At 62.3% G+C, this 226,943-nt stretch carries 208 protein-coding genes, 7 tRNA genes and 1 pseudogene (1 of these 216 running past the window's edge); 130 read left to right on the plus strand and 86 right to left on the minus strand.

Annotated elements, in window-relative coordinates; translation table 11 throughout:
• Positions 1-89: 89 nt before the first annotated feature.
• From ASD07_RS03425 to ASD07_RS03435, 3 genes are read right to left on the minus strand one after another with little or no spacing between them, the layout of a single operon-like run.
• Positions 90-704 (minus strand): ADP-ribosylglycohydrolase family protein, encoded by a 615-nt coding sequence (locus ASD07_RS03425; RefSeq protein ID WP_055925358.1) that lies wholly within the window; start codon positions 702-704, stop codon positions 90-92.
• A 40-nt stretch (positions 705-744) separates the two neighbouring features.
• Positions 745-936: a hypothetical protein gene (locus ASD07_RS03430; protein ID WP_055925361.1), complete on the minus strand. Its 192-nt coding sequence runs from the start codon at positions 934-936 to the stop codon at positions 745-747.
• Between the two features lie 6 nt (positions 937-942).
• A complete protein-coding gene (locus ASD07_RS03435; protein ID WP_055925364.1) occupies positions 943-1,803 on the minus strand; it encodes an SPFH domain-containing protein in 861 nt (286 codons plus the stop codon).
• A gap of 142 nt (positions 1,804-1,945) precedes the next feature.
• On the opposite strand from ASD07_RS03435, the gene ASD07_RS03440 reads away from it, so the two are divergent.
• The gene (locus ASD07_RS03440) at positions 1,946-4,783 is read left to right on the plus strand and encodes a VIT domain-containing protein (protein WP_082507100.1); all 2,838 of its coding nucleotides are present in this window, start codon (positions 1,946-1,948) and stop codon (positions 4,781-4,783) included.
• A 2-nt stretch (positions 4,784-4,785) separates the two neighbouring features.
• On the opposite strand, the gene ASD07_RS03445 is transcribed toward ASD07_RS03440, so the two are convergent.
• From ASD07_RS03445 to ASD07_RS03460, 4 genes are all read right to left on the minus strand, one after another.
• The gene (locus ASD07_RS03445) at positions 4,786-5,526 is read right to left on the minus strand and encodes a hypothetical protein (RefSeq protein ID WP_055925370.1); all 741 of its coding nucleotides are present in this window, start codon (positions 5,524-5,526) and stop codon (positions 4,786-4,788) included.
• Positions 5,523-6,059 (minus strand): sigma-70 family RNA polymerase sigma factor, encoded by a 537-nt coding sequence (locus ASD07_RS03450; protein WP_055925373.1) that lies wholly within the window; start codon positions 6,057-6,059, stop codon positions 5,523-5,525. Before ASD07_RS03450 ends, ASD07_RS03445 begins: the two co-directional genes overlap by 4 nt.
• Positions 6,060-6,349: 290 nt before the next feature.
• On the minus strand, positions 6,350-7,141 hold the full coding sequence (gene fabI, locus ASD07_RS03455) for an enoyl-ACP reductase FabI (RefSeq protein WP_055925376.1): 792 nt from the start codon (positions 7,139-7,141) through the stop codon (positions 6,350-6,352).
• A 138-nt stretch (positions 7,142-7,279) separates the two neighbouring features.
• Positions 7,280-8,590, minus strand: a complete 1,311-nt coding sequence (locus ASD07_RS03460) for a transglycosylase SLT domain-containing protein (RefSeq protein WP_055925379.1) — start codon at positions 8,588-8,590, stop codon at positions 7,280-7,282.
• Between the two features lie 172 nt (positions 8,591-8,762).
• On the opposite strand from ASD07_RS03460, the gene ASD07_RS03465 reads away from it, so the two are divergent.
• Positions 8,763-9,323: a DUF1415 domain-containing protein gene (locus ASD07_RS03465; RefSeq protein ID WP_055925382.1), complete on the plus strand. Its 561-nt coding sequence runs from the start codon at positions 8,763-8,765 to the stop codon at positions 9,321-9,323.
• Positions 9,323-9,517, plus strand: a complete 195-nt coding sequence (locus ASD07_RS03470; RefSeq protein WP_055925385.1) for a DUF1289 domain-containing protein — start codon at positions 9,323-9,325, stop codon at positions 9,515-9,517. The genes ASD07_RS03465 and ASD07_RS03470 overlap by 1 nt, the downstream gene beginning before the upstream one ends.
• Positions 9,518-9,657: 140 nt before the next feature.
• Here the strand turns inward: ASD07_RS03470 and ASD07_RS03475 are convergent, their stop codons facing one another.
• The gene (locus ASD07_RS03475; protein WP_055925388.1) at positions 9,658-10,173 is read right to left on the minus strand and encodes a DUF1993 family protein; all 516 of its coding nucleotides are present in this window, start codon (positions 10,171-10,173) and stop codon (positions 9,658-9,660) included.
• 87 nt (positions 10,174-10,260) lie between these two features.
• Between ASD07_RS03475 and ASD07_RS03480 the strand changes: the two genes are divergently transcribed.
• Together ASD07_RS03480 and ASD07_RS03485 are read left to right on the plus strand one after the other, a co-directional pair.
• Complete coding sequence (locus tag ASD07_RS03480) at positions 10,261-13,377, plus strand: EAL domain-containing protein (protein ID WP_055925390.1); 3,117 nt, start codon at positions 10,261-10,263, stop codon at positions 13,375-13,377.
• Between the two features lie 10 nt (positions 13,378-13,387).
• Entirely contained in the window at positions 13,388-15,655 is a 2,268-nt protein-coding gene (locus tag ASD07_RS03485) for a xanthine dehydrogenase family protein molybdopterin-binding subunit (protein WP_055925393.1), read from the plus strand.
• Here ASD07_RS03485 and ASD07_RS03490 read toward each other — a convergent pair.
• A complete protein-coding gene (locus tag ASD07_RS03490; RefSeq protein WP_055925396.1) occupies positions 15,652-16,077 on the minus strand; it encodes a thioredoxin family protein in 426 nt (141 codons plus the stop codon). The two genes, ASD07_RS03485 and ASD07_RS03490, sit on opposite strands and share 4 nt — an antisense overlap.
• A 40-nt stretch (positions 16,078-16,117) precedes the next feature.
• Here ASD07_RS03490 and tsaB point away from each other — a divergent pair, with 40 nt between their 5' ends.
• The 4 genes from tsaB to ASD07_RS03510 are packed head-to-tail and all read left to right on the plus strand — an operon-like array spanning position 16,118 to position 19,419.
• Complete coding sequence (gene tsaB, locus ASD07_RS03495) at positions 16,118-16,816, plus strand: tRNA (adenosine(37)-N6)-threonylcarbamoyltransferase complex dimerization subunit type 1 TsaB (protein WP_055925398.1); 699 nt, start codon at positions 16,118-16,120, stop codon at positions 16,814-16,816.
• Positions 16,816-17,286, plus strand: a complete 471-nt coding sequence (rimI, locus tag ASD07_RS03500; RefSeq protein ID WP_055926219.1) for a ribosomal protein S18-alanine N-acetyltransferase — start codon at positions 16,816-16,818, stop codon at positions 17,284-17,286. The genes tsaB and rimI overlap by 1 nt, the downstream gene beginning before the upstream one ends.
• Complete coding sequence (locus ASD07_RS03505) at positions 17,283-18,458, plus strand: uracil-DNA glycosylase (RefSeq protein WP_156397849.1); 1,176 nt, start codon at positions 17,283-17,285, stop codon at positions 18,456-18,458. Before rimI ends, ASD07_RS03505 begins: the two co-directional genes overlap by 4 nt.
• Positions 18,427-19,419, plus strand: a complete 993-nt coding sequence (locus ASD07_RS03510; RefSeq protein ID WP_307142979.1) for a DUF1853 family protein — start codon at positions 18,427-18,429, stop codon at positions 19,417-19,419. Before ASD07_RS03505 ends, ASD07_RS03510 begins: the two co-directional genes overlap by 32 nt.
• Here the strand turns inward: ASD07_RS03510 and lplT (ASD07_RS03515) are convergent.
• Both lplT (ASD07_RS03515) and lplT (ASD07_RS03520) read right to left on the minus strand, forming a co-directional pair.
• Positions 19,416-20,675, minus strand: coding sequence for a lysophospholipid transporter LplT (lplT, locus tag ASD07_RS03515; RefSeq protein ID WP_055925407.1), 1,260 nt, complete (start codon positions 20,673-20,675; stop codon positions 19,416-19,418). The two genes, ASD07_RS03510 and lplT (ASD07_RS03515), sit on opposite strands and share 4 nt — an antisense overlap.
• A gap of 5 nt (positions 20,676-20,680) precedes the next feature.
• Positions 20,681-21,943, minus strand: a complete 1,263-nt coding sequence (gene lplT / locus ASD07_RS03520) for a lysophospholipid transporter LplT (RefSeq protein WP_055925409.1) — start codon at positions 21,941-21,943, stop codon at positions 20,681-20,683.
• A gap of 127 nt (positions 21,944-22,070) precedes the next feature.
• On the opposite strand from lplT (ASD07_RS03520), the gene alr reads away from it, so the two are divergent.
• The 4 genes from alr to fliD all read left to right on the plus strand — a co-directional run bounded on the left by alr (position 22,071) and on the right by fliD (position 26,246).
• On the plus strand, positions 22,071-23,159 hold the full coding sequence (gene alr / locus ASD07_RS03525; protein WP_055925413.1) for an alanine racemase: 1,089 nt from the start codon (positions 22,071-22,073) through the stop codon (positions 23,157-23,159).
• Positions 23,160-23,162: 3 nt separating this feature from the next.
• On the plus strand, positions 23,163-24,539 hold the full coding sequence (gene radA, locus ASD07_RS03530) for a DNA repair protein RadA (protein WP_055925416.1): 1,377 nt from the start codon (positions 23,163-23,165) through the stop codon (positions 24,537-24,539).
• 66 nt (positions 24,540-24,605) lie between these two features.
• On the plus strand, positions 24,606-24,926 hold the full coding sequence (locus ASD07_RS03535; RefSeq protein WP_373922069.1) for a PilZ domain-containing protein: 321 nt from the start codon (positions 24,606-24,608) through the stop codon (positions 24,924-24,926).
• A gap of 18 nt (positions 24,927-24,944) precedes the next feature.
• On the plus strand, positions 24,945-26,246 hold the full coding sequence (gene fliD / locus ASD07_RS03540; RefSeq protein ID WP_162246529.1) for a flagellar filament capping protein FliD: 1,302 nt from the start codon (positions 24,945-24,947) through the stop codon (positions 26,244-26,246).
• Positions 26,247-26,537: 291 nt separating this feature from the next.
• Here the strand turns inward: fliD and sixA are convergent, their stop codons facing one another.
• Together sixA and ppk1 are read right to left on the minus strand one after the other, a co-directional pair.
• On the minus strand, positions 26,538-27,005 hold the full coding sequence (sixA, locus tag ASD07_RS03545; protein WP_055925422.1) for a phosphohistidine phosphatase SixA: 468 nt from the start codon (positions 27,003-27,005) through the stop codon (positions 26,538-26,540).
• 21 nt (positions 27,006-27,026) lie between these two features.
• Positions 27,027-29,093: a polyphosphate kinase 1 gene (gene ppk1 / locus ASD07_RS03550; protein WP_055925425.1), complete on the minus strand. Its 2,067-nt coding sequence runs from the start codon at positions 29,091-29,093 to the stop codon at positions 27,027-27,029.
• 135 nt (positions 29,094-29,228) lie between these two features.
• Between ppk1 and pstS the strand changes: the two genes are divergently transcribed.
• The 9 genes from pstS to ASD07_RS03595 all read left to right on the plus strand — a co-directional run bounded on the left by pstS (position 29,229) and on the right by ASD07_RS03595 (position 37,264).
• A complete protein-coding gene (pstS, locus tag ASD07_RS03555) occupies positions 29,229-30,272 on the plus strand; it encodes a phosphate ABC transporter substrate-binding protein PstS (RefSeq protein ID WP_055925428.1) in 1,044 nt (347 codons plus the stop codon).
• Between the two features lie 179 nt (positions 30,273-30,451).
• The gene (pstC, locus tag ASD07_RS03560; RefSeq protein ID WP_229207051.1) at positions 30,452-31,417 is read left to right on the plus strand and encodes a phosphate ABC transporter permease subunit PstC; all 966 of its coding nucleotides are present in this window, start codon (positions 30,452-30,454) and stop codon (positions 31,415-31,417) included.
• Positions 31,414-32,271 (plus strand): phosphate ABC transporter permease PstA, encoded by an 858-nt coding sequence (gene pstA / locus ASD07_RS03565; RefSeq protein WP_055925433.1) that lies wholly within the window; start codon positions 31,414-31,416, stop codon positions 32,269-32,271. The genes pstC and pstA overlap by 4 nt, the downstream gene beginning before the upstream one ends.
• 12 nt (positions 32,272-32,283) lie before the next feature.
• Positions 32,284-33,048: a phosphate ABC transporter ATP-binding protein PstB gene (gene pstB / locus ASD07_RS03570; protein WP_055925437.1), complete on the plus strand. Its 765-nt coding sequence runs from the start codon at positions 32,284-32,286 to the stop codon at positions 33,046-33,048.
• Between the two features lie 24 nt (positions 33,049-33,072).
• Positions 33,073-33,771 carry a phosphate signaling complex protein PhoU gene (phoU, locus tag ASD07_RS03575; protein ID WP_055925440.1) on the plus strand — a complete coding sequence of 233 codons (699 nt, stop codon included), beginning with the start codon at positions 33,073-33,075 and terminating at the stop codon, positions 33,769-33,771.
• Positions 33,772-34,464, plus strand: coding sequence for a phosphate regulon transcriptional regulator PhoB (gene phoB / locus ASD07_RS03580; protein ID WP_055925444.1), 693 nt, complete (start codon positions 33,772-33,774; stop codon positions 34,462-34,464).
• Positions 34,461-35,774: a phosphate regulon sensor histidine kinase PhoR gene (gene phoR / locus ASD07_RS03585; protein ID WP_055925447.1), complete on the plus strand. Its 1,314-nt coding sequence runs from the start codon at positions 34,461-34,463 to the stop codon at positions 35,772-35,774. Before phoB ends, phoR begins: the two co-directional genes overlap by 4 nt.
• An 85-nt stretch (positions 35,775-35,859) precedes the next feature.
• Complete coding sequence (locus ASD07_RS03590) at positions 35,860-36,840, plus strand: patatin-like phospholipase family protein (protein WP_082507103.1); 981 nt, start codon at positions 35,860-35,862, stop codon at positions 36,838-36,840.
• Positions 36,841-36,859: 19 nt separating this feature from the next.
• The gene (locus ASD07_RS03595) at positions 36,860-37,264 is read left to right on the plus strand and encodes a heme-binding protein (RefSeq protein ID WP_055925450.1); all 405 of its coding nucleotides are present in this window, start codon (positions 36,860-36,862) and stop codon (positions 37,262-37,264) included.
• A gap of 25 nt (positions 37,265-37,289) precedes the next feature.
• Here ASD07_RS03595 and ASD07_RS03600 read toward each other — a convergent pair whose 3' ends face one another.
• Positions 37,290-40,949, minus strand: a complete 3,660-nt coding sequence (locus ASD07_RS03600; RefSeq protein ID WP_055925453.1) for a DUF3857 and transglutaminase domain-containing protein — start codon at positions 40,947-40,949, stop codon at positions 37,290-37,292.
• Positions 40,950-41,079: 130 nt separating this feature from the next.
• On the opposite strand from ASD07_RS03600, the gene ASD07_RS03605 reads away from it, so the two are divergent.
• From ASD07_RS03605 to ASD07_RS03630, 6 genes are all read left to right on the plus strand, one after another.
• The gene (locus tag ASD07_RS03605) at positions 41,080-41,778 is read left to right on the plus strand and encodes an ABC transporter substrate-binding protein (RefSeq protein WP_162246530.1); all 699 of its coding nucleotides are present in this window, start codon (positions 41,080-41,082) and stop codon (positions 41,776-41,778) included.
• Positions 41,779-41,780: 2 nt separating this feature from the next.
• Positions 41,781-42,422, plus strand: coding sequence for an ABC transporter substrate-binding protein (locus tag ASD07_RS03610; protein WP_055925459.1), 642 nt, complete (start codon positions 41,781-41,783; stop codon positions 42,420-42,422).
• 187 nt (positions 42,423-42,609) lie between these two features.
• A complete protein-coding gene (carA, locus tag ASD07_RS03615) occupies positions 42,610-43,785 on the plus strand; it encodes a glutamine-hydrolyzing carbamoyl-phosphate synthase small subunit (protein WP_055925462.1) in 1,176 nt (391 codons plus the stop codon).
• Entirely contained in the window at positions 43,786-47,019 is a 3,234-nt protein-coding gene (carB, locus tag ASD07_RS03620; protein ID WP_055925465.1) for a carbamoyl-phosphate synthase large subunit, read from the plus strand.
• A gap of 97 nt (positions 47,020-47,116) precedes the next feature.
• Positions 47,117-47,593, plus strand: coding sequence for a transcription elongation factor GreA (gene greA, locus ASD07_RS03625; protein WP_055925467.1), 477 nt, complete (start codon positions 47,117-47,119; stop codon positions 47,591-47,593).
• Complete coding sequence (locus ASD07_RS03630) at positions 47,593-48,009, plus strand: DUF4149 domain-containing protein (protein WP_055925470.1); 417 nt, start codon at positions 47,593-47,595, stop codon at positions 48,007-48,009. Before greA ends, ASD07_RS03630 begins: the two co-directional genes overlap by 1 nt.
• A gap of 45 nt (positions 48,010-48,054) precedes the next feature.
• Here ASD07_RS03630 and yhbY read toward each other — a convergent pair whose 3' ends face one another.
• Positions 48,055-48,516 (minus strand): ribosome assembly RNA-binding protein YhbY, encoded by a 462-nt coding sequence (gene yhbY / locus ASD07_RS03635; RefSeq protein WP_055925473.1) that lies wholly within the window; start codon positions 48,514-48,516, stop codon positions 48,055-48,057.
• A 43-nt stretch (positions 48,517-48,559) separates the two neighbouring features.
• Between yhbY and ASD07_RS03640 the strand changes: the two genes are divergently transcribed.
• The 6 genes from ASD07_RS03640 to ASD07_RS03665 all read left to right on the plus strand — a co-directional run bounded on the left by ASD07_RS03640 (position 48,560) and on the right by ASD07_RS03665 (position 53,927).
• The gene (locus tag ASD07_RS03640; RefSeq protein WP_055925476.1) at positions 48,560-49,207 is read left to right on the plus strand and encodes an RlmE family RNA methyltransferase; all 648 of its coding nucleotides are present in this window, start codon (positions 48,560-48,562) and stop codon (positions 49,205-49,207) included.
• 155 nt (positions 49,208-49,362) lie between these two features.
• The gene (gene ftsH, locus ASD07_RS03645; protein WP_082507105.1) at positions 49,363-51,249 is read left to right on the plus strand and encodes an ATP-dependent zinc metalloprotease FtsH; all 1,887 of its coding nucleotides are present in this window, start codon (positions 49,363-49,365) and stop codon (positions 51,247-51,249) included.
• A 194-nt stretch (positions 51,250-51,443) separates the two neighbouring features.
• A complete protein-coding gene (gene folP, locus ASD07_RS03650) occupies positions 51,444-52,268 on the plus strand; it encodes a dihydropteroate synthase (protein ID WP_055925482.1) in 825 nt (274 codons plus the stop codon).
• 20 nt (positions 52,269-52,288) lie between these two features.
• Positions 52,289-53,641, plus strand: coding sequence for a phosphoglucosamine mutase (glmM, locus tag ASD07_RS03655; RefSeq protein WP_055925485.1), 1,353 nt, complete (start codon positions 52,289-52,291; stop codon positions 53,639-53,641).
• 54 nt (positions 53,642-53,695) lie between these two features.
• A tRNA-Pro gene (locus ASD07_RS03660) sits at positions 53,696-53,772 on the plus strand.
• A 78-nt stretch (positions 53,773-53,850) separates the two neighbouring features.
• Positions 53,851-53,927 (plus strand) — tRNA-Arg (locus tag ASD07_RS03665).
• A 166-nt stretch (positions 53,928-54,093) separates the two neighbouring features.
• Here the strand turns inward: ASD07_RS03665 and ASD07_RS03670 are convergent.
• Both ASD07_RS03670 and ASD07_RS30620 read right to left on the minus strand, forming a co-directional pair.
• A complete protein-coding gene (locus tag ASD07_RS03670; RefSeq protein WP_156397850.1) occupies positions 54,094-54,975 on the minus strand; it encodes a polymer-forming cytoskeletal protein in 882 nt (293 codons plus the stop codon).
• Positions 54,976-55,004: 29 nt separating this feature from the next.
• A complete protein-coding gene (locus ASD07_RS30620) occupies positions 55,005-55,154 on the minus strand; it encodes a hypothetical protein (protein ID WP_156397851.1) in 150 nt (49 codons plus the stop codon).
• Positions 55,155-55,301: 147 nt separating this feature from the next.
• Between ASD07_RS30620 and ASD07_RS31575 the strand changes: the two genes are divergently transcribed.
• Entirely contained in the window at positions 55,302-55,742 is a 441-nt protein-coding gene (locus tag ASD07_RS31575; protein WP_055925491.1) for a PEP-CTERM sorting domain-containing protein, read from the plus strand.
• Positions 55,743-55,807: 65 nt separating this feature from the next.
• Here ASD07_RS31575 and ASD07_RS03680 read toward each other — a convergent pair whose 3' ends face one another.
• A complete protein-coding gene (locus ASD07_RS03680; RefSeq protein ID WP_055925494.1) occupies positions 55,808-56,506 on the minus strand; it encodes an SOS response-associated peptidase in 699 nt (232 codons plus the stop codon).
• 42 nt (positions 56,507-56,548) lie between these two features.
• Between ASD07_RS03680 and ASD07_RS03685 the strand changes: the two genes are divergently transcribed.
• The 3 genes from ASD07_RS03685 (at position 56,549) to ASD07_RS03700 (ending at position 60,279) form a co-directional block, all read left to right on the plus strand.
• Positions 56,549-56,800: a hypothetical protein gene (locus ASD07_RS03685; protein ID WP_055925497.1), complete on the plus strand. Its 252-nt coding sequence runs from the start codon at positions 56,549-56,551 to the stop codon at positions 56,798-56,800.
• A 68-nt stretch (positions 56,801-56,868) separates the two neighbouring features.
• Entirely contained in the window at positions 56,869-59,634 is a 2,766-nt protein-coding gene (locus ASD07_RS29900) for a hypothetical protein (protein WP_082507107.1), read from the plus strand.
• Between the two features lie 12 nt (positions 59,635-59,646).
• Entirely contained in the window at positions 59,647-60,279 is a 633-nt protein-coding gene (locus ASD07_RS03700; RefSeq protein ID WP_055925507.1) for an NAD-dependent dehydratase, read from the plus strand.
• Positions 60,280-60,282: 3 nt separating this feature from the next.
• On the opposite strand, the gene ASD07_RS03705 is transcribed toward ASD07_RS03700, so the two are convergent.
• From ASD07_RS03705 to ASD07_RS03715, 3 genes are read right to left on the minus strand one after another with little or no spacing between them, the layout of a single operon-like run.
• Positions 60,283-60,762 carry a Dps family protein gene (locus ASD07_RS03705; RefSeq protein ID WP_055925511.1) on the minus strand — a complete coding sequence of 160 codons (480 nt, stop codon included), beginning with the start codon at positions 60,760-60,762 and terminating at the stop codon, positions 60,283-60,285.
• Between the two features lie 35 nt (positions 60,763-60,797).
• Positions 60,798-62,807: a spermidine synthase gene (locus tag ASD07_RS03710; protein ID WP_055925514.1), complete on the minus strand. Its 2,010-nt coding sequence runs from the start codon at positions 62,805-62,807 to the stop codon at positions 60,798-60,800.
• 8 nt (positions 62,808-62,815) lie between these two features.
• A complete protein-coding gene (locus tag ASD07_RS03715) occupies positions 62,816-63,418 on the minus strand; it encodes a LysE/ArgO family amino acid transporter (RefSeq protein ID WP_055925517.1) in 603 nt (200 codons plus the stop codon).
• A gap of 103 nt (positions 63,419-63,521) precedes the next feature.
• Between ASD07_RS03715 and ASD07_RS03720 the strand changes: the two genes are divergently transcribed.
• Complete coding sequence (locus tag ASD07_RS03720) at positions 63,522-64,415, plus strand: LysR family transcriptional regulator ArgP (RefSeq protein WP_055925520.1); 894 nt, start codon at positions 63,522-63,524, stop codon at positions 64,413-64,415.
• A 52-nt stretch (positions 64,416-64,467) separates the two neighbouring features.
• Here the strand turns inward: ASD07_RS03720 and ASD07_RS03725 are convergent, their stop codons facing one another.
• Positions 64,468-65,535 carry a type II asparaginase gene (locus ASD07_RS03725; RefSeq protein ID WP_055925523.1) on the minus strand — a complete coding sequence of 356 codons (1,068 nt, stop codon included), beginning with the start codon at positions 65,533-65,535 and terminating at the stop codon, positions 64,468-64,470.
• Positions 65,536-65,618: 83 nt separating this feature from the next.
• Here ASD07_RS03725 and ASD07_RS03730 point away from each other — a divergent pair, with 83 nt between their 5' ends.
• The 10 genes from ASD07_RS03730 to ASD07_RS03775 all read left to right on the plus strand — a co-directional run bounded on the left by ASD07_RS03730 (position 65,619) and on the right by ASD07_RS03775 (position 74,675).
• Positions 65,619-66,131 carry a DUF3305 domain-containing protein gene (locus ASD07_RS03730; RefSeq protein WP_082507108.1) on the plus strand — a complete coding sequence of 171 codons (513 nt, stop codon included), beginning with the start codon at positions 65,619-65,621 and terminating at the stop codon, positions 66,129-66,131.
• Positions 66,121-66,516, plus strand: coding sequence for a DUF3306 domain-containing protein (locus ASD07_RS03735; RefSeq protein WP_055925526.1), 396 nt, complete (start codon positions 66,121-66,123; stop codon positions 66,514-66,516). Before ASD07_RS03730 ends, ASD07_RS03735 begins: the two co-directional genes overlap by 11 nt.
• Entirely contained in the window at positions 66,491-68,584 is a 2,094-nt protein-coding gene (locus ASD07_RS03740; RefSeq protein WP_082507109.1) for a 4Fe-4S binding protein, read from the plus strand. The genes ASD07_RS03735 and ASD07_RS03740 overlap by 26 nt, the downstream gene beginning before the upstream one ends.
• Positions 68,581-69,141 (plus strand): molecular chaperone, encoded by a 561-nt coding sequence (locus ASD07_RS03745; protein WP_055925532.1) that lies wholly within the window; start codon positions 68,581-68,583, stop codon positions 69,139-69,141. The genes ASD07_RS03740 and ASD07_RS03745 overlap by 4 nt, the downstream gene beginning before the upstream one ends.
• 68 nt (positions 69,142-69,209) lie before the next feature.
• Positions 69,210-69,407: a hypothetical protein gene (locus ASD07_RS03750; RefSeq protein WP_229207052.1), complete on the plus strand. Its 198-nt coding sequence runs from the start codon at positions 69,210-69,212 to the stop codon at positions 69,405-69,407.
• A 15-nt stretch (positions 69,408-69,422) separates the two neighbouring features.
• Positions 69,423-72,386 (plus strand): formate dehydrogenase subunit alpha, encoded by a 2,964-nt coding sequence (locus tag ASD07_RS03755; protein WP_055926233.1) that lies wholly within the window; start codon positions 69,423-69,425, stop codon positions 72,384-72,386.
• Positions 72,387-72,396: 10 nt separating this feature from the next.
• Positions 72,397-72,999: a formate dehydrogenase FDH3 subunit beta gene (gene fdh3B / locus ASD07_RS03760; RefSeq protein ID WP_055925535.1), complete on the plus strand. Its 603-nt coding sequence runs from the start codon at positions 72,397-72,399 to the stop codon at positions 72,997-72,999.
• Entirely contained in the window at positions 72,996-73,217 is a 222-nt protein-coding gene (locus ASD07_RS03765; RefSeq protein WP_055925538.1) for a hypothetical protein, read from the plus strand. The genes fdh3B and ASD07_RS03765 overlap by 4 nt, the downstream gene beginning before the upstream one ends.
• A gap of 11 nt (positions 73,218-73,228) precedes the next feature.
• Complete coding sequence (locus ASD07_RS03770; RefSeq protein ID WP_055925542.1) at positions 73,229-74,335, plus strand: formate dehydrogenase subunit gamma; 1,107 nt, start codon at positions 73,229-73,231, stop codon at positions 74,333-74,335.
• Positions 74,336-74,345: 10 nt separating this feature from the next.
• A complete protein-coding gene (locus ASD07_RS03775; protein ID WP_055925545.1) occupies positions 74,346-74,675 on the plus strand; it encodes a hypothetical protein in 330 nt (109 codons plus the stop codon).
• A gap of 43 nt (positions 74,676-74,718) precedes the next feature.
• Here ASD07_RS03775 and ASD07_RS03780 read toward each other — a convergent pair whose 3' ends face one another.
• On the minus strand, positions 74,719-75,270 hold the full coding sequence (locus tag ASD07_RS03780) for an FxDxF family PEP-CTERM protein (protein ID WP_156397852.1): 552 nt from the start codon (positions 75,268-75,270) through the stop codon (positions 74,719-74,721).
• A gap of 473 nt (positions 75,271-75,743) precedes the next feature.
• Here ASD07_RS03780 and ASD07_RS31350 point away from each other — a divergent pair, with 473 nt between their 5' ends.
• The 6 genes from ASD07_RS31350 to ASD07_RS31580 all read left to right on the plus strand — a co-directional run bounded on the left by ASD07_RS31350 (position 75,744) and on the right by ASD07_RS31580 (position 79,398).
• A complete protein-coding gene (locus tag ASD07_RS31350; protein ID WP_165402243.1) occupies positions 75,744-75,899 on the plus strand; it encodes a hypothetical protein in 156 nt (51 codons plus the stop codon).
• A 162-nt stretch (positions 75,900-76,061) separates the two neighbouring features.
• Entirely contained in the window at positions 76,062-76,418 is a 357-nt protein-coding gene (locus ASD07_RS03785) for a hypothetical protein (RefSeq protein ID WP_055925551.1), read from the plus strand.
• Positions 76,418-77,176: a LiaI-LiaF-like domain-containing protein gene (locus ASD07_RS03790; RefSeq protein ID WP_055925554.1), complete on the plus strand. Its 759-nt coding sequence runs from the start codon at positions 76,418-76,420 to the stop codon at positions 77,174-77,176. The genes ASD07_RS03785 and ASD07_RS03790 overlap by 1 nt, the downstream gene beginning before the upstream one ends.
• Positions 77,176-78,237, plus strand: coding sequence for a sensor histidine kinase (locus ASD07_RS03795; protein WP_055925557.1), 1,062 nt, complete (start codon positions 77,176-77,178; stop codon positions 78,235-78,237). The genes ASD07_RS03790 and ASD07_RS03795 overlap by 1 nt, the downstream gene beginning before the upstream one ends.
• Before the next feature lie 3 nt (positions 78,238-78,240).
• Positions 78,241-78,966, plus strand: coding sequence for a LytTR family DNA-binding domain-containing protein (locus tag ASD07_RS03800; RefSeq protein ID WP_055925560.1), 726 nt, complete (start codon positions 78,241-78,243; stop codon positions 78,964-78,966).
• A 204-nt stretch (positions 78,967-79,170) separates the two neighbouring features.
• A complete protein-coding gene (locus ASD07_RS31580) occupies positions 79,171-79,398 on the plus strand; it encodes a hypothetical protein (RefSeq protein WP_156397853.1) in 228 nt (75 codons plus the stop codon).
• Positions 79,399-80,045: 647 nt separating this feature from the next.
• Here the strand turns inward: ASD07_RS31580 and ASD07_RS03810 are convergent.
• Positions 80,046-80,488: pseudogene (locus ASD07_RS03810) on the minus strand (transposase); the annotation flags it as partial.
• 107 nt (positions 80,489-80,595) lie between these two features.
• Between ASD07_RS03810 and ASD07_RS03815 the strand changes: the two are divergent.
• Together ASD07_RS03815 and ASD07_RS03825 are read left to right on the plus strand one after the other, a co-directional pair.
• On the plus strand, positions 80,596-81,147 hold the full coding sequence (locus tag ASD07_RS03815) for a GNAT family N-acetyltransferase (protein WP_055925566.1): 552 nt from the start codon (positions 80,596-80,598) through the stop codon (positions 81,145-81,147).
• Positions 81,148-81,578: 431 nt separating this feature from the next.
• Positions 81,579-81,779, plus strand: a complete 201-nt coding sequence (locus ASD07_RS03825; RefSeq protein WP_055925572.1) for a hypothetical protein — start codon at positions 81,579-81,581, stop codon at positions 81,777-81,779.
• Between the two features lie 134 nt (positions 81,780-81,913).
• On the opposite strand, the gene ASD07_RS03830 is transcribed toward ASD07_RS03825, so the two are convergent.
• A complete protein-coding gene (locus ASD07_RS03830; RefSeq protein ID WP_156397854.1) occupies positions 81,914-82,711 on the minus strand; it encodes a hypothetical protein in 798 nt (265 codons plus the stop codon).
• 157 nt (positions 82,712-82,868) lie between these two features.
• The gene (locus ASD07_RS03835) at positions 82,869-83,324 is read right to left on the minus strand and encodes a hypothetical protein (RefSeq protein ID WP_156397855.1); all 456 of its coding nucleotides are present in this window, start codon (positions 83,322-83,324) and stop codon (positions 82,869-82,871) included.
• A gap of 134 nt (positions 83,325-83,458) precedes the next feature.
• Between ASD07_RS03835 and ASD07_RS03840 the strand changes: the two genes are divergently transcribed.
• Positions 83,459-83,962 carry a DUF4124 domain-containing protein gene (locus tag ASD07_RS03840; protein WP_055925582.1) on the plus strand — a complete coding sequence of 168 codons (504 nt, stop codon included), beginning with the start codon at positions 83,459-83,461 and terminating at the stop codon, positions 83,960-83,962.
• Here the strand turns inward: ASD07_RS03840 and ASD07_RS03845 are convergent.
• The 6 genes from ASD07_RS03845 to ASD07_RS03870 all read right to left on the minus strand — a co-directional run bounded on the left by ASD07_RS03845 (position 83,959) and on the right by ASD07_RS03870 (position 91,284).
• Entirely contained in the window at positions 83,959-86,244 is a 2,286-nt protein-coding gene (locus tag ASD07_RS03845) for an ATP-dependent DNA helicase (RefSeq protein WP_055925585.1), read from the minus strand. The two genes, ASD07_RS03840 and ASD07_RS03845, sit on opposite strands and share 4 nt — an antisense overlap.
• Positions 86,241-87,881 carry a VRR-NUC domain-containing protein gene (locus ASD07_RS03850; RefSeq protein ID WP_055925587.1) on the minus strand — a complete coding sequence of 547 codons (1,641 nt, stop codon included), beginning with the start codon at positions 87,879-87,881 and terminating at the stop codon, positions 86,241-86,243. The genes ASD07_RS03845 and ASD07_RS03850 overlap by 4 nt, the downstream gene beginning before the upstream one ends.
• Before the next feature lie 61 nt (positions 87,882-87,942).
• A complete protein-coding gene (locus tag ASD07_RS03855; protein ID WP_055925590.1) occupies positions 87,943-88,473 on the minus strand; it encodes a phasin family protein in 531 nt (176 codons plus the stop codon).
• Between the two features lie 49 nt (positions 88,474-88,522).
• Positions 88,523-88,726, minus strand: a complete 204-nt coding sequence (locus ASD07_RS03860; protein ID WP_055925593.1) for a hypothetical protein — start codon at positions 88,724-88,726, stop codon at positions 88,523-88,525.
• Entirely contained in the window at positions 88,723-90,858 is a 2,136-nt protein-coding gene (locus tag ASD07_RS03865; RefSeq protein WP_055925596.1) for an ATP-binding protein, read from the minus strand. The genes ASD07_RS03860 and ASD07_RS03865 overlap by 4 nt, the downstream gene beginning before the upstream one ends.
• Before the next feature lie 12 nt (positions 90,859-90,870).
• On the minus strand, positions 90,871-91,284 hold the full coding sequence (locus tag ASD07_RS03870; RefSeq protein ID WP_055925600.1) for a helix-turn-helix domain-containing protein: 414 nt from the start codon (positions 91,282-91,284) through the stop codon (positions 90,871-90,873).
• A gap of 82 nt (positions 91,285-91,366) precedes the next feature.
• Here ASD07_RS03870 and ASD07_RS03875 point away from each other — a divergent pair, with 82 nt between their 5' ends.
• Complete coding sequence (locus ASD07_RS03875; protein WP_055925603.1) at positions 91,367-92,218, plus strand: NAD(P)H-binding protein; 852 nt, start codon at positions 91,367-91,369, stop codon at positions 92,216-92,218.
• 41 nt (positions 92,219-92,259) lie between these two features.
• Here the strand turns inward: ASD07_RS03875 and ASD07_RS03880 are convergent.
• Both ASD07_RS03880 and ASD07_RS03885 read right to left on the minus strand, forming a co-directional pair.
• Positions 92,260-92,344 (minus strand) — tRNA-Leu (locus ASD07_RS03880).
• Between the two features lie 33 nt (positions 92,345-92,377).
• A tRNA-Leu gene (locus tag ASD07_RS03885) sits at positions 92,378-92,462 on the minus strand.
• A 297-nt stretch (positions 92,463-92,759) separates the two neighbouring features.
• Between ASD07_RS03885 and ASD07_RS03890 the strand changes: the two genes are divergently transcribed.
• Positions 92,760-95,963 carry a patatin-like phospholipase family protein gene (locus tag ASD07_RS03890; protein WP_055925606.1) on the plus strand — a complete coding sequence of 1,068 codons (3,204 nt, stop codon included), beginning with the start codon at positions 92,760-92,762 and terminating at the stop codon, positions 95,961-95,963.
• A 10-nt stretch (positions 95,964-95,973) separates the two neighbouring features.
• Positions 95,974-96,582 carry a M15 family metallopeptidase gene (locus ASD07_RS03895; RefSeq protein ID WP_055925609.1) on the plus strand — a complete coding sequence of 203 codons (609 nt, stop codon included), beginning with the start codon at positions 95,974-95,976 and terminating at the stop codon, positions 96,580-96,582.
• Positions 96,583-96,624: 42 nt separating this feature from the next.
• Here the strand turns inward: ASD07_RS03895 and ASD07_RS03900 are convergent.
• The 3 genes from ASD07_RS03900 to ASD07_RS03910 all read right to left on the minus strand — a co-directional run bounded on the left by ASD07_RS03900 (position 96,625) and on the right by ASD07_RS03910 (position 98,092).
• A tRNA-Leu gene (locus ASD07_RS03900) sits at positions 96,625-96,709 on the minus strand.
• A 64-nt stretch (positions 96,710-96,773) separates the two neighbouring features.
• A complete protein-coding gene (locus ASD07_RS03905; protein ID WP_055925612.1) occupies positions 96,774-97,844 on the minus strand; it encodes an NF038122 family metalloprotease in 1,071 nt (356 codons plus the stop codon).
• 163 nt (positions 97,845-98,007) lie between these two features.
• A tRNA-Leu gene (locus tag ASD07_RS03910) sits at positions 98,008-98,092 on the minus strand.
• A 213-nt stretch (positions 98,093-98,305) separates the two neighbouring features.
• On the opposite strand from ASD07_RS03910, the gene rnr reads away from it, so the two are divergent.
• From rnr to ASD07_RS31235, 7 genes are all read left to right on the plus strand, one after another.
• Positions 98,306-100,870, plus strand: coding sequence for a ribonuclease R (gene rnr, locus ASD07_RS03915; RefSeq protein WP_082507111.1), 2,565 nt, complete (start codon positions 98,306-98,308; stop codon positions 100,868-100,870).
• A 60-nt stretch (positions 100,871-100,930) separates the two neighbouring features.
• Positions 100,931-101,662 (plus strand): 23S rRNA (guanosine(2251)-2'-O)-methyltransferase RlmB, encoded by a 732-nt coding sequence (gene rlmB, locus ASD07_RS03920; protein WP_200953757.1) that lies wholly within the window; start codon positions 100,931-100,933, stop codon positions 101,660-101,662.
• Positions 101,663-101,796: 134 nt separating this feature from the next.
• Positions 101,797-102,540, plus strand: coding sequence for a serine O-acetyltransferase (gene cysE, locus ASD07_RS03925; RefSeq protein ID WP_055925618.1), 744 nt, complete (start codon positions 101,797-101,799; stop codon positions 102,538-102,540).
• 9 nt (positions 102,541-102,549) lie between these two features.
• Entirely contained in the window at positions 102,550-103,224 is a 675-nt protein-coding gene (locus ASD07_RS03930; protein WP_055925622.1) for a YceH family protein, read from the plus strand.
• 102 nt (positions 103,225-103,326) lie between these two features.
• Positions 103,327-105,213, plus strand: coding sequence for a methyl-accepting chemotaxis protein (locus ASD07_RS03935; RefSeq protein ID WP_055925625.1), 1,887 nt, complete (start codon positions 103,327-103,329; stop codon positions 105,211-105,213).
• Between the two features lie 11 nt (positions 105,214-105,224).
• Positions 105,225-106,043, plus strand: coding sequence for a hypothetical protein (locus ASD07_RS03940; protein WP_055925627.1), 819 nt, complete (start codon positions 105,225-105,227; stop codon positions 106,041-106,043).
• A gap of 556 nt (positions 106,044-106,599) precedes the next feature.
• Positions 106,600-107,529 carry a hypothetical protein gene (locus tag ASD07_RS31235; RefSeq protein WP_082507112.1) on the plus strand — a complete coding sequence of 310 codons (930 nt, stop codon included), beginning with the start codon at positions 106,600-106,602 and terminating at the stop codon, positions 107,527-107,529.
• Positions 107,530-107,913: 384 nt separating this feature from the next.
• Here ASD07_RS31235 and ASD07_RS03955 read toward each other — a convergent pair whose 3' ends face one another.
• Entirely contained in the window at positions 107,914-110,340 is a 2,427-nt protein-coding gene (locus ASD07_RS03955; RefSeq protein WP_156397856.1) for a sialidase family protein, read from the minus strand.
• A gap of 214 nt (positions 110,341-110,554) precedes the next feature.
• Between ASD07_RS03955 and ASD07_RS03960 the strand changes: the two genes are divergently transcribed.
• From ASD07_RS03960 to groL, 4 genes are all read left to right on the plus strand, one after another.
• The gene (locus ASD07_RS03960; RefSeq protein WP_055925639.1) at positions 110,555-110,824 is read left to right on the plus strand and encodes a hypothetical protein; all 270 of its coding nucleotides are present in this window, start codon (positions 110,555-110,557) and stop codon (positions 110,822-110,824) included.
• A gap of 23 nt (positions 110,825-110,847) precedes the next feature.
• A complete protein-coding gene (locus tag ASD07_RS03965) occupies positions 110,848-111,477 on the plus strand; it encodes a hypothetical protein (protein ID WP_055925642.1) in 630 nt (209 codons plus the stop codon).
• A gap of 146 nt (positions 111,478-111,623) precedes the next feature.
• Positions 111,624-111,938: a co-chaperone GroES gene (locus ASD07_RS03970; RefSeq protein ID WP_055925645.1), complete on the plus strand. Its 315-nt coding sequence runs from the start codon at positions 111,624-111,626 to the stop codon at positions 111,936-111,938.
• A 28-nt stretch (positions 111,939-111,966) separates the two neighbouring features.
• Positions 111,967-113,571 (plus strand): chaperonin GroEL, encoded by a 1,605-nt coding sequence (gene groL / locus ASD07_RS03975; protein WP_055925649.1) that lies wholly within the window; start codon positions 111,967-111,969, stop codon positions 113,569-113,571.
• Positions 113,572-113,633: 62 nt separating this feature from the next.
• Here groL and ASD07_RS03980 read toward each other — a convergent pair whose 3' ends face one another.
• The 3 genes from ASD07_RS03980 to ASD07_RS03990 are packed head-to-tail and all read right to left on the minus strand — an operon-like array spanning position 113,634 to position 115,818.
• On the minus strand, positions 113,634-114,599 hold the full coding sequence (locus tag ASD07_RS03980) for a hypothetical protein (RefSeq protein ID WP_055925652.1): 966 nt from the start codon (positions 114,597-114,599) through the stop codon (positions 113,634-113,636).
• The gene (locus ASD07_RS03985) at positions 114,596-115,453 is read right to left on the minus strand and encodes an ABC transporter ATP-binding protein (protein WP_055925655.1); all 858 of its coding nucleotides are present in this window, start codon (positions 115,451-115,453) and stop codon (positions 114,596-114,598) included. Before ASD07_RS03985 ends, ASD07_RS03980 begins: the two co-directional genes overlap by 4 nt.
• Positions 115,450-115,818, minus strand: a complete 369-nt coding sequence (locus tag ASD07_RS03990; RefSeq protein ID WP_055925658.1) for a GntR family transcriptional regulator — start codon at positions 115,816-115,818, stop codon at positions 115,450-115,452. The genes ASD07_RS03985 and ASD07_RS03990 overlap by 4 nt, the downstream gene beginning before the upstream one ends.
• 139 nt (positions 115,819-115,957) lie before the next feature.
• Here ASD07_RS03990 and ASD07_RS03995 point away from each other — a divergent pair, with 139 nt between their 5' ends.
• On the plus strand, positions 115,958-116,422 hold the full coding sequence (locus ASD07_RS03995) for a cupin domain-containing protein (RefSeq protein WP_055925661.1): 465 nt from the start codon (positions 115,958-115,960) through the stop codon (positions 116,420-116,422).
• Here the strand turns inward: ASD07_RS03995 and ASD07_RS04000 are convergent.
• Positions 116,379-117,167 carry a DUF72 domain-containing protein gene (locus ASD07_RS04000; RefSeq protein ID WP_055925663.1) on the minus strand — a complete coding sequence of 263 codons (789 nt, stop codon included), beginning with the start codon at positions 117,165-117,167 and terminating at the stop codon, positions 116,379-116,381. The two genes, ASD07_RS03995 and ASD07_RS04000, sit on opposite strands and share 44 nt — an antisense overlap.
• Positions 117,168-117,214: 47 nt before the next feature.
• On the opposite strand from ASD07_RS04000, the gene ASD07_RS04005 reads away from it, so the two are divergent.
• From ASD07_RS04005 to ASD07_RS04050, 10 genes are all read left to right on the plus strand, one after another.
• A complete protein-coding gene (locus ASD07_RS04005) occupies positions 117,215-117,805 on the plus strand; it encodes a DUF1439 domain-containing protein (protein ID WP_156397857.1) in 591 nt (196 codons plus the stop codon).
• Between the two features lie 30 nt (positions 117,806-117,835).
• The gene (locus ASD07_RS04010) at positions 117,836-118,591 is read left to right on the plus strand and encodes a hypothetical protein (RefSeq protein WP_055925669.1); all 756 of its coding nucleotides are present in this window, start codon (positions 117,836-117,838) and stop codon (positions 118,589-118,591) included.
• Positions 118,592-118,611: 20 nt separating this feature from the next.
• On the plus strand, positions 118,612-118,995 hold the full coding sequence (locus ASD07_RS04015) for a hypothetical protein (RefSeq protein ID WP_055925672.1): 384 nt from the start codon (positions 118,612-118,614) through the stop codon (positions 118,993-118,995).
• Positions 118,992-119,660: a DinB family protein gene (locus ASD07_RS04020; protein WP_082507114.1), complete on the plus strand. Its 669-nt coding sequence runs from the start codon at positions 118,992-118,994 to the stop codon at positions 119,658-119,660. The genes ASD07_RS04015 and ASD07_RS04020 overlap by 4 nt, the downstream gene beginning before the upstream one ends.
• Before the next feature lie 65 nt (positions 119,661-119,725).
• Positions 119,726-122,212, plus strand: a complete 2,487-nt coding sequence (locus tag ASD07_RS04025; RefSeq protein WP_055925675.1) for an adenosylcobalamin-dependent ribonucleoside-diphosphate reductase — start codon at positions 119,726-119,728, stop codon at positions 122,210-122,212.
• A gap of 101 nt (positions 122,213-122,313) precedes the next feature.
• Positions 122,314-122,565: a hypothetical protein gene (locus ASD07_RS30640; RefSeq protein ID WP_156397858.1), complete on the plus strand. Its 252-nt coding sequence runs from the start codon at positions 122,314-122,316 to the stop codon at positions 122,563-122,565.
• Between the two features lie 91 nt (positions 122,566-122,656).
• Positions 122,657-124,927: a nitric-oxide reductase large subunit gene (locus ASD07_RS04035; protein WP_055925681.1), complete on the plus strand. Its 2,271-nt coding sequence runs from the start codon at positions 122,657-122,659 to the stop codon at positions 124,925-124,927.
• 3 nt (positions 124,928-124,930) lie between these two features.
• Positions 124,931-125,326 carry an Rrf2 family transcriptional regulator gene (locus ASD07_RS04040; protein WP_055925684.1) on the plus strand — a complete coding sequence of 132 codons (396 nt, stop codon included), beginning with the start codon at positions 124,931-124,933 and terminating at the stop codon, positions 125,324-125,326.
• A gap of 10 nt (positions 125,327-125,336) precedes the next feature.
• Positions 125,337-125,564: a DUF2249 domain-containing protein gene (locus tag ASD07_RS04045; RefSeq protein WP_055925687.1), complete on the plus strand. Its 228-nt coding sequence runs from the start codon at positions 125,337-125,339 to the stop codon at positions 125,562-125,564.
• Positions 125,564-126,823 (plus strand): hypothetical protein, encoded by a 1,260-nt coding sequence (locus ASD07_RS04050; protein ID WP_055925690.1) that lies wholly within the window; start codon positions 125,564-125,566, stop codon positions 126,821-126,823. Before ASD07_RS04045 ends, ASD07_RS04050 begins: the two co-directional genes overlap by 1 nt.
• Here ASD07_RS04050 and ASD07_RS04055 read toward each other — a convergent pair.
• The 5 genes from ASD07_RS04055 to ASD07_RS04075 form a co-directional block, all read right to left on the minus strand.
• On the minus strand, positions 126,780-127,460 hold the full coding sequence (locus ASD07_RS04055) for a Crp/Fnr family transcriptional regulator (protein WP_055925693.1): 681 nt from the start codon (positions 127,458-127,460) through the stop codon (positions 126,780-126,782). The genes ASD07_RS04050 and ASD07_RS04055 overlap by 44 nt on opposite strands.
• Positions 127,461-127,540: 80 nt before the next feature.
• Positions 127,541-128,941 (minus strand): copper-containing nitrite reductase, encoded by a 1,401-nt coding sequence (nirK, locus tag ASD07_RS04060; RefSeq protein WP_082507115.1) that lies wholly within the window; start codon positions 128,939-128,941, stop codon positions 127,541-127,543.
• 177 nt (positions 128,942-129,118) lie between these two features.
• On the minus strand, positions 129,119-130,912 hold the full coding sequence (gene ampC / locus ASD07_RS29910) for a class C beta-lactamase (protein WP_082507116.1): 1,794 nt from the start codon (positions 130,910-130,912) through the stop codon (positions 129,119-129,121).
• Between the two features lie 13 nt (positions 130,913-130,925).
• The gene (gene blaOXA / locus ASD07_RS29915; protein ID WP_156397859.1) at positions 130,926-132,686 is read right to left on the minus strand and encodes a class D beta-lactamase; all 1,761 of its coding nucleotides are present in this window, start codon (positions 132,684-132,686) and stop codon (positions 130,926-130,928) included.
• Positions 132,683-133,063 (minus strand): BlaI/MecI/CopY family transcriptional regulator, encoded by a 381-nt coding sequence (locus tag ASD07_RS04075; protein WP_055925697.1) that lies wholly within the window; start codon positions 133,061-133,063, stop codon positions 132,683-132,685. The genes blaOXA and ASD07_RS04075 overlap by 4 nt, the downstream gene beginning before the upstream one ends.
• A gap of 148 nt (positions 133,064-133,211) precedes the next feature.
• Here ASD07_RS04075 and ASD07_RS30645 point away from each other — a divergent pair, with 148 nt between their 5' ends.
• The 4 genes from ASD07_RS30645 (at position 133,212) to ASD07_RS04090 (ending at position 135,204) form a co-directional block, all read left to right on the plus strand.
• Complete coding sequence (locus tag ASD07_RS30645) at positions 133,212-133,565, plus strand: hypothetical protein (protein ID WP_156397860.1); 354 nt, start codon at positions 133,212-133,214, stop codon at positions 133,563-133,565.
• Positions 133,566-133,580: 15 nt separating this feature from the next.
• Positions 133,581-133,964: a hypothetical protein gene (locus ASD07_RS04080; RefSeq protein ID WP_055925700.1), complete on the plus strand. Its 384-nt coding sequence runs from the start codon at positions 133,581-133,583 to the stop codon at positions 133,962-133,964.
• A gap of 85 nt (positions 133,965-134,049) precedes the next feature.
• On the plus strand, positions 134,050-134,388 hold the full coding sequence (locus ASD07_RS04085; RefSeq protein WP_156397861.1) for a hypothetical protein: 339 nt from the start codon (positions 134,050-134,052) through the stop codon (positions 134,386-134,388).
• A 150-nt stretch (positions 134,389-134,538) separates the two neighbouring features.
• Positions 134,539-135,204, plus strand: a complete 666-nt coding sequence (locus ASD07_RS04090) for a hypothetical protein (RefSeq protein ID WP_156397862.1) — start codon at positions 134,539-134,541, stop codon at positions 135,202-135,204.
• A gap of 180 nt (positions 135,205-135,384) precedes the next feature.
• Here the strand turns inward: ASD07_RS04090 and ASD07_RS04095 are convergent, their stop codons facing one another.
• From ASD07_RS04095 to ASD07_RS04105, 3 genes are read right to left on the minus strand one after another with little or no spacing between them, the layout of a single operon-like run.
• Entirely contained in the window at positions 135,385-136,122 is a 738-nt protein-coding gene (locus tag ASD07_RS04095; protein ID WP_055925706.1) for a UDP-2,3-diacylglucosamine diphosphatase, read from the minus strand.
• A complete protein-coding gene (locus ASD07_RS04100; RefSeq protein WP_055925711.1) occupies positions 136,123-136,614 on the minus strand; it encodes a peptidylprolyl isomerase in 492 nt (163 codons plus the stop codon).
• Positions 136,615-136,645: 31 nt separating this feature from the next.
• Complete coding sequence (locus tag ASD07_RS04105; RefSeq protein ID WP_082507117.1) at positions 136,646-137,326, minus strand: peptidylprolyl isomerase; 681 nt, start codon at positions 137,324-137,326, stop codon at positions 136,646-136,648.
• Positions 137,327-137,509: 183 nt separating this feature from the next.
• Here ASD07_RS04105 and cysS point away from each other — a divergent pair, with 183 nt between their 5' ends.
• The 18 genes from cysS (at position 137,510) to ASD07_RS04195 (ending at position 153,349) form a co-directional block, all read left to right on the plus strand.
• Positions 137,510-138,955 (plus strand): cysteine--tRNA ligase, encoded by a 1,446-nt coding sequence (cysS, locus tag ASD07_RS04110; protein ID WP_055925713.1) that lies wholly within the window; start codon positions 137,510-137,512, stop codon positions 138,953-138,955.
• Positions 138,955-139,602, plus strand: a complete 648-nt coding sequence (locus ASD07_RS04115; protein ID WP_055925716.1) for a DNA-3-methyladenine glycosylase — start codon at positions 138,955-138,957, stop codon at positions 139,600-139,602. Before cysS ends, ASD07_RS04115 begins: the two co-directional genes overlap by 1 nt.
• 66 nt (positions 139,603-139,668) lie before the next feature.
• Entirely contained in the window at positions 139,669-140,643 is a 975-nt protein-coding gene (locus tag ASD07_RS04120) for an acetyl-CoA carboxylase carboxyltransferase subunit alpha (protein ID WP_055925719.1), read from the plus strand.
• Positions 140,644-140,699: 56 nt separating this feature from the next.
• Complete coding sequence (gene tilS / locus ASD07_RS04125; protein ID WP_055925722.1) at positions 140,700-142,022, plus strand: tRNA lysidine(34) synthetase TilS; 1,323 nt, start codon at positions 140,700-140,702, stop codon at positions 142,020-142,022.
• Between the two features lie 136 nt (positions 142,023-142,158).
• On the plus strand, positions 142,159-143,406 hold the full coding sequence (locus ASD07_RS04130; RefSeq protein ID WP_055925725.1) for an aspartate kinase: 1,248 nt from the start codon (positions 142,159-142,161) through the stop codon (positions 143,404-143,406).
• 91 nt (positions 143,407-143,497) lie between these two features.
• Positions 143,498-143,590 (plus strand) — tRNA-Ser (locus ASD07_RS04135).
• A gap of 68 nt (positions 143,591-143,658) precedes the next feature.
• Entirely contained in the window at positions 143,659-144,165 is a 507-nt protein-coding gene (locus ASD07_RS04140) for a hypothetical protein (protein ID WP_055925727.1), read from the plus strand.
• Between the two features lie 139 nt (positions 144,166-144,304).
• Positions 144,305-144,751, plus strand: a complete 447-nt coding sequence (gene gspG, locus ASD07_RS04145; protein WP_055925730.1) for a type II secretion system major pseudopilin GspG — start codon at positions 144,305-144,307, stop codon at positions 144,749-144,751.
• Positions 144,752-144,766: 15 nt separating this feature from the next.
• Entirely contained in the window at positions 144,767-145,960 is a 1,194-nt protein-coding gene (locus tag ASD07_RS04150; protein WP_082507118.1) for a type II secretion system F family protein, read from the plus strand.
• 89 nt (positions 145,961-146,049) lie between these two features.
• Positions 146,050-147,687 carry a GspE/PulE family protein gene (locus ASD07_RS04155; protein WP_200953758.1) on the plus strand — a complete coding sequence of 546 codons (1,638 nt, stop codon included), beginning with the start codon at positions 146,050-146,052 and terminating at the stop codon, positions 147,685-147,687.
• Positions 147,668-148,453 carry a hypothetical protein gene (locus tag ASD07_RS04160; RefSeq protein WP_156397863.1) on the plus strand — a complete coding sequence of 262 codons (786 nt, stop codon included), beginning with the start codon at positions 147,668-147,670 and terminating at the stop codon, positions 148,451-148,453. Before ASD07_RS04155 ends, ASD07_RS04160 begins: the two co-directional genes overlap by 20 nt.
• A gap of 1 nt (position 148,454) precedes the next feature.
• A complete protein-coding gene (locus ASD07_RS04165) occupies positions 148,455-148,976 on the plus strand; it encodes a PilN domain-containing protein (protein WP_055925738.1) in 522 nt (173 codons plus the stop codon).
• Entirely contained in the window at positions 148,973-149,521 is a 549-nt protein-coding gene (locus tag ASD07_RS04170) for a hypothetical protein (RefSeq protein ID WP_055925741.1), read from the plus strand. Before ASD07_RS04165 ends, ASD07_RS04170 begins: the two co-directional genes overlap by 4 nt.
• A gap of 24 nt (positions 149,522-149,545) precedes the next feature.
• The gene (locus tag ASD07_RS04175) at positions 149,546-150,088 is read left to right on the plus strand and encodes a hypothetical protein (protein WP_055925744.1); all 543 of its coding nucleotides are present in this window, start codon (positions 149,546-149,548) and stop codon (positions 150,086-150,088) included.
• Positions 150,085-151,953: a secretin N-terminal domain-containing protein gene (locus tag ASD07_RS04180; RefSeq protein ID WP_055925748.1), complete on the plus strand. Its 1,869-nt coding sequence runs from the start codon at positions 150,085-150,087 to the stop codon at positions 151,951-151,953. The genes ASD07_RS04175 and ASD07_RS04180 overlap by 4 nt, the downstream gene beginning before the upstream one ends.
• Positions 151,950-152,426: a type II secretion system protein gene (locus ASD07_RS04185; protein WP_055925750.1), complete on the plus strand. Its 477-nt coding sequence runs from the start codon at positions 151,950-151,952 to the stop codon at positions 152,424-152,426. The genes ASD07_RS04180 and ASD07_RS04185 overlap by 4 nt, the downstream gene beginning before the upstream one ends.
• Positions 152,416-152,841: a type II secretion system protein gene (locus tag ASD07_RS04190; protein WP_082507119.1), complete on the plus strand. Its 426-nt coding sequence runs from the start codon at positions 152,416-152,418 to the stop codon at positions 152,839-152,841. Before ASD07_RS04185 ends, ASD07_RS04190 begins: the two co-directional genes overlap by 11 nt.
• Positions 152,828-153,349 (plus strand): type II secretion system protein, encoded by a 522-nt coding sequence (locus ASD07_RS04195; protein WP_057246863.1) that lies wholly within the window; start codon positions 152,828-152,830, stop codon positions 153,347-153,349. Before ASD07_RS04190 ends, ASD07_RS04195 begins: the two co-directional genes overlap by 14 nt.
• Here ASD07_RS04195 and ASD07_RS30650 read toward each other — a convergent pair.
• The 4 genes from ASD07_RS30650 to ASD07_RS04215 all read right to left on the minus strand — a co-directional run bounded on the left by ASD07_RS30650 (position 153,267) and on the right by ASD07_RS04215 (position 160,981).
• Entirely contained in the window at positions 153,267-153,824 is a 558-nt protein-coding gene (locus ASD07_RS30650; RefSeq protein WP_156397864.1) for a hypothetical protein, read from the minus strand. The genes ASD07_RS04195 and ASD07_RS30650 overlap by 83 nt on opposite strands.
• An 84-nt stretch (positions 153,825-153,908) precedes the next feature.
• Positions 153,909-155,822, minus strand: coding sequence for a M12 family metallopeptidase (locus ASD07_RS04205; RefSeq protein WP_055925763.1), 1,914 nt, complete (start codon positions 155,820-155,822; stop codon positions 153,909-153,911).
• 30 nt (positions 155,823-155,852) lie between these two features.
• Positions 155,853-157,703, minus strand: a complete 1,851-nt coding sequence (locus tag ASD07_RS04210; protein ID WP_055925766.1) for a M4 family metallopeptidase — start codon at positions 157,701-157,703, stop codon at positions 155,853-155,855.
• 128 nt (positions 157,704-157,831) lie between these two features.
• Positions 157,832-160,981 (minus strand): BTAD domain-containing putative transcriptional regulator, encoded by a 3,150-nt coding sequence (locus ASD07_RS04215; protein WP_055925769.1) that lies wholly within the window; start codon positions 160,979-160,981, stop codon positions 157,832-157,834.
• 204 nt (positions 160,982-161,185) lie between these two features.
• On the opposite strand from ASD07_RS04215, the gene ASD07_RS04220 reads away from it, so the two are divergent.
• From ASD07_RS04220 to ASD07_RS04235, 4 genes are all read left to right on the plus strand, one after another.
• Positions 161,186-162,112 carry a LysR family transcriptional regulator gene (locus ASD07_RS04220; protein ID WP_055926253.1) on the plus strand — a complete coding sequence of 309 codons (927 nt, stop codon included), beginning with the start codon at positions 161,186-161,188 and terminating at the stop codon, positions 162,110-162,112.
• Between the two features lie 100 nt (positions 162,113-162,212).
• Positions 162,213-162,572, plus strand: coding sequence for a hypothetical protein (locus tag ASD07_RS04225; RefSeq protein ID WP_055925772.1), 360 nt, complete (start codon positions 162,213-162,215; stop codon positions 162,570-162,572).
• Positions 162,573-162,620: 48 nt separating this feature from the next.
• A complete protein-coding gene (locus ASD07_RS04230; RefSeq protein WP_055925775.1) occupies positions 162,621-163,361 on the plus strand; it encodes an ABC transporter substrate-binding protein in 741 nt (246 codons plus the stop codon).
• Between the two features lie 74 nt (positions 163,362-163,435).
• On the plus strand, positions 163,436-163,933 hold the full coding sequence (locus ASD07_RS04235) for a hypothetical protein (RefSeq protein ID WP_055925779.1): 498 nt from the start codon (positions 163,436-163,438) through the stop codon (positions 163,931-163,933).
• 10 nt (positions 163,934-163,943) lie between these two features.
• On the opposite strand, the gene ASD07_RS04240 is transcribed toward ASD07_RS04235, so the two are convergent.
• Positions 163,944-164,204, minus strand: a complete 261-nt coding sequence (locus ASD07_RS04240) for a hypothetical protein (RefSeq protein WP_055925782.1) — start codon at positions 164,202-164,204, stop codon at positions 163,944-163,946.
• Positions 164,205-164,461: 257 nt separating this feature from the next.
• Here ASD07_RS04240 and ASD07_RS04245 point away from each other — a divergent pair, with 257 nt between their 5' ends.
• Positions 164,462-165,541: a hypothetical protein gene (locus ASD07_RS04245; RefSeq protein ID WP_055925785.1), complete on the plus strand. Its 1,080-nt coding sequence runs from the start codon at positions 164,462-164,464 to the stop codon at positions 165,539-165,541.
• A gap of 18 nt (positions 165,542-165,559) precedes the next feature.
• Positions 165,560-166,039: a hypothetical protein gene (locus ASD07_RS04250; RefSeq protein ID WP_055925788.1), complete on the plus strand. Its 480-nt coding sequence runs from the start codon at positions 165,560-165,562 to the stop codon at positions 166,037-166,039.
• Positions 166,040-166,053: 14 nt separating this feature from the next.
• On the opposite strand, the gene ASD07_RS04255 is transcribed toward ASD07_RS04250, so the two are convergent.
• The 12 genes from ASD07_RS04255 to ASD07_RS04310 all read right to left on the minus strand — a co-directional run bounded on the left by ASD07_RS04255 (position 166,054) and on the right by ASD07_RS04310 (position 181,095).
• On the minus strand, positions 166,054-168,177 hold the full coding sequence (locus tag ASD07_RS04255) for a TonB-dependent receptor (RefSeq protein WP_055925791.1): 2,124 nt from the start codon (positions 168,175-168,177) through the stop codon (positions 166,054-166,056).
• A gap of 103 nt (positions 168,178-168,280) precedes the next feature.
• Entirely contained in the window at positions 168,281-168,883 is a 603-nt protein-coding gene (locus ASD07_RS04260) for an RraA family protein (protein ID WP_055925793.1), read from the minus strand.
• 3 nt (positions 168,884-168,886) lie between these two features.
• Entirely contained in the window at positions 168,887-170,785 is a 1,899-nt protein-coding gene (locus ASD07_RS04265) for an IucA/IucC family protein (protein WP_055925796.1), read from the minus strand.
• Between the two features lie 4 nt (positions 170,786-170,789).
• Entirely contained in the window at positions 170,790-171,581 is a 792-nt protein-coding gene (locus tag ASD07_RS04270; RefSeq protein WP_055925799.1) for an HpcH/HpaI aldolase/citrate lyase family protein, read from the minus strand.
• A complete protein-coding gene (locus ASD07_RS04275) occupies positions 171,578-173,419 on the minus strand; it encodes an IucA/IucC family siderophore biosynthesis protein (protein ID WP_055925802.1) in 1,842 nt (613 codons plus the stop codon). The genes ASD07_RS04270 and ASD07_RS04275 overlap by 4 nt, the downstream gene beginning before the upstream one ends.
• Before the next feature lie 28 nt (positions 173,420-173,447).
• Positions 173,448-174,857: a DHA2 family efflux MFS transporter permease subunit gene (locus tag ASD07_RS04280; RefSeq protein WP_055925805.1), complete on the minus strand. Its 1,410-nt coding sequence runs from the start codon at positions 174,855-174,857 to the stop codon at positions 173,448-173,450.
• Positions 174,854-176,236, minus strand: coding sequence for a diaminobutyrate--2-oxoglutarate transaminase (locus ASD07_RS04285; RefSeq protein WP_055925808.1), 1,383 nt, complete (start codon positions 176,234-176,236; stop codon positions 174,854-174,856). The genes ASD07_RS04280 and ASD07_RS04285 overlap by 4 nt, the downstream gene beginning before the upstream one ends.
• Positions 176,214-177,476: a type III PLP-dependent enzyme gene (locus tag ASD07_RS04290; protein WP_055925811.1), complete on the minus strand. Its 1,263-nt coding sequence runs from the start codon at positions 177,474-177,476 to the stop codon at positions 176,214-176,216. The genes ASD07_RS04285 and ASD07_RS04290 overlap by 23 nt, the downstream gene beginning before the upstream one ends.
• The gene (locus ASD07_RS04295; RefSeq protein ID WP_055925814.1) at positions 177,473-179,242 is read right to left on the minus strand and encodes an IucA/IucC family siderophore biosynthesis protein; all 1,770 of its coding nucleotides are present in this window, start codon (positions 179,240-179,242) and stop codon (positions 177,473-177,475) included. The genes ASD07_RS04290 and ASD07_RS04295 overlap by 4 nt, the downstream gene beginning before the upstream one ends.
• Complete coding sequence (locus ASD07_RS04300; RefSeq protein ID WP_055925817.1) at positions 179,239-180,192, minus strand: hypothetical protein; 954 nt, start codon at positions 180,190-180,192, stop codon at positions 179,239-179,241. Before ASD07_RS04300 ends, ASD07_RS04295 begins: the two co-directional genes overlap by 4 nt.
• A 110-nt stretch (positions 180,193-180,302) precedes the next feature.
• Positions 180,303-180,512: a DUF4880 domain-containing protein gene (locus ASD07_RS04305; protein WP_055925820.1), complete on the minus strand. Its 210-nt coding sequence runs from the start codon at positions 180,510-180,512 to the stop codon at positions 180,303-180,305.
• A gap of 67 nt (positions 180,513-180,579) precedes the next feature.
• Entirely contained in the window at positions 180,580-181,095 is a 516-nt protein-coding gene (locus ASD07_RS04310; RefSeq protein ID WP_055925823.1) for an RNA polymerase factor sigma-70, read from the minus strand.
• 241 nt (positions 181,096-181,336) lie between these two features.
• On the opposite strand from ASD07_RS04310, the gene ASD07_RS04315 reads away from it, so the two are divergent.
• Genes ASD07_RS04315 through ASD07_RS04330 form a run of 4 tightly spaced genes read left to right on the plus strand, consistent with a single transcriptional unit; the run spans position 181,337 to position 189,034 of the window.
• Positions 181,337-183,004: a sodium/solute symporter gene (locus tag ASD07_RS04315; RefSeq protein ID WP_055925825.1), complete on the plus strand. Its 1,668-nt coding sequence runs from the start codon at positions 181,337-181,339 to the stop codon at positions 183,002-183,004.
• A 44-nt stretch (positions 183,005-183,048) separates the two neighbouring features.
• Positions 183,049-185,634, plus strand: a complete 2,586-nt coding sequence (locus ASD07_RS04320; protein WP_055925828.1) for a TonB-dependent receptor — start codon at positions 183,049-183,051, stop codon at positions 185,632-185,634.
• A 13-nt stretch (positions 185,635-185,647) separates the two neighbouring features.
• Positions 185,648-188,095 (plus strand): beta-galactosidase, encoded by a 2,448-nt coding sequence (locus ASD07_RS04325; protein ID WP_156397865.1) that lies wholly within the window; start codon positions 185,648-185,650, stop codon positions 188,093-188,095.
• Positions 188,096-188,107: 12 nt separating this feature from the next.
• Positions 188,108-189,034, plus strand: coding sequence for a Gfo/Idh/MocA family protein (locus ASD07_RS04330; RefSeq protein ID WP_055925834.1), 927 nt, complete (start codon positions 188,108-188,110; stop codon positions 189,032-189,034).
• A gap of 5 nt (positions 189,035-189,039) precedes the next feature.
• On the opposite strand, the gene ASD07_RS04335 is transcribed toward ASD07_RS04330, so the two are convergent.
• Complete coding sequence (locus tag ASD07_RS04335; RefSeq protein ID WP_055925837.1) at positions 189,040-189,657, minus strand: cysteine hydrolase family protein; 618 nt, start codon at positions 189,655-189,657, stop codon at positions 189,040-189,042.
• 98 nt (positions 189,658-189,755) lie between these two features.
• On the opposite strand from ASD07_RS04335, the gene ASD07_RS04340 reads away from it, so the two are divergent.
• Positions 189,756-190,697 (plus strand): GlxA family transcriptional regulator, encoded by a 942-nt coding sequence (locus tag ASD07_RS04340; protein ID WP_055925840.1) that lies wholly within the window; start codon positions 189,756-189,758, stop codon positions 190,695-190,697.
• Here the strand turns inward: ASD07_RS04340 and ASD07_RS04345 are convergent.
• From ASD07_RS04345 to ccmA, 14 genes are all read right to left on the minus strand, one after another.
• A complete protein-coding gene (locus tag ASD07_RS04345; protein WP_055925843.1) occupies positions 190,683-191,264 on the minus strand; it encodes a cytochrome c3 family protein in 582 nt (193 codons plus the stop codon). The two genes, ASD07_RS04340 and ASD07_RS04345, sit on opposite strands and share 15 nt — an antisense overlap.
• A 9-nt stretch (positions 191,265-191,273) precedes the next feature.
• Positions 191,274-191,756 carry a nitrate reductase cytochrome c-type subunit gene (locus ASD07_RS04350; protein ID WP_055925846.1) on the minus strand — a complete coding sequence of 161 codons (483 nt, stop codon included), beginning with the start codon at positions 191,754-191,756 and terminating at the stop codon, positions 191,274-191,276.
• A gap of 5 nt (positions 191,757-191,761) precedes the next feature.
• Positions 191,762-194,257: a periplasmic nitrate reductase subunit alpha gene (gene napA, locus ASD07_RS04355; protein WP_055925849.1), complete on the minus strand. Its 2,496-nt coding sequence runs from the start codon at positions 194,255-194,257 to the stop codon at positions 191,762-191,764.
• On the minus strand, positions 194,254-194,523 hold the full coding sequence (locus ASD07_RS04360) for a chaperone NapD (RefSeq protein ID WP_162246531.1): 270 nt from the start codon (positions 194,521-194,523) through the stop codon (positions 194,254-194,256). The genes napA and ASD07_RS04360 overlap by 4 nt, the downstream gene beginning before the upstream one ends.
• A 2-nt stretch (positions 194,524-194,525) precedes the next feature.
• The gene (locus tag ASD07_RS29920) at positions 194,526-194,687 is read right to left on the minus strand and encodes a periplasmic nitrate reductase, NapE protein (RefSeq protein WP_082507122.1); all 162 of its coding nucleotides are present in this window, start codon (positions 194,685-194,687) and stop codon (positions 194,526-194,528) included.
• Between the two features lie 71 nt (positions 194,688-194,758).
• Positions 194,759-195,868 carry a hypothetical protein gene (locus ASD07_RS04365; protein WP_055925856.1) on the minus strand — a complete coding sequence of 370 codons (1,110 nt, stop codon included), beginning with the start codon at positions 195,866-195,868 and terminating at the stop codon, positions 194,759-194,761.
• Positions 195,865-196,188, minus strand: a complete 324-nt coding sequence (locus tag ASD07_RS04370; RefSeq protein WP_055925859.1) for a cytochrome c-type biogenesis protein — start codon at positions 196,186-196,188, stop codon at positions 195,865-195,867. Before ASD07_RS04370 ends, ASD07_RS04365 begins: the two co-directional genes overlap by 4 nt.
• On the minus strand, positions 196,181-196,708 hold the full coding sequence (locus tag ASD07_RS04375) for a DsbE family thiol:disulfide interchange protein (protein WP_055925862.1): 528 nt from the start codon (positions 196,706-196,708) through the stop codon (positions 196,181-196,183). Before ASD07_RS04375 ends, ASD07_RS04370 begins: the two co-directional genes overlap by 8 nt.
• Entirely contained in the window at positions 196,705-198,684 is a 1,980-nt protein-coding gene (locus ASD07_RS04380) for a heme lyase CcmF/NrfE family subunit (RefSeq protein WP_055925865.1), read from the minus strand. Before ASD07_RS04380 ends, ASD07_RS04375 begins: the two co-directional genes overlap by 4 nt.
• Positions 198,681-199,130, minus strand: a complete 450-nt coding sequence (gene ccmE, locus ASD07_RS04385) for a cytochrome c maturation protein CcmE (protein ID WP_055925868.1) — start codon at positions 199,128-199,130, stop codon at positions 198,681-198,683. Before ccmE ends, ASD07_RS04380 begins: the two co-directional genes overlap by 4 nt.
• Entirely contained in the window at positions 199,127-199,300 is a 174-nt protein-coding gene (gene ccmD / locus ASD07_RS29925) for a heme exporter protein CcmD (protein WP_082507123.1), read from the minus strand. The genes ccmE and ccmD overlap by 4 nt, the downstream gene beginning before the upstream one ends.
• The gene (gene ccmC / locus ASD07_RS04390; protein WP_055925871.1) at positions 199,297-200,067 is read right to left on the minus strand and encodes a heme ABC transporter permease CcmC; all 771 of its coding nucleotides are present in this window, start codon (positions 200,065-200,067) and stop codon (positions 199,297-199,299) included. Before ccmC ends, ccmD begins: the two co-directional genes overlap by 4 nt.
• Before the next feature lie 15 nt (positions 200,068-200,082).
• The gene (gene ccmB, locus ASD07_RS04395; protein ID WP_055925874.1) at positions 200,083-200,751 is read right to left on the minus strand and encodes a heme exporter protein CcmB; all 669 of its coding nucleotides are present in this window, start codon (positions 200,749-200,751) and stop codon (positions 200,083-200,085) included.
• The gene (ccmA, locus tag ASD07_RS04400; RefSeq protein ID WP_055925877.1) at positions 200,745-201,365 is read right to left on the minus strand and encodes a cytochrome c biogenesis heme-transporting ATPase CcmA; all 621 of its coding nucleotides are present in this window, start codon (positions 201,363-201,365) and stop codon (positions 200,745-200,747) included. The genes ccmB and ccmA overlap by 7 nt, the downstream gene beginning before the upstream one ends.
• Before the next feature lie 83 nt (positions 201,366-201,448).
• Here ccmA and ASD07_RS04405 point away from each other — a divergent pair, with 83 nt between their 5' ends.
• Positions 201,449-203,707: a DUF5916 domain-containing protein gene (locus ASD07_RS04405; RefSeq protein WP_055925880.1), complete on the plus strand. Its 2,259-nt coding sequence runs from the start codon at positions 201,449-201,451 to the stop codon at positions 203,705-203,707.
• 193 nt (positions 203,708-203,900) lie between these two features.
• On the opposite strand, the gene ASD07_RS04410 is transcribed toward ASD07_RS04405, so the two are convergent.
• Complete coding sequence (locus tag ASD07_RS04410) at positions 203,901-206,063, minus strand: TonB-dependent receptor (protein ID WP_229207054.1); 2,163 nt, start codon at positions 206,061-206,063, stop codon at positions 203,901-203,903.
• A 92-nt stretch (positions 206,064-206,155) separates the two neighbouring features.
• On the opposite strand from ASD07_RS04410, the gene ASD07_RS04415 reads away from it, so the two are divergent.
• The 5 genes from ASD07_RS04415 (at position 206,156) to ASD07_RS04435 (ending at position 211,641) form a co-directional block, all read left to right on the plus strand.
• Complete coding sequence (locus ASD07_RS04415; protein ID WP_082507124.1) at positions 206,156-207,412, plus strand: PepSY domain-containing protein; 1,257 nt, start codon at positions 206,156-206,158, stop codon at positions 207,410-207,412.
• 20 nt (positions 207,413-207,432) lie between these two features.
• Positions 207,433-208,437: a sensor domain-containing diguanylate cyclase gene (locus ASD07_RS04420; RefSeq protein WP_055925883.1), complete on the plus strand. Its 1,005-nt coding sequence runs from the start codon at positions 207,433-207,435 to the stop codon at positions 208,435-208,437.
• A gap of 75 nt (positions 208,438-208,512) precedes the next feature.
• Positions 208,513-209,271, plus strand: coding sequence for a TorF family putative porin (locus tag ASD07_RS04425; RefSeq protein WP_055925886.1), 759 nt, complete (start codon positions 208,513-208,515; stop codon positions 209,269-209,271).
• A 10-nt stretch (positions 209,272-209,281) separates the two neighbouring features.
• Positions 209,282-211,270, plus strand: coding sequence for a methyl-accepting chemotaxis protein (locus ASD07_RS04430; protein WP_082507125.1), 1,989 nt, complete (start codon positions 209,282-209,284; stop codon positions 211,268-211,270).
• Positions 211,267-211,641, plus strand: a complete 375-nt coding sequence (locus ASD07_RS04435; RefSeq protein WP_055925889.1) for a four-helix bundle copper-binding protein — start codon at positions 211,267-211,269, stop codon at positions 211,639-211,641. Before ASD07_RS04430 ends, ASD07_RS04435 begins: the two co-directional genes overlap by 4 nt.
• Here the strand turns inward: ASD07_RS04435 and ASD07_RS04440 are convergent, their stop codons facing one another.
• Positions 211,642-213,321 carry a sensor domain-containing diguanylate cyclase gene (locus tag ASD07_RS04440; protein ID WP_229207055.1) on the minus strand — a complete coding sequence of 560 codons (1,680 nt, stop codon included), beginning with the start codon at positions 213,319-213,321 and terminating at the stop codon, positions 211,642-211,644.
• 277 nt (positions 213,322-213,598) lie between these two features.
• Between ASD07_RS04440 and ASD07_RS04445 the strand changes: the two genes are divergently transcribed.
• Positions 213,599-215,905, plus strand: coding sequence for an FdhF/YdeP family oxidoreductase (locus ASD07_RS04445; RefSeq protein WP_055925894.1), 2,307 nt, complete (start codon positions 213,599-213,601; stop codon positions 215,903-215,905).
• Here the strand turns inward: ASD07_RS04445 and ASD07_RS04450 are convergent.
• Both ASD07_RS04450 and ASD07_RS04455 read right to left on the minus strand, forming a co-directional pair.
• On the minus strand, positions 215,889-217,505 hold the full coding sequence (locus tag ASD07_RS04450; RefSeq protein ID WP_055925896.1) for a sensor histidine kinase: 1,617 nt from the start codon (positions 217,503-217,505) through the stop codon (positions 215,889-215,891). The two genes, ASD07_RS04445 and ASD07_RS04450, sit on opposite strands and share 17 nt — an antisense overlap.
• Entirely contained in the window at positions 217,502-218,251 is a 750-nt protein-coding gene (locus ASD07_RS04455) for an ABC transporter substrate-binding protein (RefSeq protein WP_055925899.1), read from the minus strand. Before ASD07_RS04455 ends, ASD07_RS04450 begins: the two co-directional genes overlap by 4 nt.
• A gap of 192 nt (positions 218,252-218,443) precedes the next feature.
• Between ASD07_RS04455 and ASD07_RS04460 the strand changes: the two genes are divergently transcribed.
• The 7 genes in view from ASD07_RS04460 to ASD07_RS04490 are tightly spaced (at most 14 nt apart) and all read left to right on the plus strand, a layout consistent with a single transcriptional unit that may run on beyond the window.
• Positions 218,444-218,710 carry a hypothetical protein gene (locus ASD07_RS04460; RefSeq protein ID WP_055925902.1) on the plus strand — a complete coding sequence of 89 codons (267 nt, stop codon included), beginning with the start codon at positions 218,444-218,446 and terminating at the stop codon, positions 218,708-218,710.
• 14 nt (positions 218,711-218,724) lie between these two features.
• Positions 218,725-219,231, plus strand: coding sequence for a phage tail protein (locus ASD07_RS04465; protein ID WP_055925905.1), 507 nt, complete (start codon positions 218,725-218,727; stop codon positions 219,229-219,231).
• A gap of 13 nt (positions 219,232-219,244) precedes the next feature.
• Positions 219,245-219,772: a phage tail protein gene (locus ASD07_RS04470; protein ID WP_055925909.1), complete on the plus strand. Its 528-nt coding sequence runs from the start codon at positions 219,245-219,247 to the stop codon at positions 219,770-219,772.
• Between the two features lie 10 nt (positions 219,773-219,782).
• Positions 219,783-220,310 carry a phage tail protein gene (locus ASD07_RS04475; protein ID WP_055925913.1) on the plus strand — a complete coding sequence of 176 codons (528 nt, stop codon included), beginning with the start codon at positions 219,783-219,785 and terminating at the stop codon, positions 220,308-220,310.
• Complete coding sequence (locus ASD07_RS04480; RefSeq protein ID WP_055925918.1) at positions 220,310-220,777, plus strand: GNAT family N-acetyltransferase; 468 nt, start codon at positions 220,310-220,312, stop codon at positions 220,775-220,777. The genes ASD07_RS04475 and ASD07_RS04480 overlap by 1 nt, the downstream gene beginning before the upstream one ends.
• Positions 220,770-221,180, plus strand: coding sequence for a hypothetical protein (locus ASD07_RS04485; RefSeq protein ID WP_057246890.1), 411 nt, complete (start codon positions 220,770-220,772; stop codon positions 221,178-221,180). Before ASD07_RS04480 ends, ASD07_RS04485 begins: the two co-directional genes overlap by 8 nt.
• A 9-nt stretch (positions 221,181-221,189) precedes the next feature.
• On the plus strand, positions 221,190-226,943 hold the 5' portion of the coding sequence (locus tag ASD07_RS04490; protein WP_055925924.1) for a YDG domain-containing protein. It continues 2,004 nt past the right edge of the window; the window shows 5,754 of its 7,758 coding nt (coding positions 1-5,754); the start codon lies at positions 221,190-221,192; its stop codon lies off the right edge, out of view.

Genomic DNA, 226,943 nt, shown 5'->3' on the forward strand with positions numbered 1-226,943 from the left:
GGCCCGGAACTCCGGCGTGTATGTTGTTGATCTCATGTTTTCACTCCCTTTGACAAGTTTATCAAATGGAAGTGTCCGAAAAAGTCAGGTTACCTCACTGCATGCACCGTTTGCATCGCATCGCACTCAACCTCGGCCTGCCAATCACGGCGCAATGAAAGTCCAGTCTGTTGCGCCACAAGGTCCGGCAAGTCGTCCAGCCGGGTATTTTCATAGATGATCAGATGTGCCATCAACGCCACTGCCTGCGATGACAACACGCCTTCGCTAGTGGCGTGGGTGACCATTGCCTGCTCGCTGGCGAGGGCCATCACATGCTGTTTGTCCGCAATTAAGCCAAGCGGCACCGCGCGCATCGCAGCGCCATTTCGCTTGCTGTCGGGGCGGATACGCTGCCTGAGCATGGCCCCGGTCTCGCATTCATCCATGAGCGCCTGAAAACCCTTCGCGTAGCCCTGCCTGCGGTCGCGCCGGTAACAGCGGACATAAGCATCGGCGAAGTCGTCGCTGCGCGCGTCGGGCGTGCCCAGCAGCACCTCGGCGTTGGCAATGCTCATCTGCGTGTCGTCAGTATATCGGCCAGCTTCGAGTCCGAGTTCATGCTCGACGTAAGCGGCCAGCGTGTTGTGTGCGGCAATTTTCTCCCGGCCGCAGAACTCGAAACCCGCTCCGTAAGCATCACCAATCGCAATTTCAACCAGCATTTCAGACTATCCCTTTTGCATGTGGCGGCATAACGCAAAGCTAATCGCCATCGCTCGTAGATGGATCGCGCGGCGACTTCGGTTTGATACCCCGGCGCGCCAATGCCTCGCGCAGCAGGAACTCGATTTCCGCGTTCACGCTGCGCAGGTCCTGGGCGGCCAGGCGTTGCAGTTCATCCCACAACGCCGGGTCTATCCTCAGGGGGAAGGCTTTTTTGCCGGGGCTGGCCATCTTGACTCAGTTATACAAGGTGCCTGTGTTGACGATAGGCTGGGTCTCTTTATCCGAGCACAGTACCACCAGCAGGTTGCTCACCATGGCTGCCTTGCGCTCCGCGTCCAGTTCGACGATCTCGCGTTCGGCCAGCGCATTCAGGGCCGATTCAACCATGCTGACCGCGCCATGCACGATGCGGGAACGGGCGCTGACGATGGCTTCGGCCTGCTGGCGGCGCAGCATGACTTGCGCGATTTCGGGGGCGTAGGCGAGGTGGGTCAGCTTGGCGTCGACGGTTTCCACGCCTGCCGCCTTGAATCGTTCCTGCAGTTCGCTGCGCAGGGCCAGCGACACTTCATCCATGCCGGAGCGCAGCGTCATCTCGCCCTTGGCCAGGTCTTCGCCATCATCGTAGGCATAGCGCGAGGCGAGGTGGCGGATTGCCGCTTCCGCCTGCACCGCTACGTAGCGCTCGAAATCATCCACGTCGAAGATGGCTTGTGCCGTATCCTGCACGCGCCAGACGATGGCGGCAGAAATCTCGACCGGGTTGCCGCGCTTGTCGTTCACTTTCAACGTCGGCGCATTCAGGTTGCGGGCGCGCAGCGACAGGCGCTGCTTGCGGTACAGCGGGAAGGCCCAGCGCAGGCCTTCGCTGCGGTCGGTGCCGATGTATTGGCCGAACAGGGTCAGGATGGCGCTTTCGTTCGGCTGCAGCATGTACAGGCCAGGCGCCAGGAATACCGCCACCAGCACGCAGGCGGCAGCCAGAACCGGCTGGAATCCGCGCAGCAGGAGGAAGGCAAAAATCGCCAGCATGACTACGACGGTCAACGCCAGGTAACCACTGTAAGACGAAAACGGCTTTTCGGTTCGGTTCATGATCGATCCAGGAGGGTTAAATCAAAGTGATATCACTTTAATCTCACTTTGGGGCGTTGTCAAATTATTCTCGTTTGTTTAACCCCTTTTTTCCCGCCCGCCCGATTCCTGTTCAGAAGCGTTCATTTTGAAGGGAGTAATCATGTTGGCGAGGCTTATCCTGGTGTTGTGCACGCTGGCCGGCGGCGTGGCCGTGGCACAGACACCACCATTAATCAGGTCCATCACGACCGGCAGCGAATCGCCGGTACGCGTGCAAAGCGCGACCGTGCAGACCGTCATTTCGGGCGGCATGGCGGAAACGACGGTGAAGCTGGTCTTCTACAATCCGAACGCGCGCCAGCTTGAGGGAGACCTGCAATTTCCTCTCGGCGAAGGCCAGCAGGTAATAGGCTTCGCGCTGGATGTCGGCGGTGAACTGCGTCCGGCAGTGCCGATCGAGAAGGAGCGTGGACGGCAGATCCTGGAGGCTGAGGAGCGCCGCCGCATCGATCCGGCTTTGCTCGAACAAACGCAGGGCAACAACTTCAAGCTGCGCATTTATCCGATCCCAGGCCGCGGCACGCGGACAGTGGAATTGAAGTACGCGGCGATCCTGGCGCGCCAGCAGAAGACTTGGAGCTATCGAATGCCGTTGAAGCACTTCAGCATCCCGGTGGCCCTGGATGTGCGCGTCATGGGAAGTGAAGATGCGCCGGTTGCCATCGGCGTGCCGGATCGCTTCGCGCGCGCAGAGGACGGCTGGCAGTTGGATGTGGCGAAGGCGAAAGGCGAAATCCTGGTGCGGGTACCGGCTGCGCAGGATAAGCCGAAGACCTATCTGGAGGAGTTCAACGGCCAGCAGTACTTCCTCGCCGAAGTGCCGGTGCCGGCCGAACGCAAGCCGCGCACTTTGCCTAAGGTGGTCGGCGTGCTTTGGGACAGCTCGAACTCCGGTTCGCATCGCGCCCTGAAAGCGGAATTGCGTGTGCTGGCAAGCTACCTCGAAGCGGCGGGTAGCGTGGAAGTGCGGCTGGTGCGCCTGCGCGACAAGGCGGAGCCGGTCAAGGCCTTCAAACTGGCAAAAGGGCAGGCGGGGACCCTGCTTGAGGAGCTCGAGTCCACCATCTACGATGGCGCCAGCGCGCTGGCCGACTGGCAGCCGCAGCCCGACGTGGATGAATACCTGATGTTCAGCGATGGCTTGCGCAACTATGGCATGGGTACTTTCCCGCTGCTTGCAAAAGGCCGCCGCCTGTTCACGCTGAGCTCCAGCGCCGGCGCCGACACTGCGCGCCTGGCGGCATGGGCCAATGCCAACGGTGGCAGGCATATCGCCATTGATCCCGTCGACGCGCAGCATGCATCGCAAGAACTGCTTACCGAGGGCGTAAGGGTTATCGGCGCCACCGGCATGCAGACCGGTGATGTGGTGGCTGACGAAAGCCAGGTGCATGCGGGCCTGTTGCGTGTGGCCGGCAAGGTTCGCGGCAGGGAGCCGCTGGTCGTGTCGCTTGAAAACCAGGGCCGTAAATACGACGTTACCATCGATGCGGTCGACGAAAAGAACGCATCCCACCCGTTGGCTGCATGGTGGTGGGCCAATCGCCGCATTGCGCAGTTGGAGGGCAACTATGAACTCAATCGCGCCGCAATCCGGCGTCTTGGACTGGAGTTCGCCCTGCCGACCCGCGAAACTTCGCTGCTGGTGCTTGAACAGCTGGAAGACTATGTGCGTCACGACGTGACGCCGCCCGGGAAATATCGCGCGGCCTTCGAAAAAATGAAGGCCGAAAACCGCACCCAGGTTGCCAACCAGCGCGTAAAGCACCTGGACAATGTGGTGCGGGAGTTCCAGGCTAAAGTGGCGTGGTGGGAGAAACCGTTCCCCAAGAACCGTCCACCGGCGCCTGCGCTGAAGAAGGAGGCGGTTGCCGACATGCGGATGGTCGAGGCCCCGATGATGGAGGCAATGCCCGCGCCAGCACCGCCACCGGCAATGGCTGCGCGTACTGCGCCGGCGGCTCCAATGGCTGTGGATGAGCTGGACATGCAAGCTGATAAGCGCATCAATGGCGGCGCAAGTGTGCGCCTGAAGGCGTGGCAGCCGGATGCGCCTTATACGGCACGCATGCGCAAGGCGGCAGCAGGCGACATGTATCGCATCTACCTGGACGAGCGCCCATCGCATGCCGGCAGCAGCGCTTTCCTGCTGGACGTGGCGGGCCTGATGCTGGAGTGCGGCCAGCGCGACCTGGGCTTGCGCGTGCTGTCCAACCTGGCCGAGATGGAGCTGGAGAATCGCCACGTGCTGCGTGTATTGGCCTACCGCCTGATGGAGGCAGGCGCTCCGCGCCTGGCCGTTCCCTTGCTGGAACGGGTGCAGGACATGGCGGAGGAGGAGCCGCAATCGTTCCGCGATCTTGGGCTGGCGCTTGCCGCCAGCGGCCAGGAGCAAAGGGCAATCGAACAGCTGTACCAGGTGGTCATGCGGCCATGGGATGGGCGTTTTGCCGACGTGGAGCTGATTGCGCTGTCGGAGCTGAATTCGATCGTGGCGCGTGCCAGGTCTGGCGGACGCACGCTCGATACGCGGGGGATGGATTCACGCCTGCTGCGCAACCTGCCGGTGGACTTGCGCGTGGTGCTGACCTGGGATGCTGATAACAGCGATATGGACCTGCACGTTATCGATCCCGACGGAGAGCGCGCTTACTACGGGCACCAGCTGACCTACCAGGGCGGGCGCATGTCGCGGGACTTCACTGGCGGTTACGGGCCGGAGGAATTCATGCTGCGCAACGCCAAGCCGGGCATCTATCGCGTCGAGGTCAACTACTTTGGCAGCGCGCAGCAGATCGTGACCGGTGCGACTACGCTGCAGCTTCACTTCACGACCGGCTTTGGCACCCAGAAAACGGACGACAAGATGGTCACCTTGCGCCTGAAAGAGCAGGGCAGCTCGATCCTGGTCGGCGAATTTGAAGTGAAGCCGAAGTAACGTTATTCCAGCGCCTTGAGGCGGCCCGCCAGGATGTCCGGCACCGGATAATCCGGGTGGGCCTTGCGGAAGCGCTTCCATTGCGCAGCGGCGGATTCAGTGTCGCCGGCGTCCAGCATGTGCTCGATGGATTGCAGCCAGTCTTTCGGGTTCCCGGCATCCAAGGAGCGCACCGCCGCCTTACGCGGCGGGTCGAGTTCATCCACTTCCAATGCCGGCGCCGGCGGTGCGGCTGCAGGCACAGGTGCCGGTGCGGCGGCCGGTACCGCAGGCGGAGGAGCTGCCGCCGCCTGCTCCGGCTCGCGCACCTGCATTTTCGCCTCTGGCAAGGACGATGCTGGCTTCGCTTCGGCGATGGCGGATTCGCGTTTCTTATGCGCCGGGGAGGCTACGTCATTGCTGATCATCGGCACGGGCGGGGCCGCCGGCATTTCCTCCGGCACAATGCGCACTTCCACGGACTGCAATTCCTGGTGCTGGTAGCTGCGCCAGACCGGGAACAGGATAGCGATGCCGGCCAGGCTGGCCGCAAACGCCAGCGGTGCGCGGTAGCGATGCTTGGGTTTTGGCTGCGGGGTTTCTGGCGCCGGATCGTTGGCCGCGGCGGGGCCGGACCGCAGATCCTTCTCGATTTGCGCGAAGATGGCTGCGTCGAGTTCCGCCGACGGCTCCGGCTGCGGCAGGGCAGCCAGCCGGCGCGCCAGGTCCGCGTCTTCGAAATCGTCTTTATCCACCGGTGTCATACCGTCTCCTCCTGCGTGAATTGCTCGCGCAGCTTGCGCATGGCATAGCGCAGGCGGCTCTTCACGGTCTCCGCCGGCGCAGCAACCACCAGCGCAATTTCATCGATGCTCAAGCCGCTGAAGTGTTGCAGCACCAGGGCCTCCTTCTGTTCCGAAGGCAGCAGGCGGATCGCCGCGTGCAGCGCCAGGTTCTGCTGGCGCTCCAGCGCCGTGGCTTCAGCCGAATCCTGCACCAGGATCATATCGCCACATTCCTCGATAGCGGGCTGGCGCTGCATGTCGGCCAGCCGATTGCGGCCGATCTGGTACAGGTATCCGCGAAAGCTGCCTTGCGCAGCATAGCGCGCGCGGGCGTGATGCACCGCCAGCCAGGTTTCCTGCGCGACCTCATCAGCCCACTCGTTGCGCCCACTGCGCCAGGCCAGGAAACGGTACAGGCCACGGCTGTGGCGGCGATACAGCTCCTGGAATGCCGACAACTCGCCATCGCGGTAGCGCAACATCAATTCGTCGTCGGATGGTTCGATGGGCATGCGGGGGGAATTCTAAGTAAGCGCAATCAAGGCGCCCACTTTAGTCAATTCGTTTGTTCTGTGCAAGTAAGTCAAATTCGGTGCCACAAATTCGGTGCCAGGTCTGTCATTTGGACACACAAGCCACACGCTTGATAAATCTCAATACGGGAAATCGGCGGTTGTAGCGTATTGAGATAGATCAAGGGTTATGCCTCGGTGTCCAAATGACAGACCTGGCACCGACTTTGGCGCCGACTTTAAAAACAAAAGCCGCCCATGGGCGGCTTTTGTGGCGGGACATGAAGCGATTATTCGTAGTCGCTCGAATTCAGGCCCATCACGTGCGAGAAGCCGCCGTCGACGTACATGATGTCGCCGGTGATGCCCGACGACAGGTCCGACAGCAGGAAGGCGGCGGCATTGCCCACTTCTTCAATGGTCACGTTGCGGCGCAGCGGGGCGTGGCCGGCAGCGAAGCCGAGCAGCTTGCCGAAGTCCTTGATGCCGGAGGCGGCCAGGGTCTTGATCGGGCCGGCGGAAATGCCGTTGGAACGAATGCCGTGCTGGCCCAGGTTCTCTGCCAGGTAACGTACGGAGGCTTCCAGCGATGCCTTGGCCAGGCCCATGGTGTTGTAATAAGGGATCGCACGAACCGCGCCCAGGTAGGACAGAGTCAGTACGGAGGAGCCTGGCTTCAGCAAGGGCAGGGCGGCTTTCACCATCGCTGGGAAGCTGTACGCCGAAATGTCGTGGGCTACGCGGAAGTTCTCGCGGGTCAGGCCGTCCAGGAACTCGCCGGCGATCGCTTCGCGTGGGGCGAAGCCGATGGCGTGCACGAAACCGTCCAGGCTGTCCCAGCTCTTGGCCAGGTCGGTGAACAGGTTGGCGATTTGTTCGTCGCTGCTGACGTCGCAGTCGAAGACCAGCTTGCTGTCGAATTCGGCTGCGAATTCAGTGATGCGGTCTTTGAAGCGCTCGCCAACGTAGGTGAAAGCCAGTTCGGCGCCTTCGCGGTGGGCAGCTTTCGCGATGCCGTAGGCGATGGAACGGTTGGACAGGACGCCAGTAATCAGGATTTTTTTGCCTTGCAAGAAAGCCATATCTACTCCAATGGGGTTATACCGCAAGAACGGGATTGTAAACGTGCCACGTCCGGGACTGCAAGATCTGAATAGTCTTGCAACCAGTCCCGGACCACCCCTGCAAGCTTGGCAGGGGGTAGCGTGTTGGCAATTCGTTTAGTTGCTGCGGCGGTTCTTCGCTTTGCCGGCTTCGTCACGCTTGACGCGCGCCTTGACCATGCTGACCGCAGGCTTGGATTCGCCGCGAGATGAGGAAGCTTGACGGTAGTTGCTGCGCTTTGGACCGGCACGTTCGTTTTCCACGGCCATCACGGCGTTCTCGATCACGTCGGCCGAAATATCCGTGCCGGCTGCCGAGGCGGAAATATTCGGCACCAGGATGGTCGAGCCGGCCTTGAGTACCGATTTCTGCGGCATGTTGTTGGCCTGGCGGATGGCATCCGGGGTGGTGCCGAAGCGGCGGGCCAGGGAGGCGATGCTTTCGCGGGCGCTGGAAATCTTGTGGGTGGTCCAGCTCGACAGGGCGTGGGTCCACGAGGCCAGGTTGGCAGCGAACTTGGCGGCATTCTCGGTCGGCAGCAGGATCTTGGTCTGCTCGTTGCCGGTAATGACGGGCTTCTTGAATTGCGGGTTCAGGGCCTTGAATTCGTCGACCGAGATCTCGGCCAGCTTGGCGGCCAGGGCCATGTCGATGTCGCGGGTCTTGTCGATCGCGGTGAAATACGGCTCGTTGTCGATCACCGGCAGGTGCACGGCGTATTGCGACGGGTTGGCGACGATATTCTTCACCGCCTGCAGCTTGGGCACGTAGTTGCGGGTCTCGGCCGGCATCAGCTCGGCCAGGCTGTCGAAATCGATCGGCTTGCCGGCGGCCTGGTTGCGCTTGATGGCTTTCTGCACATTGCCTTCGCCCCAGTTGTAGGCGGCCAGGGCCAGGTGCCAGTCGCCGAACATGGTGTACAGGCGCTGCAGGTAGCTCAGGGCGGCGTCGGTCGAGGCCAGCACGGAGCGGCGGTCGTCCTTGAAGGCGTTCTGCTTCAGGTCGTAGTCGCGGCCGGTGCCCGGCACGAACTGCCACAGGCCGGCCGCGTTGGCGGTCGACAGGGCTTGCGGGTTGAAGGCGGATTCGATGAAGGGCAACAGGGCCAGCTCGGTCGGCATGCCGCGCTTTTCCAGTTCTTCCACCACGTGGAAGAGGTAGAGCGAGGCACGGGCCGTGGTGCGGTCGAGGTAGTCCTGGCGGTCGGCATACCACTTGACATGCTTGGCGACCAGGGCATTGTTCACGTCGGGAATGGCGTAGCCGGAGCGGATGCGGCCCCAGACGTCGGTTTCCTTGTATTCTTCCACGGCAGGCTGCAACACCACCGATTTCGCGCTGTCGGTGGATGCCAGGGAGGAGGCTGCCGGCAGCGCGGCGCTCAGCGCCAGGGCGATCAGGACAGCATTTTTGATTCGTTCTTGCATAGAGTTTCGCGGTTGTCGTGTGGAAACAAAGGGCGGACTATCTAAGGCCGGAGTGTAGGGTTGAAACCCGGTCGAGTCAAGAAAAAATTCGCTATGTGACTGATTTTCTTGAATAATTATGTCGATCAGGCTATATAATTGGCGTCTTGGATAACGATTTCTGGATGTATAAATGAGCAACACCCGAGTGGATTACGAAGCCGTTATCGCGGCAACCGAGCAGTGGCTGGAGAAGGCTGTCATCGGCCTGAACCTGTGCCCCTTCGCCAAGGCCGTGCATGTGAAGAAGCAGGTGCGCTATGTGGTGTCGGAGGCGTCCTCGCCAGAGGAATTGCTGGAAGACCTGATCAAGGAGCTGGAATTCCTGGCCGCGGAAGACCCGGAAGTGGTCGATACAACCCTGCTGATCCATCCTCTGGTGTTGCAGGATTTTGGGGATTACAACGAATTCCTGGATGTGGCCGATGCGGCTTTGGAAGAGCTGAAGCTTGACGGCGAGCTGCAGGTGGCCAGTTTCCACCCTGAGTACCAGTTTGCCGATACCGATAAGAACGATATTTCCAACTATACGAACCGTTCGCCTTATCCGACCCTGCATTTGCTGCGCGAGGCGTCGATTGACCGTGCGGTGGAAGCGTTCCCGGAGGCGGCCGATATCTTTGAGAAGAATATCGAGACCATGGAAAATCTCGGCCATGATGGCTGGGATAAGCTGGGCTTGCAGGTGAAGTGATGGCGCAAGATAAAGTACCCGAGCGGCCGGATACGCCTTGCGTGGCGGTTTGCTCGACGACCTTCGATGAAATTTGCCGCGGCTGTGGACGGACGTATCTCGAGGTTGCGCACTGGGTGGCCATGAGTGCGGAGGAGAAGGAGAAGGTGTGGCAGCGGATCCTGGCGCAGGGGTATCCGCGGCGCAATTCCTGAAAACCGGTAGGGCTGGGTCTGACCCAAGGGTCAGGCCCACAACGGTCTCAAGGCCAAGGGTTTTGTCGGCATGTTACCAAACCCATGACGGTTGAGCAGACTGGGTCTGACCCTGCGGGTCAGACCCTGGTTTACCGGTTTTACTCAGCCTTCCACGCCCCAATAAAGTCCTTCTTGCCAATCTCCAGCCCGTTATGGCGCAGGATGTTGTACGCGGTGGTCGCATGGAAGGTGAAATGCGGCAGCGCATAGTGCATCAGATACTCCTGCCCGACCCACTGCTTGGCCTTTTCGCCGCTACCGGTAGTTACCGATCGTTGCGCGGAATCCTCAATTGCCTGGCGCGGCAGCGAATCCAAAAAGGCCAGCGTGCGCTGGATGCGCAGTTTTAATTCACCAATGGTCTTTTCAGTATCTTCGTAAGCCGGCACATCGGCCCCCGCCAGGCGTGCGCCTGCGCCCTTGGCGAAGTCAGCAGCAATCTGGATTTGGCGGGTAAAAGGCAACATATCCGGGAACAGACGGAACTGCAGCAGGGCATTCGGATCAATCTTCTTTTCTTCGATATGCGCCTCGGTCTTGTCGAGGATGGACAACAGGCTGCCGAGGATTTGGCGGAACACCGGGATCGAAGCGGAATACATGGAAAACGACATAGGGAAACTCCTCTGATATAGAGTAGCGATGATAGCGCGTTACGTGCATAATTGCTGTTGGATAATCTTTTCCACCAGACCCGCTGAATGGCTCGGAATTTTTATAACAAATTTAGGTCCCGCCTGAGCGCTCTGTATGGGCTGTCGATTTATGGCGCCTTGTTACTGGTGGTATTCGGCGGCCTGGTGATTCCGGCTATTATCGGCTCTTACCTGCTGATCGGGGTGCACGAACAGAAGTCGGCCCAGACCGTCCTCAACGAATCGCTGCAGCGCAACGCCGACATCCTGGCCCTCGGCATGCAGGAATCCCTGTGGAATATGAATGCGGAATCGGCCCACTCGCTGGTCGAATCCGTCATGCGCGACCGTTCGGTGCTGCAGGTGCAGGTCACCGGCCAGGCCGATACCCAGTTCATGCACGTCGAAGCGCCCAAGCGCGCCATCGGCAATGTGGTGCGGGCCGAGCGCGAAATCATGGTGCGCGGCGAGAAGATCGGCAAGATCATGGTCGAGATGGACGATGCCCGCAGCCAGCAGGAATTGCGCGAGAAACAGCTGTCCTATGTATTCGTGCTGGCGGCCCAGCTCACCGTGTCGCTGCTGCTGATCGTGCTGTTCCTGAACCAGCGCCTGCTGAAGCCCTTGCGCAAGCTGATGCGCTTCTCCGACCGCCTGTCGCACGGCGACTTCGAAACGCGCATGGAGTTGAGCGGCAGCGATGAACTGGGCCGCCTGGCCGGCCAGCTGGACCAGATGCGGGTGGCAATCAAGCACCTGTTCGAAGACATCGCCCAGCGCGAGGAGCGCTTCCGCACCATCGTGACCCAGGTGCCGGGCGCCGTATTCCGCTTCCGTCCCGATGGGCCGATCGATTTCGTCTCGGACGCCATCGAAGAAATTTCCGGCTACTCCGCGGCGCAATTCATGCGCAGCACCACCCATGCCTGGGCCAACCTGATCTGCCCGGAAGACCGCAAACGCCAGCGCCGCGTGGTAGTGCAGGCGATCCAGGACGGCAAGCCTTACGAGATCGAATACCGCATCATGGACTCCGCCGGCACCGAGCGCTGGGTGGCCGAGAATGGCCAGCCGCAGGCGGCGGAGGCGGGCGGGGCGCCTTGGGTGGACGGCATCATTTCCGATATCAGCCAGCGCAAGCACAATGAAATGCGCATCGAGGGCCTGCTGGCGGAGCAGAGCGCGATCCTGGATAACGTGATGTTCGGCGTGATGTTCGTGCGCCACCGGACCATCGTCTCGGTCAACCGCCGCTGCGAGGAATTGTTCGGCTATGAGCCGGGCCAGATGATCGGCGCTTCCACCGCCATCGTGTTCCCGACCACCTTCGATTTCGAATCGGCCGGTGCGCGCCAGTATTCCACGCTGGGCAACGGCGAGTACTTCAGCGAAGAGCGCAATTACCGCCGCCAGGACGGCTCGCTGTTCTGGTGCATGGTGTCCGGCTGCGCCATCGACCAGAACCGCCCGAACGAAGGCTCGATCTGGGTCTATGCCGACATCAGCGCCCGCAAGGAAGCGGAAGAAAAATTGCGCCTGTCGGCCACCGTGCTGGAACACATCGCCGACGGCGTGATGGTGATCGACGACAAGGGCACCATCGTTGCCGTCAATCCGGCCTTCACCCAGATTACCGGCTATACGGAGATCGAAGCGCTGGGCCACGACGTCGGCCTGACGCGTTCCGGCCGCCACGACGAAGGCTTCCACGCCGGATTGTGGAAAGAGCTGGTGGAGCACGGCTACTGGCGCGGCGAAATCTGGAGCATGCGCAAGAGCGGCGAGTTGTTCCTGGAGTGGCTGACGCTGACCGCCGTACGCGACACGCGCGGGGTGACGACGCACTATGTCGGCGTGTTCAGCGACATCACCCTGGTCAAGGAGTCGCAGGAAAAGCTGGACCACCTGGCCCACCATGACGCCTTGACCCAGTTGCCGAACCGCCTGCTGTTCCACGACCGCCTGCAGCACGCCATCCAGCGCGCCGTGCGCGGCAACGAGCAGCTGGCGCTGCTGTTCATCGACCTGGACCGCTTCAAGAACGTCAACGACACCCTGGGCCACCACATCGGCGACGAGCTGCTGAAGCAGGTGGCACATGCGCTGGCGGAAAAGCTGCGCGAAGGCGATACCCTGGCGCGCCTGGGCGGCGACGAATTCATCGTGCTGCTGGAAGACGTGGAAGGCCAGTACGGCGCCGGCCAGGTGGCCGAAAAGCTGGTGACCATGTTCGAGCATCCATTCATGGTGGCGGGCCATGAACTGTTCGTCACCTGCTCGATCGGCGTTTCGGTATTCCCGACCGATGCCAGCGACCTGAATATGCTGATCCGTAATGCCGACGTGGCCATGTACCAGGCCAAGGCGCGCGGGCGCAACGGCTACCGCTTCTACCAGCCATCCATGTCGGGCGAGGGCGTCGAGCGCCTGCGCCTGGAAACCTACCTGCGTCGCGCCATCGAGAAAGAGGAAGTGTTCCTGAACTTCCAGCCGCAGGTCGAAATCGATTCGGGCAAGCTGCTGGGCGTGGAAGCGCTGGTGCGCTGGAACCATCCTGAACTGGGCCTGGTGCCGCCGAATCGCTTCATCCCATTGGCCGAGGATACGGGCTTCATCAGCCAGTTGGGCCAGTGGGTCCTGTACGAGGCCTGCCGCCAGATGGTGCGCTGGCAGGAAGCCGGCCTGCACGTGCCGAAGATTGCCGTCAACCTGTCCGCCAAGCAGTTTGAGCGCGGCAGCATGGTCAGCATGGTGGCCGACATCCTGCGCGAGACCGGCCTTGAGCCGCACCGCCTGCAGCTTGAAGTGACCGAATCCGTGATCATGAATACCGGCGATGCGCTGGGCTTCATCAACGACCTGCACGCGGTTGGCGTATCGCTGGCGATCGACGATTTCGGTACCGGCTATTCGTCGCTGGCGTACCTGAAGCAGATGCCGGTGCAGACCCTGAAGATCGACCGCTCCTTCATCAAGGACATCTCGACCGACGTCAATGATGAAGCGATTGCCATCGCCATCATCCAGTTGGGCCGCAGCATGAACCTGTCCGTCATCGCCGAAGGCGTGGAGACGGAACAGCAGGCGGCCTTCCTGCTGCGCCACGGTTGCAATCAGGCGCAGGGTTTCTATTACAGCCGTCCGGTGATGCCGGACGATTTGCTGCAGCGCTGGCTGCCATAAAGAGGGAGCCATGCTCAAACCGAAGAAGATTTCCCGCCGCCATTTCCTGCTGGGCGGTGTCGCCGTCGCCGGGGCCATGGTAGTCGGCTGGGGCGTGATGCCGCCGCGCCAGCGCGTACGCGGCCAGGCCCCGCTGCCGCTTGAAAACGGCGCGGTGGCCCTGAACGGCTGGATCGCCATCGCGCCGGACGGTAGCGTGCAGCTGGCCATGCCGCGCGCTGAAATGGGGCAGGGTATCCACACCGCGCTGTCCATGCTGGTAGCGGAGGAGCTGGATGTGAGCCTGGATGCGATCAGCTTGATCCAGGCGCCGGCCGACAAGATCTACGCCAACCTGGCGGTGATGCGCGAAACCTTGCCATTCCACCCGGACGATACGGGCAAGTCGAAGGAGCTCTCGAGCTGGATGCTGGGCAAGGTTGCGCGCGAGATGGGCATTGTGATTACCGGCGGTTCTTCCAGCGTCAAGGATGCCTGGTCCTCGATGCGCGAGGCCGGCGCCACGGCGCGCGCCATGCTGGTTGCCGAAGTGGCGCAGCAGTGGAAAGTGCCGCCGGAGCAGGTGCGCGCCGAGAATGGCGTGCTGTATCACGACATCAGCAAGAAGTCGGTCGGCTACGGCGTGGTCGCCGCGCGCGCAGCGCTTGGCCAGCCCGGCAAAGTCACCTTGAAAGACCCGCACAGCTTCCGCCTGATCGGCACCAGCGTGCCGCGCCGCGATTCGCGCATCAAGTCGGAAGGCACGGCGCTGTATGGCATCGACGTGCGCCCGGAAGGCATGGTGTATGCGGCGGTGCGCATGTCGCCGGTGGTGGGGGGCAAGGTCGCGGGCGTTACGCCGGGCGAAGTGGTGAAGATGCCGGGCGTGCTGTCGGTGATCGATTTTTCCAACGCCATCGAAGAGAATTACGGTGCCGGGGCCGGCGTTGCAGTCCTCGCGAAGAGCTACTGGCAGGCTAGGCAGGCCGCCGCCGCGCTGCCGATCCGCTGGGACGATGGCGCCAACGCCAAGCTGTCCAGCGAGGCAATCTATGCGTCGCTGGCGAATGCCATCGAGGCCGAGGACGGCGACAATTACCATAAGCGTGGCGACATGGCGCAGGCGGCCAGCGCCTTGCGCACCATCAAATCGGTGTATCGCGTGCCCTACCTGGCACATGCCTGCATGGAGCCGATCAACTGCACGGCCCAGGTCAGGGACGGCAAGGTCACGGTATGGGTCGGCACCCAGGCGCCGACCTTTGCCCGCGCCGCTGCCGCCCGCGTGGGCGGCGTCAGCGAAGCCAATGTGATCCTGCATGAGTACCTGCTGGGCGGCGGCTTTGGGCGCCGGCTGGAAATGGACATGGTGGCGCAGGCGGTCGCCATTGCGCGCGAAGCCAAGGGCCTGCCGGTGCAGGTGATCTGGACTCGCGAAGACGACACCACGCACGACGTTTACCGTCCGGCCGCCATGGCGCGCATGACGGCGGGCCTCGATGTGGCAGGCAATATCATCGCGTGGGAAGCCAAGACCGCTGGCGGCGCGCTGACCCACCAGTTCACCAAGCGCAACCTGCGCATGCCGGGTGCGGGGCCGGATCGTTCGACTGCCGAAGGCGTGTACGACATGCAGTACGAAGTCCCGAACCAGCAGATCAACCACGTCGTGGTCGACAGCGCCGTCCCGCTGGGCAACTGGCGCTCGGTGGGCCATTCGCAAAATGCCTTCTTCAAGGAGAGCTTTGTCGACGAAATGGCCAGCGCGGCCGGCAAGGATCCAGTGGAATTCCGCCGCACCATGCTGCTCAACCATCCGCGCCACCTCGCTGTGCTGAATGCCGCCATTTCCAAGGCCGGCAAGGTGCCGGAAGGGCGCGCGCATGGCGTCGCGCTGCACCAGTCCTTCGGCGCCATCGTCGCGCAAGTGGCGGAAGTGTCGGTGCTGGACAAGCAGATCCGTGTGCACCGCGTGGTCTGTGCGATCGACTGCGGCATTGCCGTCAATCCGAACATCATCGCGCAGCAGGTGGAGTCGGGCGTGGTGTACGGCCTGTCGGCGGCGCTGGGCGGCGAAATCACCATCAAGGACGGCAAGGTCGTGCAAAGCAACTTCGCCGATTACCCGGTACTGCGCATGAATGAGGTGCCGCTGGTGGAGACGGTGATCGTGCTGAGCGCCGAAGCGCCGCAAGGCGTGGGCGAGCCTGCGACGCCGCCCATCGCGCCGGCGGTGGCCAACGCGGTGTTCGCGCTGACGGGGCAGCGCTTGCGCAGCCTGCCCTTGAAGTTGGCTTAACTGCGCTGGTCCAGCAGTGCGCGCAGGTTGCATTCCTGCTGCCACAGGCGGCGCTCCGCGGTGGACGCAGCCTGGTGCGCCAGTTCTTCGTCCGAAAGCTGGGCCTGGATTTCAAGCAGGCGGTGCGCCACGTTAGGATCCGGCAGCATGGTGCCGAAGAAGGCCACGTGCTCGCGGCGCTGGATCAGCAGGGTGGGGAAATTCTCGACATCCAGGTCGCCAACCAGGTCGGCATGGTCTTCGATATCGACCCACAGGAAGTATTTGTCCGGGTGGCGGCTCGCCAGTTCTTCGAAAACTGCGCGGTAGGAAGCGCAGGTGCCGCACCAGGCGGCGCACAGGCAGGTGACCACCAGGTGGTCCTGTGCCAGCGCGGCGGCGACTTCGGCGCGGTTGTCGGCATGTAGGGTAGTGCTGTGCATGGGGTGCTATTGTACATGCCCACAGGGTAAAATACCGGCCATGGCTACCATTCTTGCAATCGAAACATCCTCTGAAATGGCTTCCTGCGCCTTGCTGCGCGGGGAGCGCGTGTATTTCCGCGAGTCGTCCGGCGTGCGCACCCATTCCCAGGCCGTGCTGCCCATGATCCAGGAGCTGCTCGCGGAGGCGGGCATAGTCCTGCGTGATTGCGATGCCATCGCCTACGGCGCCGGCCCAGGTTCCTTTACCGGCGTGCGCACCGCTTGCGGCATCGCCCAGGGCCTCGGTTTTGGCGCCGGCCTGCCGCTGCTGCCGATCGTGACACTGGACGCCATGGCGCTGGCCTGCCGCGAGCGCCACGCGTCCGATGAAGTTCTGGCGGTGCTCGATGCGCGCATGAATGAAGTGTATTGGGCCCAGTACCGTTTTGAAGGCGGCCTGCCGCTTGCGGTCCTGCCGCCAGCCCTGTCGGCGCCTGGCGCCGTCGCCCCGGCAGCTGCGGCGTGTGCCTGCGGCAACGGCTTTGCCGCCTATGCCGAAGCGTTTGCCGGCAAGGCCTTCGCCGACGGCGCCGATGGCGCCATCATGCCGCATGCGGTGCAGGTCGCGCAGCTCGGGCGCGCCGCTTTCTCTGCCGGGCACGCCGTGCCGGCAGCCCAGGCGCAGCCGCTGTACCTGCGCAATAAGGTTGCCTACACCAAGGCGGAACGTCAGGAAATGAAGGCGTCGCAGGCATGATGCATCAGTTATGGGATCTGGCCCGGCTTATTTACGAGCCGATGCAGGAAAGTGACCTCGATGAGGTGGTGGCGCTGGAACAGCAGGTTTACCCATATCCATGGAGCCGCACCAATTTTTCCGATTCGCTGTCGCAGGGCTATCACGCCTGGGTGCTGCGCGCCCAGGATCGCCAGTTGATGGGGTATTTCCTGGTGATGGGGATTGTCGACGAGGCGCACCTGCTGAATGTCGCGGTGTCGCGCAACTGGCAGGGCCGCGGCGTGGGGCGCTTGCTGGTGAACCAGGCGGTTGCCTTGTCGCGCGGGCTCGGCATGGAGTCGATCCTGCTGGAAGTGCGGCCGTCCAACGTGCGTGCGCTGGAAATTTACCAGCGCTATGGTTTTGCCGAAATCGGCCGCCGCAAGGGGTATTATCCTGCTGCCGATTCAACCCGTGAGGACGCTATCGTGATGCGTTTTGGGCTATGACGGATCGTCGATCCGCAGTGTTCCTGGAGGAGATGGGCGTGGGGCCGCAGTGGCGCCTGCGCAATCGCCCGGTTTCGCCTGGCGCCGCCGATGCAGCCGTGGCCGAGCCCGAGCCTGGGCCCGCGCACGCACATGCACAAGCGCCGCTGGCGCCGGTGCAAGCCGAGGCCCCGCAGGCCGCAGTCGTCGTCCCGCACTCCGCGCCCGTTGCGCCGGCGCCTGCTGCCGCTGAAGCAGTCGCCGACATGCCGCCTGCGCCGGCCGCTCCCGTCGCGCCCCCTCGCACGGCCGGCACGCCAAGCATCACATCGACAGGCGAGGACATGTCCTGGTTTGACGACGCCCCGACGCCCGAATACAAACCGCAGCGCAAGAAAGTGGCAGCACCCGAGCAGCCCGCCGAAGCTCCGCCACAGCGCCAATCCCAAGCCCAGGCGGCACGGCCGGCGCCAATTGCGCCGCGCCCTGCCAGCGCCCCGCCAGCAGCCAAGCCAGACGATATGCCAGCCTACGACGATATTCCGATGGACGAACCGCCATCCTGGTTCGACGACGAGCAAGCTGCCGCGCCGGTCAGGGCCCCGGCTGCCGCCCGCGCTGCGCAGCAGGGGCAATTCAGCGACGAACAGATCGCCCAGATGGACTGGCCCGCGCTGCAGGCGGCAATCGGCGCCTGCAGCCGCTGCGGCCGTTGCGAAACCCGCCAGCAGGCGATCCCGGGCCGCGGCGACCAGCAGGCAAGCTGGATCGCCCTCGATACCGCACCAGGCCCGGCTGAAGACAGCGAAGGCTACCAGTTTGCCGGCGACCCTGGCTACCTGCTGGACAATATGCTGAAAGCCGTCGGCCAGGCCACGGAAAAGGGCGCCTACCTCACCAGCCTGGTGAAATGCCACGCCCCAAGCGCGCCGAGCGCCGAGGAGCTGCAGGCCTGCCGTCCATACCTCCAGCGTGAACTGGAACTGACGCAGGCAAAAGTCATCGTCGCCTTCGGCCACACCACCGGCAAGGGCTTGCTGGGCGGCGCCGCCCGCGGCCGCATCATGCTGCACGGCGCTGTGCCAGTCGTTGCCACCTACCACCCGGCCGACCTGCTGAAAAAGCCGGAAGACAAGGCCAAGGCATGGCAGGACCTGTGCCTTGCCAAAGCCGCCCATGCCGGCCGACGCTAGGACATTCCATCGCAAATGGGGCCACCTCACGCGGCCCCACGTCCGCGCGCTGGCCTGGCTGCTCGATTCGCCCGACCTGCTCGACCCGGCCAGCGCGCACTGGCAAGGCAGGATCGCCACGCTGGGGCCCATAGCGCCCGCCGTAGCCAATTGGCTGGACGACCTCGACGCCGATCCATCGCCGCTGGACGAAGCCCTCGGCAACCGTTTCTACTCGCGCCTTGGCCTGTACGCTGAAAAGCTGATGGCCTTCTACTTCGCGCAGCAAGGCACCCTGGCCGCGCACGGCCTGCAGGTCCGTGACGGAAAGAATGGCACCATCGGGGAATTCGACTTCCTCCTGCAGGAGGAGGGCAGCGAAAACCTGCGCCACATCGAGTTCGCCACCAAGTTCTACCTGCTCGACGGCGACCCGGACAGTGGAAACTATAATCGCCTCATCGGCCCCAACCTGGCCGATACGCTCGGCCTGAAGATGCGCAAGATCTTCAACGCCCAGTTGCAGCTCTCCCAACATCCGATCGCGCAAAAAGTCGCGCCGGCGCCGATCACCAGGGCCCAGGCCCTGGTCAAAGGCTGGCTGTTCTACCACGCCACCGAAGCAGCGCCGCAGATCGAAGGCATCTCGCCCGACCATTGCCGCGGTCACTGGCGGACCCATGCCGAACAAGCCGCAGCCCAAGACGGGCAATTCATCGTGATGCCGCGCCTGCACTGGCTGGCGCCCCTGCGCACGCCGGCGCTGCGCAGCGAAAGCGCGCCGACTCCGGCGCCGCTCACGCGCGCGGCATTGCTGGACGTCCTGGCGGAAAAATTCGCCACCGACACAAACCCGGTGCTGGTCGCAACGGTGCAGGAAGAGGGCGGCTGGCTGGAAGAAGTGGAGCGCGGCTTTGTGGTGCCGGATGACTGGCGCGCCCGTGCCCAGGCGCGCCGCAGCGACGGGGCTTTGCCGTCTTAGTGATGCTCGCCGATCAGGCCGAGCGAATCCTGCTTGCGCTGGTTGGCGGCATGCAGCGCCATGATGGCCAGCATCGAGCCCGCGAGGAACAAGCCAAACAGCACGATGATCGTGTTCAGCGCCAGGCCCAGCTTCACCATCATGGCATACACGGCCAGCATGGTCAGGATCGACAGGTTCTCGTTGAAGTTCTGCACCGCGATCGAATGTCCAGCGCTCATCAGGACGTGCCCCCGGTGCTGCAGCAGGGCATTCATCGGCACGACGAAGAAGCCCGACAACGCACCTACCACCAGCAGCAGTACATAGGCAAGGCGCAGGTCGTGCACGAAAATCATCGACATCACGATCACGCCCATCGCGATTCCCAGCGGGATCACCGACAGCGCCTTGCGCAAGGTGATGAAGCGCGCCGACATCACTGCGCCCAGCGCTACCCCGACCACCACGATGGCGACCGTGGTGGTGGCTTTATTCAGCGGCATGCCGAGCGACTGCCTGGCCCATTCGAGTACGATGAACTGCAAGGTCGCCCCCGCACCCCAGAACAGGGTGGTGACGGCGAGGGAAATCTGGCCCAGCTTATCGCGCCACAAGATGCCGCAGCAATCTGCGAAATCGCGGATCAGCCGGAATGGGTGGCGTTCTTGCCGCGGGTAGACGTAGCCGGTGTCCGGTATGCGCAGGTTGAAGATGGTTGCCAGCAGGTAGACCACGCCAACCCAGGCCAGCGCGATTTCGCTGACCGTATCGAAGCCGGTATCGACGCCGGGCACGTCAAGCGCCAGCAGCCCGGCCGAGACCGGGCCGCCGATCAGGGCGCCGCCCAGTGCGGTGCCGAGGATAATCGAGCTGACGGTCAAGCCTTCGATCCAGCCGTTGGCGGCTACCAGCTTCTCAGGCGGCAGCAGTTCGGTGAGGATGCCGTACTTGGCCGGTGAATAGATCGCTGCGCCCAGGCCGGCGACAGCATAGGCAAGCAATGGGTGCACGTCATAGAAAAACAGGGCGCAACCGAAGATCTTGATCATGTTCCCGATCAGCATGACGCGGCCCTTGGGCAGGGCATCGGCAAAGGCGCCGACAAAGGCTGCCAGCAGCACGTAGAACAGGACGAAGGTCTCCTTCAGCATCGGCGTCATCCACGCCGGCGCTTTCATGGTACCCAGTACGTAAATTGCGATGATCAGCAACGCAGAATCGGCTAGCGACGAGAAGAACTGCGCCGCCATAATGGTATAGAAACCTCGTTTCATTGCGCTTAGTGCTTATGTTCTCCGATTAGGCTGAGCGAGTCGTGCTCGCGCTGGTTGGCAGCATGCAGTCGCATGATGCCAAGCATGGAGCCGGCAACGAACAGGCCAAACAAGACGATAATGGTATTCAGGCCCAGGTGCAATTTCACCATCAGCGAGTACACCGCCAGCATGGTCAGGATCGACAGGTTCTCGTTGAAATTCTGTACCGCGATGGAGTGGCCCGCGCTCATCAGCACGTGGCCGCGGTGTTGCAGCAGCGCATTCATCGGCACCACGAAGAAGCCTGACAGCAAGCCCACCACCAGCAGCAGCGGGTAGGCCAGGCGCACGTCGTGCACGAAGACCATGCCCATCACGATGATGCCCATGGCAACGCCCAGCGGGATCACCGTCAGCGATTTGCGCAGCGTGATGAAGCGTGCCGACATGCCGGCGCCGATTGCCACGCCCACCGCGACGATAGCGATGGTGCTGGTCGCTTTATTCAGCGGCATGCCCAGCGATTGCTTGGCCCATTCCAGGACGATGAATTGAAGCGTCGCGCCGGCACCCCAGAACAGGGTGGTGACGGCCAGCGAAATCTGGCCCAGCTTGTCGCGCCACAGGATGCTGCAGCATCCGGCGAATTCGGAAATCATGCGCAGCGGGTTGCGTTCCTGGTGCTCGTAGATATAGCCGGTATCCGGGATGCGCAGGTTGAACAGGGCCGCCAGCAGGTAAGTTACCCCGACCACCGCCAGTGCAATCTCGGCCGTGGTATCGAGGCCCGTTTCGATGCCCGGGATATCGATGTGCAGCAGCGCTGCCGAGACCGGCCCGCCGATCAGGGCCCCGCCCATGGCAATGCCGAAGATGATGGAGCTGACCGTCAAGCCCTCGATCCAGCCATTCGCTACCACCAGCTTTTCCGGCGGCAGCAGCTCAGTCAGGATGCCGTATTTGGCCGGCGAGTACACCGCGGCGCCAAAACCGACCACGGCATAAGCTGCCAGCGGGTGCACGTGATAGAAAATCAGTGCGCAACCGAAGATCTTGATCAGGTTGGAAATGAACATGACCCGGCCTTTCGGCAGGGCGTCAGCGAAAGCGCCTACAAATGCTGCCAACAGCACGTAAAACAGCACAAAAGTCAGCTTCAGCAATGGGGTCACCCATGGCGGAGCTTGCATGGTCAGCAGCAGGTCGATCGCCACGATCAGCAGAGCATTGTCTGCCAGCGACGAAAAGAACTGCGCGGCCATGATGGTATAGAAACCACGATTCATTCAGGGACGCCAGATAATAATCTCGGGATGCTTTATACCATGGAAAGTAAGGTTTCCCAAGAATTCGGCCAGCATCTGGCAGGCGCAAAAGGTAGAATGCTGCTTTCTTATTCTGCTGGTTTTTGATATGCCTAGGCCAATCGTCGCGCACATCCACCTCGCTGCAATGCAGCATAACCTGGCGCGCGCCAAAGCCTGCGCGCCGGGCGCAAAAGCCTGGGGCGTCGTCAAAGCCAATGCTTACGGGCATGGGCTGGAACGCGGCATGCGCGGTTTCGCCGCAGCAGATGGCCTGGCGCTGATCGAGCCGGACAATGCCGTGCGCCTGCGCGAACTCGGCTGGAATAAGCCGATTCTTCTTTTAGAGGGATGGTTCGACTCTGCTGACTTGCTGGCCATGGCGGAACATAGTATTGAAGGCACCGTACATTGCCTGGAGCAGCTTGAGTTGCTGGAGCGTACAGCGCTGGCGCGGCCAATCAATGTGCACCTGAAAATGAACACCGGCATGAACCGCCTCGGTTTCAAGCCGGGCGAATACGCCGCCGCCCACGCCCGCCTGCGCGCCATCCCGCATGTCGGCACGGTTACCCTGATGACGCACTTTGCCAATGCCGACCAGCTGCATCACCCGTGCATGCCGCTGGCGGAGCAGGTGCGCCGCTTTAATGATGGCACTGCCGGCCTGCCCGGCCCGCGCAGCCTGTGCAATTCGGCCGGCATCCTGCATATGCCGCAACTGGGCGCCGGCCTGGCGACAGACTGGATCCGCCCCGGCATCATGCTGTACGGCGGCTCGCCCGGCGGCAAGACTGCCGAGCAGTTCGGACTGAGGCCGACCATGACCCTGTCCAGCGAATTGATCGGCGTGCAGGAAATCGGTGCTGGCGACTATGTCGGCTACGGCAGCCGCTTCAGGGCCGAGCAAGCCATGCGCATCGGCGTGGTGGCCTGCGGCTATGCCGACGGCTACCCGCGCCACGCGCCGCTCGACACGCCGATCCTGGTCGATGGCGTGCGCACGCGCCTGGTCGGCCGCGTCTCGATGGACATGCTGACGGTCGACCTGGCCAATGTGCCGAACGCCCGCGTCGGCAGCAAAGTCGTGCTGTGGGGGGAGGGCATGCCGATCGACGATGTGGCAACTGCCGCCGGCACCATCGGCTATGAATTGATGTGCGCCCTGGCGCCGCGCGTGCACGTGACCGAGGCTTAAACCATGGCCAAGGCGAAGACCAACTATACCTGCAGCGAATGCGGGGGCATCAGCAGCAAGTGGACCGGCCAGTGCTCGTCCTGCCAGCAGTGGAACACCATGGTGGAAACGGTGCTCGAAGCCGCCGGCGCCAATCGCTTCTCGCAGACCCAGCACCAGTCGCTGGCGCAGACCGCGCCCGTACTGTCGCTGCAGGATATCGAAGCGCTGGACGTGCCGCGCTTTGGCACCGGCATCGAGGAATTCGACCGTGTGCTGGGCGGCGGCCTGGTGGCGGGCGGCGTGGTGCTGATCGGCGGCGACCCGGGCATCGGTAAATCGACCCTGCTGCTGCAGGCGCTGGCGAATATGTCCAAGGTCAAGAGCGTGCTGTATGTCAGCGGCGAGGAATCGGGCGCCCAGATCGCGCTGCGCGCCAAGCGCCTGGCGGTCGATGCCAAGGACCTCAAGCTGCAGGCCGAAATCCAGCTCGAGAAGATCCTCGGCACCCTGGCCGACCTCAAGCCGCAAGTGGCGGTGATCGACTCGATCCAGACCTTGTATTCGGATGCCCTGGCCTCGGCGCCAGGCTCGGTGGCCCAGGTGCGCGAATGCGCGGCCCAGCTGACCCGCGTCGCCAAGACCAGCGGCATCACCATCATCCTGGTCGGCCACGTCACGAAGGAAGGCGCGCTGGCGGGCCCGCGCGTGCTGGAGCACATCGTCGACTGCGTGCTGTATTTCGAGGGCGACAACCATTCCAGCTTCCGCCTGGTACGCGCCATCAAGAACCGTTTTGGCGCCGTCAATGAGCTGGGCGTGTTCGCCATGACGGAGAAGGGCCTGAAAGGCGTGTCGAATCCTTCTGCGCTGTTCCTGTCCTCGCATGAGAACCAGGTGCCAGGTTCCTGCGTCATGGTGACGCAGGAGGGCACGCGCCCGCTGCTGGTTGAAGTGCAGGCCCTGGTCGATACCAGCCACCTGCCCAATGCGCGCCGCCTGTCGGTCGGCCTGGAGCAGAATCGCCTGGCCATGCTGCTGGCGGTGCTGCACCGGCATGCCGGCATCGCGGCCTTCGACCAGGACGTGTTCATCAACGCCGTGGGCGGCGTGAAGATCACCGAACCCGCGGCCGACCTGGCCGTCCTGATGGCGATCAACTCCTCGATGCGCAATAAGGCACTGCCGAACGGCTTCGTGGTCTTTGGCGAAGTGGGCCTGGCGGGCGAAATCCGCCCGGCGCCGCGCGGCCAGGAGCGTCTGCGCGAAGCGGCCAAACTTGGCTTCTCGATCGCCATGATCCCGAAGGCGAATGCGCCCAAGCAGCCGATCGAAGGCATGACCATCATCGCGGTCGAGCGTATCGATGATGCATTCAATCGCCTGCGCGAGCTTCAGTAATATAGATTTTTCCTAAATATTGGCTACAATGTCAGGCTCGATTCCAACCAGAAACCGGACCAGAAATTGTTAGTCGATTCAAGGCAAGGCGCCCGCAAAATCATACGTGTACGGGCAATGATCGTGATGGATGGCGCTGGCCCCATGGCTGCGCGCACCTTCGACCTCGGCCTGGCAGGCATTTCCCTGACCTCCGGGCATAAGGTCCAGGTCGGGGCCAGCGGCCAGATCGTGTTCGAGATGCTTGTCGATGGCAAGCCGCAAATCGTCAATACGCGCGGCAAGGTCAACAATTGCATCTTCAGCGGCGATGAATTCAAGATCGGTTTCACTTTTGCGCCACTCGACAATGAAGCAGCCGGAGCAATAACCAAGTTCATGCGCTAAACTGTAAGGATGAACAATGTGAGCAGCTTGCTAAGCACCATGTACGGGACCTCGCTGGGCTTGGGGAATGCCAGCGTCGTGGGCACGCCATCGGATGCGGTGCTGGCCCGCGTCGAGCAGACGCTGGCGCCGCAACGCGGTGCTGCAGCCAAGCTCAACGCGAGCATCAACCTTACCCAGGCGCGATTCTCCGGCCTCGGCCAGTTGCAATCGGCATTGTCGGTGTTCCAGGACATCGCAGAAAGCCTGGCGGGTAGTGGACTCAGCACACGCGGCAGCAGTTCGGCCGGCAGCGTGCTTGGCGTGGCCACCAACGGCAAAGCGGAAATCGGCTCGCATCAGGTCAAGGTCAGCCAACTGGCCCAGCAGCAAATCCTCATCAGCCCCGAGGCGCAGGGCGCCGATACGCGGCTGGGAACCGGGGCGCCGGCGGTGATCAAGATCGGCAGCGGCGACAGCAGCAAGACCATCACTGTCGACAGCCGCAACAATACACTGCAGGGCATTGCCGATGCGCTCAAGGAAGCGGGCATTGACGCCAGCCTGGTGCGTTCCGGCACCGGCACGGCACTGCAATTGCGCGGTGCCAGCGGCGAGGCTGGCAAGCTGAATATATCGGTCGCGGGCGATGCCACGATCCGCAGCCTGTTCAGCCAGGCGACCCAGACCCAGGCGGCGCAGGATGCGATCCTGACCGTCGACGGCAAGACCATCAAGAGCGCCGATAACAGCGTGGAATCCGCCATCGCCGGCGTGACCCTCAATCTGGCTGATGAAGGCGATGCCACGGTCACCGTCGCGCGCGACAACAGCCAGATCGGCAAGAACGTGGACGCATTCGTCAAAGGCTTCAACGCGCTGAAGGATCGCCTGGATAACCTGGAAAAAGGCGCACTGCGCGGCAATCCTGCGCTCAGCCAGGTGCGTACCCAACTGGACCAGCTGGTGCGTTCGGTCGGCGGCAGCACCGATTCGCTGGCCAATGCCGGCCTGACGGTCGACAGCAATGGCCGGCTCAAGCTCGATAGCACCAAGCTCAATGCCGCGGTGGCGGCGGATCCTGAAGCGTTGACCAAGCTGTTCACGAATGAGGGCAGGGGGCTGGCCGATGCACTTGGCAGCCGGCTCGAATCGCTCGCTGGCCAGCGCAGCGTTGTGTCGCGTGCGCTGGCGCAGGCCGACCGCGAAGTGGATACCCTGCAAAGCCGCAAGTCGTCGATGGCGCACATGCTCACGGTGCAGGCACAGGCGCTGGTGCGGCTCTACTCGCAGGATGAGCAATCGGGCGGCGCCTCGTCGCTATTCGACATCCTGGCCTGAACCCCGGAAAGACTGAAGGCTCCAACACCAGAATCCCGAAGGACCTGCTGCGGAGCCTCGCTTCTACAGAAGCGCAATGCTACTCGTGGTAGCGGTCGACCAAGCGATGATGTCCGCCGCGATATTCAGCGACAATTTCGAACGCGATTAATGCGATCATGGCGCCGAAGATGCCCATGGTGAACAATACCCACATAACAAACCAGCCGACGTTTCCGGGGGCTGCTCCCTAGAGTTGATACAATTAAACTCTAGCATCCGATGTGGCAATTACAAGGCCAGCAGAAAGATCTATTTCGTAACGAGGTCAGGCTGCATCACGGCCTTTAAATAGAAGCCGGATGGATCGTCCGCTTCGCGCTGCACAAACCACCAGGCGGCGCCTTTCTTCATCTCCCAATCGCTGTCCTCGCCCGTCATCAGCAAGGCTGCGGCCTGGCCCAGCGTGGGCTGGTGGCCAACCACCAGCACTGCTTCTTTCGACGCGGGCCAGTTGGCCGCTCTCAGGATATCGCTGGCGTCGGCGCCCGGTGCCAGGTCGGGATGGATCTTGTACTTGCGGCCCAATCCCGCCACCGTCTGCACGGTGCGCGTGGCCGGGCTGACCAGGATGCGGCAATTTTCCGGCAGCACCGAGTCCAGCCATTGGCCCATGCGGCGCGCCTGCTTATGCCCTTTGGGCGTGAGTGTGCGTTCCAGGTCGTCCAGGCCGGGCTGGGCTGGTTCGGCTTCTGCGTGGCGCCACAAGATCAGGTCCATGCTTCCTCCCGTGAACAGGCTTCAATGCGCCGGCATATCGGCCGGCGTACCGAGTAACTCCATCAGGTGCTGCTGGGCGCTGAAGGCCTTTTGCTTGCCGCGTGCTTTGCGGCGCTGATACTGGCCGTGCGAATCCAGCTCCCACGCGTTGGAGTTGTCCTTCAGGTAAGGCGTCAAACCTTCCGCAATCACACGCCGTTTCAGGCCCCGGTCCAGTACCGGGAACGCCACTTCAATGCGGCGCAGCAGGTTGCGGTTCATCCAATCCGCGCTGGCCAGCATCACGTCATGGGCCAGGTCGTTGCGGAAGTAATAGATGCGGCTATGTTCAAGGAAGCGGCCGATGATGGAGCGGACCCGGATGTTTTCGGACAGTCCCGGCACACCTGGCATCAGGGTGCAGGCGCCGCGCACGATCAGGTCGATCTTGACCCCGTCCTGCGAGGCGGCGTACAGCGCCCGGATCACAGGTTCATCGGTTAATGCATTGATTTTAGCGATAATCCGGCCCGGCCGCCCGGTTTTTGCGATTTTTGCCTCATTCCGGATCGCTTTGATGACCTGGTCCTGCAACGCGAACGGCGCCAGCCAGATGTGGTTCATGCGCTGCGGCCTGGTCAGGCTGGTCAGGTGCATGAAGACTTCGTTGACGTCGCGTCCCAGCTGCGGCTCGCAGGTCAGGATGCCGAAATCGGTATAGAACTTGGTCGTGGTCGGGTGGTAGTTGCCGGTGCCAAGGTGGGCGTAGTAGCCCAGGCCGCCTTCATCGCGGCGGATCACCAGGGCGACCTTGGCGTGGGTTTTCAGTCCCACCACGCCGTACACCACTTGCGCGCCGGCCTGTTCCAGCTTGTCGGCCCAATTGATATTGGCTTCTTCGTCGAAGCGTGCCATCAGTTCCACCACCACCGTGACTTCCTTGCCGCTGCGGGCCGCTGCAATCAGCGCTTCCATCAGGTCGGAGTTCATGCCGGTGCGGTAGACGGTCTGCTTGATCGCCACCACGGCCGGGTCGAGTGCCGCGCTGCGGATGAAGTCGATCACCGTCTGGAAGCTTTGAAATGGATGGTGCAGCAGGATGTCGTGCTTGCGGATGGTGGCGAAAATGTCATTGTTGACGGTCTTGGCCTGCACCCCCGCGATGAAAGGCGGGAAGCGCAGCTCGGGGCGGCGCGCCTGTTCCACGATCTCGTTCAGGCGCACCATGTTGACCGGGCCGTCGACGCGGTACAGGCGGCTCTGGTCCAGGCTGAACTGGTCGAGCAGGAATTGCGACAGCTCCGGCGGGCAGTTCTTGGCCACTTCGATCCGCACCGAGCGGCCGTAGGCGCGGCCTTGCAGCTCGCCTTTCAGCGCCTGGCGCAGGTTTTTCACTTCATCTTCGTCGACCCACAGGTCGGAGTCGCGCGTAACCCGGAACTGGGAATAGGCCATCACGTCGCGCCCGGCGAACAGCTCGGAAATGTGGGCGTGGATGACGGAGGACAGCAGGCAGAAGGACACGCCGCCTTCTTTGGACAGGTGGTCCGGCAGGCGGATCACGCGCGGCAGCACGCGCGGCGCTTTAACGATAGCGATGGCGGTGCCGCGTCCGAAGGCATCCTTGCCGCTCAGTGCAACGATGAAATTAAGGCTCTTGTTCACGACTTGCGGGAAAGGGTGGGCCGGATCGAGGCCGATCGGCGTCAGCAGGGGACGCACTTCACGATCAAAGTAATCCTTGACCCAGGCCCTCTGGGCTTCGTTGCGCTGGCTGTGGCGCACGATGTGGATGCCCTGGGCCTTCATTTCCGGCAACACCGCCGTATTAAATACTTCGTACTGGCGCTTGACCAGTTCATGACATTCGTTGCTGACCCGCTCCAGCGTGGCCGCCAGGGCAGGGTGGGTGGCCAGGTCGCCATCGACGCTGGCGGCGGCCAGCAGGCTGGCCACCCTGACTTCAAAGAACTCATCCAGGTTGCTGCTGACAATGCACAAGTAGCGCAATCGTTCGAGCACGGGGATGGAGGTGTCTTCTGCCTGGGCCATCACACGGCGGTTGAACGCCAGCTGTGACAGCTCCCGATCTAGGAATGCTGTTTTCATAACTAATAGTATATTTGAGAAATATGACAAGTTTGTGACCTTGTCCTAGACTTAATTTTGACGTGTCATAAAGCTGTCATATTGGCGTCATACACTGCGCAGCATTCAACCCAACCCCTGAAAAGGACCTTTGATATGCGCATGAAACAGTTGTTGACCTCCTTCGTTGTTGGCGCTTCGGCGGCAATGGCATTCTCGACCGCTTTCGCAGCGGACATGACCGGTGCAGGCGCAACTTTCCCTTACCCGATCTACGCCAAGTGGGCTGAAGCCTACAAAGCATCCACCGGCAACGGCCTGAACTACCAGTCCGTGGGCTCTGGCGCAGGTATCAAGCAAATCAAAGCCAAGACCGTCGATTTCGGCGCATCCGACATGCCCCTCAAAGCTGAAGATCTGGATGCCGACGGCCTGATGCAGTTCCCGGCCATCATGGGTGGCGTGGTCACCGTGGTGAACCTGGACGGTATCGCTCCTGGCCAGCTGAAACTGACCGGCCCGGTTGTGGCTGATATCTACCTCGGCAAGATCACCCAGTGGAACGACGCGGCCATTGCAGCCCTGAACCCGGGCGTGAAGCTGCCAGCGGCTGAAATCACCGTGGTGCACCGCGCCGACGGCTCCGGCACTTCCTTCCTGTTCACCGACTACCTGTCGAAAGTGAATCCGGAATTCAAGACCAAGATCGGTGCCGGCACCGCAGTCAAGTGGGTAACCGGCGTGGGCGGCAAAGGCAACGACGGTGTCGCCGCCAACGTGCAGCGTATCAAAGGCGCCATCGGCTACGTGGAATGGGCCTACGCCAAGAAGAACAAGATCGCCCACACCCAGCTGAAAAACAAGGACGGCAACTTCCTGCAGCCTGACGACGACAACTTCAAGGCCGCTGCCGCCAACGCGGAATGGACCAAGACCCCAGGCTTCGGCGTGGTGCTGACCGACCAGGCTGGCAAAACCTCCTGGCCGATCACCGGCGTGTCCTACATCCTGATGCACAAGCAGCAGGCTGATGCGAACAAGGGCAAGGAAGTCATCAAGTTCTTCGACTGGGCCTTCAAGAACGGCGATGCAGCCGCCATCGAACTGGACTACGTGCCGCTGCCTGACACCGTTGTCAAGCTGGTGCAGGGTTCGTGGAAGGCTAACCTGAAGGATGCTTCGGGCAAGCCGCTGAACTGATCTTCTGAGAACCGGTAAATCAGTGTCTGACCCGCGGGGCCAGACACCGGGTTGCCGGTTCAAGAGGAAGTTAAGCGGGGCAGCCTGAGTGCAGGCTTCCCCGGTTAGCTAACCAAACATAAATTATGAGTGCAGAAATCACCTCACCAGCCCCCCTCCGGTTATCGGAACCCGCCACCATGAGTGCCTCCGTAGCTGCCATGCAGTCCGTGGTGCGCAAGCAGCGCATTCAGGATTGGTTCTTCCACAAGATCACGATGGTATTCGCGCTGACCGTACTGTTTGTACTGGTCGGCATTATCATTTCCCTCATCAACGGCGCCTTGCCTGCCCTGAAAGAGTTCGGGCCTGGCTTCATCACCACCGTCGAATGGGACCCGGTCAATGACCAGTTCGGCGCCGCGATTGCCATCGTCGGCACCCTGGCCAGTGCCGGTATCGCGCTGCTGATCGCCTTCCCGGTCAGCTTCGGCATCGCCCTGTTCCTGACCGAGGTGTGCCCGGCCTGGCTGCGCCGCCCGCTGGGTACCGCCGTCGAACTGCTGGCCGGTGTGCCGTCGATTATTTACGGCATGTGGGGCTTGTTCGTGTTCGCGCCGATGTTCAGCGAATACGTGCAGCCGCTGCTGAAATCCACCCTCGGCGTCTTGCCGTTCATTGGCGCGCTGTTCAAGGGCCCGACCATGGGCATCGGCATCCTGACCGCCGGCCTGATCCTGGCAGTCATGATCATCCCGTTCATCGCTTCCGTGATGCGCGACGTGTTCGAGATCGTGCCGGCCGTGCTGAAAGAATCGGCCTACGGCCTGGGCTGCACGCGCTGGGAAGTGGTGCGCAAGGTCGTCCTGCCATACACCAAGACCGGCGTGGTCGGCGGTGTCATGCTGGGCCTGGGGCGCGCCCTGGGTGAAACCATGGCCGTGACTTTCGTGATCGGCAATGCGGCCAAGCTGCCGACGTCGCTGTTCTCGCCGGGCAGTTCGATCGCCTCGACCCTGGCCAACGAATTCGCGGAAGCTTCCAGCACGCTGCATGTGTCCTCGCTGTTCGCGCTGGGCCTGATCCTGTTCATTATTACTTTCTTCGTCCTGTCCGGCGCCAAGCTGATGTTGATGGGCCTGTCGCGCAAGGAGGGCGTCAAATGATCCAGACCAAAAACCCTGTCTACCGTAAGCGCCTGTTCTACCACCGTGTCGGCATGGCGCTGTCCGTGGGCGCGATGTCGCTCGGCCTGATTGCGCTGCTGTGGATCCTGGCGACCCTGCTGGTCAACGGATTCTCCGCCCTTAACGTGCTGATCTTCACCGGCGACACGCCGGCGCCAGGCAGCGATGGCGGCGGCCTGCGCAACGCCATTGTCGGCTCGCTGATGATGGTGGGCCTGTCGACTGCTGTCTCGACCCCGATCGGCATCCTGGCCGGCATCTACCTGGCCGAATACGGCGAAGAAAACAAAGTGGCGCAGGTGACACGCTTCGTGACCGACATCATGCTGTCCGCGCCGTCGATCGTGATCGGCCTGTTCGTGTACGCGCTGTACGTGGCCAAAGTGCAGCACTTCTCGGGTTATGCCGGCTCCATCGCCCTGTCGCTGATCGCCATTCCGGTGGTGGTGCGCACCACCGACAATATGCTGAAGCTGGTGCCGAACTCGCTGCTGGAAGCGGCTTACGCCCTTGGCGCACCGCGCTGGAAAGTGGCGCTGATGGTGCGCCTGCGCGCCGTCAAGGCCGGCGTGATGACCGGCGTGCTGCTGGCCGTGGCCCGCGTGGCCGGTGAGACCGCACCGTTGCTGTTCACCGCCCTGAACAACCAGTTCTTCAGCGCCGACATGAACCAGCCCCTGGCCAACCTGCCGGTCGTGATTTACCAGTTCGCCATGAGCCCATACGACAACTGGCGCGACCTGGCCTGGGCCGGCGCCCTGGTGGTGACCTTCAGCGTCCTGGCACTGAACATCCTGTCGCGCACCGTGTTTGCGCAAAAAGCACCAAAATAACGAGTACAGATCATGACCCAAGCTAGCAAAATCATTGAAATCTCCGGCCTGAACTTCTACTACGGCAAGACGCGCAGCCTGCATAACGTCAACCTGGACATCCACGAGAAGAAGGTAACCGCCTTCATCGGCCCGTCCGGCTGCGGCAAATCGACCCTGCTGCGCACCCTGAACCGCATGTACGACCTGTACCCGGGCCAGCGCGCCGAAGGCGCCATCCGCTACCGCGGCCACAACATCCTGGAAGCAGGCCTGGACGTCAACATGCTGCGCGCCAAGGTAGGCATGGTGTTCCAGAAGCCGACCCCGTTCCCGATGTCAATCTACGACAATATCGCTTTCGGCGTACGCCTGTACGAAGACCTGTCGAAAGGCGAGATGGACGAGCGCGTCGAATGGGCGCTGAAAAAAGCCGCGCTGTGGGGCGAGGTGAAAGACAAGCTGTCCAAGAGCGGCCTGTCGCTGTCCGGCGGCCAGCAGCAGCGCCTGTGCATCGCGCGCGGCGTGGCGGTGAAGCCGGACGTGCTGCTGCTGGACGAACCGACTTCCGCGCTGGACCCGATTTCCACCTCCAAGATCGAAGAGCTGATCTCCGAGCTGAAAGAGGACTACACGATCGCCATCGTGACCCACAATATGCAGCAGGCGGCACGCTGCTCCGACTACACCGCCTATATGTACCTGGGCGAACTGGTGGAATTCGGCGAAACCGACCAGATTTTCATGAATCCTGTGCGCAAAGAGACCCAGGACTACATCACCGGCCGCTTTGGCTAATCAGAAAAAGAGAGAGAAGACATTATGATGGGCGAACATTCCTCCAAAGCTTACGACACCGAACTCGAAGGCATCCGCTCCAAAGTGCTGCTGATGGGCGGCATGGTCGAGACCATGTTCCTGGATGCGATGACCTGCTTCCGCATCGGCAACCCGGAACGCGCCGAGCGCGTGGTGGCCGAAGACGCCAGCGTCAACCAGCTGGAAGTGCAGCTGGATGACCAGTGCAGCCACCTGATCGTCAAACGCCAGCCGACCGCCAACGACCTGCGTACCGTGATGGCGACGCTGAAAGTGATCACCGACCTGGAACGCATCGGCGACGAAGCGGCCAAGATCGCGCGCATCGCCAAGGCCCTGCACGCGCGCGGCGCGGTGACCCTGAATCACTACGAAATGGTGCGCACCATTGCCACCGCCACCAGCGACCTGCTGCATGATGCGCTGGACGCCTTTGCCCGCGGCGACGGCAAGCAGGCGCTCGAGCTGATCGCCCAGGACGCGGTGATCGACCACGAGTATCGTTCCATCATGCGCAACCTGATTACCTTCATGATGGAGGATCCGCGTACAATCTCGGCGGCGCTGGACACGATGTGGGTGGCCAAGGCCATCGAGCGCATCGGCGACCACGCCAAGAATATCGCCGAATACGTGATCTACGTGGTGGAAGGCAAGGATATCCGCCACTCCCACGGAGCGACCCAAGAAGCAAGCAAATAAATGGCATCCGACAAAACGACCGTACTGATTGTTGAAGATGAGCCGGCGATCGTTGAGCTGGTGAGGTTCTCGCTGCGCGAAGCGGGCTGGAACTGCGTGGTGGCGCAATCCACGCAGGAAGCATGGGAAGTCATGCAAACCCGTACCCCGCAGCTGGTGCTGCTGGACTGGATGCTGCCGGACCAGAGCGGCCTGCGCCTGCTGGCCCGCATCCGCAGCGACCGCCACTTCGCCGCCGTGCCGGTGATCATGCTGACCGCCAAGAGCATGGAAGAGGACAAGCTGGCCGGCCTGAATGGCGGCGCCGACGACTACATCACCAAGCCGTTTTCGCCGCGCGAGCTGCTGGCCCGCTCGCGCGCGCTGCTGCGCCGCAAAAGCCCGGAGCTGGCCGAAACCCAGCTCAAGGCCGGCCCGGTGGTGCTGGATCCGGTCAGCTGCACGGTGTCGATGCACGATAATAAGATCGACATCGGCCACGCCGAATACAAGCTGCTCAAATTCTTCATGGCCCACCCGGAGCGCGTGTTTTCGCGCAGCCAGCTGCTGGACAAGGTGTGGGGCGACCATGTGGTGATTGAGGAGCGCACGGTCGATGTCCACGTACTGCGCCTGCGCAAGGCGCTGAAAGATGCCGAGCACCTGATCAAGACGGTGCGCAGCGTGGGATATATGCTGACTGAAAAACCATGAATCCAAAAGTAGTGTTCTGGGTGCCGGTCGCGATCAGGCTGGGTTTCCTGCTTGCCGGGGCCGGCCTGGTATGGTGGTGGTTCGGCCTGGCGGCCGGCATCGTCACGGCGTTTGCCGGCGTGCTGGCAGCGGTCTTCATCCAGCTCAAATACCTGTACCAGCTCAGCGAATGGCTGGACAAGCCGGAGCCCGGCCGACTGCCGGACGGCTGGGGCGAATGGACCAATATCTTCTCGCGCCTGTACCGCCTGCGCCGCGACGACGAAAAGAACCAGGCCGAGTTGACCGAATGGCTGGCGCGCTTCCGCCAGGCCATGCACCTGCTGCCGGACGGCGTGGTGATCATGGACGACGTGCTGTTCCTCGAATGGTGCAACCCGGCGGCGGAAGAACACCTGGGCCTGCAGCAGGCGCGCGACAAGGGCATGCGGGTGACCAACCTGGTACGCAGCCCGGATTTCATGGATTACCTGATCCTGGGCCGCTACGACCAGCCGCTGACGCTGAATTTCCGCGGCCGCAAGCTGGTGGCGCACATCATCCCGTTTGAAAACCGGCGCCAGATCCTGGTCACGCACGATATTACCGAGACCCAGCGCGCCGAAATGATGCGCCGCGACTTTATCGCCAACGCCTCGCACGAACTGCGCACGCCGCTGACCGTGATTGCCGGCTTCCTGGAAATCGCCGCTTCGATGGAGCTGGATGCGGAAACCCGGGCCGCCCACCTCAAGCTGATGAGCGAGCAAAGCCACCGCATGCAGCACCTGATCGAGGATATGCTGACCCTGTCGCGCCTGGAATCGGTCGACCACCCGATGCGGCCCGAGCACGTGCACATCGGCGCCCTGCTGGAGCAGGTGCTGCACGAAGCGCGCGCGCTGTCCGGCGGCAAGCACGAGATCTCGCTGGAAGTGCACGGCGGCGATGTGATGGGCAATATGGACGAATTGCATAGCGCCTTTGGCAACCTGGCCTCGAATGCGGTGCGCTACACGCCGTCTGGCGGCACCATCCGCCTGCGCTGGGAGGACACGCCGACCGGGGTGCAGTTCCAGGTGCAGGACACCGGCATCGGCATCAACCCCGAACATATTTCGCGCCTGACCGAGCGCTTCTACCGCGTCGACAAGAGCCGCTCGCGCGAAACCCAGGGCACCGGCCTGGGCCTGGCGATCGTCAAGCACGTGCTGCTGCGCCACAGCGGCAAGCTGAATATCAGCTCCGAGGCGGGGCATGGCAGCACCTTCACGGTCAGCCTGCCGAAATCGCTGGCCTCAACCACTGTCGAGCCCGCGCAAGCGGCCTGAGAAGAAAAATGGGGAAAAATGGGGACGTACCCCATTTATTAGGTAAAATCTGCTCGCCTAAAAAAACGAGCAGATCAACCACTTCATGCACTTAAAACGTTTCGCTTTTGCCATCCTGGCCGCCGCAGCGCTTGCCGGGTGCCAGACTCCCACTACTACCGTTACCACCGACCTGCCGCCGCCGATCAATCCGAACGACGTGCCGCTGGTGTCGGTTGAACCTCCGGTATCGCCACCCGTGGTACCACCGGTTGCGCCGGTCCAGCGCAAGGTGAAGATCGGCCTTGCCCTGGGCGGCGGCGCCGCCCGCGGCTTCGCCCACATCGGCGTGATCAAGGCCCTGGAAGCGCAGGGCATCGTGCCCGATATCGTGGTCGGCACCAGTGCCGGTTCCGTGGTCGGCGCGCTGTACGCGGCCGGCAACGACGCCAGGGCCCTGCAGAAAATGGCTGTCGACCTCGATGAATCGACCATTTCCGACTGGGCGCTGCCGCTGTTCGGCAAGTCTTCCGGCGTGCTGAAAGGCGAAGCCCTGCAGTCGTTCGTGAACAAAGCAGTCGGCAACCGGGTGATCGAAAAGCTCAAAATGCCGTTCGGCGCCGTGGCGTCGGACCTGAAGACCGGCCAGCCCATCCTGTTCCAGCGCGGGAATACCGGCATGGCCGTGCGCGCCAGCTCGGCCGTACCGGGCGTATTCCAGCCGGTGAAGATCGGCGACCATACCTACGTCGACGGCGGCCTGGTGGCGCCGGTGCCGGTGCGCTTTGCAAAGGAAATGGGTGCGGAATTCGTCATCGCGGTGAATATTTCGACGCAGGCCGATACGCAGGCCACCACCTCGTCGCTGGAGGTCATCATGCAGACCTTCTCCATCATGGGCCAGCGCATCAACCAGCTGGAACTGCGCGATGCCGACATCGTGATCCAGCCGCCGCTGGGCAAGATGGGTTCGGCTGAATTCACCAACCGCACGGGCGCCATGCAGGCGGGCGAGCGGGCAACCCTGGCCGTCATGCCGCAACTGAAGCAAAAGCTGAAGGCGCGCCGCGAAACCCCGGCCCCATAATTATCAGGAAATCGAGAGAATGATCACCAAGCCAGTGCTGTCCCTGGACGACATCAAGAAAATCGCCGCAGCCGCCGAAGCGGAAGCGCTCAAGAACAATTGGGCGGTCACCATCGCCATCGTCGACGACGGCGGCCACCTGCTGTGGCTGCAGCGCCTGGATGGCGCAGCGCCGCTGTCGTCCCATATTGCACCAGCCAAGGCACGCCTGTCGGCCCTGGGCCGCCGCGAAACCAAGATTTACGAAGACATGATCAATGGCGGCCGTACTTCCTTCGTCGGCGTGCCGATGGTGGAAGCACCGCTGGAAGGCGGCGTGAATATCGTGGTGGATGGCCATACCATCGGCGCGGTAGGCGTGTCCGGCGTGAAGTCCAGCGAGGACGCGCAGATCGCCAAGGCTGGCATCGCAGCCCTGGGCTGAGCGCCGGAGGGACGGCCCTCCGGCATCAACTTCCTTTACTGCGCAGTATGGCCTGGGCCTTCAGGTCATGCCGCGCCAGTTCCAGCACCTTCAGCTGTTCGGCATATTCGTCCGGCGTGCACACCGCGCTGCGGTGCCGGTGCCGCAAGGTGCGCTGGACGGCGATGCTGCTGCCCAGGCGCTGGTAGCTCGCGCTGTAGCGCATCCCGGCGGCGCTGGCCTCGACATTGGAGGGCAGCGACAGCACCTCGGTGCCGGCCGGCAGTTCCAGTATGGCCTCATCCTGCGCACTGATGGCGACACAGACGAATGGCTGCGTGCGCGCCAGTTCCTGGCTGCGCAGCTGCACGGCCTGTTCGACGCCGCTGAAAATGGCGGACAGGGGCACGCCGTAGGTGCCGGCTGGCTGCAGCAGGTCTTCCAGCTCGCCCTCGAAGGCGAAGCGCTTGCCGCCGCCAGCCTTGCCGGCCTGGCTGAAGCCGAGCCGGCCACTGCCGTGCAGGCCCCGTTCGCGCAGCATGTCCGTTACCAGGTTGGCCTTCGCGTCCCTGGCGATGTGCTCGACCGCATACTGCAGGCGGCTGCTGTTGCTGCCGCTGGCCAGGTTTTCGCCCTTGAATTGCGTGCCGCCGCCGGCAGCGGCGCGGTAGCGCATGCGCGTCACCACTTTCTGGCTGAGGTCGGGCGGGGTATGGGCAATCTTTCCGCTTCGGGTCAGCAGCACGTCCTTGTCGCTGTCGCCAATGGGCAGGCTGCCGGCGGCGCTTGCGCTGTCGGTGGAGTCGAGGAACAGGTCCAGCGTGGGGATATAGGTGATCACATGGTTGAAGCCTGCGGGCACTTTGGCCAGTACGAAGGAGTCGCCCGCATTGACCAGCGCAGGCGTGCTGGCGATGCCGGCGCTTGCCAGCATGGCCTCCATCAGCACCGCGTGGTCCTTGCAGTCCCCGAAGCGGCGCGCCAGCACTTCATCGGCGGTGTGCGGGACGACGCCGCCGGCGCCAAGGTACAGCGCCACATAACGGATATTGGCGCGCACCCATTCGTGGATGGCGGCCGCTTTTTGGCGTTCGCCTTTGCGGCCTGCGACCAGTTTCGCCGCCAGCGCGCGTACGGCAGGCCCGGCTTGCGTCTTGTCGCGGAAGCGCGACTCGAATGCCTGGGCCATCTCGGCATAGTTGGCGAAAGTCGAAATGAACAGGCGCGGCCCGTAGTCGGTGAAGTCGACGGCTTCCGACTCGCGGCGCCGGTAGGCATACGGTTTCATGGTCCAGTGATAGCGGGTATAACCGTCGGCGCTGACGGGCGCCTGCGCGATGAAGTCGCCGCGTGCGTCCGCGTACACGGTACGGCCGGACGGAACGGCCACGATGATTTCATGGCCCTCGCCTGGCAGCATGTTGAGCGGGGTGTGGCTCATGACCATCTGGCCCGGATAGAGCTGTTCGCGCGCGTGGAAGCGGACATGGAACACCACGCTGTCCTCGCTTTCCAGCTGGGGAAAGACGATGCTGCGGGCGCGGCGGTCCTCCAGCATCAGGGGCCCGAAAGATGCGGCTTCGGCCTGGTCCACAATGGAAGAGGCGGGAACGTCGATGCGCGTTCCATCCGCCTTCAGCGTATAGGCTTCCAGCACCTCGACGGTTTCCAACGTGGCGTTGTAGCTGAAGCGCTGCAGCGCCATCTTGGCAATACCGCCGACGCGGTTGATTCTGATGCGGGCTCTGATGTCGACATCCGAGCTGCCATCGGCATGCAGGATGGAGTTGTGCCGGTGCTGCTCAATTGTCAGGTCCTGGTCGGTGACATCGGCGCTGCCGGTGCTGGCCTGGGTTATTGGCGCAGGCGCCGCCTGGCCTGAACGCAGCACCAGGTGGCTGCGCAAGTCCTGTGCAATGGCATCCAGCGTCGGTTTCATGCGCGTGAAATCCTCCGGGCGGCAAACGCGTCCCGCCTGGTGCGCCAGCAGGCGCCGCCTGGCCACGATGTCGGCGCCGTCGCGCTGGTAGCTGGCGCGGTAGTCGAAATAGTCGTCGTGCAGGTGCAGGCCTGGCGGCATGGACAGCAGTTCCACGCCAGCGTCGAGCTTGTAGCGGACCTGTTCGGTGACTTCGTAGGCATGGCAGGCGAAGGGGCGCAGCCTTTGCTTTTCGCGGCGCAGCGTGTCGATGCCCGAAGCCAGTGGCGCCAGCAGGTTGCCGTCGATCGCGGCTGCGGCGGTGCCGGGAAAGCTGGCGAAGTCCTTGCCGTGCGCATTGACTTTAACCAGGTAGCTGTCGCCGCTGCCGTTCTCATCGCCCTTGTCGAGGGTACCGCTGCCGCGCAGGTTGTGGCGAGCCAGCAGGTTGCCCACATAGGCCGCCGCATCGTGCACCGCGCGCATATTGCCGCGCTGGATGCTGCTGGAGGCGCCGAGGAAGGTATTGGCCATGCTGTAGTCCGCGCTGCCATCGGCGTGCACTTCGATGGTGGTGTCGCTGCGCTGTATGTCGCGCTGCTGTGAAGGCGTCTGCGCAACCTCGCCGCTGCCGGCCAGCAGGGCGGGTTTTCCCATCAGCCAGTAGGAAAGATAGCCCGACGCCGGCGTGATCGCGGAAGGGTCGATGAACCAGTCGCTGGCTGGAACATACAGCAATACCCCGCTCATCAGGTCGGGCATCGCTACCGAGGATAGCGTGTACATCGCGCCCCAGTTGACCAGGGCCGGCTGGGACTTGATATTCTGGCTGGCCAGCATTGCCTGCAGCAGGACCACGCAATCGCGCATATCGCAGTAGCGGCTTGCCAGGACTTCGCCCGCCTGGCGCGGAGCCGTGCTGCGCGCGTCGTTGAAATTGACGTCCACATGGCGCAGGTTATTGCGCACCCAGTCGGCCAGCAGATTGACTTTGGCGCGCATGCCGGTGGCCTTGCCGACGATTTCGCCTGCCTTGGCGTCGACCTCGGGCGTGGGCTGCGCGGCCGGCTCCAGCAGGGCGCCGAAGGCGCGCGCCAGTTCCGCATGGCTGGAAAAGGTGGTTACCATCATGCGCGCTTCGGTGTCGACGCGGGCTACCGCGCCGGATTCGTGCGGCGCGGCCGGGACCCCCTCGAAGTCCCATTGGTAGACCTGGTAGCCGTCCTCCTTGCGCACCGGCAGTGCCTTGAAGCCGCGCGCATCGGAATGCAGCGCCATGCCTTGCGGAACGCGGTAGATATAGCTCGCATGGCCGATGCGCTCCTGTTCGGGGGCGTTGTAGTCATTGAACTGGCCGGCGAACACCGGCGTGCGGCGTTTGATGCGCACGCGGTAGGCCACGCGGTCGCCGACGCCGACGTTGGGGAACAGGATCACCTTGTTTTGCAGGTCCAGGTATTCGGGCGCGTTGGCCGAGGCGGGCGCCTGCTGCTCGCGGATGGCGGCTGCTTCCACTTTCAAGCGCTTGCCGTTGGCCTTGACTGTCTCGGCCGAGACGATCTCAATATCTTCGCAAGCACGGTTGAAGCTGACGATGCGGTTGGCGCCATCTGCCAGGCTGGCCGCTTCATTGATGCGTATCTGGTAGGCCAGGTCGAGCTGGTAGCTGCCATCCTTCTCGATCCTGATGTCGAAGTGCTTCTTTTCAAATGTCAGGCCGCTGCTGCGGCCATCGGCGCCCAGCGCAGGCAAGGAAAGGAACAGAAAACACAGGGCGAGCAGGCGCATTGAAAGCAGAAAGTGGTGAAATTGCTATTTTAGCACTTCTTTTCAGCAACTTTTTAGGTCCATATTTCTGCCCTGACGTAACTCTTGCAAATGAGGCAAGGCATTCCTAGAATACATGCAAGGGGGAATTATGAGACCTGTGGTCGCCATGCTGCTTTGCCCAATCATCCTGTCGCTGCCGCTGCCGCTGCCGCTGCATGCTGAAGAGCTGCAGCTGTCCGTCATCTCGCGCAGCACCACCCACGCCGACCTGTGGAAAGCGGCGGAAGTGGCCTTCCAGCGCGCCGGCGTCACTGCGGTAGTGCGCGAAGTTTCTCCTGAGCGTTCCGCCGTGCTGGCCAATGAAGGCGCCACCGATGGCGACGTGGGCCGCTCTTCAGGCCTGGAAAAAAACTTCCCCAACCTGGTCCAGATACCTGAGCCGATCTACCAATACGCGCCCACTGCGTTTTCCTATAAGCGTTTTGATGTGGCGGCTGGCTGGGAGTCGCTGCGCTCGCACACCGTCTGTATCCGGCGCGGCCTGCGCCAGACCGACCAGCGCACCAAGGACATGACGCGCCAGGTGCTGGCCGACGAGTCGACCATGCTGCGCATGCTGGCCGCCGGCGGCTGCGACGTCGCTGTCATGGAGCGCAATAACGCACTGGCGCGCGCCGCCATGACGGCGGAGCCGCCGCTGCAACGGCTGCTGCCGCCGATGGAAGTGATGCCGCTGTATATCTACCTGCACAAAAGCCATGCGGCACTGGTACCCAAGGTGAGCGCCGCCCTGAAGCAGATGCGGGCCGACGGCACCATGCATAAACTGCTCGGCGAAGGGGAGTAGCCATGCGTATCCTGGCCGCCTTGCTGTGCGCGCTGGTATCGGCGCCGCTGCGGGGCCAGGACTTGCAGCTGTTCGTCATCCCTGACACGCCGGCCCATATGGAGGCCTGGAAAACCGTCGAGGCGGCGGCGAAACGCGCCGGCGTGCGGGTCCAGGTGCGCGCCCTGTCGTCTGAACGCGGCATGGTGCTGGCCAACGAGGGCAAGCTCGATGGCGCCGTCGGCCGCACCATGCTGGCTGCCAGCGCCTATTCACAATTGGTGGCGGTACCGGAGCCGGTCTATCTGTATGCGCCGACTGCCTATTCCTACAAGAAGATCGATGTATCGCAAGGCTGGAAATCCCTGCGCGGCCATACCCTGTGCGTGCGGCGCGGCTACAACTTTACCGAGGAACGCACCGCCGGCATGCCGCGGCAGCGCCTGGATAACGATGCGTCGCTGCTGCGCATGCTGAAGGCCGGCGGCTGTGACATTGCCGTCATGGGGCGCGGCAATAAGGAGGTAAGGGCGATGCAGGAGCACGACGCGGACCTGCTGCAATTGCTGCCACCCCTGGAAGAAGTGCCGCTTTACCTGTTCTTGCACAAACGCCATTCGACGCTGGTGCCACGATTGGCCGAGGCCCTTCGCCAAGGGCGCTGATGCTCGGCCGGGGCTTGCCGGCGAAGGAACTTTGGGTTATAATTCAAAGGTTTAGCCAATTACCATTCGACCGTAGCGCCTACCTCACACATCCATCATCATCTGACCTGCGAGCCCGGCATTGCGCCCGGTCGTCCCGTGGGTTGTCTGAGTGGCGTCGCTACGGTAACTTAATCAGGAGTTGCCCTTGCCGCCATTTTTTTCTGGCCCAGCCGTTCCAGCCATCCTGGCACTAGCCGACGGAACAATCTTTAAAGGTATTTCCATTGGCGCTGCCGGTCATACGACGGGCGAAGTCGTTTTCAATACCTCCATGACGGGTTATCAGGAAATCCTGACCGATCCATCGTATTCCCGCCAGATCGTCACCCTGACTTACCCGCATATCGGCAACTACGGTATCAATACCGAAGACGTCGAAGCATCCAAAGTCCACGCCGCAGGCCTGATCATCCGCGACCTGCCGCTGGTAGCGTCGAATTTCCGTTCCCACCAATCGCTGTCCGACTACCTGAAGGCCGAAAACATCGTCGCCATCGCCGGTATCGACACCCGCAAGCTGACCCGCGTGCTGCGCGAGAAGGGCGCCCAGGCCGGCGCCATCGTGACCGGTGTGCAGGGCAACGAGCCGTCCGTGCAGCAGGCACTGGAACTGGCGCGCAGCTTCCCTGGCCTGGCCGGCATGGACCTGGCCAAAGTCGTCACCGCACCGGAAGTCTACGAGTGGACCGAGACCGAGTGGGAACTGGGCACCGGCTATGGCAAGGTGGCCGACGCCTGCGCGGCCCGCCAATTCCATGTGGTGGCCTACGACTTCGGCGTCAAGCGCAACATCCTGCGCATGCTGGCTTCGCGCGGCTGCAAAGTGACCGTGGTGCCGGCGCAGACTTCCGCCGCCTACGTGCTGTCGCTGAACCCGGACGGCGTGTTCCTGTCCAACGGTCCCGGCGATCCTGAGCCATGCGACTATGCCATTGAAGCGACCAAAGTCTTCATGGAGAAGAAGATCCCGGTGTTCGGCATCTGCCTGGGCCACCAGATCATGGCACTGGCTTCCGGCGCCAAGACCCTGAAGATGAAGTTCGGCCACCACGGCGCCAACCACCCGGTGCAGGACCTGGACAGCAAGAAGGTGATGATCACCTCGCAGAACCACGGTTTCGCCGTGGACGCGGACACGCTGCCGGCCAACTGCCGCGTGACCCACGTGTCGCTGTTCGACAATTCGCTGCAAGGCTTCGCCCGCACCGACGTGCCGGCATTCTGCTTCCAGGGCCACCCTGAAGCATCGCCTGGCCCAACCGACGTCGCCTACCTGTTTGACCGCTTCATCAACATGATGAATGCCGCGGAGAAGAAATAAATGCCAAAACGTTCTGACATCAAAAGCATCCTGATTATTGGCGCCGGCCCGATCATCATCGGCCAGGCCTGCGAATTCGACTACTCCGGCGCGCAAGCCTGTAAAGCGCTGCGCGAAGAGGGCTACAAGGTCATCCTGGTGAACTCCAACCCGGCGACCATCATGACCGACCCGGAAATGGCCGACGTCACCTACATCGAGCCGATCACCTGGCAGGTTGTGGAGCGCATCATCGCCAAGGAAAAGCCGGACGCGATCCTGCCGACCATGGGCGGCCAGACCGCGCTGAACTGCGCGCTGGACCTGCACCGCAACGGCGTGCTGGACAAGTACAAGGTCGAACTGATCGGCGCCACCCCGGAAGCCATCGACAAGGCCGAGGACCGCTCCAAGTTCAAGGACGCGATGACCAAGATCGGCCTCGGTTCGGCGCGTTCCGGCGTGGCGCACTCGATGGAAGAATCGTGGGCGGTGCAGAAGGAAGTCGGTTTCCCGACCATCATCCGTCCATCCTTCACCATGGGCGGCAGCGGCGGCGGCATCGCTTACAACGAAGAAGAATTCGAAGCGATCTGCAAACGCGGCCTGGAAGCGTCGCCGACCAATGAGCTGCTGATCGAAGAATCGCTGCTGGGCTGGAAAGAGTACGAGATGGAAGTGGTGCGCGACAAGGCGGACAACTGCATCATCGTGTGCTCGATCGAAAACCTGGACCCGATGGGCGTGCACACCGGCGACTCGATCACCGTCGCCCCGGCGCAGACCCTGACCGACAAGGAATACCAGATCATGCGCAATGCCTCGCTGGCAGTGCTGCGCGAGATCGGCGTGGACACCGGCGGCTCCAACGTGCAGTTCTCGATCAACCCGAAAGACGGCCGCATGATCGTCATCGAGATGAACCCGCGCGTGTCCCGTTCCTCGGCACTGGCATCGAAAGCCACCGGCTTCCCGATCGCCAAGGTTGCAGCGAAACTGGCCGTGGGCTTCACCCTGGATGAACTGCGCAACGAAATCACCGGCGGCGCGACCCCGGCTTCGTTCGAACCTTCGATCGACTACGTCGTGACCAAGGTGCCGCGCTTCACGTTCGAAAAATTCCCGACCGCCGACCACCACCTGACCACCCAGATGAAATCCGTGGGCGAAGTGATGGCGATGGGCCGCACCTTCCAGGAATCGTTCCAGAAAGCCCTGCGCGGCCTGGAAGTGGGCGTGGACGGCATGAACCAGAAGACCGTCGACCGCGAGAAGCTGGAAGAGGAGCTGGGCGAGCCGGGTCCGGACCGCATCTGGTACGTGGGCGACGCTTTCGCTCAGGGCTTCACCCTGGAAGAGGTGTACCAGCTGACCAAGATCGATATGTGGTTCCTGGTGCAGATCAAGGAAATCATCGACCTGGAACTGTGGCTCGACACCCAGAAGCTGGAAAACCTGGACAAGAACACCCTGTACAAGCTGAAACAGAAGGGCTTCTCGGACCGCCGCCTGGGCTACCTGCTGCAATGCGGCGACACCGCCGTGCGCAACAAGCGCCGCGAACTGGGCATCCGTCCGGTGTACAAGCGCGTCGACACCTGCGCCGCCGAGTTCTCGACCGACACCGCCTACATGTACTCGACCTACGATGAAGAGTGCGAGTCCAACCCGACCGACAAGAAGAAGATCATGGTGTTGGGCGGCGGCCCGAACCGAATCGGCCAGGGTATCGAATTCGACTACTGCTGCGTGCACGCCGCGCTGGCGATGCGCGAAGACGGCTACGAGACCATCATGGTCAACTGCAACCCGGAAACCGTGTCGACCGACTACGATACTTCCGACCGCCTGTACTTCGAGTCGCTGACCCTGGAAGACGTGCTGGAAATCGTCGACCTGGAAAAACCGGTGGGCGTGATCGTGCAGTACGGCGGCCAGACCCCGCTGAAGCTGGCGCTGGACCTGGAAGCCAACGGCGTGCCGATCATCGGCACCTCGCCTGACATGATCGACGCCGCGGAAGACCGCGAGCGCTTCCAGAAGCTGCTGCAGGACCTGGGCCTGCGCCAGCCGCCTAACCGCACCGCGCGCACCGAAGAGGAAGCGCTGGCGCTGGCACAGGAAATCGGCTACCCGCTGGTGGTGCGTCCTTCCTACGTGCTGGGCGGCCGTGCGATGGAAATCGTGCACGAGCAGCGCGACCTGGAGCGCTACATGCGCGAAGCAGTGAAGGTGTCGAACGACTCGCCGGTGCTGCTGGACCGCTTCCTGAACGACGCCATCGAGTGCGACGTCGACTGCATCTCCGACGGCGACACCACCTTCATCGGCGGCGTGATGGAGCACATCGAGCAGGCCGGCGTGCACTCGGGCGACTCGGCCTGCTCGCTGCCGCCATACTCGCTGTCGCAGGAAACCATCGATGAACTGAAGCGCCAGACGTCGCTGATGGCCAAGGGCCTGAACGTGGTCGGCCTGATGAACGTGCAGTTCGCGATCCAGAAGCAGGATCAGGGTGATGGCCAACTGCGGGACGTCGTCTTCGTGCTGGAAGTGAACCCGCGCGCCTCGCGTACCGTGCCGTTCGTGTCCAAAGCGACCGGCCTGCAGCTGGCCAAGATCGCCGCGCGCTGCATGGTCGGCCAGAAGCTGGCGGAGCAGGGCATTACCAAGGAAGTCGTGCCGCCTTACTTCAGCGTCAAGGAAGCCGTGTTCCCGTTCGTGAAATTCCCTGGCGTGGACACCATCCTCGGCCCGGAGATGAAATCGACCGGTGAAGTGATGGGCGTGGGCGCCACCTTCGCGGAAGCCTTCGTGAAATCCCAGCTGGGCGCCGGCGTCAAGCTGCCGAAGTCGGGCAAGGTGTTCCTGTCGGTGAAAGCGTCGGACAAGCCGCGCGCCGTGAAAGTGGCGAAGGACCTGGTCGACGCCGGCTTCACCCTGTGCGCCACCAAGGGCACCGCCGCCGTGATCTCCGCCGCCGGCATTCCTGTCACCCCGGTGAACAAGATGTCGGAAGGCCGTCCGCACGTGGTCGACATGATCAAGAACCACGAAATCGTCCTGGTGATCAACACCGTGGAAGAGAAGCGTACCGCGATCAACGACTCGCGCAACATCCGCACCTCGTCGCTGGCGGCCCGCGTGACCACCTACACCACCATCGCCGGTGCGGAAGCGGCCGTGGCCGGTATCCGCCACCTGGACGAATTGCGTGTGTACGATTTACAAGGCCTGCATAAGTCTTTAAACTAAGGCCACGTAAGTAGTACGCTTGACAATATAACCACAGGGCCCGCGCTGAAGCATGGCGCGGGCTCTGTGCTTTTTAGCAATTTGACCAGAGACTGACATGAATACCGTTCCACTGACTAAATTCGGCGCCGAACTCCTGAAAGAAGAGCTGCACCAGCTCAAAACCAAGGAACGCCGCATTGTCATCGATGCCATCGCCGAAGCGCGTTCGCACGGTGACTTGTCCGAAAACGCAGAATACGATGCCGCCAAGGAGCGCCAGGCCTTCGTCGAAGGCCGTATCGCGGAGCTGGAAGGCAAGCTGAGCTCGGCCCAGATCGTGGACCCGACCACCCTGGACGCGGAAGGCCGCGTGGTGTTCGCCTCCACGGTGGACCTGGAAGACCTGGAGTCCGGCTCCAAAGTGAGCTACCAGATCGTCGGTACCGACGAAGCCGACCTGAAAATGAGCAAGGTTTCGGTCACCTCGCCAATCGCCCGCGCCCTGATCGGCAAGTATGCCGGCGACGTGGTGGAAGTGCAGGCCCCATCCGGCCCACGCGAATACGAAATCCTCGAAGTCCGCTACGTTTGATGATGCTGGCGAAAGTTCGCCTGCTGGTGGCCGCGCTGTGGGCCGGCAGCCTGTGGACGGTCGGCTACCTGGTGGCGCCGACCCTGTTTGCATCGCTGGACCGCGTGCTGGCCGGCTCGATTGCCGGCCTGATGTTCCATGCCGAAGCGATGTTGTCGCTGGGCTGCGGCGCCGCCATGGGCGTGCTGCTGTTCTTTGGCACCCGCGACTGGACGCCCAAACGCCGCCGTTTGGTGCTGCTGATCGTGGTGGCGATGGTGATGTGCACCGTGGCCAGCCATTTCGGCATCCAGCCGATGATGGCGGCGGCCAAGGCGTCGGGCGACGCCAGCTTTGGCAAGCTGCATGGCATTTCCAGCACCATTTACCTGGTGCAGAGCCTGCTGGCAGGTTGGCTGCTCTGGAAGCAAGCCTGAAAGATCAAGACGTAAAAAAAGGCGGGGTAGCCCGCCTTTTTAATTTCAGCCCACGGTTTTCTTGGTGCCGACTTTCTTCTTGACGCGCTTGATGGTGCCGCCGGCGGTAACGCGTTCGTTCCCTTTCAGCAGGACCTTGCTCACGGATGGCTTCTTGGTGCCGGAAGCGCTTGGCTTGACGATGGTCACCATGCGCATGCCTTTGCCGGCTTTGCCGGTGGCGGACTTCTCGGCATCGACTTTCGGGCGGTACAGCACCAGCAGCTTGCCGATGTGCTGCACAGGCGCGGCGCCGGTCTTCTCGCAGATGGATTCGTACATTTCGATGCGGGCTTCGCGGTCATCACCGAAAACGCGCACCTTGATCAAGCCGTGGGAATCCAGGCCGAGCTCGATCTCCTTCATCACGGCAGGGGTCAGGCCGGATTCGCCGACGAGGACGATAGGCTTCAGGCCGTGGGCTTCGGCGCGCAGGACACTGCGTTCGGCAGGGGTAAGGTTCAGCATAGTTATTTTTGGATAGTTCTCTTAAAGGCAGTATTCTACGCTAATGGCTAAGAACAAATTAAACAAAAACTGGTTGCACGACCATATTAACGATCCGTACGTGAAGGCCGCCCAGAAGGACGGCTACCGTGCCCGGGCAGCCTACAAGCTGAAAGAGATCGACGAGGACGCCAAGTTGATCAAGCCTGGCCAGGTGATCGTCGACCTGGGCTGCACCCCTGGCTCCTGGGGCCAGTACGTGCGCCGCAAGCTGGCCGGGAAAGAGGGCGGCGGCATCAACGGCACCATGATCGGACTGGATATCCTGCCGATGGAGCCGATCTCCGATATGCACTTCATCCAGGGCGATTTCCGCGAGCAGGAAGTCCTCGACCAATTGGCCGAAGTATTGCAAGGCCGCAAGGCGGACCTTGTATTGTCCGATATGGCGCCCAATTTATCTGGTATTGCGGTGGCCGATGCTGCCCGAATGGAAGACCTTATCGATATCGCCATTGAGTTCAGCCAGCAGCATATGAAACCGGGTGGCGCTTTATTGGTGAAGTGTTTCAAAGACCTGGGATTCAGCCAGGTTGTCGAGAAATTCCGGCGCGAATTCAAGACCGTGGTGCAGAAAAAGCCGAAGGCCAGCCGCGATAAATCGTCAGAAATTTTCTTATTGGGCCGCGGGCTCAAAAATCCAGTGGAATAATGCCATTCTGGCCCTTGATTTAGCTGGAAAAACCCACATATCCTGCGCAGGAGTGTGCACCATAGGGCCGGTTTGTAGCACGGCCCGGGTTTAACGAGTAAAATCGGATTTCTGCTACAGGTAACTGGTGCGCTTTGCGCATCCAAGGAGTTTTCGTGAATAACATGTTTTCTAAATCGGCTATCTGGGTCGTTGTAGCCTTGCTGCTATTTATGCTGTTTAAGCAATTCGACAGCCACAGCATTGCCGGCGGCGCAAAGCCTATCGCTTATTCCGATCTGTTGGATGAGGTCATAGCGAAGCGCATTAAAGATGTCGTGATTGAAGGGCAGACGATTACTGCCACCCGGGTCGACGATTCCAAAGTCCGTACCACGTCCACTTTCCTGGACCGTGGCCTGATCCGCGACCTGCGCGACAACGGCGTGCGCTTCGACGTCAAGCCGCCTGAAGAGCCAGGCATCCTGCAACAGGTATTTGTATCCTGGTTCCCGATGCTGCTGCTGATCGGCGTGTGGGTATTCTTCATGCGCCAGATGCAAGGTGGCGGCAAGGGCGGCGCGTTCTCCTTCGGCAAGTCGAAGGCGCGCATGCTGGACGAAACCAACAACACCGTGACCTTCTCCGATGTGGCAGGTTGCGATGAAGCCAAAGAGGAAGTGACCGAGATCGTCGACTTCCTGAAAGACCCGACCAAGTTCCAGAAACTGGGCGGCCGTATTCCACGCGGCGTGCTGATGGTTGGTCCTCCAGGTACCGGTAAAACCCTGCTGGCACGTGCCATTGCGGGTGAAGCCAAGGTGCCGTTCTTCTCGATTTCCGGTTCGGACTTCGTCGAAATGTTTGTCGGCGTCGGCGCAAGCCGCGTGCGCGACATGTTCGAGAACGCCAAGAAGCATTCGCCTTGCATCATCTTCATCGACGAGATCGACGCTGTAGGCCGCCATCGCGGCGCCGGCATGGGCGGCGGTAACGACGAACGCGAACAGACCCTGAACCAGCTGCTGGTTGAGATGGACGGCTTTGAAGCTTCATCCGGCGTGATCGTGATTGCCGCGACCAACCGTGCCGACGTGCTGGATAAGGCGCTGCTGCGCCCAGGCCGTTTCGACCGCCAGGTTTCCGTTGGCCTGCCGGATATCCGCGGCCGCGAACAGATCCTGAACGTGCACATGCGCAAAGTGCCGATCAGCACCGACGTGAAAGCCGATATCCTGGCACGCGGTACCCCGGGCTTCTCCGGCGCCGACCTGGCCAACCTGGTCAACGAGGCTGCACTGTTTGCCGCGCGCCGCAACAAGCGCCTGGTCGACATGATCGACTTCGAAGATGCGAAGGACAAGATCTTCATGGGCCCGGAACGCAAGTCCATGGTGATCCGCGAAGAAGAGCGCCGCAATACCGCTTACCACGAGTCCGGCCACGCCGTGGTGGCCAAGCTGCTGCCGAAGGCTGACCCGGTCCACAAAGTGACCATCATGCCGCGCGGCTGGGCCCTGGGCCTGACCTGGCAGCTGCCTGAGCACGACAATATTTCGGGCTACAAGGACAAGATGCTGGAAGAGATTTCCATCCTGTTCGGCGGCCGTATCGCGGAAGAGATCTTCGTCGGCCAGATGTCGACCGGCGCCTCCAACGACTTCGCCCGCGCCACCAAGCTGGCCCGTGCCATGGTGACCAAGTACGGCATGTCCGATGCGCTGGGCGTGATGGTGTACGAAGACAGCCAGAACGACGGCTGGCTGGGCGGCGCCAACAAGACCATCTCGGAAGCGACCCAGCAGAAGGTGGACGCGGAAATCCGCACCATCCTGGATTCGCAATATGCCCTGGCGCGCAAGCTGCTGGAAGATAACCGCGAGAAGGTCGAAGTGATGACCAAGGCCCTGCTGGAATGGGAAACCATCGATGCGGACCAGGTGAACGACATCATGGCGGGCCAGGAGCCGCGCCCGCCGAAGGCCGGCACCACCATCCGCAAACAGCCAGGCAGCGACGGCCCAGGTTCCAGCCCGAACCCGAACGCCACCGCCCCAGCCTGATCGAAATCCCAAACCGGTAAACCAGTGTCAGACCCAAGGGTCTGACACTGTCATATCCGCTGTTACAGGTGTTGGTTGTAGTCCTTGACCTTCGTCGAAAGTCAAAAACTCAGAACCAGCCCCGGACGGCCGCACACCGGGGTCAGACCCTTGGGTCTGACCCGGATTTGCCGGTTTAAAAGCCTCCGCCACCCATGCCCCAACACAAGTTCGGACGCTTCAATTTCCCCACCAGCCGCGCGCTGGTGATGGGCATCCTCAACGCCACCCCTGATTCCTTCAGCGACGGCGGCCAGTTCGCCAGCCTCGACTACGCAATCACCCACGCCGAACAGATGATCCGTGACGGCGTCGACATCATCGACATCGGCGGCGAGAGCAGCCGTCCCGGCGCTCCGGCCGTGACACTGGATGAAGAGCTGCGGCGCGTGATGCCCCTGATTTTTGCCCTGCGCGATTGCGGCAAGGCGATCAGCGTCGACACCTATAAACCGGAAGTCATGCGCGAAGCGGTCCTGGCCGGCGTCGACATGATCAACGATATAAACGGTTTCCGCGCGCCCGGCGCCATCGAAGCGGTGAAAGAGAGCGATTGTGCGTTGTGCATAATGCACATGATTAACAATCCGACAACAATGCAGGCCAACCCCGAGTACAATGATGTTGTGCGCGAAGTCACGGATTTCCTGGCCGAACGCATTGCCGTCCTGACGGCGGCAGGCATCGACAAAGAGCGCCTGTGGATCGACCCGGGCTTTGGATTTGGTAAAACAGTAGAACATAATTACGCATTGCTGAAGGCTGGCAGGCAAATGGTTGCCGAGCTGGGCGTGCCGCTGCTGGCTGGCTTGTCGCGCAAATCGATGATCGGCGCCATCACTGGCAAACCCGTTGAACAGCGCCTGGCAGGCAGTCTCGGCGGCGCGCTGGCAGCTGTGGCGCACGGTGCCCAGATCGTCAGGGTGCATGATGTAGCAGAGACCGTCGACGCACTCTGCGTGTGGCAGGCGGCGCATTAAGAAAAGGAAGAGAACACAATATGGCACGTAAATATTTCGGTACCGATGGCGTACGTGGCCTGGTCGGCCAGGCTCCGATCACCCCCGACTTCGTCATGCGCCTCGGCTATGCCGCTGGCAAGGTTCTGGCCAAGAGCGCTGCGACAGGCACCGCCCGCCCAGCCGTCCTGATCGGCAAAGACACCCGTATCTCCGGCTACATGCTGGAAGCCGCGCTGGAAGCGGGCTTCTCGGCCGCCGGCGTCGACGTCAAGCTGGCCGGCCCGATGCCAACCCCGGCCATCGCCTACCTGACGCGCGCGCTGCGCCTGCAAGCCGGCGTGGTGATCTCCGCCTCGCACAACCCGTTCCAGGATAACGGCATCAAGTTCTTCTCCGACCAGGGTACCAAGCTGCCGGACTCGGTCGAGCTGGACATCGAAGCCATGCTGGAGCAGCCGATGGAATGCGTCTCGCCGGAAAAGCTGGGCCGCGCCCGCCGCCTGGATGATGCCCAGGGCCGCTACATCGAGTTCTGCAAGAGCACCTTCCCGTACGAACTGGACCTGCGCGGCCTGAAAGTCGTGGTCGACTGCGCCCACGGCGCCGCGTACAACATCGCCCCCCACGTGTTCCATGAACTGGGCGCGGAAGTGGTCGCCATCGGCAACAAGCCGGACGGCCTGAACATCAACGACGGCGTTGGCGCCACCGCTCCGAAAGCCATGGCTGCTGCCGTGCTCGAGCACAAAGCCGACCTCGGCATTGCGCTGGACGGCGATGCCGACCGCCTGATCATGTGCGACGCAGCCGGCCGCCTGTATAACGGCGACGAACTGCTGTACGTAATGGTGATGGACCGTGTAGCCAACGGCGGCGTCGCTGGCGCCGTCGGCACCCTGATGACCAATATGGCTGTCGAGGTGGCGCTCAAGCAGAAGGGCATCGGCTTCGCGCGCGCCAAAGTGGGCGACCGCTACGTGCTGGAAGTGATGCAGGAAAAAGGCTGGATCCTGGGCGGCGAGGGCAGCGGCCACCTGCTGGCACTGGACAAGCACAGCACCGGCGACGGCATCATCTCCGCGCTGCAAGTGCTGTCCGCGCTCAAGCGCAGCGGCAACACCCTGGCCGAGATCGCCGGCGAAGTCACACTGTTCCCGCAAACCCTGATCAATGTGCGCGTGCCTGCCGGCTTCGACTGGCAGAAGAATGTCGCCATGGTTGCGGAAAAAGAAAAGGTGGAAGCGGAGCTGGGCGACACCGGCCGTGTGCTGATCCGCGCTTCCGGCACCGAGCCGCTGATCCGCGTCATGGTCGAAGCACGCGACGCCGATAAGGCCCAGAGCATGGCGCGCCGCATCGCCGATAAAGTTGAAACAGCGCTGGCAGCATAAAGTTGCCCGCGTGACATTGACGGATGGTGCCTCGCCGGGGTATTATTCGTTCATCGGAGTGTAGCGCAGCCCGGTAGCGCACCTGCTTTGGGAGCAGGGGGTCCAAGGTTCGAATCCTTGTACTCCGACCAGGAAATTCTAGAGCGGGTTGTCTTCGGACAACCCGCTTTTCTTTTGCGGCATGGCTTTTTCTTGCATCGCCCGCCATTCTGCCCTTAGCTCAGTTGGATAGAGCATCGGCCTTCTAAGCCGAGGGTCACAGGTTCGATTCCTGTAGGGCAGGCCAATCTCAACTCAGATTCCCACTTGTGAATGAATGGCCCGTAGCACAAACCCTATGTGCAGCGGGCGCTGGCAATAAGTCGGCCACCTTGCTGTGCAGGAGTAGCCTGGACAAGAATTTCGTGCCTATGGCGAATTGAATAAATAAGCCTCCAGGCAAAATTTCCGCCTTAGTCCACGTTGCGGCGACGGAAAAGCGCCAGTGATGCCAGGCCGATTGCCAGCAAGGGCAGCGAGCTTGGATTCGGTACTTTCGAAGTTTCTTCCGGCATCGCAGTCACGATGGAATTCAGGTCCAGTTGGATGTTCTTGCGCGCGATGAACGTGCCGCCCAAAACGGATCCCTGGTTGAAGTGCATATTGCTTCCTGCACCGGAGGCGAACAGGGTGCCGAACCATTCACTCCATGCACCTTGCGTCCAGTTGCCCTTGGTTTCGGTGTAGATGTCGTTGGCCGTACCGTTCAGCATTTCGAAATCAAATTTCGAGCCGATCTCCACGTTGTTCTTGACGAACAGGTTGATGGCGCCGCCGGACAGGTCGAAGATGAACGCGCTCTCGGCGCCTACAGTCAGCGAGTCGAAGTAGTACGTGCCTGCGCTTAGCTTCAGGGTCGAATCGTATTCAAGGTTGACCTTGCCGTATGAGCCACTTGCCATTTCGGCAGTTGCGCCGGATTTGAGGCCATAGGCTTTTCCGCCTGTCTTGAAATCGGTGGCGGTTGGCAAGGTATTCAGCGATGGGGAATTCGTCTTGCCGGCGACGGTGCCGGTGACATTGGCCTGGTACTTCACGTCCACCTGCTTGCCGGCAGTCGCATTGCCTTTGATCTGGGACTTTTGCTCAAGGGTGACATTGCCGCCGGCGCTAACATTGCCGCTCACCTGGGACTCGTATTTGGAGTGGATGTTGCCCTTGGCGCCCACGTCGCCAGTGACGTTGGTGCCTTGCTCAAGGTTGATATTGCCGCCTGCGAGGAGGGTGAATGGGGTGGCGTTAGCGAAAACTGGTGTTGCAAGAACAGCTGCGGCAGCGAGGGCTTTTAATTTCATGTTTGGCATCTAAAATTTGCTAATGGTAATCAATAATAATCAAAAGCAAGAACTGGGCCATGCATTTGTAAATCATTGATTTGTAAATGAAATGCTTGCGCCAAGTCCCCTTGATGAACACGAAGTGTAAAGTTTCCCGACATTAAGAAGGTAATTTTAATTGCCGTAATTGCAATCATGTTGCCAAATGGAGTCGGGATTTTTTACGCTTTACTCGACTGTTTTAACAATGTTTTCTACAGTCCATTGATTTTAAACAAAATTTCTCTCTCCAAACCACGGCACCTGTGTTCATGGATTCATTTGGTGGTTGGGAGTGGAAACAGATGTCCAGCGTTACCTTGGCGCATGGCACCAACGAAATTTTCGGGCTGACCAGCTCGATGAATATTTACGACCAGGGTTGGGGTGGCCAGGATCCGGCGGGTAACCAGGTTTTGATCGGCCTGTTCGCCAACGGCGCCAATTTGTTCAACGTGCACGTAGCCGGCGGTTGGCATAACTTCACGACCCAGACTTTTAACATCGCGAACGACGCCCTCGCACTGAAAAACCTCAACCTCAAACTGGACACGATTGACTGGGCATTGAACCCTGTCGTCAAGCTGCAAATGTTCGCGGCCCCAATCGGCTATCCGGGCTGGCAGCTGCATGCAAGGAATGCGACCTTCATGGTCGAGTCGGCAAAAATTCCTGAGCCTGCATCGCTGGCACTGCTTGGACTGGGCCTTGCTGGCCTGGCCGTAGCACGCCGCCGCAAAGCCTGATTGCTGGCATTGCTGCCAAGGGCTGGCCCCTGCATTGCGCAGGGGCCAGCCCTTTTTGTTTGCTGCTAAAGATCCAGCAGTGATTGCTGCTGCGGTTCGACGGCAGCTTTCTTCCTGGCCGGCGGGCGGGGGTCTTCCCACGCCAGCATCAACTCGTGCGGATAGGGATTGAGGAAGGCGCGGGCAAACTCGGGATCGCGGCAGGACAGCCAGTCGCGGTATGCTTCCGGCGGCACTACGACCAGGGTGCGCTTTTCGTCGTCCGGCTTGTGGAAGCGTTTCAACAAGGGGTGTTCGTCGGCGTTGATGGTCAGCTGGGTGAAGGCGTGGCTGACGCTGCCATCGGTTTCCTCCCAGCTGCGCCACATGCCGGCCACGGCGAACGGATGCTTGTCCGCCATGCTGATTTGCCAGCGCACGGCCTTGCCTGATTCATAATTGGGCTCGTAAAAACCCGTCATGGGTACCAGGCAAAGCTGGCTCGAACGCCAGTATCTGCTGTAGGAGCGCAGTTGGCCCACGGTTTCGCTGCGGGCGTTCATGGTGGTCAGCGATGGCATTGCCGCCGGCACATGGCGGCGCGGCACGAAACCAAAGGACGCCACCACGCATTCCGGCTGTCCGTCGAGGCCGAGGCGGATGATGGGGGCGTCGTAGTCCTTCCAGGTCTCGTCTGGCCATTCCATGCCGGCGATGTTGGACAGGTCGATGTCCATCATTTCCTGCAGCAGGTCGCGCGAAGTGGGGCGGTAATTGGTACACATGGGGGCTATGCTAACCCGATTGAGCTTGCTAAACTACTGTATATGCATACAGTTACAAGAAAGCCGCTGACCGCAGCACAACTTCGTGAAATCTGGCTGCGCAACCAGAATGACGACATGCTGGCCGTGCTGTGGGAAGTCAAACGCCTGCGCGGGCTGGTGGTGCGGGCAAGCCATTTGCATTGGACCTTCCGCGATGAACTCAAGGGCGAGCCATGCCTGGAAGAGGACCGTCCGTTTGCCACTGAAAGGGAATTGCGGCGGCGGGCCAATGCGATCCGGAATGCGGACTGAGACCATTATTTCGTTGCATCGCTGTCAACCATTGTGCCATAGTGTTTAAAACACAATGGGCGAGAATCATGGCAATGACTTCGCAGCTTCATCCACTCAAGGGTTGCACTGCCGGCCGCACAGCTGACGTGATTTTCGTGCATGGACTAGGGGGCGATCCAATTGAAACCTGGCGCCGGCCGGACTTTTCATGGCCTGAGGTGCTGGGCAGTGAAATGGAGCATGTGGGGATCTGGTCATTGGGCTATCCGGCAGCGAAAAGCGATTGGACCGGTTCCGCAATGCCTCTCGGCGACCGCGCGCAAAATGTCCTCACTTTGCTAGAAGCGCACAATATCGGTAAGTTGCCTATTATTTTTGTCGCACATAGCCTGGGCGGTTTGTTGGTGAAACAAATGTTGCGGCTTGCGGAAGACCTGTCCCAGACGCCGTGGCGGGCCATCAGCAAATCGACAAGGGGCATCGTTCTTCTCGCTACGCCCAATACCGGATCACGCCTGGCTGATCTGGGTTCTTTCCTCCCAGGGCTGCGTCCCTCGGCCGCAATCCGGGATCTGGAGCTGAACAGCGCCGGCCTTCGGCAATTAAATCTATGGTTTCGGAATAATGTAAAACGCATCGGTTGCCAGCTGCTGGTCTTTTCAGAAAAATTGCCCTGCGGCCCGGTGATCGTAGTCGATGAGGCTTCATCTGATCCAGGAATTGAGGGTGTCATTCCAATCCCGCTGGATGAAAATCACATCAGCATCTGTAAGCCAGCTTCCAGCAGCGCCTTGCAGTACCTGAAAGTGAAGCAGTTTATTGACGAACTGGTGCCCCGTGCAGAGCCAGTACAGATAGTGAGCGCTGCAAGCGCTTATCCCGGTCAAGCGGGGCATCGTCAGCAATACCTGCTCAATATTGCGGCCTGGCGTCCCAACGAAGTCAATGCGCTTGCCTTCAGCCCGTGCTCCCGCTATCTCGCTGTTGCCTCCGACGACAACACTGTACGCATATGGCGCCACGAAGGAGAAGACTTGCTCCTGACGGTGGTGGCGCATCAGGATTCGGTGAAATCTGTCTGTTGGTCGCCGGATGGGAAATACATCGCCTCGTGTTCTGCGGATGGCAGCGCAAAGATTTGGGATTTTCCCAATGGTTCGCTCAGGCGACAGTGGAATGGCGGTGACGATTGGGCGCGTGCCATTACGTGGTCGGGCGACGGGCAATGGTTAGCTTGTGGATACGCAAACGGAACGGTTCGTATTTTTCACCCTGGCAGCCCGGAAGAATTGTTTCGCCTCTCGGCGCACGATGCACGGGTGCGCGGAATTTCAGCATCGCCCTGTTCCCAATACGTGGCGAGTGGAGGCTCCGATGGTTTTGTCCAGGTCTGGCGCGCAGGCGACGGGGCAAGACATGCAACCGTCAAAATTGCCGCTTTGTTTCACCAACAGGAACAAGATCGGGCGCAGGTAATTTGCCTGGCATGGGCACCGTCTGGCGAATGGATCGCGGCGGGCACCATAGCGGGACACCTGGCCATCATTGATACGCTCACGTGGCGGATTGTCCGTGCCGCGAAAGTGGCGCGTGACTCCCTTCTTGGCTGCAGCTGGTCGCCAACTTCCGATGAAATCGTCGTAGGGTCGTCAGACCGGACCGCCGTTCGAATAGCCATTTCGGCGATGCCGAAGGCTGAGGCCATAAGCACGGCGCCTATGCCTTTTTCGAGCGGCCTCGCGGCACCTGCTGGTACCAGGATTTCAGAGCGTCCAGGATCTGTCCGGGCAGTGGCCTGGTCGCCCGATGGCCAATCAATTGCGACGGGCTCAACCGACCAAACCATTGAAATTCATGCCGAACGCGAATCAGCTGCGAAATCGACTTCAATTCTGAGAGCGCATCAATGGCGCGTGCAATGTGCGGCAGTGTCGCAGGATGGGGAAAAGCTGGCGGTAGGCAGCATTGCTCGCACAGTCGTTTTGTATGACTTGAAACAGGGGCGCTATCAATGGACGTTCGAAGGGACGACGGTCGTGGAGGGCGCCTCCGAGGATTGGGGCGGGAAGGACGTTCGTATCGTCGAAAAGCGGCGTGAAGGACTCGATGAATATGCTCGATGCCTGGCATTTTCACGTGATGGGCAATACATCGCCGTTGGCAGCGATGATCGTACTGTTCGCATCCTGGAAGCGGACAGCGGGCGCTGCACTGTTCCCGTGCTAGCGAACAGTCATGAGGAACGCATTCATTGCCTCGCGTGGTCGGCAGGCGATCGGTTCATCATTTCGTGTTCCGGAAGCGTTGTTGCCATTTGGGACCGATCATCAGGGACGGTCCACACAACACGTGCCCACCGGGGCCATATATTAAGCCTGGCATGCGCCCCATCCGGTGATGCGTTCGCCACGACGGCAGAAGATCACACTATTGTGCTTTGGCGCGGGACCACGTCGCGCGAGTTGTGCCGGACACCAGTGAGCCTGCCCCTTCTTTCATGGTCGCCCGATGGCAAGTTCATTGTGGGCGCTGGCTCGGCTGGGCATGCCTACGTCTGGAACGCGCAGTATGGGCAAATGATCGCGCAGATCGACACAGGCGATCGGATCCGTGCGCTGACCTGGACCGCCGGGCAATGCCTTATGGCGCTTGATAAAGGCGATGTACTGATCGTAGACCAGTCCACCTGGACGATTCGCTCGCGCGTGAATTCCTTATCGTCGACCCATCGCAGCTTGTGCATGCGCGTAACCGGTTATCGAATGCCGGACCAGTTGGGACTCTCATCGGAAATTGAGGTCGCGTGGACAGTGATGGAATCCGGGAATCACGCAGCCTGGAATGCAGACTGATACTATCAGTCCATGAAGAATTTACTGTTGGTGGGATCGAGCGGCCTTGTCGGCCGCGAAGTGTTGAAGCTGGCGCTGGCCTCGCCGGCTGTTGCGCAAGTCGTTGCGCCTTCGCGGCGGCGGCTGGAGCCGCATGCGAAACTGGTGGCGCCGATCGTAGACTTCGATCGTTTGCCGGCGCTGGAGCCTTGGTGGCAGGCCGATGCTGTGATTTGCACCCTGGGCACGACCATCAAGGTCGCCGGCTCGCAGGAGGCCTTCCGCAAAGTGGACTATAGCTATCCAATGGCGGTGGCGCGCCTGGCGCGCCAGCATGGAACGCCGGTTTTCGTGCTGAATTCAGCCATGGGCGCGGATGCGGGTTCCAGCGTTTTCTATAACCGCGTGAAGGGAGAGGTGGAGCACGGTGTGCGCTCGCTGGGGTTTGAAACGCTGGTGATAGCGCGGCCCGGCTTGATTGGCGGTGCGCGCGAAGAATTCCGGCTCGGCGAGAAAATCCTGGTGCCGATCCTGTCTGTGCTTGGCCCGGTACTGCCGCGGGCGTGGCGCATCAACCCGGCCGGGCACATTGCGCGCGCCATGTTCGAGGCGGCAATGCACCCGCAACCGGGTGAGCACATCATTACTTCGGACAGGATGGCCTGAGGCTTATTCTTCCAGCAGGCTGCGCAGCATCCACGCAGTCTTTTCGTGCACGTCCAGGCGCTGGGTCAGCAGGTCTGCGGTAGGCTGGTCGTTGGCTTCGTCCACCACCGGCAGCAGCGAACGGGCGGTGCGCGCAGTGGTTTCCTGGGCGGAGACCAGGTGGCGCACCATGTCCATGGCCTTAGGCACGCCGGCCACTTCCTTGACCGTGCCCAGCTTGCCGAATTCGGCATAGGTGCCCGGCGCGGGGTAGCCCAATGCGCGGATGCGCTCTGCGATCATGTCCAGCGCGGTCCATTGTTCGGTGTACTGCGTCATGAACATCTGGTGCAGGGAATTGAACATGGGACCCTTCACGTTCCAGTGGAAGTTGTGGGTCATCAGGTAGAGCGAGTAGCTGTCGGCCAGCAGGCGGGACAGGCCATCGGCAATGCGTGCGCGGCTGTCGTCGGACAGGCCGATATCAATCTTCACTACGTCCATCGTCAATTCCTTTCGGTCAGTTAAATGCTTGACGATTATTTCATGATTCCCAGGAGGCTGCTGTAATCGTCAGTCCACGGCCGCACGTCCGGCGCGGCAGGCAGTTGCCGGAGGCTGGTAAAACGCGCCAGCTGTTCGCGCTGGCCGACCAGCACCCAGGTGGATGCCTTGAGGCCACGCGCGTCGTCGGAGCCGCTGTCGGAAAGATACGCAGTGCGCTTGAATGCGTCGGCAGCCTGGTTCACGACGGGGACGAGGTTGAGGTAGCGGTTGGATACATGAACGGCCAGCACGCCACCTGGTTTCAGGCTTCGGAAGTAGATGGCAAATGCTTCCTGCGTCAGCAGGTGGACTGGCACGGCATCGCCCGAAAAGGCGTCGACCGCCAGCACGTCGAACTGCTGCGCCGGCTCGGCTTCCATCACCAGGCGGGCGTCGCCCACGGCTACCTGCTTGCTTGCGGGGCAATCGCGCAGGAAGGTGAAGTGTTCGTTGGCAAACTGCACGACCAGCGGATTGATTTCATAGAAGCGGTATACGTCGCCGGGACGGCAATATGCCGCCATCGTGCCAATTCCAAGGCCGATGATGCCGACGTGTTGCGGGCCGCCGTGCCGGCTGGCCGCAATGGCGATGCCGGCGCCGCCGGCATTGCCGAAATAAGTTGTGGGCCAATGCTGCCGCGACGGCTCAAGGAACTGCCGTCCATGGATGATGACGCCGTGGGTCAGCTGGCGGACTCGCTCTTTGCCGCTGCCGGTATCCTTTACCTTGACCGTGCCGTAGAAATTGCGGCCCTTGATCGTGGGTGTGGACGGCGAGATGGCATTGGCGGCCCACATTACGCCGAGCAGTGTGGTGCAAACGACCGCCGCTTTGATGGGGCGGGAATGCGAGGCAAGGTTGGGCTGGCGATACACGCTGGCGGCGCCGACGATGCAAACGGCCGCAATGCAGGACAAGGCCAGTTCATAATCGTCGTTGAAGACGTGCGGGGCAACCAGGCCGGTGAATATGCCGCCGATGGCGCCGCCAAGGGCGATCGTCAGGAAATACGCTGTCAGTTGCGCTGGCGGCGGCTTCAGCCGAGCGAGTTCGCCATGGCAGGCCATGCAATACACGAAGATGGCGAGGCAGAACAGCAAGGTCGGCCACATGATCCCGGAGGGCATCAGGCTTGGGTAGGTGCTGCAGGCGATCAACACTGGCGTCAGGGTGGCCATCAGTGGCAGGAAAAGCCAGCGGCGGTACCAGCGCGTACTTTCAAAGCAGAGGATGTAGGTCAGCAGGTAAATGGCCAGGGGCAGTACCCACAGCAGCGGCACCGGGGCAATGTTGGCGGTGAGGTGGCTGGTGGCTGACATCAGCACTACGGTCGGCACGGCGGCCAAGCCGCACCAGAACAGGCTGTCGCGCGCGATTGGCGTGCCCGCTTCAGCGTCTTCCCCCCGGGGTGCTGCATTGCGGCCGCCACCGTTCAGTGCCAGCGCGCCGCAAAACACCGCGAACAGTCCGAATCCTGCCGACCAGAAGGTCGACATTTCCTTCAGCGTGAAGCGCGGTTCGAACAGCAGGGGGTAGCTCAGCAGGCCGAGCAGCGATGCGAGATTGGACAGGGCAAACAGGCGGTATGGCAGGCTTCCCGGCCGTTCTTGCGCAAACCAGTGCTGGACCAGCGGTCCGGTGGTGGAGAGCAGGAAATAGGGCAGTCCGATGGTCGCAGCTAACAAGCCCAGCAGTAGGAAGGCGGGATCACCGCCGGGGGCAGGCTTCCAGCTATCGGCCGGGATGATCGGCAGCATCAGTGCTGCCACGAGCAGCAGGCTGGCGTGCAGCCAGGCTTGCCGGCGCGGCGCCAGGTAGCGGCCGCCAAGGTGGGAATACAGGTAGCCCAGCAGCAGGGTGAGCTGGAAAAACAGCATGCAAACCGTCCATGCCGCTGCCGAGCCGCCGAACCAGGGCAATACCATCTTGCCGATGATGGGCTGGACCTGGAACAGCAGGAAGGCACTAAGGAAGATCGTTCCGGCATAAAGGATGAGCATGCAAAATACTAACTCGTAACGAGGCCAGCCGCGAGCGTGAGCATGACGGCGCCGGTCAACCCTTCAATACATTTCCAGGCCAGCGGCCGGCCCAATACGCCGGCAAGGCGGGTGGCGCCGAGCCCCAGCGTTGTAAACCACAGCAGCGAGGCTGTCATGGCGCCTGCTGAAAAGCCGAGGCGCTGGCCGTCCGGGTAGCTGCCGCCGACGGAGCCCAGCAGTACGACCGTGTCGAGGTAGACGTGCGGGTTCAGCAGGGAGAGGGCGACTATGCTGGCCAGTGCCTGCCTGGCGTCCGGCGCTGCCGCGGTAGCGTCGATGGCGAGCGATTTTGGCGTCAGCATCGAGCGCCAGCTGCGTAGTCCATACCAGGCCAGGAAGGCGGCGCCGCCCCAGCGCGCAGCGGCCAGCAACAGCGCTGAATCCTGGATCATCGCCCCGGCGCCGGCGACGCCCAGCGCAATCAGAATGACGTCGATCACGATGCAAGCGGCGACCGTCAGCGCCACATGCTGGCGCTTGATGCCCATCCGCAGCACATGTGCATTCTGGGCACCGATGGCCATGATCAGGCTCGCACCGAGCCCCAATCCGTTCACATAACTCTGCATTTTGCTTCTCCTGTTGTGGAGCCGAAATTTTGCCGCCGCAGGCCTTGGAAATGAAGCTGCATTAATATAATTCAGTATTCATTAATTTTGCTAAAGGACGGAAATGGCGATTCCAGATGCGCGGCAGGGCGAGGCTTTGCTGGCGGTGATTGATTCCGGCAGCTTCGAGCAGGCTGCGGCGGCCCTGCACTTGACGCCATCGGCCGTGTCGCAGCGGGTCAGCGGGCTGGAGTCTGCGGTCGGCGCACCTTTGCTGATTCGCAGCCGGCCAGTGCGCCTGACCAGCGCGGGGCAAAGGCTGGTGCAATACCTGCGCCGCAGCAGGTTGATGGAGCAGGAATTCATGGCCGATTTAAAGGCGGACGAGGCGATGCCGCCCCGTATTCCAGTCGCGGTGAATAACGACACGCTTGGCACCTGGTTCCTGCCTGAATTGAGTTCTTTCCTGAATCGAGAAAATATCCAACTGGAGATAATCCTCGACGACCAGGACCACACTTATTCGCTATTCGAAAAGGGGCTGGTGCTGGCAGGTGTTTCCAGCGAGCCCGAACCGATGCGTGGCTGCCGCTCGCAGCATCTGGGTTTCATGCGTTATCGCTTATTGGCCCAGCCGGATTTCGCTAAACACTGGTTCCCAGATGGATTCAACCGCGAAGCCGCGCGCAAAGCGCCGGTGATGTTTTTTGACCGTAAAGATTCGTTACAGGCGATATTTATCGAGCGTGAGCTGGGTTTGCCGTCGGGGGCTTATCCGGTCCATTACGTGCCTTCCAGCGATCCGTTTGTCGAGTCCATCCGGCTTGGAATGGGTTATGGCATGCTGCCGCGCCAGCAATATAAATCCTTGCTGGAATCGGCAGAACTGGTGGATTTAGTGCCGGGTAAATATCTCGATATCCACCTGTATTGGCACTCTTGGCGGATCCAGTCGCCGAAGCTGGAACTGCTCACGGAGCAGGTGCTTGCCGCTGCTGGGCGGGCGCTGGATCGCTAGACTGGAAATTGGTGCAAACGCGCCAATAGTTGGCGCGCTGCACGCAAAGAAATTAATACGCGTAGAACATGCGCTGCAGTTCTTTGGTATTCGAAGTTTTGGTCATGCCCAGCATCAGCAGGATGCGGGCTTTTTGCGGGCTCAGGGTGTCGGCGACCACGAAATCCAGTTCGTCGTCATTGGCTTCGCCATTGCGGGCCAGGATGCCATTGCCAACGCGGCTGGCACGAACGATGACGGTACCGCTTTTGCGCGCTGCCACCAGGTCAGGTTTTACTTTCGCCGCCACACTGCCATCGCCGGTGCCGGCGTGGATAATGCCTTTGGCGCCTGCGGCAATAAAGGCATTCAGCGCGACTGGATTCATATTGGCGTAGCCATAAACAATATCGACTTGCGGCAGGGCGCTCAGGTTCGAAATATCGAACTCGGTGTCGACGGTATGTTTGCGGATGGTGGTGTGATAGAAGAAGGCTTTAGGACCTTGCACGTAACCCAGCATGCCCAATTCCGGGGTTTTAAAGGAGTCCGGCGTCGAGGTATTGGTCTTGGTAACGTCGCGGGCACCGTGGATCTGATCGCCCAGTGCTACCAGCGCGCCTTTGCCAATTGCATCCTGGCTGCCGGCAATTAATACCGCGTTATACAGGTTGATCGGGCCATCAGCCGACAGGGCAGTACCCGGGCGCATGGCGCCAACCAGCACAACCGGCTTGCGCGACTTGACCACCAGGTTCAGGAAGTAGGCGGTCTCTTCCAGGGTATCGGTGCCATGGGTGATCACGACGCCGTCGACGTTCGGCTGCGCCAGCAGGGCGTTGACGCGCTTGCCCAAGGTCAGCCAGTGATCATTGGTCATGCTTTCGGAAGCGATCTGGAACACTTGTTCGCCGCTGACGTTTGCGATCTTGGACAGTTCCGGTACGGCGTTAATCAATTGTTGGACGCCAACTGTGGCTGCGGTGTAGCCGACAGTGGTGGTGGAAGTGGCGCCGGAGCCGGCAATAGTGCCGCCGGTGGCAAGAATGGTGATATTTGGAAGCTTCTCTGCGTGGGCGCTAAAGGCCAGCAGGAATGCAAACAGGGCGAAAATGAAGTTTCTGGCTGTGTTGCGGTGCATAAGTTCTCCTGTGCTTAGTTTTAAGAATGTTGCGCATGTTACTAGATTTGGTGCAGTATGGCTGTACTTCCTAAGCAAGGACAATGCCAGTGGAAACAGACGAACTCAGTCTCGCTGTCGTCATGCAGCGCAAACCATTGAAGAGCATATGGCAGCCATTCCAGTGGCTGCCGGCGGAGGTCGTGTTGTCGCCTTTGCCGGCGGGCGCGCCGCGTTGTTTGCGGGATGATCCTTCCGAGACCTTGTGGCTTTACCCTGGCCTGTCGATGCGCTTGTATTCCGACGAGGCGGAAGGCTACTTCCTGAACCTGGATTCGGGTGCGCCGTGCTGGTTCATCATGTGGCGCCTGGAAGGCGAGGCTGCCGTACCGCAGTTTGTAACGCTTTCATATAACGAGGCGGCGCGGCTGATGGATGGTGGCGAGCAGGTAGATACCTTGCCGTTGCCTGCTTCGATTGTCGAGCGGCTTGGTGCTTTCGTGGCGGAGTATTACCGCCCGGAGCCCAAGGGCAAGCGTCGCCGGCCTTCGTTCGAAGGCGGTGCGGCCGTCCAGCAGATGGCGCGGGCCGAAGGGGAGGGACGCCATGGCCGCTGAGACTTTCTTCTCACGTTGGTCGCGCGTCAAGACAGAGGCTCGCCAAGAACCAGTGGCACAGGAGCCTGCCGCCACCGAGGTTCCTGCCGATGCTGCGGTACCGGCACCAACCCTTGAACAGGTGGCGAGCTTGACGGCCGACTCCGATTTCACCCCTTTCGTTGCACGAGGTGTCGATGAAACGGTGCGCCGCGCAGCGCTGAAGAAGCTGTTTGCAGATCCCCGTTTCAACGTAATGGACGGCCTGGACACCTACATCGACGACTACAACAAATTCGAACCCCTGACGCCCCTGATGGTGGCAGCCCTCAACCACGCCAAGGACCTGATCGCGCGCGAATTCGCGGCGGAAGAAAACGATGAGCCAAAAGACGAGGATCTGTAACTGCAACAACACCATGCCAATGGACGGCGCAGCCATCGGCAGCGCCTTGGGGGAGGGAGCGCTGCCGGTTTCCAGCCAGCTTTGCCGGCGTGAAGTCAACCAGTACCTGCAAACGCTGGAAGGCACGGAGCGCATCGTTGTCGGGTGTACGCAGGAAGAGCCGCTGTTCCGCGAACTGGCGGAGATGAAGTCGACGGTGGCGCCGCTGCGGTTTGTGAATCTGCGGGAGACCAGCGGCTGGAGCGAGGAGGCGCATCACACCACGCCCAAAATGGCGGCCTTGCTGGCCGCTGCCCGCCTGCCTGATCCCGAACCGGTGCCGGAGGTTGAATACCAATCCGAAGGCCGCGTGCTGTTGCTTGGCCCGGCGCGGCGCGTGCTGCCGTGGGCGCGCAAGCTGGAGCGGCAGCTGCAGGTGAGCGTGCTGTTCACCGATGGCGACGATGCGGCGCTTGCCGGCCACTCGTGGCCGACTTTCAGCGGCAGCGCACCTCGCCTGCAAGGCTGGCTTGGCGCGTTCCAGGTGAGCTGGCAGCAATCCAATCCTGTCGACCTTGAATTGTGCACGCGCTGCAATGCCTGCGTAAAAGCATGCCCGGAAGGCGCGATCAGCCTGGCCTACCAGGTTGACCTCGATGCCTGCGGTTCGCATCGCGATTGCGTCGCGGCCTGTGGTGCAGTGGCGGCGATCGATTTCGAACGCGTCGAGAAAGAGCGCAGCGGTGAATTCGACCTGGTATTCGATTTGGGCGACACGCCATTGCTGCGCATGCACCAGCTGCCGCAAGGCTATTTTGCGCCCGCCGGCGATGAGGCTGCGGCCGCCTTGGCGGCGATGCGGATGCTGGAGCTGGTCGGCACGTTCAGCAAGCCGCGCTTCTTCCAGTATAAAGAGAGCATTTGCGCGCATAGCCGAAGCAAGCAGCCGGGCTGCAATGCCTGTATTGATATCTGCTCGGCGGAGGCTATTTCCAGTGCGGGCGACCATATCAAGGTGTCGCCGCAACTGTGCGCAGGCTGCGGCGCTTGTACGACTGTGTGCCCATCCGGCGCGCTGACATATGCGTGGCCGCGCGCCCCTGATTCTGGCGAGCGGACACGCACCATGCTGGCGACCTACGCCCGGGCTGGCGGCCAGCGGCCAGCGCTGCTCTTGCATAACGACGAGGAGGGCAGCGCGCTCGTACGAGAACTCGGGCAGCTTGCGGCTGCGGGCGCGGCGCGCGGTATGCCGGCGCGCGTGCTGCCGCTGCCTGTTCATCATGTGGCATCGGTGGGGATGGATTTGTGGCTTGCCGCGGTTGCGTATGGTGCGGTTGACGTGGCGCTGCTGTCTTCTGGCTGCGAGGCGCCGCAGTACCTGGATGCGCTCGCGCAGCAGATGACGTTCGCGCAGGCGATCATTGATGGCCTGGGCTACAGCGGTACCGGACTCCATTTGCTGCGCGTGCGCGACGCAGCGGAACTGGAGCGTGAACTGCAGCGCTTCGCCGCCACCGCCGAGCGCCTGCCTGCGCTGCCGGCAGCCACCTTCCACGTCGCAGCAGCGAAGCGGGAAACGCTGGACTTCGCGCTCACGCACCTGGCCCGGCACGCGCCAACGCCGCAGGACTGCATAGCCCTCCCACCAGGCGCACCATTCGGGGCGGTTGAAATCGATACGGGCAAATGCACGCTTTGCATGGCCTGCGTCGGCGCCTGCCCCGAGTCCGCGCTGTCCGACAATCCATCGTTGCCGCAACTGCGCTTCACGGAGTCGAACTGCGTGCAATGCGGCCTGTGCGTTCAAACCTGCCCCGAGCAGGCACTGAGCCTGCAGCCGCGCCTCGCGCTGGGTGCGACGGCAAAGCAAGCGCGCGCCATCAATGAGGCCGAGCCCTATCATTGCATCAAGTGTCAAAAACCCTTCGGCACTTTGCAGATGGTGGAAAATATGGTCAGCAAACTCGCCGGCCACGGCGCTTTCTCCGGCAACCTCGACCGCCTGCGCATGTGCCCCGATTGCCGCGTTATCGACATGATGCAGCCCGAAAAAGAAGTCTCCATCTTTGAGGTGAAACGCCAATGACCGAAGACGAAGAATATGCGCGTTCCGAGCTGTACGGCGTACTTTCCATGCTGTTCTACGGCCCGCCATCGCAAGCTGTGCTGGATTTGATCGTAGGCGCCGCCATCGAAGGCGATGGTGTGCTGGCCGACGGCTGGCGCGGCCTGCAATCAGCCAGCAGTAAAACAAATGCCGAGCGCGCACGCGAAGAATACGAGTCGTTATTCATCGGCGTAGGCAAGCCGGACATCATGCTGTACGGCTCCTACTACATGTCCGGTTTCCTGATGGAGAAACCGCTGGCAGCGCTGCGTGAAGACCTGGCGCGTCTGGGCCTGGAGCGCTCCGAACACCTGTCGGAAAGCGAAGACCACTTCGCCGCCCTGTGCGACGCAATGCGCTTGCTGCATGGCAGCATTGCAACACAGAAGGAATTTTTTGCTGCCCATATCCAACCGTGGGCGGGCCAGCTTTTCGACGCTATCGATGCGCATCCCGGGGCAACTTACTATCGTGCAGTCGCCGGCCTGGCGCGCAGCTTCGTCGAAGTGGAAACCCAGGCGTTTGATATGGACTGAGCGTTGCTGCATTGTTAAATTATTTGTGCTAGTGTTAAAAGACTAACTGTTGTTGGCTAAGGGAGACCATGATGTCGACGCAATCCAACTCTGGAAGACGGTCTTTTTTCACTGGCATGGGGGCTTTGGCCGCTGCCGGCATCGCCGCGAAAATAGCCAGCAGCCCGCCCGGTACGACGCCGCCTGCGGATGCGGAACCACCTCCCGGTTCCGGCTATCGCCTCACCGAACATATCCAGAAGTACTACCGCACCACCAAGATCTGAGTGGAGGGCCACATGATGCTCCTTACACGTAAAGGGCCTGCCGGCCCCCGTGCGCCCGGACGTTTTGCATCGAGCCTGGAAGGCAGCCTGGCGCGGGCCCTGCCGACGATGGACCGGCGCGCATTCCTGAAACGCTCCGGCATTGGTGTCGGCGTGGGGCTGGCCGCGACGCAGCTTTCGCTGATGCGCAAGGCACAGGCCAAGGAACCTGCCGCTGTTGATAGCGGTAGCAAGCAGGTCGTGCGGCGCACGGTCTGCAGCCACTGTTCGGTGGGTTGCGCGGTCGATGCGGTGGTGGAGAACGGCATCTGGATCCGCCAGGAGCCGGTATTCGATTCGCCCATCAACCTTGGCGCGCACTGTGCCAAGGGCGCCGCGCTGCGCGAGCATGGCCACGGCGAGTACCGCCTGAAATATCCGATGAAGCTGGTGAACGGCAAATACCAGCGCATCCCCTGGGACCAGGCCTTGCAGGAAATCTCGGCCAAGCTGCTGGACATGAAAAAGAAGGACGGCCCGGATTCGGTGTTCTTCGTCGGTTCGTCGAAACACAATAACGAGCAGTCCGCGCTGCTGCGCAAGTTTGTGTCCTTCTATGGCACCAATAACTGCGACCACCAGGCGCGCATCTGCCACTCGACGACGGTGGCCGGCGTGGCGAATACCTGGGGCTACGGCGCCATGACCAACAGCTACAACGATATGCAGAACGCCAAGGCGGCCATGTATATCGGCTCCAATGCTGCCGAGGCGCACCCGGTGTCGATGCTGCACATGCTGCATTCGAAGGAGAACGGCTGCAAGATGATCGTGGTTGATCCACGCTACACGCGCACGGCGGCCAAGTCGGACCAGTACATCCGCATCCGCTCCGGCTCCGACATTCCTTTCCTGTATGGGATGCTGTGGCATATCTTCAAGAACGGCTGGGAAGACAAGGAATACATTGCGGCCCGCGTCTATGGCATGGACAAGGTGCGGGAGGAAGTCGCCAAGTGGACGCCGGATAAAGTGGAAGAGGCCTGCGGCGTACCGGAAGCCCAGGTACTGCAGGCGGCGGAGACAATGGCGAAGAATCGCCCGTCCACCGTGGTCTGGTGCATGGGCCAGACGCAGCACTCGATCGGCAATGCGATCGTGCGCGCCTCCTGCATCCTGCAGCTGGCGCTGGGGAACGTCGGCAAGAGCGGCGGCGGCACCAATATCTTCCGCGGCCACGATAATGTGCAAGGCGCAACCGACGTCGGCCCCAATCCTGATTCGCTGCCTGCTTACTACGGCCTGGCTGCGGGGGCATGGAAGCACTGGTGCGCGGTGTGGGGCGTGGATTACGAGTGGGTCAAGAGCCAGTTCGCCTCGCAAGCCATGATGGAGAAATCCGGCACGACGGTGTCGCGCTGGGTTGATGCGGTGCTCGAGAAAAATGAGCTGATCGACCAGGACAGCAACGTCAAGGCCGTCTTCTTCTGGGGCCACGCGCCAAATTCGCAAACCCGCGGGCTGGAAATGAAGAAGGCGATGGACAAGCTGGAAATGCTGGTGGTGATCGACCCGTATCCATCCGCCACGGCCGCCATGGCTGCAATGAAGGTAGAAGGGCAGGAGGTCAATCCGAACCGCGCCGTCTACCTGCTGCCGGCCGCGACGCAGTTCGAAACGTCCGGTTCGGTGACGGCCTCCAACCGCTCGGTGCAATGGCGTGAAAAGGTGATCGAGCCGCTGTTTGAATCGCGCACCGACCACATGATCATGTACCAGCTGGCTGAGAAGCTGGGCTTCGGCAAGCAGCTGGTGGCCAAGATCAAGCTGGTGCCTGGCAAGGGCAATATGATGGAGCCGGAGCCGGAGGACATGCTGCGCGAGATCAATCGCGGCAGCTGGACCATCGGCTACACCGGCCAGTCGCCGGAACGGCTGAAGGCGCACATGCGCAATATGCAGATGTTCGACGTGAAGACCTTGCGCTGCAAAGGCGGCAAGGACGCCGAGACGGGCTACGACCTGACCGGCGACTATTTCGGCCTGCCATGGCCCTGCTACGGCACGCCGGAACTCAAGCACCCCGGCTCAGCCAACCTGTACGACAACAGCCAGCACGTGATGGATGGCGGCGGCAACTTCCGCGCCAACTTCGGCGTGGAGCGGGACGGCGTCAACCTGCTGGCAGAAGACGGTTCGTTCTCCAAAGGCGCCGACATTACCACCGGCTATCCGGAATTCGACCACCTGCTGATGAAAAAGCTGGGCTGGTGGGACGAACTGACCGATGCCGAAAAGCTGGCGGCGGAAGGCAAGAACTGGAAGACCGACCTGTCCGGCGGCATCCAGCGCGTGTGCCTGAAAGTGCACGGCGTGCACCCCTTCGGCAATGCCAAAGCGCGTGCCGTGGTGTGGAATTTCCCCGATCCCGTGCCGCTGCACCGCGAGCCGCTGTTCGGCACGCGGCCCGACCTGGTGGCGAAGTATCCAACCCACGAGGACAAGAAGGCCTTCTGGCGCATGCCGACCTTGTACAAGACCGTGCAGCAGAAGGCGGTCGACGACGGCCTGGCGAAGAAATTCCCGATCATCCTGACTTCCGGGCGCCTGGTGGAGTACGAAGGCGGCGGCGAAGAGACGCGCTCCAACCCATGGCTGGCCGAACTGCAGCAGGAGAACTTCGTTGAAATCAATCCGAAGGCCGCCGCGGACCGGGGCATCCGCAACGGCGAATACGTGATCGTATCGACGCCGACCGGAGCACGGATCAAGGTCAGGGCGCTGGTGACGCAGCGCGTGGGCGTGGACACCGCCTTCATTCCCTTCCACTTCTCGGGCTGGTGGCAGGGCAAGGACATGCTGGAATACTACCCGGAAGGTGCGGCGCCGATTGTGCGCGGCGAGGCGGTCAACACGGCCACGACTTACGGCTATGACTCGGTCACCATGATGCAGGAGACCAAGACGACCATCTGCAATATCGAACGCTTCGCCGGCTGAGGAGATTGCCATGGCACGGATGAAATTCATATGCGACACGGAGCGCTGCATCGAGTGCAACGCCTGCGCGACGGCCTGCAAGAACGAGCACGAAGTGCCCTGGGGCGTGAACCGGCGCCGGGTGGTGACCATCAACGACGGCATTATCGGGCAGGAAAAATCGGTGTCGGTGGCCTGCATGCATTGCTCCGATGCGCCTTGCATGGCGGTATGCCCGGTGGACTGCTTCTACCGCACCGAGGAAGGCGTGGTGCTGCATAACAAGGATGCCTGTATCGGCTGCGGCTACTGCTCCTATGCTTGCCCCTTCGGCGCGCCGCAGTTCCCGTCCAACGGGACCTTCGGACTGCGCGGCAAGATGGACAAGTGCACCTTCTGCGCCGGCGGCCCGGAAGAAAATGGCTCGCAGGCGGAGTTCGAGAAATACGGCCGCAACCGTCTGGCCGAAGGCAAGCTGCCGGCCTGCGCGGAGATGTGTTCGACCAAGGCGCTGCTGGGCGGCGATGGCGATGTGGTGGCGGATATCTTCCGCACCCGCGTTGTCACGCGCGGCAAGGGCAGCGAAGTCTGGGGCTGGGGTACTGCTTACGGCAAACCGGAGGCGAAATCATGAAGCTCTACCTGATAGCGCTGCTGGCGCTGGCCGGCTGCGGCGAGGTGTCGCAGTCGAAGCAGGGCAGTGCGGTGAATCGCGGCGATGCGCCTTCATATAAAGGCGCCGGCACGGCGCAGGTGGCCAAAGGCTGGACTCCCGGCGACAAGGCTTCCTGGGACAAGCAGGTGCGCGAACGCGGGCAACTGCAGAACGAGTACGTGAAGACCAACCGGTAGGGAGGTTTGCCATGAAACGATGGTGGGCAATGCTGGCCGTGGCACTCGCCGCCGGCACCACACTCGCAGCGGACGTGCCGGCGCCGGCCGCGGCACCGCGCGTTGAGTCGGTGGACATCCTCAAGCAAAACCAGGCCGAACGGACCCGCGACCAGCCCGGCAACAATGCGCCGGTATGGCGCAAGGTCGTGGCAGGGGAGGCGCATTACAGCAGCTTGCCTTACCCGGAAGCGGGAGTCCTGATCCAGCCCAAGGCGCAATTGCCTGGCCAGCCGGTGGCGACGACGGCCGGCGAAGCCTGGCGGCGGTTCCGCAATGGCCCCATGATCGGCATCGGCGGGTGGTTGATCCTCGGCGTGCTCGCCGCAATCGCCGCGATGTACTTCATCAAAGGCCCGATCAAGGTGCACTCGCCGCCGACGGGCCGCAAAATCCAGCGTTTCACGCCAACCGAGCGTTTCGTGCACTGGACCACGGCCATCACCTTCGTGCTGCTGGCTGTTTCCGGGCTGTGCATGATGTTCGGTAAATTCATCCTGATGCCCATCATCGGCCACGGCCTGTTCGGCTACCTGACCTACGCCCTGAAAACCATCCACAATTTCATCGGGCCGCTGTTCACGGTTTCGATCATCATCACCTTCATCCTGTTCGTGAAGGACAATTTTCCGATCCTGGCCGATTTCAAATGGCTGGCCAAGCTGGGCGGCATGTTCGGAAAAGGGCTCGCCCCGGCCGGCCGCTTCAATGCCGGCGAAAAGCTCTGGTTCTGGGGCGGCGTCACTTTCCTTGGACTGCTTGCCAGCGGTTCCGGCTTCGTGCTCGACAAGCTGGTACCCAACCTCGAATACACCCGCTTCATGATGCAGGGTGCAAACCTGCTGCACATTACCGCCACCGTGCTGTTGATGGGCTTCGCACTTGGCCACATCTACCTCGGCACCATTGGCATGCAAGGCGCCTACAAAGCCATGCGCGAAGGGTATGTGGATGACGCCTGGGCACGTGAACACCATGACATCTGGTACCAGGAGATAGTGGATGGAAAAGTGCCACGGGTGCGCGCCCCCGAACACGATGGCGAGGTGGTGCCGCCGCCCGCGCCCAAGACCGTATGAGGAGCAAGCCGTGAACAAGCCCATATTTGCACTGGTACTGCTGGTCACCTGCTGCGCTGTGCAAGCCAGGTTGCCGGCACCTACCGAAGAGCAGAAGGCCACCGCTGCGGCGGCCAAGGACAAGCAAGGCTGGACCGACAAGGTCGCCGCCTACAAGCTTTGCCTGGCGCAGGATCGCGTTGCAGCCCACTATTTCAAGACGAAAGGCAGCGTCGGCAAACCATCGGCAGCGTTGCCTGCATGTGCCGATCCAGGCCCGTATGTAGCCCAGGTGGTGGCCACCAAGGATGTTGGCGTTGCTGATTCGAAGCCCGTGCCCGAGGCCGGCAAGAAGAAATGAAAAACCCGCCGCAGCGGGTTTCCACGGGGGGAGTGGTTGCGGCTTAGCCCAGCTTGTCGTTGGACTTGCGACGGGAAGCCAGGCCCAGCAGGCCAACGCCTACCAGCAGCATCGCATAGGTAGCAGGTTCCGGAATAGGAGCCGCCAGGCCCAGGTTACCGGCATAGGAACCGCCCAGCCCTGCAATGGCGGTGCTGCCAGTGACCGTGAAGCCGTAATTGCCCGACATCAGGGCATCGATCGGGAAGAATTCGATGCCGGACGACGTGTCAAACGTCGTTGCCAGGGAGGTTTGGCTGCTGTCTGCTTCAACTTTGAAGAACTGGATGCCAGTGATGCCATAGTTCGCCAGGCGGGAACCATCGATCCAGGTTTTACCGACCACCACGTTACCGCTCGCATAAGTGGCGTTGGTATCCACCGAGAAGAGATAGGTGTCGATGTAGTCCCCGGCTGTAGCGTGGAGGGCGCCAAAGATGGCATTGCCCGCAGCATCAAAGGTCAAAGTTGTCTGTGCCATCGCGCCGGAGCTGGAGAACAGCCCCGCCGACAGCATCAGTGTACCGGCTACCTTGCTAAGAAACGCTTTCTTCATGTTAATACCCCTTGAGTAATGTTGTTGTGAAGGTGAAGCGGTGTCAGCCTGCAAGAGATTGCCCGGTTATATCGTCAGTGGCCTGCTGAAAACATAACCTTTCCTGCTTACCAACGACGACCAATATAGCCCACCCCCTCCTGTGATTAGTTCATTAATGAAGTGTGTATGTTTTCAAGCGCACAAAGCTCAACGGCACTCGCGGGGCGCGGGCAAAGCGCTGGCAAACGTCAAGAGAAAAATTTTTGTGTGCTCGAGACCGCAAGACTTTCAAGCCACACTTCGTAGTCCGATTCCGACAGGAACAAGAGCCGAACTGACGGGGGAATTGTGAGCAAACGCACCGTGTCCAACGAGGCCGGGAAATATGATGGAACCGTGATCGAAGCGCCCAGCGCTCATCTACCACAGACCCTGGCCGGCTTCCGCCGCAGCGAGGCAACCGGCCCAAAAACAGAATACGGAGGCCTATCATGACCCAGACCAACCACCCATCCAAGTACGTGGTAAGGGAGTACCTCGAACGTCGTACGCAAGCAGTCAAACCCCCTCCATCGCCAGAGGAGATTCGCCGTCAGTTGGGCTGGGGCTTGATGCTGTTCGAGCCGAAGATGGAAACCGGGCGCTAGACCCCCGTAACCCACACTAACCCGCCGCCCGGCGGGTTTTTTTTCGCCATTCGCTGAAATCTTCGCCATTCACCGAGACGCCACCGCCGTTCACCGAAAAGCCGTTTCGCCGCCATTCGCACCCCGGTATTGTTCATTCATCCAATCAACGGGGAGCAAGAAATGAGCAAAGAAATGCAATCGCGCAGCCAGCTGCTTTGGGGCCTGATCGTGATCGCCATCGGCGTGCTGTTCCTGACCGATATCCAGATTCCGCCAATCGGCCAACTGTGGCGCTACTGGCCTTTCCTGGGCATGGCGTTCGGCGCCATCAAGCTGATTCCGCCAACCACGCCGAAGCATGCAGTCGATGGCCTGTGCCATATCGCCTTCGCCGGCTGGTTCTATGCGTCCCTCGAACATGTCTGGGGCCTGACCTTCCACAATAGCTGGCCCATCCTGGTCATCATCGCCGGCATCTGCCTGCTGCTGCAGCCAGTTGTGATTAAATACACCGCCAATAAAGAGGAGAACCAATAATGCGCAACCGCAGCCATCGCGAACGTAACACCGCATCCCAGATGCTGATCGGCGCCGGCGTCATCGCGGCCGGCTTCCTGTTCCTGATCGATAACCTGGGCTGGATCGACCTCGACATGCGGGTGCACTTCTGGCCCATCATCCTGATGGTGTTCGGCGCCTCGACCCTGGCGCAAGCGCCACGGCGCGGCAGTGGGGCAGCAGTGGCCGGCATTTTCATGATCGGCTTCGGCGCCCTGTCGCTGCTGAAAGGCCTGGGACTGATCCATATCAGCTGGAAGGTCATCTTCCCGATCGGGATTATCGGCCTGGGCTTGATGATGGTGTTCCGTGCCAGCAAGCGCCGCAAGCAACCGGACAGCGAAAGCACGGCAGCCAGCGGCTTTGCCGACGACACGTCCCTGTTCGGCGTATCGGAAGGCGAAACCAGCGAGCGCGTGCTGGAATTGACGGCCATCCTCGGCGGCTTCCAGCGCAAGGTCACCACGCAGGACTTCCGCGGCGGCGACCTGACCAGCATCATGGGCGGCATCGACCTGGACATGCGCACCGCATCGCTGAACGGCACCGCAGTACTGAACGTGTTTGCCCTGATGGGCGGCATTTCGGTCAAAGTACCAACCGACTGGACGGTGGAGCTGGAAGGCACGCCTATCCTGGGTGGCTTCGAAGAGAAGACCATGGAGCCGAAGGACAACAGCAAGCGCCTGGTCATCCGCGGCACCGTCATCATGGGCGGCCTGGAAATCCGCAACTGATGCAGCGCGTATTGACCAGCCGCAGCGGCGCGCTGCTGTACCTGACAGTGTGGCTGCTGTTGGGTATCGGCCTGGGCGGGGCAGTGGCGCAACTGGGCGACGAACCCTGGCTGCGTGCCATGCTGTTTGCAGTGCCGGTGACCCTGTTGTTCTCCGTCGGCGCCGGCTTTTCGGCCTACTATATGTGCAAGGCCAACCCGCTGCGCGAACGCAGCCCGGCGGTGATCCTGGTGTCGATGCTGACTGCGGCGGTATGGGCCGGCTTCCTGTGGGTATTCCTGATGCGGATCTGGAATGTCGGGGCCGAATCGTTCGGCGCCCAGGGCATTGCGATCCGCCCGCAGTTGACAGCTTTGCTGTTCTCGCTCGGTATTTTGATGTACGGCTTGCTGGCGAGCCTGAATTACCTGGTCAGTGAATTTGTCCGGGCGCGCCAGGCGGAGCAGCGCGAACTGGAATCCAAGCTGCTGGCGCGCGACGCGGAACTGCGCATGCTGCGCACCCAGATCGACCCGCACTTCCTGTTCAACAGCCTGAATTCGATCAGCGCGCTGACCTCGATCGACGCCAAACGCGCCCGCGACATGACGCAGCGCCTGTCGGACTTCTTCCGCCAAAGCCTGGGCATTGAAGCGCAGGGCAAGATCACGCTGGAAGAGGAGGTGCGCCTGATCGGCCACTTCCTGGCGATTGAAAAAGTGCGCTTCGGCGCGCGGCTAGGCGTGGAGCAGGATGTGGACGAAGCAGCGCTGCCATGCCTGCTGCCGCCGATGATCCTGCAGCCGCTGGTGGAAAACGCCGTCAAGCACGGCATCGGCGGCATGCCGGAAGGCGGCACGGTGCGCGTTGGAGCCCGCCGCGAAGGCTCGCAGCTGAAGGTCGATGTGGAAAACGATACCGACCCGGACACGCCGCCCCGCAAGGGCAACGGCATTGGCCTGGTCAACGTGCGGGAACGCCTGGCGGCGGCCTACGGCCATTTGGCCAGCGTGCACTGCACGCATGAAAGCAATAAATACCGGGTAGCCCTGACGCTACCCGCCGAGACGAAGGAGTCCTGAATCATGCGCGTCATCATTGTCGATGATGAAGAATTGGCCCGCGGCGTCATGCGGGAGTACCTGCGAGCCCACGCCGACGTGGAGATCGTGGCCGAATGCGGGAACGGTTTCGAGGCCGTGAAGGCGATTGCCGAACTGGAGCCTGATGTGGTGTTCCTCGATATACAGATGCCCAAGCTGGATGGCTTTGAAGTGGTGGAATTGGCCGGCAGCAAACCGCACTATGTGTTCGCCACGGCCTACGACCAATACGCCTTGAAGGCGTTCGAGGTGCATGCAATTGATTACCTGCTCAAGCCGTATCCGCAGGAACGGCTGGACCAGGCTGTGGCCCATGTACGCACGCGCCTGGGCAGCGAACGTCCACCGGTGACGCAGATGGCGACCGAAGCGGCGACACGCAATGGCCCACTGGAGCGCGTATTGATACGCGACGGCTCGCGCGTACATGTGATTGCCGCAGAACGCATCGACTCCATCGAAGCGCAGGACGACTATGTCGAGATCCTGGCCGAGGGCAAGCCTTACCTGAAGAACCAGCGGCTGTCAGAACTTGAAGAGCAGCTTGACCAGACCCGTTTTGTGCGCTTGCACCGTTCCTGGATCGTCAACGTGGAGCGCATCGAGCGCATCGAGCAGTCCACCAAAGACAGCCACTGCGCCGTGCTAAAGGATGGCCGCAAGGTTCCAGTCAGCCGTAGCGGGTATCAGAAGGTGAAAGGGTTGTAGCTGCGCTGATTGGTCGGCAGCTTTCAGTAGATTTCCTTCGGATTGAAGTAATTTCTCATGGTTTAGGAAGGTTAAATTGTGCGGATGCAGACTTCTTTCCCGGATAGCGACTCTTTTTTCGTGATTAGGTCTCATGTTAATATTTTGGAAAACGTCAGAATGACGTCGACTTTACGTTGGGCCTAGCTAAAGAAGAGGCATAGATTGGAGAACCCACGAATCGAGTCATTGCTTGTCGAGATACGAGATCTGCAACGGCAACATCTTGAGGAATACCGCCGTAACGCCGGCGAATCTATTGCTGCACAAAGAGCTGCAATAGAACAGGCATCGAAGGTGCAGCAAAGGCTCGCTCGTTTGATTCGTGTCTTTGTCCCCGTAATTGGCGTCGTTGTTATTTGTTTGCTGTGGTTCCTGTTTCGCCATGCGTGAGTTTTTCGCCCAACCCTGCGGTCAACTGGACGGTCTCCACGCTGCGCGTTCCGACCTCCAGTTACCTTGAACGTTGGCCATCGCTGTGAACATGATGCACGCTTCGTCTTCTTCGCTTGGCTCCAAGGCCCGCTACTCGCCCTCCATGGCTATCGGTGGCGATTGGGCCCTTGGCGGCACCACCACTTTAGGCAAGCGCGAGCCGGTGCGGTATGCTGGCGTTTTTACGGGCGCATTCGCGGATGCGCAATCGGTTGGTCATTCGCTGCGAGTTCACACGCGTGTCCAACTTCCCGCTCAACCGGACGGCTTACGCGCTGCGCGCTCCAGCCGCCGGTTAGCACAACGTTATACCCCGCTTTGAATTTGACTGTGATGCGCGCTTCCTCCACTTCGCTTGTCTTCTGGGCCGCCGCCAAATCTGGCTGCGCGGCTCGCGGTGGCGTTTGGGCGGGTGGCAGCGCCACCGTTTGCGGCAAGGGGAGCCGCTTGCTTTATGCTGCTGTTCGCATGGGCGCTTTCGCGGACGCGATGGGGGCAGGGCATTCGTGGCAAGTTCACGCGCGTCGCATAACCCTCCATTCGAGCGGATGCGCTAAAGCGCCCCGCTCAATTCCACGTTGGTCATCGCTGTGAACATGATGCAAGCGTACACGCACCTGCGCCAACTCGCGCAGGCGCTGTCGCAAGGCCAGTTTAGGATCCTTCTTCGAAGTCAGGTACTGTGTACTGCGCACCTGCTTGATCAGACGGCATGCCCGCGCCAGCTTCAGCCCGTAGTGCTCGATGATGTACTCGACCACTTCACGTTTTGGCGCGGGCCGCCCCACTTTTTTGACGCGACATCCTGCAGAATCGCCTTGTCCAGACTCAGCTCAGCCACCAGCTTCTTCAGGCGCGCATTCTCGTCCTGCAGGACTTTCAATTCGCGGACACCCTCCGATTGCAGGCCAGCATATTGCTTCTTCCACCGATAGAAGGTCTGTTCAGAAATGCCGAGTTGCCGGACGATATCACCGACCGGCATGCCCAGCTCCGCTTGCTTCAGAACGGCTACAATCTGTTCCGCAGGAAAATGTTTTCGCTTCATGGTCATCCTCCATCTGCTAAGGGATTATTGACCAAAAACTCGCGCTCAAAAGCGTCTAATTTTTCCACAGCAGATCAACCTTTTGTATGCGTAAAAGCGAGACACAAATGAAAATCACCTTAAGGGCGGTTACCCGGGAGAACTTGGACGAGGTCGCCGATCTTCGGCTACTAGAGCATCAGCAAGCCTATTTAGCGAGCAACTCATACTCGATAGCGGAAGCCAGCTTCAATCCAGCGTTGCGTCCTCGATCGATCTACGCTGACGAGCGACTTGTGGGATTTCTCATGTATCTCGTTCCAGAAGAGTGCGAGGACCCGCCAGGTGAATATGGCATCTGGCGTTTCATGGTGGATGCGAGCGTTCAGGGCAGGGGCTACGGCCGTCAAGCATTCGCGCTCCTTATGGCCGAGATCCGCTCAGACGCGAATGCAAGACGTATTTTTATCTCGTACAAGCCAGAGAATTTGAAGGCACGAGACTTCTACGCTAGTTTTGGGTTTGAGGAGACGGGCATCGAGGCGGAAACGGGAGAGATGGTCGCCGTCGTGGCAGCTGCGCAGTGCAGTCTTGCAAAGCTTGACAGTACATGTCCAGCCCAACGATCCAGCGAGCCGCTGCCGGCGGCCGCTGAACTTCAACCCTGCATGGAAAAATAGATACTGCAATGGCTGGGCCACCGTTCGAAGCACCCTCAAAAGCTCGCCGATGCCAGCAGGGGGCGTCCCAATGGTAGCCCGTTGATTCGACAAAGTCATTTTTGCCCTGAACTTGTATCGGGGTCGAACCGACCAGATGGACATCGTTACGCTCGGAATACGCTGCGGGAGCGGTTGCCTTGCAATTGTTCGTGAAAAGCTCCGGGCTTTTTTTGACGGAGCAGATTGCCAGGTCCATTATGAGGAGGCGAGCTGCGTAGTCCGCGTAAGAGAAATGATTGACCCTAAGGCTTACCCGGCGGTGATCGAAGACTGTGGCTACAGACACGAGCAGCAGGTCCATTACAATTATGGTTAACCATCAATTCGAGGGGCGCATGATGATGGCAGCGCTGGACTGGAAATTAGCTTGGATCGGGTGAGGAAAATCTATGTGGTTACTGCCGTGGGAAAAATTGCCGCCGCTAGTTCTTGGCCCGCTGTTGACACTTGTTGGCCTGGTCTCAGTCGTGTCGGGGCATCGCGCCGGAAAAGAGTGGATGGATTTGGTTTGGTATTTCGCTGCCCTATTTGGCGGTATTGCGTTGACCATCCTTGGGCTGCTGAAATGGTGGCGAGAACAGGATGAATGAGTCTGCCTTTCAGGGCATGAGGTTCAATCGACCTCCGTTTGAAAAGACCATTAACCGCCCAGCTCAATACCAGCCGCCAGCAACGTGGGAATCCGTCAATCGCAGCGAGAGCGTCACTGATCACCAATCTTCCGCTAGTGGCGATAGGGGATGAACACGCATAGTTGTTCATCCGGGTAGTTGTCCATCCATCCACAAGGGAATGCCTTTCTTTTGTAGACTTCCCACATTTGTTTATGAAGGTCGGTTTCGAAGCCGACCGCTTTTCCTTCGGCGATCTCTGATAGATCACCATATATATCGTCGAAGAAATGCATGATTTCTCCGGCCAGCCTGTTTTGACAAATGTCGGTAATCTCAGAGGTAATTATCTTGCCAAAGCGCGCAGTGCTGATCAAATTCTCGCTGCAATATCTATTTCGTTGTGCGCTGGCCTTGGAGCGAAGTCCATTCCAGGATTTAAACGGGCTCTCGATGCTTTGATTCCATGCCAGCCTCTTCGCAAGCTCGAGGTCTCTCGTTATGGGATATCGGTGAAGGCTGTTAGGATTTGCGTCGAAGTCGAAGATGTTCCCGCTGCGAAGGGTCTCCATAAAATGGGTGAGGTTCGGGTTATTGAGGTCGGCTTCGGATGGAACGACACTGAGTCGCTTCATGCAAAGGCTCATGAAGCCTAAGGCATTTGCCCTGACATTGTCAGGTATCTCTAGCGACAAAAGGCGCTCAAGCAATGGCACAGCTTCCGCAAACCCTTTTACGTCTGGCAGGTACCCCAGCGCGTACACTTCGAGAATTACAGCTTCATGGCTGCTTCCCCTGAAGTGTTCGAGCAAGGCTGATAATTTTTCGCTCACGCCTTCAGTGCGGCCAAACTTTATTTGAGCTCGTATGCGTTTTAGTGGTTGCTCTAGGTCCATTGCGACATTGTTCAAGTTATTTGAGCCCATAAGCTGAGAAGACCAGCATTTTCCCTTCGGGATAACGCCTGGTGTTCGACACAGTGGGAAGCCTGCTGGTCACAGGCTTCCTCGTTTCGATGGACATGTTCTGCCAGGTGGGTTTGTGCCCATCACCCGATTAGGCCGAGGCTTATCTTGTCCTGCCTTCGCGCCGGCATTGGGTCTCGAGTGTCTCGTTGCCGAACGCCACCAGATCCCGATAAACACCGCACGGCCAGACGAAGCCGCCGTATTGTTCCATGTACCAGTAGGGCGGTTCGGAGGCGCATAAGTCGATGTGCTTGACGTGCCAGCCATCGCTTTTCTTCTTCAATACGACCCATAGCATTTTGTCGAGGTAGGGGTTGCATGCACTTGTCTTCTCCCAATCGATATCTTTTCCGGGCGGCCCCACCAGGTTGCCAACCAGGACGGCCCAGCCGGAATCGATGTTAAGCGTGTCGACTTTGATGCGAACCGGCTGGTCAAGGCTTGCTGCGGCCTGCGGACGTATGGCATCAAGAATCTGCTGCCTGTCGCTCGGCCCTTTTGCTTGCGCCGTTCCAATTGCGGCAAATGCGATTAGTGCGCCGATCAGTGCTTTCAAGTAGCTCATTCTGCCGTGATGGGATTTGCAAAATAGGCAATTCTAAGGCAATGAGCACGAAATTGAAAACCAAACCTCAATGAGGTGACAATGTGTGAGACACGGCAGGACTCGTTTTTCATATACTTCGCGCTATGAAAATTATCTTGCCACTGATCCTTGCCTTTGCCGTTATACCAGCGCATGCCCAACTCTTTAAATGGACCGATGCAGACGGGAAGGTGCACTATTCCGACCGCCCCCAGGATGGCGTCAAGAGTAAAGAAATTGCTGTGCAGCGCGCGGCCGCGAAGCCCGCCAAGGCATCTTCCGACGATTGGCAGCAGCGTGAGCTCGACTCGCGCGAACGGCGCTTGAAGCGCGAGAATGCGAACCAGGAAGCGGCCGACACCGCGGCGCGCAGTGACGGGAAGACACCGTATAACCCCAGCCAGCACCGTAACAACAAGCCGATGACCGATGATGAAGTCTGCAAGCGCGATGCGCAGCAGATCGAGTTTTCCGAAAAGGTTCCGAAGCTGGCCTTCGGCGGCTCGAGCGGTTCGGTCGCAGTTAGCGAAGAGGAGCGCCAGGCCATCGTCCGCCAGCGCAAGGAAAATCACGCTTTACTGTGCGGCTCCGGCCAGCGCACGCACTAAGGCGCACCGACTTGCCACCAGGCCGGAAGCAGGGCCTGGACTTCCGGACGGCCGAAGCGGTCGTCGATCAGGTGGACGGTGCCGCGGTCGCTGGTGGTGCGAATCACGCGGCCGGCGGCCTGCACGACTTTCTGCAGGCCGGGGTAGAGGTAGGTGTAGTCATAGCCGGCGCCGAATGCCGTTTCCATGCGGGCCTTGATTTGCTCGTTGACGGGATTGATCTGCGGCAGGCCGAGCGTGGCGATGAAGGCGCCAATCAAGCGGTCGCCCGGCAGGTCGATGCCCTCCCCAAAAGACCCACCCAGTACAGCGAAGCCGATACCTTCGCCGCCTTCGTGGAAGCGGGCGAGGAAGGCGTCGCGCGCTGTTTCATCCATGCGCCGCTCCTGGCGCCATAGCGGCACGTCCGGATGGCGGGCGGCGAACAGGTCGGCCGCCTTTTCCATGTAATCGAAACTGCTGAAGAATGCCAGGTAGTTGCCGGGCTGGCGCTGGTACTGCTCGCCCATCAGCGCTGCGATCGGCGCCAGCGAACGCTCGCGGTGCTGGTAGCGCGTGGAGATATGACTGGCGATGTGTACCTGGAGCTGCTGCGCGTCGAAAGGCGAGGCAACGTCGACCCATGCCGTATCGGCCGGCATGCCGAGCGTGTCGGCGTAGTAGTTCCAGGGACTGAGCGTGGCCGAGAACAGGGCCACCGCATGCGCGGCCTCGAAGCGCTGTTTGAGGAAGGGCGCGGGCAGGATGTTGCGGATGCAGAGCAGCGAGTTCACGCGGCCTGCCGCGGCGCCGCGGCCGCCGTCGGACTTCTCGATGTCGAACAGCGAATGCTCGCCAAAACTTTCCGCCAGGCGCCCAAACAGCAGCGCGTTGAAGTAGAAATCCAGTATGTCGGCATCGAACCAGGCGGGATGCTCGGCCATGTAGTCGCCGATCTCGGTGCAGGCTGTTTGCAGTGTGGCCATGAATTTCTCGGGTAGCTCGGTGTGGCTGGCGTATTCCGCTTCCTGCGCCTTTTCCAGCGCGCTCCATTGGCGGTGCACGCGGTCCAGTGGCTTGTGCAGCGCGTCCGGGGCGGTCTTGCGCAGCACGCGCAGGCGCACATGGTCCATTTCGGCGGAGTACATCTTGCGGGCGCGCGAAACCATATTGTGGGCTTCGTCGGCCAGCACACCGACCTTCCAGCCATTCATCTGTGTCAGGCTGTACAGCATGGCGCTGATGTCGAAGTAGTAGTTGTAGTCGCCCACCACCACATCGGCCCAGCGTACCAGCTCCGATTGCAGGTAGTAAGGGCAGACCTGGTGCGCCAGCGCTACTTCGCGCACCGAGGCGCGGTCCAGCATGGGCTGCTGCAAGGCGGCTGCACGAGCGTCCGGCAGGCGGTCGTAGAAGCCTTGCGCCAATGGGCAGGATTCGCCGTGGCACGCTTTGTCCGGGTTCTCGCAGGCGGTGGATTTGGCCGCCAGTTCGAGCGCACGCAGCGGCAGCAAAGGCGCGCTGCGCTTGATGGTTTCGACGGCGCCCAGGGCCATGCTGCGGCCGCTGGTTTTTGCGGCCAGGAAGAATATCTTGTCCAGGCCATGTTCTGCGCTGGCCTTGAGCATCGGGAAGATGCTGCCGATGCTCTTGCCGATGCCGGTCGGGGCTTGCGCCAGCAGCGAGCAGCCGCGCGCGCTGGCCTTGTACATGGCTTCCGCAAGCTCGCGCTGGCCAGGGCGGAAACCTGCGTGCGGGAAGCGCAGCGAGCGCAGTTGCTCGTCGCGCGCGGCGCGGTGCGCCAGTTCCTGCTCGGCCCAAGCTACAAAGCGGCCGCATTGGTCTTCGAAGAAGGCGCGCAGGGAGGCGGCATCCGCTTCTTCGGTTAATACGGTTTCCTTCTGCGTGCCGATGTCGAAGTAGACCAGGGCCAGGCGCACGGCGGGCAGTTCGCGCGCGCTGCACAGCAGGTGGCCGTACACCTTGAGCTGGGCCCAGTGCAGGATACGGTGGTTGGCGGGCTGGCGCGAAAGGTCGCCGCGGTAGGTCTTGATTTCTTCCAGCTGGTTCTGGCGCGGGTCGTAGCCGTCGGCGCGGCCGCGCACGTGCAGCGGGCCGAAGTGGCCCGACAGGCCTACCTCGCGTTCGTACCCGTCGTCGCGGCGGCTGGTGACGATGGCGTGGCCCTCAATGCCTTCCTGTGCGGTTGGCGTGGGGGTGAAACGCAGGTCAAGGTCGCCTTGCTTTGCGGTGAACTCGCACAGGGCGCGCACGGCGATGGTGTAGCTCGCGGTTGCGTTCATGTTTGCCACGCCAGGTAACACACGGACACCGGCATGCCATGCTCGGCGCAATAGTCGATCCAGCGCAGCTGGTTGTCTTGCAGGCGGTCGCCGGGGCCTTTGACTTCCACCATCTGGTAGCGCTGTTCAGCGGGCCAGAAGCGGATCAGGTCGGGGAAGCCGCTGCGGTTGGCTTTGATGTCGAGCAGGATGCGCTCGAACCACAGCTTCAAATGGGGAGCGGGAATGCAGTCCAGCGCGAACCCGAGCAGTTCTTCATCGATTGCGTCCCAGTAGACGAAGGGCGATTGCAGGCCAGCCTTGGCTGCGAAGTTGGCGCGGATGGCGTCGCGGTAGCTGCCATCTTCCAGCCGCGCGAAGCAGGCTTCGAACAGGGCGGCGCGGCGGCGCTGGAAGTCGGCGCTGTGCAGATCGGCCGGGCCGTGGTGGAAGGGGTGGAAGAAGGCGCCGGGAATGGCGGCAAATACCGCGTCCCAGCACAGCAGGCCAAACAGGGAATTGGCCAGTGCGTTCTCCACATAGAAGCAGGGCGCCTCGTCCTGCCACAGGTGGTCGCGCACCACGCCTTCCACCCACCATTCCTCGGCCGGCATCGGCAGCACCAGGTCGATGCGCTCGACCGGCGTTGGCTTATGCGCCGGCTCGCGCATGTGGCCAAGCTTGCGGCGCAGGCGCGGGGCCATGCGCAGCAGTTGCTGGCGTTCGGCTTCGCTCTCGGGCGCGGCTTGCGCGCGCTGCAGCCATTCGTAGGCCAGGCCAATGCGTTCGTCTTTTTCCAGCACGCGGATGGCGCGGGCACGGGCGCCGGGATAGGCGCATTGTTCGTACAGTTCGAAAGCGCCGGCCCAGTTGCCCAGCTTTTCCAGTTGCTGGCCGAACTGGAACAGCATTTTCTGGCGGCGGCTAAGCAGCCATTCATTGTCGCCGGCCAGGGCCGGCAGCTCGCGCGCCAGCTGCAGCGGGTCTTCGCCTTCCGAAAAACGTTCGCGGCATGCATGCAGGGCCAGGTAGTCGTCGATGTCGCGACGCGAGCGGAAGCCGCGTGCGGCCGGCGAAAACTCGACCTTCTCGAAGCGGTAGATGCCCAGGTTGGACAGCACGAATTCCGACCAGTCCTGGTGGAAGTTACCGAAGAAGATCAGGCGCAGGCGGTCGCACAGGGGCTTGGACAGGATGTGGTAGACCTGGTCGCCGGCATCGGCATACCAGGATGTGAAGCGGTGGCTGCCATCGTGGCGCTCGCGCAGGGCTTCGAGCTGGTCGGCCTTGCGTGCGCTGCGTTCGGCGCCGCTCAGGGCGAATACACGGGTGATCTCGGGCTTTTGCAGCAGGTCGAACAGCTCGTCCAGGGTCAGCTCGGGGTCTTGCACCACCCAGCCTTGCTCGACCAGCGGGCTGGCGGCGGCGATGGTGCAGCCGATTTCGGGGTAGCTCAACCTGGAGGCGCGGAACAAATCTCCCTTGCGCATCACCATGCGCACGAACAGGGCGCGGGACGGCTGGGGTACGGTCGGGAAGCTGGCGAGAAATCCAGCTTCCTCGTCCGTCAGCAGGTCGCTATAGCGCTCGCCAATCCAATGCAGGACCTGATGGAAGTTCTCCAGGTAGTAGAACGGATTTTCAAGGACTTGGTTCATGCAGGCGAGGCGACGCGAAAACTGTATTTATATACAGTATAGCGCGTCACCCGCTGCGCTGTCACTTCTTGGAAACGGAACTGGCCTTTTCTACTTGCTGTTCGAAGGCGGTGACGGCATCGCGCGTCGCCTGGGTTACCTGTTCATAGCCCTTGAATGCATTCTCAATGGCTTTTTTGACAATTTCGACGGCATTGTCCGAACCGGGGCGTACGTTCTGGGTCACGTCGTAAATCAGGGCGCTCAGGTTGGATTTGGCCTCGGCCAGGTGGGCGTCGGCGGCTTTGTGGAAGTCGGTCGACATTTCGGTCAGCAGGGCGCCCAGCTGCTGGTTATAGGCGTTGGTGGCGGCCATGCCGGGCTGCAGGCGGGCGTTGATCACGTCCAGCGCCTCCTGCGGCGTGACGGAAGCATTGACCTTGCGGCCGGCGTCGATCTGGTCGTCCAGCGCCCTGCGCGCCGTGGCGATATTCAGGGCCACCGCTTGCTCCACCCCTTGCATGGCGCGGTTGGTCAGGGTGTTGAAGGTCTCCAGCTGGAACTCAAACAGCGTCTTGGTGGCGTTGGCGAACTGCTCGGGATTCTGAAACATACGGTCTCCTTGTGGTTGTGGGATGGCGCTGCTTCTTGCTTTGACTTCATTATTTATTACGCACCAAGTTTTCGCAATGGGCATCTTTAAACGGGCCGGCCATTTGTACCCAGCCCTCGCCAAGCGGGGTTTGCGAACAGGCGCGCTGGCCGTCGATGCGGCTTTGGTACAGGTACCACCAGGCCGGGCGGGCGCTGGCGATGCCGGTGGCCAGGGCGGCCAGCAGCAGGGTCGGGATCAGGAGTCGTTTCATAGCGGTGCGGAGGCCGGCAGGCGGATGGTGAAGGTGCTGCCGTGGCCGGGCGTGCTGGCCACGTCGATATGGCCCGCCAGCACGCCGGTCACGATATTGTGGGTGATGTACAGGCCCAGGCCCGACTGGCCGGCCCCGAGCCGTGTGGTGTAGAACGGGTCGAACACGCGGCGCAGGTGCTCGGGCGGAATGCCGATGCCGTTGTCGGCCACGGACAGCAGCACGTCGCTGCCTTCCGCGCTGGCGGTAATGGTGACGGTCGGCTCGCCGTCTCCAGGCGCGCTGAAGGCATGGATGATGCAGTTGTCGATCAGGTGCCCCAGCGCCTGGCTCAGCGGGATCGGGTAGCTGTCCAGCTGCAGGCCGGGTACCACGTCCAGCACCAGGCTGGGGCGCGGCTGTGGCAGGCTGGCCCACAGGGGCGCCAGCATTTCCTGCAGCAGCTGGTCGAGGAAGAAGTGGCGGCGCTGGGTATCGGTGGTTTCCACGGCGATCTGCTTGAAACTGCCAACCAGGCTGGCGGCGCGCTGCAGGTTGCGCTGGATGATGTCGCCCGCTTCGCGCGCGCGCTCCAGGTAGGCGTCCAGCTCCGAGCGGCGGATGCCAGCGTCGACCTGGGTGCTCAGGGCCGCGGTGTGGTCGGCCAGGGTGGTGGCGGTGATCAGGCTATTGCCGATCGGCGTATTCAGTTCATGCGCCACGCCAGCCACCAGGGAGCCCAGCGCGGCCAGCTTGTCGCGCCGCACCAGTTCATCCTGCGTCATGCTGAGGTTTTCCAGCGCCGATTGCAGTTCTTCGCTGGTCAGTTCCGCGTGCTGCTTGGCGCGTGTCAGTTCGGCGGTGCGCGCTTCGACCAGTTCTTCCAGGTGGCTGCGGTGGCGCGCCAGTTCGGCTTCGCGGCGGGCGCGCTCGATAGCGATGCTGGCCAGGTGGCTGGCAACGCCGATCAGGCGCTGTTCTTCGTTATCCGGATGGCGCACGGTGCGGTAATACATGGCGAAGGAGCCCAGCACGGTGTGCTCGTCCTGCATGATGGGCATGGACCAGCAGGCGCGCAGGCCGAAGCCGCGAATCAGGTCGAGGTAGGGCGCCCATAGCGGGTCGTGTTCGATATCCGACACCACCACGGCTTCGCGCCGATGCATGGCGGTGCCGCAGGAGCCCACGCCGGGACCGATGGCCAATCCTTCAAGCAGGGCGGCGTAGGCGGCTGGCAGGCTGGGGCAGCAGGCGCAGCGCATATGGACACCGTCTTCGTCGAGCAGCATGACGGAGCACAGCACGCCTGCCGATTGCGATTCGACCAGTTGCACCAGCTTGTGCAGCGTATCTTCCAGCGGCACGCCGCGCGCCATCATTTCCAGCAGCCGCTCCTGGCCGACGCGCAAATCGTCGGCGCGCTGGGTGCCGGTGACGTCCACCATGCGGATATGGAACAGGCGCCGGCCCGGCTTGGCGATCCGCACGCCGCGGGCATTGCATTCGACCGAGTGCCCGCTGCTGTGGCGCAGGGTGATGCGGTGCACGCGCAGCTCGCCTGCCAGCACGCTTTGCATCATGGCGTTCATTTCCAGGGGATCGCAAAAGGAGGAAAACGGAGCGGTCAGCAGTTCCAGCGCGCTGCGGCCAAGAAGCTGTTCGGCGCGATGATTCAGGTCGACGGGACGGCCGCTGTCCATGTCGATCAGCACCACGGCGTCCGGCGAAGCGGCCGCCATCATGTGGTAGTTCACTTCGAGGTCGAAGCCGCCGATGCGCTGGCCCTGCAGCGCAAACAGGACGTGGTCGACGACGCTGGTGGTGGCCAGGGGCAGGGTGAAGTAGCCGTCGGCGCCGGCGCGGACGGCGCGCTCCTTTTCGTCGTTGGTCGGGCGGTGCGACATGAGCAGCACCGGAATGCGGCGGTCGGCGTCGGCCTGGGTCAGCTGGCCGGTCAGCTCCAGCGCGGCGCCGCCGGCCAGCGCGGTATCCAGCAGCACCAGCACCACGCCGCCGGCGGCGGCCACCTCGAGCGCATGCTGGCCGCTGGTGACCGATTCAACCCGGTACTGGTGCCGGGCGAGCGCCAGCTCCAGCGCCGCCACATCGAGACTGGCGCCGGTTGCCACGAGGATGGTGTTGTTCTGTTCCACGCTGCCAGTGTATTACAAGCTGGCCTCGGCCTCCGTCCGGACTTGCGAAGTGAGGATGCTTGGCAGGTTGTCCTCAATCCAGTCGACCAGCACCTCCAGGCGACCGGCAACTTCACGGCCAAGCGGCGTCAGGCTGTATTCGACATGGGGCGGGATCACGGGCAGGGCGGTGCGCAGCACGAAGCCGTCGCCTTCCAGCGCGACCAGGGTCTGCGCCAGCATTTTCTCGCTGACGCCGCCCACTTCCCTGCGCAACTGGCTGAAACGGTGGGTGCCGCCGAGCAGCACCACCAGCACCAGGACGCCCCAGCGGCTCGTTACATGGCTCAATACAGCCCGCGACGGACAATCCGGCGCCAGCACATTGCCTGGCCTTTCGGACTGGCGGGCCAGGGCGGCGCGCAGGGATTTTGAAGTTTTTTCCATACTTACTAAAAAGTGCGTACTTACGAAAAGTTAGTGTTAGTCCTATTATAGCCCTACATTGTTTTCAACCAAGGAGAAAAACATGATCGTCGTAACTGGCGCCTCGGGCGCATTGGGTCAACTGGTGGTGCAGGGTTTGCTGGAAAAAGTGCCGGCAGCGCAAATCGTGGCTGCCGTGCGCGACCCGGCCAAGGCGGCGCACCTGGCGGCGCGTGGCGTGCAGCTACGCCGCGCGGACTACACCGATCCAGCCAGCCTGGATTCCGCACTCGCCGGTGCCGAGCGTGTGCTGCTGGTCTCGGGTAATGAGGTCGGCAAACGCTCGGCGCAGCACCGCGCCGTGGTCGACGCGGCCAAGCGTGCAGGCGTGAAGCTGCTGGCCTATACCAGCATCCTGCGCGCTGATACCTCGCCGCTGCGCCTGGCAGAGGAGCACGTCGCCACCGAAACAGCGATCCGCGACAGCGGCCTGGCGTATTCCTTGCTGCGCAATGGCTGGTATTTCGAGAATTTCAACGGCCGCATCGCCGGCGCTGCGCAGCGCGGGGAGATGGTTGGCAGTGCAGGCGAGGGCCGTATTTCCGCCGCCGCCCGCGCCGATTACGCCGCCGCCGCCGTGGCCGTGCTGACTGCGGAAGCGCCGCAGCAGGTGTATGAACTGGCTGGCAGCACCTCCTTTACGCTGGCGGAGTTGACGGCAGAAGCGGCGCGCCAGTCGGGCAAGGCTGCGGTCTACCGCGACTTGCCGCAGGCGGACTTCGCCGCCGTGCTGGCCGGCGTGGGCGTGCCAGCGCCGTGGCCTGAGCTGCTGGCCGATTCGGATGCCGGCACTGCGCGCGGCGGCTTGTTCGATGATGGGAAAGCGCTGGAGAAGCTGATCGGACGTCCAACCCGCAGCGTATCGCAGGCAGTGGAAGCGGCGCTGAGCGCATAAATGAAAAAAGCTCCCCGAGGGGAGCTTTTTTGCGGAATTCTTGGTGCCCACGGAGGGACTCGAACCCCCACACCTTGCGGCACATGGACCTGAACCATGCGCGTCTACCAATTCCGCCACGTGGGCACTGGTACTGCATTTGTCTCAGAAATTAGCGTTTGGTGCCCACGGAGGGACTCGAACCCCCACACCTTGCGGCACATGGACCTGAACCATGCGCGTCTACCAATTCCGCCACGTGGGCGCTAACTTCTTCAACTCTCTGCTGCGGTGTTGTGTGCAACAGAGGCACGCATATTAATTGGCAGGGCCGGTTTGGTCAAGGGGAAATTGATTTTTTCATGCAATCTTGTTTCTCGGCCCAAAGTGCAATGGCGCAACAAAAGGGTGGCTTGCCCCCTCATAGTCAAGGGCAGGCGGACGCCGTTTGAAACGGTCTTTGGAAAAACTCAAGAATTATCTTTTTGCAGGTTTTTAGCCTCATGTAAGTGCTTCCTGCGCAAACTCAAAACTTAACCGATTGAGTCATGAGGGGGGCAGCATGGACGGGGGCAATGCACCAGCCGCAGCGGGCAGCGAGCTGGACGATCTGGTGGCCGAGCGGCGCAAGCATCTAGGCGAAAACATCCCGCAGCCAGGGCGCTGGGGCATCGCGCTGTCAGGCGGCGGGGTCAGGAGCGCGACGTTCTGTTACGGCCTTATAGCTGCATTGGCGGCCAACAGGCAGTTCTGGCGCTTCGACCTGATGTCGACGGTATCTGGCGGAGGCTATATCGGCGCCATGCTCGGCCGGCTGGCCCAGGCCGGCGACGATGCGGAGGCCCTGCAAAAAGAGCTGGCGGCAGGGGAGCGGTCCGTGCTGCGCAAATGGCTGCGCGCCAACAGCCGGTATTTGAATCCGCGTGGCGTGGGCGACCTGAAGTCCGTGGTGGTGACCTTCCTGCGCAACCTCCTGGGCATCCACCTGGAAATCGGCATGCTCGGCATCATGCTCGGATGCGCGCTGGGCGCGGTCGACCTGTTGGCCTGGGAAGCCATGAACCAGTTAATCTGGAGCAGGACTGGGGCGGGCCAGCAGCAGGCGCTCGCAATATGGGATGCGGTGTCGCAGTTGCCCACCATATGGCTTGCCTTGGTGATCCCGCTTTTGATGGCTGGATGTTCTGTCGTCATGTACTGGCACAGGGCGGGCAACAGCGACGACAGCCTGTTGACCCTGGCGTATAGCCTGGCGATCGTGTTGCTGTTGCTGGGCGCGATCGATTGGATTGCATGGCGCATTGCCAACAATCCGCGCGTGCTCAGCGTACTTGGCGTGGGCTTTGTCCTGCTGCTGCCGGTCTTCCGCGTGCTGATGCCGCTGGCACAGCAAGCGACCCCGGGCAGCTACTTTGCCCGCATCTTGAATATGTCCACGCTGGTCGATTATGGCGGGCGGATCGGACTGGTTGCGCTGGCGATTTTCTGGACCGCCGTCGTGCATGCGCTTGCCACCAGCCAGGCGTGGGACTCATTGACCGGGCAGGTTGATTTCGGCGCCGCCTGGGCTTGGCTGGCCGGGCTGGCGTGTATGGCCATGGTGTGGGTGCTGTTCACCGGGCGCCACCTGCAATTCCTGAACCGCTCGTCGCTGCACGATTTTTATCGGTCGCGGCTGATCAAGGCTTACCTCGGCGCCTGCAAGAACGACATCAAGCTGTCCGATTATGAGCCGCACAAGCACGGCGGGCCGGTGCATCTGATGAACGTCTGCGTCAACCAGACGTTCCAGCGCAAGGGTGCGTTCAATATCGACCGCCAGGGAGAGCTCATGACTGTGGTGGGGCCGAAGCATTACCGCGTCGGCCTTGAAGAATGGCGGCAACTCAAAGAAGGCACCGAACATTCGGTGGGCACCTGGATGGCGATTTCCGGGGCCGCGGTAGCGCCAGGGCATGGCAGCGGCAGCAGCCCTGGCTACGCCGCGATGCTGACCTCACTTGGCATCAGGCTGGGCTATTGGTGGGATTCCGGCGGGCCGCGTCCCGGCCTTGCCTCCGGTGCCGGACTGGTGCCGAAATACAAATACCTGCTCGCCGAGTTGTTCGGCCAGTTGCCCGGCACCGAACATGTATTCCAGTACCTCAGTGATGGTGGCCATTGCGAGAACACCGGAGTCTTTCCGCTGCTTCGCGAGCGCTGCAAGCTGATTGTGCTGGCCGATTGCGGCGCCGATCCCGAATATCGCTTTGACGACCTGGAAAACCTGCTGCGGCGGGCCCGTATCGACCTCGGTGCCAGCATCCGGTTCATTCGGCCGGATGCCGAACTGAAGCAGCGCGGTGTCGGCACCCTGGACGACCTGGTTTCCGACAAATGCAATGCCTGTATTGCCCTGGCGCAGATCGACTACGGAGAGCAGGCGAGCGACGAGAAGGGCGTGCTGGTGCTGGTCAAGCCTGCGCTGATGAGGGATTTGCCCGAGGACGTGCACAACTACGCCCGCGACAACGACAGCTTCCCACAGCAAAGCACGGCGGACCAGTTCTTCGCAGAGGATCAATGGGAGAGCTATTTCTCGCTGGGGCGATACATTGGCAATTACCTGTCGGGTGAAATGCTCGAGCGCGTGGAGCGTTTAGCGGACTCCTTGCCCGCTGCGGCCGCAGTGCCGGCTCGCCCGATCGACAAGGATGGCCAGCAAGACCAGGCGGCTGCGAGCGAGCCCGGGGACAAGGAAGAAGATCCCGGGCGCAGCCCTGTGCGCCTTGCCGTTCGACGGGCGGCAGGAGCAACGGTCGGCCTGGGTGCGTTGTTGACGGCAGTCAGCGGGGTGGGTATGGCCTTCGACAAAGCCACGCCGCCCGGCGCCGGCCAGGACCCCGACCGGGATCTCCTCAGGCCGCTGTATGCGGCTTACGCCGACCTTAAAAGCGGTGGCTCGGTGGACGCTGAACGCAGCGCGGCGCGCCTCGCCGCTGAAGTGATGTATGTCTGGCAGTCGCTGGAGGCGGGCCAGCAGCAGGAGCTGCTGAAGCAACCCTACGCGGTTGCCGTCATCCAGGATGCGGCGCTGCATTGCAAGCCGCTGCAGCAAACCTATCCAGCCTGCCACACCTTGCTGACTTCGGACACCGCGTGCCCGCGTCCATTGCGAAGCAAGACCCCGGTGGAGCGCAGTTTGGGCTATTGGGCAAGATACGATCCAGCGGTCCGCGATCCCGATCAGATTCCAAATAGTCTTTGCGAACAGGCGGTGCTTGCCGACGCCACGGTGAGCGGCGGCGAGGCCGCACCAAAGTCCGGCGCCCCGTATCCGCCTCCGGCGGCGCCGTCGGGCGACGCATCCCAGGGCCGGCAGCCAGCCAGCGAGGTTTTGGAAACGAAGCCTGCGACGCAGCTTTGCCAGGGCGCGCAAATCTTCATCCAGATCTATGGCAACGAAGGACGCGAGAAGGTGCGGCAGCTTCGGGATCCGTGGCGGGCTGTGGGCGCGTCGGTCCAGCCCATCGAGGATGTGAATGCTTCAGCACGAAGGCTGGCGCGCCAGCCGCCATCGCCCGTCCCTGAGCCGACGGTGATTTACCACACGGACGCAATGCAGGCATGCGCGAAGGCCCTCGGTGGACTGGTGCAGCACCCGGAATGGCAGGTTCGCCAATTGTCAAAAGTGTATACGCCGACCAGGAACACGATTGAAGTGTGGTTGCCGCCGGCGGCAGTGAAAGCAGGATTCGACAAACCAGCGGCTCGAAAAGAGGGATAGGGAGAACACCATGCGTATCGAAGAAATGATTGCTGCAGTCCAGCAGGAACTCGGGATCGAAGTTGACGGCAAGGGCGGCCCGCAGACTTGGGGGGCGATCTACGGACGCATCGTCCCCAAGCCGAAACAGGGCGCGGCGCCGTCGGGAACGATCGCACTTGCCGATAGCCGTAGTGAGAGGGTCATTGCCACGCTATTGCCGGAAGCGCAGCCATTTGCCCGTGCGCTGGTGCAAAAAGCTGCGGCCGTTGGGATCACGATCAAGATCATCAGCGGCCTGAGGACCTTTGCGGAACAAAATGCCCTGTATGAGCAAGGACGGACTACCGAGGGAGATATTGTCACCAAGGTGCGCGGCGGTCATTCCAATCATAACTTCGGCATTGCATTCGATGTGGGGGTGTTCGAGGGAAGTAAGTACCTGGGTGAGTCCCCGAAGTACAAGGCGGTTGGCGCCTTGGGCGTAGACCTGGGGCTCGAATGGGGAGGGAACTGGAAGACGCTCCATGACGAACCCCACTTCCAGTTGCGGCCTGCCTGGGCTGCGGATCTCTCTGAGAAGCAGATGCTGGCTGAATTGCGATCGCGGGTAGATGGGGGAGTCGCCATCTATTCCTGAAACAAAAAAGCCGCTTTTCAGCGGCTTTTTTGCGGAATTTTTTGGTGCCCACGGAGGGACTCGAACCCCCACACCTTGCGGCACATGGACCTGAACCATGCGCGTCTACCAATTCCGCCACGTGGGCATTGTCGCGTTGTTCTGCAACGAGGCACGCATAGTAATGGCCCGATGCCCACCCGTCAAGACATTTAGGAAAGCTTGTTGGAACGGCTACGTTGGCGTATCGAGAGCAGCAACAAGCCGGCGCCCAGCATGGCCCAGCCCGATGGCTCGGGAATGGCCGCCACATTCCAGCCGATGGCATCCATCGCCAGGACGTCGTTGCCGCTGATATGCAAGGTTTCGCCGAGGCCTGCGGTCGGGTCCATCAGGCCGATGAACAGGTTGTCCTTCCAGTGGCTGGCCTGGCGGCCGTCGCCGAAGTTCACGCCGGTGGAAAATCCTGGCCCGACCGTGGTGCCGTCGAGCGAGAAATACTTGGCGCGGTTGTCGGCGGTCCAGTCGATCACGCCGTGCGCTGCGCTCATGGCGGAGTAGCGGAACAGGTCAAGCGCGGAGACGTAGGTGAACAGGTTGTCGTTAAACGGCCCGTTGTAGGGCGGGGAGTTGCCGTCCAGGATATCGACGCCGCTGATGAAGCCCAGCACGTGGCCGATTTCGTGCGCCGCGACGCCGACGAAATCGAAGGCGTTGGCGTCGGTGCCGTTATTCGGGTTGAAGTCGAACTGGAAATCGCTGTTGAACTGGATGAAGCCGTCACAGTTGCCGATGCAGCCCGACAGCGATTGCGGCGTTACGGCCAGGCCGATGGCCTTGGCTTCGGCATTCGTGATGGAAAGGATCTGGTTATTGGCGTCTGCATCATTGTCGACATAGGGCAGCGAACTGCCAGGGCCGTTGGGATTGTTGGCGGTGCGGTTGATCAGCATGCCGAAGCTTGCGCCGCCGGGCAGGTGGGCGACAGCGGCGGCGTCTGCCGCGGACGTGGCATCGGCGGCCAAGGCATTGCGGACTGAGGAATAGGTATGGAAATCTTCGGCCGAGGCCGCTTGCCCCAGGATGCCGCCGCCGAGGGAGTTGAAGCCGACCGTCAAATTTATCGTCACATTATCGTTCAGCAAACTTGACCAGCGGGCGGCTGCGGCCTGGAAACCCTGCTGCGCCTGGAGCGAGGTGCCGGCGATGTAGTTGAAGTGGAAAACCGGGGCTGCAGAGGCGCTACCGGCAGCCAGCAAAAGGCTGGCGAGTAATGTTTTCATGGCGGTCTCCTACGGATTGATGGGTAGGGAGGATGCCGCAAGAAGCATGCGCGCCGCCGATCCGGCGTGGCGTGCAACTGCAGGGAAGGCCAGGGCGTAAGGGAATTCGACGGTGGAAAACAAAAAAGCCGCTGAATGATCAGCGGCTTTTTCGCGGAATTTTTGGTGCCCACGGAGGGACTCGAACCCCCACACCTTGCGGCACATGGACCTGAACCATGCGCGTCTACCAATTCCGCCACGTGGGCATTAGCAACAACATCTGCTATCATACTGCTTTGGTGAGTTTTGCGCCAGATGAACTTTCATTCCACGCTGCACATCGACTCGCCATACCCGCATCGCTGCGAGAGCCAGAATTATAGAGGAAACTCTGCCGATGTCAAAGGGTCTGCGAAAGATTTTTGCGCGCGGCCCTTCCTGTTACACTAACAACCAATAAAAAGATTACTGAAGAACTTTTGAACTCCACTCATATCATTCCTAGCCGCGAAGAGATTCTCGGCATCTTCCGCAGCGCCAAGGCGCCGCTCGACCTGCGCACGCTGGCGCTGTCGCTCAAAGTCAAAGCCGAATCCCATGCCGTCCTGACGCGCCGCTTGAATGCGATGGAGCGCGACGGCCAGATCCGTTCCGATACCGGTGGCTTCTACGTGCTGGCGGACCATTCCGAATTCGTTGCCGGGCGCGTGTCCAGCCACCGCGACGGCTACGGCTTCCTGATTCCTGACGAGCCGGGCGAAGACCTGTTCCTGGCCGAGCGTGAAATGCAGAAGGTGCTGCACGGCGACAAGGTGCTGGGCCGTATCACCGGTTACGACCGCCGCGGCCGCGCGGAAGGCACCATTGTCGAAGTGGTGCAGCGCGGCACCACCCACATCATCGGCCGCCTGCTGAAGGAGAACGGCGCGTGGGTCGTGGCGCCGGAAGACAAGCGCATCAGCCAGGACATCCTGGTGCAGGGCGCCGTCGGCAAAGCCAAGTCGGGCCAGATCGTCAGCGTGGAGCTGACCGAGCAGCCTGGCCGCTTCAAGCAGCCGTCCGGCAAGATTGTTGAAGTCCTGGGCGATATGGACGACCCGGGCATGGAAATCGAAATCGCCGTGCGCAAGTTCGGCGTGCCGCATATTTTCTCGGACGCCGCGCTGAAGCAGGCGTCCAGGCTGCCGGACGTGGTGCACGAAGCCGATTGGGGCGAGCGTGTCGACCTGCGCGACGTGCCGCTGGTGACCATTGACGGCGAAGACGCGCGCGACTTCGACGATGCCGTCTATTGCGAACCGGTGAAGATCGGCCGCAGCAAGGCCTTCCGCCTGATCGTGGCGATTGCCGACGTGTCGCACTACGTGAAGCCGAACGACGGCCTGGATGGCGACGCCATCGAGCGCAGCACCTCGGTCTATTTCCCGCGCCGCGTGATCCCGATGCTGCCGGAAAAGCTGTCCAACGGCCTGTGCTCGCTGAACCCGCGCGTCGACCGTTTGACGCTGGTGTGCGACGCCGTGATCACCGCGCAAGGTGAACTCAAGGCTTACCAGTTCTACCCGGCCGTGATCCACTCGGCTGCACGCCTGACCTATACCGAAGTGGCGGCCATCCTTGGCAACACCAAGGGCCCGGAAGCAGCGCGCCGCGCGGAAATCGTGCCGCACCTGCAGAACCTGTACGACATCTACCACGCGCTGCAGAAGTCGCGCCAGGAACGCGGTGCGATCGACTTCGAGACCACCGAGACCTACATCGTCTGCAACCCGGCCGGCAAGATCGAAAAGATCATCCCGCGCACCCGCAACGATGCGCACAAGCTGATCGAAGAATGCATGCTGGCGGCCAACGTTTGCGCGGCGGACCTGCTGCTGCGCCACAAGCACCCAGGCACCTACCGTATCCACGCCGGCCCGACCAAGGAAAAGCTGACCCAGGTGCGCGACTTCCTGAAGCAGCTCGGCCTGTCGCTGGGCGGCGGCGATACGCCGGTAGCCCGCGATTACGCCGACTTGATGAAGAAGATCAAGGAGCGCCCGGATGCGCAACTGCTGCAAACCATGCTGCTGCGCTCCATGCAGCAGGCGGTCTACAGCCCTGACAATATCGGCCACTTCGGCCTGGCGTATGAGGCGTATGCCCACTTCACCAGCCCGATCCGCCGTTATCCGGACTTGCTGACCCACCGCGCCATCAAGGCGATTTTGGCGGGCAAGAAGTACGAGCCGAAGATCAACGACCAGTCGGTGCTGAACACCACGATCTCGAACGCTCAGCGCCGCCAGGCACTGAAAGACAAGCAGGAAGGCAAAGAGAAGAAATCCAAGGGCGACCATAGCATCTGGGACGCGCTTGGCGTGCACTGCTCGGCCAACGAACGCCGCGCCGACGAAGCATCGCGCGACGTGGAAGCCTGGCTGAAGTGCTACTTCATGCAGGACAAGCTGGGCGAAGAGTTCAGCGGCATCATCACCGGCGTGACCAACTTCGGCATCTTCGTTCAGCTGGACCAACTGTTCGTGGAAGGCCTGGTGCACATCACCGACCTGGGCGCCGACTTCTTCGAATACGACGATGCGCGCCACGAACTGCGCGGCGGCCGTACCGGCAAGCGGTACCAGCTGACCGGTCGCGTCAATGTGCAGGTGGTTCGCGTGGACCTGGAGTCGCGCAAGATCGACCTGCGCCTGGCCGACAGCGAAATTTCGAACCTGCCGCCGCAAGGTAAAAAGGGTTCCCGCAAGGGCGGCGGCCTGGTCGGTTCGCTTGGCGATTTCGACGGCTTTGACGAAGACGACAACCAAGCTGCTGCGCGCAAGCGCAAGGCCACGCGCGGTGCCGCCGCACCGTCGGTCTCCGCACGCGACGAAGCGCCGACGCGCGCCCCTGGCCGCACGAACTCCAAGCGCGGCGCAGCTTCTTCGCCTTACGCCACAACGGCTCCCGCCTCGCGCAAGGCGGCCAAGCCAACGGCAAAGGCCAAGCCGAAAACCACCGCCCAGCGCGTGACCAAGGCCGCAAAGCCTAAGAAAAAACGATAAGCACCCGTCCGGCGCTTCGGCGCCGGACTTATTTTGAGAACTACGATGTCCAAGAACAAAATGATTTTCGGCTTCCACGCCGTTACCTCGCGCCTGCGCCACGAAGCCTCCAGCGTTGAAGAGATCTTCTTCGACCAGGCCCGCGACGACCGCCGCATGAAAGACCTGATCGCCAATGCCAAGGCTGCCGGCGTGCGTGTGATGCCGGTGGAATCCGAGCGCCTCGACAAGATCGTCGGCACCCGCCGCCACCAGGGCGTGATCGCCTTCGCATCGCAGCTGTCGCTGGCGCGTAACCTGGACGAGCTGCTGGACATGGTGGAAGGCCCGCCACTGCTGCTGGTATTGGACGGCATTACCGACCCGCACAACCTGGGCGCCTGCCTGCGCGTGGCCGATGGCGCTGGTGCGCATGCGGTGATCGCGCCGAAAGACCGTTCCGTAGGCCTGAACGCCACCGCTGCCAAGGTGGCTTCCGGCGCGGCCGAATCGGTACCGTTCATCACCGTGACCAACCTGGCGCGCACCCTGCGCGAACTGAAAGAACGCGATATCTGGCTGATCGGCACCTCCGATGACGGCGACAAGACCCTGTACGAAGGCGATTACAGCGGCCCGACCGCAATCGTCATGGGTTCGGAAGGCGAGGGCATGCGCCGCCTGACTCGCGAGACCTGCGATGTGCTGGTGTCGATCCCGATGTTTGGTTCGGTGGAATCGCTGAACGTTTCGGTCGCATCCGGCGTGTGCCTGTACGAAGCGCGCCGCCAGCGTATTGCACGCGAAGCCTGAACCGTTAAACCAGTGTCAGACCCGCGGGGTCTGACACTTGCCCGCAGCCGCCGCGTATCGGTTTAGGCTTCCAGCAAGCCCCAGGCAGATGCGCTATGATATTTGCCTGAACAACATCCCCCCAAAGCACCACCATGTTTGACCACCTCCGTGACGACATCCGCAGCATCATCGAGCGCGATCCCGCAGCTCGCAATGGCTGGGAGGTGCTGACCTGTTACCCCGGGCTGCAAGCGATCGTCATGCACCGCTGGGCGCACTGGTGCTGGACCCACGGCCTGAAATGGCTGGGCCGCTTCATTTCCTACCTGGCCCGCATCATCACCGGCATCGAGATCCACCCGGGCGCCAGCATCGGCCGCCGCGTCTTCATCGACCACGGCTTTGGCGTCGTCATCGGCGAAACCGCGGAAATCGGCGACGACTGCACCATCTACCAGGGCGTCACCCTCGGCGGCACGTCGTTGCACGCCGGCGCCAAGCGCCACCCAACGCTGGAACGCGGCGTGATCATCGGCGCCGGCGCCAAAGTGCTGGGCGGCTTTACGGTCGGCGAATACGCCAAGGTCGGCTCCAACGCCGTGGTATTGAAGCCGGTACCTGCCGGCGGCACTGCGGTTGGCAACCCAGCCCACCTGGTACAAAAAGAACACGCAACACCATCGCCATCCTCGCGCTTCTTCTCCGCCTATGGCGTAACCGCCAACGGCGACGACCCGCTGTCGAAGGCGTTGCATAGCCTGATCACCCACGCAGTGGCACAGGAAGCACAGATCGAGCGCCTGTCGGCAGCCATGAAGGCGGCGGGTTTATCCTGTCCGGACATCAAAGCCTGCGATAAGCTCGATCAGGCAGAACTCAACAAACTGGTCGAATAAGGAAAAACCATGGACGACATTCTGGACCCGTTTGAAATCCGCGTGCTCGCGGTACTGGCCGAAAAAGAAGGCCTGACGCCGGATAACTATCCGCTGTCGCTGAACGCGCTCACAAACGGCTGCAACCAGCTCTCCAGCCGCGAGCAGGTAATGCAGATCAGCGAAGAAACCGTGGCCGACGTACTGGCCCGCCTGGCCGAGCGCAAGCTGGTCGGCACCGTCAGCCAATCCGGCGCACGCGTGGTCAAGTACGAACACCGCATGCGCATGAAGTGGACGCTGGAGCAGGACAAGCTGGCAATCCTGACCATCCTGATGCTGCGCGGCCCGCAAACGGCCGGTGAGATCCGCACCCGCACCGGCCGCATGCACGAATTCAAGTCGGTCGCCGATGTCGAAACAGGCCTGCAATTCCTGATCGATAAGTATCCGCCTATCGTTTCCAAGCTGCCTTTGGCGCCAGGCTCGCGTGAACCGCGCTATGGCCACCTGCTTGGCGGCGAAGATGCGCTGGCACGCGAGGCCACTGCCGTCGCCTACGGCGGCAGCGCAAGCGCAGCAGGCGAGGGCGGCGGCAGCCGTGCCGACCGGGTGACCCAACTGGAGCAGGAAGTCGCTTCCCTGCGCGAAGAAGTCGCCGCACTGGCTGCACAGGTCGCCGAACTGAGGGCTGTAATCGAGTAGTAGTAGCTGTTGTGAGAATCCGCCATATTCGTTTGGATTGATTGTGGCGGCTCCCGTGCATTGTTATGCTTGAAGCTGAACAAATCAGCCACGGGAGATCGAATGGAATTGCTGCACCGCTTGTCCATCCGGCACAAGCTTCTTCTCAGCATGGGCCTGACCCTTCTGCTGTTCATCGCTATTTCCTCCACCCTCAGCATCATGAAGACCAGCCAGGCGGCGCGCGAGCGCGTGCTGCGGCAGGAACTTCCGGGCCAGATATCGGCCATCCGCAATGATGTGCTGCGCCAGATCGCCACCCCGCTGGCGGTCTCGCAAACCCTGGCCAACAACACCTTCCTGCACGCATGGGAAGAAGCAGGCGTGCCGGAAGAAGGTGTCGCCGCATGGACGACCGAGGCGAAGAACCTGAAGTCCAAAAACAATGCGGCTACCGTGTTCTGGGTCTCGCGCGCGACCGGCAAGTACTTCACCGACAAGGGCTACGACCGCACGCTGAACGAGAAGGCTGCCAGTGACCAATGGTTCTACGGTTTCCTGAGCGGCAGTTCGGCCTATCAGCTCGACATCGACAAAGACGTCAGCGCCGATACGTATATGTTGTTCATCAACACCCGCGTGCAGACCGCAGGCGGCAAGCAGGCCGTGGCTGGCCTTGGCCTGTCCGTCAACGCGCTGGCGGAGGCAGTACGCAACTACAAACTGGGCCAGTCCGGCTACGTCTTCCTGGTGCGCGCCAACGGCACGGTGCTGATCCACCGCGACCCGAAAATGGTCGACGGCAAGCACCAGTTGGCGGAGATGCACGGCATGACGCCAGCGCTGGCCAAACGCCTGCTGGGCGGCGAAGCCTTCGTGGCCGACAGTTTCAAAGGCGCCGAAGGCGAAACCCTGGTGGCATCGTCCTTTATCCCCGAGTTGAATGCCTACCTGGTGGCGCAAGTGCCGGAAGCCGAAGTATTGGCTGGTATCGCAAGGGGCGCCGCCATGACATCACTGATCGCAGCCATCATCGGCGGCGGCATCGGGCTGCTGGCGATCTTTGCCATCGCCCGCGCAATCGCATCGCCGGTGGCGAAGGCGGCCGAACTGCTGGAAGACATTGCCAGCGGCGGCGGTGACCTGACCCGCCGCATGCCGGTCCAGTCGAAGGACGAACTGGGCGCCCTGGCAGCGGCCTTCAACAAGTTCGTCGAATCGCTTAACGGCACCATCCTGCGCGTGCGCGACAGCAGCCGCGCCATTGGCGCCGCAACGGGCGATATCGCCAGCGGCAATATGGACTTGTCGGCCCGCACCGAAGGACAAGCCTCGAACCTGGAAGAAACCGCGGCGGCGATGGAAGAACTGACGTCGACGGTGCATAACAACACCGCTAACGCAGAACAGGCCAACAAGCTGGTTGCCGGTACCGCTGAATCAGCCAAGCGTGGCGGCGCCGTGGTGGGGCAGGTGGTCGAGAAGATGGCATCGATCACTGCCAGCTCGAACAAGATCTCCGACATCATCGGTGTCATCGACGGCATCGCGTTCCAGACTAATATCCTGGCGCTGAACGCCGCTGTTGAGGCAGCACGCGCGGGCGAACAGGGACGCGGCTTTGCCGTCGTCGCCAGCGAGGTGCGCAACCTGGCCCAGCGCAGCGCCGCTGCGGCCAAAGAGATCAAGGAGCTGATCACCGAATCAGTGCAGCAGGTGGCCGATGGCGGCAAGCTCGCCGATTCGGCCGGCGCCGCGATGCAGGACATCGTCAAGTCCGTGCAGAACGTAGCTGGCCTGATGCAGGAAATCGCCAGCGCGAGCCAGGAGCAAAGCCTGGGCATTGACCAAGTCAACCAGGCCGTCACCCAGATGGATAACACCACGCAGCAAAATGCCGCGCTGGTAGAGGAAGCCGCCGCCGCCGCGCAATCGCTCAGCGAACAGGCCGCACGATTGGAAGAAGTGGTAGGGTTGTTCAAGCTCGACGCCACCCCTAAATTACGCTAACAGGAGGACGCATGACCCGATTCGCACCGCTGGCGCGCACCGCCGCCGTTGTCTCCCTGGCGCTCGGCGCCGCACAGCCAGCCCTGGCGCTGGACTGGATGGACAACTCCATCGGCTACCGCTTCGGCACCAAGTTCGCCGAACCGTACAACGGCCAGGACATCCGAAAGAGCGTGATCAACCTGACCCACGCCAGCGGCTACCAGTACGGCAGCAATTACATGAACCTGGACATCCTGAAGTCCGACCGCAAGGACGACAGGGCGACCGAGACCTACCTGCTTTACCGCCACACGCTCGATATCGGCAAGCTTTCCGGCAAGGAGTTCAAAGGCGCCGGCATGCGTGGCCTGGGCTTCACCGCGGGCTTCGACTGGAACCACAAGAACGACAATGGCTACGCCTCGCGCAAGCAAATGCTGGTGATGGGCCCGACGCTGATGGTCGACGTGCCTGGCTTCCTGAATATCAGCCTGCTGGCGTTATGGGAAAGCAATGAGCCGATCGGCGTGTCCAAGCGCTACCACTACGACACGCACGCCATGCTGAACGCCGCCTGGGGTATCCCGCTGGGCAGCGGCTGGTCGTTCGAAGGGTATATGAACTACATCGGCGAGAAGGGCCGCAATGAGTTCGGCGGACCCACCGCGCCGGAGACCAATATCGACATGCAGGTGATGTATGACTTCAGCGCAGCTGCGGGACTGAAGCCGGGCAAGCTGAAGGCTGGCTTTGAATATCAGTACTGGCGCAACAAGTTTGGTAACCCATCAAACGTGCCAGGTAGCCTCGCGCAAACTCCGATGATTCGCGCGGAATATCACTTCTAATGCCGTTGGCTTTCAACACATCGATTGCTTTTTTTTGCTTGAACGCACGTTAATCCGTACATGCGCCACGCACGCCACCTTCTCACTGTTTTGCTTGCCATTGCGGTTATGGGTTGTGTCCACCATCAATGATGACGGGGCGTGCAAATTAATTCAACGATCGGCATCTACTCGAAAAGTCTTTGTCTCATCGTCCCAAATCCACCATTTCAATATGAACATGGAGTTCAAGTCCCTACTTCAGCACATTGGTACTCCTGGCACCAAGTGATTCCACCCCGTGCGTGATTATTTCGGACTTTTCTAGCTCTTACATTAAGGAGGGGAATTACCCTTCCAGATCGCAGCCGCAATAACCGCCACGTGTGTCACATCGCAAAATCGAGCATTTTTTTCGGCGCATGGCTGCGTCATTCTTCATGTTACCTTTGCGGTGATACGTTGTGACACTTAGCGCTGCGCACGCCCCTCGAGTAAGCTGAACCTGGGCCTCTTTTATCGCATTCGCAATGCCGGGGCAGCGAAGTTGAGGAAGTCAATCGAGAGGGAGCTCATCATGTCGGAACTGGCTAAGCTGAAGAATAAGCTGGACGGGCTCGAATTGCGTGAGATACCGGCCTTCGTGAACAAATACGATCCCACTTTCTTATTGAACCTGAAAGGCGAGCCTGACCCTGTGTACTTGACCAACTGTTCAGGGACTGCCGATTTCCTCATCAAGTTATATCTGTCGAACGATTATTTCACTGGAAATGCTGAAAAAATCTATCAGGCACCTGCGGACGGCCAACAGCTTAATGTCGTGCCAAGCATGTCTCATGACAGCGAAAATTTGAGGGCGGAGGAAAACTTGAGCGTTAATCAAGCTAAGCAAATTAAATTTTCATCGAACTGCCGTTCCGAGATACTGAAATTGTCGGCTTGCGGGGAAAGTGGCCATTGGATCACCGTAGTAAAAAACGACGATAAAATCGGAGTATTGCACGGCTGGCACGGAAAATTTTCGTTGTTTCCTAAGCTAAATGGGCTCAGCGAACGTCACAGTTTCGTCTTTGAAGGTAGTGATGCGGCGAACGAGTTGCATCGGTTTATTACGACCGGGCACTTTATGAGGACGAGCTCATTGGAATGCCTGATGCCGAAAGGAAATATAAATAACATTTCCAATAAAACTGTGGGGGCCCTATACCCGGGGGCTCCGTGCTCATCCGAATCAGCTTCCTCATCGTCATCGTCATCCTCATCGTCATCCTCATCGTCATCCTCATCGTCATCCTCGTCGTCATCCTCACCGTCCTCGTCTCCCGCTTCAGTATCCTCTTCCAGTTCCTCATTCACTGCGGCGGTGGCAACTGCCACCGCGTCAATGCGGCCGGCACTCAATGTTGCGCTGAACTTGTCGATTGAATTTCCGAAAGGTACGGTCCAAATGCCGACCCGCTGGACAATATTCGCACGCTACAGCAAGGGCGTTTCTGAACCTTGAGATTGTGCAGATCGCTCGAGGACATTTACGCGCTGTTTGGAGAGGTATAGAAAATGGCGACGATTCAGATTCGGAACCAATGTGCTGCGGGTCAATGAATTTAAATTCGTCGCTGAACTGAGTGAATCCCCGCGACTCGGCTCGCAGTAACGCGAGGAGGGCAGTTGCGCTCCTCGAGACAAATAGCCGAGCACTAGTGCGCTGAAACGCTGGAGGCCAAAGCTTTGGTGCGTAAACGGCCCGCATGGCTGTTTCGCCCGCTCGCCGTTCTACTCGAGCATCATCACATCCATCAGCGTACGAACCCAGCTTGGTGCAGACTCCAATAGTTCGCGCCCGAATACTATTTCTGATCGACCTACTTTGACCGCGCTAGATGACGCGCTATTGGAGATCACCGACGATCACGCCGCCGCGTGCCGCGCCAACATAGACACGGCCAAACACGCGCATATCGCCGGTGACGTAATTGACGCCGCCCCACTGGTGCTTGTCGTCATTGATCCTGGTCCAGGTGGCGCCCGCATCGAGCGACTGGTAAACGCCGAATACATCGTTGATCTTGGCCGAAACATAGACGGCTGGGTAGGTCTTGCCGACGCCAGCCATGCCGAAGCCTACACCGTATGCCGACTGTACATTGGCGATTTTCACCGGCGCCGCACCGGCGCCGTTGATGTGCCACAGGCCGTTTGGTGTCGCCAGCCACAGGTCGCGGCGTACCGAACCGGGGACGGACGCCAACTGGTGTTGCGACGACCAGGCAGGCAAGACATCGAGTCCGGAGTGGATCGGCGCGAAGCTTTGGCCGTTGTTCGCGCTTTCCAGGATCTTCCCGGCCGAGAAGTCGTAGGTATAAAAGTAACCGTTCGCGACTTTGTCAGCGACGGGATTGAAGAACCTGCCGGAGTGCACAGCGCCCGTTACCGGATAGCCTGTCGACGCAGCCCAGCTGGCGCCACCATTGGTTGAGTAGAGGGCAGGCATCCCGCCCGGTACCCAAAGCAGGGCTGTGCCGGCTGCGGATACCGCGACGCGGCCTGCATCGAAACCAGTAATGGCGGCTGCCTGGCGCCAGGTGATGCCATTGTCGGAGGAGAGCATCAGCGCATTGGTGGCCGTGGTGCGCGCCACCACATTGGTGTTGAGCTCCGCCACATCGACGCTGTAATGGGTGCTATCCGGATTGCTGTAATAGCCGCTGATACTATTAAAGTTGGTGTCGTAACGCGCCCCGGCCACGTCGCCCAGCGCGGTAAACAAGTGCGCGCCTGTGCTGGGTGAAACCAGCGGCGCATCAAAAACGGTTTCTTCGATGCCGTTGACATTGAAGAGCCATGCCACCGTTGCGCTGCCAAGGGTGTTGCTCTCCCATAGGCCGTAACCGGTGTTGTACATGATGTTATTGGAGTTGAACGGGTCAATGTCGATGTCGCTGATCCAGTGGCCCATCTTTCCCGCGAGCGAGCCGCCGGAATACGCGCCCACCCAGGGATTGGCCGGTGCTGCGTGCGTGCTGATGGCGTTCAGCCCAGTCCAGGTTGCGCCGCCGTCGGTCGATTTGTACAGGTCGTCGCCGGTCGACCAGCGGTCGATAGTCGATACGACGATAGTGTTCGGATTGTGGGCGTCGACTGCCAGGCCGCTATAGCCGAACGGCAAGCTTCCGCTCGGTGCGACCGGCGTAATATTGTTCCAGGTAGTAGTTGCCGTTACCAACTTGTAGACTGCGCCAGCCGTGATGTTATTGGGCCCCAGGCTATTGGCATAGGTCATTACCAGGCGTCCGGTGCCGTCCAGCGCCCCTTGCACTGGCATCAGGCCGGCCGGACCGCCTGGCACTGGCGCCCAGGTAGTGCCGCCGTCGGTTGAACGGTACAGCGTTTCGCCGCTTGTCGCTGCGATGCCGACGTATAGCGTTCTGGTGGCCGTGCCCGCGCTGCTGCTTGACTTGTCAAACATGACAAACGTGGCGCCGGCGGAAGTTGGAAAGCCCGGTACCTGCGACCAGCTGACGCCGCCATCCGTCGATTTGTACAGGCCATTCTCATTAGTGCCCAGGAAGAGGATCGAGCCCTTGTTCGGGTCTACCTGCAGGCGTTCGCCTGTGCCCCGGCCGTCCGAGTTGCCGCCCAAGCGGATTGGCAATTCGGTGCGCGACCAGGTAGCACCACGATCCCTGGAACGCAGGATGGCGGCGTTGCGGCCCCATGAAGGAAGGTACATGCCGGCAGCCACATAAAGTTTCTGCGAGTCGTTCGGGTCGATCGCCAGCGACGCTGCGCCCTCCAATTGGTTATCGTCGCGGTTCAAGTCGTCATTGAGCGGTACCCATGTCGAGCTGCCGGGATTGCGGCGGTAGACGCCGCCGACGTCGGTCCGGATATACACCAGTCCTTGTACCGAAGGGTGATAAGTGATGCCGGTGATATAGCCGCCAGCGCCGAACAGTGCCGTCGACCATGAATAAGTCTTTGGCGCGCCTGGATTAGCCGTACTTCCTGCGGGGGGTGTGCCGTTTGCGCCGGGAGTTGGTGCGCCGCTACCGGTGGAAGGGGGCGTGCCCGTTTCTGCGGCCGGCGGGGGCGCCGTGTTGCCGGATGGTGGCGTCGCAACGGCCCCATCGGTTGGCTGTGTCGCGTTGCCGACGGAAGGCAGCGCCGGGCTTCCGCCAGCAGGGTCGGGCACAATTTGCTTGGATGGTGTTGGCGTTTTATCGGCCAAGCCGCTTGCTGATCCGCGCCAGCATGCTGTCAGTGCGAGGGGCAGCACGATGGCGCTCAGGAACGCTAGATTTGATGCCTTATTCATTATTCCATTGCATTTCAATGTTAAATTGCGCGACATCTTAGGCGAAATGTTGCTTTATGGAAATTATGAAAATTACCAAAGAGCTTTATGATTTTCACGAACAGCCCTGGGGCGCGGGCCCAGCAGCTGCGAGGGCGCAACGTTTTCGCGGTCTTGAAATTCTGTGACTTGGACCAGAAATAATTTGCCTTGTTAGTGTTCTTAAGGAGAGACCATGGAACATAAAGAGGCTTTGTTAGACTGCCTGGCGGAGTTGCGGACTGCGCATGACAAGGCCAGCCAGGCAATGGCGGAAATTACCACCACGGGGGCGTGCGCACTAAAGGGCTACGGCAACTTGCCGTCGCTCAACCAGTTGCGCAGTTACGGGCAAGCGCTGACGCAGGCGCTTCGGCAACTTGAGCGATGCCAGGAGCTGATGCAGGCCGCGGCCGCCGCGGGAATGCGTCCGGAGCGCGCAACCGAGCATGCCTACGTTCATTGAGCTGTCGGCAGAAGGACTTTGCCATGCATATTTTCGATACTGTAACTGCGCAAATTTCCGCTATGGGCTTACCGCTGTTTGCCGTCAGCGCCACGCGCGCCAGCTGGCCCGATACACCCCTGCTGCTGTTTCTCCACTGGCATGGCTTTCGCCGAGCCACACCCCTGCAACTGCAGGGAGTGTCCTTTCCGACGCGCGCGGTAGCGAGTTCCGCCCTGCAGTTCAATGGCCCCTGGACCAGTGGCGTAGCCGCTGAGGAAGCATTGCTGGATGTGGCCTGGCGACTGGGGGCCTGGCAACTGGAGCGCTTGGAACAGCGACCCTGCAACATGGCGGGGGCCGCCGCCAGCGAGGCCTTCGCTTGCCGTCAGGCATTCGGCGACAACGCTGCCGGCTATCAGGACCAGCCAGTGCTGGGAGGTGACCCGGATACGCGTACCGAGCAGATGGAGCTTGCGGCACGCAAAGGTTACCGCCGATGGCTTTTCCAGCCCGTCAAGGGCGGTTTATGGGAGGGCATCGGTCCAGCTGATGACAGCCTGGCTCCGGACGGTGGGCGTCTTTCGGATTGCCCGGTAAAGCCAGCTCCGACCACGTCAGGCCAGCGGGTGGTGTACCAGCTGGGCCGCCACGATCGCTTTTTCCTGCCATGAAACATTTTGTTACACACTCGGCGGCGGCGGATATCTTGAAAATGCGAACGCGAAAACATATTTCCGACCTCGCTGAAGCTTGGTGCCAGCTTTGTCTGGGCCAATTCAGCTGTTAAATGATCTGACACCATTTGGAGATTGAAGAAATGAAAATTCGTCCCCTCTATGACCGGGTTATTGTTAAGCGAATTGAAAAGCAGCGCCAAACCGCATCCGGCATCGTGATCCCTGATTCCGCCACCGAGAAGCCAGAGCAAGGCGAGGTGCTGGCAGTCGGCCATGGCCGTGCGCTGCCCGACGGCGGTACGCGTCCACTGGCGGTGAGCGCCGGGGATGCGATTTTGTTCGGCAAATACGCCGGGCAGACCGTCAAGCTCGACGGCGAAGAGTTGCTGGTCATGCGCGAGGAAGACATTCTTGGCGTGATCGAACATGCCGGCAGCAACGCCAAAGCCGCCTGAATCCAGAACGTGTTAGGGAGATAAGACCATGACTGCTAAAGACGTCCAATTCAATGAAGATGCCCGCGCCCGTATCGTCAAGGGCGTGAATGTGCTGGCCAACGCCGTGAAGGTCACGCTGGGGCCGAAAGGGCGCAACGTGCTGATCGATCGAAGCTTCGGCGCACCGACCATCACCAAGGACGGTGTTTCGGTAGCGAAGGAGATCGAACTCAAGGACCGCCTGGAAAACATGGGTGCGCAGGTTGTCAAGCAAGTGGCCTCGAAGACCGCTGATGTGGCGGGTGACGGCACCACCACGGCCACTGTACTTGCCCAGGCCATCGTCCAGGAAGGCATGAAGTATGTGGCCGCCGGCATGAATCCCATGGACTTGAAGCGCGGTATCGACCAGGCAGTGGCGGCTGCCATTACGGAACTGAAAGCCGTTTCGCGGCCCATCGCCACCAGTAAGGAAATTGCCCAGGTGGGCGCCATTTCGGCGAATTCCGATAGTGCCATCGGCGACATCATTGCGCAGGCGATGGAGAAAGTAGGCAAAGAGGGCGTGATTACCGTCGAGGATGGAAAGTCGCTGGAAAATGAGCTGGATGTGGTGGAAGGCATGCAGTTCGACCGTGGCTACCTGAGTCCTTACTTCATCAACGATCCCGAAAAACAAGTCGCGCGCCTGGATGATCCTTTGGTGCTGTTATACGACAAGAAAATCAGTAATATCCGCGAACTGCTACCTGTCCTGGAGCAATCGGCCAAGGCAGGCAAGCCGCTCTTCATTGTGGCCGAAGATGTGGAAGGCGAAGCGCTGGCGACGCTGGTGGTGAATTCGGTGCGTGGCATCCTGAAGGTGGCCGCCGTCAAGGCGCCAGGATTTGGCGACCGCCGCAAAGCCATGCTGGAAGACATTGCCGTGCTGACCGGCGCCACAGTCGTTACGGAAGAGACCGGCCTGACGCTGGAAAAAGTCACCCTGGAGCAACTGGGCAGCGCCAAGCGTATCGAGGTGCAGAAAGAGGCCACGACCATCATTGATGGCGCCGGCGAGCAACAGCGCATCGCGGCACGTGTAGCGACTATCCAGGCCCAGATTGCGCAGGCGACCAGCGACTACGACAAGGAAAAGCTGCTGGAACGCGTCGCCAAGCTGGCCGGCGGCGTTGCTGTCATCAGGGTTGGCGCAGCCACTGAAGTGGAAATGAAGGAGAAGCGCGACCGCGTGGACGATGCGCTGCACGCCACTCGCGCTGCCGTTGAAGAAGGCATCGTGCCCGGTGGCGGCGTGGCGCTGTTGCGTGCGCGTGCGGCCATAGCCCAACTGAAGGGGGGGAATCCCGACCAGCATGCAGGCATGCAGATCGTACTGAGAGCATTGGAGGCGCCTCTGCGTGCGATCGTTGCCAATGCCGGCGAAGAGCCTTCGGTAGTGGTGGCCAAGGTGGCCGAGGGCAAGGGCAACTTCGGTTACAATGCCGCCACCGGCGAGTATGTCGACATGGTGGAAAACGGCGTGATCGACCCAACCAAAGTGACCCGTACCGCACTGCAGAATGCGGCCTCCATCGCCAGCCTGCTGCTGACCACCGAGGCGACTGTTTCAGATGCTGCGCCTGAGGAGAAGGAGACGCTGCCTGCTTGATGGCGCGGCAGCGCGAATAATGACGGGCGGCCGTGACTGTGGGGCGGCCGCCCTTTACTGAATCAGTTCTCTTCCCGCCAGCGGCGCATCCAGATCGCAACTGCAATCATCGCCACGCCTGCCGCAACACCAATCCACAGCGTCGGGCTGGCCAGCGAACCATAGGTCTGGCCGAAGAACTGGCCAATCTGCTGCGCCGGATTGTTTTCCATGCCTGGCGAGTGCTCCATGGCTTGGCGCGCACCTTTGTCAAAGATGAACCACGCGCCCGGCAGCACACTGCCCAGCAAGCGCAGTACCACCTGCTGGAAGAACCACTCAATATTGATTCCCAGCTTGAACGCAAAGTTGGCCCAGGCCAGCAGAGCGCCGGTCATCAGCGGAGTACCGACTGCCCACAGGAACACCTTGCCGCGCGCCCAGCTCGATACCATCAGCAGCCAGCCCACGGTCGGCAGTGCCCACAGCAGGTAGACCGGAATCAGCGACAGCATGCGGAACGGGGCGAGCCACAGGTTGGTGGAAGAGAACAGGTCGCCGAACACGTTCAGGCCGTGGAAGCTGAAGGCGAGAGACGTCATCAGGACGATGGCGAGCGATGCCACGAAGCCGATCACTGCCACGATCAGCGGCGCCGCTACCGTTGCCACAGCTACTTTGGACAGCACGGTTGTTACATCCGACACCGGCAGCGATTTCCAGAACAGGATGCTGCGGTCGCGGCGGTCGTCGTACAGGGCGCCCAGGCAATAGAAGAAGATCACGAAGGCCATCAGGATATACAGCGGCGTGGCCATCATCGGGAAGGCTGCGCCGACGGCGTTGGCCATTTCATGCCGCTGCACCGTAGTCATTTCATGGAAGCGTGCCAGGCTGTCGCCGTTAAAGCGCATTTCCATATTGTTGCCGATGATGAGCATCACGGCGGTGAAGGCCACCATCAGGCCGGCGACAATGGCAGGGGCCCAGACCAGCATGCCCTTGTTCTCCCAGTACTCGCGCTGCATCAGCCATTTCATCGTTTTCATTGATATTCTCCTTGCATGCTGGCCACGAACAGGTCGGCCACGCTAGGGGTACGGGTTTCGCCAAACGTTTCAAGCTGCTTGCGCGAGACGCCGTCGAACAGCATCACTGCCTTGCCGAACACCGTGCGCTGGTGCAGCGGCTGCAGGGCGCTGGCGGCGGTCATGTACTCCGGCTGTACCATCACTTCGGTGTAGCGGTCGCCGATTTCGTCCATCGAGGCGGCGAGGGTGACCTTGCCATCGCGGATGAACATCAGGTCGGTCAGGATGTTTTCGACTTCCTCGATCTGGTGCGTGGTGATCAGGATGGTCTTGTTTTCGTCGAAGTAGTCTTCCAGCAGCTGGTGGTAGAACTGCTTGCGGTACAGGATGTCCAGGCCCAGGGTCGGTTCGTCCAGCACCAGCAGCTTGGCGTCGATTGCCATTACCAATGCCAGGTGAAGCTGCACGATCATGCCCTTGGACATGGCCTTGACCTTCATGTTCGGCGACAGCTTGGTGTTGGCGATGTACTTCTCGGCGCGTTCGCGGTTGAAGCGCGGGTGGATGCCTTCGCAGAAGCTGATGGCGTCTTTCACTTTCAGCCAGCGCGGCAGGATGGCGACGTCGGCGATGAAGCAGACGTCCTTCATCAGCTCATCGCGCTGCTGGCGCGGGTCCAGGCCCAGCACATTCAGCTCGCCTTCAAAGCGGGACAGGCCGAGGATGGCTTTCAGGGTGGTGGTTTTGCCGGAGCCGTTTGGGCCGATCAGGCCGACAATGCGGCCGGCATTGATCTGGAAACTGGCATCGTCCAGCGCCTTGATGGCGCCGAAGCTTTTGCTCAGGTGTTTAGCGGTGATGATCGCTGTCATGCCGGGGCTCCTTGTGGCGGCACAGTTGTGGCGCGCAGCAGTTGTTCAATGTCCAGGCCCAGGCGGCGGATGCGTTCGACCATTGCGGGCCATTCTTCGCGGATGAAACGGTCGCGTTCAGTGGACAGCAGTTTATCAACAGCGCCTTCGGTTACGTACATTCCTAATCCCCTTCTTTTTTCCACCAAGGTTTCGTCGACCAGCTCCTGATAGGCGCGGGACACGGTTATCGGGTTCAATTGATAATCGGCTGCGACCTGGCGCACCGAGGGTAGGGCATCGCCGGGTTTGAGCAAGCCATCCAGCATCATGCCGACGACCCGCTCCTTCAACTGCAGGTAGATCGGGCGGTTTTCATTCCACATACATCATTTCCTCCAGTATTGGTGAGTTATTGAACTGGTGTTGTAGTGAACTATAACACTGAAACTGTGCCCGGCAAGTGGTATTTTTGCAATTGCGGACTATGATCAAGCGTGGAGTACCCCTTTTGAGGAGATTGCCATGTCCAGAATTACGCCTCGCGCCCTGGCTGCTGTCTTTGCCGCTGCTGCTTTTGGGTGCCTGATTCCTGTTTCTGCAATGCATCTTGGCGATGAGATGAAATGGGGCGATGGGCCGCCTACGCTGCCCAAGGGCGCCAAAGCCGCTGTGCTGCAGGGGGACCCGGGCAAGGCCGGTCCGTTTGTCATGCGATTGCACGCCCAGTCAGGCTATAAGGTGCCGCCGCATATGCATTCGATGATGGAGAACGTCACCGTGATCAAGGGCACGCTGATGCTGGGCATGGGGGACAAGATCGACGAGAAGGCGGCCAAGGCCCATCATGCGGGGGATTTTGTGGCGATTCCTGCCAAGACCAATCACTACGCGATCATGAAGGGCGAGACGATCGTGCAGATTCACGGCGAGGGGCCGTTCGACATCACGTATGTGAACCCGGATGATGATCCGATGAAGAAAAAATAAGCATCTGGCGCAGTTGCGCCGCCTGGCGGAGCTGGGTGCCGGACATTGTGTTGTCGAAGATGACCAGTGAACTGCCATCCTGGCCCCTGCGTTCGCACAGCCAGGAGGCAACTTGCGCCAGACGTTCCGGCTCGTAGACTGAGCGATAGATCTGCGGACTGCCGTGCAGGCGCACGTAGGTGGCGTTGATGTGCGTCGCCAGGAATGGCCCGGGTTCGCCTGCGGGCGGGTCGGCAATCACCCGGATCACTTCCGTTTCGCGCAGCAGCGCGGTGGCCTGGTCGCCAAACCATGAGCCGTGGCGCGCTTCGCAGGCTACAAGAACGTGTCCACGCTGATATGTGCGGCCTAAGCGTTCGCCGATGCCGGAGAAGAGGGCGCCGGCCGCCCTTGCGTCGAAACGCAGGCTTGGCGGCGTCTGCACGAGAACCCAGCCCAGCTTTTCGCCTAGCGCTCCGGCTTCCTCCACAAATCGGTCCAGGTCCGGGCCGATATCCTGCAAGCGCTTTTCGTGGGTGATGGACTTCGGCAGCTTGACGGCAAAGCGAAAGCCGGCAGGCACGCTGTCCGCCCATCGCGCGTAGGTTTCCGGCCGGTGCGGGCGATAGAAGGATGAGTTGATCTCGACAGCGCTAAAGACCGCTGCGTAGCGCGCCAGGTTGCTGCCAAAGCTCGCCGGTGGGAACAAGTCCGCGTCAGCGCTTGGCAAACCCCATCCAGCGATACCAATGGTTACAGGTTGCATAGGCGATCCCCGATATCATGGCTGCGACTATGACACAGGAGCCCCAAATGACCCCACACAGACGACTCGCCGTCCGCGCCATTGTTATCGCAGCTTTGGCCGCCGGCAGCGGCGCTACCTTGCTGCTATCCGGCTGCGCAAGTTTTGCGGGACCCCGTGACTACGAAGTGCCGCTGGCGCGCCTGCAACGGAATATCGACCAGCGCTTCCCGCTTGAACATCGTGCGCTGGCTGTATTCGAGTTGCGCCTGGAGCAGCCGCGGCTGTCCACATTGCCGAACGACCGTATTGCGCTGGGCGCGACGCTGTCGGTCTCGTCGCCGCTGATGCGCCAGCAGTACACCGGCAGCGTGTCGCTGTCGGGCCGCCTGAGTATTGACCAGGCGCGCAGCGCGGTGATGCTGGCCGACGCGCGCCTGGAAGACTTCACGCTCGATGGCGTGGATGAGCGCACCCAGCGGCAGGTGGCCGGGGCCGCCCGCCTGCTGGCCGATAACCTGGCGCGCGACACGCCAATCTATACCTGGCGTCCCGATGAGCTGCGTTATGCCGGCGTGCAGTTCGTGCCGACCGCGATCCGTACCTCAGCAAGCGGCCTGAGCATTCACCTGGAACCCTTGCGCGATGGTCGTCTATAATCGAAACTTCAACTATCAGGAGTAAGTGAAATGCCGATTTTCGGGCTGGGTCTGCACATTTTGGTCGCCATATTTTTCGCCGTGCACGCAGTGCGTCGCGGGCGGGAGCTGTATTGGCTGCTGATCCTGTTCTCTTTCCCACTGCTGGGCAGCCTGGTGTACTTCTTCGCGGTCTATATGCCGAGCTCGCGCCTAGAGCACGGTGCGCGCAAAGTCGTCTTCGCCGCCGGCAAGATGCTTGATCCCGGCCGTGAGTTGCGTGAAGCGCGCGATGCTTTCAATTTCACCCCCACTGCGCAGAACCAGATGCGCCTTGCCTCGGCGCTGCTGGAGGCCGGCGAGGCGGCGGAAGCGGCTACCACCTATGAGGCCTGCCTGCAGGGCGCCTTTGGCTCGGACCTGGAGATCCGCCTTGGCGCAGCGCGCGCCAACCTGGCCGTGGGTGCGCATGGCAAGGCGATCGAGCACCTGGAATTCATCCGCCGCACGGATGCGAATTACCGCGCCGAGCAGTGCAGCCTGCTGCTGGCGAAGGCCTTTGCTGCGGCTGGCCGTAACGACGAAGCCCGCGCGGAGTTTGAAAACACAGTGAATCGTTTCGGCAGTTTTGATGCGCGCGCGGAGTTTGCGATCTGGGCGGCGGGCGTGCGCGAGTACCAGCTTGCCCAGCGCCTGCAGAGCGAGCTGCAACATACGATGGACCGCTGGAACCGGCATACGGCCTCGCTGAACGAGGCCACGGTGCGGCGTTTGAAAACAGCTTTCGCGCAAGTGCCGCGTAGCTGAGTAGTGAAGGGAGCATCGGAATGCATAGCCCGGTCCTGATGTTCCAGTCGTCCCGCTTCGAGATCGTAGCGGATGAAGACAAGCTGACCAATCCCGGTATTTTTGGCTTGCGCCTGGCAGAGTGGATGGCGAATGAGCTGCCCACACATGGCTATCACGCATCGGGCGGGGTGATTCCCGAGGATTTCGCCTGGTGCGTGCCGGTGGAAGCTGATGATTGCGAGTTGTACGTGGCGTGCACCAGCGCGGAACAAGGCTGGCAGGCGTACGTCTTCGCCGATTGCGGCTTGATGGAACGTCTTGCCGGACGCGACCCCCGCGCGGCCGCGGTGGCCGAACTGTACACCGCGGTGCGCTCGATTCTTGAAGATGCTCCGGGCATCGCCTGCTTGCACATCCAATGACACAAGAAGTAACAGCAGAGGCCGTGTCACACCATGGGGTCACACCCCAAAGGGGACACGAGCTGGGCAGTAACCGGCTGTCGCGGCATTTCCTGACGGAGGCTTATAACAATGGCTGGGCTAACCACCGGCTGTTGAGGGCTTGTGCGCAGTTGTCGCACGCCGACTTCGTGGCACCGCGCACGGGCTTTTTTCCCTCGATCAAGGCTACGCTTAATCACATCCTTACTGTCGACTGGTTTTATATCGATGCGCTGGAGCGGGAGGCTCGCGGGGCTCCGCCGCATCCCGATTATCGCGGCGCATTCTTTGCGGTGGAGGAACCGTTCGATACCTGTGCGGCGCTGTGGGCGGCGCAGCGCGCATCTGACGACCGCCTGATCGCGTATTGCAAGGCTTTGCGGGACGACGACCTGGGCCGGGTCGTGGTCATCGATCGCGGCGAGGGCGAATTCCAGCGCGATGCGCGCCAGCGCCTGCTGGCCCATATCTTCGGGCACCAGATCCATCATCGGGGGCAGGTGCATGCGATGCTGTCTGCCACGCCGGTCGCACCGCCGCAGCTGGATGAATTCTTCGCGGCAGGCGAGGCGACGCTGCGGGCGCAGGATTTCAAGGAATTGGGCTGGAAGGAAGAGGATATCTGGCCGCCAAACTTATCCTGAATCAAGGATTTTGCCCCGGCATTCGTGGATAGTCAGGCTCAGTTTTAACCTGAGCAGGACTATTCATGAATGCAAACGAAAAAATGTTCGGCAACCCTATGCCGCCCCAGGAAATCTCGCTGGACGTGCTGCGCGAAAAATACGCGAAGGGGGATGAACAGGACATCATCGACGTCCGCCGCCGCGTAGCGCGCGCCCTGGCCGCGCTGGAGGCGCCGGAGCTGCGCGAAGAGCTTGAAGAAAAATTCCTGTGGGCGCAGGAGCATGGCTTCGTGCCCGCTGGACGTATCAATTCCGCCGTCGGCCTGGGATTGAAGGCTACCTTGATGAACTGCTTCGTGCAGCCGGTGGGCGATTCGGTGACCGGTGAGGACGATGGCCTGCCCGGCATCTATACCGCTGTGGCGGAAGCGGCGGAGACCATGCGCCGTGGCGGCGGCGTGGGCTACGATTTCAGTGCCATCCGGCCGGCTGGGGCCAAGGTGAAGGGCACGCGATCGCGCGCTTCGGGGCCGGTGTCGTACATGGAAGTGTTCGATGCTTCCTGCAAGACCGTGGAATCGGCGGGCGCGCGGCGCGGAGCGCAGATGGGTGTGCTGCGTATCGACCATCCGGATATCGAGCGCTTTATCGCTGCCAAGGATGACGGCGGCTTCCGCAACTTCAACCTGTCGATCGGCGTGACGGACGGCTTTATGCGTGCGCTGGCTTCGGATTCGGAGTTTGAGCTGGTGCATAAGGTCGAACCGGGCGATGAGGACCTGGCGGCAGGCGCGCGGCAGCGGGAGGATGGGCTTTGGGTCTATCGCCGCTTGCCGGCGCGCGAGCTGTGGGACAAGGTAATGACTTCCACCTACGACCACGCCGAACCGGGCGTGCTGTTCGTAGACCGCATCAATGCCGAGAACAACCTGTATTACTGCGAGACCCTGCGCGCGACCAACCCTTGCGGCGAGCAGCCGCTGCCCGGCTATGGCTGCTGCGACCTCGGTTCGCTGAACCTGACCTGCTTCGTGCAGAATCCGTTCACTGATCGCGCGTCCTTCAACTATGAGGCGATGCGCCACGTGGCTGGCATCGCGGTGCGTATGCTGGACCTGGCGCTGGATGCGACCCAGTGGCCGCTGCCGCAGCAGGCCGACGAGGGTGCGGCCAAGCGCCGCATCGGCCTGGGCTTCCTTGGCCTTGGCAGCGCGCTGGTGATGCTGGGCCTGCGCTACGACACCGAAAGCGGCCGTTCGATGGCGGCCAGCATCGCCGAGGCTTTGCGTGATGCGGCGTATGCCGCTTCGGTGGCGCTGGCGCAGGAGAAGGGCGCGTTTCCGTTCTTCGACAAGGAGCAGTACCTGGAAGGGGCCTTTGTGCGCCGCTTGCCGGATGCCTTGCGCGAGGCGATTGCCAGGCATGGCATCCGTAACTCGCACCTGTTGTCGATCGCGCCGACCGGCACCATTACGCTGGCGTTTGCGGACAATGCCTCCAATGGCATCGAGCCGGCGTTCTCCTGGGTCTACCAGCGCCGCAAGCGCATGCCGGATGGGTCATCGCGCTCTTACGAGGTAGCGGACCATGCGTGGCGCCTGTATCGCCATATGGGCTTCGATATGGGGCAGTTGCCGCCGCAGTTCGTCACGGCGCTGGATATGGCTGCATTGGATCATGTGAGCATGATGGAGGCGGTGCAGCCTTTCGTTGATACGGCGATTTCGAAGACCGTGAATGTACCTGAAGACTATCCGTACGAGGATTTCAAGGAGCTGTATACCGAGGCCTGGGTGGCGGGGCTGAAGGGTCTGGCGACCTTCCGTCCGAATACGGTGACGGGCAGCGTGCTGAGTGTGGCGCCGGAGCCGGCGGCGGTTTCGGCGGCAGCTGCTGCTGCCGCCGCTGCGCCGGCGTTGCGGGATGATGATCCCCTGCGCAAGCGCTTTGATGGACGTCCGCTGGGCGAGCTGGAGTCGGTGACCTCCAAGGTTGAATACTGGACGCAGGAGGGCAAGAAGTCGGCTTACCTGACGGTGAGCTTCATTACGGTGGATGGCACGCTGGATGGGGCGCCGGTGCGGATTGAGCGGCCGTTTGAGTTCTTCATGCCGGCAAACCAGCGCAGTGACGGGCAGCAGTGGATTACTTCGTCCATGCGGCTGCTGTCGATGGCGGCGCGGGCGGGGAGTTCGATTGCCAAGGCGCTGGCTGATATGCGGGAGGTGGCTTGGGAGAAGGGACCGGTGCGCTGCGGGCTGCTGACGCGCGAGGATGGGGTGCAGGTGCCGGTTTACCACGATTCGGAGGTGGCCGCGATTGCGTTTACCTTGCAGCGGATTCTGATACGGCGCGGGTTCCTAGATGCGTATGGAAACCAGGTACCGGTGCCGCAGCTGGCGGTGCTGTGTGCGTCGACAGCGCATGCGGCGCCGGAGGCGATGACGGCGGGAGGGGCGGCTCCTGCCCAGTCGGCGGGCAAGTGCCCGGAGTGCGGGGCCAGGGCGCTGCATAAGGTCGATGGCTGCACGCGGTGCGTCGAATGCCACTACATGGGGGGCTGCGGATAACTAAATCGGGGCGGCATTGGCTTCCCTTGACTTGCGTTAAGGACGCCAATTTTGCCCCTCCATAAACTTCCTCCCATACCAACCCCGAGGAGGACTTACAAATGCATCATTCTTTCCAACTTGCTTCCATCCTGGACGCCGCCAACGTGACCCGCGTACTTGACCTGCTGCGCACCGCGCCCGGCATCCGCGGCGTACACGCCCCAGCCGGTGCTGCGCACGTTGAAGTCGCCTTCGATGACTCCCTGACCAGCGTCCACCAACTGGGCAAACTGCTGGAAGAACACGGCTACCCACCTGTGGCGCCGCAACAGCGCAGCCAAACTTGCTGCGGCGGTTGCGGCGGTCATTAAACAAGACTTGACCTGGATCATGTGAGCTGCCCCAGTGGCGGCTGTATTCTGGCCAAAAACATACATTTGAAACACCACAAAAGGAGCTATCATGCACGCCACTAAGAAGTTATGGACGTGGCTCGCCATTATCTGCCTGCTATCGTTCTCGGTACTGGGCTGGGTGGGCCGCGAAATTTACCTGAAAGCGCCTCCAATAGCGCAAGTCGTCGACGACACCGGGGCGGTGCTGTACACCGCTGACCAGGTCAAATACGGCCAGAGCGCCTGGCTGTCCGCTGGCGGCCAGCAACTGGGCACCGTATGGGGCCACGGCTCCTACCTGGCGCCTGACTGGTCGGCCGACTGGCTGCACCGCGAAGCAGTCGCACTGCAAGACCTGTTCGCACGCAAGAACTTCAGCAAGGACTACGCCCAGCTCGAAGCCGGCGCAAAAGCCCACGTTGATGCACTGGTGAAGGGCGAGCTGCGCACCAACACCTACAACGCTGAAGCCAATGAAGTGAAGCTGTCGGCTATCCGCGCTGAAGCAGTGCGCACCGTAGCAAACCACTATACTGGCCTGTTCGGCAACGCCGAGCAGTACGACAAGCTGCGCGAACAGTATGCAATGGCGCCTAACACGCTGCCGGAAGCCACCGACCGCACTGCGCTGACCGGTTTCTTCTTCTGGTCTTCGTGGGCTGCGGCCGCCGACCGTCCAGGCGAAGTTGGCCTGAGCTACACCAGCAACTGGCCGCATGAACCGCTGATCGACAACACCCCGACCGCCGGCGCCGGCATCTGGTCGATCGCTTCGATCATCCTGATGATCGGCGCTATCGCCGGCATGCTGTTCTACCACGGCATGCACAAGGAAGAAGACGATCCTGTGCCGCCGAAGAACGATCCGCTGTTCAGCATGAAGGCTACGCCTTCGATGAAGGCCACCAAGAAGTACTTCCTGGTCGTGATCGGCCTGATCCTGGCGCAAGTCGGCATGGGCGTGATCACCGCGCACTTTGCGGTCGAAGGTTCAAGCTTCTTCGGTATCCCGCTGGCGAATGTGCTGCCGTTCACCGTCAGCCGCACCATCCACACCCAGTTCGCCGTGCTGTGGATCGCGACTGCCTGGCTGGCTACCGGCCTGTATATCGCTCCTGCGATCTCGGGCGCGGAACCGAAGTTCCAGAAGCTGGGCACCGACGTACTGTTCTACGCGCTGCTGTTCATCGTGGTGGGTTCGACTGCAACCGGCTGGCTGGGCACCCTGCAACACAGGGGCGTTGACTTCTCGTTCTGGCTGGGCAACCAGGGCCTCGAGTTCACCTCGATGGGCCGTGTATGGCAAATCCTGCTGTTCGTCGGCTTGCTGTTCTGGGCCTTCCTGCTCGGCCGCGGCCTGTGGCCGGCACTGAAGAAACCATCGGAAAGCCGCGGCATCATTGCCATGGTGTTCCTGGCTGCACTGTGCATCGGCGGCTTCTACGCTACTTCCCTGACCTGGGGCAAGGGCACCCACTACTCGATGATCGAGTACTGGCGCTGGTGGCTGGTCCACCTGTGGGTGGAAGGCTTCTTCGAAGTGTTCGCAACCGCTGTCATCGCACTGCTGTTCACCCGCCTGGGCCTGATCCGCGCTGCTTCGGCAAATAGCGCCATCATCCTGGAAACCATCGTGTTCCTGTTCGGCGGCATCCTGGGCACCTTGCACCACCTGTACTTCACCGGTACGCCTACTTCGGTGATCGCTATCGGCGCCATGTTCTCGGCCCTGGAAGTGGTTCCGCTGTCGCTGATCGGCATTGAGGCCTACCGCAACTACAAGCGTTCGCAGTCGGCGCCATGGCTGGCCTCTTACAAATGGGCCATCCTGTGCTTCATCGCCGTGGGCTTCTGGAATACCGTGGGCGCTGGCCTGCTGGGCTTCTCGATCAACACCCCGATCGCGCTGTACTACATGCAAGGCCTGAACATGACCGCTGCACACGGCCACGCTGCGCTGTTTGGTGTGTACGGCATGCTGGGTATCGGCCTGATGCTGTTCTGCCTGCGCGGCCTGGTTGACCGCTTCGCATGGTCGGACAAGCTGCTGGCATCGATGTTCTGGTTCCTGAATATCGGCTTGGCCATGATGGTGTTCATCTCGCTGGTTCCTGCCGGTATCTACCAGGCTGCCGCTGCCATCACCAAGGGCATGTGGTATGCCCGTTCGCCTGAGGTGGTGCACTCCACCTTCATGGAAACCGCGGTCTGGCTGCGTGTTCCTGGCGATATCGTGTTCGCGATTGGCTGCCTGTTCCTCGCCCTGTTCGCCCTGCGCCTGATCGGCAAGGCGAAGAAGGAAGAGACCGTGGCAGAAGGCGTGGCGCTGGAGAACTAAGCAATGCGCCTCACGGGCCACACCGACTATGCCTTGCGCCTGCTGATGTACCTGGGCCGGCAGCAGGGCAGGCTGGTGACCGTGCAGGAGATCGCCAAGGCACACGGCATCTCCGAACATCACCTGCGCAAGGTGGCGCACCGGCTCGGCCAGGCCGGGCTGGTGGCCACCTGGCGCGGACGGGCCGGTGGCCTGCGCCTGGCGCAGCCGCCGGCTTCGATTTCGGTGGGCGCCGTAGTGCGCCTGGCCGAAGCCGACTTCACGATCGTTGAATGTTTTAATGCCACGCGCAATACCTGCCAGCTGGCCGGCGCCTGCCGCCTGCAGGCGGGATTGCACAGGGCGACCGAGGCTTACCTCGGTCATCTCGACCGCCAGACCCTGGCGGACCTCATCTGAAGGAACCATCATGAGTGCGCCTGAAATTTTGCTGGAGCTGTGCGGCATGGTGCCGCCTGAACCGATGGAGCGCGTATTGGAAGCGCTCGACCTGCTGCAACCTGGCCAGCATATCCGCATGGTCATCGACCGCGAGCCGGTTCCCCTCTACCGCATCCTCGAGAAGAACGGCTACCGCCACGCTACGTCGATGCGCGAAGACTATATCTACGAAATCCTGATTACCCACGCCGACTGATGCAACGCAAGCTGGCTTTCGAGCATACGCCCGGGCTGGCGCTGCCGCTGCGATTCCTGCTGGCGGCGCCGTGGTTCGGGGCATTGGCCGGACTGCTGCTGGTGTGGCAGGGCGCCGAAGCGATGAGCACGCGCTGGGCGCCGGCCACCTTGGCTGTGACCCATTTGCTGACCCTCGGTTTCCTTGGCATGGCCATGGCAGGTTCGCTGCTGCAGATGGTGCCGGTGGTTGCCGGCGTCGAGCTGCACTGGGCGCGCCGGCTCAGCCCCGTGATCTGGGGCGCCCTGGCCGGCGGCGCACTGCTGCTGGCGGCGGGCTTCCTGCATGGCTTGCCGTGGTGCCTGCGCGCGGCCGGCATCCTGCTGGTTGGCGCGTTTATCCTTCTTGTTGCCGTGCTGGCGCGGGCGCTGTCGCAGCGCTCCGCGCCGAACGCGCTTCCCGTCGTCGCCGGCATGCGCCAGGCCGTGCTGGCGCTGGCCTGCGCCGTGACGATCGGCGTGGCGCTGGCGGCTTTCCTGGTTGGCGCGGTGCGCCTGCGCGTGATGGAGTGGACCAATGTGCATGCCGCCTGGGCCCTGGTGGGCTGGGTCGGCGTGCTGGTGGTGTCGGTGGTGTTCCAGGTGGTGCCGATGTTCCAGTCCACCCAATTATTCCCGCGCCAACTGGCCTTCACGCTGCCGCCGCTATGCCTTGGCGGGCTGGTGCTGTGGACCGTCGGCTACCTGCTTAACCAGCCGTGGCAATGGATCGGGGCGGGCCTGGTGAGCGTTTGCCTGGGCCTGTTCGCGGTCTATACGCTGGTGCTGCTGTTCCGCCGCAAGCGCGCGGCCGATGTGTCGACCTGGTACTGGTGGCTGTCGCTTGGCTCGCTGCTGGCCAGCGTTGCCGTGTTCCTTTGCCCGCGCGGCATAGACAAAGCGCTGGTGCTTGGCGTGCTGTTTATTGTCGGCTTTGCCATGTCGGCGGTGAACGGCATGCTGTACAAGATCGTGCCGTTCCTGTTGTGGTATCACGGGCAGCACGCCGGCTGCGATGTGCCGGGCGTGCGCCAGCTGATGCCGGAGAGCGAACCGCGCGTGCAATTCGCCTGGCATGCCGCCAGCGTGGTGCTGCTGCTTGCCGCTGCCATCGCACCCGGCTGGCTTGCCCAGGCGGCAGGTGGGGTATTGGCAGTTGCCTGCATGCGCCTGGGCTTCGACCTGGCGCTGGCTGCGATCAGCCTTCGTAAGCTCGCAAACGAGCAGAATCAAGAATCTTGATCTGGCGGCCGTTCACGGCAATCATGCCCTGGTCGGCCAGCTCGTGCAGCACGCGCGAGAAGTATTCCGGCGTCAGGTTCAGGCGCGAGGCCAGCAGCTTCTTGCTGACGGCCAGCGTGATCTCGGAACCATCCCCCGCATCGTCATCCTTCAACAGATAGCCAATAATGCGCTGGCTGCCTGAGCGCAGCGAGTAGGCTTCCACGTCCGAAATCAGGCCATGCAAGCGGCGGCTCATGCCCGCCAGCATGCGGCGGGCGAACTGCGCATTGCGCGCCAGTTCGGCGAATACGGTGTGTTTGGAGATGTGCAGCAGCATGCAGTCGCTGACAGCGTGGGCGGTGACGATGTAGGGCTTTTCCATGAACATCAGCGCTTCGCCGAAGCTGTGCCCCGGGCCGATGATCTCGACGATCTTCTCGTTGCCCTGGGCGGAAAGGAAGCTGAGTTTGACCTGGCCGAATATGACCATGTGGAAGCCGATGCATGGATCGCCGCGCTGGAAGACTGCGCTGCCGCGCGGGATGTGGTGTTCGGTGGTGCCGGCAGCCACCAGCGTCAGCTCCTCCGGCGACAGGTCTGCGAACAGGGGCAGTCGCTTGAGGAACTCGCGGTGGTCGATTTTGGGGCTTGGCATGTGGTTCTCCTGAAATGGCAAAAGGACCCGCTGGGCGGGTCCTGTCCTGGTTAAGGTAATGTCGGTTCTAATCCTGAAGATCAGTGGCCCGAGTCACCGTCAGGCTTGCTGCTGGTCCGGAAGACTTCCGGATTCTCCTTGCCGGTCACGTAGAGGAAGCCGACCAGGCCTTTCTCCATCCGCGACAGGGCGTGGTCGACCAGGATGAAGCGTCCTGGCACCTCGGTCTTGAACTCGACCATCGTTGCGCCGCCGGGAGCCACGGTCGTGGTCTGCACGTTTTGCAGCGGAGGCGAAGTCAGGTCGCCCAGGTTGTAGACGCGGTCGAACACTTCACCGATCACGTGGAAGCTGGAGGTTGCGTTAGGACCGCCGACACCGAAGAAGATGCGGACGGTTTCGCCGACCTTGGCTTCCATGCGGTGGGTTTTGGTCAACGCATCGTGGGTGCCGTTGAACATCAGGTGTTCCGGTTGTTCGGCCAGCAGTTTGTCCAGCGAGAATTCGGCTTCACCTGGAGTGCCGTGTTTCTGCGCGGTGTACAGCTCGCCCTGCATCACGTAGAACTCCTTGTCGACCTTCGGCAGGCCGCCTTCCGGTTCCACCAGGATCATGCCGTACATGCCGTTGGAGATGTGCTGGGCCACCATCGGGGTAGCGCAGTGGTACACGTACAGGCCCGGGTTGAGGGCCTTGAAGGTGAAGCTCTTGGTGCTGCCTGGAGCCGCCTGTGTCACCGCAGCGCCGCCGCCTGGTCCGGTCACGGCATGGAAGTCGACCGAGTGGATCATATGGCTGTCCTTGGCGTTGGACATGTCGACATTCACGGTATCGCCCACACGGACGCGGATGAACGGGCCTGGAACCTTGCTGTTGAAGGTCCAGTATTTGTAGGTGGTGCCATCCATCATCTGGCCGAGCACCTCGGTGGTGTCCAGCTTCACGTTGACAGTTTGCGGGCCGCGTTTGCCGACAGGCGTGCCCACTTCCGCTGGGCTGCGCGAAACGTCGGCACCTTTTGGTGCTGCTTTGAGTTCGCCTTCGCCAACGATGATCTTGCCGATCATGCCTGCAGCCACGTGGCCTGGCAGGGAGCAGATGTAAGTGAATTCGCCTTTCTTGTCAGCCTTGAACACGATGGCGGTCGATGCGCCTTTGTCTTTCAGCTGGTTCGACTTGACTTTGAAGTCAGGCACCGAGATGTCGTGGGTTGCGCCATCGCCGTTGACCAGGTTGATCTGCACCACAGCACCTTCCGGCACGCGCAAGGTCGGATTGGCCTTGCCCTTGGATTCGCCGGCGTCGCTGACGAAAACCAGCTTACCGTCTGCGATATCGGTGTGCAGGGTAAAGGTCACGTCGGGACGATATTGGACTGCAGTGCTGCCGCCGTGCTGGCCATGTTGTGCATAAGCTGGCGCCAAGGTTGCTGCGCCGATCACCAGTGCAGCGATGGCTTTGGACATCAGGGTCGGTTTCATTTTCTTCTCACAGGTTTGTCCGGCACGGGATTGCGCCGTTTGACAAGCAAATCTTATGTTTTACATGCATGTTATTGAATTGACGCAGGTCAAAAATTTGGAAAGAACTGCGTATTCTCAATGCAAGTCAGTTATTTTTGATCTAGATCAAGCCGTGAGAAGACCCCGCGCCACACCCTATGGCGCCAATTGCTGGAGAATCGTGTAGGCCGCCTTGATGCGGTCCTCGTTCGGATAGGTGGAATTTGCCAACATGACAATGCCGATCTTCTTTTTCGGCACGAAAACCGCATAGGCGCCGAAGCCTCCCGTGGAGCCGGTTTTGTGGAACAGGGTGGCGCCGCCTGCCGCGCCGCGCGCGTCGAGCCGTTTGGCCGCAACCAGTTCGCGAGTCATCGACGGGGCGCTGCCGCTTTGCAGGCGCTCCAGTGAGACAGGATAGGGGTACTGTTCCCAGCCAAGGCCTTGTACCAGTGGGCCGGCTTCAAAATAAGGCACGTGGGTTGCCGCGACGGCGCGTCGCATGGACGGCTCCAGGCGGCCCGGATCGATATTCGCCTGCACGAAGCGCAGCAGGTCTGCGCTGCTGGTTTTGACGCCGTAAGCCTCTGCGTCAAAGGGGCCGGGATTCACACGGACTTGCAGGTCGCCCTTGTAGCCCCAGGCGTAGTTCGCCATCGCGTGCTCCGGCACATCTTCGTAGGTGTTGTTCATGCCGAAGCGGGGGAAGATCTCGGACACCATCGCAGTCGCGAAATCCTTTCGTAGCGCAGCTGCGGCGGCGTGTCCAAGCAAGCCAATGCTGGGGTTCGAGTAACGGCGTTTGGCACCCGGCGCTGCGTCCGCCTTCCATGCGCGGAAGAAGGCCATTTCCCGGCCCTCGCGTACATCGTCAGGGAATTGCAGCTTAAGCCCGCCGGCAGTGTAGGTACCGAGATGGAGCAGGGTGGCTTTGTCGATTTCGCTGCCTTTGAGTTGCGGCAGGAAGCGCGAAGGATGTGCGTCCAGCGACAGCTTGCCTTGCGCCTGCGCCCAGGTGGCCAGGGTGGCGGTCATGGCCTTGCTGACCGAGCCGATTTCGAACAGTGTGTTCTTGCTGACAGGCGCATTGGTTTCGCGCGAGGCGATGCCGTAGTTGAAGTAGTAGGGCTTGCCGTCCAGCGTGACGGCGACCGCCATACCGGGCATCCCATGCTCTGCCATCAACGGACGAATCGCGCCATCAACAGCGGAGCGCACTTTCAGCCCGCGCAGGAAGCTCTCGCGCACCTCCATGCCATTACCATCGCCGACCTGGGCGAAGACGACGCGCTGGCCGCCGCGTTCAAGCCAGCCTACATACCAGCCCAGCTCTCGGCCGCCATCGCTGCCGCTGCCGGTCTTGCCGAAGACCTGCCAGCCGCCGACTTGCTCGGGCCATTTGACCAGCGTTCGAGCCATGTCGTAAGCATTCGGTTTGACGTCCAGGCCGCGGTTGACGACTCGACGCAGGAAAGCGATTTGCTCGTCCGGCGAAATGCGCAGCGAAGAGCCGAGCCAGGATTCCGACAGGCCGTTGTTCTTGCCTGGATCTCCGCTGACATCCGCATTGCCATAGTCGAAACGCTTGACGTAGCTTGCGAAGCGCTCCTCGCCCAGTTGCAGCGTGACTTGCTGGGAATACCAGACGACCGACTCCTTCATCCACGAACTCGGATCGTGCGATTGCCGCCATACGGGACGCCAATCCACGTAGCCTTGCTTGAAGGGGAGCACGGGGGCATGCTCGTCCCACAGCACGCCCGCATCGTAGCCCATCAGCGCGAGCGGCAGCTTGAAGGTCGACATCGGCGGCAGGCGTTTATCGCACACGCCATCGTGCGCCAGCCACTTGCCGCTGGCCGCATCGGCCATAGCCAGGCAATGCTCTGCAGAATACGCGAGCAAAGGGAGGCCCAGCCCTGCAAGCAGGGCGAAGATTTTGCGTTTCATTTTTTTTCTCGGTTTAGAGTTTTGCGAGTTGCGCGGGGAGTTCGCGCAGGAAGGCTTCTTTGGTGCGCGGGCCCGCAGCACCTTCGATCAAAGTCTCGTCCTGGGCCAGGCGCGCGAACACGATGGTGCGCTGGCCATTGGTCGCCCAGCCTACGAACCAGCCGTAGGACCGGGAGTAGTCGTCCTTGCCGTCCGGGCCGACGGGGGCACCGGTACCGGTTTTGCCGAAGACTTGCCATCCGTTCGGCAGGTCTTTCACTTTCAGCAGTTGCGCGGTCTGCTCGTGCGCATACAGCGAAACCGGGAGCTCTTTGCGCACCAGCCGGCGCAGGAAGGTTGTCTGCTCGTCGGGCGAAATCTGCATCGAAGAACCGACCCACGACCAGGTCAGGCCGTTGTCTTTGCTCTTGTCTCCGCCGATGTCGCGGTTACCGTAGCCGAAGCCCTGCACATAACGCTCGAATCGCTCGCGGCCAATATGCTGCGTCACCTGCTGGGCGTACCAGACGGCCGAATGGCTGATCCACTGGCTCGGATCCATATCGCGGCGCCACTGCTTGTTCCAGGCCTGATAGCTCTCCCGATAAGGCAGCAGCGGCGCATGCTGGTCTTTCAGGAAGCCGCTGTCAAAGCCCATCAGGCTGACGGCAATGTTGAAGGTCGATACCGGTGTAATGCGCGCAGTGCAATCGCCTTCGCGCAGCAGCGGCTTGCCGCTGGCGGCATCGACAAAGGTCGTGCAATTCAGTGCTGCGACCGATTGCGCAGAAGGCGAAACGCTCCATGCCAATGCCGGTTGCAGCGCGAAATTGCCGCCGACGATAGCGAGCAGCGCCGCAGCTGTCGCAGCACGCGCCCACATTGCGCGGCGCGAATTGGCAGGCGTTCGGATCAGCGACACGCGCTCCGTCAGCGTGTTCGCATCGATGTTGCCAAATGCCAGCGCGCCTTGCGGTGTAAGATGCTGCAGCTTGAGCTGAGCCAACAGCGCGGCTGCATAGGCTTTGCGCTGCGATGCCGGGCGCCCACGCAGCACGTCGCGATCGCAGCCAAGTTCCTGCGCCCAGGTCAGGTTGGCGCGCAGCAGGCGCATGAAGGGATTGAACCACAACAGCGTTTGCAGCAGCATGCCGGCGGCCATCCAATGCAGGTCATGGCGGCGCAGGTGGGTCATCTCATGTTCGACAATCATTTCGCGCTGCAGCTTATCGAAACCGACCAAATGGCGCGGCAGCAGCAGGCGAGGGCGGAAAAGGCCATGCAGCATCGGAGAAATCGGCGCATCCACTTCAATGATGTCGGCATCGCCAGCGCTCGCAACATCGCCGGTTTGCGCCAGGCGATTCAGCATGCGCTGCGCGCGCCAAACGGTGGCTGTCGACCAGGCCAGCCCGAGCAGGTACACGCACAGCCACAATTGCGCGCCATGCAGCATCCAGACACGCGAACCGGCAGAATCACCTGCATCGCGCGCCTCTTCGGCAGTTGTAATAGGCAGGGCCGGGGCCTTTGGCGCCGCAATATAGTGGGTGACCGTTTCAGTGGCCGCTTCAAGTGGAGGAATCAGGCGCACACGTTCGCTGTGCGGCAGCAGCATCAATGTAAAAGTCGCCAGCACGGCCAACTGGCCAAGCAGCCATAGGGATCGTTGCGCTGCCAGAGCGGGCAAAAAGCGCCGGAGCAGGGCGCTTAGAGCCCACACGCTGAAGCCCGCGGCAAAGCAGCCAAGGCTCGCCAACAGGAAGCGCATCAACAGCAAGTCGAAGTCGCTCACTTTACGTCGTCCTCATCGGGCCAGTCGGACAGCATTTGCTCGAGCTGTGCCAGTTCGCTGGCATCCACCAGCTTACTGCCGGCGAACATGTTCACCGGCAGCGGGGTGTCCAGCTCCATGATGCGCGTGCCGAAATCGCGGGCGTAAGCGGCCAGGGTTTCAACTTTATCCAGCAAGGCCTCATAGACCTGCACGCCATGGCGGACGTGCTGCACAATCATTTGTTTCTCCATCATGCGCTCGACTGTCTTGCGCGTGGACGAGAACGACCATGCCAGTTCATCCTCCACCGACTCGTGGATTTCGCGTGCGCTCAGAGGCGCCTGGCGCCAGAGAGCTTTCAGGACGCAGAGTTCGGGAGTAGATGGAATCAGCATGGACTTACGAAGTTTGTGACGATGTGCGACAGTATGCGACAGTTGTCACAATGATGTCAAGCGAGTGGCGTTGCAAATTAATCAATTGATTGTAGGTAACAGGGGATTGGGCGGTGCTAACATCGCGTGATTGACCTTGGAGTTAGCAATGATTGAACAAAGATTTTCGGCGGAAGCATTTGCGAAAGCCGGCGTTGGAACGCCGGAGGCTAGAGAGCTTTCCAAGCAATTAAGGACTGCCATTCTCGAACACCTTGAACCTGCGCTTGCTGCATCGATGCGATCTGTCATTGATCATCTTAATTCGATGGGGCATAAGCTGGCGCCGTATGGACCACAGTTAGTTGGAGACAAGCATTATCGTGAGCTGAGCCGGGATGGGCCTGATGGCTACAGATTTTTGGTCGGGCTGGATGCGGTCGTAAGCGTCGGCTACCCGCATACCACTGACGCCGGAGACCCTTTGGGTGTCGTATCCGATGATGAAGGTTCAGTTCAATGAAAGGACGGAAATTTGATGAGGTGGTGGAAAACGCTGCTCCTTACTACTGCCACCATTTTTGTAGTGGCTTGCAGTCATCAGGATGAGATTACGCCGCGCGGCTATGTACTCATGATCGATGGGGGATTGCAGCAGCAACGTAAAGCAATTGCCAAGGCATTGTTAGGCGACAAAAAGGTAGCGATTGCCGGCCCTTTGGTATGGGCTGATGACGGGACCAAGACGAATGCAGTACCCGACTATGGATGGATCACCGCCACTGGCGCCATCATCGTTCAGAGCGAAAAGTATGGTGTGCTCTTGATTGAGGAGCCGACCATTATAGAGGGCAAGGTGGCCTGGAGTTGCGTCGTGTATCCCGCAGAGGCAAAGCCGAAGTTATGCGGTTTCGAAAGGTAAGCCATCAGGGGATGAATGTCGTCGCGTCACGAAGTGATGAAGCCAGGGTTGGCAATGAATTCAGTGAGATAGTGGAGGGCCAAGGATGGGCGCAAAAACGTGGTTGTTGATGTATGCCGATGGTGATCCGATCGACCGGCTGCGCTCACGGCTGAAGCTGGACCGCGAGGCCAGTGCTGCGCTGGTGTCGCGCCTCTTCGAAGCGCCGTTCTGGTCGGGTGAGCGGCCAGTGGGTGATCCTGGGGATAATTCCAGCAATTACCCGCTTTCGTTCCATCCGTTGGAAATGGGAGAGGCTGCGCTTGAAAACTTGTTCGGCTACCAGTTGGAAGGTAACCTCGACTCGGAGTCATTGGACCCGGACTCGGTCCCACTCATGGCTTTCACAGCCGTGAAGAAGCCATGGTGGAAAAGACTGGCATAGAACTTCAAATGCAAGAGGGGTGGGGCGTCGTTGCCGCAATCGATTCTGGCGCCATGGATCGTTGCACTTTGCCGGTCCTTGTTACGTGATGCGATACTCCGTGTTACTTGCCCGCCTGGATATGCCCGCTAGACTGTCGTGAAGTGTCGAATGAACTCGGTGCGCCGGAATCAGGTTCCGGACATCGCAATCTCATGGGCAGGAGGCATCATGCCGCGCGAAAGCATCAGCAGGTATAACGGGACTTGGGGAATTTGCGGTTTCACCTCTGCCTTGAGCCACCTGTACACCACGGACGTCCGCTTGCAGAACCAGATTGACACGAAAACACCGCGCACCATCCAGCTGGGGTTGTTGGTCGAGGTGCTGACGTTCCTGAAATACGTGCGCGCGTTCTGGGCTGACTTGATCCCGGGACTCGAAGTGTTGAACAAGGAACTCAAATCGCCTCTGATGCATCTTGGCGTTGAAGGATATATCCAGATGGCTGACTTGGCCGTGCGTAGCAAGCGCTTAATTGGAGAGAGCAATGATTTCCAATGCGCGTTGACGCCGGAAGCGTTGACCCTGTATGTGCAGGAAATATGCGGTATACCAACGGCAACCCTCACCAGCGATGCCGATCCGGGCGGGCAAGGCCTCCTGGGGATCATGAGCAGCCAGAACAAATTGGTGCATTGGGTCTATCGTGACGGTGGAGGGAATGTGTATAACTGGGGGAAGGTGATGTCCTCCGTCGAATGGCCTATCGATGACGATTGTGGATTGCAGGTGGAAGGACTCCACCATGTGGGATGCCACGTCTCGCTGGTCTGAGCGCGTGGGCGTCTAGATTCGGTGCCAAGATTCGGTGCCAGGTCTGTCATTTGGACACGCGCCAACGCCCTTTGATCTTTCTCAATACGCAAATCTGCCATCTTTCGCGTATTGAGAAAGATCAAATGTTTGCGCTAGCTGTCCGAATGACAGACCTGGCACCGACTTTTGGCCGCGAGTTTAGATTGCGGTGCCGTCGAGCGCGTGGCGGGTGATGGCGCCGTTGTCGGCGATGCTGATCCAGCCGCCGCGTGGGGGCGTGGATTCTGGTTCCCAGTCCGGCAGCACGTAGCGGTGGGTGCCGGCGACTTCGTGCAGGGCGGGGCGGTGGGTGTGGCCGTGGATCATGATCGTGGTGCCGGTTTGGGCGAACACGTCGGCGATCGCTTCGGGCGTTACATCCATGATTTCGTAGGACTTCTCGGCGTGACCTTGCTTGCTCTGCTCGCGCAGGCCGGCAATGATCTGCTTGCGCTGGGCGAGCGGCATGGACAGGAATTGCTGCTGCCACGCGGGCTGGCGCACTTGCGCGCGGAACGCCATGTATTTCATGTCTTGGGTACATTGGGCGTCGCCGTGCACCAGCACGATGCGCTGGCCGTAGACGTCGATCACCCAGGTTTCGGGCAGCAGGGTCAGGCCCGCTGCGGCGGCGAAGGCTTCGCCGACCAGGAAGTCGCGGTTGCCCGCGATCCAGAACAGCTGTACGCCCGCGTCGCTGACGCGGCGCAGGGCGGACACAATCTGCTGGTGGAAGGGTTCCGGCAGGTCATCATCGCCCGCCCAATATTCGAAGATATCGCCCAGCAGGTAGAGCTGCTTTGCACCCAGCGCATGTTCGTCGAGGAAGCGCAGGAACGCTTCCGTCAGTACCGGCCGCGCCGGTTGCAAATGCAGGTCTGATACGAAGAGAATCAATTACGCTGCTTCGATCTTTTCGATGATGATGTCTTCCGCTGGCACGTCGGAGAACATGCCGGAACGGGTGGTCTTCACGCCCTTGATCGCGTCAACCACTTCGGTGCCTTGGGTGACTTTGCCGAACACTGCGTAGCCCCAGCCGTCCTGGCCTGGGTAGTCCAGGAAGGAGTTGTTCTTCACGTTGATGAAGAACTGTGCGGATGCGGAGTGCGGTGCCGAGGTACGTGCCATGGCCAGGGTGTATGGCTCGTTTTTCAGGCCGTTCTTGGCTTCGTTTTCCACGGTCTGGTCAGCTGGCTTCTGCTTCATGCCTGGCTCGAAACCGCCGCCTTGGATCATGAAACCGTCGATCACGCGGTGGAAGATGGTGTTGTTGTAGTGGCCGGCCTTCATGTAGGTCAGGAAGTTCTCGACGGTCTTCGGTGCCTTTTCAGCGTCCAGCTCGGCAACGATGGTGCCTTTGTTGGTGGTGATGGTGATGGTGGTCATCTTATTGTCCTTTGGTGTTTCTAAAAAAGCGTTATTTTACAGGCTCCTGCTGCGGAACAGGAGTGGGCTCCTGGACCGGGGCAGGTTCTTGGGCTGGTGCAGGTTCGACAACTGGCGGCGGGGCCGGTGGAGCTGGCGGGACGATGCGGTTTTTCAGGACGGTGGCCGATTTGATCACGACCGGGCGAACCGGGATGTTCTGGAAACCTGGCTTGTCATCCACCAGCAGCACTTTGATCTTGTCGACGGTCTCTTTGCCCTGGATGACTTTACCGAAGACGGCATAGCCGTGGCCTTTCATGTTCGGGTAGTCCAGGCCGATATTGTCGACCACGTTGATGAACCATTGCGAATTGGCGGAATTCGGCGAATCGTGGCGCGCCATCGAGATGGTGTAGGCGAGGTTGGACAGGCCGTTCTTTTCTTCGCTCTTGATGTCGGGGCGCAGCGGTTGTTTTGACTTCAGGTCGGCCGTATAGCCGCCGCCCTGTACCATGAAGCCGTTGATCACACGGTGGAAAATGGTGTCTTTGTAGAAGCCGCTCTTTACATAGGCGAGGAAGTTGGCGCTCGAGATCGGGGCCTTTTCCTGGTCCAGTTCGACGATGATTTCGCCAAGGTTGGTCTTGATCGACACTTGCGGGTTGTCGGCAGCTGCCGCGGCGCTGCCAATCAGCAGGCCGGCCAGCAGGGCAATCCATTTCTTCTGCATTCTTGTTTCCTTTATAAGAACTGCGACTCGCGTGCGCGAATTTTTCAATGCTATACTTCGCCAGACGTTCCATTCTAACAAAGTAGAACTATAACAAAGGGACCAAACATCCCCCTGGTACACACCGAGCACCGGTGCGACGCCCCAGGCGTTCGCGCCAGTGACCCGTTTACTTCGAGTCCGATGAGCAATTTAAAGATCTTCAACACGCTGGCACGCGAAAAGCAGTCGTTCAAACCCATTGATGCGGGCAAGGTCCGGATGTATGTCTGTGGCATGACCGTTTACGACTACTGCCACGTGGGCCATGGCCGCATGCTGATGGCGTTTGATGTCATCTATCGCTGGCTGAAGGCGTCGGGCTACGACGTGCGCTATGCGCGCAATATCACGGACATCGATGACAAGATCATCAAGCGCGCGGTCGAGAATGGCGAAACCATTGGACAGCTGACCGGTCGCTTCATCAAATACATGGATGAGGATTGCGAGGCGCTGGGCATCCTGGATCCGACCGATGTGCCGAAGGCAACCCAATACGTGCCGCAGATGCTGGGCATTATCGAGAAGCTGGAAGCCAAAGACCTGGCTTACAAGGCTGCTGATGGCGACGTTAACTATGCCGTGCGCCAGTTTGAAGGCTATGGCAAGCTGTCGGGCAAGTCGCTGGACGACCTGCGCGCCGGTGAGCGCGTGGACGTTAACACCGGCAAGCGCGATCCGCTGGACTTCGTGCTGTGGAAGGCTGCCAAGGAATCCGAACCGGAAGAAGTGAAGTGGGATTCCAAGTGGGGCAAGGGTCGTCCGGGCTGGCACATCGAGTGCTCGGCGATGTCGTGCTCCTTGCTGGGCGAGACTTTCGACATCCATGGTGGTGGCGCTGACCTGCAGTTCCCGCACCACGAGAACGAAATCGCGCAGTCGGAAGGTGCTTCCGGCAAGACGCTGGCCAACTACTGGGTCCATAACGGCTTCGTGCGCGTGGACGGCGAGAAGATGTCCAAATCGCTGGGCAATTTCTTCACCATCCGCGAAGTGCTGAAGATGTTTGACGCGGAAGTTGTGCGCTTCTTCATCCTGCGCGCCCACTACCGCAGCCCGCTGAACTATTCGGACGTGCACCTGGATGACGCGCGCGGTGCGCTGACCCGCTTGTACACCGCGCTGGATGGCGTGGAAGGCGACGGCCAGCCGCTGGACTGGAACGAAGACAATGCCAAGCGCTTCGCCGAAGCGATGGACGATGACTTCAACACTCCGATCGCGGTGTCGGTGCTGTTCGACCTGGCTTCGGAAGTGAACAAGACCAAGTCGCCCGCCGCCGTGCGCCAGATGAAAGGTCTGGCTGCTGTCCTGGGCCTCCTCGAGCGTGTCCCTCGTGAGTTCCTCCGTGCTGTCCGCCCGACCTATGTGCTGAAAGCGGAAGCCGGTAAATTCGAGATTACGGGCGGGGAAGCGACGATTACGCATTGGACTGAAGACGCAATCGAAGCCGCCATCGCCAGCCGCGCCGCTGCAAAGAAGTCGCGAGACTTCGCCACTGCCGACAAGGTGCGTGCCGACCTGCTGGCAGCCGGCATCGTCCTCGAAGACAAGCCTGACGGCACCACGAACTGGCGCCGCGCGTAATGGTTCTATCCAGGGAAAACGGGGATCAGGCCCCGGTGCCGCCGTATTGGGAGGAAGCCAAGGCAGAGCTCATGAAGCGCGATCGCATCATGAACCGCCTGATTCCCCAATTCGGTGACCTGCACCTGGTCGGCCATGACGATCCGTTTATTACCCTGGCGCGCGCCATCGTCAACCAGCAGGTCACGACCCAGGTCGCCAATGCGGCGTGGGCCAAGCTGCTGGAGACCTGTCCCAAATTCACCCCGGCAGCCGTTCAAAAAGTCGGCGCCGCAGCGCTGGCGGGCTGCGGCCTGTCCAAGCGCAAGGCCGAATACATCCTGGATCTGGCCGACCATTTCAAGAATAAGAAGGTCCACGCCGCCCAATGGGCGCAGATGGATGACGAAGCCGTCATTTCCGAACTGGTTCAGATTCGCGGTATTACACGCTGGACAGCGGAGATGTTTTTGATATTTAATTTGCTCCGACCCAACGTGCTGCCGCTTGATGACAGCCGGCTGATCAGTGGGATCAGCCAGAACTATTTTTCCGGGGAGCCCGTGTCGCGCAGCGATGCGCGCGAGGTTTCGGCGAATTGGGAACCCTTCCGTACGGTCGCCACATGGTATTTATGGCGTAGCCTTGATCCGGTTCCGGTAAAATAGCGCAAATTCTCACCGGCAACCGTTATTGGCAATGTTGTCGGGGAAGCAAAAAACCTTGGAGGTACAATGATTAAAACGACTTTCCTCAATTTTGAGCAACCGATCGCGGAACTGGATTCCAAGATTGAAGAGCTGCGTTTCGTACAAGACGATTCGGCCGTCGACATTTCCGAAGAAATCGACCGCCTGGCCAAGAAGAGCCAACAGCTGACCAAAGATATTTACGCCAAGCTGACTCCTTGGCAGGTTTCCCAGATCGCCCGCCACCCGCAACGTCCATACACCATGGACTACGTGAACGAAATCTTCACCGACTTCCACGAACTGCACGGCGACCGCACTTATGCGGATGACCAGTCCATCATTGGCGGTTTTGCCCGTTTTAATGGCCAGCCTTGCATGGTCATCGGTCACCAGAAGGGCCGCGATACCAAAGAGCGCGCCATGCGCAACTTCGGCATGCCGAAGCCGGAAGGCTACCGCAAGGCCATGCGCCTGATGAAGCTGGCGGAAAAGTTCAACCTGCCTATCTTCACCTTCGTTGATACTCCTGGCGCATTCCCTGGCATCGACGCGGAAGAGCGCGGCCAGTCGGAAGCGATCGGCCATAACCTGTATGTGATGGCGGAACTGAAAGTGCCGCTGATCGCGACCATCATCGGCGAAGGCGGCTCCGGCGGCGCGCTGGCGATTGCAGTCGGCGATACCGTGCTGATGCTGCAGTACGCGACTTATTCGGTGATTTCGCCTGAGGGTTGCGCTTCGATCCTGTGGAAGACTTCCGAGCGCGCGTCCGATGCCGCTGAAGCGCTGGGCCTGACCGCGCACCGCCTGAAGGCGATTGGCCTGGTCGACAAGATCATCACCGAGCCGCTGGGTGGCGCACACCGCGATCCGAAGGAAATGGCCAAGATGCTGAAACGCGCGCTGGCGGATTCGCTGCGCCAGTTCCAGGGCGTCAAGACCAAGGACCTGCTGACTGCTCGCCATGAGAAGTTGATGAGCTACGGTAAGTTCAAAGAGACCACTGCTTCCGAATAAAACCGGCAAAGCGGTGTCTGACCCGCAGGGTCAGGCACCGGTTTACCGGTTTCAGTATGCGCACCCAGCAAATCCTCCAGCAATCCCTCGCCGACCTCCCGCCAGGCCCCATCGCCATCGCTTACAGCGGAGGCCTGGACAGCAGCGCCCTGTTGCACCTTGCCGCCGCGAGCGACCGAAAAGTCTACGCTTTCCACATCCACCACGGCTTGAGCCCCAACGCCGACGCCTGGGAAGCCCACGCGCGTGCCGAATGTGAACGCCTGGACATCACCTTCGCCAGCCGCCGCGTCACCCTCGACGACCGCAGCGAAGCCTCAGCCCGCAAAGCCCGCTATGCAGCATTAGGCGCGTTATGCACCGAGCATGGCGTGCACCTGCTGCTCACCGCCCACCACCTGGACGACCAGGCTGAAACCATCCTGCTGCAGCTGCTGCGCGGTTCCGGTGTTGCCGGCCTGTCCGGCATGGACGCCTCCAACCGCGCCGCCGGCCTGCTCGGCACCAGCGCAGTGCTGCTGGCCCGCCCGCTATTGCAGGTCAGCCGCGCGCAGCTGGAAGACTACGTGCGCGAGCACGCCATCAGCCACATCGAAGACGAGTCGAACGCAGACCTGCGCTACGCCCGCAATGCGCTGCGCCACGAGATCATGCCCAAGCTGGCGCAAGCCTATCCGGGCTACCAGGAGCGCTTTGCCCGCAGTGCGCGCCACGCCCAGGCAGCCCAGCGCCTGCTGACCGAGCAGGCGGCCGACGACCTGCACGCTTGCCTGGCCGGTGAAGACAGCCTGGATATGGCGCGCGTACGCATGCTCAGCGCCGACCGCATCTCCAACCTGCTGCGCCACTGGTTCGCCGAGCGCGGCATCCGCCTGCCGTCTACCAACTGGCTGGCCGAGATGCAGGAGCAGGCCCTGACCGCGCGCGACGACGCCAACCTCAAGGTTGTCCATCCCGACTGCGAAGTGCGCCGTCACCGCGACCGCCTTTACCTGGTTCCGCGCCGCGCCGAGGCTGACGCCGAGCAGCGCGAAGCCTTCCGCTGGAACGGGGAGGGCAGTATCGACTTCCCTGAATTTGGCGGTACGCTGCATTTCGAGCTGGCCCCGGTCGGCCTCGACCCGGACTGGCTGCGCCAGCAGATGCTCACGATCGAGCTGCGCAAAGGCGGCGAAAAGCTCAAGCCTGCCCGCAATCGCCCCACCCGCACCCTCAAACAGCACTACCAAACCCTCGGCATCCCGGCCTGGGAGCGCGAGCACCTGCCGATGGTATCGATCCCCGGCGATATCCTGTATGCCGCCGGTATCGGCATGGATTGCCGCAAACTGAGCTCCAGTCCAGAGCATCGTTTGGTATTTCGCTGGGAAACCAAATAATTTTTGCCGACATCTGTCTAGACATATGAACTTATGCCAATTAGGTATGAGTGTATGAGCTTTTTGACTTGAGATTTTGCAACGCAGCATGTAGAGTAAAGGGCTCCCTTTATCACATCAATGCGGAAAAATCAGCATGGCTTTAATCGTTCACAAGTACGGCGGCACGTCGATGGGCTCGACGGAACGCATCAAGAACGTCGCGCGTCGCGTCGCCAAATGGCACGACGCGGGACACCAGGTGGTCGTAGTACCGTCGGCAATGTCCGGCGAAACCAACCGCCTGATTGCCCTGGCCAAGGAAATCCAGAACCCGCCCGACCCACGTGAACTGGACATGCTTGCCTCCACCGGCGAGCAAGTGTCCGTGGCCCTGCTGTCGATGGCGCTGCAAGCGATCGGCAAGGACGCCATTTCCTACACCGGCTGGCAAGTAGCGATTAAAACCGACTCCGCCTTCACCAAAGCCCGCATCCAGTCGATCGACGACGACCGCGTGCGCGAAGACCTGGAGAAGGGCCGCATTGTGATCATTACCGGTTTCCAGGGCGTTGACGAGAACGACAACATCGCCACCCTGGGCCGCGGCGGTTCCGATACTTCGGCCGTGGCGATTGCCGCCGCGCTGAAGGCGGCCGAATGCCTGATTTATACCGACGTCGATGGCGTCTACACCACCGACCCGCGCGTGGTTTCCGAAGCGCGCCGCCTGAAAGCGATCACGTTTGAAGAGATGCTGGAACTGGCTTCGCTGGGTTCCAAAGTCCTGCAAACCCGCTCGGTGGAATTCGCCGGCAACTACCGCGTACCGACCCGCGTGCTGTCCTCGCTGACCGATCCGCTGATGGATCTGGCGGAAGAAGCCAGCTCGGGCACCCTGATTTCGTTTGAGGAAGACCAAAACATGGAACAAGCAGTCATCTCCGGCATCGCCTTCAACCGCGACGAAGCCAAAATCACCGTGCTGGGCGTGCCAGACCGTCCAGGTATCGCTTACCACATCCTGGGCCCGGTGGCCGAAGCCAATGTCGAAGTCGACATGATCATCCAGAACCAGGCTGTCGACGGCAAGACCGACTTCACCTTCACCGTGTCGCGCAACGACTACCAGAAGGCGATGGATGTGCTGCACAACGAAAAAGGCGAAATCGGCCACCACACCCTGGTGGGCGACGCTAAAGTGTCCAAGATCTCCGTGGTCGGCGTGGGCATGCGTTCGCACGTTGGCGTGGCTTCCCAGATGTTCAAGACCCTGGCGGAAGAGGGCATCAACATCATGATGATCTCCACCTCCGAGATCAAGATTTCCGTCCTGATCGACGAGAAGTACATGGAGTTGGCCGTGCGTGCGCTGCACAAAGCGTTCGAGTTGGAAAAAGAGTAAATATTTCCAAAAAAACTGCAGTATTTACCTTGACCAAAGCGGTCTCGGTCTTTAATATTGCGGTCGCGTTGACGCAGTAACATATCAACGAGGAGACGTGGCCGAGTGGCCGAAGGCACCTCCCTGCTAAGGAGGCATACGGGCAAAACCTGTATCGTGGGTTCGAATCCCACCGTCTCCGCCAGATTCAAGCGAAAAGCCCCGAGGAAACTCGGGGCTTTTTGTTTTCTTACTCAACAACAAGGAATCGATATGAAGTTGATCTCCGCAGTCTTGCTTGCCGCCTCGCTTTTGACTAATGCCCAGGCAGGCAACCCGAACCCGGATGCCAAACAGGTCGCGGCAACGCACGACCTTCTGCAGGAGATGCAAGCCGAAAAGATGATGCGTATGACCGCCGGCATGAGCCACTATGCATCCGAAGCTGAGCGCAAGAAGGTGATGGATAAGGTGATCGCAACGCCGTCGGAAACCATCTACACGGGGCTGGCAACGCCTGTGGCCCGCCTCCTCAGCCCGGAGACCGTGAGCGAGATGACGCGCTTCTACCAGTCCAGCTACGGCAAGAAGGTGCTCGACAACATCTACAACAGCGGCGCGCAGCTCTATCCCACCGTGCCCAAGGCGACGCCCGCCGAGCAGGCCGAGTTGAAGAAGCCCGCCTACATCAAGGCCGATCGCGAATTCAAGGCGAACGACCAGGCGATCCACCATGAAGTCTTCGTGCTGCTGAAGCAAATCATCAACCCGAAGAAGTAGTACAGTCTTTGCGGGATTCTTTAGGGCTGCTGAACTAAGCGTTTAGCGTGCCTCGCTTGTTGCCGAATTCCTGAAATGCTCCAATGGGCACCCGTCGCTGCTTGCGGCGGGTTGTTGCCACCCATTTGCTGCTGACAGAATGAACGTAACCTTGCACCACCGGCCGGCGCGCCGGTCAAAGCGCCGTTTCCACGGCTTCACCTTGCTTGAACTGCTGATTGCACTGGTCATCATTGGCCTGCTGGTCGGCGTTATCGGTCCCAACCTGTTCAAGAACCTGGGCAAATCCGAAGTCACCACTGCGCGCGCCCAAATGGATGCCATAGCCAAGGCTGTGGAGGCGTATCGCCTTGACAACGGCCACTACCCGCGTGGCGAGCAGGGACTGGCGACGCTGAACACTGCTCCGTCGGATGAGCCGAACTGGCGCGGCCCCTATATGCGCAAGGGCGTGCCGAACGACCCCTGGGGCAATCCTTACCAATACCGCCAGCCGGGCGCCGAAGGGCGCGAGTTCGACATCATGTCGATGGGGCGCGATGGACGTCCTGGCGGCAGCGGCGACGATGCGGACCTGGTTCACTGATCCAGGCAACGCGGAATGTCCCAGCTGTATCGCTTGATCACACAGGACCCGGCCGGCCGCATGGCGAGCCTGGCGCTGGCGGCCGCCTCGGTGGAGGAGGCGCGCGCGCAGGCCGCCGCACGCGGTCTGAAAGTGCTGGGCGTGAGCGGTGCGCCTGCCAAAGCCGCGTCGTGGCAGCGCGGCCCGCGTTTCGACCTGATGCTGTTTGCACAGGAACTGGCGGCCTTGCTCGAGGCGGGACTGGCGCTGACCGAGGCGATCGAGGCGCTGGCCGAGAAGGAACTGCGGCCGCACATGAAGGCCGAGCTGGATGCCCTGCGCGATGCGCTGTACCAGGGCCATTCGCTGTCACAAGCGATGGCCGCACGCGGCGCGACCTTCCCGGACCTGCTGGTGGCCAGCGTGCGCGCCAGCGAAACCACGGGCGACCTGGATCGCGCGTTAGGGCGGTACATCAGCTACCAGGAGCAGGTGGATGCGCTGCGCAAGCGGCTGGTCAGCGCCGCCACATATCCGGCCATGCTGCTGGTGGCGGGGGGCGGCGTGTGCGCCTTCCTGCTTGGCTACCTGGTTCCCAAGTTCTCGCGCATTTACGACGGCTTGCATAGCGACCTGCCGTTTGCTTCGCGCCTGCTGCTGGATTTCGGCGGCATCATCGAACGGCACGGCAGCCTGGTGCTGGCGGCACTGGCCGGCGCGATCGTCGGCCTGGTCATGCTGCTGCGCATGCCCGCTACCCGCGCGCACCTGGGGCAGTGGGCATGGCGCAGTCCGGGCCTTGGCACCAAGCTGAAACTTTTCCAATTGGCGCGCTTCTACCGCGCGGCAGGGATGCTGCTATGCAGCGGCATTCCGCTGGTTACCTCGTGCGAACGCGTGGCGGACCTGCTGCATCCGAGCTTGCGCGCTGCTTTACTGCAGGCGGTGGGGCAGCTCAAACAGGGGCAGCCGCTGGGCGACACCATGGCTGTTGCCGGGCTTACCACGCCGGTCGCCCTGCGCCTGATCCGGGTGGGGGAGCGCAGCGGCAAGCTGGGCGAAATGCTGGAACGCGCCGCCGCCTTCCATGACGACGAACTGGCGCGCTTTGTCGAGATGGCCACCAAGCTGATCGAGCCTTTGCTGATGCTGTTCATGGGTGGCTTTATCGGCCTGATCGTGGTGCTGATGTATTTGCCGATCTTTGACCTGGCGGGAGGCATGCAATGAAAGACAGAAGGCTGGTCGGACGCAATGAGCGGATGGCCCCCCAGGTGCCGGCGCGCAAACGGCGGCTCAACCTGCTCACGCCTGCGCAGATGCAGTGCGCGCGCGACAAGGCGCAGCAGGATGGACTGGGCCTGCAGGCGGCACTGGCCACGCTGGTACGCAGCTCGCCGGATATGGTCCTGGTTGCCTTGTCCGAAACGCTGGGCATCCCGCTGCTGGCGCACCAGAAACTGCCGGAATTGAATCCCGATTTTTCGCGCCTGCCGTTCACGGAAGCGCTGACGCGGCTTTGCCTGCCGATCCTGCACAAGGGCATGCTGTTCGCTATCGTTGCCGATCCGCTGCAACCAGGCTTGATGCATTGGCTGGAACAGAAGCTTGACGGCAGCTACCAGCTGGCGCTGTGCGACTACGAGGCGCTGAAGCAGCGCTTCGCGCAACTGGAGGAGGGCCAGCGCGCCATCGATGGCGTGCACTCGCAGGGCGAAAGCAAGAAGCGCGGCGAGGTGGTCGAGGTCATCACGCTGGAGCGCATCGATGCGGAGAACAGCGCCCCGGTCAAGCTGGTGAACTCCATGCTGTATGACGCCTTGAAAAGCGGCGCCAGCGACATACACATCGAGTGCGAACCGGAAGGCCTGCGCATCAAGTACCGGATCGACGGCGTGCTGCACGGCGCCAACCGGGTGGCCGGCAGCGAGCTGGCGCTGCAGGCGGTGTCGCGCCTGAAAGTGATGAGCGAGCTGGATATCGCAGAAAGGCGCGTGCCGCAGGACGGGCGTTTCAGAGCCGTTATCCTGGGGCGCGAAGTCGACTTTCGCGTCTCGGTAATTCCGTCCATCCATGGCGAAGACGCGGTGCTGCGGGTGCTGGACAAGCAGGCCGTCGCAGGCCAGATGGATGGCTTGACGCTGGAGAGCTTGGGACTGGATGCTGTCACGCGCGCGCGCATCAGCTCCCTGGCGGCAGAACCATACGGCATGCTGCTGGTGACCGGGCCGACCGGTTCCGGCAAGACCACCACACTGTATGCGGCCCTGACCGAAGTCAATACCGGCGACGACAAGATCATCACCATCGAGGACCCGGTGGAGTACGAATTGCCAGGTGTGCTGCAGATTCCGGTCAACGACAAGAAAGGCCTGACCTTTGCGCGCGGCCTGCGCTCGATCCTGCGCCACGATCCAGACAAGGTGATGGTGGGAGAGATCCGCGATCCGGAGACAGCGCAGATTGCCGTGCAGGCTTCGCTGACCGGCCACCTGGTGCTGTCGACCGTGCACGCCAACTCTGTGTTCGACGTGATCAGCCGCTTCCTGCATATGGAGGTCGATCCATACAGCCTGGTGTCGGCCTTGAACGGTATCGTCGGCCAGCGCCTGGTGCGGCGTAACTGCCCGCGGTGTTCACAGGCTTACCGTCCGTCGCCGGAGCTGATCATCCATTCGCGGGTGCAGCCGGCGGCGCTCAAGTATTTCAAGTTCATGCGCGGCAGCGGCTGCCCGCACTGCCGCAACACCGGCTATGCCGGCCGTATCGCCATCGCCGAAGTGCTGGAGCTGAACGACAGCCTGCGCGAACTGATCGTCAAGCAGGCGCCCATGGCCGACATCAAGGCCGCGGCGCGCGCCAATGGCACCAGGCAGCTGCGCGAAGTGGCGCTGAAAGCGGTGGCACGCGGCCAAACCACACTGGAGGAAATCAATCGTGTCACTTTTGTCCGCTGAACGCGTGCGGCTCGCCGTCGGGGCCGAGCGTATCGACTGCGTGCGCTTGCACGGCTGGCGCGGCAAGCCCGGCGAGTCGATGTCGTGCGCCCTGGCATTGCAGGACGGTGCGCCGCAGTTCGCCGAAGTGGGGGAGTGGCTGGGAAAAGCCGGCGGCCGGCTGGAAGTGGTCGTGTCGAACACGTGGGTGCGCTATGCAATCGTGCCGTGGCAGGATGCGCTGGGCAACGAAGCGCTGGCCATTGATTTCGCACGCGCCCTGTTCCAGCAGCAGTACGGCGATGCCAGCACCGGCTGGCGCGTGACGCTGACGCCTTTTTACCCGCGCCGGCCGCGCGTTGCGGTGGCGCTCGATGAACGCTGGTTTGCAGCTATCGAGGCTTTGGCCGCGCGCTGCGGCCTGCGGCTGACGGCCGTGCGGCCGTCGCTCGCCGCGGTATTGGGCCGGATCAGCCGCCAGCTGCCGCAGGATGCCTTGCTGGCCATGGTGGAGCCGCGCCGCCTGGCTATGCTGCAGCTGGCACAGGGGCAGTGGCACAGCGTGCATAACCGCATGCTGCCGGCCAACTGGGCGCTGCACCTGCCGGGATTCATCACCCAGGCGCGCGCCGCCCTCGGAGCTTTCAATACGCCGCTGTTCATCATCGCGCCGCAGCATGACCGGCCGGACTTGGGCCTGTTGCAAGGAACCTGGCTGCGTTTGCCTCCGGGTTCCCATTTCGATCCGCGCCGCGACCAGGTGCTGTCCATGTGCCTGGGAGTTTGAGATGGCCGCAGTACATCTGGATTTTGTGCGCCGCGACGGCAGCAGGGCGCTTGGCGTGGCCGTGCTGCTGGCCGGCCTGGCAGGCGCCTTGGGCGCGAGCTATGCGTACACCAGGGCCGATGCCGAACGTGCGCAGGTTGAAGGGCAGCTGTGGCGCTTGCGCGCGCCGCCGGCGCCGGTGCCGAAAGGCCTGGCGGAGTCGTTCGCCGCGGCCGATCGCCTGGCATTGCAGTTCCGCCGTCCGTGGGAGCAGTTGTTCCTGGCGCTGGAAGCCATCAGCCTGCCGGGCGTACGCCTGACGCAGATCCTGCCCCAGCCTGCGGGTGCGCACAGCCAGTTGCAGCTGTCGGGCGAGGCGGATCGGGCGGAGGACCTGTACGAGTACCTGCGCCGTCTTGCGGCCAGCGGCGAACTGCGCGACGTGCACCTGGTGCAGCAGCGCTGGGACGAGCAGTCCCGCATCAGCCAGTTCCAGCTTGCCGCAAGCTGGGAGCAGGCGCCGCGGCCAAAGGCAGCGCCATGAAGTCCTGGCTGCAATTCGGCTGGAAGCAGCTCGGGCCTGCCGGGCGCGTCGGCGCCTGGCTGCTGCTGGCTGCGGCTTTGCTGCTGGCCGGGCGCGTATTGCCGGCATGGCGCCAGGCATCGCTGCTGGCAACAGAACTCCAGGAAGCGAGCGCGAAACAACGCTCCGCCGCCCCGCCTTCCTCCGCACGGCCTTCGCTGCAGGATTTCTACCAGCACTTCCCGAAGTTCGACGTGTTGCCGGACCAGCTGGCGCAGCTGGACGCGGCCGCCGGATCGGTCCAGCTCAGGATCGGCGCTGCGCAATACCAGCTGCAGCCGGTGCCGTCGCTGGCGTTGCAGCGCTACCAGGTGGCCTTGTCCATCGGCGGCGACTACGCCAGCCTGCGCGCCTTCCTCAACATGGCGATGAATGAGGCCAGCAACGCTACGCTGGATGAGACGCGCTTCGAGCGCGACGCCAAGGGGCAGCAGGTGACGGCTCACCTGCGCATCAGTTTTTATTACCAGGCGCCGCCGCCTGCGCCGGGGAAGGGCAGGTCATAGCACGTGGACGCAAGGACGAAAAAGATGTTGCTGGCGCTGGCCGCCGTGCTGTTGCTGTCGGTATGGAGCATATGGCAGGTGCCGGATGAAGATGAAAGCCCGACGGGCGCCCAGGCCGCCACGCAGCCGGCGGCACCGGCAAGGCCCGAGGCAGGCACAGTGCTGGTGCAGGATGAAGCGCGCGCTTCCTGGCGCGGGCACCTGCGGCCACTGGCCGGAACGCCGGTGGCGGGCGACCCGTTCCGCCTGGAGAGCGGTCCCGCCGCGGCAGAGGCGGTGCTGCCAGTGCCGCGGCAGGGAGCACGTGGCAATGCCGGCGGGGCACGCCAGGCGCGCGTGGTGGAACCGGTGCCCGAGCTGCCATTCCCGTTCGCCTATCTCGGCAAGCTGGAACGCGATGGAATGCTGGATGTCTACCTCGATAGCGGCGGCACACCCATGATCGCGCGCCCCGGCCAGGACCTGCCCGGCGGCTGGCGCTTCAACGGCATCGAAGCGGGGGCGCTGGCTTTTACCCACATTTCCTCGAACCAGAAAAAGACCTTGTCCCTGAAGGTGAACCCATGAATGCCATTCCAATCCGCCTGACACTCCTGGCATGCTGCGCCTTGCTGGCCGCCTGCAGCACTTCGTCGGAACGTACCTTCGTCCACGCGCGCCAGATGCTGGCTGATGGCCGCAGCGAAGAAGCGCTCGCCAACCTGGAGCAACTGGCGCAGTCCGACGCCGCCAATGCGGAATATCGGAAGTACTGGCTGCGCCAGCGCGAGATCGCTACCGACCGCCTGCTGCGCAATGCCGCGACCCAGGCCGCCAACCAGAAATTCGACGAGGCCCAGGCCAGCTATGAAGCAGTGCTGCGCATCCAGCGTGATCATCCACGCGCCGTGCTGGGGCTGAAGACGCTGGAGCGCAGCAGGCTGCATGCAGCGCAACTGGACGATGCGGCGGCTGCGTTCCAGAAAGGCGATGCGGAACACGCCCGTTTCCTGACCAGGCAGGTGCTGCTGGAAGCGCCGCGCGATGCGCGCGCGCGCAAGCAGCTGGCGGAACTTGATGCCGCGCGCAACCGGCAGGACCTGGCGCCGGTCGCCATGTCGTCGGCCATGAACAAGCTGGTAAACCTGGAGTTCCGCAGCGCGCCGCTGCTGTCGATCTTCGACATGCTGGGACAGAGCACCGGCATCAATTTCGTGTTCGACAGCGACGTCAAGCTCGATGCCCGCGCCACCATCCTGGCCCACGACACGCCGCTGATCGATGCGCTGGGCGTCCTGCTGTCCGGCAACGGCCTGGCGCGCCGCGTCCTGAACGACAATTCGATCCTGATTTACCCGGCCACTCCGAACAAGATGAAGCGGCTGGAGGCGCTGAACGTCAAGACCTTCTATCTCAATAACATCGATGCCAAGGTGGCCAGCGGCTTGATCAAGACCATCGCGCGTACGCGCGACATCCATATCGATGAAAAAATGAACTCGGTGACGATCCGCGATACGCCGGCCGCCATCGCCGTGGCTGAGAAGCTGATCGCCGCCAACGATATCGCCGATGCGGAAGTGATGCTCGAAGTCGAGGTGATGGAGGTGGCGCGCGAAAAGATGAATGACCTGGGTTTGCAATTCCCGGACACCGTCGGCCTGGCTTTACCGCTGTCGTCCGACGGTACCCAGCTGTCGCTGAACGGGCTGAAAGGCGTGGGCCTGCGCGACATGCCGCTGCGGGTCGCCGATCCCGCCCTGGTGCTGCGCATGAAGAGTACGGACGGCGATACCAACACGCTGGCCAATCCGCGTATCCGCGTCAAGAACAAGGAGAAGGCCAAGATCCATATCGGCGATCGCGTGCCCGTGATTACCACCACCACCAACCCCGCCTCGGGCTCGATTGCCGAATCGGTCAATTATCTTGACGTCGGCCTGAAGCTGGATGTGGAGCCGCAGGTGTACGACGACAGCGAAGTGGGTATCAAGCTTAGCCTGGAAGTCAGCAACATCGTGAAGGAAGTGGCGAGCAAGACCGGCCTGCTGACCTACCAGATAGGCACGCGCACTACCAATACCGCGCTGCGCCTGAAGGATGGCGAAACGCAGATCCTGGCGGGCTTGATCAAGCGCGACGAAATCGAGTCTGCACAGCGCGTGCCGGGCCTGGGCCAGCTGCCGGTGCTGGGCCGGCTGTTCTCTTCGCAGCGCAGCCAGCATAGCAAGACCGAGATCGTACTGCTGATTACCCCGCGCGTGCTGCGCGGACGGGAACTGCCGGCAGCGGAGGTCAGCGAGTTTGCCAGCGGTACCGAGGAAGACGTTGGGGGCGACTTGCTGCGGTTGCCGAAGCGCGATGCACGCGTCGCTTTACCTCAGCAGGGCGCCGCACCGCTCGCCACGCCGGAAACGGCCGTCGCGCAACCGGTCCCTGGCGCGCAGCAATGATCCGGTACACCAGGGGCTTTACCCTGATCGAACTGCTGGTGACGCTGTCGCTGCTGGGGCTTATTGCCGGCGCCGCGATGCCGCTGACGCAGCGGCTGGCACTGCGCACGAAGGAAGCGGAGCTGCGCGACAACCTGCGCGAAATCCGTGCCGCGCTGGATGCCTACAAGCGCGCTACGGAGGAAGGCAGGATTGAAAAGAAGCTGGGCGGCAGCGGCTATCCGCCCAACCTGCAGGTGCTGGCGGCCGGCGTGCAGGACCGCACCGCGCCGGACGGCAAGCGTCTGCTGTTCCTGCGGCGGATCCCGCGCGATCCATTTTTCCCCGATCCTGGCGCGGCGCCGGAAAGCACCTGGGCGCAGCGCGCTTACGCATCGCCAACGGATGCACCGCAGGCGGGGGAGGATGTCTACGACGTGACATCCCTGAACGAGGGCCGCGGCTTGAACGGAGTGCCGTACCGTGAATGGTAACCGGGGGCGGGGATTCAGCCTGCTTGAGCTGCTGGTTGCCATGGCCATCATGGCCACGCTGCTGAGCATCATTGCGCCGCGCTATATGGGCCATATCGAGCGTGCCAGGGAATCCGTGCTGAAGGACGACCTGGCCACCTTCCGCCGCCTGATCGACCAGTACCACAGCGACCGCGGGGCCTATCCGGATTCGCTGGACGAGCTGGTGAGCCTGCGCTACCTGCGCGAGATTCCTGTCGATCCGGTCACGGACCGGCGCGACAGCTGGCTGGTGGTGGCGCCGGCGCAGATGGCGTCTGAACTGCCGCCGGCGGCCGGGCCGGTCAATGTTGAAGCGCCGCGCGGCAATGTGGCTGATGTGCGCAGCGGGGCGGCTGGTACCGGCAGCGACGGGAGGCCGTATGCGCAGTGGTAAGCGGCAGCAGGGCATGGCCTATCTATGGATGCTGGGTGTGCTGGCCGTAATGATCCTGCTGCTGGGACGTGCGGTGGAAGTCGATATCACGCAAGGCGAACGCCTGCGCGAACGGCTTTTGCTGCAGGTGGGCGGCGAATACCGGCGCGCCATCGAGAGCTATGTGCAGGCGCCAGGCGGCAACGGGCAGTATCCGCGCAAGCTGGAAGACCTGCTGCAGGACCCGCGCTTTCCCGTCGCGGTACGCCATTTGCGGCGCCTGCGGCCGGACCCGGAAACGGGCGGGGAGTGGGCCCTGCTGCGCGGACCGGACGGCGCCCTGGTCGGGGTGGCCAGCAATTCGGCGCGTGCGCCGCACAAGCGTACCGGCTTCGATACCGCCGATGCGGATTTCGAAGGCAAGCCGACGCTGGCCGAATGGCGGTTTATATACCAGGCTGGCGCGCCGGCGCCTGTCCAGCCGCTGCCGGCAACGGGAAGTCCAGCAAAATCCGCAGTGGCTTTTTGACCACCGTCTCGCTGTGGCAGATGCCGGCCACGTCGTCCAGCCGGCATTCCTCGCCGCCGCTGCGTTCCACCACAACCCTGTAGCGGGTCAGCACGGCTTCCGCCCGCAGTCGTCCTGGCTGCGCGGGCAGGAAGCGCAGCCTGCCATCCCCCCCGCCGTCCGCCTGCAGGTGTGCAGCGGCCATGCCCTGGCCTTCCGGCCAATACAGGTCGCCATAATGGAATGCCTTGGCCATGGCCGCGGCATTCGGCGCCGACAGCGGCAGGTCGCCGTCGAAGGAAAGGTAGACCTGGCGGCCATTCTCGTCGATGTACAGGGCGCGGTAATCGACCGTGCCGGCACAGTCCTGGCCCGGCGGACATTGCAGGACCAGGGATGTTGCAGATTGCCAGAGGTGCTGCGGTCCGCTCTCGGCGGCGCAGGCGGTCAGGTTAGCGGTCAGCAGGCAAGACAGGAGGGAGCATAGGTAGCGCATTTTGGAACATCCTTTTGCACACGATGTTAACGCAAAAAAGCCGGCACGGCGGGAGGGGGCCGCCGTGCCGGTTAAAGGGGACGATTACTTGACCGGCTTGATGCCCGGCTTGGCCGACAGCATCCAGTTGCTGCCGCTGGCTGCCTGGCTGACGGCTGCACCGTCGGCATCAGCGGCGTTCAGCGCCAGGCTGCCGGCACGGGTGGCCAGCTGGTAGCCGGTAGCCGAAGCCTTGGCGCAGAACTGCTGGCTTTGCGCGGCGGTTGCGGCAGCCAGTACGACTTGCGCACCGGCGTTGCCGCCCTGGGTATCGAGCGCCAGGCGCGACGCCTTGCTGACGATCGCGTAGAAGCCATCGGCATTGCGCTGCAGGTTCCACACTTGCGCGCCGCCATCGGGCCAGACCAAGCCTGGCGCGCCGGCCATGTCGGCCGCCGGTACCAGGGATTTCTGCTGGCCTGCAGTGGCAATCAGGTAGTCGCGCGTGGTGTCGAGTACCACATCGCACTTGGCGCCCGGTGTGGTGCCGCCGCCCGTGTTACCGGATTCCACCCAGTAGGACTTGACGCCGCCCCAGATGAATGGCTTCTGTTCGGTGCAGGTGCCCGGCACGCAGGACTTGCCGTTGATGAAGTAGTTGGTGACAGCCGCGCCGTTGAAGAACACCTTGAAGGTGTAGTTCTTGCCGCCCAGGGATACCACGTCGCCGCCGCGGTATTTCACGGTCAGCTCGAACGGTTTGCCCGAAGTGCCGCCACCTGGCGTTGTGCCACCGCCGCCCGGGGTGGTGCCGCCGCCTGCGCCTTTCAGTACCGTGACCTTGACGGCCGCCGTCACGTCCTTGCCTGCGCTATTGGTCGCATGCAGCACGATATTGGCCACGCCGGAAGCGCCTGCGACCGGGGTGACGGTCACCGGGCGCTGGTTGCCAACCGCAGCGCCGACCACCAAGCCGCTGTTGGCGATCAGGGCGGTATTGTCCGACTGGGCACTGAACTTCAGGCTGGCCAGGTCGCCGGCAGGCGCCGAAACGTCCATGGTCAGCTTGCCGCTCTTGTCCTGGTCGAAGGTCAGTTCCTTTGCGCTCAGGGCGATCTTCAGTTCCACGGTGCCTACTTCGCCAGGGTAGGTGGCGCGCAGGGCGGCGATGTCCAGCGGGCTCAGTTGCGTGCGCTGGCCCATGCGCTTCGGATCGACCGCAGGATCGACCGGTTCGATGGTCGGCTTGCCGTTGGCGGAGAAGGCCCACGACGGGTAGTGCATGACCGAGTCCAGGTCGTATGGACCGTTCAGTACCACCTGGTCCTGGCGCATCTTGGTGAACTGGCTCTGCATCGAGGACGAGATATTGTCGGTGTTGACTTTGACGTAGGTGTCGCGGTCCGGGCGCATATGTTCGTGCATCCAGCCCAGGGCGTGCATCGATTCGTGCGCCGCCACGCCGGACTTCTCGCAGCCGTCGCCGATCGAAATGGTCTGCTCGCCGCCCACCATGCCGGCGTACGACCAGCAGCCGCCGGAGGAGGTGTACTTCACATAGTTAGGTTCGTTGGTGCGCTTGACGAAGCGGATCGCGGTGGAATCAGTGATCAGCTTCATGCCGGCCGCGATGGCGTCCAGCTTCTTCTGGGTCAGCAGCGGATCCAGCGTGTAGTACAGCGTGTTGTTCGGCCAGCGGGTCGCAGTCTTATAGACGTTGTCCATCGCCACCAGTGCGCTCTGGTTGGCGGACTTCCTGGTCCAGTTCTCGACGAACAGCGGTGGAATGCCGCGCGCCTGGATGTCCTTGTGCTTGCCCAGCACGATGTCGCCCAGCATGGCGCGGTCGTCCACCACTTCATAGGTCAGTACCTGGTCGGTGCCCTGCACCATGGCGCTGGCAGTGACCGGGCGGCGCGCCTGCGTCAGTTCGGGGTTGTCGACCGGATCGGCAAAAGCCTGTCCCGCCAGCAGGGCCGCCGCAACCGCGCCGGCCATCAATTTCAGTTCGAATTTCATCTGTGTCTTCCTTGGTATTTTGTGCAGCGCTTAGCGGGTCACGGCGATCACGGACAGGCCGTTGACAGCGGCGCCGGCGGTGACCAGGATCGAATAGGTGCCGGCTTTGGGAGCCTTGACCAGTACGAGTTCGGCATTGCCCGAGGTGGTGGAGCTGGCGTCGAAGCTGGCAGTGGTCGGCATGGTGCTGCCGGCCTTCAGGTAGACGTTGGCTTCGCCGCTGCCGTTACCGGTACGCACGGCCAGGAAGCTGGCGCCGGCAGGAACGGTGACGGTGTATTGCAGGTTGCCGTTGGCGGCAATAGCCTGGCCGGTCAGGGCGACGCCGCTGCTCAGCGGCTTGATGCTGCCGGTGCCGCCGCCGCCCGTGGTGCCGCCTTCGCAGCTGACGCCGACCACCGTGAATGCATTGGTCACTTCGGCGTGCGGATAGCCCTTGTCCTTGGCCGCCTGCACGACGCCGCATGCGCCTTCGTTGAAGGTGCTGCCGGCTTTCCAGTACATGGAGTTCGCCAGCAGGAAGATCTCGAATGCCTTGCGCGCGGTCCAGCCAGGCGTGCTGGCGAGGGTGGCGAAGGCCTTGTTGTACACGCCGCTGGAGTAGTGCACGTTCAGCGAGGAGGTGAATTTGCTGGCGTGGCCGATCGACTTGCCGTCCTGCTCAGGATTGAGCATGTAGCGCAGCGCCTTGCCCTGGGCCTTGACGATCTCGCCGCCGATCAGGAAGGTCGGCTTGCCGAGGAAGTATTCTTCCGCTGCCTGTGCCGCCATGTCGGAGAAGGCTTCGTTCATGCCGCCCGACATGCCGCTGTAAATCAGCTTTGAATGCTGGCCGGTGAAGCCGTGGCTTACCTCGTGCGCCAGGACGCCCAGCGATACCAGCGGGTACATGCCGCTGCCGCCGTCGCCGAAGGTCATCTGGCGGCCGTCCCAGAATGCGTTCGAGTAGCTGTTGCCGTAGTGGACACGCACCGACAGCTTCTGTTCGATCGGGCGCACGCCGTACCAGTCGCGGTACATATTGAACAGCACATTGCCGTAGCCCTGGCCATCGTTCTCCGGCGAGAAGGCGCCGTTGATCGGACGCTCGTCGTTGTTCGGCATGCCGGTCGTCGGGCAGCTGGCCAGCTTGAACGGCGTGGTCACGGCGGCCGTGCCGTTCTTCATGTCGATGGTCATGACATTGGCGCTGTCGTAGCTGCAGTCGTCCATGATCTGCAGCGGCTTGTATTCCTTGCCGTAGTGGTAGGCGCCGGTCTTCTCGTTGCCGCCGATGCCGGTGGCTTCACGGTGCTGCAGGTCGTCCCACTGCTGCAGGATGGCGCCGCTGTTGGCATCGAAAATGAAGGTCGGGCGCGATGGCAGGTCGCCATGCAGGAACACGGACGCGATGTAGATGAACTGGGCGCGGCCGTTCCTGTCCATCTGCACATACAGCTGGATGTCGTCATGCTCGGCCTTGGAAACATCGCCGCCCTGGCTGCGTACCTGGGCCAGCAACAGCCGGCGCGCGTCGGCGCTGGACAGCTTTGGCTTACCTTGCGGCAGGTCGGCATCGAGGCCTTCCAGCAGGGTGCCGCTGACGAACTGGGCGCCGGCGTCGCCGAAGGCGCCCTGGCGGTCGCGCGACTGCTCTGCCACCACCGGGGACTCGCCCCACACCGGCACATTGTGGAAGAACTGTTGGTAACGCACCTTGCGCTTGCCGTCCGCAGTCATGAAGGCGGAGCTGGTCGGGCGCACATCGGCACCGGCCACGGCGTCGCGCTGCACGCCCTTGGACAGGTCAACACGGGTAGCTGCAAACGCCGGGGAAATGCTCAATACGGCAAGGGTTAGCGCCGCCAGGCGGAATTGCCGGCGGTTGAGTCTCTGTTTCATGTCTTGTCCTTGTAAATGACTTCACCAGAAGCCGGACAGCATTCAAACATTTGTATTTCCTTGCAGCAATTGGCGCACGCTACATTGATTTCTTAGTAGCGCTACACAATGCCAAGGCGGGAAGGAAGTCAGGCGGCGTCGGGCGGCAGGCCAAGCGACTGGGCCAGCGCCGATGTTTCAGGCGAGGGTTGCTGGTTGAGGACGATCGACAGGACTTCGCGGCAGCGGCGGTAAATGGCAAAGGCGGCGGCCGGATCGCGGCGCGCCTGGGCGCAGCGCATCATGCCGCGATAGGCTACTTCCGCCAGCGGTTCGGCTTCGTTGGCGCGGGCATAGACTTCGTGCGCCAGCGGCCATTGCTGCACCGCTTCCAGGCGCTGGCCGAGGGCATCGGCCGCGTGCAGGAAGCGGCTGCGGCAACGCTCGCGCATGGGGAGCAGGCAGACCGTGTCGTCGCCTTCGCAGAACGGGCCGCGGTACAGGTCCAGCAGTTCATCGGCACAGGAACGCAGTTCCGCCAGCGGTGCTTGCGGCGGCAGGCTGTCGATGCGGTCGCACAGGGCGAACAGGGCGTCGACGTCGGACCACAGCTGGCGCCGGTCCAAGCTGGCCTTGGCGCCGGAGACCAGCAAGGCGGCGTCGTTCTCCAGCAGCTTGCGCAGGCGGTGGATGGCCGCGTTCAGCGCTGTCTTGGGCGCAGCCACATCGGCCCACAGCTGCATCAGGGCCGACAGCGGGCGTCCGGCGGTGCCGCTGCCAAGCAGTGATTTGAGCAGCAGCAGGGGACGCTGCTGCGTCTTGCCGCCGGCCGGCAGTGGTGTGCCGTGCAGCGCAACGCTGAAGCTGCCCAGTGTGCGCACCGCCACCGGCCACGGCCAGTGCCTTACCGCGTGCGCCGGCGGCGGCAGGCATTGGCGGCGGATGATCTGCCGCACGTGTTCGACTTCCATGTCCAGGCTAAGGGCCAGCGCGGCGATTTCGCTGGCCAGCTGCGGCAGGCGCACGTAAAAGCCATGGTGACGGCCCATGCGGTGCGCCTGCATGGCAGGGCCCATCAGTGCTGCAGCGCCCTCCAGGTCGCCGCGCTGTGCGCAGGCGTAGGCCTGCAGGAAGCCGCGTCCCAGCTGCGACACCGCCAGATCCAGGCCATAAGCATCCTCGATGGCGCGCTGCGACCACTGGTCGGCGGCGTTGAAATCGCCCAGCAGCGCGTAATGGCCGGCGATCAGCCGTTCGAAGCGGGCCCTTTCCAGCGCACTGGTGGCGTGGTTGTCGATGCCGCGTTCAAAACCGTCCAGCAGCATGCGCAGGCCGCAGGCGGTGTCGCCGCTCTGGCGCAGGTATTCGCCTTCCAGCATCGCCAGGCGTGAGGACTTGTAGGGCGTGAGCGGCATCAGGTGCTGCCTGGTCTGCTGCAGCCATTCGCCGGCCGGCTCCAGTTCGCGCAGCGTGAGATGGACCAGGGTGTTGAAGTAGGTGATGTTCAGGCGCCAGCGATCCAGCCCGTATTCGTCGACCAGGCGGCGGTTGAAATCGAACAGGTCGCGCGCCTCCTGCAATTCGCCGTCCAGGTTCAGCATGCGGAAGGCCGCCCACTGCACCGCGTGCAGCCGGGCATAGGGATTCAGCGCGTCGTTGTGCATGTTCTGGCGCAGCGCTGCCAGCAGCACCGCTTCCATGCCGGGCGCCAGCTCGATCCAGTGCGACGCCAGCAGGACGATGCCGATTACGTCGAGCACCCGGCCGTAGTTTTCGATCTGCCGCAGGCCGTTGACACAGGTCTCGACAATCGCGCCGAACACGCGCTGGTCGGGCGCGCGCCCGCTCGAGATCAGCGCCAGGATCAGGCGCGACTGGATGCGCACGGAGATCTCCAGATCGATCGCCCCGGCATCGACCTGCGCCAGCCCGGCCAGCATGACCTCGATCCAGTGCGTCATCGAATCGGAATCGCGCCAGCCGTACTGGAAATACGAATTGTCGACCAGGGTGGCCGCCGCCATCAGCTGCCATTGCACGTCTCCCTGGGCGGCAAATTCGGCCTCGGCCCGTATCAGCAGCGGACGCGCGCGCAGCGGCTCCACCGGGTTGAGCATCACGCCTTGCCAGAACCACAGCCTAGGATAGTTCTCGGTCACCGCTGGCGGTACCCAGCTATGCCAGTGCAGCCACGATTGCGCACGGCCGGTGCCCATCATCTCGTAGGCATGCTCCAGCAGCAGGGCCACGATCGCATCGTAGGCGCCGCTGTCGCGGTACAACTGCAGCGCCTCTTCGGTGCGGCCCTGGCGGTTGAGGATGTGGGCCGCGCGTGCCAGCAGCGCCAGGCGTTCCGGCGGCGGCAGCTGCTGCCGCGCCACGTGCTGCAGGAAGTCGCGGAACAGGGCGTGGAAGTGGTAGATCGGCTGCGGCCCGCCGCGCCGGTCGATGAACAGGCGGTTGCGGTACAGGTGGTCCAGCGTGTGGCGGATGGCGGGGTCCTGGCTCAAATGTTCGGCATCCTCGGCCGACACCGCGGGCAGGCAGGACAGCATCATCAGGTGGCGCTGCACCGCCGCCGGTGCGCGTTCGAAGATTTCGCCGGCAAGGTAGCGGAAGATGGCGTCGTGCCCCTCCAGCGCAGGCATGGCGCCGTCCCCGTCGCGCGCCGCATGGTCGCGCATGATGACGATGCCGGCCGCCCAGCCATCGGCCCGCGCCAGCCAGGCCGGATCCAGCGGCTGGCCATCGGCGCTGGCCAGGGCGCGCGCTTCGTCTTCATCGAAGCGCAGGGTTTCCCATGCCAGGGTGGCCAGGCTTGCGTCCAGTTCAAAACGCGCCAGGCGCGGCGGCGGCGCGTGGCGGCTCAAGGCCAGCAGGGTGATGCCGTCCGGGATCTCGCTGCAGGCGATTTCGAACAGTTGTCCCAAGTGCTCCCAGTCGAACTCCTGCACATTGTCGAATACCAGCACGCTGCCTGGCGCCAGCTGGCCGAAGAACGCGCGGAAAAAGATGCGCGCAAAGCGTGGAATGTCGCCGCACAGCTCCGGCCGCAGGCTGGGCAGGCCGGCGCCGCGCTCGCCCAGCATCTGCGCCAGGTAAAAAAATAGCGAGGCCGGGTCGGCGTCGCCATTGTCGATCTGGTACCACAGGGGAGGCTGGCCAAGGTGCCGCAGGTAGCTGGCCGCCAGGGTCGTCTTGCCGGCGCCGCCCGGCGCTGTCAGCCACACCAGCTTGTGGCGCTGGCGCATGGCGCCAAGCACATCGAACAGGCGCGGGCGCGGCAATGCCTCATGCATATGAGGACATGACAGTTTAACAACATTCAGGGCTGGCTCGGCAGTACGCATGGGCTGGCGAAGGTGCAATTTGGCAACATTTTATAACTTTTCGAACGATAGCCAGAATCCGTAAACGATCCGCATATTGATTTACGGCAAACTCGCGCACCAACTATTAGTCATTATTCCACACCACTTGGCGCCGGGCACCCCATGGAAAGCATGAAGAACTTCAGTGAGATCCAGTCACTGCGAATTTTTATCGAAATCGTCGATGCGCGCGGCATGGGGGCGGCCGCGCGCCAATTGGGCCAGACCGCGTCGGCATTATCACAACGCCTGCGCCAGTTCGAGGGCCGGCTGGGCACCAAGCTTTTGCACCGCAGCACGCGCCGGCTGCAGCTGACGGAAGAGGGCACCCTGGTGTATGAGCGCGGCAAGCGCATCCTGGGCGACCTGGACGCCCTGCAGCGCGAACTGCACCAGCAGCATGACTCGCTGGCCGGCCCCTTGCGCGTGTTCGGCCCGCCGGGCTTCGGGCGCCAATACCTTTCCAGCCTGGTGGCCGAGTTCCACGACCTGCACCCCGAGGTGGATATCACGCTGACGCTGGCGGACCGTTTGTCGGCCCATGCGCATGACCGCTTCGACCTGGTGGTGCATATCGGCGCCATGCCGGTGACCAGTTCCGCCATCTATAAGGTGGCGCCGAACGCACGCTACCTGTGCGCCGCGCCGGCTTATCTCGCATCGGCGCCGCCGCTGCAGCACCCGGCCGACCTGCAGCAGCACCGCTGCATCATCCTGCGCGAGAACGATGAAGATGCGACCCTGTGGCAGTTCCACCAGGACGGCCAGATGGAGCGCGTCCGTGTGGCGGGTACGTTCAGCAGCAACGACGGCGAAGTGACCAAGCAGTGGGCGGTGGCGGGCAAAGGGCTGATCATCCGTTCCGAATGGAGTGTGCGCGATAGCCTGCGCAGCGGGGAACTGGTGCGGGTGATGCCAGGATGGCACTGCCCGGATGCCGACATCCTGGCGATCGTGCCGCATCGGGACGGCATCCCGGTCCGGGTCCGCCGTTTCTTCGAGTTCCTGCGCGCCCGCTTCAATCCGGTGCAGCCATGGACGGGGGCAGGGTTGCGCTAACCCTTGATGGCCTGCCGGCATGGTGCGACAATCGCGCGGCGCGGATCTGGGCGCTGATCCGTTCGCCTGCGCAATTTGTCCAACCATATAAGAGATTTTCATGGCAGTTTCCAAAACCCGTCTCGATGCGTCCCGTTTTTTCCTGCGCCTTGCCATTGGCGGCATGGCGATCCTCATGGGCTTCCAGGCCCTCCGCCATTCCGGCTTCCCATCGACGCTTAACGGCGCCGGCTATTGGGCCCTGCACCTGACCGAGATGCTGTGCGGCGCGCTGATCATGATCGGCCTCCTGATGCCATACGCCAGCGCGGTGCTGACTTTGGTTGTCGGCTTGCCAATCGTGCTTGGCTGGATTCACGGCGCGCCTGTCCTGGGCAACCTGCACGCCCTGTTCCTGTTGCTGGTAGTGAGCGCGACTGCGCTTGGCGGGGCAGGGCAATGGGCGCTGGGCAAAGACTAGGGACGAGAATCCCCGGGGGCCTTCCCTTTTCTGCGCTATGCTGGAGCGATGAACTGGAAGGCACTCCTGTTTTGCATCCTGGCCGTACCGTGGGCGCGGGCGGAGACCATTACGCTCAGTAATGGCGAGTGGCTGCCTTACCTGTCCAAGACGTTGCCGCATTACGGCGCCGTATCGCGCATCGTGACGGAAGCCTTTGCGCTGGAAGGCATCACCGTTAATTATGTGTTCCGTCCCTGGCCACGCGCTTACGCCGAGGCGCAGCGGGGGTTGGTCAATGGCTCGCTGGTCTGGAGTGTGGGGCCGCCTTCGACTGAACGTGCACGGGAATTCCTGTCCAGCGATACCGTGCTCGAAGCCCAATCGGTGTTTTTCCACCGCAAAGGCTACAACTTCACCTGGACCAAGGATGCCGACCTGGCCGGCCTGCGTATCGGCGGCGTGGCCGGCTACGAATACCGCTTCGAAGAGGTTCCGGGCGTGCATCTCGATCGCGCACCGAACGAAGAGCTCAACCTGCGCAAGCTCGTGGCAGGGCGGGTCGACGTGGTTCCGGCCAGTCTCGATGTGGGCCGCTACATCCTGCGCACCAGGTTCAAACCGGAAGAAGCCGCCGGCATCGCAGTCGCCACAGGGCGCTACAACACCACCCAATACCGGCTGATCATGCGGCGTGCCGACGCCGCGAACGCTGGCTACATCGAACGTTTCAACCGCGGCCTGCGCAAGTTGAAGGAAAGCGGCAAGTACGACCAGTACATGGCCGACCTGGCCGCCGGGCGTTACTGATCCAGTGGTACTTGCCGGAAACAAATAACTGTATATAATTACAGTATTTTCAGCAAGCTAACATTGGAGCCGCGATGATCGATGATTTGATGGAAGAGGAAGTGCTGGTGCAGGAAGACCGCGTCTGGCAGGACAACGGCTGGACTGCACGCGTCATCAAGAACGAGGATGACGATGGCTGGGCGGTGGCGATGATCAAGGATGGCGAAGCGGAACCTGCCCTGGTCGGTCCCTGGACCATGGGCCGCGACAAGAAAAATCCCAAGCCGCTGGACGTGAATGCTTTCAATACGCTGGTCAAGACGGCCAGCGAAGTCATCCGCCGCCATGAGCAGCAATTGCATGCGCAACTGCACCGCAGCGTGCGCGTTCACACGGAAGGGGCGGCCTACATCACCGTCAACCTCGACATCACCCCGGACGAGGACGATCCCTACGCGACCCTGACCGCCTTTGATCCCTTCGGCGAAGAACAGGCGCAAGTGCGCGTGGCACCGAATTTCAAGTTGAGCGTCGCCAGCGCGACTGCGTGGATGGAAGCGGGATATCGCAAGCCGTCCAGTTCGCAATAAGGCCAAGCCGTCAGTACAGGCCAAACAATTTGCCACCGAGGCCAAGAACCATTGTTGTGTTGACGAGTGTAAGGCCGATCATCCAACGCTGGTTAATGCTGGCCTCGCGGCGTATCTCCTTGAATCCGTCGTCGAGCTCAGCCTGGAGCCGGTCTGCTCGTTCGAGGATCAATTTCCGCAGTTCAGATATGGCTGTGTATAAGCGATCAATTTCTTGTCGGTTGGTTTCCATCATTGCCTCAGTCCTTGCGATGCGTGTTTCCACTTCCATGTGTCCCTCCCGTCAGCGAGCTTCAACTTTGGCCCACGCTTGAGCGAAGGGATTTGAGGCTAGACAGCAGACCCTGAAAAAAGTTCATGTGCCGGGCGGCCCAGTTGTGACAATGGGGGAGCTTTTCGGGCTCGCTGGCTGCTAATCTAGTTTGCGCAAACTCAATTGCTGACGATGCTGGCGACGATATAGTCGCTAGGCGCCATCGCGGCGTTTCCCCCCGTTCCGTCAACTCGTTGCTTACCAGGAGGCTCAGCATGATCGCAAGCTCCAGCAGCAAGGTCGTCCCACTCGGTTCGTTCAAGGCGTCAAAGCGCAACAACTCGATCTCCGGCCTGTCGTCGGGGGCCTTCATGACTGTGCAGCTGCACCTGGCCCATTCGGCAAGTTTTGCCGGCGCCGGCATCATTGCGGGCGGGCCGTTCCGCTGTGCGGAAATTTTCCGGCCGGACGAGATGATGACGGCGGAAGATGCTTGCATCGAGAACTCGCTGTATATCTGCATGAATCCATTGATCCCGCAGGTGGCGCCGGACGCGCACAAGCTGGCCGGCATGGCCCAGGAAACCGCCAGGGCAGGGCAGATCGACGCGGTCGCCAACCTGGCCGATGACCGCCTCTACATCTTTACCGGCAGCGCGGACGACGTCGTGGATTCGGACGTGGTGGCGCGCACGCGCAAGTTCTATGAGCTGTTGGGCGTAAATCCGGCGAACATCCGCTATGTCGACGGTGTGCCTGCAGGGCATAGCATCATCACCGACAATCCTGAAGACTCGGAGCTGCGCACCAACCAGCCGCCGTACATCAACAACGGCGGCTTCATGCAATCGCACGATATCCTGCGCCACATCTACAACGACCTGCAGCCGGCGGCGGAAAGCCTGGCCGGGCAGCTGCTGCGCTTCGACCAGAGCGAGTTCTTTGCCGATGCGAAGGACCGGGCCAGCATGAGCCAGTTCGGCTACATCTACATCCCTTCGAACGTCGCGGCGGGACGAGTGAAGGAGCCGCGCGTGCACATCGCGCTGCACGGCTGCAAGCAGGGCTACAACTACACCGACTACGTCAATGGCCGCGCCGACATCGCCAATCAGCCGCCTTACGGCAACCGCTACTTCACCACCACCGGCTACAACCATATCGCCGAGAGCAACGACATCATCGTGCTCTATCCCCAGGCCGAGGGAACGGATAACGACACCGTCCAGAACCCGGATGGATGCTGGGACTGGTGGGGCTACACCAGCCTGGATCCGCAAGCCCCCGACTATTACTCGCGCGAAGCGGTGCAGATCAAGGCGATCCACGCCATGCTCGACCGGCTCTGCGCCTAAGCGCCATTGGAGGACGATATGAGCAAACTTCCCGTTTCCGTCGGATTGAAAACCATCGACAAGCCAGGCCTGCCAGCCTTGCGCGAATCGAAGGCGTTGGCGCCGCTGGCTGTCTCCATGAAGGCCAATTCGCTGGTGCAGCGGCAGGCCGCGCGCCTGCTGCAAAACAGTATGTTGTCGGCCGGACTGGCGAGCCGGTTTGGCGACCCGCAGGTCTGGAGCGAATGGCTGCAGTTGCAGGCGGCCATCATGCAGCGCCTGCACCAGCAAAACCTCGACTGGCGCCAGGGCTGCGCCATCCTGGCCGAGGACTATGCCCTGATCCGCCACGCCAACACCATGTCCAAGATGGCGGAAAAGCAGGGGAACTTCTTTTCGCAATGGACTTTGCTGTTGACCAACCAGGCAAGCAGCCTGCTTGAGCTCATGGAAAACATCCACGTCGATTACGGCTACTGGGCAAGCCAGAAGACGGCAATGCCGCGAACGATTGCGTAGGAAGGCGCTTGCGCTTAGAAGCCCAGCGAATAGCCTAGCGTTACGCTGCGTCCACGGCCTGCGAAGTAGCGGGCCGGTTCCACCAGGGCGCTTTGCGAGTAGTAGGTGATGTAGTCCTTGTCGAACAGGTTGGCGATGCCGACGCGCAGCGTACCTTTGCTTATCTTGTAGCTGAGGGAGGCGTCGGTCAGCGTGTAGCCGCTGAATTCCTTGGCCGGATCGTCGAAGCCCTGGTTGAAGGCGTGCTGCAGCTGTACGTAGGAAGACAGCTTGTCGCTCCAGTTCGCGCTCCAGCTTGCGATCAGGCGGTTCGGGGCGACATTCAGACCGTCGAGTTTCGCATCCAGGCTGCCGTCGCTGTTGCTGTCGTAGCGCCCCTTGGTGTAGGCATAGGCGATGCTGGCGCGGTGCGCCTTGCTGAAACGGTAGGTGGCGCTGGCGTCATAGCCTTCCAGGCGGGTCTTTTCACGCGCCATGTTGAACACGCCATTGACCGAGATCACGCGCGCGCCGAAATCGGAGTCGGAGCGGTAGTAAGCGGCGTCCAGCTCCCAGTCGCCCTTGCGCACGCGGGTGCCGAGCTCAATGCCTTCCGTGAGGATCGGTTCCAGGTTGCGCATATTGCCGATCTTCTGTCCCGGCGTATTGATCGAGCGCAGGGTGCGGCCGATGTCCGGCAGGCCGAAGCCTTCGGAATAGCTGGCGTACACGGTGACATCCTTGACTGGCGTGAGAACCAGGCCGGCATTGGCCAGCGTTTCGTTGAACTTGATCTTGCCGCCTTCGACGAAGGTATTTTTGTACGCGGCCAGCGTGCGATAGCTGTCCACTTTCAGGTCGGCGTTCTCGCGGCGCACGCCGGCGTGCAGCGTCAGGGTGTCGAAGATCCTGAATTCGCCCTGGGTGAACAGCGAGAAGTTGGTGTACTTCGACTCGGGCACAAAGGTGCGGCCGGTCAGGTACATATCCTGTTTGCCTTTGTCGGACAGCGTATCGATGCCCGCCGTCAGCTTCAGGCGGCCATCCAGCAAGCCGGCCTTGGTCAGCCCGACTTTGCTGCCGAACTTGGAAGCAACGGCGCGCGACTGGTCGTACAGGGTGCCGGACGGCGTGATCTTCACGTCCTGGAAGGTGGCCGATTTGTCGGCGCCGAACAATCCCACGAATTCCTGGTTGAAGACCATGGCGGACAGTTCCATCCCGGCCAGGTCGTAATGGTTGTAGCTGGCGCTGCTGGTCCACACGTCGTTCCAGGCCGGTGCGCCGGGTGGCGTGCCCTCGACTGAAGTGGATGGGATGCCGAGCTTGCGGTCTCCTGCCACCCCAAGGTAGTTGGCCTTGGACTTGACGCGGTAGCGGTTGACGGAGAATTGCAGCTTTTGCTGGTCGTCCGGACGGTAGCCGATCTTGGCCAGCACGTCGTAGCTGCGCGAATCCATCAGGTCGCCCTGCGTCACGTCGACGCCGATGCTGCGTCCTTTGCCGTCCAGGTACAGGCCCTGGTCTTCATAGGAAACCGCGAACAGGTAGTCCAGCTTGTCCAGGCGGCCGTCGATGCGGTAGCTGGACTTGTAGCTCAAGGTGTCGCCTTCGACGTGGGTAGTCGGCGCCGTGACCTGGACGTCGACAGTCTGGTTCATCGATCCTTTTTCCGGTCGGCGCGTGATGATGTTGATGGTGCCGCCGGTCGCGCCAAGGCCGTTGATGGCGTTCGGGCCCTGCACGATTTCAATGCGCTCCACCATGGAATAGTCGATGGTGTGGGCCTCGCGGCCGGTCGGGCGTACCGGGTTCGATTGCGGCACGCCGTCGATCAGGATCAGGGGCGTGCGGCCGCGCAGCGTTTCACCGGAGCCGTTCATCTTGCCGCGGCTGGGCGTATAGGAAGGGAGGATGCTGCTCAATACATCGGAGGAGTTGCCGGAAATGGCCAGTTGCCGTTCGATTTCCTTCCTGTCGATGACGACCACGGTCTGTGGTGCCTTGTCCGCTTCGATATTCGACCGCGAAGCGAGGATGACGACAGGTTCCAGGACAAGTCCCACTTCTTGCTGGGCGTGCGACTGTGCTGATACGCCAAGCAGGATGGCTGCCACCAGCGGGCGGTATTTAAACGGCAAAAGCTGATTCGACTGCACGGAAAGCTCCTCAGATGACAAGGGCTGGCTTGGCATGCAGCGAGTGCACGTGTGGCTGGCTAATCGAAAATAGTTCTCATTATCATCTGCAAGTCAGTCGAAGTCAACGCAATTGCTGGCGCCTGGCCGCTTCGTCCCGCTGCTTGGCATGCGCTTGCTTGCCGATTTCCAGGGCCGACGCCGGGTCGAGGATGAACAGGCCATCCTCGTCGCCCACCACCAGGTCGCCGGGACGCACCTGGACGCCGGCGATGGTGACGGGGACATTGACCGCGCCCCCGCTGTCGAGCGCGCGCGTGGTCAGTGCGCTGACAGCGCGGGAAAATACCGGGAATCCCAGCGCCGACAAAGCCCGCACGTCGGTCACGCAACCCGCGATCACCACGCCGGCCAACTGCTTTTTCATGGCGGCCAGGGTGCGCAGTTCGCCCCAGCAGGCGCGGTGCTGGTCGCCATCCGCCATCTCGATCACCAGAACGTCGCCCGGCTGGCTCGCGATCAGGGCAGGGCGGATGGCACTGCCGTCGACGGCGGGCAGCTTCACCGTGACGGCATTGCCGAGCAGCCGGATGGGGCGCGCCAGCGGTTGCAGGCCGTGCACATAGCCGGCCTCGCACAGATGGCCGATGGTGGATGCCTCGATCCCTTCATAGAGTTCGCGTAGCCCTGGCCACACGCCCTGTATCCTGGGCTGGATGTCGTGCATCGCCTAGACTGCCTGCAAGGAACGGAAGGGATTGCTGGTCATGCCCTTCCCGAACGGCATGCTGCCCGGGCCGGCCGCGCGTTCCATCATCGGGCGCATCAGCAGCTTCAGGGGCCAGGCCTGCGCCTCGAACAGGCGCTGGCGCAGCATGGCGCGCGCTTCGGCCGGGAAGTCGATGCACCCGATGGCCTGCTGCAGCGCTTCGCCGAGGACGGTCCAGAGCTGCGCGGCCGGCACCTTGTAGCGCAGCGCTGCGACTTCGATGATGGCGCGCAGGTTGACCTGGATCGCCAGCGTTTGCAGGTAGAACAGCAAGTCTTCCGGCGTGTCGTGGTACAGGGTATTGGCGTGGCCCGGCTTGAGGCTGTACACCGGATCGGCCAGCCCTTGGCGCTCAAGCCACGGCACGTGGATGCGCAGCGAATCATGGTCGCGCAGCAGCAGGCCTTGCATGCGGCCTGAGCGCCATACCAGCACGGCGTTCTGTCCATGCACTTCGGCCAGCATGCCGAGGCGGAACATGCGCAGGTTGATGTCGAAGAAGCTGTCGCACAGCTCGCGGAACAGTGCCAACACAGGACCGGCTTGCGGTGCGAGGCCGCGGTAGCGCAGCCATTCATCGAAGAAGTGCGTGGCCTCGGGCGGCAGCGGTACACCGAGGGCGGCCATCGGCACCAGGCGGCATTCTGGATCGTCCATCAGGGCAGGCGGATAGCTGCGCACCATGGCGGACAGGTGGCGCGGGCCTTCGTCGAACAGGGTGGCGTGCTGCGGCAGGTAAGACCACCACTTGGTTTCGTCGCAGATGAAGACACGCTGCGCCAGTTCGCTGTCCAGGGACATGGCCTGGCGCAGCAGGCTTTCACTGCGCTGGCCGTTGATCATCTTGATCGCCGGCAGGTAGCGCGAAGCGCCGAGGGAATATATCCCCAGCGGCAGCTTCAGGTAGTGATGGCTTGCCGATACCGGCGCCAGCGAGCGTACCGATGAAGTGGGCAGGAAGCCGCCGTTGCGGAATTCGAGCGGGATGCAGACGCCGTCGCGCAGTTCAGGCCCCAGCATCTGCGGCAGCATATGGCGCAATTGCCAGGGATGGACCGGCAGCGCTACATGGCTGGCGGCGATACCGCGCCGGCGCAGTTCCTCCTGCAGCGCCTCTTGCTGGCTTGCGCTGAGCAGGAAGTGTTCGGGCCTGGTGGCAAAGGCGTCTTCAATGCCGGTGCCGCAAGCGATGGCGGCGCGCTCGACAGCTACCCAGTTCAGCGGTACTTCTTTGCCGAATTCCGCCATATAGGCGTGGTAGTCCTCCTTCGTAAAACCCTTTTTGGGCTTGGCCACCGGATGGAAGGGGCGGTCGCGCAGGGAGGCGCACTGCTCCAGCACCTGGAAGGCCGCTGCGGGGCTCCTCTGGAGCAGATTGGAGGTATCCACCTTGTGTGCCAGCGACCATGCGGTCTGCTGCACCGATTCGCGTACCCATTCGAGGAACAGGGCGGCGCCTTCGGCATTTTGCGGAATGAAGTCGTCCGGGGCGTGGGCCAGCAGCAGCTCCATGAATCGTACCGGTCCCAGGCGGGCCACCTGGAAGCCCTCGCCGCCTGCGCCTGGGCTCAGCTCCTGCGCTTGCGCGCCGGGCAGGCATTGCAAGGGCTGCACGATGCCGCGCTCCACCGGCACCAGTACGCTGTGCGGCGGTTGTTCGGTGATGGTCCATTGCCAAAGCAGGCTGCCGGGCGGCATGTCCGGTAATGGCAAATGGCGGCCATAGCGCGTGCGCGCCTGTTCCTGCGACAGCAGGGACGGTTCGCTCACATCGAAAAATTGTTCTGCCAGCAGGCAGTCGACCAAGTCTTGCAGCACAATCTGCGCGGCCTGCGCCTGGAAAAGATCTTCGTTCTTCACGTGTTCATCCTTCGCTTTGAGTTTCGCTATGGGTCATTGAATTGAGTTTTGCCTGCAAGGCGCGGAATGCGATGCCGCGCTCGTCGCCCAGCACGAATGCCGTTACGCCGCGCTGGCGCCAGGCGGCGTATTCGCCATCGGCGCGCGGAATGGCGCAGTAGGGGATGCCGGCCCTGGCGCAGGCGTGCTGCACCTGGCGCAGCGCTTCCTGTACCGGCGGCGCCGAGACCTGCCATGGCAGTCCGCAGGACTGCGACAGGTCCGCTGCGCCTTCGAGCACGAGGTCGACGCCAGGAACGTCCAGGATGGCCTCGATGTTCCCGACGCCGGCCAGGCTTTCAATCATCGGTACCACCATGATTTCCTCATTGGCGCGCACCACGTACTCGGCCAGGCTATGCTTGCCGAACGCGCCGGGACGGCCTCCGTTCAGGCTACGCATGCCTTGCGGGTGGTATTTGCTGGCGGCGACGATGCGGCGCATCGCCTGCGCACTCTCCACGCAAGGCGCGACGATGCCCTGGGCGCCGCCGTCCAGCGCGCGCAGGATCTCCTTGGCATCGCTGCCGTCGCCGCGGGCGACGCGCACCAGCGGCGTAATGCCGACGGCCTCCGCGGTGCGCAGCATGTGCTCCAGCGTCTCCGGGTTCAGCAGCACATGTTCGGTGTCGATGATCACGAAGTCGAAGCCGGCCGCCGCGGCCAGCTCCACCGATGCCGGCGCCGGGATGGAGCAGAACAGGCCGAACACCTGTTCGCCGCCCCGAAGCTTGCGTTTGAGCCGGTTCGGCTTCATGCGGTGTTCCGGAACTGGTGCAGCGGGTTTGGTACTTGGCGGAAGCGCGGCTCGCTGTCGCCCAGCAGGCGGCGCTTGGTCAGTTCTTCCACCTGGAAGGTCGGCGCGAAAACGTCGAATGCCTTGAAGCGCTGCGCATGCTGCGGGTGGCGCTGCTGGTAGTCGTGCACCAGGCTTGCGGTCATGCTCCAGAACTCCTGCTCCGGCAGGCCATAGTGGCGCGCCAGGAAGATCGCGGTTTCGGCCATGCAGATGAAGAAGAACGCATCGCAGGTGAAGTCGCGTACTGCGTCCAGGTCGTCTGTCAGGATGAAGGAGTTGCGGTTGATGCGGGCATGGCTTGCCGGCACCGGCACCAGCTCGGGCGCCAGTGCCGGCTGGGCCAGGTGCCGCGGCGAATAGCGCACGCCGTCGTGGAAGTCTTTCAGTGCGATGCGTGCCGGCATGCCGGCGCGATGGATCAGCATGATGTTCTGGGCATGCGATTCCATGCCGATGCCGTGGGCGAACAGCATGTGGATGATGGGCGTGACCGAGGCTTGCAGCAGCTGCCCGGTCCATTCACGCACGCCGTGGCGCTGGATCCATGGATCGACCAGCGGGCGGCCGCTTTCGTCCACGTGGCACAGGCCGTTGAACGGCACTGCGGCTTCGCCCTCGCGCAGGTAGCCGTGCAGGCTTTCGCGCCAGATTGCGCCCATGGTGCCGTAGGCCTTGCCCTTGCGGTGTTCCGGCAGCTGGTCGTAATTGAAGCTGACGCCGAGTATTTCACCGAGGATCACGAAGTCCAGCTCCCTGGCATAGGTGTCAGCTGCAATCAGGCGGTGCAGCCAGTCGGCGATGATCGGACCGTTCATCAGCGTGTGCGCGGCCAGGATGCGGCTGGTCGAGGTGTTGGTGATGCTGAGAGAAAGTTTGACGTAGGCCTTGCCCGGGGCGCTGTAGTTGGCCAGGGTGCGGATCGATTGCTGCGCACGATAGCTGTCCTGGCCTTGGCCCAGGACGACGATGTCGCCCTCTGCCAGTTCGGGGTGGAACAGCATGGCTACGCGCTGTTGCCACTGCCATGGATGGACCGGCAGCAGCAGGTAGTCCTCGATGGATTTTCCCTGTTGCGCCAGCATGCCGGCGAAGCGCTCGTAGTCGCCGGCGCCCAGTTCCTGCTTGAGCAGGGTCTCGTAGCCAGTGTGCGCCGAATGGTTGACGCGGCCCAGGCGGCGGTGCACTGCCAGCCACTGCAACTGGATCAGCTGCTTGAACTCAGGGCCGTAGCGGCGGTTTTCGTCCAGCGAAAAGCCGATGCGCGATTTGTAGCTGGGGTGGTAAAGGTGGGCGTCCATGATGTCGCCTTCCAGTTCGTCGTAGTCGCGCAGGGCCGCGGGTGGGCGGGCGGGATGCGCCTGGTCCTGTGCCTGCAAGTCCTTCAGCAAGGTTTGCTCCAGCTCGTCCATGAAGGCCGTCATGCGCTCCGATGGCGGCAACTGGCCAAGGATCTCGCTGCAAACGTCGGCCAGGGTTGCCGTGCGCTCTCCTTCGTTGCGTGCGGCACGGATGACGGGACCGCCATCCAGCTTGACCAGGCCGAAGCTGGTTTTCATCTCGCCTGGGCAGCGATATTGCACTGCCTTGCCGTCGGCATTGCGGCCTTCCAGCAGGAACTCGGCGCGCGCATAGGCGCATTCCAGCACGCCTTCATAGATCAGGGCTTGCAGCAGCTGGCGTACCACGCGCTGCTCGACCTGGCGATAGCGCGGTGATTGCAGGGCTGAGATCCATTCCGGGCCAATGCCGTTGGCGTCGGCCATTGCGCCGATCTGGCGGGCTTCCAGGATATTCATAAGCTTCCTTGTTCGTTGGTTCGATTGATTAAATGGAGCCTGCCGCCGCAGGCACCGTACGCGCCGCGCTGCCCGGCTTGGGGAAGAGCAGGGCTAGCGGTGCGGTCGCCAGCAGCAGCAGGCCGATTGCGATAAAGATTTCCTTAAGCGCGGTGCCGTCGCCCAAATGGGCGCGCCGCAGTTCGAAGTACAGCGATACCGCCACCACGGCCAGCGAGGCGATGATGCGCCGCAGGATGTTGTTCATGGCCGCGCCTTCGGTGACCAGGTGTTCCGGGATCGCGTTCAGGCCGGCGGTGGAAACGGGCATGTAGGACAAACCCAGGCCGACGCCGCGTGCAGCCATCAAGGCTACGACCAGCCAGAGCGAGGCTTGCGCTCCCGCCAGGCCGAGCCCCATGGTCGCCAGCGCACTGCACACCAGGCCAGCCGCCACGCCAACGCGCGGGCCGTGCTTGTCCAGCAGGCGCCCGCCAAGCGTGGAACACAGGCCGGCCGTCACTGCGGTGGCAAACAAGGCGAGACCGCTCCAGCTGGCGCCGTGGCCCAGCACCGTCTGCACCAGCAGCGGCAGCAGCACTACGCTGCCGAACATGCCGACCGATTGCACCGCGACCACCACCACGCTCAGGCTGTAGCTTGGTTCGGCGAAGATGCGCAGGTTCAGCAAAGGGGCAGGCTGGCGCAGTTCTATCCTGACGAAGCACGCCAGGCAAAGCAGGGCCGCCGCGACCAGGGCGATGTTGAAGGGATCGCTGATGCCTGCGATGCCTTTCACCCGGCTCAGGGCGGCCAGCAGGATGCCCACGCCCAGCGTCGCCAGCAGGAAGCCCTGCCAGTCGAACTTCTGCGGCGTACGCGCTGCCGGCGAAGGCAGCCAATGCCAGCCTATGATCCAGCCTGCCAGGCCGACCGGGATGTTGAAGGCAAACAGCATATGCCAGCTGCTGAATTGCACCAGCAGCCCGCCTAGCAGCGGGCCCACGGCCGGAGCCAGCATGACAGCCATGCCCCACCAGCCGCTGATGCGGCCGCGTTCTTCCTTCGGGTAGACCTCGAACACGAGCGCCAGCGACAAGGGGATCATCAGGCCGCCGGCTACGCCCTGGATGCAGCGCGCCGCGACCACCCATGCCATTGAAGGCGCGATGGCGCCGAGACTGGAGCCGGCCAGGAACAGCGCCAGGCCGGTGAGGTAGACGCGCTTCTTGCCGAAACGGTTGCCCAGCCATGCCGTCGCCGGCATAGTCATGCCCATGCAGATCATGAACGCGGTGATGACCCAGCTTGCCGCTACGGCGTCGATGCCGAACACCGTGATGAACTGCGGGATGGCCGGGTTCAGCGCAGTATTGTTCAGGCTCACCGCTACAGTGCCCAGGAGCGCGGTGGCGGCCACCAGCCGGCGCGTGGCAGTTTCGGACGACCAGATGCTCATGCCGCGGCGTTGATTGTTTCCGGTGCGAAGGCAGCCTCGCGTACAGCCTCTGCAAAGATGCCGGCGACGATGTCGACCTGCGCTTCGGTGATGATCAGCGGCGGCAGGAAACGCACCACGGCGCCATGGCGGCCGCCCAGTTCCAGGATCAGGCCTTGCTGGAAGCACTTGCGCTGGATTGCGCTGGCCAGTGCCGGGTCGGCCAGCGGCTGCCCCAGTGCATCGGTGCGGCCTTGGCCGTCAACGATCTCGACGCCGATCATCAGGCCGCGTCCGCGTACCTCGCCGATCTGCGGCACGCCGCGCTGCAACTCCTGCAGCCTGGCCGTCAGCTGGAGGCCGCGCTGGGCTGCGTGCTCCACCAGGTTTTCGCGGCGGATGTGCTGCAGGCTGGCCAGGCCGGTGGCCATGGCAAGCTGGTTGCCGCGGAAGGTTCCGATGTGGGCGCCGGGTTTCCAGCAGTCGAACTGCTTGCGGTAGACCAGTACCGACAAAGGCAGGCTGCCGCCGATGGCCTTGGACAGCACCAGGATGTCGGGCACGATGCCGGCATGTTCGAAGGCGAACAGCTTGCCGGTGCGCCCGAAGCCGGTCTGCACCTCGTCGATGATCAGCAGGATGCCGTGTTCTTCGGTGATGCGGCGCATTTCGCGCAGCCATTCGAGCGGTGCGGGAATAGCGCCGCCTTCGCCTTGCACCACCTCCAGGATCATCGCCGCCGGCGGGCGTACGCCGCTTTCCGGATCGCCCAGCAGGTTGCGGATGTAGCGTGCGCTGAGCTTCTGTCCCTGCTCGCCGCCGACGCCGAAGGGGCAGCGGTAAGAGTAAGGATACGGCAGGAACTGCACCTCGGGCATCAGGCCCGGGATATCGCCTTTCTGGTGCAGCGTGCCGCTCAGGCTCATGGTGGCATGCGTCGAGCCATGGTAGCCGCCGTGGAAGGACAGTACGCCGCTGCGGCCGGTGGCAATCTTGGCCAGCTTGAGCGCAGCTTCGATGGCATCGGCGCCGGTCGGTGCGCAAAAGTGCACGCGTGCTTCCTGAGCGAATTCCTGCGGCAGGCTGGCGAACAGTTCGTCGACGAAGGCTTCCTTCAGCGGCGTGGTGATGTCCAGCGTATGCAGCGGCAGTTTCTGCTCGAGGGTGGCCTTGATGGCGTCCACCACGGCCGGATGGTTGTGGCCCAGGGCCAGCGTGCCGGCGCCTGCCAGGCAGTCGTAATAGGTCTTGCCGTCCATGTCCGTCACGTGGATGCCTTCGGCGCGCTGGATGGCCAGGGGCAGGCGGCGCGGGTAGGAGCGGGCGTTCGATTCGCGTGCGGCCTGGCTATCGAGCAAAGACCGGTTTCCTGCGCGTTCAGGAACAAGCGTGTGCAGCATCTGTTTCACTCCATTGTGGTGTTGTTTCGATTTCGGCCTGGTCCAGGAAAACCTGGGCCGGGCGCGGATGGCAAAGAAAATCGGCGTGCGAAATATTGAAGCCGTAGGCGCCCGCCAGCGGCAGCACCAGCAGGTCGCCAATGGCCAGGCCTGGCAGGCGGGCGTCGCGCGCCAGGACGTCTTTCGGCGTGCAAAGCTGGCCCACGATGGTCCATGCATCGCCGGCTGCCGGCGTTGCTGTTGCTGCAGCCGCTGCCGCTGCCGCGGGCAGGCGCAGGACCGGGTGGTCATGCGCTTGCGCCGCGGGCAGCCGGAACTGGTGCGTGCCGCCACGGCAAACGGCAAAGCCTTTGCCGTGGCTATGTTTCAGGTCCAGCACCTGCATCAGGTAATAGCCGCAGAAGGCGCTGACGAAGCGGCCCGGTTCGAAGCGCAGGCGCGGCGCCTGAGGATCGGCTGCCAGGCGCTGGGCCAGGCGGCGGCACAGGTGCGGCCAGTCGAACTGCTCCGGCTGCAGGTAGTTCACACCCATGCCGCCGCCGGCATTCAGGCAGCGCACCGTGTCGCCATTGCGGGCCAACGCCTTCCACAGCGGCCACTTGTCGAGGTACCAGTCAAGCAGCTGGATATGGCGCGCCACATCCAGCTGGTGCGACATGGCGTGCACGTGGAAGCCGTTCAGTTCCAGGTGGGCGCATTGCTCCACCAGCGCCACGGCTGCCGGCAGCTCGGATTCGTCGATGCCGAACGGTGTCGGCGCGCCGGCCATGGACAACTTGGTGGCCAGTTGCGGCGGCAGCGAAGGGTTGATGCGCACCAGGACCGGCTGGCGGCGGCCCATGCGGGCGGCCACCGCGTTGAGGCGGCGGATTTCATCCAGGCTCTCGACGTGGATCATTTCCACGCCGTTCAGCATCGCTTGCTCGAGGTCCGAGTCCAGCTTGCCGGGGCCGGAGAAGATGAAGTTATGCGTGCCGCTGCATTGGCGCACGCGGGCAATCTCGCCGCCGGATGAAATTTCGAAACCGTCCACAAACGGCTCCAGGGCTTGCAGGATCGGCCCCTCGCTGTTTGCCTTGATGGCGTAATACAGTTCCACGCCAGCCGGCAGGCAGGACTTCATCCACTGCACGTGGCGGCGCAGGGCAGGCAGGTCGTAAATGAATGCACTGACCGGATCGGCCGCGGCCGCGGCCATGGCGCGCGCCTTCGCCACCACTGATTGAGGCAAAGCGGTCATTGCTGTACCTCCCAAGGTGCCTGCAAAGGCACATAGCCGGCGAACTTGTCGGCGGCTGCGGCAAGCCTGATGCGGAAATTCGTCTTGCACGGGATGGCGGCGCCAGCCAGCAGCTCATCGAGCTCCGGGGCAGGTGCTTGCAGCGCGGCGCGAATGCTTTCGAGCTCTTCGCGCACCAGCTGCCACATGGCCGGAGCCAGCGCAGGCTGGGCGTAGCTCAGCGCCAGGACCGCTTCCGACAGGTTATTGACGAACAGGCAGTAGGCGATGCGCTTCCAGCCTTGCGCGCGCGGGTACTCCAGCGACTGGCGCACACGCGGGTGCATCCCTTCAGGCACGGCCTGCATGCCTTGTTCGGCTGTGAGCTTGACCCCTTCGTAGTCCCGCAGCAGCAGCTTCACCGGCTCTCCGCAGCGATGCACCAGCACCGTGTTCTGCAGGTGCGGCTCGAAGATCACGCCATGATGGAAGAACATGTTCATCACGGGCCGCAGCAGCAGCGCGGCATAGCTTGCGAACCAGCGCAGGAGCTGCTCGCCACTTGGGGCCTGGCCCAGTTGCTGTTCCATGAAAACCAGCACGTTCGAGCGCAGCGCCAGGTCGCGCCCGAACACGGTGCCGGCCAGCAGGCAATTCAGTTCGCCTTCTTCCAGGCAGAAGTTGCGGCGCAGGATGGCGCCGGTCTGTTCGCGGAACCAGATATTGTCTTCGCCGGGCAGGCCGGGCGGAGACCAGCTTAGCGCGGCAGGTTCGGGCACCGTGTCCAGGCCGCCGGTAGTGGCGGCATGCTCCGAGGCCAGGCGTTTCAGCAGGCGGTCAATCAGCAGGGCGCTTTCCAGTTCGTACCAGGCGTTCTTGCGCACGCAATTGGTGATGCGCACGTTCAGCGAACCCTTGATGAAGTAGCCGTGCCCGGGCACATACATGGTGCGCACCGAGGCGGTCGGATGCGACAGGAAACCGCTGCGCCCCAGGTCGCGGATAGTGCCCATTGCCAGCAGCCGCTGCACGCGCTGGTCGGCGCGGAACAGCTCGGCCTGGATCGGGTGCATGCTGATGATGGCGTGCCCTGGACGCGCGTCGGCCTGGTCGGCAAAGGCAGCCAGCGCCTGCTGTTGCGACATGCCGTTGGCGGCGATCCACAGTCCATCGAGCGGCACTTCGAGCAGGTGCAGGCGCACCGCGGCACGGAACTCCGGCGACACTTCCTCCTGCCGCAGCGACGCCGGCCATAGCCTGGCCTTGGGCGCGACTTGTGCAGGATGGCCGTACCACAGGCATTGTTCGCTGGCGATGTAGTCGGACAGCGGCGCAATCTCCTGGCCTTCAAAGTGTGCGGTGACGGCGCGTTTCAGGTCGCGGCTGGCGACGATCTGCGCCATCAGCTCCGGGTTGGCCTGCTGCGTGATCGCGCTGCAGCTTTCCAGCATGGACTCGGCCATCATGGCCGGCGTCAACTGCTGCCAGCGCGACCCGGGACGCTTGCCGAACACACCGGATACGCAGGCCTGGCTGCCCAGCGTATCCTTGCGGTCGGCCAGCACAATATACTGCGCGCCATCCGGCATGCGGATCATCAGCGGCACCACCTGCGCCGACTGCAGGCGGCGATATAGCTGGAAGGGCAGGCCAAGCGGCTGTTCGCGCCAGTCTTCCACCAGCAGCGACATCGGCAGGGCGAATTCCTTGAGCAGGCAATTCAGCAGCGCATGCGTGGCCGCCTGGTCGGCGATCACGCGCGAAGCGGGCAAGGTGCGCACACTCATGCTGCGGCTTCCAGTGCTGCCGCCTGTCGGGCATCGATATGCAGCAGGTGCAAGGTCTTGACCGGCGCGCCGATGCTGGCCCTCACCACCTCGACGAACAGCTTGCCGTCAAGCTGGTCGTCCAGCGCGAGTTCGGATTCGTCGTCATGCAGGCCGTTGTGGATTTCGCGGATGCGCACGCCGGCGCTGGACACGCCATATTCGATGTGATGTCGGCCGCTGCCCAGGTCGTGCGCCAGTAGCTGCAGCAGCAGTTCGTCGCAACGGGGAGGGCGCTGCATGAACGATCGCACGCGCTTGGTGCGCACGCCGTCGCGGTCGAATTCGATGCGGCTGCCTCCCAGGACGGTGAAACCCTCGGCCGTTGCGAGTGCATCCAGCGCATAGACTTCTTCGTCTTCGCGGTATTTTTCCACTAGCGCGTAGCCGTGGCGCAGCTGCACCAGTTGCTGCTGCAGTTCGGCGGCATTGCGGACCAGCGCGCCGCCTGTCCCGGCGCCGCCTTCCAGCGCCTGTACGGTAGCGGGGAACCAGTCGGCGCCCAGCGCATTGGCCGGTTCGGTGCAATCGATGATACGGCGCTGCTGGCGCGGCGAGTGCACCGCGTCCAGCCGCTGGTCGTGGCGCAGGGCGCTGCGCCAGGCCGGGCCGGGAAGGCCCAGGTAGGCCGCGCAGATTGCGGCCGAAGCATGCAGCACGGAGTCTGCGGCAACGACCCCGGAGAACCGCTTGCCATGGACGGCGACAAAGCGCGCCACCGCCAGGGGATTGAAGACGTCGCACTCGGCCAGTTCGGCTTCGCCATACAGCGGCGAGTCTTTGGCACGGACGATATGCTCCCTGACGCAGTCGGTCAGGATGGTGGCCTTCAGCTGGAGTTCAGCTACGGCGGCCAGGAATCCCTGCTCCAGAACGCGGTTCGGGGCATGGGCGAGTATCAGTAGTTCCATCAAGCTGCTTCCTCTCGTCGGTAGAAATGGCACCATTCAGCTTGACTGAATGATTCTCATTTACGATGACGAAGCAGGCTTGGGAATGTTTAGGGGATTTTCAGGTTTTTTTATTTGCCCCGGTCAGCGGCCGGCGGCATGAGGCCGGTCAGCAACCAGACGCGCGACGCTTCTTCATATGCTTTGCGGTGGACGGGGTCCTGCTCCAGCCAGGCAGCCAGGGCGGGCGCGGTCGCGGCGTCGAGTGGCTGCGCGTGTGCACGGAGCACCCAGTCCAGCGCAGCCTGCCAGACCGGATCGTTGTCGCGGGAATTTGCCATGGAAACAAACAATGCCGATGAGTATAGGCTGGCATTGTATATGACAGATGGGTTGCGCCTGGCTTTATCAGCCGGGTTGATGGAGGGCGTTGGCGCAGGCGGTCATCGCGTCACGGATCATGAAGTTGACCAGGGTGACGGAAACGCCAAACTGGTCGGCAATCTCGCGCTGTGTGTGGCCGCCTAGCCTGTGCAGTTCGAAGGCCTGGCGCGTGCGGGCGGGCAGGGCGGCCAGGGTGTCGGCCACAATGCGCAGGTCCTGCCGGCTGACAGTCAGCGATTCCGGGGTGCCGATGGAAGCGGGAACTTGCAGGCCGTCTTCTTCATCGACGAATACCTTCGCTTCCAGTGCTGCGCGGCGCTGTGCATCGATCGCCAGGTTGCGCACCACCTGGAACAGGTAGGCCAGCGGCTGGCGGGCCTCGAAGGCATGGCCAGCTTCGGACAGTTTCAGGTAGGTGTCCTGTACTACGTCCTGGGCCCGTTCGACATTGCCAAGCACCTTGTAGGCGGCGCGTTGCAGCGCCGGGCGGTGCGCAGCGAACATCGCGCTCCAGTCAACAGGACCATCGATAGACTCCATAACCCCTCAACTTGTCGATTAAACACGGGAGAGGCGAATTCTATGGAGTTTATCGGCCAAAATCAACAAGAATGATTCTCATTCGCAATTGTGTGGCGGCATGGGGGGGTGAAAGAGCTATTCCATAAAATCATAGCTTAATGGTTATTCCTCATATCTACGGAATAGCCAATTCGTTAATCTACACCTATTAATGATAAGCAAATGTTTCATTGCATTTGCAAACAGAGACGCACACCCTATGAAAATCACCCCGCTCGACTCGATCGTCTTCCTCATCTACTTCGCCGTGGTCGCGGCATATGGCATCTGGGTCTATCGCCGCAAGAACAGCAGTTCCGGCTCGGCCTCGCGCGACTACTTCCTGGCGGAAGGATCGCTGACCTGGTGGGCCATCGGCGCTTCGCTGATTGCTTCCAATATCTCCGCCGAGCAGTTCATCGGCATGAGCGGCTCCGGCTTCAAGATCGGCATGGCGATCGCGGTGTATGAGCTGATGGCGGCGGCAACGCTGGTCATCGTGGCCATCTACTTCATGCCGGTCTACCTGAAAAACCGCATCTACACCATGCCGCAGTTCCTCGAGCAGCGTTATGGCAAGGGCGTGGCGATGACCATGGCGCTGTTCTGGCTTGGCCTGTACATCGTGGTCAACCTGACCTCCATCCTCTATCTCGGTGCGATTGCGATCAGCAGCATTTCCGGCTTGAGCGTGGGCGCCTGCATGCTGTTCCTGGCGGTGTTCGCGACGGTCATTACGCTGGGCGGCATGAAGGTGATCGGCTATACCGACGTGATCCAGGTGGTGTGCCTGGTGATCGGCGGCCTGGTGACGACCTGGATCGCGCTGGACCTGGTGGCCGGCCTGGGCGGCGGCAAGGGCGCGCTGCACGGTACCACCGAGCTGTTCGCCCGTGCCCGCGGCCATTTCGACATGGTGCTGACGCGCGACCATCCGAGCTATATGGACTTGCCCGGCCTGAGCATCCTGCTGGGCGGCATCTGGATCGCCAACCTGAATTACTGGGGCTGCAACCAGTACATCACGCAGCGCGCGCTGGGCGCGGACCTGCCGACCGCGCGCAAAGGCCTGCTGTTCGCAGCATTCCTGAAATTGCTGATGCCCGTGATCGTGGTGCTGCCCGGTATTGCGGCTTTTGCGCTGGACCAGGCGGGTGCGCTGGGCGGCGCCTTGCGCCAGGGCGGCGAGCTGAATCCGGACCGCGCCTATCCGACCCTGCTGGCATTGCTGCCGGACGGCTTGCGCGGCGTGGCATTCGCGGCATTGACTGCGGCCGTGGTGGCTTCGCTGGCTGGCAAGGCAAACAGTATCGCCACCATTTTTACCCTGGATATCTATCGTAAGAAATTTGCACCCGCAGCGAGCGAAGAGCGCATGGTGTGGGTCGGCCGCCTTACCGTGGTGGCGTCGATGGCAATTGCGGTGCTGATCGCACCGATGCTGGGCATCGACAAGAAGGGCGGTTTCCAGTACATCCAGGAATACACCGGCTTTGTTTCGCCAGGCATCCTGGCCATGTTCCTGCTTGGGTTCTTCTGGAAGAAGGCGACCAATGCAGCCGCCATGTTCGCGACCGTAGGCGGGCTGGTGTTCTCCATCATCCTCAAGTTCCTGCCGGCGATGATGGACTTGCACTTCCTGGCGCCGATCGGCTTCGCGGCCGATAACGGCAGCGGTGTCTACGAGATCCCGTTCATTGACCGCATGTTCCTGGTGTTCTGGGCCGTGGTGGCGGGCATGGTGCTGATCAGCCTTATGGGACGGCGCGACGGCGAAGCAAAAGCCATGGTGGTCGACCGCCAGTTGTTCCGCGTCGACCGCGGCTTCGCCATCGGATCGGCCGTGGTGTGCGTGCTGCTGGCCGTTATCTATGGAGCACTCTGGTAATACAACGAATCACATATAAAAACTACGGAGAAAATAAAAGAATCATGAAGCAGAAGAAAATCAGTTTGCTGGTGAAGTCGCTGTTCCTGCTGCCGGCAATTCCGGCCGCTTTCGCGCAGCAGGCCGAAGAGCCCTCGATCCAGAAGGTTACAGTTTCCGGCATCCGCGCTTCGGTGCGCAGTGCCCTGAGCGTCAAGGAAAATTCGAACAGCATGGTGGAAGTGGTCGCTTCCGAAGATATCGGCAAGCTGCCGGATACCACCATTGCCGAATCGCTGGCCCGCCTGCCAGGCCTGGCAGCCGGGCTGGATCGCGGCAACGCCAGCCAGATCGTGGCGCGCGGCATGGGCGAGCGGTTCATCGGAGCCACCTTGAATGGGCGCGAGCTGGCTTCGTCCGAGCCGAACCGCGCTGTGCGCTTCGAGCAGTTCCCGTCCGAATCGCTGTCCGGCGCCATCGTCTACAAGACCCAGAATGCCGACCTGGTGGAAGGCGGCGTCGCCTCCAGCATCGACCTGCAAACCGTGTCGCCGCTCAAATATAGCGGCCGCCAGGCTTCACTGAAGGCGGACGCACTGTACTACCCGGAAGCGCGCGACCTCGATACCAAGGCGGTTCGCCCGCGCCTGGGCGGCATCTACATCGACCAGTACGCCGACAAGAATGTCGGCGTGGCGCTGGCCTTCAGCTACCAGAAGCAGCCTTCGGTCGAGAAGCGCAAGAACCACTGGGGCTTCAATGAGGATCACTCGGCCGACATCAATGGCGACGGCAAAGTGGACAAGACGCCATGGGGCTTTGAGACTGAACTGAAACGCGGCACCAATGAGCGCGGCAGCGTGCTGGGCAAGGTGGAATGGAAGGCCAGTCCGGATGCGCTGGTGACCGCCGACGTGTACTACGCCAAGAACAGGATCCGCGAACCGGCCATGTCGCACTGGACCGGCGACCTGGGTAACTGGGATGGCTGGCAGAGCGCCAGTTATTCGAACCTCGATATCCGCAACGGCTATGTAGTTGGCGCCACCGTGAACAACGTGGGCCTGACCACCAACAGCACGCTGTGGACGCAGGACATGGACAACCTGGCCGCGGGCTTGAACGGCAAGTTCAATGTCGGGGAATGGAAAGTGGATGCCGATATCGCTACGTCCTCGGCCGGCCGCGACAGCCAATGGCGCGACGTGCGCCAGTTTTCCCTGAATCCCGGCACCATCAAATGGGCTTTCACGGGCGACGAAAGCCAGGACTTCAGCTTCAGCCACGATTCGGGCAACCCGGCTGCCTTCGGTAACCCGACCCTGTACGTCGATACCGACGGCCACGTTGAAGACCGCCTGACCTCCGCGCAACTGAGCGCCTGGCGCCCGCTCGATGCCGGCGTGGTAAGCCGCATCAAGTTCGGCGCACGCTTCGCCGACCGCGAGAAAAAATACCACCAGACCACCTGGAACCTGCCTTCCAATAGCGCCATCCCGGACTCGGCCTACGAAACGGTGAACGTATCCGGCTTTGCACCTTTCATCGTGCTGAAGGACTTCACGGGCGCCGCCACCAGCCTGTGGGGCGCCAACGCCTTCAGCCCGGCTGGCCGCACCCCGACCGCAAACGACTTGCTGGCCGGCTGGAAAGTCAAGGAAAAGAACAGCAGCGTCTATGCCCAGGCCGACCTGGAGGGCGAATTGTTCGGCAAGACCTTCCGCGGCAATGCCGGCGTGCGCGTGGCGCACACCAGGCAGACCGGCACCGGCATGGAGTCGATCAACGGCGCCGCGCCAACCGCGGCGGAAGGCGGCGCATCGTACACCCGCGTGCTGCCTAGCGTGAACCTGATCTTCAACCTGGACCAGGCGCAAAAGCAGCAGCTGCGTTTCAGCGTGGCGCGCGCCATGTCGCGTGCGCCGATGGATGAAATGCGCGCATCGCGCCAACTGGCGGTCGACACCAATCCAGGATCGCAGCAGCCGATTACCGGCAGCGCCGGCAATCCGGGCCTGCTGCCGATGATGTCGAACCAGGTCGACCTGTCGTGGCAGTATTACTTCGAGAAAGGCTCGCTGCTGTCGGCTGGCGTGTTCTACAAGAAGGTGTCGGACTACATCGGTATCACCACCGACGACACCACGGTCAACGGCCGTGCTGCAACCCTGACCCGTTCCGTGAACGGCAAGGGCGGCAATGTGCGCGGGCTGGAGCTGGTGGCACAGCATGCCTTCACCAGCCTGCCGGCGCCGTTCGACGGCCTGGGCGTGGCTGCGAACTTCTCGTACAACGACAGCGACATCAAGGAATACACCAACGATTACCCGATGGTGGGCCTGATGAAGCGTAACGGCGGCCTGACCCTGTGGTACGAAAAGGCCGGTTACGAAGCACGCCTGTCGGCCAACTACCATAGCGCCTTCGTACGCATGCCGCGCTGGACCGCCGGCTACATGATCGAGAATCCAGCCGAGACCTATGTCTCCGCCAACTTCTCGAAGTGGCTGACCCCGCAGTTGCAACTGCGCCTGGGCCTGGACAACATCACCAACCAGAAAGTGGTGGAAACCCAGTCCAATAATCCCTACATGCAGAACGTGATGGAATATGGCCGCCGCTACAACCTGGGCCTGAGCTACAAGTTCTGATTGAGGCATGCCGATGATCCGCAACACACTTTGCCTGGCCGCGATGGCTTTCGTTCACGCTGCCCAGGCCGGGCAGGTGCTGGCAGTCGACGCCAGCGCTCCCGCACCGGCGCCTTTGTCCGGCCATATCAAGATGGGCACTGCCGCCGCACCCGGCGGCCATGTGCTAGGCATTAACAACCAGTACCTGACGCGTGACGGCCAGCCCTGGCTGCCGGTGATGGGCGAATTCCATTATTCGCGCAGCCCGGCGGCTAGCTGGGAGTCCGAGCTGGCCAAGATGAAGTCGGCCGGCATCAACGTGGTGGCCAGCTACATCATCTGGAACCATCACGAGGAGAAGCAAGGGAAGTTCGACTGGAGCGGCAACCGCGACCTGCGGCGCTTTATCCGGTTGGCCAACAAGGCCGGGCTGGAGGTATGGATACGCGTCGGCCCCTGGTCGCACGCGGAAGTGCGTTACGGCGGCATTCCCGACTGGGTGGTGGACGCCATGCCGACCCGCCAGGACGACTCGCAATACCTGAAATACGTGGACCGCTTCTACCGCGAAATCGGGAAGCAGGTGGACGGCTTGCTGTGGAAACAGGGCGGTCCAGTCATCGGCGCGCAGATTGAAAACGAATACAACCTGGCCGGCCCGGGCCGGGGCGCGCAGCACATCTCCACCCTTAAAGGCATGGCGCTGAAGGCCGGCATCGATGTGCCGTTCTACACCGTGACCGGCTGGGACCAGACCCTGTACCCGTCCGGCGAAGTGGTGCCGGTGTTCGGCGGCTACCAGGACGAACCCTGGGCCACCAGCACCACCGAGCTGCCGCCGAAAGAAACCTACGCCTTCCGCTTCGACACGCGCGTCAGCGGTGACCTTGGTGCGCAAACCCGTGCCACGCAGCAGGGCACGGCGGAAACCGATATGGAGCGCACGCCCTTCCTCGGCGCGGAATACGGCGCCGGCCTGCCGGCCATGTATCGCCGCCGGACCCTGGTGTCGCCGGACGATATCGCTTCCACCCTGCCGGTGCAAATGGGCTCCGGCGTCAACCTGATGGGTTACTACATGTTCCATGGCGGCCGCAATCCGGTCGGCCTGACGACCATGGAAGAGAGTACCCGTACCGGCGGCTATAACGATACCCCGGCCATCAACTACGACTTCAATGCGCCGCTGGGCCCCGACGGGCAGCAGCGCGAAGTGCTGGCTTACCTGCGGCCGTTCCATTATTTCATGAACGACTTCGGCGCGCGGCTGGCGCCAATGACCGTGCGCAAACCGGCCGTGGTGCCGGCTGGTCCGGCCGACCTGTCGAGGCCGCGCTGGTCGGTGCGCAGCAAGGGCGAGCAGGCCTTCCTGTTCTATAACGGCCATATCCGCCAGTATGCGCTGCCGGAACTGAAGCAAGTACAGTTCGACGTAAAACTGGCCGGACAGTCGGTGAAACTGCCGCGCCAGCCGGTGGACGTGGCTGCCGGCAGCTACTTCTTCTGGCCAATCAATTTCGACCTGGATGGCTACCGACTGCGCTACGCTACCGTGCAACCGGTGGCGCGCCTGGAACGCGGCAAGGCGGGCAGCGTGTACGTCTTTGCGGCGCAGGATGGTATTACGCCTGAATTCGCGCTGGAGGGCGCGGCGCGCGGTTGCGTCAAGGCGGCGCGCGGACGGGTGGCCGATGCTGCGGCGGGGGTGCTGGTGGAGGGCGTCCAGCCAGGGCTCGATGCTGCCCTCACGCTGGACTGCGCCGGTAAGCGTCCAGTGACGGTGCTGGTCTTGTCGCAACAGCAGGCGCGCCAACTGGCGATCGGGCAGCTGCAGGGCGAGCGCCGCCTGGTCATCAGCGAGAGCCAGGCGCACTTCGCCGGCGGCCGGCTGGTATTGCGTTCCGCGGGCAGCCCTGCCTTCCGCGCCGCCGTTTTCCCGGCCTTGCCGCTGCCGCTCAAGGGCAGCACGGAGCTCAAGGTGCACGGCAAGGAGGGCCTGTTCCAGGTGGTCGAGGCAACGCTGCCGGCCCAGGCGCTGGCAGTATCGGCACGCGAGCTGCGCGCCGCACAACCGGTTCCGCCGATTAAAATTGGCGGCAACGCCAAGGCAGCAGTCCAGCCGGACGCGGAAGTCTTCGGCAATTCCGCCGCGTGGGAGCTGTCGCTCGGCTCGACCCGTCCGAAAGGGGTGGACGCGGCGCTGCTGGAGATCGATTTCACCGGCGACCTGGCACGCCTGTTCGACGGTACGCGCATGGTGGACGACTGGTATTACAACGGCCAGCGCTGGCAATTCGGCCTGAACAACCTGGCGGCGCGTGCGCAAAGTGCGCTGACGCTGACCGTGCTGCCGCTGCGCGCCGATGCGCCGATCTACCTGCCAAAGGAACACCGTCCGGCATTCAATGGCCAGGCGCAGGTGGCGCAGCTGCACGGGGTAAAAGTAACGCCGGTGTATCGTGTCGATATTGGCCGCTGAATGGAGTTTGGCATGGCATTGAAAATTGGATTGGTTGGCCTGGGCAAAATCGCGGTTGACCAGCATATTCCTGCGATTCGCGGCATCAAGGGGCTGCAGCTGGTAGCGGGTTGCTCGCCCGCCAGTGCGCCGGAAGGCGTGGTGCATTACCAGGACATGGGAAGCATGCTTGCGGCCCATCCGGAAATCGAGGCGGTGGCGATCTGCACCCCTCCGCAAGTGCGCCACCAGCTTGCCCGTGAGGCGATTGCAGCCGGCAAGCACGTGTTCCTGGAAAAGCCGCCGGCAGCAACGCTGGGCGAAGCCGCGTCCATCGCCGCCATGGCAGCCCGGCATGGCGTGACGGCGCTGGCAGGCTGGCACTCGCGCTTCGCCCCCGGTGTGGAAAGTGCACGCAACTGGATGCTGGCGCGTCCCATCAAGTCGATCCGGATCTGCTGGAAGGAGAACGTGCGGCAATGGCATCCCGGCCAGAAGTGGATCTTTGAAGCCGGTGGCATGGGGGTGTTCGATCCCGGCATCAACGCCTTGTCGATCCTGACCGGGCTCCTGGGCGGGCATGCACTGGTGCGCAAGGCGGCCTTGCACGTGCCATCCAACTGCAGCGCCCCAATCCAGGCCGAACTGGAGATGGTGAGTGGGCGCGGCGTCCCGATCGACGCGGAGTTCGACTTCCTGCAAGCGGGCCAGCAAACCTGGAGCATTTTCGTGGAATCGCTTGCCGGCGACAGCATGGCGCTGCACCTGGGCGGCCGCATCATGGAGGTGAACGGGAAGGTCGTGCTCGACGAGCCGGAGCGGGAATATCCGGCCATGTACGAGCACTTCCTGCGCCTGGTTGCTGTCGGCCATTCCGACGTCGACATCACCCCATTGCAGGCAGTGGCCGACGCCTTCCTGGTCGGCAAGATCACAAGCGCCGAGCCGTACTTCGAGTAAGGAACTCAGGCGAGCTGCCTGGCGCGTGCATTGGACAGGTAGATATTGTCCTTGGCCAGTGCCTGATTGGCGCCGACAGCGTCGGCCCATTCGCGCGTGGTCGTCACGGCTGCGAAATTGGAATGGAACACGACGCTGAAGATGCGGTGGATTTCTTCCGCCGTCGCGCGGCCGGCCGCATTCTCATAAGGCAGCGAACCGCTAGCGTCGGCCAGGTATTCCACCGCCAGCCCCATATGTGCCGCTTCGATGATGGTCGAAGCATTGCAATTGTGGCTCATGTAGCCGGCAATCGTCAGCGTGTCGACCTGCTTGTCGGCGAGCCATTGCGCCAGGCCGGTGCCGGCGAAGCTGCTGGCCAGTTTCTTGTTGATGACAAGGTCGGCGCCCAGTGCCGCGACTTGCGGGTGTAGTTGCCAGCCATCCGAGCCCACCGCGAAAACAGGCGCACCGGCAGGCGTGTCGTGCTGCACCACCACCACCGGTATGCCGCTTTCGCGGGCCACTTTCATGGACTGGACAATATTGGGCAGCGATTGCTCGACCGGCGGGTATTCGATCGGCAGCTTGCCGGAGAAGTATTCGTTTTGTACATCGATCACGATCAGGGCGCGGCGTGGCATGGTATTTCCTCCATCAGGGTTGTTGATGGAAGAGATTCTGCGCCCGGCGCCATGTTTGCAACAGTGGCCCAAGAGACAACCTGCGATATAATCGGGTCATGCGTAAAAAAGTGGCCATTATTGCCTTCGATGGCATAACCCCGTTCCATCTTTCCGTGCCTTGCCTGGTTTTCGGCGGAGCGCACGCCGAGCATTTGTACGATGTCACGGTCTGCGCCGCCGAAAAGGGCCCCTTGCGCACGACCGCCGGCTTCGACATAGCAACGAGAAAAAGCCTGCGTGCGCTGGACGGCGCGGACATCGTCATCATGCCTACCTGGCACGACGACTGCCGCCCATCGCCGCCGTCGCTGTTGCAGGCGCTGCGGAAGGCCCACGCCCGCGGTTCGACCATCGTCGGCTTGTGCCTGGGCGCTTTCCCGGTGGCGGAAGCCGGCCTGCTTGATGGCCGCACGGTCACCACGCATTGGGCGTTTGCCGGCCAACTGGCCGAACGCTGTCCGCAGGTGAAGGTTGATGAGGAAGTTCTATACGTGGATGAGGGCGACGTATTGACGTCGGCCGGCGCGGCAGCGAGCCTGGATTGCTCGCTTTACCTGCTGCGCAAACTGCAGGGTGCCGACTATGCGAACATGGTGGCGCGCCGCCTGCTGGTGGCGCCGCACCGCGAAGGAGGGCAGGCGCAGTTCATCAACCGCCCGCTGCCGGTCACCGCCAGCGACGGCCGGCTGGCTCAGGTGCTGGACTGGGTGCAGCACCGGCTGGCGCAAGAGCATAGCCTGGATGCACTGGCGCAGCGCGCGGCCATGAGCCGCCGCAATTTTACCCGCCACTTCCGGCAGGCCACCGGCACCTCGTTCAAGCAATGGCTGCTGAACCAGCGCCTGGCCCACGCCCAGCGCATGCTGGAAACGAGCGATGCATCGATCGAAGCGGTGGCGCAGGCGGCAGGGTTCGGCAGCGCGCTATCGTTAAGGCAGCACTTCCGCGCCGCCTTCCATAGCTCGCCGTCGGCTTATCGCAAGCTATTTGACGCCTGACATATCCGGCAGGGTATGCGCGATGCCCTTGTGGCAGTCAATGCAGGTCTTTTCGTCGCTGGCCAGCTGGGTCGAGTGGGCATCCACCGCGCGCTTGCTCTGGCGCGTGAAGTCCATCGAATCGAACTGGTGGCAATTGCGGCATTCGAGCGAGTTGTTGGCCTTCATGCGCCGCCATTCATTGCCGGCCAGTTGGAGGCGGTGCCCTTCGAACTTCTCGCGGGTGTCGATAGTGCCGAACACCTTGCCCCAAACCTCCTTCGAAGCCTGCATCTTGCGGGCGATCTTGCTGGTCCACTCGTGAGGCACGTGGCAGTCGGAGCACTTGGCACGCACGCCGGTGCGGTTGGAGAAGTGGATGGTGCGCTGCAGCTCCGGATAGACGTTGTCGCGCATCTCGTGGCAGCCGGTGCAGAATTTCTCCGTGTTGGTGGCTTCCATGGCGGTGTTGAAGCCGCCCCAGAACACCACCCCCGCCACGAAGGAGCCGATCACCAGGAAGCCCAGGCTAAGGTGCAGGCTTGGGCGGCGCAGGACGTTCCAGTAGTTTTTGATCAGCCTGAACATGGAGCCTCCTTATTTGTGCTTGGCCGGTGCGGCAGGCGCGGCCTGGTTCAGCATCGTGTCGACGTCCTTGAACTGGTTCGGCACCAGCGGCTCGAGGTTCGTTTGCGGAACGTGGCATTGCAGGCAGAAGTAGCGGCGCGGCGACAGCTCGGCGAGGAAGTTGCCGTCACGGTTCTGAAAGTGCGTCACGCTGATCATCGGCGCCTGGCTTTCCTGGGTGCGGGTACGGGCGTGGCACATCATGCAGCGGTTGGCGCTCTTGTCGGTCTGGTAGCCCTCGATCTTGTGCGGGATGACGGGCGGCTGCATCGAGTAATTGCGTACGCGCTTGATGTCGCTGTTATCCGGATTCACCATCGGCGCCGGCTTGGTGGTTTCAGCCAGCGGCGTCGGGCCGCGCATATTGTCGAGGGCACGCGGCGCCGGCACCTGGGCCAGGACCGACAGAGGCAGCAGGAGGGCGAGGAGGAATGCAAATTTTTTCATGGCCATGGCTCCTAGACTTTGCGGATGCTGACTGCACACTTCTTGTAGTCAGTCTGCAAAGAGATTGGGCAGGTAGCGTCCAGCGTTACCTTGTTCACAAGCTGGCTGGCGTCGAAGAACGGGATGAACACCAGTCCGCGCGGCGGCCGGTTGCGGCCGCGCGTTTCTACGCGGGTCTGGATCATGCCGCGCCGCGACTTGACCTCGATCAGGTCGCCGCGCCGCGCGCCAAGTTCCTTGGCATCCTCCGGGTGCATGAAGCAGACCGCATTCGGCACGGCGCGGTACAGCTCCGGCACGCGGCGCGTCATGGTGCCGGTGTGCCAGTGCTCCAGCATGCGGCCGGTGGAGAGCCAGAACGGGTATTCCTTGTCCGGCGACTCGGCCGGCTTCTCGTAAGGCAGCGCGAAGATCACCGCCTTGCCGTCCGGATGGCCGTAGAAACGCACATCCTCGCCTTTCTTGACGTAAGGGTCCAGGCCTTCGCGGTAGCGCCAGCGCGTCTCCTTGCCGTCGACCACAGGCCAGCGCAGGCCGCGCGCCTGGTGGTAGGAATCGAACGGCGCCAGGTCATGGCCGTGGCCGCGGCCAAAGCTTGCGTATTCCTCGAACAGGCCTTTCTGCGGATAGAAACCGAAGGCCTTCGCTTCGTCGTTCTGGTAGCCCGTTTCGATCTGCGTGACCGGGAACTTGTCGACCTGGCCGTTACGGTACAGGACGTCGAACAGCGTCTTGCCCTTGTATGCCGGCATGGCAGCCAGCAGCGGCGCCGGCCACACTTCTTCCATCTTGAAGCGCTTCGAGAATTCCATCAACTGCCACAGGTCGGAACGTGCCTCGCCCGGGGCGCTCACCAATTGGTGCCAGAACTGGGTGCGGCGCTCCGCATTGCCGTAGGCGCCTTCTTTTTCCACCCACATGGCCGTTGGCAGGATCACGTCGGCCGCCGTGGTGCTGGCAGTCGGGTAGGGATCGGAAACCACGACAAAAGCATCCGGGTTGCGCCAGCCAGGCAGGATTTCGCCCATCACGTTCGGGCCGGCCTGCATATTGTTGTTGCACATGACCCAATAGGCATTCAGCTTGCCGTCCTTGAGCATGCGGCTTTGCAGGACCGCGTGGAAGCCCGGTTTGTCAGGGATGGTCCCCGGCGGCAGCTTCCAGATTTTTTCAGCAATCTCGCGGTGCTTGGGATTAGCCACCAGCATATCGGCCGGCAGGCGGTGCGAGAAGGTGCCCACCTCGCGTGCCGTGCCGCAGGCGGAAGGCTGGCCGGTCAGCGAGAACGGGCTGTTACCCGGCGAGGAGATCTTGCCCGTCAACAGGTGGATGTTGTACAGCAGGTTGCTGCACCAGGTGCCGCGCGTATGCTGGTTGAAGCCCATGGTGAAGAAGGAAGTCACCTTGGTCTTGGGATCGGCATACAGTTCGGCCAGGCGTTCCAGGCGGTCGCGCGAAACGCCGCTCAGTTTCGATACCGATTCCACGTCATAGGCGCTGACAAATTTTGCGAATTCCTCGAGCGAGCTCGGTTTGCCGCCGCCGACGTCGCCGGCATTGGCGGCCGCCTTTTGCAGCGGATGCTCAGGGCGCAGGCCGTAGCCGATGTCCTTGTTGCCCATCACGAAGCGGGTGTGCTTGTTGACGAAGTCCTTGTTGACGCGGTTGTTCTTGATGATGTAGTTGGCGATGTAGTTCAGGATCGCCAGGTCGGTCTGCGGCGTGAAGATGATGGGCTGGTCGGCCAGCTCGAAGCTGCGGTGCTCATAAGTCGACAGCACGGCGACTTTCACGTGCGGGTTGGACAGGCGGCGGTCGGTAATGCGGGTCCAAAGTATCGGGTGCATTTCCGCCATATTGGAGCCCCACAGGACGAAGGCGTCAGCCACTTCGATGTCGTCGTAGCAGCCCATCGGCTCGTCCATGCCGAAGGTGCGCATGAATCCCGCCACGGCGGACGCCATGCAGTGGCGCGCGTTTGGATCGAGGTTATTGGTGCGGAAACCGGCCTTCATCAGCTTGGAGGCGGCGTAGCCTTCCCAGATGGTCCATTGGCCGGAGCCGAACATGCCGACCGCGGTCGGGCCTTTTTCGTTCAGCACCTTCTTGAACTGCCTGGCCATTTCATCGAAGGCGGCATTCCACGTCACAGGCTGGAATTCGCCGTCCTTGGCGTATTTGCCGTTCTTCATGCGCATCAGCGGCTGCGTCAGGCGGTCGGCGCCGTACATGATCTTCGACAGGAAGTAGCCTTTGACGCAGTTGACGCCGCGATTGACTTCGGCGTTGATGTCGCCATGCGTAGCCACCACACGTCCGTCCTTGACGCCGACGTTGACCCCGCAGCCGACGCCGCAGAAGCGGCAGGGCGCCTTGCTCCATTTGAGCTGGGTCCTGGTAGCGTCGGTGACGACATTGGAGGCGGCGGCAGGCAGCTGGATGCCGGCGGTGGCGGCTGCCGTCATTGCGGCAGTCTGTGTGATGAAATCACGGCGAGTTTGTTTCATTGTAGTTCCTCGTCCATTGAGTTGGCGGGTTCGGCATGCTGGTAAACCAGGGTGACGTTGAGGACGCCGGGCAGGGCCCGGATGGCGTCCATCGCATCGAGCGTTCGGGGTGCGCTTTCCGCTTCGAGCGTGACGATCAATCGACCGTCAGCTTCAGCGGCGTGCACGATGCAGCGGGGCAGGATGGCTAGCTGGGCACGCACTTCCGCAACCTGGGCGGGAGTAGCGTGGACAATGATGCCGGCGATGTGGATTTCGGCGGCCATGATCATGCACCTGGCAGGCGGCCGGTGAGCATCTGGAACATCCAGATGATGAATCCATAGCCGCCTACTGTTGCTACCGCGAGGATCGGGGCAAGGACCACCGTCATGAACAGGAAGACCTTCAATTCTTGCGCCTTGGTGGCTGCGGGTTCTTTGTTTTCCATTTGTTCACCATTTTATGTAGAAAGGTGCATCGTTAAATTAGCGCAGATCAAGTGCTTTGTTTTATGCAAAACTATTTAGCTGCCGGGCGCGGGATGGCGAGTTCGATTACCACTCCATGTGCGCCGGCGGCAACCGGTCCGGCCTGGCCTTCCAGCGCCCCCGCTTGCGGCGTGGCGCTGCCGCTGGTCGATATCCGTGCTCCCACGATCAGTGGCCCTGCGTCGGCAAGGTGCTTGCCGGATGCCAGCGCGTTGCTGTCGTCAAGGGCGAACTGCAGCGGAAAACCGCTTGCCGGGCGCTTGATTGCCGCCAGCGGCATCGGCGATCCCACGGCGGCGCGGGCGTAAATAAAGAGCGTCTGGCCGGCCGAGGGTATCGCGCTGCCGGGCGCAAGCCGGATGGTGCCGGACAGGCGCGACGACGCCGTGCTGCCGGCCGGTGTGCTCGCTGCAGGCGCTGCCGCGTGCAGGCCCTGGCGCACGCGCGCTTCGGCGATGCCGGCTTGCGTCGAGCGGGCGAATTCCGAATCCTCGGGAACCAGCGGCAAGACGGCTTGCCATTGTTTCTCCGCGCGCGCGAAGTCGCCACGGGCGAAGGCCGCGCTGCCGGAGAGGGCGAGCGCTTTCGCTTGTTGCGGGTCGATGGCGAGCGAGCGTTCGACCAGGCGTTCCGGCTCGCCGGCCAATGCCCCGCCTTGCGCGGTGGCCAGCGCATCTGCATAGTCGGCCAATACGCCGGCGTCCTGCGGCAGCAGCGCGGCCAGGTGAGCGTAGGATTTGGCTGCATCTGCGTAGCGGTTCATCGCGCCGTAGGAGCGCGCCAGCATGTGCCAGCCGTCGATATCGTCGGGCTGTGTGCGAAGCCGCTCCGCCAGGCGCTCCACCATGGCAGGGATGTCTTCTTCCGACGGGCCATGGTCGGTTGGCGTAGCGGCAGCTGACAGCAGCTCCGGTGGCATGGCCAGCGCGTCCGGCCGGCCAACCTGCATATAAATGGCGACCGCCGCAGCCGGCAGCAGCACGGTGAGCAGCAAGGCAAGGCGTGTTTGCGGCCGCCGCACAATCGGCTCGCCCGATGCCGGCGCAGGATCGGCGACCACGGTGCTGTGCAGTAGCGGTGGTACGACGCAGCCGAGCGCAATGGCGGACATGACGGCGATGATGGCGATGAAGATGCTCATTGCTTGCCCTTCCAGAAGCTGCGCACCGCCACGACACCTGCCGCGAGCAGCAGCAGGGGGCCGAACCAGAGCAGGGCGGTGCTGGTGTTCAGGGGCGGTTCATAAAGGACAAAGTCGCCATAGCGCTGCACCATGAAGTCCACCACTTGCCGCTCGCTGCGGCCCTGGGCCAGTTGCTGGTGGATCTGGTCGCGCAGGTCGAGCGCCAGCGGAGCGTGCGAGTCCGCCAGGCTCTGGTTCTGGCATACCAGGCAGCGTAGCTCGCCGGCCAGCGTCATGGTGCGCGCGTCCAGCGAAGCGGCGCTTGTGGTGTCAGCCATTGGCCAGCTCCTTCACCATGCGGGCCACGCGTTCGCGCGCATCGGGCGCGGACAGCGGGCCGATATGCTTCATGCGGATAATGCCGCGACGGTCGATGACAAAGGTCTCCGGCACGCCGTAGACGCCGAAATCGATGCCGATGCGGCCGTCATGGTCGAACGCAATCTGGCGATATGGATTGCCGTTGTTTCGCAGCCAGCGCAGGGCGTCGTCGCGCTGGTCCTTGTAATTGAGGCCGATTACCGGAGCGTCGACGGCACGCGACAGGTCCATCAGGTCCTTGTGCTCGATGCGGCAGCCCTCGCACCAGGAGGCCCAGACATTCAGCACCCATACCCGTCCCTGCATTTTGGCAGGCGAGACGGTGGCGGCAGGGTTATCCAGCAATTGCGCCGCGAATTGCGGTACGGGTTTGCCGATCAAGGGCGACGGCAGCTCGCGCGGGTTGCGCTGCAAGCCAATGCCGAGTAAGGCAAGAAGTACCGCGAACAGTCCGGCGGGAAGGATGAAACGTTTCATTGAGGCTCCTGCAGCAAGGGCATTGCCACCAGGGGCGGCACCGGCGCCGGCGACGAGGCGGGATGGCGAGCCTGGCGTGCGGCGCGATAGCGGCGATCGGACGCCGCCAGCAGGCCGCCGACGGCAAACAGCACGCATCCGCCCCAGATCCAGCCGACGAAGGGCTTGAGCTGGATGCGCAGCAGCCAGCGCCCGTCGCCAGCCGAATCGCCCAGCGATACGTACAGGTCGCGCATCAGGCTGCGTTCGATGGCAGCTTCGGTCATGGTGTCCTGTGCCACCGTATAACGGCGCTGCTCGGGATAAAGAAGCGCCACCGTCCGTCCCTCGCGCGCAACGGCCACGCTGGCGCGCAGGGCGGTATAGTTCGGCCCGCGCGTGTCTTCCAGCTTGTGCAAGGTGAAGCTGTACTCACCGAGCGACGCTTGCTGGCCGGGTGCCAGTACCACGTCCTGCACCAGTTCATGCCCCTTGACCATGGTGACGCCGATCACGAACACCGCCAGGCCGGCATGCGCCGCCAGCATGCCCCACCAGGAACGGGGCTGGCGCGCCAGGTTGCCGCGTTGCTGCAGCAATTGCCAGCCGGTGCCGAGAAGAATCCACGCGGCGAGCAGCAGGCCGAGCGAAGACATCACGGAACCGCGCGCCATCAGCGCGGCGCCGAAGCCAACGCCGAGCGCAATGGCGGCCGGCCAGCGCAGGCGGCGCGCCAACTGCGCCAGCGTCCCGTTGCGCCAGCGCGCGAACGGGCCTGCTGCGACCAGCAGAAGCACCGGCAGCATCATGGGTACCAAGACTTTTTCAAAATAGGGCGGGCCAACAGAGATCTTGCCGGCGCCGAGCGCGTCCAGCACCAGCGGGTACAACGTTCCAAGCAGCACCGTGCCCGTCGCCGCCAGCATCACCACGTTCTGCAGCAGCAGCAGCGATTCGCGCGACAGCGGCGAAAACACGGTGCGCTGGCGCAGCCGCGGCGCCCGCCATGCGTACAGCAGCAGCGAGCCGCCGACCACCACGGCCAGGTAGGCCAGGATAAAGGCGCCGCGGCGCGGATCGGTGGCGAAGGCGTGCACCGACGTCAGTACGCCGGAGCGCACCAGGAAGGTTCCCAGCAGCGACAGCGAAAACGCCAGGATGGCCAGCAGTGCGGTCCAGCTGCGGAAGGTTCCGCGCTTTTCCGTCACGATCAGCGAGTGCAGCAGCGCCGTGCCGACCAGCCAGGGCATGAAGGAAGCGTTTTCCACCGCATCCCAGAACCACCAGCCGCCCCAGCCCAATTCATAATAGGCCCAGAAGCTGCCCATGGCGATGCCCAGGGTGAGAAAACTCCACGCCGCCAATGCCCAGGGCCGGGACCAGCGCGCCCACGATGTATCGAGCCGGCCGCCCAGCAAGGCGGCGACGGCAAAGGCAAAGGTCACCGAGAAGCCGACGTAACCCATATACAGCAGGGGCGGGTGCGCGATCATGCCGGCGTCCTGCAGCAGGGGATTCAGGTCGTTGCCATCCGGCGCCGCCGGCAGCATGCGCAGGAACGGATTGGAGGTCAGGATCAGGAACAGCAGGAAGCCTACGGCCACCAGGCCAAGCACGCCGACCAGGCGCGCCTGCACCTCGCGCGGCAGCTGCTGCGACAGGAAGGCTGCGGCAAAAGTCCATGCCGACAGCAGCCATGTCCACAGCAGCAGGGAACCTTCATGCCCGCCCCAGGCCGCGCTCAACCGGTATTGCCACGGCAGCAGCGTGTTCGAATGCTGGGCCACATAGCGCAGCGAAAAGTCGTTGGCGTACAAGGCGTAGAACAGGCAGCCGAAAGCCAGCGAACTGAAGATGAACTGCCCCGCTGCGGCCGGCCGCGCCAGCGCCATCCAGCGCACGTCGCCACGCTGCGCTCCCGCCAGCGGCAGGAAACCCTGCACAGTCGCCAGCAGCAAGGCCAGCACCAGCGCGAAATTGCCTGCTTCGGCGATCATGGCAAGCCTTTCAGGGACGCCGGTGCACGGCCTTGTTCCAGCGCGTGCGCTGCTTCCTTCGGCATATAGTTTTCATCATGCTTGGCCAGCACTTCCTGCGCCAGGAACAGCGCGCCCTGGCCCAGGCGTCCTTGTGCCACGGCGCCTTTACCTTCCTTGAACAGGTCGGGCAGCGTGCCCTGGTAATGCACCGGTACCTTCTGCACATTGTCGGTAATGACGAAGCTGACGGTCAGGCCGTCGTCCAGGCGCCGCACGCTGCCTTGTTCCACCAGGCCGCCGATGCGGAAAATGCCGCTGCGCGGGGCGGCACCGGCCACCACTTGCGAGGGCGTGAAAAAGAACACCAGGTTATCGCGGAAGGCGGACAGCACCAGCGTCGCTGCGATACCGCATGCGGCCAGGCTGGCGCCGATCAGGGCGAGGCGTTGGTGACGCGGCTTCATGCTGTACCTTCTTCGTTAGTGCTGGCGACGGCGGCCTGCGCCTCGCGCTCGCGTCGTGCCAGCGCCCATACTTCGAGCATCATCAGTCCAGATACCACGCCAAACGAGCCCCATACATAGGAGCCGTAGCCGCCCATGGCAAGGAAGTCCTGCAAGCTATGCCAATTCATTTCGTCCTCCGGCGCAGCCAGGCAGCGCTGCCGTGCCGTTCCAGCACGATGCAGCGGGCGCGGCGCAGCGCGACTGCAATCCCATAACACCAGAACGCCGCCACCATCAACAGCATTGCGGCCAGCATGGCAGGCGCCATGGTTGGAGCGTTGCCAAGCGTGACGGACGGCCCCTGGTGCAGGGTGTTCCACCAATAAACCGAAAAATAGATGATCGGGATGTTCACAGCACCGACCAGGGCCAGTACCGCAGCAGCGCGATCGGCGCGGCGCGGGTCGGCGATCGATGCGTGCAGTCCCATATAACCAAGATAGAGGAACAGCAGGATCAGCTCCGACGTCAGGCGCGCATCCCATACCCACCAGGCACCCCAGGTCGGTTTGCCCCACAGGGCGCCAGTCCATAGCGCGAGGAAAGTGAACAGCGCTCCGGTCGGGGCCAATGCGCTGGCCATGATCGACGAGACACCGGTGTGGTAGGCCAGTCCGAACCCGGCCCATCCCGCCATCGCCATATAGATCAGCATCGACATCCACGCCGCGGGCACGTGGACAAAGATGATGCGGTAAGCGTCGCCTTGCTGGAAATCGGTCGGGGCGACCAGCAGGCCGATAAGCAGGCCTGCCAACCCTGTCAGGACGCCGAGCGCCGTAAACCACGGGATCAGGCGGCCAGCCAGGTAATGGAAATTGCGGGGGGAGGCGAAAGTGAATACCGTGAGGCGGCGCTTAGCGCCGTTTGCGGTGGAATAATACGGTTGATTCATATGCTGAACTCCGTCCTACTCGTGTGCGATCCGCAGCGCTGCGGCAGTAGCCCATGGCGCAGCAGCCAGCGACCCGGCCAGCAGGGCGCCCAACAACATCAGGTGGGGCGCACTGCCGGTACCGTCACCGGCGGCTACAACTGCGGAACTACCAAGAATTAATAAGGGAATATACAGAGGCATCAATATCAGCGCAACAAGGACACTGCCGCCACGCGCGCCCAGCGCCAGGCCGGCGCCAATGCTGCCCAGGAGGCTCAGGACCGGCGTGCCAAGCAGCAGCCCAAACCACAGCACGCCCATTGCCTCGGCTTCGAGCCCGTACTGCAAGGCCACCAGCGGCGCCAGTACCAGCAGCGGCAGGCCGGAGGTCAGCCAGTGCGCCAGCACCTTGGCCAGCACCAGGATTTCCAGCGGTAGCGGCGACAGCAGCAATTGTTCGAGCGAGCCGTCTGCATGGTCGTCGGCGAACAGGCGTTGCAGGCCAAGCAGGGAGGCCAGCAAGGCGGCTACCCATACGATGCCGGGCGCCACGCTGCGCAATAGTTTGGAATCCGGGCCGATCGCCAGCGGGAACAGCGTTGTCGTGACAAGGAAAAAGCCCAGCGGCATCAGCGCATCGCTGCGCCGCCGCAGGGCGAGCAGCAGGTCGCGCTGCATCAACTGGCTGGCCGCTTTCAGCATGCTGCGTCCAGCTGCAGCCGGCGTGCGCCAGGCAGGGCCGGGTCCTGGTGGGTGGTCAGTACCAGCATGCCGCCGCGCGCGCAATGCGCCTGCAGGATCCCGCCGACTTGTGCGGCGGAGTCCTGGTCCAGGGCCGCCAGCGGTTCGTCGAGGATCCACAAGGGGCGGGCAGGCGAGAGCAGCAGGCGGGCCAGGGCCACGCGCTTGCGCTGGCCTTGCGACAGCAGGCGCACCGGGCGCTGGGCTTCCGCCTTCAACCCAATGGCATCGAGCGCCCGCAATGCATCGACGCGGCTGCATCGTTCACCGGGCAGGCCGCCCAGCGCCAGGTTTTCCCATGCCAGCAGGTCGGGCTTCAATCCGTCCGCATGGCCGATGTGGAGCAATTGGGAATGATAATGCGCGCGCGTGGCGAGGATAGGCTGGCCCTCCCAATGCACTGCGCCACGGTCGGGCAGGGCGAGTCCGCACAGGGAGCGCAGGAGGGTGGTCTTGCCGCTGCCATTGCGGCCCTGCACCCAGAGCGCCTCGCCGGCTTGCAGCGAAAAGCTGACGCCCGCAAACAAGGTGCTGCGGCCGCGGCGGCATGTGAGCTGTTGACAGGTCAATCCCATGAATCCCTCATTGAAGTGGCGATCATGCTATCACCCGTATGTTCGCTTGCCAGGGCCGAATTGACAAATCTATAATCTAGATCATGTTTCCCCGAAATTTTGTACGCTTCCTGGTTTTTTCCCAGTTTGCTGTATCCATCCCATTGTTTGCCGCCGAGAGCGAAGAGCCAAAACGCCGCAGTATCGCGGTGCACGTGGCGCCGCAGGCGCTTTCCCTGCAGCTCGATGGCCGCCTCGACGACGCGGCCTGGCAGCTTGCGCCGGTCAACTCGCGCTTCTATCAATACCAGCCGGAAGATGGGCGCGAGGCGCCGGGACACCTGCGCACGACGTTGCGCGTCCTGGTAGACAAGGACGCGCTGGTGTTCGGCATCCGGGCCTGGAACGGCGACCCGAAGACCCTGAACGGCACGCTGGCGCGGCGCGACAAGGTCGACCGCGACCAGGATTTCATCGGCATCTGGATTGACCCGACCGGCCATGGCCGCTCGGCGCAATTCGTGCGCGTCAACGTCGCCGGCGTCATGAGCGACGGCATCTACCGCGCCGACGAAGACGAGGAAGACCTTGGTCCCGACTACCCGGTGGAGAGCGCAGTCCACCTGCTGCCCGATGGCTATACGATGGAAGTGCGCTGGCCGCTATCGAGCCTGCGCTTCCCGTACGGCGAAGGCAAACCGTGGCGCCTGATGCTGGAGCGCAGCGTGCCGCATGAAGACAATATGCTGCTGCTTAGTGCACCGCTGAAGAAAGAGTCGCTGCATTTCATCGCCGAGATGGAGGAAATCGACGGCATGGCACAGGTGCTGCCGACGGTGCAGGACAAGGCATTCTGGGAATTCCGCCCCGAGCTCACGCAGCGATTCAAACGCGACTACGGCAAGAGCAGCAGCCGGACCAGTCCTGGCATGGACATCAGCGCCCGTCCGCGCGCCGACTGGGTTTTCAACGCCACGCTGAATCCCGACTTCTCGCAGGTGGAGATCGACGCCCCGACCAGCAACGGCACCAACCGCATTGCATTGAGCCTGCCGGAAAAACGCGGCTTCTTTCTTGAAAGTGCCGACGTGCTGGGAATGCGCCTGCCGGCGTTCTACTCGCGCACGGTGGCCGATCCGCGCTGGGGCATGCGCGCCACATGGCGCGGCACCGACGCAGATGCCACGGCATTGGCGCTGGACGACCGCGCCGGCGGCGTAGTGATGCGCGGCAGCCCCTACGCAACGCAGGAACACGCCAGTGCCGGCGACAGCAAAGTGACGTTGCTGCGCGCCCGCAGCCATGGCGAAGAAGCCGTAGCCGGCGTCTTCCTGTCCGACCGCGATTACGGCGCCGGTGCGCGCAACAGCGTGTTTGGCGCCGACGGCCAATGGCGTACTTCGGCCAATGGCGACGGCCATCTGCAGCTCGCGTGGACGGCCATGGCGTCGCGCACCACCGCCCAGTTCGACGGCGAGGGGCAGGCCTTGGCCAGCGATGCGCGCAACAGCGGCTATGGTTACGGCAGGTTGAATTACAGTTCCGACGATTGGTCGAATGTCGCGCAGCTCGAAGTCATCGGCAGCAACTTCGCCAACGATAACGGATTCGTGCCGCAGGCCGGCATTATCAAGGGCGATGTCGAACTGAATCGCCGCACGGGAGCGCGCGACCTGGCGCTGTTTGAAGCCTACGAGACGGAGCTGCACCTGGGGTTGCATGAAATCCGCACCCTGTCGCACGAAACCGTCCAGCGCTGGGTACGTCCCGGCATCTGGTTCTATGCCGGCCACCAGACCCGCTACTGGGCCGAACTTGGCTTCGACCGCCAGCGCGGACGCACCGGCGCAAAGCTGCACCAGACGCCAGCGGCACACATGGGCATTGAAAGCACGCCATCTTCATGGTTCGTCAAGCTGAAAGGCGAACTGACGCTGGGCCGCCAGCTCGATGTGGAAGCGGACCAGGTGGGGCAGGGCGGCAACCTGGAACTGGAAGCGAACCTGCGCTTTCCGCTGCCGGCCGGCTGGAGCCTGGAATCGGACCACCGCTGGAACCGTTCCTGGGTCAAGCACCGCAGGCTACAGGATTTCAGCGATACAGGATGGCGCTGGGTCGGCACCCTGCATGCCACGCAGCGCGACGCCTTGCGCATGATCGTGCAGAACACCGCCTCGGGGCGCCAGGACCTGGCGCCGCAATTGCTGGAGCCATGGAGCGAGCGATACCGCCACCGCTCGCTGCTCTACAAGCGCACCACCCGGCACGACCGCATCGTTTCCATCGGCGCCACGACAGACGCCAACGGCGCCCTGCCAGGATCCAGCAAAGGCCTGACCCTGAAAGTTCAGTGGGGAATCTAAATTCGGTGCCAGGTCTGTCAATCGGACACCGGTGACGCACCTTTGCGCCAGATCAAGACGCAGTGATAATTGAGGCGCGCGCAAATGACGTGTGTGGCATTTGCGCGCGTATTGAGATAGATCAAAGGTCAGGTCCCGCTGTCCAAATGACAGACCTGGTACCGACTTTGGCACCGACTTTTGGCACCGATTTCTAGAAGCTGCGGGTCAGGCTGACCGACAGGGTGCGGCCGCGGCCGGCATACTGTCCGGACGGGTCTTTATAGTCAATCTTTTGCCCGGCAGTAGCCGGGTAATTGGTGTTGACCGACTGCGGGTAGTAGCCGACGTACTGGCGGTCCGCCAAGTTCTCGATGCCGATACCCAGCTTGCCCCATGGGGAATCGTAGCTGGCCGCCAGGTCGATCAGGGCGTAGCCGTTGAAGTGTTCTTCCAGCTGGGTCGTATTCACTTTGCGGCCGATATTGATGTCGCGGTCGAATAGCGTGCTTGCCTGCAGGCGCAGGTTCGCTTTCGGCATGAATTGCCAATTGGTGCCGGCGACCAGCTTGTCCGGGCCTTGCGAGCGTGCACCCAGTTGCACGTCCATCGGGGCGCCGGCGGTGGTGGCGGTCTTGCCCATCGTGCGGGCATAGGATCCGAAGGCCGACAACTGCTTCGACGCGCGCAGCTCGCCGGATACTTCCCAGCCGCGCACGGTGGTTGGTACCCGGTCCAACTGGCCGATGCCGGCGGAATTCACACGCAGCGCCGTGCCAAGCTTGGAGCGCGAATCGTAGACCGAGGCGCCGAGGCTGCCCATGGCGCCGCGCCAGTTCACGCCGATCTCGTTATTGCGCGTGATGACCGGTTCCATGTCAAACAGCTTGTCGACCGATTGACCCGGCTTGTTGACTGCGCGAAGTACCAGGCCTACGTCCGGCAGGCCGAAACCCTCGGCGCTGGAGACGAAGGCGGACCAGTTCTGGCTGAATCGCCACACTGCGCCAATGTTCTTCACGTTCTTGGTGAAGGAGCGCTCGCCGCCTTGCACCAGGCGGTTGCCGTAGGCGGCCAGGGTGGTGTAGGTGTCGACATTCAGCTTGGCGTCTTCGTGGCGGATGCCGCCGCGCACGGTCAGCTGGCCGATTTCATATTCAAGCTGGGTGAACGGGGCCAGCGACGTGAAGTCGAGGGTCGGCACCCAGGTGCGCCCGGTGGCTGCCAGCCATTGCTTGGTGCGGTCGCGCAGGTAGTCCAGGCCGGCGGTGAATTCGAGGCCTTTGAGCAGGGTGTCGGGGCGTACATAGGTCAGCTTGGCGCCGTATTTGTCGGCCACCACTTCGGACTGGTCGTACAGCTTGGTCACAGGCAGGATCCTTACGTCCTGGAAGGTGGAGGTATTGGTGGCGCCGTACAGCGATGCGAAGTCCTGCTTGAACAACTGCGCATTGAAACTTCCGCCCAGCAGGGCATTATGGCGGTATTCCAGGCTGGTGGTTTCGACTTTATTGCGCGGCGGTGCACCTTCCGGCCGGCCTGGCCTGGAGCTGGTCGGGGTGCCGGTCGCGTAGACGGCATCGACCGGCGCGTAATCGCCGTCGCCTTCCATGCGGAAGCGGTTGACGGTCAGTTGCAGGCGCTGGTCGCCGAAGTTCTTGCCGATCTTGAAGAACAGGTCGGTGCCCTCGGAATCCATGGTGTCGCCTTGCACCGCTTCGATGCCGAGCGGGCGGCCCTTGCCGTCGTAACCGAGGCCGCGTTGCTGGACGCTGCCGAATGCCAGCAGGTCGAAGTCGCCGGATTTGTGCTGCAGGGTGTAGCCGGTTTTCCAGTCCAGGCTGTCGTGCCGCAGTTGGGAGGACATGCGCACATTGACCGACTGGGTCGTGCCTTCCGCTTTCGGCGACTTGGTAATGTAGTTGACGATGCCGCCGGTGGCGCCCATGCCCTGCATGGCGGAAGCGCCGTTGATCACTTCCACCCGTTCGATGATGGCGGTATCGGCCACATAGCCTTCACGCATGCCGCCGCGCAGCGGGTTGGTTTGCGGCACGCCGTCCAGCAGGATCAGGGCGTTGCGGCCGCGCAGCGATTCGCCGGTGGAACTCATTTTCTGGCGGCTTGGTGCGTAGCCCGGGATGTAGGCGGCCAGTGCGGCGGAAGGGTCGTCGGCCACCAGGTACTGGGCTTCGAGTTCGCGTTGCGAAATCACGGTCACCGCGCCTGGGATCTTGTCGACGCTCTTGCTGTTGCGGGTTGCCGTTACGACCACTTCCTTTATCGGCTCCTCGGCGCTTTGTGCCATTGCTGCACTCCCGGACAGGGCGAGGCAGGCCAGTGCGACGGCACGGGTGAGGGGATTCAGCGCGGTCATAAAGTGACTCCTAAACAGAAAGATACAAAAGAAGGCAGCAATGATAATCATTCTCATTTATAATTTCAAACACTTTATTGCTGACACAAAAAATGCTGACCGGTTTGCTGCGTGCGCGGCTGCGCGATATTCACTTGTATGTGTCCCTGGTGTTCGGGGCGATCTTCGTCATGGCCGGCCTGACAGGAGTGCTCATTGCGTGGACCCATGAGCTGGATGGGGCGCTGAATCCGCGCCTGCTGCATTCGCGCAGCGCGGGCGACAAGGCCGATGCCGCGCCAACACCGGCCCAGGCGCAGGCTGCCTACGAGCGCCTGGCCGCCGAGCCCGGCTATGGCAAGCCGAGCATGCTGATGCTGCCGTTCGAGTCAGATGGTGTCTATGTGGCCTGGTACCGCAAGCCGAACAGGGACAAGGGCAGCTTCGACAACGAGGTTTCGCGCCAGGTCATGCTGGACCGCTATACGCTGGAAATCCTGGGCGAGCGCAATTACGGCGAAATCGGCTTGTCGCGCGAGCTGTTGATGCCGACCTTGTTCCAGTTGCACCGCTACCTGCTGGCCGGCGACGTCGGCAAGACCGTGATCGGCATCAGCGGCCTGCTGCTGACGGTCACGTCGCTGATGGGCTTTGCGCTGTGGTGGCCGAAGCATACGCTGGCCAGCTTGCGCAAGTCGCTGAGCGTGCGCGGCGCGCTGGCTTCGCGCCAGTTCAATTACAGCTTCCACCGTTCGGCGGGCTTTTTCATGACGCCGGTGCTGGCGGTGCTGGGCTTTTCCGGCCTGGCGATGAACCTGCCGGATTGGGTGCGGCCGGTGGTGGGCGCTGTGGCGACACTCGAGCCTAACGCCAGGATGGCCAACGGCCCGGCCGAAGGCCGCAAGCCGATCAGCGTGGCCACGGCGCTGGAAGCCGCGCAGCAGCGCGTGCCCCAGGGGCGCCTGACGCGCGTGTCGTTCGGCTCGGCGAAAACACCGTTCGAAATCCGCATGCGCCAGCCGGGCGAGGTGCGCGAGGGCGATGGCAACACCCGCGTCAGCGTGGATGCCTTCAGCGGCAACGTCCTGCGCCTGCGTGATCCGCTCAATGCGGCGGCGGGCGACACCTTCCTCAACTGGCAGTTTCCGCTGCATTCAGGCGAGGCATTCGGGCTGGTGGGTCGGGTGCTGGTGTCGTTCAGCGGGCTGGCGCCGTTGGCCTTCACGATTACTGGCCTGGTGTTATGGCTGGGCCGGCGCGCCATGCGCCGCAAAGCCCATGCCATTGCTGAGACAGCTAGCATAAAAGAAGCTAAAAAAATTGCCAAGCGGGCACAGATGCGCCACACTGAAAGCTGTGAAAATGTGTGAGATTTCGTGGCCGCGGCAAGATGAGTGCACTGAACCTGAATCCGGCAATATTGCTGGAGATCATCAATCTTCAAACTGATATTGCCCGCCAGGGCCTGGACCTTGGCGGCGTGATGCAGCTGGTCTGCCAGCGCGCCGGCGCCCTGTGCGGCGCCACGGCCGCTGTGGTGGAACTGGCCGAAGGCAATGAAATGGTGTACCGCGCCGCCGCCGGTGTGGCCGAAGGCGCGCTCGGGCTGCGCCTGAAACGCGATGGCAGCCTGTCCGGCCTGTGCGTGGCGCAGGACAAGATCCTGCAATGCGACGATGCCGAAACCGATCCCCGCGTCGACCGTGCCGCTTGCCGCAAGGTCGGCCTGCGTTCGATGCTGGTGGTGCCCTTGCGCCATGAGGGCGAGACGGTCGGCGTGCTGAAAGTCGGCGCACCGCACGTTAACGCTTTTGACGCCTACCAGGCGCAGATCCTGGGCCTGTTGTCGGAACTGATTGGCGCCGCCATCTACCATGCGGTGCAGTTCGAATCGAGCGACCTGTATTACCGCGCCACGCACGACGCGCTGACCAGCCTGGCCAACCGGGCTTTGTTCTATGACCGTTTGCGCCAGCAACTGGCGCAGGCCAGCCGCGCCTGCAGCAGCGTGGCGGTGGTGAACATCGACATGGACGGACTGAAGGCGATCAACGATAACCTGGGCCACCGTGCCGGCGACGCCGCCATTTGCCAGGTAGCCGAGCGCATCTCGCGCGAGCTGCGGCAGGAAGACCTGGCGGCCCGCCTTGGCGGCGACGAGTTCGGCATCATCCTGTGCGGCGTGCGCGACCGCGACGGCGTCGGCAACAAGTGCCACAACATCACCAATGCCATCGGTGCGCCGTTCGAGTTCGAAGGCCGCGCGCTGCGCTTGGGCGCCAGCGTCGGCTACGCCATCAGCCCGGAAGACGGGCAGGACATGGACAAACTGATCGAGCTGGCCGACCAGGCCATGTATCGCGAAAAGCACGCACGCAAAGCTGTTGCAGCATAGAATCGTTTGGAGCTGCCCCGGATAGGCTGATAGTATTGTTTGCATCTCCCCGAACAATAAGAAAGCGAGGGTGTGATGAAACGCAGCTTATGGTTGGCGGCCTTGTTGCCGCACGCAGTCATGGCGCAGGAGGCGGCAGCGCCGTCCCTTACCACCACCGTTACCCTGGCCAGCCAATATGTCTCGCGCGGCATCCGGCAAACCTGGGACAAGCCGGCGCTGCAGCTAGGCGTCGATTACGTCCATCCCAGCGGCCTGGTTGCCGGCACCTGGGCTTCGAACGTCAGCGACAAGTTCGTTGAAGATGCCACGGTCGAATGGGACCTGTACGCCGGCTACTCGGCCAGCAAGGGCGATATCGGCTACAGCCTGATCCTCTACGAATACCTGTATCCCGGCGCCAGGGTCAGCGCCACCGATACCACGTTCAACTACACCGAGTTGTCGCTCGGCCTGACCTACAAATCGGCCTACCTTAAATACAACTACACGGTGAGCCCGCATTTCTTCGGCATCACGCACGGGCGCGGCACGCGCTACCTGGACATCGGCCTGAACCAGGACCTGGGCAATGGCTACACGCTCAACCTGCATGCCGGCGATGCGCGCGCGGGCGGCGCCGGCAACGAGATCTGGGACTGGCGCGACGCCAAGGCCGGCGTGACCAAGGCACTGCAGGGCGGCTGGTCGGTTGCTGCAGCCGTTACGCGTGGCTGGGGCGCCACCAATGTGTATCGCGATTACACCAACGGCGTACCGGATGCCAGCGGCCAACTGGCCTTCTCAAACACGGAAAAAGCCACCTTTGTCCTGACCGTCGCCAAGACCTTCTGAGGAGCGTCGCATGTTGTCGAACCTCTCGCTGAATGCCAAGATCAATCTCACGGCCACGGCGCTGGTGGTGCTCAGCCTGGCCATTACCGCCGCCGTGACCGGCTTCGAGGCCAGCCGTACTGCCGAACGCGATGCGATGGACCTGGCGCGGACCCAGGCTGCAGCGGCGGCGTCGGCACTGCAATCACGCATCGGGCGCAACCTGGCCACCGTGATCCAGCTTGGCGCCACCCAGCGCGCCACACGCGGCGCCAACCTGCCCCTGTCGCGCGAGCAGACCGGTGAAATCACCAAGACCGTGGTGCTTGGTTCGGAAGACTTGATTGGCGGCGCCGTCACCTGGGAGCCGAATGCGCTGGATAGCAAGGATGCCGAATACGCCGACAAGAAGCCCGAGTTCGATGCCAGCGGGCGCTATATGCCTTATTACACCAAGGCGCAGGGCGGCGGCACCAATGTGGAACCGATTGTGTTCGATCCCAAGCCCGGCGCCAACGACTGGTACGACATTCCCAAGCGTACCGGCAAGGTGTTCTTCACCGAACCCTATTCCTATCCGGTGAATGGCAAGGACGTGCTGATGGCCTCGCTGGTGGCGCCGATCATGATCGGCGGCGAGTTCCGCGGCACCGCCAGCGCCGACTTCATGCTGACGCGGCTGGGCGAAATCCTCAAGGGATTGAAGTCCATTGAAGGAGGCCGGCTGTCGCTGGTGTCCAACGGCGGGCTGTATGCGAGCAGTCCGAATGAAGCCTTGATCGGCAAGCCTGCCACCGATATCCCGAAGGAGGGCCTGGAAGCCATCCGCTCTGGCAAACCCTACGAATACACGGACAAGGCCGATATGGTGCACCTGCTGCAGCCGCTGGCGCTGCATCCCGATATCGCGCCGTGGGCGGTGAAAATGAGCTTCCCGCACGCGGTGGCAACGGCGCCGGCGCGCCAGCTGATGAAATACACCCTGCTGGTATCGCTGGTGTGCGCGGTGGCGATGGGCTTTATCCTGGTGACGGTGCTGTTCCGCCTGATGCGTCCGGTACGTGAACTGGCCAATGCGATGACCGGCCTGGCCAGCGGCGACGCCGACCTGGGTGCGCGGCTGGCAGTGCACGGCAAGGATGAACTGGCGGTGATCGGCAGCGGCTTCAATAGCTTCGTGGCGAAAATCCACTCGGTGCTGGCGCGGGTGCGCGAATCGTCCGAGAACGTGGCAACCGCCAGCACGGAAATCCGGCAGGGCAATTCCGACCTGTCCTCACGTACCGAGGAGCAGGCCAGCGCGCTGGAGGAGACAGCCGCCACGATGGAGCAGCTGACCAGCACCGTGCGGCAGAATGCCGACAATGCGCGCCAGGCCAACCAGCTGGCGGCGCAGGCGTCGGAGGTGGCGGCGCGCGGCGGGCAGGTGGTGTCGCAGGTGGTCGATACCATGGCCTCGATCAACAACTCCTCGCGCAAGGTGGTGGACATCATTTCCGTGATCGACGGTATCGCTTTCCAGACCAATATCCTGGCTCTGAATGCGGCGGTGGAAGCGGCGCGCGCCGGTGAGCAAGGGCGCGGTTTCGCGGTGGTGGCAAGCGAAGTGCGCAACCTCGCGCAGCGCAGCGCGGCAGCGGCAAAAGAAATCAAGGAACTGATCGGCAGCTCGGTCGGTGAAGTGGAAGCGGGCAGTGCGCTGGTGGCGCAGGCCGGCACCACAATGGACGAAGTGGTCGCCAGCGTGCGCCGCGTGAGCGATATCGTCAACGAGATCAGCGCGGCCAGCGGGGAACAGAGCAACGGCATCGGCCAGGTCAACCAGGCGATCAGCCAGATGGATGGGGTAACGCAGCAAAATGCCGCGCTGGTCGAGCAGGCCGCGGCAGCGGCGGAAAGCCTGCAGCAACAGGCGGCAACGCTGGTGGCGCTGGTCGGCGAGTTCCGCATGGAGCAAGTTGTGCGCGCTCCAGGCAGGGCGAGTGCTAGTCTGGCCATTTCCGACAGGAGGCCATCATGACTCAGCAACAGTACCAAAGCTGCATTGACGCTTGCAATGATTGCGCTGCCGCCTGCGACCACTGCGCCGCCAGCTGCCTGCAGGAGCAGGATGTGACCAGCCTGGCGCATTGCATCGCCAGCGATATCGATTGCGCCCAGGTGTGCCGCGTCTGCGTCGGCCTGATGCAGCGCGGCAGCAAGCTGGCATCAAGCCTGTGCGAGGCTTGTGCCGAGATTTGCGATGCCTGCGCCGATGAGTGCGAGCAGCACACGCATGAACATTGCAAGGATTGCGCCATCGCTTGCCGCCGCTGCGCCAGCGAATGCCGCAGCATGTCGGGCATGGCGCAATCGCAAGTGCGGCCGGCGGCGATTCCGCCGCGCCATTGATCAGAAGCGGCTGGAAGGCCAGTTCTTCCTTTCGCCCTTGTCGGCTTTCACGGGCGCCGTAAACTCGCGTACCGCCAGCATGCGTTCGGCGCCGACCGTATTGACGGCAAAGCCGTTGCGGCCGGCGGCCTTGACGCAGTAAAGTGCCTGGTCGGCAGCCAGCATCACCTTGTCGACATCGGCCGGCAGTTCAGTGGTCAGGGCGATACCGATACTGGCCGTGACGTTCAGCGGGCGCCCGTTCACTTCGAACGGGGCCTGCATCGCCGCCACGATCTTTTCACCCAGCAGGTTGACGTTGTGGCCGGCGTCCAGGTGTTCGAACACGATCACGAATTCGTCGCCGGCGATGCGCGCCACGGTATCCGTGCTGCGCACGGCATTGCGCAGGCGGTCGGCAAACTGCACCAGCACGGCGTCGCCGGCCTGGTGCCCGAAATTGTCGTTGATCCCTTTGAAGTAATCGATGTCCAGCACGGCCAGGCCGATCTGCTGGCCGGCGCGGATGGCGCGCTTCAGGGCCTGCGGGAAGAACTCGTCGAACATGCGGCGGTTGTGGGCGCCGGTCAGCGGGTCGGTGGTCGCCAGGCGCTGCAGGTTGCGCTCGGCCATCTGCTGCTGGCGCGCGACCTGGTAGAAGGCGCGGCTCAGGTGGCCGAATTCATCCGGCTTTTCGGAATTGAATTGCTCGATATCGATATTGCCACGGCCGAAAGCGCGCACCTGGCCATGCAGTTGGTACAGTGGCGCGAGCAAGGCGCGCAGCAACAGCCAGATCGCCAGGCCGGCCACCAGGGCCGCGACCGAAGCGGCAGCCAGGGCGCGCCAGCGCAGGCTGGCCATGGAGGCGAAGGCGTCGCGGATGGGGAAGGACACCGCGATGGTCCAGTCGGCTCGTTGCAGGCGCTTATGCGCCAGCAGCACAGGCTTGCCTTCGTCGACCGCATCGTCGCGCCAGCCATCGCCATTGGCCAGTACGGACTGGCCCAGGGTGCCCGGGCCGGCGGCCTGGGTCAGCACGCGATTCTGGTCGGGATGGTAGAGGGTGGTGCCGTCGGCGGTCAGGATGAACAGGTAGCCTTCCGCCTTGCCGCGCAGGGCGTTCAACTGGCCGGCAAAGGCAGGGCGCTGCAAGTCGATGGTACCAACCAGGATATAGTCGATATTGCCGTCGCGGCGAAATACCGGCTGGGTAATTGCCAGCACCGGGCGCCCGGACAGCACGCTGCGGAACGGCTCCGAGACAATGCCCTCCTGGGCGGAGATGGTGTCGCGGAAGTACTGGCGGTTCTTGCTGTTCAGCTTGCCGATCATGCGGCGGTCCTGCAAATTGGCGACCAGTTTGCCGTCGGCGTCATAAGCAGTGAGGTTGAAAAATTCATCGCGCAGTGCGCCGCGCAGTTCGAGCTGGGCCTGGATTTTGGTCGGCGCAATTGGCTCAGCCTGCATGCTTTCAGCCAGCACGCGCAAGACTTGCTGTTTGGAAGTGATGTCGCGGTCAAGGTAAGCCGCCGCGCTGGACAACATGGACATTTCTTGCGCGGCAATCACCTTGCGCATTTCCTGCTCGGCCACCAGCAGGGAAACGCCCGCGATCAATGCCGCGGCGAACATGACCATCAGCACCAGCAGGGCTGTGATCTTGAACTTGAACGTCTGGAGTCTAGGAATTTGGCGCACAACCATCTCCTGAAAGGGGAGAATGCAGGCGAGGGTTTGGCCGGAGGGAAACGTTGCGCGGGTGTAAGGCGCAAACGAAGTATAAATCAAATAGCGCTATCCCAGCTATTTTGAGCGCTTGACCCGTTGTCACGAGGCAACTCAACAGTAGCAGCCTGAAAGTCGGGGTCAGCTCCGGCAATCGGACATTTTGCTACGCAAAATGTCCGATTGCCGGAGCTGACCCCGACTTTCATATGTTAACATCGCCGGCTTGACAGAATGGCCGGAGATTCCTGTGCAGCATCCGATTCGCTTTTATGACAAACCTGCTGGCGGGCTTGGCTCGCTGAATGGCACCGCTAAAGCACTGCGCAGCAATAGCGCGTTGCCGGCGTTGAGGGTTTTGCCCCAGCTGAACCAGCCGGGCGGGGTGGATTGCCCGGGTTGCGCTTATCCCGATTCGCCTAAGGATAAGGCTGTCGATTTCTGCGAGCAGGGCGCTTGGGCGATTGCGCATGAGTCGACGGCGCGCCGCGCTACGCCGGAGTTCTTCGCGGCCAATCCGCTGGCGGCGCTGCGTACCCGCGCCGAGTGGGAGCTGGAAGGCTTCGGCCGCCTGACGGCGCCGATGCTCTACGACGGTGCCAGCGATACCTATCGCGAGATCGAGTGGGAAGCGGCCTTCAAACTGGCGGCCGGCGCGCTGCGTGCTTTGGATGCTCCTGGCCGCGCGGTGTTCTATGCCTCCGGCCGCAGCAGCAACGAGGCGGCTTTCCCCTACCAGCTGTTTGCGCGCGCCTTCGGCACCAACAACATGCCGGATTCGTCGAACTATTGCCACGAGTCGTCCGGCATGGCGCTGGGAACTACGCTGGGCGTGGGCAAGTCGACCGTGACGCGCGAGGATTTCGAACACGCGGAGGCCATCTTCGTATTCGGCCAGAACCCTGCCACCAACCATCCGCGCATGCTGGGCGACCTGCGCGAGGCGTCGCTGCGCGGCTGCCGCATTGCCGCCTTTAACCCGATGCTGGAGCCGGGCTTGCGCGGTTTCGCCGATCCGCAATCGCTGGTCGAGACCCTGACCGGCCGCGGTACGCGCATCGCGAGCGAGTATTTCCAGGTGCGCGTGGGCGGCGACCTGGCCGCTATCACCGGCATGTGCAAGGCGGTGCTGGAAGCGGAGGAGGCGGGCGGCAAGGTGCTGGACCGCGACTTCATCGCGCGCCATACCACCGGCTTCGAGGATTTCGCTGCTGCCGTGCAAGCGCAGTCGTGGCAGCAGGTCGAGCAGGATAGCGGCCTGTCGCGCGAGCAGATTGAAAAAGCGGCGGCGATCTATATCGCTTCCAGGGCCACCATTGCTACCTGGTGCATGGGCCTGACCCAGCACGAGTACGCGATCGAGACCATCCAGATGCTGGTCAACCTGATGCTCTTGCGCGGCAATGTCGGCAAACCGGGCGCGGGATTGATGCCGGTGCGCGGCCACTCGAACGTGCAGGGCGACCGCACGGTGGGCGTGACCAACCGGCCGAAGAAGGAGTGGCTGGAAGGACTGGAGCGCGTGTTCGGCTTCACGCCGCCGGCGCAGAACGGGCTCGATGCGGTGGCGGCCATCAACGGCATCATGGATGGTTCGGTGCATGCCTTCCTTGGGCTGGGCGGCAATTTTGCGGTGGCCGGGCCGGATACCCCGCGCGTCCTGCAGGCGATGCAAGGCCTGCAGCTGACGGTGCACATTGCAACCAAACTGAATCGCACCCACCTGCATCCAGGCCGGGTCGGCCTGCTGCTGCCTTGCCTGAGCCGTACCGAGCGCGATGAGCAGGAGGGCGGCCGCCAGTTCGTCAGCGTGGAAGATACGGCCAGCATGGTGCATGCTTCGGCGGGGCGCAGCGATCCGGCCAGCGCCAAGCTGCGCTCGGAGCCGCATATCGTGACCGAACTGGCGCGCCACACGCTGGGCGGTGCTGCGGCGATACCCGGCATCGACTGGCAAGCCATGGGACGCGACTACAGCGTTACGCGCGCGCTGATCGAGCAGGTCGCCAGTACTTCCGTGGCGGGATTCGAGAAATACAACGACCGCATCGCGCAGCCGCGCGGCTTCCACCTGCCGAACAGCGCGCGCAACCGGGACTGGAAGACTGCCAGCGGCAAGGCGCAATTCAGCGCCATCGCGCTGCCGCAGGACACCATCATGGGCCGCGCCCGCGCTGCCTTCGGCGACGATGTCCTGTGCCTGGCCACCGTGCGTGCGCACCGCCAGTACAACACCACCGTTTACCGCGACACCACGGGCGAGGTGGACCGCTATCGCGGCGTGCACCACACGCGCAAGGTGCTGTTCATTTCTGCGGGAACCATGGCGCGCCTCGGCCTGCGCGGCGGGCAACTGGTCGACGTGCATGCGGCCGCACCGGACGGCATTGCGCGCAAATGCGCCGGCTACCAGTTGGTGCAGTACGACGTGCCGGATGGCGATGTGTTCGGCTATTTTCCGGAACTGACGCCGCTGATCTCGCCGGCGCTGGTGGCGCGCGGTTCGGCCACGCCCGCCTTCAAGGAAGTGCCGGTGCTGCTCAAGCCCGCGGAATAATCGGTTCTTCGTGGTGCATCGGCGCATCCAGCGGGATGGTGATGCGGAATGTGGTGCCCACGCCCGGCATGCTGTCGACGTGGATCTTGCCGCCCAGGATGGTGGTGACGATGTTGTGCACGATGTTCAGCCCCAGTCCTGAACTGCCTTCGCTCATGCGGGTGGTAAAGAAGGGGTCGAAGATGCGATTGAGGTGGCTGGTGGCGATGCCGGCGCCGTCGTCGCTGATGATGATGTCGGCATGGTCGCCGCTTGGAACCGGCACCGTGATCGACAGCCGGCCGTGGTCGCGCTGGTGGAAGCCGTGCATGATGGCATTGTTGACCAGGGCAGCCAGCACCTGGCCCAGCGGGCCGGGGTAGCTGTCCATTGCCACCAGCGAAGCCACATCCACCGCAAATTCGTAGGGCGTTTTGCGCAGTACCGGCGACAGGGTGTTCATGTTTTCCTGGATCACGGCGCCCAGGTCGAATTTGCGGCGCTGCGAGCTGGCGCGGTCCACCGCGACCTGCTTGAAGCTCGATACCAGGTTGGCAGCGCGTTCGATATTGCGCGTCAGGAGCACGCCGATGCCGTCGGCTTCCTCGAGAAACTGCTGCATGTCTGAGCGGCGCAGGCCTCCTTCGAAACGCTGGCCCAGCGCGTGGATCTTGTCGTGCATGGTGCTGGCGGCCACCATGCTGTTGCCTATCGGCGTATTCAGTTCATGGGCGATGCCGGCCACCATCGATCCGAGCGCCGCCAGGCGTTCGCTGCGCGCCAGTTCATCCTGCGCATGCCGGGCGGCCTCGGTGCGTTCGGCCACGCGCCGTTCCAACGACTCGTTGAGGACGGCCAGCTCCTCGTACAGCACGGCTCTTTCCGACAGGCCGGCCAGGATGTTCTCCCGCATTTCGTTGATCTTGTTGGCCAGCAGGTCGAGCTCCGTATTGCCGCCATGTTTCAGTTGCAGCGGCGTGCTGCCAAGGTTATCGATGTTCATGTGGCCCACGTAGTCGCTCAGTTGCTGCAGCGGCTTGCCCAGCCAGTGCCGCACTACCAGCACGAAGATGAACCACAGCGCCATGGTCTTGATCACGGAGTTCACCAGGATCAGGAAGAAACCATATTCGACCTGGCTCAGGATGATGCGCCGGTTGGAGTAGACGGTCCATTTGCCGATTTCCTGCGGCGTGCCGTTTTCCAGCTTGTACGAAATCGGGAATTCGCGGCTGAAGATCTGGCCGAACAGGCCATCGTCGCGCTGCGGCGACGCCAGGCGGCCGTCGGGCTGGGCCTGCATATGCTTGCCGCTTTCGTCGAGCACGGTGCCGACCGCGCGTACCAGTTTGCCCTGGTCGTCGACCACCTTGATGCCGACCACGATCGGCAGTTCCTTCATGCCGGCCAGGATGCCGCGCATGATGTCGTCGTTGAAGCGCCACATGGCGTCGGCGATGCCGGGCCCGAAGGTGTGCTGCATCGCCTCGATCTCGCTCTCGACGCGGCTGCGCGTGTGTTTGTACTCCGCGGTGAGCTGGATAACGGTCACCACTACCGTCACGATGAAGTAGCAGCCAAAGATAATGCGCAGCAGGCGCGCGGCGATCGAGCGGGTCATTTGAACCAGCGCTCCTCGATTTGCTTGTAACGGGGCGAATTGCGCAGCTTGTCGTAGCCCTCGTTAAAGCGTGCCAGCATTTCCCTGCTGTCCGGCGCGCTCTTGCTGAAGGCGATGAACAGGTCGGGCGTAGCGACGGTCCCCACCAGGGTGAAGCGGCCGGCGAATTCATCGGCCTTGCTGCGGAACAGGGCCTGCGCAATGCGTTGTTCGGCCGCCATGTACTCAATGCGGCCGGCCATCAGCATGCGGAATCCATACTCGTTCTTGTCCACCACGCGGCGCCGGATGCGGGTATTGACGTCGAATTCCTCGCCGTATTCGTAGTCGCGCTGGACGCCGACCGTGTGTCCTTCCAGGTCTTTGGCGCGCAGTCCTCGCTGGCGGGAGCCGGCGCGCGCGTAGACATTCATGCGGGTGGAAAAAAGGGGCAGCCGGGGCCACAGGTACAGGGGCTTGACCAGGCTGTTCGGGACTGCGTCGAAGCATGCCGTCAGTTGGCCGGTACGCGTTTCAGCCATGCAGCGCGAATAGGGCAAGGCCCGGAATTCAGCTTTGACGCCGGCCAGGGCAAAGGCTTCGCGCACCACGTCGACGGCAAATCCTTGCGGATGCTGCTGCAGGGCCGAGGAGTAGGGCGCCCAATCGTCTTCCGCGCCGATGACAACCGCAGAAGCGGCGCACGCCTGCCGTGCATAAATTGCAAGTATGACGCTGCAACATGTGACCAGGAAGGCACGGTTCATGACGATTCACGCCGTAGGGGAGACGGGCTGCATCCCGGCAAGTATAAACTTTGCCATCACTTGCGTTTAACTATTTGAAACGCTTGTTGTACCGGAACCATAAGGATTTATTGCAAAACTGTAATACAGGTTAAGGAAATTTCATCGTACAATGTGAAGTTTTTTCAATATTAGAAAGTAAGCAGGATTGCCGTGTCGACAGTTGTAAACTACTTCCAGGCCCGCCACGGGGCCGAGTTCTCCATTGCTGGTTTCTCCCTCTCCCTGACCCTGTCCGAAGTCGCGCCAACGGCCAATCCGCAGGCTTTTTCGCTGACTTTCCAAGGCCCGGCCGAGCCCCAACTGACGCAACAGACCGTGGTGCTGGAGCGCGCGGGCGACGATGCCCTGGCCATATTCATGGTGCCGGCGAGCCGCAATAGTTCCGGTGTGCAATATCACGCCGTATTTAACAATTAACCCCAGGAGTTTTGATGGCAGATCCATACCTGAGCGAAATCAAGCTCGCCGCCTTCACGTTTGCGCCCAAAGGCTGGGCATTATGCGATGGACAGTTGTTGCAGATTAATCAAAACCAGGCTTTGTTCTCCCTGCTGGGTACCACCTACGGCGGCGACGGCAGGACCACCTTTGCACTGCCGGACCTGCGCGGCCGCATGCCGGTGCATGAGGGGGACGGCATCGTCCGCGGCCAGGCCGGCGGCGAGTTTGAACACACCTTGACCCTGGCCGAGCTGCCAACCCACAACCACCGCTTGAACGGCAGCACGGCCATGGCCAGCAGCAGCGACCCGAATGGCGCGCTGCTGGCGCGCAAAGGCCGCCTGAGCGCCGATATCTTCAACGGCAGCTCCGATGTCAGCCTGGTGCCGGCGACGGTAGCGGGCAGCGGCGGATCGCAGCAGCACCAGAATACGCAACCCTATCTGGCGCTGAATTTCATCATCGCGCTGCAGGGCATTTTCCCCTCATCCAATTAAGCGGAGGCAGACCATGTCTACACCTTATGTCGGCGAAATTCGCCTTTTTGCCGGCACTTTCGCGCCGGTCGGCTGGTCCTTCTGCGACGGCCAGCTGATGCCGATTTCCGAATACGAGACGCTGTTCCAGCTGATCGGCACCACCTATGGCGGCGACGGCCAGAGCACTTTTGCCCTGCCTGACATGCGCGGCCGGGTGCCGGTGCACCAAGGCACCCAGGCTGGCCGCACCCTGAAGCTTGGGGAGGCGGGAGGTGCCGAAGCAGTGACGCTGACGGTGCAACAGATCCCGAGCCATGCGCACACCATCGGCGCCAGTACGGCGCGCGGCAGCGGCGCCTTCACCAATTTCACCGGCTTCCCGGCCGCGACGGTAAATCCCGGTTCGGCCATTTACGGACGCTCCGACAACGGCGTGCAGGCCATGGCCGCCAATGCCATCGCCACTACGGGCAGTTCGCAGCCGCACGACAATATGGCGCCATTCCTCGGCGTTAATTTCATTATCTCGATGTTCGGGATTGTCCCGAGCCAGACCTGAGGAGATTCCGATGAGTTCAATATTTGTAGCGGAAATCCGCATGTTCCCGAGCTTTGTCGTACCGACGGGCTGGGCCAGGTGCGACGGCCAGATCCTGTCCATCTCGCAGAACACGGCACTGTTCTCCCTGTTGGGCACGACCTACGGCGGCGACGGCAAGAGCACCTTCGCCTTGCCCGATTTGAACGGCCGCACACCGCTGCAGCCAGGCGAGGGGCCAGGCCTGTCGCTGCGCAACCTTGGCGAAAGCGGTGGCAGCAGCAACGTCACTTTGCTGGAAACTGAAGTGCCGGCCCATAGCCATGCCCTGCAGGCGACCACCGTACCGGCCGACCAGCTGAGCCCCGGGCCTTCGAGCGGCTTTGCCAGATCGGCGGTGACGAACCAGGTGTACAGCAAGACTACCAGTGGCGTGCAGCCGATGCGTGCCGACCTGCTGAGCACGGCCGGCAGCAGCCAGCCGCACAACAATCGGCAGCCCTACCTGGGACTGATGTTCTGCATCTCGCTGCAGGGCGTGTTTCCGCAGCGCCCCTGATGAACGCGGCATTGCGCAGCGAGACCGGCAACGACCGTGAATTCCTGCGCCGCCTGTTCGGCGAAGTGCGCGCACGCGAACTGACAGGCCTGGCGCAGCCGATGTTGCGGCAGTTGCTCGACATGCAGTTCGCGGGGCAGCAGCAGTCTTACCGGCAGGCGTATCCCGGCGCTCGCTTCGACATCATTGAAGTCGAAGGCGCGCCGGCCGGGCGGCTGGTGCTGGCGCAATCCAGCGAAGCGTTGCTGCTGGTCGATATTGCGCTGCTGCCTGCTTGCTGCGGGCAGGGCATCGGCAGCGCGCTGCTGCGCGGCCTGCAGCGGCAAGCCGCCGCTGGCGGCCTGCCGCTGCGCTTACATGTAGCACTGAATAATCCGGCCGAGGCGCTGTATAGGCGCCTCGGCTTCAAAGAAACCGGGATGTCCGGCATGCACCGGACCATGGAATGGGAGAACGACAATGACTGATCGAGTGACTTCGCGACGCACCCTGCTGAAGGCGGGTGGCGGTTCGCTGCTGGTGGCCGGCCTGGGCCTGGGGGCGCCTGCCGTACGCGCCGCGGAAAGCGGTTTTGCCTGGAGCCGCGCTGCGGCGGAGGCCCTGGTGGGCCGGCAGTTCTGGCTGAACCACCCGGAACACCGCGCGCTGCAAATCACCGTGGAAGCGGTTGAAACGTCCAGGATCGCGCCGGAAGGCGCAGAAGCCAGGCAATTTTCGGTGGTGTTTTCCGCCGCCGCCCTGCCAGCCATCAAGGCCGGCAGCTACGAAATCGAAAATGAGGCGACGGGCCGCCAGTTGGTGTTCCTGCAGCCAGCTGCGCGCCAGGGCGCCCGCATGACGCTGCGCGCCGACTTCAACCTGCACGCCTAAGGAAACACAATGCACAAACACGCCTCCGCCAACCGTTTTTACCGCCTTGTCTGGAGCACGGTACACCGCTGCTGGGTCGCCGTCGCCGAGGGCTCGCGCAGCCATGGCAAGGGCGGCGCCCGCCGCCGCGCCGCTGCCGTGCTGGCGGGCGGCCTGGCCATGACGGGAGCGGCATCTGCCAGTGCGCCGCCAGTCAACGCGCTGCCGAGCGGCATGCAGCTGGTGGCCGGCCAGGCCGGCGTGAATGTGCAGGGCAGCAGCATGACCGTCAGCCAGGCTACGCAGCAGGCGATCATGAACTGGCAGGATTTCAATATCGGGGCCGGCGCGCAGGTGCGCTTCAAGCAGCCGAATGCCTCGGCCGTGGCATTGAACCGCGTGGTCGGCGGCGAAGCCAGTGCGATCTATGGCAAGCTGTCCTCCAACGGCAAGGTGTTCCTGGTCAATCCGCAGGGTGTGCTGTTCGGCGCCGGGGCGCAGGTCGACGTCGGCGGCCTGGTGGCCACCAGCCTTGGCATCTCGGACCAGTCCTTCCTGTCCGGCAGCTACCACTTCAGCGGCAGCGGCAGCGCCGCCGTGCGTAACGAAGGCAGCATCAACGCCAATGGCGGCGTCGTCGCGCTGCTGGCGCCGGTAGTATCGAACAGCGGCAGTATCAAGGCCAAGCGCGGCAGCGTTGCCCTGGCGGCTGCCACTGCGGTCGGCCTGGACTTCCGCGGCGACGGCTTGATTACAGTACGCGTGGAGCAGGGCGCACTCGATGCGCTGGCCGAGAACAAGGGCCTGTTGCAGGCCGACGGCGGCCAGGTGCTGCTGACGGCCAAAGCCGCCGATGCGCTGGCACGATCCACCGTCAACAACGGTGGCGTGGTGCAGGCGCGCGGGCTGCTGGCTGATGGCGGCTCTATCCGCCTGGTCGGCGACGGCCAGGTGCAGGCCGGCCGGCTTGACGCCTCTTCCGGCAGGGGCAAGGGCGGCAACGTCCAGGTTGAAGGCGGCTTCGTTGCGCTCAACGGCGCGGTAAGCGCCGACGGCGCGCTTGGCGGCAGCGTGGAAGTCAAATCCGCGCACGACCTGTCGGCGGCGTCGGCATTGTCCGCGGCGGGCAGGAAGGGGCAGGGCGGCAGCATCAAGCTGTCTTCCGGCGCCAGCCTGGTGGAAAATAATGCGGCATCGACCAATGCCAGCGGCGCGTCCGACGGCGGCACGGTGTCGCTGCAAGCCGGCGGCAGCGTGCTGTCTTCCGGCCGCCATGATGTGCATGGCGCTGCAGGAAAGGGCGGCCGCGTGGACATCAGCGGCGCCGACGTGCGCCTGATGGGCGCCAAGGTGGATGCCTCCGGCGCTACCCAGGGCGGCCTGGTGCGCGTGGGCGGTGCATTCCAGGGCGGCGCCCAGCGCGATGACGCGCCGGATGCAGGGCACTTCACGGCGCGCTGGGGTGCAACGGCGGGCATTGCCAACGCCGACGCCACCTTCATCAACGACAGCACGGTACTGGACGTCTCCGCGCGCGGCAGGAGGGGCCAGGGCGGTACCGCCGTTGTCTGGTCGCAAAAGCAGACCACCATGCTGGGCGCTGTTAAAGCCACCGGCCGGGCGCGCGGCGGTGCGGTGGAGATCTCCTCGCACGAGGACCTGCGCCATGTGGGACTGGAGCGGCTTGATATCGGCAAGGGCGGCAGCCTGCTGCTCGATCCGAAAAATATCGTCATCGGCAGTTTCGCCAATCAGTGGACCTTTGATGCGATGATCGGCAAGGGCTTCACCGGCGGCAAGAACCAGGACGTCGCTGGCTTGAATGCAGGCGACAGTTTCGGCTCCAGCGTGGCGCTCACTTCCGACGGCAAGGGCTTGGCAGTTGGGGCTCCTTTCGACGTGGGCATCGGCGGTGCCGCGGACGTGAGCTACGGCGCGGTGCGCCTCTTTACCTTCACTGACAACCAGTTCAACGGCGGCGCGCTGGCCGGCACCATCGGTTACGGCTACACCGGCGGCAACAACTACGATATGTCGGGCGTGCTGGCCGGGATGGATACCTTTGGTACCTCGGTCGCACTTAGCCGGACCGGCAATGTCCTGGCAGTAGGCGCCTTGGGCAGCGACCTGACGGGCAAGGTATACGCCTTTGGCTTTGGCGCAGGCTTTACGGCGCCGGTACTGAATCAGACAATTACCGCTTCCAACTTCGGTGCCAATGCCTTCGGCGTGTCGGTCGCATTGAATGGCGACGGCGACAAGCTGGCGGTTGGCGCCCTGTACAACAGGAAGGTCGAACTGTACAAGAAATCGGCGGGCAGCTTTACCATCTATAACGAGGTGGCGGGTGGCACATCGTACGATGTACAGTTTGGCACCTCCGTGGCGTTGAACGATGCCGGCACCCAGCTGGCTGTGGGAGCGCCCGGCGAAAACGGCAACAGGGGTATGGTGTACCTGTACACCACGCCGTTCGGCGCGCGGGCGAATGCCGGCACGATCGGCCAAGGGGGCAGCAAGCTCGATATCGCCCTGGCCGAAGGCGAGATGTTCGGCGCTGCGCTTGCCATGAATGATGCCGGCACCCGCCTTGCCGTCGGTTCGCCAATCAACGGCGGGCTTGGCAATACGCTCACCGGTCCGGGCGCAGTGCGCGTCATCGACTATACCGGCGATTTCCAGTCGGCGGCCGTGACCGCAGTGATCGGACGCGATTACCTGCAAGGCACCAACGCCAGCCTTGACATCGACGATGTCGGCAATTTCGGCTTTGCCGTCGCCATGAACGGCGCCGGCGACGCACTGGCAATCGCACAACCATTTACCAGTTCGGCAGACGGCAGCGACCTGTCCACCGGTGCGGTGGGCCTGTTCCGGCTGCTTCCGGCGCCGACCGCTGCTTCCCTTACTTTCAACCAAGCCTACCCCAAGGCCGGCGTCAACGCCGCGGTGGATGCGCAAAAACTCGCGGCAGCCCTGGCCAGCGGCACCAGTATCACACTACAGGCGAACAACGACATCACCTGGGAGGCCGGCAACGCCATCAGTGCAGCCGGTCCGGGATCCTTGAGCCTGCAGGCGGGCCGCAGCATCGATTTGAAATCGAACATCAGCATGGACGGTACGCTTAACGTGACCGCCAATGCCGGCACCCTGGCCGGCGTGCAGAGCCTGTACCGCAGTGTCGGCGATGCGGGGATCTCGGTCGCCAGCGGTACGACCATCAAGGCCGGCAATGTCAACATGCTGATTGCCGAAGGCACGGGGCAAGCCAACTTCATTAGCGGGGACATCACCATAGCCGGTGCTGTGAGCGGCAACAGGGTGTCGATTGTCAACCGTGGCCTTAGCCCCGGCAGCGATATCGTCATCAACGCGGGCGGCAGCGTGGCAGGTTCGGCCGGCAGTGGCGTGACCGTCACGGTTGCTGCCGCGGGCGCCAATGGCGGTACCTTCAAGAACAACGCCGGCGCCAATGCACTGCAAGGCGGCAGCGGCGGCTACTACCACGTGTATTCCGATACGACGGTGAATACGGTGGAGAACATGACCGGCTACAGCAAGCACTACAACCAGTCTTATACCGGCGTAGCGCCAGGCTACACGAGCGGTAACGGCAACTGGTTCATGTACAGGGAGTCGCCAACCCTGGTCGTTACTCCCCAATCGGCGAGCCGGGTGTATGACGGCAGCGCGACGTTGCCGGCTTTCACCAATAACGTGAGCGGCTATATCGATGGCGATACCTACGACATAACGGGTTCGGCCGGAGCCTCCGGCTTTACCAGGGACGCCGGTACCTATGCCCTGACCAGCGGCACCCTGCAAAGCACACGAGGCTACAACATCACGTTCGTCGGCGGCGGCATGCTGACGGTGACACCCAAGCAGCTGAATGTCACTGCCACCGGCATCAGTAAAGTGTACGACGGCCTGGACACGGCCGCCGTGACGCTGGGGGATGACCGTGTCATCGGCGACCAGCTCAGCGCAAGCTTCACAACAAGCAGGTTCACGGACAAGAATGCAGGCAACGGCAAGGGTGTCACTGTGTCCGGTCTTTCGCTGTCCGGAACCGATGCCGGCAACTATGCGTTGGGCTCGACCAGCGCGGCTGCCAGTGCGAATATCACGCCGCGCACCCTGAATGTGAGCGCGAACGCCGCCAACAAGGTGTATGACAGGTCCGTCAATGCCAGCGCCTCGTTCACCGACGACCGGTTGGGCAGCGACACGCTGGCGGTGAACTATGCCAGCGCCGAGTTCACCGACAAGAACGTCGGCACCGGCAAGGGCGTGCAGGTGAGCGGCCTATCGCTGTCCGGCAACGATGCAGGTAATTATGTGCTGGGTGCGGGCTCCGCCTCGGCCACGGCCAACATCACGGCGCGCCAGCTGGTGGTTGGCGTCACTGCGTCCGACAAGGTGTATGACGGCGCCCTGTTGGCCACCGCAGACTTTACCGACGACCGCCTGAACGGCGACGTGCTGGCGGTTTCGGGCAGCGCCGCCTTCTCCGACAAGAATGCCGGCACCGCCAAATCCGTGACGGCCAGCGGCCTGGCGCTGTCCGGTGCCGATGCGGGCAACTACGCGCTGGCATCGCCCACGGCCAGCACCACGGCGTCGATCACGGCGCGCGCGCTGACCGTGACCGCGAGCGGCAACAACAAGGTGTACGACCGCTCGCAAGCGGCGACGGTGAGTTTTGACGACGACCGTGTGGCGGGCGACGTGCTGTCGGTCGGCGGCAATGCGACCTTCACCGACAAGAACGCCGGTACTGCCAAGGATGTCAACGTGACCGGTATTGCTATTTCCGGCACCGATTCCGGCAATTACGTGCTGTCGTCGACCCAGGCCGCGACCAAGGCGGATATCGCAAAGCGTACGCTGACGGTCAGCATGACCGGCGGGAACAAGACTTATGACGGCACGACCGGTGCGACAGTCGGCCTGGCAAGCGACGCCTTGGGCGGCGACAGCCTGTCGCTTGGCAGCGCAAGCGCCAGCTTCACCAGCAAGGATGCAGGTACCGGCAAGACGGTGAACGTCAGCGGCATTTCCATCGTTGGCGGCACAGATGCGGACAACTATGTGCTGGCTTCCGGCACCGTCAGCGGAACGGCCGATATTGGGGCGCGCGCGCTGGTGGTGACGGCCACCGGCATCAACCGCGTCTATGACGGCAGCCGCGCAGCCGGTGTAACCTTGGGCGACGACCGCGTCGATGGCGATGTGCTGTCGGTCAGCGGCAACGCTGCATTCGCCGACAAGAACGTGGGCATTGCCAAGGATATCAGCGTGACCGGGGTGTTGCTGTCCGGCTCCGATGCCGGCAACTATGTGCTGTCGGCCAGCCCGGTCACCGCCAAGGCCGATATCAGCGTGCGCACCCTGAATGCCACCGCGACCGGTTCCAACAAGGTATACGACCGGGGCACCGCGGCAACGGTGACGCTGGACGATGATCGTGTCGCAGGCGATGTGCTGTCGCTGGCGTATGGCGCGGCAAACTTCACCGACAAGAAAGCCGGCGACGGCAAGACGATCAATGTCAGCGGCATTTCCGCGGCTGGAACGGATTCGGGCAATTATGTGCTGGCGTCGACCAGTGCAAGCGCCAGCGGCAACATCACGCAGCGCACGCTGGTTGTCGGCGCCCAGGCTTCCAACAAGGTGTATGACGGCGCCTTGTCCGCCAGCGCGAGCTATAACGACGACCGCCTGGCAGGCGACCAGTTGGCGGTGAACGGCAATGCCAGCTTTACCGACAAGAACGTC

It is taken from the genome of Duganella sp. Root336D2, from assembly GCF_001425005.1.
Lineage (GTDB): Bacteria > Pseudomonadota > Gammaproteobacteria > Burkholderiales > Burkholderiaceae_D > Rugamonas.

Bases quoted from the DNA above. Each gene is read 5' to 3' on its own strand.
- ASD07_RS03425 (WP_055925358.1), bottom strand. From the start codon at position 704: ATGCTGGTTGAAATTGCGATTGGTGATGCTTACGGAGCGGGTTTCGAG.
- ASD07_RS03430 (WP_055925361.1), bottom strand. From the start codon at position 936: ATGGCCAGCCCCGGCAAAAAAGCCTTCCCCCTGAGGATAGACCCGGCG.
- ASD07_RS03435 (WP_055925364.1), bottom strand. From the start codon at position 1,803: ATGAACCGAACCGAAAAGCCGTTTTCGTCTTACAGTGGTTACCTGGCG.
- ASD07_RS03440 (WP_082507100.1), top strand. From the start codon at position 1,946: ATGTTGGCGAGGCTTATCCTGGTGTTGTGCACGCTGGCCGGCGGCGTG.
- ASD07_RS03445 (WP_055925370.1), bottom strand. From the start codon at position 5,526: ATGACACCGGTGGATAAAGACGATTTCGAAGACGCGGACCTGGCGCGC.
- ASD07_RS03450 (WP_055925373.1), bottom strand. From the start codon at position 6,059: ATGCCCATCGAACCATCCGACGACGAATTGATGTTGCGCTACCGCGAT.
- fabI (WP_055925376.1), bottom strand. From the start codon at position 7,141: ATGGCTTTCTTGCAAGGCAAAAAAATCCTGATTACTGGCGTCCTGTCC.
- ASD07_RS03460 (WP_055925379.1), bottom strand. From the start codon at position 8,590: ATGCAAGAACGAATCAAAAATGCTGTCCTGATCGCCCTGGCGCTGAGC.
- ASD07_RS03465 (WP_055925382.1), top strand. From the start codon at position 8,763: ATGAGCAACACCCGAGTGGATTACGAAGCCGTTATCGCGGCAACCGAG.
- ASD07_RS03470 (WP_055925385.1), top strand. From the start codon at position 9,323: ATGGCGCAAGATAAAGTACCCGAGCGGCCGGATACGCCTTGCGTGGCG.
- ASD07_RS03475 (WP_055925388.1), bottom strand. From the start codon at position 10,173: ATGTCGTTTTCCATGTATTCCGCTTCGATCCCGGTGTTCCGCCAAATC.
- ASD07_RS03480 (WP_055925390.1), top strand. From the start codon at position 10,261: ATGGCTCGGAATTTTTATAACAAATTTAGGTCCCGCCTGAGCGCTCTG.
- ASD07_RS03485 (WP_055925393.1), top strand. From the start codon at position 13,388: ATGCTCAAACCGAAGAAGATTTCCCGCCGCCATTTCCTGCTGGGCGGT.
- ASD07_RS03490 (WP_055925396.1), bottom strand. From the start codon at position 16,077: ATGCACAGCACTACCCTACATGCCGACAACCGCGCCGAAGTCGCCGCC.
- tsaB (WP_055925398.1), top strand. From the start codon at position 16,118: ATGGCTACCATTCTTGCAATCGAAACATCCTCTGAAATGGCTTCCTGC.
- rimI (WP_055926219.1), top strand. From the start codon at position 16,816: ATGCATCAGTTATGGGATCTGGCCCGGCTTATTTACGAGCCGATGCAG.
- ASD07_RS03505 (WP_156397849.1), top strand. From the start codon at position 17,283: ATGACGGATCGTCGATCCGCAGTGTTCCTGGAGGAGATGGGCGTGGGG.
- lplT (WP_055925407.1), bottom strand. From the start codon at position 20,675: ATGAAACGAGGTTTCTATACCATTATGGCGGCGCAGTTCTTCTCGTCG.
- lplT (WP_055925409.1), bottom strand. From the start codon at position 21,943: ATGAATCGTGGTTTCTATACCATCATGGCCGCGCAGTTCTTTTCGTCG.
- alr (WP_055925413.1), top strand. From the start codon at position 22,071: ATGCCTAGGCCAATCGTCGCGCACATCCACCTCGCTGCAATGCAGCAT.
- radA (WP_055925416.1), top strand. From the start codon at position 23,163: ATGGCCAAGGCGAAGACCAACTATACCTGCAGCGAATGCGGGGGCATC.
- sixA (WP_055925422.1), bottom strand. From the start codon at position 27,005: ATGGACCTGATCTTGTGGCGCCACGCAGAAGCCGAACCAGCCCAGCCC.
- ppk1 (WP_055925425.1), bottom strand. From the start codon at position 29,093: ATGAAAACAGCATTCCTAGATCGGGAGCTGTCACAGCTGGCGTTCAAC.
- pstS (WP_055925428.1), top strand. From the start codon at position 29,229: ATGCGCATGAAACAGTTGTTGACCTCCTTCGTTGTTGGCGCTTCGGCG.
- pstC (WP_229207051.1), top strand. From the start codon at position 30,452: ATGAGTGCCTCCGTAGCTGCCATGCAGTCCGTGGTGCGCAAGCAGCGC.
- pstA (WP_055925433.1), top strand. From the start codon at position 31,414: ATGATCCAGACCAAAAACCCTGTCTACCGTAAGCGCCTGTTCTACCAC.
- pstB (WP_055925437.1), top strand. From the start codon at position 32,284: ATGACCCAAGCTAGCAAAATCATTGAAATCTCCGGCCTGAACTTCTAC.
- phoU (WP_055925440.1), top strand. From the start codon at position 33,073: ATGATGGGCGAACATTCCTCCAAAGCTTACGACACCGAACTCGAAGGC.
- phoB (WP_055925444.1), top strand. From the start codon at position 33,772: ATGGCATCCGACAAAACGACCGTACTGATTGTTGAAGATGAGCCGGCG.
- phoR (WP_055925447.1), top strand. From the start codon at position 34,461: ATGAATCCAAAAGTAGTGTTCTGGGTGCCGGTCGCGATCAGGCTGGGT.
- ASD07_RS03590 (WP_082507103.1), top strand. From the start codon at position 35,860: ATGCACTTAAAACGTTTCGCTTTTGCCATCCTGGCCGCCGCAGCGCTT.
- ASD07_RS03595 (WP_055925450.1), top strand. From the start codon at position 36,860: ATGATCACCAAGCCAGTGCTGTCCCTGGACGACATCAAGAAAATCGCC.
- ASD07_RS03600 (WP_055925453.1), bottom strand. From the start codon at position 40,949: ATGCGCCTGCTCGCCCTGTGTTTTCTGTTCCTTTCCTTGCCTGCGCTG.
- ASD07_RS03605 (WP_162246530.1), top strand. From the start codon at position 41,080: ATGAGACCTGTGGTCGCCATGCTGCTTTGCCCAATCATCCTGTCGCTG.
- ASD07_RS03610 (WP_055925459.1), top strand. From the start codon at position 41,781: ATGCGTATCCTGGCCGCCTTGCTGTGCGCGCTGGTATCGGCGCCGCTG.
- carB (WP_055925465.1), top strand. From the start codon at position 43,786: ATGCCAAAACGTTCTGACATCAAAAGCATCCTGATTATTGGCGCCGGC.
- greA (WP_055925467.1), top strand. From the start codon at position 47,117: ATGAATACCGTTCCACTGACTAAATTCGGCGCCGAACTCCTGAAAGAA.
- ASD07_RS03630 (WP_055925470.1), top strand. From the start codon at position 47,593: ATGATGCTGGCGAAAGTTCGCCTGCTGGTGGCCGCGCTGTGGGCCGGC.
- yhbY (WP_055925473.1), bottom strand. From the start codon at position 48,516: ATGCTGAACCTTACCCCTGCCGAACGCAGTGTCCTGCGCGCCGAAGCC.
- ASD07_RS03640 (WP_055925476.1), top strand. From the start codon at position 48,560: ATGGCTAAGAACAAATTAAACAAAAACTGGTTGCACGACCATATTAAC.
- folP (WP_055925482.1), top strand. From the start codon at position 51,444: ATGCCCCAACACAAGTTCGGACGCTTCAATTTCCCCACCAGCCGCGCG.
- glmM (WP_055925485.1), top strand. From the start codon at position 52,289: ATGGCACGTAAATATTTCGGTACCGATGGCGTACGTGGCCTGGTCGGC.
- ASD07_RS03670 (WP_156397850.1), bottom strand. From the start codon at position 54,975: ATGAAATTAAAAGCCCTCGCTGCCGCAGCTGTTCTTGCAACACCAGTT.
- ASD07_RS30620 (WP_156397851.1), bottom strand. From the start codon at position 55,154: ATGATTGCAATTACGGCAATTAAAATTACCTTCTTAATGTCGGGAAAC.
- ASD07_RS31575 (WP_055925491.1), top strand. From the start codon at position 55,302: ATGTCCAGCGTTACCTTGGCGCATGGCACCAACGAAATTTTCGGGCTG.
- ASD07_RS03680 (WP_055925494.1), bottom strand. From the start codon at position 56,506: ATGTGTACCAATTACCGCCCCACTTCGCGCGACCTGCTGCAGGAAATG.
- ASD07_RS03685 (WP_055925497.1), top strand. From the start codon at position 56,549: ATGCATACAGTTACAAGAAAGCCGCTGACCGCAGCACAACTTCGTGAA.
- ASD07_RS29900 (WP_082507107.1), top strand. From the start codon at position 56,869: ATGGCAATGACTTCGCAGCTTCATCCACTCAAGGGTTGCACTGCCGGC.
- ASD07_RS03700 (WP_055925507.1), top strand. From the start codon at position 59,647: ATGAAGAATTTACTGTTGGTGGGATCGAGCGGCCTTGTCGGCCGCGAA.
- ASD07_RS03705 (WP_055925511.1), bottom strand. From the start codon at position 60,762: ATGGACGTAGTGAAGATTGATATCGGCCTGTCCGACGACAGCCGCGCA.
- ASD07_RS03710 (WP_055925514.1), bottom strand. From the start codon at position 62,807: ATGCTCATCCTTTATGCCGGAACGATCTTCCTTAGTGCCTTCCTGCTG.
- ASD07_RS03715 (WP_055925517.1), bottom strand. From the start codon at position 63,418: ATGCAGAGTTATGTGAACGGATTGGGGCTCGGTGCGAGCCTGATCATG.
- ASD07_RS03720 (WP_055925520.1), top strand. From the start codon at position 63,522: ATGGCGATTCCAGATGCGCGGCAGGGCGAGGCTTTGCTGGCGGTGATT.
- ASD07_RS03725 (WP_055925523.1), bottom strand. From the start codon at position 65,535: ATGCACCGCAACACAGCCAGAAACTTCATTTTCGCCCTGTTTGCATTC.
- ASD07_RS03730 (WP_082507108.1), top strand. From the start codon at position 65,619: ATGCCAGTGGAAACAGACGAACTCAGTCTCGCTGTCGTCATGCAGCGC.
- ASD07_RS03735 (WP_055925526.1), top strand. From the start codon at position 66,121: ATGGCCGCTGAGACTTTCTTCTCACGTTGGTCGCGCGTCAAGACAGAG.
- ASD07_RS03740 (WP_082507109.1), top strand. From the start codon at position 66,491: ATGAGCCAAAAGACGAGGATCTGTAACTGCAACAACACCATGCCAATG.
- ASD07_RS03745 (WP_055925532.1), top strand. From the start codon at position 68,581: ATGACCGAAGACGAAGAATATGCGCGTTCCGAGCTGTACGGCGTACTT.
- ASD07_RS03750 (WP_229207052.1), top strand. From the start codon at position 69,210: ATGATGTCGACGCAATCCAACTCTGGAAGACGGTCTTTTTTCACTGGC.
- ASD07_RS03755 (WP_055926233.1), top strand. From the start codon at position 69,423: ATGCTCCTTACACGTAAAGGGCCTGCCGGCCCCCGTGCGCCCGGACGT.
- fdh3B (WP_055925535.1), top strand. From the start codon at position 72,397: ATGGCACGGATGAAATTCATATGCGACACGGAGCGCTGCATCGAGTGC.
- ASD07_RS03765 (WP_055925538.1), top strand. From the start codon at position 72,996: ATGAAGCTCTACCTGATAGCGCTGCTGGCGCTGGCCGGCTGCGGCGAG.
- ASD07_RS03770 (WP_055925542.1), top strand. From the start codon at position 73,229: ATGAAACGATGGTGGGCAATGCTGGCCGTGGCACTCGCCGCCGGCACC.
- ASD07_RS03780 (WP_156397852.1), bottom strand. From the start codon at position 75,270: ATGAAGAAAGCGTTTCTTAGCAAGGTAGCCGGTACACTGATGCTGTCG.
- ASD07_RS31350 (WP_165402243.1), top strand. From the start codon at position 75,744: ATGACCCAGACCAACCACCCATCCAAGTACGTGGTAAGGGAGTACCTC.
- ASD07_RS03785 (WP_055925551.1), top strand. From the start codon at position 76,062: ATGAGCAAAGAAATGCAATCGCGCAGCCAGCTGCTTTGGGGCCTGATC.
- ASD07_RS03790 (WP_055925554.1), top strand. From the start codon at position 76,418: ATGCGCAACCGCAGCCATCGCGAACGTAACACCGCATCCCAGATGCTG.
- ASD07_RS03795 (WP_055925557.1), top strand. From the start codon at position 77,176: ATGCAGCGCGTATTGACCAGCCGCAGCGGCGCGCTGCTGTACCTGACA.
- ASD07_RS03800 (WP_055925560.1), top strand. From the start codon at position 78,241: ATGCGCGTCATCATTGTCGATGATGAAGAATTGGCCCGCGGCGTCATG.
- ASD07_RS03815 (WP_055925566.1), top strand. From the start codon at position 80,596: ATGAAAATCACCTTAAGGGCGGTTACCCGGGAGAACTTGGACGAGGTC.
- ASD07_RS03825 (WP_055925572.1), top strand. From the start codon at position 81,579: ATGTGGTTACTGCCGTGGGAAAAATTGCCGCCGCTAGTTCTTGGCCCG.
- ASD07_RS03840 (WP_055925582.1), top strand. From the start codon at position 83,459: ATGAAAATTATCTTGCCACTGATCCTTGCCTTTGCCGTTATACCAGCG.
- ASD07_RS03845 (WP_055925585.1), bottom strand. From the start codon at position 86,244: ATGAACGCAACCGCGAGCTACACCATCGCCGTGCGCGCCCTGTGCGAG.
- ASD07_RS03850 (WP_055925587.1), bottom strand. From the start codon at position 87,881: ATGAACCAAGTCCTTGAAAATCCGTTCTACTACCTGGAGAACTTCCAT.
- ASD07_RS03855 (WP_055925590.1), bottom strand. From the start codon at position 88,473: ATGTTTCAGAATCCCGAGCAGTTCGCCAACGCCACCAAGACGCTGTTT.
- ASD07_RS03860 (WP_055925593.1), bottom strand. From the start codon at position 88,726: ATGAAACGACTCCTGATCCCGACCCTGCTGCTGGCCGCCCTGGCCACC.
- ASD07_RS03870 (WP_055925600.1), bottom strand. From the start codon at position 91,284: ATGGAAAAAACTTCAAAATCCCTGCGCGCCGCCCTGGCCCGCCAGTCC.
- ASD07_RS03875 (WP_055925603.1), top strand. From the start codon at position 91,367: ATGATCGTCGTAACTGGCGCCTCGGGCGCATTGGGTCAACTGGTGGTG.
- ASD07_RS03890 (WP_055925606.1), top strand. From the start codon at position 92,760: ATGGACGGGGGCAATGCACCAGCCGCAGCGGGCAGCGAGCTGGACGAT.
- ASD07_RS03895 (WP_055925609.1), top strand. From the start codon at position 95,974: ATGCGTATCGAAGAAATGATTGCTGCAGTCCAGCAGGAACTCGGGATC.
- ASD07_RS03905 (WP_055925612.1), bottom strand. From the start codon at position 97,844: ATGAAAACATTACTCGCCAGCCTTTTGCTGGCTGCCGGTAGCGCCTCT.
- rlmB (WP_200953757.1), top strand. From the start codon at position 100,931: ATGATTTTCGGCTTCCACGCCGTTACCTCGCGCCTGCGCCACGAAGCC.
- cysE (WP_055925618.1), top strand. From the start codon at position 101,797: ATGTTTGACCACCTCCGTGACGACATCCGCAGCATCATCGAGCGCGAT.
- ASD07_RS03930 (WP_055925622.1), top strand. From the start codon at position 102,550: ATGGACGACATTCTGGACCCGTTTGAAATCCGCGTGCTCGCGGTACTG.
- ASD07_RS03935 (WP_055925625.1), top strand. From the start codon at position 103,327: ATGGAATTGCTGCACCGCTTGTCCATCCGGCACAAGCTTCTTCTCAGC.
- ASD07_RS03940 (WP_055925627.1), top strand. From the start codon at position 105,225: ATGACCCGATTCGCACCGCTGGCGCGCACCGCCGCCGTTGTCTCCCTG.
- ASD07_RS31235 (WP_082507112.1), top strand. From the start codon at position 106,600: ATGTCGGAACTGGCTAAGCTGAAGAATAAGCTGGACGGGCTCGAATTG.
- ASD07_RS03955 (WP_156397856.1), bottom strand. From the start codon at position 110,340: ATGAATAAGGCATCAAATCTAGCGTTCCTGAGCGCCATCGTGCTGCCC.
- ASD07_RS03960 (WP_055925639.1), top strand. From the start codon at position 110,555: ATGGAACATAAAGAGGCTTTGTTAGACTGCCTGGCGGAGTTGCGGACT.
- ASD07_RS03965 (WP_055925642.1), top strand. From the start codon at position 110,848: ATGCATATTTTCGATACTGTAACTGCGCAAATTTCCGCTATGGGCTTA.
- ASD07_RS03970 (WP_055925645.1), top strand. From the start codon at position 111,624: ATGAAAATTCGTCCCCTCTATGACCGGGTTATTGTTAAGCGAATTGAA.
- groL (WP_055925649.1), top strand. From the start codon at position 111,967: ATGACTGCTAAAGACGTCCAATTCAATGAAGATGCCCGCGCCCGTATC.
- ASD07_RS03980 (WP_055925652.1), bottom strand. From the start codon at position 114,599: ATGAAAACGATGAAATGGCTGATGCAGCGCGAGTACTGGGAGAACAAG.
- ASD07_RS03985 (WP_055925655.1), bottom strand. From the start codon at position 115,453: ATGACAGCGATCATCACCGCTAAACACCTGAGCAAAAGCTTCGGCGCC.
- ASD07_RS03990 (WP_055925658.1), bottom strand. From the start codon at position 115,818: ATGTGGAATGAAAACCGCCCGATCTACCTGCAGTTGAAGGAGCGGGTC.
- ASD07_RS03995 (WP_055925661.1), top strand. From the start codon at position 115,958: ATGTCCAGAATTACGCCTCGCGCCCTGGCTGCTGTCTTTGCCGCTGCT.
- ASD07_RS04000 (WP_055925663.1), bottom strand. From the start codon at position 117,167: ATGCAACCTGTAACCATTGGTATCGCTGGATGGGGTTTGCCAAGCGCT.
- ASD07_RS04005 (WP_156397857.1), top strand. From the start codon at position 117,215: ATGACCCCACACAGACGACTCGCCGTCCGCGCCATTGTTATCGCAGCT.
- ASD07_RS04010 (WP_055925669.1), top strand. From the start codon at position 117,836: ATGCCGATTTTCGGGCTGGGTCTGCACATTTTGGTCGCCATATTTTTC.
- ASD07_RS04015 (WP_055925672.1), top strand. From the start codon at position 118,612: ATGCATAGCCCGGTCCTGATGTTCCAGTCGTCCCGCTTCGAGATCGTA.
- ASD07_RS04020 (WP_082507114.1), top strand. From the start codon at position 118,992: ATGACACAAGAAGTAACAGCAGAGGCCGTGTCACACCATGGGGTCACA.
- ASD07_RS04025 (WP_055925675.1), top strand. From the start codon at position 119,726: ATGAATGCAAACGAAAAAATGTTCGGCAACCCTATGCCGCCCCAGGAA.
- ASD07_RS30640 (WP_156397858.1), top strand. From the start codon at position 122,314: ATGCATCATTCTTTCCAACTTGCTTCCATCCTGGACGCCGCCAACGTG.
- ASD07_RS04035 (WP_055925681.1), top strand. From the start codon at position 122,657: ATGCACGCCACTAAGAAGTTATGGACGTGGCTCGCCATTATCTGCCTG.
- ASD07_RS04040 (WP_055925684.1), top strand. From the start codon at position 124,931: ATGCGCCTCACGGGCCACACCGACTATGCCTTGCGCCTGCTGATGTAC.
- ASD07_RS04045 (WP_055925687.1), top strand. From the start codon at position 125,337: ATGAGTGCGCCTGAAATTTTGCTGGAGCTGTGCGGCATGGTGCCGCCT.
- ASD07_RS04050 (WP_055925690.1), top strand. From the start codon at position 125,564: ATGCAACGCAAGCTGGCTTTCGAGCATACGCCCGGGCTGGCGCTGCCG.
- ASD07_RS04055 (WP_055925693.1), bottom strand. From the start codon at position 127,460: ATGCCAAGCCCCAAAATCGACCACCGCGAGTTCCTCAAGCGACTGCCC.
- nirK (WP_082507115.1), bottom strand. From the start codon at position 128,941: ATGAAACCGACCCTGATGTCCAAAGCCATCGCTGCACTGGTGATCGGC.
- ampC (WP_082507116.1), bottom strand. From the start codon at position 130,912: ATGAAACGCAAAATCTTCGCCCTGCTTGCAGGGCTGGGCCTCCCTTTG.
- ASD07_RS04075 (WP_055925697.1), bottom strand. From the start codon at position 133,063: ATGCTGATTCCATCTACTCCCGAACTCTGCGTCCTGAAAGCTCTCTGG.
- ASD07_RS30645 (WP_156397860.1), top strand. From the start codon at position 133,212: ATGATTGAACAAAGATTTTCGGCGGAAGCATTTGCGAAAGCCGGCGTT.
- ASD07_RS04080 (WP_055925700.1), top strand. From the start codon at position 133,581: ATGAGGTGGTGGAAAACGCTGCTCCTTACTACTGCCACCATTTTTGTA.
- ASD07_RS04085 (WP_156397861.1), top strand. From the start codon at position 134,050: ATGGGCGCAAAAACGTGGTTGTTGATGTATGCCGATGGTGATCCGATC.
- ASD07_RS04090 (WP_156397862.1), top strand. From the start codon at position 134,539: ATGAACTCGGTGCGCCGGAATCAGGTTCCGGACATCGCAATCTCATGG.
- ASD07_RS04100 (WP_055925711.1), bottom strand. From the start codon at position 136,614: ATGACCACCATCACCATCACCACCAACAAAGGCACCATCGTTGCCGAG.
- ASD07_RS04105 (WP_082507117.1), bottom strand. From the start codon at position 137,326: ATGCAGAAGAAATGGATTGCCCTGCTGGCCGGCCTGCTGATTGGCAGC.
- cysS (WP_055925713.1), top strand. From the start codon at position 137,510: ATGAGCAATTTAAAGATCTTCAACACGCTGGCACGCGAAAAGCAGTCG.
- ASD07_RS04115 (WP_055925716.1), top strand. From the start codon at position 138,955: ATGGTTCTATCCAGGGAAAACGGGGATCAGGCCCCGGTGCCGCCGTAT.
- ASD07_RS04120 (WP_055925719.1), top strand. From the start codon at position 139,669: ATGATTAAAACGACTTTCCTCAATTTTGAGCAACCGATCGCGGAACTG.
- tilS (WP_055925722.1), top strand. From the start codon at position 140,700: ATGCGCACCCAGCAAATCCTCCAGCAATCCCTCGCCGACCTCCCGCCA.
- ASD07_RS04130 (WP_055925725.1), top strand. From the start codon at position 142,159: ATGGCTTTAATCGTTCACAAGTACGGCGGCACGTCGATGGGCTCGACG.
- ASD07_RS04140 (WP_055925727.1), top strand. From the start codon at position 143,659: ATGAAGTTGATCTCCGCAGTCTTGCTTGCCGCCTCGCTTTTGACTAAT.
- gspG (WP_055925730.1), top strand. From the start codon at position 144,305: ATGAACGTAACCTTGCACCACCGGCCGGCGCGCCGGTCAAAGCGCCGT.
- ASD07_RS04150 (WP_082507118.1), top strand. From the start codon at position 144,767: ATGTCCCAGCTGTATCGCTTGATCACACAGGACCCGGCCGGCCGCATG.
- ASD07_RS04155 (WP_200953758.1), top strand. From the start codon at position 146,050: ATGCAGTGCGCGCGCGACAAGGCGCAGCAGGATGGACTGGGCCTGCAG.
- ASD07_RS04165 (WP_055925738.1), top strand. From the start codon at position 148,455: ATGGCCGCAGTACATCTGGATTTTGTGCGCCGCGACGGCAGCAGGGCG.
- ASD07_RS04170 (WP_055925741.1), top strand. From the start codon at position 148,973: ATGAAGTCCTGGCTGCAATTCGGCTGGAAGCAGCTCGGGCCTGCCGGG.
- ASD07_RS04175 (WP_055925744.1), top strand. From the start codon at position 149,546: ATGTTGCTGGCGCTGGCCGCCGTGCTGTTGCTGTCGGTATGGAGCATA.
- ASD07_RS04180 (WP_055925748.1), top strand. From the start codon at position 150,085: ATGAATGCCATTCCAATCCGCCTGACACTCCTGGCATGCTGCGCCTTG.
- ASD07_RS04185 (WP_055925750.1), top strand. From the start codon at position 151,950: ATGATCCGGTACACCAGGGGCTTTACCCTGATCGAACTGCTGGTGACG.
- ASD07_RS04195 (WP_057246863.1), top strand. From the start codon at position 152,828: ATGCGCAGTGGTAAGCGGCAGCAGGGCATGGCCTATCTATGGATGCTG.
- ASD07_RS30650 (WP_156397864.1), bottom strand. From the start codon at position 153,824: ATGCGCTACCTATGCTCCCTCCTGTCTTGCCTGCTGACCGCTAACCTG.
- ASD07_RS04205 (WP_055925763.1), bottom strand. From the start codon at position 155,822: ATGAAATTCGAACTGAAATTGATGGCCGGCGCGGTTGCGGCGGCCCTG.
- ASD07_RS04210 (WP_055925766.1), bottom strand. From the start codon at position 157,703: ATGAAACAGAGACTCAACCGCCGGCAATTCCGCCTGGCGGCGCTAACC.
- ASD07_RS04215 (WP_055925769.1), bottom strand. From the start codon at position 160,981: ATGCATGAGGCATTGCCGCGCCCGCGCCTGTTCGATGTGCTTGGCGCC.
- ASD07_RS04220 (WP_055926253.1), top strand. From the start codon at position 161,186: ATGAAGAACTTCAGTGAGATCCAGTCACTGCGAATTTTTATCGAAATC.
- ASD07_RS04225 (WP_055925772.1), top strand. From the start codon at position 162,213: ATGGCAGTTTCCAAAACCCGTCTCGATGCGTCCCGTTTTTTCCTGCGC.
- ASD07_RS04230 (WP_055925775.1), top strand. From the start codon at position 162,621: ATGAACTGGAAGGCACTCCTGTTTTGCATCCTGGCCGTACCGTGGGCG.
- ASD07_RS04235 (WP_055925779.1), top strand. From the start codon at position 163,436: ATGATCGATGATTTGATGGAAGAGGAAGTGCTGGTGCAGGAAGACCGC.
- ASD07_RS04240 (WP_055925782.1), bottom strand. From the start codon at position 164,204: ATGGAAGTGGAAACACGCATCGCAAGGACTGAGGCAATGATGGAAACC.
- ASD07_RS04245 (WP_055925785.1), top strand. From the start codon at position 164,462: ATGATCGCAAGCTCCAGCAGCAAGGTCGTCCCACTCGGTTCGTTCAAG.
- ASD07_RS04250 (WP_055925788.1), top strand. From the start codon at position 165,560: ATGAGCAAACTTCCCGTTTCCGTCGGATTGAAAACCATCGACAAGCCA.
- ASD07_RS04260 (WP_055925793.1), bottom strand. From the start codon at position 168,883: ATGCACGACATCCAGCCCAGGATACAGGGCGTGTGGCCAGGGCTACGC.
- ASD07_RS04270 (WP_055925799.1), bottom strand. From the start codon at position 171,581: ATGAAGCCGAACCGGCTCAAACGCAAGCTTCGGGGCGGCGAACAGGTG.
- ASD07_RS04275 (WP_055925802.1), bottom strand. From the start codon at position 173,419: ATGAATATCCTGGAAGCCCGCCAGATCGGCGCAATGGCCGACGCCAAC.
- ASD07_RS04280 (WP_055925805.1), bottom strand. From the start codon at position 174,857: ATGAGCATCTGGTCGTCCGAAACTGCCACGCGCCGGCTGGTGGCCGCC.
- ASD07_RS04285 (WP_055925808.1), bottom strand. From the start codon at position 176,236: ATGCTGCACACGCTTGTTCCTGAACGCGCAGGAAACCGGTCTTTGCTC.
- ASD07_RS04290 (WP_055925811.1), bottom strand. From the start codon at position 177,476: ATGACCGCTTTGCCTCAATCAGTGGTGGCGAAGGCGCGCGCCATGGCC.
- ASD07_RS04295 (WP_055925814.1), bottom strand. From the start codon at position 179,242: ATGAGTGTGCGCACCTTGCCCGCTTCGCGCGTGATCGCCGACCAGGCG.
- ASD07_RS04300 (WP_055925817.1), bottom strand. From the start codon at position 180,192: ATGGAACTACTGATACTCGCCCATGCCCCGAACCGCGTTCTGGAGCAG.
- ASD07_RS04305 (WP_055925820.1), bottom strand. From the start codon at position 180,512: ATGGCAAATTCCCGCGACAACGATCCGGTCTGGCAGGCTGCGCTGGAC.
- ASD07_RS04310 (WP_055925823.1), bottom strand. From the start codon at position 181,095: ATGGAGTCTATCGATGGTCCTGTTGACTGGAGCGCGATGTTCGCTGCG.
- ASD07_RS04315 (WP_055925825.1), top strand. From the start codon at position 181,337: ATGAAAATCACCCCGCTCGACTCGATCGTCTTCCTCATCTACTTCGCC.
- ASD07_RS04320 (WP_055925828.1), top strand. From the start codon at position 183,049: ATGAAGCAGAAGAAAATCAGTTTGCTGGTGAAGTCGCTGTTCCTGCTG.
- ASD07_RS04325 (WP_156397865.1), top strand. From the start codon at position 185,648: ATGATCCGCAACACACTTTGCCTGGCCGCGATGGCTTTCGTTCACGCT.
- ASD07_RS04330 (WP_055925834.1), top strand. From the start codon at position 188,108: ATGGCATTGAAAATTGGATTGGTTGGCCTGGGCAAAATCGCGGTTGAC.
- ASD07_RS04335 (WP_055925837.1), bottom strand. From the start codon at position 189,657: ATGCCACGCCGCGCCCTGATCGTGATCGATGTACAAAACGAATACTTC.
- ASD07_RS04340 (WP_055925840.1), top strand. From the start codon at position 189,756: ATGCGTAAAAAAGTGGCCATTATTGCCTTCGATGGCATAACCCCGTTC.
- ASD07_RS04345 (WP_055925843.1), bottom strand. From the start codon at position 191,264: ATGTTCAGGCTGATCAAAAACTACTGGAACGTCCTGCGCCGCCCAAGC.
- ASD07_RS04350 (WP_055925846.1), bottom strand. From the start codon at position 191,756: ATGGCCATGAAAAAATTTGCATTCCTCCTCGCCCTCCTGCTGCCTCTG.
- napA (WP_055925849.1), bottom strand. From the start codon at position 194,257: ATGAAACAAACTCGCCGTGATTTCATCACACAGACTGCCGCAATGACG.
- ASD07_RS04360 (WP_162246531.1), bottom strand. From the start codon at position 194,523: ATGGCCGCCGAAATCCACATCGCCGGCATCATTGTCCACGCTACTCCC.
- ASD07_RS29920 (WP_082507122.1), bottom strand. From the start codon at position 194,687: ATGGAAAACAAAGAACCCGCAGCCACCAAGGCGCAAGAATTGAAGGTC.
- ASD07_RS04365 (WP_055925856.1), bottom strand. From the start codon at position 195,868: ATGAGCATCTTCATCGCCATCATCGCCGTCATGTCCGCCATTGCGCTC.
- ASD07_RS04370 (WP_055925859.1), bottom strand. From the start codon at position 196,188: ATGGCTGACACCACAAGCGCCGCTTCGCTGGACGCGCGCACCATGACG.
- ASD07_RS04375 (WP_055925862.1), bottom strand. From the start codon at position 196,708: ATGAAACGTTTCATCCTTCCCGCCGGACTGTTCGCGGTACTTCTTGCC.
- ASD07_RS04380 (WP_055925865.1), bottom strand. From the start codon at position 198,684: ATGATCGCCGAAGCAGGCAATTTCGCGCTGGTGCTGGCCTTGCTGCTG.
- ccmE (WP_055925868.1), bottom strand. From the start codon at position 199,130: ATGAAGCCGCGTCACCAACGCCTCGCCCTGATCGGCGCCAGCCTGGCC.
- ccmD (WP_082507123.1), bottom strand. From the start codon at position 199,300: ATGAATTGGCATAGCTTGCAGGACTTCCTTGCCATGGGCGGCTACGGC.
- ccmC (WP_055925871.1), bottom strand. From the start codon at position 200,067: ATGAATCAACCGTATTATTCCACCGCAAACGGCGCTAAGCGCCGCCTC.
- ccmB (WP_055925874.1), bottom strand. From the start codon at position 200,751: ATGCTGAAAGCGGCCAGCCAGTTGATGCAGCGCGACCTGCTGCTCGCC.
- ccmA (WP_055925877.1), bottom strand. From the start codon at position 201,365: ATGGGATTGACCTGTCAACAGCTCACATGCCGCCGCGGCCGCAGCACC.
- ASD07_RS04405 (WP_055925880.1), top strand. From the start codon at position 201,449: ATGTTTCCCCGAAATTTTGTACGCTTCCTGGTTTTTTCCCAGTTTGCT.
- ASD07_RS04410 (WP_229207054.1), bottom strand. From the start codon at position 206,063: ATGACCGCGCTGAATCCCCTCACCCGTGCCGTCGCACTGGCCTGCCTC.
- ASD07_RS04415 (WP_082507124.1), top strand. From the start codon at position 206,156: ATGCTGACCGGTTTGCTGCGTGCGCGGCTGCGCGATATTCACTTGTAT.
- ASD07_RS04420 (WP_055925883.1), top strand. From the start codon at position 207,433: ATGAGTGCACTGAACCTGAATCCGGCAATATTGCTGGAGATCATCAAT.
- ASD07_RS04425 (WP_055925886.1), top strand. From the start codon at position 208,513: ATGAAACGCAGCTTATGGTTGGCGGCCTTGTTGCCGCACGCAGTCATG.
- ASD07_RS04430 (WP_082507125.1), top strand. From the start codon at position 209,282: ATGTTGTCGAACCTCTCGCTGAATGCCAAGATCAATCTCACGGCCACG.
- ASD07_RS04435 (WP_055925889.1), top strand. From the start codon at position 211,267: ATGACTCAGCAACAGTACCAAAGCTGCATTGACGCTTGCAATGATTGC.
- ASD07_RS04450 (WP_055925896.1), bottom strand. From the start codon at position 217,505: ATGACCCGCTCGATCGCCGCGCGCCTGCTGCGCATTATCTTTGGCTGC.
- ASD07_RS04455 (WP_055925899.1), bottom strand. From the start codon at position 218,251: ATGAACCGTGCCTTCCTGGTCACATGTTGCAGCGTCATACTTGCAATT.
- ASD07_RS04465 (WP_055925905.1), top strand. From the start codon at position 218,725: ATGGCAGATCCATACCTGAGCGAAATCAAGCTCGCCGCCTTCACGTTT.
- ASD07_RS04470 (WP_055925909.1), top strand. From the start codon at position 219,245: ATGTCTACACCTTATGTCGGCGAAATTCGCCTTTTTGCCGGCACTTTC.
- ASD07_RS04475 (WP_055925913.1), top strand. From the start codon at position 219,783: ATGAGTTCAATATTTGTAGCGGAAATCCGCATGTTCCCGAGCTTTGTC.
- ASD07_RS04480 (WP_055925918.1), top strand. From the start codon at position 220,310: ATGAACGCGGCATTGCGCAGCGAGACCGGCAACGACCGTGAATTCCTG.
- ASD07_RS04485 (WP_057246890.1), top strand. From the start codon at position 220,770: ATGACTGATCGAGTGACTTCGCGACGCACCCTGCTGAAGGCGGGTGGC.